The organism is Paractinoplanes brasiliensis (genome assembly GCF_004362215.1).
Classification (GTDB): domain Bacteria; phylum Actinomycetota; class Actinomycetes; order Mycobacteriales; family Micromonosporaceae; genus Actinoplanes; species Actinoplanes brasiliensis.
The window spans coordinates 340,989-569,303 of the sequence record NZ_SNWR01000002.1 but is presented as its reverse complement, the minus strand read 5'-3'; the positions used below and the strand labels follow the sequence as shown (position 1 = coordinate 569,303).

The 228,315-nt window shown below is 70.5% G+C and carries 201 protein-coding genes and 7 pseudogenes (2 of these 208 running past the window's edge); 91 read left to right on the top strand and 117 right to left on the bottom strand.

Going from position 1 to position 228,315, the window contains the following annotated elements; genetic code table 11:
• From C8E87_RS34625 to C8E87_RS34600, 6 genes are all read right to left on the bottom strand, one after another.
• Positions 1-661 carry the start of an ATP-binding protein gene (locus C8E87_RS34625; protein ID WP_133877629.1) on the bottom strand. Its footprint begins 2,564 nt before the window's first position, so 661 of the gene's 3,225 nt are visible here — the first part of the coding sequence; the start codon lies at positions 659-661; its stop codon lies beyond the left edge, outside the window.
• A 168-nt stretch (positions 662-829) separates the two neighbouring features.
• Entirely contained in the window at positions 830-1,336 is a 507-nt protein-coding gene (locus tag C8E87_RS34620; RefSeq protein WP_133877628.1) for a monooxygenase family protein, read from the bottom strand.
• On the bottom strand, positions 1,279-2,589 hold the full coding sequence (locus C8E87_RS34615; RefSeq protein WP_133877627.1) for an MFS transporter: 1,311 nt from the start codon (positions 2,587-2,589) through the stop codon (positions 1,279-1,281). Before C8E87_RS34615 ends, C8E87_RS34620 begins: the two co-directional genes overlap by 58 nt.
• Before the next feature lie 12 nt (positions 2,590-2,601).
• Positions 2,602-3,393, bottom strand: a complete 792-nt coding sequence (locus C8E87_RS34610; protein WP_166661378.1) for an alpha/beta fold hydrolase — start codon at positions 3,391-3,393, stop codon at positions 2,602-2,604.
• Entirely contained in the window at positions 3,393-5,942 is a 2,550-nt protein-coding gene (locus C8E87_RS34605; protein ID WP_133877626.1) for an FAD-dependent oxidoreductase, read from the bottom strand. Before C8E87_RS34605 ends, C8E87_RS34610 begins: the two co-directional genes overlap by 1 nt.
• A gap of 268 nt (positions 5,943-6,210) precedes the next feature.
• Positions 6,211-7,368, bottom strand: coding sequence for a branched-chain amino acid ABC transporter substrate-binding protein (locus C8E87_RS34600; RefSeq protein ID WP_133877625.1), 1,158 nt, complete (start codon positions 7,366-7,368; stop codon positions 6,211-6,213).
• A 178-nt stretch (positions 7,369-7,546) separates the two neighbouring features.
• On the opposite strand from C8E87_RS34600, the gene C8E87_RS34595 reads away from it, so the two are divergent.
• Positions 7,547-9,511 carry a putative bifunctional diguanylate cyclase/phosphodiesterase gene (locus C8E87_RS34595; protein WP_133877624.1) on the top strand — a complete coding sequence of 655 codons (1,965 nt, stop codon included), beginning with the start codon at positions 7,547-7,549 and terminating at the stop codon, positions 9,509-9,511.
• Between the two features lie 191 nt (positions 9,512-9,702).
• On the opposite strand, the gene C8E87_RS34585 is transcribed toward C8E87_RS34595, so the two are convergent.
• The 3 genes from C8E87_RS34585 to C8E87_RS34575 all read right to left on the bottom strand — a co-directional run bounded on the left by C8E87_RS34585 (position 9,703) and on the right by C8E87_RS34575 (position 13,583).
• Complete coding sequence (locus C8E87_RS34585) at positions 9,703-11,298, bottom strand: SLC13 family permease (protein ID WP_133877623.1); 1,596 nt, start codon at positions 11,296-11,298, stop codon at positions 9,703-9,705.
• 52 nt (positions 11,299-11,350) lie between these two features.
• Complete coding sequence (locus tag C8E87_RS34580; RefSeq protein WP_133877622.1) at positions 11,351-12,256, bottom strand: ArsR/SmtB family transcription factor; 906 nt, start codon at positions 12,254-12,256, stop codon at positions 11,351-11,353.
• 1,006 nt (positions 12,257-13,262) lie between these two features.
• On the bottom strand, positions 13,263-13,583 hold the full coding sequence (locus C8E87_RS34575; protein WP_133877621.1) for a DUF3817 domain-containing protein: 321 nt from the start codon (positions 13,581-13,583) through the stop codon (positions 13,263-13,265).
• A gap of 426 nt (positions 13,584-14,009) precedes the next feature.
• On the opposite strand from C8E87_RS34575, the gene C8E87_RS34570 reads away from it, so the two are divergent.
• Positions 14,010-14,435, top strand: a complete 426-nt coding sequence (locus C8E87_RS34570; RefSeq protein WP_133877620.1) for a hypothetical protein — start codon at positions 14,010-14,012, stop codon at positions 14,433-14,435.
• Here C8E87_RS34570 and C8E87_RS34565 read toward each other — a convergent pair.
• On the bottom strand, positions 14,428-15,111 hold the full coding sequence (locus C8E87_RS34565) for an MBL fold metallo-hydrolase (RefSeq protein WP_133877619.1): 684 nt from the start codon (positions 15,109-15,111) through the stop codon (positions 14,428-14,430). The two genes, C8E87_RS34570 and C8E87_RS34565, sit on opposite strands and share 8 nt — an antisense overlap.
• A gap of 14 nt (positions 15,112-15,125) precedes the next feature.
• Complete coding sequence (locus C8E87_RS34560) at positions 15,126-16,034, bottom strand: NAD-dependent epimerase/dehydratase family protein (RefSeq protein WP_133877618.1); 909 nt, start codon at positions 16,032-16,034, stop codon at positions 15,126-15,128.
• A gap of 168 nt (positions 16,035-16,202) precedes the next feature.
• On the opposite strand from C8E87_RS34560, the gene C8E87_RS34555 reads away from it, so the two are divergent.
• The 8 genes from C8E87_RS34555 to C8E87_RS34520 all read left to right on the top strand — a co-directional run bounded on the left by C8E87_RS34555 (position 16,203) and on the right by C8E87_RS34520 (position 24,609).
• On the top strand, positions 16,203-16,907 hold the full coding sequence (locus tag C8E87_RS34555; protein ID WP_133877617.1) for a hypothetical protein: 705 nt from the start codon (positions 16,203-16,205) through the stop codon (positions 16,905-16,907).
• Positions 16,908-17,193: 286 nt separating this feature from the next.
• Positions 17,194-18,069 (top strand): Sco1979 family transcriptional regulator, encoded by an 876-nt coding sequence (locus tag C8E87_RS34550; RefSeq protein ID WP_239080475.1) that lies wholly within the window; start codon positions 17,194-17,196, stop codon positions 18,067-18,069.
• 76 nt (positions 18,070-18,145) lie between these two features.
• A complete protein-coding gene (locus tag C8E87_RS34545; RefSeq protein WP_133877616.1) occupies positions 18,146-18,937 on the top strand; it encodes an SAM-dependent methyltransferase in 792 nt (263 codons plus the stop codon).
• 386 nt (positions 18,938-19,323) lie between these two features.
• Positions 19,324-20,049 (top strand): hypothetical protein, encoded by a 726-nt coding sequence (locus C8E87_RS34540; RefSeq protein WP_133877615.1) that lies wholly within the window; start codon positions 19,324-19,326, stop codon positions 20,047-20,049.
• Positions 20,050-20,933: 884 nt separating this feature from the next.
• Entirely contained in the window at positions 20,934-21,608 is a 675-nt protein-coding gene (locus C8E87_RS34535; RefSeq protein ID WP_239080474.1) for a TetR/AcrR family transcriptional regulator, read from the top strand.
• On the top strand, positions 21,605-22,042 hold the full coding sequence (locus C8E87_RS34530; RefSeq protein ID WP_133877614.1) for an acyl-CoA thioesterase: 438 nt from the start codon (positions 21,605-21,607) through the stop codon (positions 22,040-22,042). Before C8E87_RS34535 ends, C8E87_RS34530 begins: the two co-directional genes overlap by 4 nt.
• 244 nt (positions 22,043-22,286) lie before the next feature.
• Complete coding sequence (locus C8E87_RS34525) at positions 22,287-22,829, top strand: hypothetical protein (RefSeq protein ID WP_133877613.1); 543 nt, start codon at positions 22,287-22,289, stop codon at positions 22,827-22,829.
• A gap of 145 nt (positions 22,830-22,974) precedes the next feature.
• Positions 22,975-24,609, top strand: coding sequence for a glycoside hydrolase family 43 protein (locus C8E87_RS34520; RefSeq protein WP_133877612.1), 1,635 nt, complete (start codon positions 22,975-22,977; stop codon positions 24,607-24,609).
• A gap of 16 nt (positions 24,610-24,625) precedes the next feature.
• Here the strand turns inward: C8E87_RS34520 and C8E87_RS34515 are convergent, their stop codons facing one another.
• The 7 genes from C8E87_RS34515 to C8E87_RS34485 form a co-directional block, all read right to left on the bottom strand.
• Positions 24,626-26,287 carry a sodium:solute symporter family protein gene (locus C8E87_RS34515; protein ID WP_133879137.1) on the bottom strand — a complete coding sequence of 554 codons (1,662 nt, stop codon included), beginning with the start codon at positions 26,285-26,287 and terminating at the stop codon, positions 24,626-24,628.
• Positions 26,288-26,334: 47 nt separating this feature from the next.
• Complete coding sequence (locus C8E87_RS45970; RefSeq protein WP_239080473.1) at positions 26,335-27,315, bottom strand: DUF3311 domain-containing protein; 981 nt, start codon at positions 27,313-27,315, stop codon at positions 26,335-26,337.
• Between the two features lie 502 nt (positions 27,316-27,817).
• A complete protein-coding gene (locus C8E87_RS34505) occupies positions 27,818-29,188 on the bottom strand; it encodes a glycoside hydrolase family 43 protein (RefSeq protein WP_133877611.1) in 1,371 nt (456 codons plus the stop codon).
• A gap of 9 nt (positions 29,189-29,197) precedes the next feature.
• On the bottom strand, positions 29,198-30,067 hold the full coding sequence (locus C8E87_RS34500) for a family 43 glycosylhydrolase (protein ID WP_133877610.1): 870 nt from the start codon (positions 30,065-30,067) through the stop codon (positions 29,198-29,200).
• 166 nt (positions 30,068-30,233) lie between these two features.
• Positions 30,234-31,373: an AI-2E family transporter gene (locus C8E87_RS34495; RefSeq protein WP_133877609.1), complete on the bottom strand. Its 1,140-nt coding sequence runs from the start codon at positions 31,371-31,373 to the stop codon at positions 30,234-30,236.
• Positions 31,374-31,652: 279 nt separating this feature from the next.
• Complete coding sequence (locus C8E87_RS34490; RefSeq protein WP_133877608.1) at positions 31,653-33,242, bottom strand: alpha/beta fold hydrolase; 1,590 nt, start codon at positions 33,240-33,242, stop codon at positions 31,653-31,655.
• Between the two features lie 327 nt (positions 33,243-33,569).
• A complete protein-coding gene (locus C8E87_RS34485; protein WP_133877607.1) occupies positions 33,570-33,914 on the bottom strand; it encodes an MmcQ/YjbR family DNA-binding protein in 345 nt (114 codons plus the stop codon).
• Between the two features lie 135 nt (positions 33,915-34,049).
• Between C8E87_RS34485 and C8E87_RS46515 the strand changes: the two genes are divergently transcribed.
• Positions 34,050-34,745 (top strand): DivIVA domain-containing protein, encoded by a 696-nt coding sequence (locus C8E87_RS46515; RefSeq protein ID WP_133877606.1) that lies wholly within the window; start codon positions 34,050-34,052, stop codon positions 34,743-34,745.
• 54 nt (positions 34,746-34,799) lie between these two features.
• A complete protein-coding gene (locus tag C8E87_RS34475; protein ID WP_133877605.1) occupies positions 34,800-35,645 on the top strand; it encodes a hypothetical protein in 846 nt (281 codons plus the stop codon).
• A gap of 42 nt (positions 35,646-35,687) precedes the next feature.
• Here C8E87_RS34475 and C8E87_RS34470 read toward each other — a convergent pair whose 3' ends face one another.
• Positions 35,688-37,124: an aldehyde dehydrogenase family protein gene (locus C8E87_RS34470; protein ID WP_203720838.1), complete on the bottom strand. Its 1,437-nt coding sequence runs from the start codon at positions 37,122-37,124 to the stop codon at positions 35,688-35,690.
• A gap of 150 nt (positions 37,125-37,274) precedes the next feature.
• Here C8E87_RS34470 and C8E87_RS34465 point away from each other — a divergent pair, with 150 nt between their 5' ends.
• A complete protein-coding gene (locus C8E87_RS34465; RefSeq protein ID WP_133877604.1) occupies positions 37,275-37,961 on the top strand; it encodes a S1 family peptidase in 687 nt (228 codons plus the stop codon).
• Here C8E87_RS34465 and C8E87_RS34460 read toward each other — a convergent pair.
• On the bottom strand, positions 37,939-38,586 hold the full coding sequence (locus C8E87_RS34460; protein ID WP_133877603.1) for a class I SAM-dependent methyltransferase: 648 nt from the start codon (positions 38,584-38,586) through the stop codon (positions 37,939-37,941). The genes C8E87_RS34465 and C8E87_RS34460 overlap by 23 nt on opposite strands.
• Positions 38,587-38,960: 374 nt before the next feature.
• Between C8E87_RS34460 and C8E87_RS34455 the strand changes: the two genes are divergently transcribed.
• Together C8E87_RS34455 and C8E87_RS34450 are read left to right on the top strand one after the other, a co-directional pair.
• The gene (locus C8E87_RS34455) at positions 38,961-40,187 is read left to right on the top strand and encodes an LCP family protein (protein ID WP_133877602.1); all 1,227 of its coding nucleotides are present in this window, start codon (positions 38,961-38,963) and stop codon (positions 40,185-40,187) included.
• Between the two features lie 172 nt (positions 40,188-40,359).
• Positions 40,360-40,857 carry a hypothetical protein gene (locus tag C8E87_RS34450; protein WP_133877601.1) on the top strand — a complete coding sequence of 166 codons (498 nt, stop codon included), beginning with the start codon at positions 40,360-40,362 and terminating at the stop codon, positions 40,855-40,857.
• 6 nt (positions 40,858-40,863) lie between these two features.
• Here C8E87_RS34450 and C8E87_RS34445 read toward each other — a convergent pair whose 3' ends face one another.
• The gene (locus C8E87_RS34445) at positions 40,864-41,820 is read right to left on the bottom strand and encodes a TIGR03885 family FMN-dependent LLM class oxidoreductase (protein ID WP_133877600.1); all 957 of its coding nucleotides are present in this window, start codon (positions 41,818-41,820) and stop codon (positions 40,864-40,866) included.
• 122 nt (positions 41,821-41,942) lie between these two features.
• On the opposite strand from C8E87_RS34445, the gene C8E87_RS34440 reads away from it, so the two are divergent.
• From C8E87_RS34440 to C8E87_RS34425, 4 genes are all read left to right on the top strand, one after another.
• Positions 41,943-42,665, top strand: coding sequence for an MBL fold metallo-hydrolase (locus tag C8E87_RS34440; protein ID WP_133877599.1), 723 nt, complete (start codon positions 41,943-41,945; stop codon positions 42,663-42,665).
• A gap of 161 nt (positions 42,666-42,826) precedes the next feature.
• Positions 42,827-43,780 (top strand): ABC transporter substrate-binding protein, encoded by a 954-nt coding sequence (locus C8E87_RS34435; RefSeq protein ID WP_133877598.1) that lies wholly within the window; start codon positions 42,827-42,829, stop codon positions 43,778-43,780.
• Between the two features lie 55 nt (positions 43,781-43,835).
• Complete coding sequence (locus C8E87_RS34430) at positions 43,836-44,594, top strand: esterase/lipase family protein (RefSeq protein ID WP_239080472.1); 759 nt, start codon at positions 43,836-43,838, stop codon at positions 44,592-44,594.
• A gap of 182 nt (positions 44,595-44,776) precedes the next feature.
• The gene (locus C8E87_RS34425) at positions 44,777-45,223 is read left to right on the top strand and encodes a DUF6918 family protein (protein ID WP_133877597.1); all 447 of its coding nucleotides are present in this window, start codon (positions 44,777-44,779) and stop codon (positions 45,221-45,223) included.
• 177 nt (positions 45,224-45,400) lie between these two features.
• Here the strand turns inward: C8E87_RS34425 and C8E87_RS34420 are convergent, their stop codons facing one another.
• From C8E87_RS34420 to C8E87_RS34405, 4 genes are all read right to left on the bottom strand, one after another.
• Positions 45,401-46,093, bottom strand: a complete 693-nt coding sequence (locus tag C8E87_RS34420; RefSeq protein ID WP_133877596.1) for a GNAT family N-acetyltransferase — start codon at positions 46,091-46,093, stop codon at positions 45,401-45,403.
• Between the two features lie 228 nt (positions 46,094-46,321).
• Positions 46,322-47,356: a hypothetical protein gene (locus C8E87_RS34415; protein ID WP_133877595.1), complete on the bottom strand. Its 1,035-nt coding sequence runs from the start codon at positions 47,354-47,356 to the stop codon at positions 46,322-46,324.
• Positions 47,353-48,450: an aminopeptidase P family protein gene (locus tag C8E87_RS34410; RefSeq protein WP_133877594.1), complete on the bottom strand. Its 1,098-nt coding sequence runs from the start codon at positions 48,448-48,450 to the stop codon at positions 47,353-47,355. Before C8E87_RS34410 ends, C8E87_RS34415 begins: the two co-directional genes overlap by 4 nt.
• Complete coding sequence (locus C8E87_RS34405; protein WP_133877593.1) at positions 48,447-49,949, bottom strand: MFS transporter; 1,503 nt, start codon at positions 49,947-49,949, stop codon at positions 48,447-48,449. Before C8E87_RS34405 ends, C8E87_RS34410 begins: the two co-directional genes overlap by 4 nt.
• A 304-nt stretch (positions 49,950-50,253) precedes the next feature.
• Between C8E87_RS34405 and gadC the strand changes: the two genes are divergently transcribed.
• From gadC to C8E87_RS34390, 3 genes are read left to right on the top strand one after another with little or no spacing between them, the layout of a single operon-like run.
• Positions 50,254-51,711 (top strand): glutamate/gamma-aminobutyrate antiporter GadC, encoded by a 1,458-nt coding sequence (gene gadC / locus C8E87_RS34400; protein ID WP_133879133.1) that lies wholly within the window; start codon positions 50,254-50,256, stop codon positions 51,709-51,711.
• Positions 51,708-52,142: a hypothetical protein gene (locus tag C8E87_RS34395; protein WP_133877592.1), complete on the top strand. Its 435-nt coding sequence runs from the start codon at positions 51,708-51,710 to the stop codon at positions 52,140-52,142. The genes gadC and C8E87_RS34395 overlap by 4 nt, the downstream gene beginning before the upstream one ends.
• Positions 52,135-53,466, top strand: coding sequence for a dipeptidase (locus C8E87_RS34390; protein WP_133877591.1), 1,332 nt, complete (start codon positions 52,135-52,137; stop codon positions 53,464-53,466). Before C8E87_RS34395 ends, C8E87_RS34390 begins: the two co-directional genes overlap by 8 nt.
• A 13-nt stretch (positions 53,467-53,479) precedes the next feature.
• Here the strand turns inward: C8E87_RS34390 and C8E87_RS34385 are convergent, their stop codons facing one another.
• The 3 genes from C8E87_RS34385 to C8E87_RS34375 are packed head-to-tail and all read right to left on the bottom strand — an operon-like array spanning position 53,480 to position 55,007.
• Complete coding sequence (locus C8E87_RS34385) at positions 53,480-53,917, bottom strand: hypothetical protein (RefSeq protein ID WP_133877590.1); 438 nt, start codon at positions 53,915-53,917, stop codon at positions 53,480-53,482.
• 5 nt (positions 53,918-53,922) lie between these two features.
• Positions 53,923-54,141, bottom strand: coding sequence for a DUF8691 family protein (locus C8E87_RS34380; protein WP_133877589.1), 219 nt, complete (start codon positions 54,139-54,141; stop codon positions 53,923-53,925).
• Positions 54,142-54,164: 23 nt separating this feature from the next.
• Positions 54,165-55,007, bottom strand: a complete 843-nt coding sequence (locus C8E87_RS34375) for a M48 family metallopeptidase (protein ID WP_239080471.1) — start codon at positions 55,005-55,007, stop codon at positions 54,165-54,167.
• A 118-nt stretch (positions 55,008-55,125) separates the two neighbouring features.
• Here C8E87_RS34375 and C8E87_RS34370 point away from each other — a divergent pair, with 118 nt between their 5' ends.
• Complete coding sequence (locus C8E87_RS34370; RefSeq protein WP_133877588.1) at positions 55,126-56,457, top strand: diacylglycerol/lipid kinase family protein; 1,332 nt, start codon at positions 55,126-55,128, stop codon at positions 56,455-56,457.
• Between the two features lie 109 nt (positions 56,458-56,566).
• On the opposite strand, the gene C8E87_RS34365 is transcribed toward C8E87_RS34370, so the two are convergent.
• Entirely contained in the window at positions 56,567-57,106 is a 540-nt protein-coding gene (locus C8E87_RS34365; RefSeq protein ID WP_133877587.1) for a hypothetical protein, read from the bottom strand.
• Positions 57,107-57,256: 150 nt separating this feature from the next.
• Between C8E87_RS34365 and C8E87_RS34360 the strand changes: the two genes are divergently transcribed.
• Both C8E87_RS34360 and C8E87_RS34355 read left to right on the top strand, forming a co-directional pair.
• Positions 57,257-57,670 carry a DUF7144 family membrane protein gene (locus C8E87_RS34360; protein ID WP_133877586.1) on the top strand — a complete coding sequence of 138 codons (414 nt, stop codon included), beginning with the start codon at positions 57,257-57,259 and terminating at the stop codon, positions 57,668-57,670.
• Positions 57,667-58,635 carry a YihY/virulence factor BrkB family protein gene (locus C8E87_RS34355; protein WP_438866201.1) on the top strand — a complete coding sequence of 323 codons (969 nt, stop codon included), beginning with the start codon at positions 57,667-57,669 and terminating at the stop codon, positions 58,633-58,635. The genes C8E87_RS34360 and C8E87_RS34355 overlap by 4 nt, the downstream gene beginning before the upstream one ends.
• 48 nt (positions 58,636-58,683) lie before the next feature.
• Here the strand turns inward: C8E87_RS34355 and C8E87_RS34350 are convergent.
• Positions 58,684-59,766: pseudogene (locus tag C8E87_RS34350) on the bottom strand (MFS transporter); the annotation flags it as partial.
• A 197-nt stretch (positions 59,767-59,963) separates the two neighbouring features.
• On the opposite strand from C8E87_RS34350, the gene C8E87_RS34345 reads away from it, so the two are divergent.
• The gene (locus tag C8E87_RS34345; RefSeq protein ID WP_133877584.1) at positions 59,964-60,455 is read left to right on the top strand and encodes a hypothetical protein; all 492 of its coding nucleotides are present in this window, start codon (positions 59,964-59,966) and stop codon (positions 60,453-60,455) included.
• Here C8E87_RS34345 and C8E87_RS34340 read toward each other — a convergent pair.
• Genes C8E87_RS34340 through C8E87_RS34315 form a run of 6 tightly spaced genes read right to left on the bottom strand, consistent with a single transcriptional unit; the run spans position 60,452 to position 67,818 of the window.
• Positions 60,452-61,399, bottom strand: a complete 948-nt coding sequence (locus C8E87_RS34340) for a carbamate kinase (RefSeq protein ID WP_133877583.1) — start codon at positions 61,397-61,399, stop codon at positions 60,452-60,454. The two genes, C8E87_RS34345 and C8E87_RS34340, sit on opposite strands and share 4 nt — an antisense overlap.
• Positions 61,400-61,402: 3 nt before the next feature.
• Entirely contained in the window at positions 61,403-62,404 is a 1,002-nt protein-coding gene (gene argF, locus C8E87_RS34335; protein WP_133877582.1) for an ornithine carbamoyltransferase, read from the bottom strand.
• 9 nt (positions 62,405-62,413) lie between these two features.
• Positions 62,414-63,634 carry an arginine deiminase gene (locus tag C8E87_RS34330; protein WP_133877581.1) on the bottom strand — a complete coding sequence of 407 codons (1,221 nt, stop codon included), beginning with the start codon at positions 63,632-63,634 and terminating at the stop codon, positions 62,414-62,416.
• 17 nt (positions 63,635-63,651) lie between these two features.
• Positions 63,652-65,055, bottom strand: a complete 1,404-nt coding sequence (locus C8E87_RS34325; RefSeq protein ID WP_133877580.1) for an amino acid permease — start codon at positions 65,053-65,055, stop codon at positions 63,652-63,654.
• Positions 65,052-65,894: a class II glutamine amidotransferase gene (locus C8E87_RS34320; RefSeq protein WP_133877579.1), complete on the bottom strand. Its 843-nt coding sequence runs from the start codon at positions 65,892-65,894 to the stop codon at positions 65,052-65,054. Before C8E87_RS34320 ends, C8E87_RS34325 begins: the two co-directional genes overlap by 4 nt.
• Positions 65,895-65,904: 10 nt before the next feature.
• Positions 65,905-67,818 (bottom strand): phage holin family protein, encoded by a 1,914-nt coding sequence (locus C8E87_RS34315; protein WP_133877578.1) that lies wholly within the window; start codon positions 67,816-67,818, stop codon positions 65,905-65,907.
• A 47-nt stretch (positions 67,819-67,865) separates the two neighbouring features.
• Between C8E87_RS34315 and C8E87_RS45960 the strand changes: the two are divergent.
• Positions 67,866-68,633 (top strand): annotated as a pseudogene (locus C8E87_RS45960) (YhjD/YihY/BrkB family envelope integrity protein); the annotation flags it as partial.
• 9 nt (positions 68,634-68,642) lie between these two features.
• Here the strand turns inward: C8E87_RS45960 and C8E87_RS45955 are convergent.
• Positions 68,643-69,233: an HdeD family acid-resistance protein gene (locus tag C8E87_RS45955; RefSeq protein ID WP_239080470.1), complete on the bottom strand. Its 591-nt coding sequence runs from the start codon at positions 69,231-69,233 to the stop codon at positions 68,643-68,645.
• 58 nt (positions 69,234-69,291) lie between these two features.
• On the bottom strand, positions 69,292-71,895 hold the full coding sequence (locus tag C8E87_RS34300; RefSeq protein WP_239080469.1) for a winged helix-turn-helix domain-containing protein: 2,604 nt from the start codon (positions 71,893-71,895) through the stop codon (positions 69,292-69,294).
• A gap of 372 nt (positions 71,896-72,267) precedes the next feature.
• Between C8E87_RS34300 and C8E87_RS34295 the strand changes: the two genes are divergently transcribed.
• On the top strand, positions 72,268-72,720 hold the full coding sequence (locus C8E87_RS34295; RefSeq protein WP_133877575.1) for a DUF7144 family membrane protein: 453 nt from the start codon (positions 72,268-72,270) through the stop codon (positions 72,718-72,720).
• On the opposite strand, the gene C8E87_RS34290 is transcribed toward C8E87_RS34295, so the two are convergent.
• The 4 genes from C8E87_RS34290 to C8E87_RS34275 all read right to left on the bottom strand — a co-directional run bounded on the left by C8E87_RS34290 (position 72,721) and on the right by C8E87_RS34275 (position 80,189).
• Entirely contained in the window at positions 72,721-75,345 is a 2,625-nt protein-coding gene (locus C8E87_RS34290; RefSeq protein ID WP_239080468.1) for a winged helix-turn-helix domain-containing protein, read from the bottom strand.
• Between the two features lie 118 nt (positions 75,346-75,463).
• Positions 75,464-76,924 carry an alpha-amylase family protein gene (locus tag C8E87_RS34285; protein ID WP_133877574.1) on the bottom strand — a complete coding sequence of 487 codons (1,461 nt, stop codon included), beginning with the start codon at positions 76,922-76,924 and terminating at the stop codon, positions 75,464-75,466.
• Positions 76,921-79,593, bottom strand: a complete 2,673-nt coding sequence (locus tag C8E87_RS34280) for an MGH1-like glycoside hydrolase domain-containing protein (RefSeq protein ID WP_133877573.1) — start codon at positions 79,591-79,593, stop codon at positions 76,921-76,923. Before C8E87_RS34280 ends, C8E87_RS34285 begins: the two co-directional genes overlap by 4 nt.
• A gap of 104 nt (positions 79,594-79,697) precedes the next feature.
• Entirely contained in the window at positions 79,698-80,189 is a 492-nt protein-coding gene (locus C8E87_RS34275) for a DUF1269 domain-containing protein (RefSeq protein ID WP_133877572.1), read from the bottom strand.
• Positions 80,190-80,334: 145 nt separating this feature from the next.
• On the opposite strand from C8E87_RS34275, the gene C8E87_RS34270 reads away from it, so the two are divergent.
• Genes C8E87_RS34270 through C8E87_RS34250 form a run of 5 tightly spaced genes read left to right on the top strand, consistent with a single transcriptional unit; the run spans position 80,335 to position 84,093 of the window.
• Entirely contained in the window at positions 80,335-80,598 is a 264-nt protein-coding gene (locus C8E87_RS34270; RefSeq protein ID WP_203720837.1) for a DUF8691 family protein, read from the top strand.
• Between the two features lie 13 nt (positions 80,599-80,611).
• Complete coding sequence (locus C8E87_RS34265; RefSeq protein ID WP_133877571.1) at positions 80,612-81,055, top strand: DUF7144 family membrane protein; 444 nt, start codon at positions 80,612-80,614, stop codon at positions 81,053-81,055.
• A 2-nt stretch (positions 81,056-81,057) separates the two neighbouring features.
• A complete protein-coding gene (locus C8E87_RS34260) occupies positions 81,058-82,215 on the top strand; it encodes an AI-2E family transporter (protein WP_133877570.1) in 1,158 nt (385 codons plus the stop codon).
• Positions 82,216-82,219: 4 nt separating this feature from the next.
• On the top strand, positions 82,220-82,714 hold the full coding sequence (locus C8E87_RS34255; protein ID WP_133877569.1) for a DUF1269 domain-containing protein: 495 nt from the start codon (positions 82,220-82,222) through the stop codon (positions 82,712-82,714).
• A 2-nt stretch (positions 82,715-82,716) separates the two neighbouring features.
• Positions 82,717-84,093 carry a DUF2252 domain-containing protein gene (locus tag C8E87_RS34250; protein ID WP_133879129.1) on the top strand — a complete coding sequence of 459 codons (1,377 nt, stop codon included), beginning with the start codon at positions 82,717-82,719 and terminating at the stop codon, positions 84,091-84,093.
• Here the strand turns inward: C8E87_RS34250 and C8E87_RS34245 are convergent.
• Positions 84,078-85,643 carry a hypothetical protein gene (locus tag C8E87_RS34245; RefSeq protein WP_243755188.1) on the bottom strand — a complete coding sequence of 522 codons (1,566 nt, stop codon included), beginning with the start codon at positions 85,641-85,643 and terminating at the stop codon, positions 84,078-84,080. The genes C8E87_RS34250 and C8E87_RS34245 overlap by 16 nt on opposite strands.
• Before the next feature lie 86 nt (positions 85,644-85,729).
• Between C8E87_RS34245 and C8E87_RS34240 the strand changes: the two genes are divergently transcribed.
• The 3 genes from C8E87_RS34240 to C8E87_RS34230 are packed head-to-tail and all read left to right on the top strand — an operon-like array spanning position 85,730 to position 86,685.
• Positions 85,730-85,966, top strand: a complete 237-nt coding sequence (locus C8E87_RS34240; protein ID WP_133877568.1) for a hypothetical protein — start codon at positions 85,730-85,732, stop codon at positions 85,964-85,966.
• 9 nt (positions 85,967-85,975) lie between these two features.
• A complete protein-coding gene (locus tag C8E87_RS34235; RefSeq protein WP_203720835.1) occupies positions 85,976-86,425 on the top strand; it encodes a DUF6325 family protein in 450 nt (149 codons plus the stop codon).
• A 5-nt stretch (positions 86,426-86,430) separates the two neighbouring features.
• Positions 86,431-86,685: an SHOCT domain-containing protein gene (locus C8E87_RS34230; protein WP_133877567.1), complete on the top strand. Its 255-nt coding sequence runs from the start codon at positions 86,431-86,433 to the stop codon at positions 86,683-86,685.
• Here C8E87_RS34230 and C8E87_RS34225 read toward each other — a convergent pair.
• The 7 genes from C8E87_RS34225 to C8E87_RS34195 form a co-directional block, all read right to left on the bottom strand.
• Positions 86,604-87,725 carry a carboxylate-amine ligase gene (locus C8E87_RS34225; protein ID WP_133877566.1) on the bottom strand — a complete coding sequence of 374 codons (1,122 nt, stop codon included), beginning with the start codon at positions 87,723-87,725 and terminating at the stop codon, positions 86,604-86,606. The two genes, C8E87_RS34230 and C8E87_RS34225, sit on opposite strands and share 82 nt — an antisense overlap.
• Before the next feature lie 14 nt (positions 87,726-87,739).
• Entirely contained in the window at positions 87,740-88,156 is a 417-nt protein-coding gene (locus tag C8E87_RS34220; RefSeq protein ID WP_133877565.1) for an RDD family protein, read from the bottom strand.
• Complete coding sequence (locus C8E87_RS34215) at positions 88,153-88,563, bottom strand: hypothetical protein (RefSeq protein WP_133877564.1); 411 nt, start codon at positions 88,561-88,563, stop codon at positions 88,153-88,155. The genes C8E87_RS34220 and C8E87_RS34215 overlap by 4 nt, the downstream gene beginning before the upstream one ends.
• Positions 88,560-91,259, bottom strand: a complete 2,700-nt coding sequence (locus C8E87_RS34210; protein ID WP_239080466.1) for a cation-translocating P-type ATPase — start codon at positions 91,257-91,259, stop codon at positions 88,560-88,562. Before C8E87_RS34210 ends, C8E87_RS34215 begins: the two co-directional genes overlap by 4 nt.
• Positions 91,260-91,269: 10 nt before the next feature.
• Positions 91,270-91,746: a DUF6069 family protein gene (locus tag C8E87_RS34205; RefSeq protein WP_239080465.1), complete on the bottom strand. Its 477-nt coding sequence runs from the start codon at positions 91,744-91,746 to the stop codon at positions 91,270-91,272.
• Positions 91,747-92,235: 489 nt separating this feature from the next.
• Positions 92,236-92,865 carry a response regulator gene (locus tag C8E87_RS34200; RefSeq protein ID WP_239080464.1) on the bottom strand — a complete coding sequence of 210 codons (630 nt, stop codon included), beginning with the start codon at positions 92,863-92,865 and terminating at the stop codon, positions 92,236-92,238.
• Positions 92,858-93,964, bottom strand: a complete 1,107-nt coding sequence (locus tag C8E87_RS34195) for a GAF domain-containing sensor histidine kinase (RefSeq protein ID WP_133877562.1) — start codon at positions 93,962-93,964, stop codon at positions 92,858-92,860. Before C8E87_RS34195 ends, C8E87_RS34200 begins: the two co-directional genes overlap by 8 nt.
• Positions 93,965-94,086: 122 nt before the next feature.
• On the opposite strand from C8E87_RS34195, the gene C8E87_RS34190 reads away from it, so the two are divergent.
• From C8E87_RS34190 to C8E87_RS34170, 5 genes are all read left to right on the top strand, one after another.
• Positions 94,087-94,758 (top strand): SDR family NAD(P)-dependent oxidoreductase, encoded by a 672-nt coding sequence (locus C8E87_RS34190; RefSeq protein ID WP_133877561.1) that lies wholly within the window; start codon positions 94,087-94,089, stop codon positions 94,756-94,758.
• Entirely contained in the window at positions 94,755-95,708 is a 954-nt protein-coding gene (locus C8E87_RS34185; RefSeq protein WP_203720834.1) for an S-adenosylmethionine:tRNA ribosyltransferase-isomerase, read from the top strand. The genes C8E87_RS34190 and C8E87_RS34185 overlap by 4 nt, the downstream gene beginning before the upstream one ends.
• A 390-nt stretch (positions 95,709-96,098) precedes the next feature.
• On the top strand, positions 96,099-100,562 hold the full coding sequence (locus tag C8E87_RS34180) for a phosphoribosyltransferase (protein WP_133877559.1): 4,464 nt from the start codon (positions 96,099-96,101) through the stop codon (positions 100,560-100,562).
• The gene (locus C8E87_RS34175; protein ID WP_133877558.1) at positions 100,559-102,265 is read left to right on the top strand and encodes a hypothetical protein; all 1,707 of its coding nucleotides are present in this window, start codon (positions 100,559-100,561) and stop codon (positions 102,263-102,265) included. The genes C8E87_RS34180 and C8E87_RS34175 overlap by 4 nt, the downstream gene beginning before the upstream one ends.
• A gap of 77 nt (positions 102,266-102,342) precedes the next feature.
• Entirely contained in the window at positions 102,343-102,750 is a 408-nt protein-coding gene (locus C8E87_RS34170) for a hypothetical protein (protein WP_133877557.1), read from the top strand.
• Positions 102,751-102,808: 58 nt separating this feature from the next.
• Here C8E87_RS34170 and C8E87_RS34165 read toward each other — a convergent pair whose 3' ends face one another.
• Positions 102,809-104,242, bottom strand: a complete 1,434-nt coding sequence (locus tag C8E87_RS34165; RefSeq protein ID WP_133877556.1) for an LVIVD repeat-containing protein — start codon at positions 104,240-104,242, stop codon at positions 102,809-102,811.
• A gap of 140 nt (positions 104,243-104,382) precedes the next feature.
• Between C8E87_RS34165 and C8E87_RS34160 the strand changes: the two genes are divergently transcribed.
• Genes C8E87_RS34160 through C8E87_RS34150 form a run of 3 tightly spaced genes read left to right on the top strand, consistent with a single transcriptional unit; the run spans position 104,383 to position 107,674 of the window.
• Positions 104,383-105,045, top strand: a complete 663-nt coding sequence (locus tag C8E87_RS34160) for a DUF305 domain-containing protein (RefSeq protein ID WP_239080463.1) — start codon at positions 104,383-104,385, stop codon at positions 105,043-105,045.
• Positions 105,046-105,054: 9 nt separating this feature from the next.
• Positions 105,055-106,167, top strand: a complete 1,113-nt coding sequence (locus C8E87_RS34155; RefSeq protein ID WP_133877555.1) for an NAD(P)H-dependent flavin oxidoreductase — start codon at positions 105,055-105,057, stop codon at positions 106,165-106,167.
• A gap of 1 nt (position 106,168) precedes the next feature.
• Entirely contained in the window at positions 106,169-107,674 is a 1,506-nt protein-coding gene (locus tag C8E87_RS34150; protein ID WP_133877554.1) for a TLP1 C-terminal extension domain-containing protein, read from the top strand.
• A gap of 9 nt (positions 107,675-107,683) precedes the next feature.
• On the opposite strand, the gene C8E87_RS34145 is transcribed toward C8E87_RS34150, so the two are convergent.
• Positions 107,684-108,142 carry a hypothetical protein gene (locus C8E87_RS34145; RefSeq protein WP_133877553.1) on the bottom strand — a complete coding sequence of 153 codons (459 nt, stop codon included), beginning with the start codon at positions 108,140-108,142 and terminating at the stop codon, positions 107,684-107,686.
• 130 nt (positions 108,143-108,272) lie between these two features.
• On the opposite strand from C8E87_RS34145, the gene C8E87_RS34140 reads away from it, so the two are divergent.
• From C8E87_RS34140 to C8E87_RS34130, 3 genes are all read left to right on the top strand, one after another.
• Complete coding sequence (locus C8E87_RS34140) at positions 108,273-108,659, top strand: DUF6394 family protein (RefSeq protein ID WP_133877552.1); 387 nt, start codon at positions 108,273-108,275, stop codon at positions 108,657-108,659.
• A complete protein-coding gene (locus C8E87_RS34135) occupies positions 108,660-110,411 on the top strand; it encodes a potassium channel family protein (RefSeq protein ID WP_133877551.1) in 1,752 nt (583 codons plus the stop codon). It abuts the gene before it with no gap.
• Positions 110,412-110,576: 165 nt separating this feature from the next.
• Complete coding sequence (locus tag C8E87_RS34130) at positions 110,577-110,816, top strand: hypothetical protein (protein ID WP_133877550.1); 240 nt, start codon at positions 110,577-110,579, stop codon at positions 110,814-110,816.
• Positions 110,817-110,834: 18 nt separating this feature from the next.
• Here the strand turns inward: C8E87_RS34130 and C8E87_RS34125 are convergent, their stop codons facing one another.
• From C8E87_RS34125 to C8E87_RS34115, 3 genes are all read right to left on the bottom strand, one after another.
• Positions 110,835-111,860, bottom strand: coding sequence for a chemotaxis protein CheB (locus C8E87_RS34125; protein ID WP_133877549.1), 1,026 nt, complete (start codon positions 111,858-111,860; stop codon positions 110,835-110,837).
• Between the two features lie 149 nt (positions 111,861-112,009).
• Entirely contained in the window at positions 112,010-112,639 is a 630-nt protein-coding gene (locus tag C8E87_RS34120) for a DedA family protein (RefSeq protein WP_133877548.1), read from the bottom strand.
• 114 nt (positions 112,640-112,753) lie between these two features.
• Positions 112,754-113,779 (bottom strand): EamA family transporter, encoded by a 1,026-nt coding sequence (locus C8E87_RS34115; RefSeq protein ID WP_133877547.1) that lies wholly within the window; start codon positions 113,777-113,779, stop codon positions 112,754-112,756.
• 84 nt (positions 113,780-113,863) lie between these two features.
• On the opposite strand from C8E87_RS34115, the gene C8E87_RS34110 reads away from it, so the two are divergent.
• Positions 113,864-114,415, top strand: a complete 552-nt coding sequence (locus tag C8E87_RS34110; RefSeq protein ID WP_133877546.1) for a CGNR zinc finger domain-containing protein — start codon at positions 113,864-113,866, stop codon at positions 114,413-114,415.
• Between the two features lie 161 nt (positions 114,416-114,576).
• On the opposite strand, the gene C8E87_RS34105 is transcribed toward C8E87_RS34110, so the two are convergent.
• From C8E87_RS34105 to C8E87_RS44725, 3 genes are read right to left on the bottom strand one after another with little or no spacing between them, the layout of a single operon-like run.
• Entirely contained in the window at positions 114,577-115,386 is an 810-nt protein-coding gene (locus C8E87_RS34105; RefSeq protein WP_133879123.1) for an SAM-dependent methyltransferase, read from the bottom strand.
• The gene (locus C8E87_RS34100) at positions 115,352-116,059 is read right to left on the bottom strand and encodes a response regulator (RefSeq protein WP_203720833.1); all 708 of its coding nucleotides are present in this window, start codon (positions 116,057-116,059) and stop codon (positions 115,352-115,354) included. Before C8E87_RS34100 ends, C8E87_RS34105 begins: the two co-directional genes overlap by 35 nt.
• A complete protein-coding gene (locus tag C8E87_RS44725; protein WP_133877545.1) occupies positions 116,056-116,892 on the bottom strand; it encodes a sensor histidine kinase in 837 nt (278 codons plus the stop codon). Before C8E87_RS44725 ends, C8E87_RS34100 begins: the two co-directional genes overlap by 4 nt.
• Before the next feature lie 100 nt (positions 116,893-116,992).
• Between C8E87_RS44725 and C8E87_RS34090 the strand changes: the two genes are divergently transcribed.
• Complete coding sequence (locus tag C8E87_RS34090; protein WP_133877544.1) at positions 116,993-117,694, top strand: ABC transporter ATP-binding protein; 702 nt, start codon at positions 116,993-116,995, stop codon at positions 117,692-117,694.
• The gene (locus C8E87_RS34085; protein ID WP_133877543.1) at positions 117,688-118,446 is read left to right on the top strand and encodes an ABC transporter permease; all 759 of its coding nucleotides are present in this window, start codon (positions 117,688-117,690) and stop codon (positions 118,444-118,446) included. Before C8E87_RS34090 ends, C8E87_RS34085 begins: the two co-directional genes overlap by 7 nt.
• 37 nt (positions 118,447-118,483) lie before the next feature.
• On the opposite strand, the gene C8E87_RS34080 is transcribed toward C8E87_RS34085, so the two are convergent.
• On the bottom strand, positions 118,484-118,690 hold the full coding sequence (locus C8E87_RS34080) for a hypothetical protein (RefSeq protein ID WP_166661377.1): 207 nt from the start codon (positions 118,688-118,690) through the stop codon (positions 118,484-118,486).
• Positions 118,691-118,826: 136 nt separating this feature from the next.
• Here C8E87_RS34080 and C8E87_RS34075 point away from each other — a divergent pair, with 136 nt between their 5' ends.
• A complete protein-coding gene (locus tag C8E87_RS34075; protein ID WP_133877542.1) occupies positions 118,827-119,429 on the top strand; it encodes a hypothetical protein in 603 nt (200 codons plus the stop codon).
• A gap of 51 nt (positions 119,430-119,480) precedes the next feature.
• On the opposite strand, the gene C8E87_RS34070 is transcribed toward C8E87_RS34075, so the two are convergent.
• Positions 119,481-120,188: a hypothetical protein gene (locus tag C8E87_RS34070; protein ID WP_133877541.1), complete on the bottom strand. Its 708-nt coding sequence runs from the start codon at positions 120,186-120,188 to the stop codon at positions 119,481-119,483.
• 57 nt (positions 120,189-120,245) lie between these two features.
• Between C8E87_RS34070 and C8E87_RS34065 the strand changes: the two genes are divergently transcribed.
• On the top strand, positions 120,246-120,812 hold the full coding sequence (locus C8E87_RS34065; RefSeq protein ID WP_133877540.1) for a hypothetical protein: 567 nt from the start codon (positions 120,246-120,248) through the stop codon (positions 120,810-120,812).
• Between the two features lie 229 nt (positions 120,813-121,041).
• Here the strand turns inward: C8E87_RS34065 and C8E87_RS46870 are convergent.
• From C8E87_RS46870 to C8E87_RS34020, 8 genes and pseudogenes are all read right to left on the bottom strand, one after another.
• Positions 121,042-121,599 (bottom strand): annotated as a pseudogene (locus C8E87_RS46870) (LLM class flavin-dependent oxidoreductase); the annotation flags it as partial.
• A gap of 295 nt (positions 121,600-121,894) precedes the next feature.
• A pseudogene (locus tag C8E87_RS46865) lies at positions 121,895-122,107 on the bottom strand (hypothetical protein); the annotation flags it as partial.
• A gap of 206 nt (positions 122,108-122,313) precedes the next feature.
• Positions 122,314-122,640 (bottom strand): annotated as a pseudogene (locus C8E87_RS46860) (LLM class flavin-dependent oxidoreductase); the annotation flags it as partial.
• A complete protein-coding gene (locus C8E87_RS34045; RefSeq protein WP_133877539.1) occupies positions 122,637-123,689 on the bottom strand; it encodes an LLM class flavin-dependent oxidoreductase in 1,053 nt (350 codons plus the stop codon). The pseudogene C8E87_RS46860 and the gene C8E87_RS34045, both read right to left, overlap by 4 nt.
• Positions 123,686-125,686 carry a dipeptide ABC transporter ATP-binding protein gene (locus tag C8E87_RS45945; RefSeq protein ID WP_243755186.1) on the bottom strand — a complete coding sequence of 667 codons (2,001 nt, stop codon included), beginning with the start codon at positions 125,684-125,686 and terminating at the stop codon, positions 123,686-123,688. Before C8E87_RS45945 ends, C8E87_RS34045 begins: the two co-directional genes overlap by 4 nt.
• Before the next feature lie 236 nt (positions 125,687-125,922).
• Positions 125,923-126,762 carry an ABC transporter permease gene (locus C8E87_RS34030; protein WP_133877538.1) on the bottom strand — a complete coding sequence of 280 codons (840 nt, stop codon included), beginning with the start codon at positions 126,760-126,762 and terminating at the stop codon, positions 125,923-125,925.
• Between the two features lie 2 nt (positions 126,763-126,764).
• Positions 126,765-127,835 (bottom strand): ABC transporter permease, encoded by a 1,071-nt coding sequence (locus C8E87_RS34025; RefSeq protein WP_133877537.1) that lies wholly within the window; start codon positions 127,833-127,835, stop codon positions 126,765-126,767.
• A complete protein-coding gene (locus C8E87_RS34020; RefSeq protein WP_133877536.1) occupies positions 127,832-129,436 on the bottom strand; it encodes an ABC transporter substrate-binding protein in 1,605 nt (534 codons plus the stop codon). The genes C8E87_RS34025 and C8E87_RS34020 overlap by 4 nt, the downstream gene beginning before the upstream one ends.
• 380 nt (positions 129,437-129,816) lie before the next feature.
• Here C8E87_RS34020 and C8E87_RS34015 point away from each other — a divergent pair, with 380 nt between their 5' ends.
• The 7 genes and pseudogenes from C8E87_RS34015 (at position 129,817) to C8E87_RS33990 (ending at position 135,302) form a co-directional block, all read left to right on the top strand.
• Positions 129,817-130,488, top strand: coding sequence for an amino acid ABC transporter permease (locus tag C8E87_RS34015; protein ID WP_239080457.1), 672 nt, complete (start codon positions 129,817-129,819; stop codon positions 130,486-130,488).
• On the top strand, positions 130,485-131,201 hold the full coding sequence (locus tag C8E87_RS34010) for an amino acid ABC transporter ATP-binding protein (RefSeq protein ID WP_133877535.1): 717 nt from the start codon (positions 130,485-130,487) through the stop codon (positions 131,199-131,201). Before C8E87_RS34015 ends, C8E87_RS34010 begins: the two co-directional genes overlap by 4 nt.
• 17 nt (positions 131,202-131,218) lie before the next feature.
• Positions 131,219-131,719: pseudogene (locus C8E87_RS46510) on the top strand (transporter substrate-binding domain-containing protein); the annotation flags it as partial.
• 86 nt (positions 131,720-131,805) lie between these two features.
• Positions 131,806-132,186: a type 2 periplasmic-binding domain-containing protein gene (locus C8E87_RS46505; protein WP_275409122.1), complete on the top strand. Its 381-nt coding sequence runs from the start codon at positions 131,806-131,808 to the stop codon at positions 132,184-132,186.
• 2 nt (positions 132,187-132,188) lie between these two features.
• On the top strand, positions 132,189-133,277 hold the full coding sequence (locus C8E87_RS34000; protein WP_133877534.1) for an LLM class flavin-dependent oxidoreductase: 1,089 nt from the start codon (positions 132,189-132,191) through the stop codon (positions 133,275-133,277).
• Positions 133,270-134,604, top strand: coding sequence for an NtaA/DmoA family FMN-dependent monooxygenase (locus tag C8E87_RS33995; protein WP_133877533.1), 1,335 nt, complete (start codon positions 133,270-133,272; stop codon positions 134,602-134,604). The genes C8E87_RS34000 and C8E87_RS33995 overlap by 8 nt, the downstream gene beginning before the upstream one ends.
• Positions 134,601-135,302 (top strand): GNAT family N-acetyltransferase, encoded by a 702-nt coding sequence (locus C8E87_RS33990; protein WP_133877532.1) that lies wholly within the window; start codon positions 134,601-134,603, stop codon positions 135,300-135,302. Before C8E87_RS33995 ends, C8E87_RS33990 begins: the two co-directional genes overlap by 4 nt.
• A gap of 46 nt (positions 135,303-135,348) precedes the next feature.
• Here C8E87_RS33990 and C8E87_RS33985 read toward each other — a convergent pair whose 3' ends face one another.
• From C8E87_RS33985 to C8E87_RS33940, 10 genes are all read right to left on the bottom strand, one after another.
• Positions 135,349-136,047, bottom strand: coding sequence for an endo alpha-1,4 polygalactosaminidase (locus tag C8E87_RS33985; protein WP_133877531.1), 699 nt, complete (start codon positions 136,045-136,047; stop codon positions 135,349-135,351).
• Positions 136,044-137,000, bottom strand: a complete 957-nt coding sequence (locus tag C8E87_RS33980) for an NAD-dependent epimerase/dehydratase family protein (protein WP_133877530.1) — start codon at positions 136,998-137,000, stop codon at positions 136,044-136,046. Before C8E87_RS33980 ends, C8E87_RS33985 begins: the two co-directional genes overlap by 4 nt.
• Complete coding sequence (locus C8E87_RS33975; RefSeq protein ID WP_133877529.1) at positions 136,997-138,301, bottom strand: nucleotide sugar dehydrogenase; 1,305 nt, start codon at positions 138,299-138,301, stop codon at positions 136,997-136,999. Before C8E87_RS33975 ends, C8E87_RS33980 begins: the two co-directional genes overlap by 4 nt.
• An 11-nt stretch (positions 138,302-138,312) precedes the next feature.
• Positions 138,313-139,173 carry a glycoside hydrolase family 191 protein gene (locus tag C8E87_RS33970; protein ID WP_239080456.1) on the bottom strand — a complete coding sequence of 287 codons (861 nt, stop codon included), beginning with the start codon at positions 139,171-139,173 and terminating at the stop codon, positions 138,313-138,315.
• Between the two features lie 8 nt (positions 139,174-139,181).
• Positions 139,182-140,018, bottom strand: a complete 837-nt coding sequence (locus tag C8E87_RS33965) for an NAD-dependent epimerase/dehydratase family protein (protein ID WP_133877527.1) — start codon at positions 140,016-140,018, stop codon at positions 139,182-139,184.
• Entirely contained in the window at positions 140,015-140,743 is a 729-nt protein-coding gene (locus C8E87_RS33960) for a sugar phosphate nucleotidyltransferase (protein ID WP_133877526.1), read from the bottom strand. Before C8E87_RS33960 ends, C8E87_RS33965 begins: the two co-directional genes overlap by 4 nt.
• 22 nt (positions 140,744-140,765) lie before the next feature.
• A complete protein-coding gene (locus tag C8E87_RS33955) occupies positions 140,766-142,166 on the bottom strand; it encodes a hypothetical protein (RefSeq protein ID WP_133877525.1) in 1,401 nt (466 codons plus the stop codon).
• On the bottom strand, positions 142,163-143,653 hold the full coding sequence (gene pelF, locus C8E87_RS33950; RefSeq protein WP_133877524.1) for a GT4 family glycosyltransferase PelF: 1,491 nt from the start codon (positions 143,651-143,653) through the stop codon (positions 142,163-142,165). The genes C8E87_RS33955 and pelF overlap by 4 nt, the downstream gene beginning before the upstream one ends.
• Positions 143,654-143,657: 4 nt before the next feature.
• Positions 143,658-145,766 (bottom strand): Agd3-related carbohydrate-binding protein, encoded by a 2,109-nt coding sequence (locus tag C8E87_RS33945; RefSeq protein ID WP_133877523.1) that lies wholly within the window; start codon positions 145,764-145,766, stop codon positions 143,658-143,660.
• 1,128 nt (positions 145,767-146,894) lie between these two features.
• Positions 146,895-147,803, bottom strand: coding sequence for a CPBP family intramembrane glutamic endopeptidase (locus tag C8E87_RS33940; protein ID WP_166661376.1), 909 nt, complete (start codon positions 147,801-147,803; stop codon positions 146,895-146,897).
• Between the two features lie 92 nt (positions 147,804-147,895).
• On the opposite strand from C8E87_RS33940, the gene C8E87_RS33935 reads away from it, so the two are divergent.
• The 3 genes from C8E87_RS33935 to C8E87_RS33925 are packed head-to-tail and all read left to right on the top strand — an operon-like array spanning position 147,896 to position 151,365.
• Positions 147,896-149,788, top strand: coding sequence for a sensor histidine kinase (locus C8E87_RS33935; RefSeq protein ID WP_133877521.1), 1,893 nt, complete (start codon positions 147,896-147,898; stop codon positions 149,786-149,788).
• On the top strand, positions 149,788-150,435 hold the full coding sequence (locus tag C8E87_RS33930) for a response regulator (protein WP_239080459.1): 648 nt from the start codon (positions 149,788-149,790) through the stop codon (positions 150,433-150,435). The genes C8E87_RS33935 and C8E87_RS33930 overlap by 1 nt, the downstream gene beginning before the upstream one ends.
• Positions 150,436-150,453: 18 nt before the next feature.
• A complete protein-coding gene (locus C8E87_RS33925; RefSeq protein WP_133877519.1) occupies positions 150,454-151,365 on the top strand; it encodes an endonuclease/exonuclease/phosphatase family protein in 912 nt (303 codons plus the stop codon).
• Here C8E87_RS33925 and C8E87_RS33920 read toward each other — a convergent pair.
• Complete coding sequence (locus tag C8E87_RS33920) at positions 151,352-151,573, bottom strand: hypothetical protein (protein ID WP_133877518.1); 222 nt, start codon at positions 151,571-151,573, stop codon at positions 151,352-151,354. The genes C8E87_RS33925 and C8E87_RS33920 overlap by 14 nt on opposite strands.
• Before the next feature lie 130 nt (positions 151,574-151,703).
• Here C8E87_RS33920 and ligA point away from each other — a divergent pair, with 130 nt between their 5' ends.
• Positions 151,704-153,683, top strand: a complete 1,980-nt coding sequence (gene ligA / locus C8E87_RS33915) for an NAD-dependent DNA ligase LigA (RefSeq protein WP_133877517.1) — start codon at positions 151,704-151,706, stop codon at positions 153,681-153,683.
• Between the two features lie 21 nt (positions 153,684-153,704).
• Here the strand turns inward: ligA and C8E87_RS33910 are convergent, their stop codons facing one another.
• The 3 genes from C8E87_RS33910 to C8E87_RS33900 form a co-directional block, all read right to left on the bottom strand.
• Positions 153,705-155,147 carry an IS110 family RNA-guided transposase gene (locus C8E87_RS33910; RefSeq protein WP_239080767.1) on the bottom strand — a complete coding sequence of 481 codons (1,443 nt, stop codon included), beginning with the start codon at positions 155,145-155,147 and terminating at the stop codon, positions 153,705-153,707.
• Positions 155,148-155,697: 550 nt separating this feature from the next.
• Complete coding sequence (locus C8E87_RS33905) at positions 155,698-156,084, bottom strand: HPF/RaiA family ribosome-associated protein (protein WP_133877516.1); 387 nt, start codon at positions 156,082-156,084, stop codon at positions 155,698-155,700.
• A gap of 68 nt (positions 156,085-156,152) precedes the next feature.
• Complete coding sequence (locus C8E87_RS33900) at positions 156,153-156,794, bottom strand: TetR/AcrR family transcriptional regulator (RefSeq protein ID WP_133877515.1); 642 nt, start codon at positions 156,792-156,794, stop codon at positions 156,153-156,155.
• A gap of 84 nt (positions 156,795-156,878) precedes the next feature.
• Between C8E87_RS33900 and C8E87_RS33895 the strand changes: the two genes are divergently transcribed.
• Positions 156,879-157,601, top strand: a complete 723-nt coding sequence (locus C8E87_RS33895; RefSeq protein WP_133877514.1) for an SDR family oxidoreductase — start codon at positions 156,879-156,881, stop codon at positions 157,599-157,601.
• Positions 157,602-157,813: 212 nt separating this feature from the next.
• Here C8E87_RS33895 and C8E87_RS33890 read toward each other — a convergent pair whose 3' ends face one another.
• Positions 157,814-158,458, bottom strand: a complete 645-nt coding sequence (locus tag C8E87_RS33890) for a SanA/YdcF family protein (protein WP_133877513.1) — start codon at positions 158,456-158,458, stop codon at positions 157,814-157,816.
• 67 nt (positions 158,459-158,525) lie between these two features.
• Here C8E87_RS33890 and C8E87_RS45940 point away from each other — a divergent pair, with 67 nt between their 5' ends.
• A complete protein-coding gene (locus C8E87_RS45940) occupies positions 158,526-158,894 on the top strand; it encodes an ATP-binding protein (RefSeq protein ID WP_239080753.1) in 369 nt (122 codons plus the stop codon).
• Here C8E87_RS45940 and C8E87_RS33880 read toward each other — a convergent pair.
• Positions 158,860-160,158, bottom strand: coding sequence for an acetamidase/formamidase family protein (locus tag C8E87_RS33880; RefSeq protein WP_133877512.1), 1,299 nt, complete (start codon positions 160,156-160,158; stop codon positions 158,860-158,862). The two genes, C8E87_RS45940 and C8E87_RS33880, sit on opposite strands and share 35 nt — an antisense overlap.
• 170 nt (positions 160,159-160,328) lie before the next feature.
• Here C8E87_RS33880 and C8E87_RS33875 point away from each other — a divergent pair, with 170 nt between their 5' ends.
• The 4 genes from C8E87_RS33875 (at position 160,329) to C8E87_RS33860 (ending at position 164,150) form a co-directional block, all read left to right on the top strand.
• Positions 160,329-161,324: an efflux RND transporter periplasmic adaptor subunit gene (locus tag C8E87_RS33875; protein ID WP_239080754.1), complete on the top strand. Its 996-nt coding sequence runs from the start codon at positions 160,329-160,331 to the stop codon at positions 161,322-161,324.
• Positions 161,321-162,013 (top strand): ABC transporter ATP-binding protein, encoded by a 693-nt coding sequence (locus C8E87_RS33870; RefSeq protein ID WP_133877511.1) that lies wholly within the window; start codon positions 161,321-161,323, stop codon positions 162,011-162,013. Before C8E87_RS33875 ends, C8E87_RS33870 begins: the two co-directional genes overlap by 4 nt.
• Positions 162,010-163,284: an ABC transporter permease gene (locus tag C8E87_RS33865; protein WP_133877510.1), complete on the top strand. Its 1,275-nt coding sequence runs from the start codon at positions 162,010-162,012 to the stop codon at positions 163,282-163,284. The genes C8E87_RS33870 and C8E87_RS33865 overlap by 4 nt, the downstream gene beginning before the upstream one ends.
• A 107-nt stretch (positions 163,285-163,391) precedes the next feature.
• A complete protein-coding gene (locus tag C8E87_RS33860; RefSeq protein ID WP_133877509.1) occupies positions 163,392-164,150 on the top strand; it encodes an SAM-dependent methyltransferase in 759 nt (252 codons plus the stop codon).
• 45 nt (positions 164,151-164,195) lie between these two features.
• Here C8E87_RS33860 and C8E87_RS33855 read toward each other — a convergent pair whose 3' ends face one another.
• Positions 164,196-165,593 carry a M28 family metallopeptidase gene (locus tag C8E87_RS33855; RefSeq protein ID WP_239080755.1) on the bottom strand — a complete coding sequence of 466 codons (1,398 nt, stop codon included), beginning with the start codon at positions 165,591-165,593 and terminating at the stop codon, positions 164,196-164,198.
• Positions 165,594-165,848: 255 nt separating this feature from the next.
• Positions 165,849-167,150, bottom strand: coding sequence for an AI-2E family transporter (locus C8E87_RS33850; RefSeq protein WP_133877508.1), 1,302 nt, complete (start codon positions 167,148-167,150; stop codon positions 165,849-165,851).
• 283 nt (positions 167,151-167,433) lie between these two features.
• Between C8E87_RS33850 and C8E87_RS33845 the strand changes: the two genes are divergently transcribed.
• Positions 167,434-168,687 carry a hypothetical protein gene (locus tag C8E87_RS33845; protein ID WP_133877507.1) on the top strand — a complete coding sequence of 418 codons (1,254 nt, stop codon included), beginning with the start codon at positions 167,434-167,436 and terminating at the stop codon, positions 168,685-168,687.
• Between the two features lie 256 nt (positions 168,688-168,943).
• Here C8E87_RS33845 and C8E87_RS33840 read toward each other — a convergent pair whose 3' ends face one another.
• The 8 genes from C8E87_RS33840 to C8E87_RS33805 form a co-directional block, all read right to left on the bottom strand.
• The gene (locus tag C8E87_RS33840) at positions 168,944-170,875 is read right to left on the bottom strand and encodes a PQQ-dependent sugar dehydrogenase (protein ID WP_239080756.1); all 1,932 of its coding nucleotides are present in this window, start codon (positions 170,873-170,875) and stop codon (positions 168,944-168,946) included.
• A 133-nt stretch (positions 170,876-171,008) separates the two neighbouring features.
• Complete coding sequence (locus C8E87_RS33835) at positions 171,009-172,049, bottom strand: IS630 family transposase (RefSeq protein ID WP_133873337.1); 1,041 nt, start codon at positions 172,047-172,049, stop codon at positions 171,009-171,011.
• Between the two features lie 148 nt (positions 172,050-172,197).
• Positions 172,198-173,103 (bottom strand): LamG-like jellyroll fold domain-containing protein, encoded by a 906-nt coding sequence (locus C8E87_RS33830; RefSeq protein ID WP_133877505.1) that lies wholly within the window; start codon positions 173,101-173,103, stop codon positions 172,198-172,200.
• 87 nt (positions 173,104-173,190) lie between these two features.
• A complete protein-coding gene (locus C8E87_RS33825; RefSeq protein WP_239080131.1) occupies positions 173,191-173,916 on the bottom strand; it encodes an ABC transporter ATP-binding protein in 726 nt (241 codons plus the stop codon).
• Positions 173,909-174,637: an ABC transporter ATP-binding protein gene (locus C8E87_RS33820; protein ID WP_133877503.1), complete on the bottom strand. Its 729-nt coding sequence runs from the start codon at positions 174,635-174,637 to the stop codon at positions 173,909-173,911. The genes C8E87_RS33825 and C8E87_RS33820 overlap by 8 nt, the downstream gene beginning before the upstream one ends.
• Complete coding sequence (locus tag C8E87_RS33815) at positions 174,634-175,677, bottom strand: branched-chain amino acid ABC transporter permease (protein WP_133877502.1); 1,044 nt, start codon at positions 175,675-175,677, stop codon at positions 174,634-174,636. Before C8E87_RS33815 ends, C8E87_RS33820 begins: the two co-directional genes overlap by 4 nt.
• Positions 175,661-176,548 carry a branched-chain amino acid ABC transporter permease gene (locus C8E87_RS33810; protein WP_133877501.1) on the bottom strand — a complete coding sequence of 296 codons (888 nt, stop codon included), beginning with the start codon at positions 176,546-176,548 and terminating at the stop codon, positions 175,661-175,663. The genes C8E87_RS33815 and C8E87_RS33810 overlap by 17 nt, the downstream gene beginning before the upstream one ends.
• 7 nt (positions 176,549-176,555) lie before the next feature.
• Positions 176,556-177,773 carry an amino acid ABC transporter substrate-binding protein gene (locus C8E87_RS33805; protein WP_239080132.1) on the bottom strand — a complete coding sequence of 406 codons (1,218 nt, stop codon included), beginning with the start codon at positions 177,771-177,773 and terminating at the stop codon, positions 176,556-176,558.
• 135 nt (positions 177,774-177,908) lie between these two features.
• Here C8E87_RS33805 and C8E87_RS33800 point away from each other — a divergent pair, with 135 nt between their 5' ends.
• Positions 177,909-178,946 carry a LacI family DNA-binding transcriptional regulator gene (locus C8E87_RS33800; RefSeq protein ID WP_133877499.1) on the top strand — a complete coding sequence of 346 codons (1,038 nt, stop codon included), beginning with the start codon at positions 177,909-177,911 and terminating at the stop codon, positions 178,944-178,946.
• Between the two features lie 114 nt (positions 178,947-179,060).
• On the opposite strand, the gene C8E87_RS33795 is transcribed toward C8E87_RS33800, so the two are convergent.
• Positions 179,061-180,251: a hypothetical protein gene (locus C8E87_RS33795; protein ID WP_203720605.1), complete on the bottom strand. Its 1,191-nt coding sequence runs from the start codon at positions 180,249-180,251 to the stop codon at positions 179,061-179,063.
• A 256-nt stretch (positions 180,252-180,507) separates the two neighbouring features.
• Here C8E87_RS33795 and C8E87_RS33790 point away from each other — a divergent pair, with 256 nt between their 5' ends.
• Positions 180,508-182,760: a catalase gene (locus tag C8E87_RS33790; RefSeq protein ID WP_133877498.1), complete on the top strand. Its 2,253-nt coding sequence runs from the start codon at positions 180,508-180,510 to the stop codon at positions 182,758-182,760.
• A 4-nt stretch (positions 182,761-182,764) separates the two neighbouring features.
• Here the strand turns inward: C8E87_RS33790 and aat are convergent, their stop codons facing one another.
• Positions 182,765-183,484: a leucyl/phenylalanyl-tRNA--protein transferase gene (gene aat / locus C8E87_RS33785; RefSeq protein WP_133877497.1), complete on the bottom strand. Its 720-nt coding sequence runs from the start codon at positions 183,482-183,484 to the stop codon at positions 182,765-182,767.
• Between the two features lie 75 nt (positions 183,485-183,559).
• A complete protein-coding gene (locus tag C8E87_RS33780; RefSeq protein ID WP_133877496.1) occupies positions 183,560-183,826 on the bottom strand; it encodes a hypothetical protein in 267 nt (88 codons plus the stop codon).
• A gap of 67 nt (positions 183,827-183,893) precedes the next feature.
• Between C8E87_RS33780 and C8E87_RS33775 the strand changes: the two genes are divergently transcribed.
• From C8E87_RS33775 to C8E87_RS33765, 3 genes are all read left to right on the top strand, one after another.
• Positions 183,894-184,463, top strand: a complete 570-nt coding sequence (locus C8E87_RS33775; RefSeq protein ID WP_133877495.1) for an NADPH-dependent FMN reductase — start codon at positions 183,894-183,896, stop codon at positions 184,461-184,463.
• A 55-nt stretch (positions 184,464-184,518) separates the two neighbouring features.
• The gene (locus tag C8E87_RS33770) at positions 184,519-185,463 is read left to right on the top strand and encodes a P1 family peptidase (protein WP_133877494.1); all 945 of its coding nucleotides are present in this window, start codon (positions 184,519-184,521) and stop codon (positions 185,461-185,463) included.
• 189 nt (positions 185,464-185,652) lie between these two features.
• The gene (locus tag C8E87_RS33765) at positions 185,653-186,522 is read left to right on the top strand and encodes an LLM class F420-dependent oxidoreductase (RefSeq protein ID WP_133877493.1); all 870 of its coding nucleotides are present in this window, start codon (positions 185,653-185,655) and stop codon (positions 186,520-186,522) included.
• Here C8E87_RS33765 and C8E87_RS33760 read toward each other — a convergent pair.
• Together C8E87_RS33760 and C8E87_RS33755 are read right to left on the bottom strand one after the other, a co-directional pair.
• Positions 186,519-187,106, bottom strand: coding sequence for a hypothetical protein (locus tag C8E87_RS33760; RefSeq protein ID WP_133877492.1), 588 nt, complete (start codon positions 187,104-187,106; stop codon positions 186,519-186,521). The two genes, C8E87_RS33765 and C8E87_RS33760, sit on opposite strands and share 4 nt — an antisense overlap.
• A 57-nt stretch (positions 187,107-187,163) precedes the next feature.
• Positions 187,164-188,162: a PAS domain S-box protein gene (locus tag C8E87_RS33755; protein ID WP_166661375.1), complete on the bottom strand. Its 999-nt coding sequence runs from the start codon at positions 188,160-188,162 to the stop codon at positions 187,164-187,166.
• Positions 188,163-188,253: 91 nt separating this feature from the next.
• Between C8E87_RS33755 and C8E87_RS33750 the strand changes: the two genes are divergently transcribed.
• Positions 188,254-189,723 (top strand): gamma-aminobutyraldehyde dehydrogenase, encoded by a 1,470-nt coding sequence (locus tag C8E87_RS33750; RefSeq protein ID WP_438866200.1) that lies wholly within the window; start codon positions 188,254-188,256, stop codon positions 189,721-189,723.
• Positions 189,724-189,825: 102 nt separating this feature from the next.
• Here C8E87_RS33750 and C8E87_RS33745 read toward each other — a convergent pair whose 3' ends face one another.
• Positions 189,826-191,031, bottom strand: coding sequence for a saccharopine dehydrogenase family protein (locus tag C8E87_RS33745; RefSeq protein ID WP_133877489.1), 1,206 nt, complete (start codon positions 191,029-191,031; stop codon positions 189,826-189,828).
• A gap of 211 nt (positions 191,032-191,242) precedes the next feature.
• Between C8E87_RS33745 and C8E87_RS33740 the strand changes: the two are divergent.
• The 3 genes and pseudogenes from C8E87_RS33740 to C8E87_RS33730 form a co-directional block, all read left to right on the top strand.
• Positions 191,243-191,692 (top strand): annotated as a pseudogene (locus C8E87_RS33740) (Lrp/AsnC family transcriptional regulator); the annotation flags it as partial.
• A gap of 4 nt (positions 191,693-191,696) precedes the next feature.
• Entirely contained in the window at positions 191,697-192,971 is a 1,275-nt protein-coding gene (locus C8E87_RS33735) for an NAD(P)/FAD-dependent oxidoreductase (RefSeq protein WP_133877488.1), read from the top strand.
• Positions 192,972-193,016: 45 nt separating this feature from the next.
• Positions 193,017-193,310: a helix-turn-helix domain-containing protein gene (locus tag C8E87_RS33730; RefSeq protein ID WP_133877487.1), complete on the top strand. Its 294-nt coding sequence runs from the start codon at positions 193,017-193,019 to the stop codon at positions 193,308-193,310.
• On the opposite strand, the gene C8E87_RS33725 is transcribed toward C8E87_RS33730, so the two are convergent.
• Together C8E87_RS33725 and C8E87_RS33720 are read right to left on the bottom strand one after the other, a co-directional pair.
• Entirely contained in the window at positions 193,284-193,667 is a 384-nt protein-coding gene (locus tag C8E87_RS33725; protein ID WP_133877486.1) for a VOC family protein, read from the bottom strand. The two genes, C8E87_RS33730 and C8E87_RS33725, sit on opposite strands and share 27 nt — an antisense overlap.
• 167 nt (positions 193,668-193,834) lie before the next feature.
• A complete protein-coding gene (locus C8E87_RS33720) occupies positions 193,835-194,650 on the bottom strand; it encodes a DUF72 domain-containing protein (protein ID WP_133879117.1) in 816 nt (271 codons plus the stop codon).
• A 302-nt stretch (positions 194,651-194,952) separates the two neighbouring features.
• On the opposite strand from C8E87_RS33720, the gene C8E87_RS33715 reads away from it, so the two are divergent.
• Both C8E87_RS33715 and C8E87_RS33710 read left to right on the top strand, forming a co-directional pair.
• The gene (locus C8E87_RS33715) at positions 194,953-196,209 is read left to right on the top strand and encodes a prolyl oligopeptidase family serine peptidase (RefSeq protein ID WP_133877485.1); all 1,257 of its coding nucleotides are present in this window, start codon (positions 194,953-194,955) and stop codon (positions 196,207-196,209) included.
• Between the two features lie 47 nt (positions 196,210-196,256).
• Positions 196,257-197,441, top strand: coding sequence for a low temperature requirement protein A (locus tag C8E87_RS33710; protein ID WP_133877484.1), 1,185 nt, complete (start codon positions 196,257-196,259; stop codon positions 197,439-197,441).
• Positions 197,442-197,503: 62 nt separating this feature from the next.
• Here C8E87_RS33710 and C8E87_RS33705 read toward each other — a convergent pair whose 3' ends face one another.
• From C8E87_RS33705 to C8E87_RS33655, 10 genes are all read right to left on the bottom strand, one after another.
• Positions 197,504-198,823, bottom strand: coding sequence for an aspartate aminotransferase family protein (locus C8E87_RS33705; protein WP_239080153.1), 1,320 nt, complete (start codon positions 198,821-198,823; stop codon positions 197,504-197,506).
• 59 nt (positions 198,824-198,882) lie between these two features.
• Complete coding sequence (gene gabT / locus C8E87_RS33700; RefSeq protein ID WP_133877482.1) at positions 198,883-200,196, bottom strand: 4-aminobutyrate--2-oxoglutarate transaminase; 1,314 nt, start codon at positions 200,194-200,196, stop codon at positions 198,883-198,885.
• Positions 200,197-200,295: 99 nt separating this feature from the next.
• Positions 200,296-201,666, bottom strand: coding sequence for an NAD(P)/FAD-dependent oxidoreductase (locus C8E87_RS33695; protein WP_133877481.1), 1,371 nt, complete (start codon positions 201,664-201,666; stop codon positions 200,296-200,298).
• Positions 201,667-201,672: 6 nt separating this feature from the next.
• Entirely contained in the window at positions 201,673-202,530 is an 858-nt protein-coding gene (locus tag C8E87_RS33690; RefSeq protein WP_133877480.1) for an ABC transporter permease, read from the bottom strand.
• Positions 202,527-203,390: an ABC transporter permease gene (locus C8E87_RS33685; protein ID WP_133877479.1), complete on the bottom strand. Its 864-nt coding sequence runs from the start codon at positions 203,388-203,390 to the stop codon at positions 202,527-202,529. The genes C8E87_RS33690 and C8E87_RS33685 overlap by 4 nt, the downstream gene beginning before the upstream one ends.
• Before the next feature lies 1 nt (position 203,391).
• On the bottom strand, positions 203,392-204,645 hold the full coding sequence (locus tag C8E87_RS33680) for a polyamine ABC transporter substrate-binding protein (RefSeq protein ID WP_133877478.1): 1,254 nt from the start codon (positions 204,643-204,645) through the stop codon (positions 203,392-203,394).
• The gene (locus tag C8E87_RS33675; RefSeq protein WP_133877477.1) at positions 204,646-205,800 is read right to left on the bottom strand and encodes an ABC transporter ATP-binding protein; all 1,155 of its coding nucleotides are present in this window, start codon (positions 205,798-205,800) and stop codon (positions 204,646-204,648) included.
• Positions 205,801-205,896: 96 nt separating this feature from the next.
• Entirely contained in the window at positions 205,897-207,333 is a 1,437-nt protein-coding gene (locus tag C8E87_RS33665) for an aminobutyraldehyde dehydrogenase (RefSeq protein ID WP_239080133.1), read from the bottom strand.
• A 181-nt stretch (positions 207,334-207,514) separates the two neighbouring features.
• Positions 207,515-209,002 carry a CoA-acylating methylmalonate-semialdehyde dehydrogenase gene (locus tag C8E87_RS33660; RefSeq protein WP_133877476.1) on the bottom strand — a complete coding sequence of 496 codons (1,488 nt, stop codon included), beginning with the start codon at positions 209,000-209,002 and terminating at the stop codon, positions 207,515-207,517.
• 133 nt (positions 209,003-209,135) lie between these two features.
• The gene (locus C8E87_RS33655; RefSeq protein ID WP_133877475.1) at positions 209,136-211,046 is read right to left on the bottom strand and encodes a serine/threonine-protein kinase; all 1,911 of its coding nucleotides are present in this window, start codon (positions 211,044-211,046) and stop codon (positions 209,136-209,138) included.
• Between the two features lie 132 nt (positions 211,047-211,178).
• Between C8E87_RS33655 and C8E87_RS33650 the strand changes: the two genes are divergently transcribed.
• Complete coding sequence (locus tag C8E87_RS33650) at positions 211,179-212,216, top strand: LacI family DNA-binding transcriptional regulator (protein ID WP_133877474.1); 1,038 nt, start codon at positions 211,179-211,181, stop codon at positions 212,214-212,216.
• On the opposite strand, the gene C8E87_RS33645 is transcribed toward C8E87_RS33650, so the two are convergent.
• From C8E87_RS33645 to C8E87_RS33635, 3 genes are all read right to left on the bottom strand, one after another.
• A complete protein-coding gene (locus tag C8E87_RS33645) occupies positions 212,181-213,074 on the bottom strand; it encodes a carbohydrate ABC transporter permease (RefSeq protein WP_239080134.1) in 894 nt (297 codons plus the stop codon). The two genes, C8E87_RS33650 and C8E87_RS33645, sit on opposite strands and share 36 nt — an antisense overlap.
• Before the next feature lies 1 nt (position 213,075).
• Positions 213,076-213,918 carry a carbohydrate ABC transporter permease gene (locus tag C8E87_RS33640; RefSeq protein WP_133877473.1) on the bottom strand — a complete coding sequence of 281 codons (843 nt, stop codon included), beginning with the start codon at positions 213,916-213,918 and terminating at the stop codon, positions 213,076-213,078.
• Positions 213,919-213,995: 77 nt separating this feature from the next.
• Positions 213,996-215,339, bottom strand: a complete 1,344-nt coding sequence (locus tag C8E87_RS33635; RefSeq protein ID WP_203720607.1) for an extracellular solute-binding protein — start codon at positions 215,337-215,339, stop codon at positions 213,996-213,998.
• 360 nt (positions 215,340-215,699) lie between these two features.
• Between C8E87_RS33635 and C8E87_RS33630 the strand changes: the two genes are divergently transcribed.
• Entirely contained in the window at positions 215,700-218,051 is a 2,352-nt protein-coding gene (locus tag C8E87_RS33630) for a glycoside hydrolase family 3 N-terminal domain-containing protein (RefSeq protein ID WP_239080135.1), read from the top strand.
• Positions 218,052-218,397: 346 nt separating this feature from the next.
• Here C8E87_RS33630 and C8E87_RS33625 read toward each other — a convergent pair whose 3' ends face one another.
• Positions 218,398-221,412 carry a helix-turn-helix transcriptional regulator gene (locus tag C8E87_RS33625; RefSeq protein ID WP_166661374.1) on the bottom strand — a complete coding sequence of 1,005 codons (3,015 nt, stop codon included), beginning with the start codon at positions 221,410-221,412 and terminating at the stop codon, positions 218,398-218,400.
• A 225-nt stretch (positions 221,413-221,637) separates the two neighbouring features.
• Between C8E87_RS33625 and C8E87_RS33620 the strand changes: the two genes are divergently transcribed.
• From C8E87_RS33620 to C8E87_RS33600, 5 genes are all read left to right on the top strand, one after another.
• Positions 221,638-222,471 carry an alpha/beta hydrolase family protein gene (locus tag C8E87_RS33620; RefSeq protein WP_133877471.1) on the top strand — a complete coding sequence of 278 codons (834 nt, stop codon included), beginning with the start codon at positions 221,638-221,640 and terminating at the stop codon, positions 222,469-222,471.
• 101 nt (positions 222,472-222,572) lie between these two features.
• A complete protein-coding gene (locus tag C8E87_RS33615; RefSeq protein ID WP_133879112.1) occupies positions 222,573-223,556 on the top strand; it encodes a LacI family DNA-binding transcriptional regulator in 984 nt (327 codons plus the stop codon).
• A gap of 9 nt (positions 223,557-223,565) precedes the next feature.
• Entirely contained in the window at positions 223,566-224,567 is a 1,002-nt protein-coding gene (locus tag C8E87_RS33610; protein ID WP_133877470.1) for a 5'-3' exonuclease, read from the top strand.
• Positions 224,568-224,959: 392 nt separating this feature from the next.
• The gene (locus tag C8E87_RS33605; RefSeq protein WP_133877469.1) at positions 224,960-225,448 is read left to right on the top strand and encodes a nuclear transport factor 2 family protein; all 489 of its coding nucleotides are present in this window, start codon (positions 224,960-224,962) and stop codon (positions 225,446-225,448) included.
• A gap of 32 nt (positions 225,449-225,480) precedes the next feature.
• Positions 225,481-226,110 carry a TetR/AcrR family transcriptional regulator gene (locus C8E87_RS33600; RefSeq protein WP_133877468.1) on the top strand — a complete coding sequence of 210 codons (630 nt, stop codon included), beginning with the start codon at positions 225,481-225,483 and terminating at the stop codon, positions 226,108-226,110.
• Positions 226,111-226,237: 127 nt separating this feature from the next.
• On the opposite strand, the gene C8E87_RS33595 is transcribed toward C8E87_RS33600, so the two are convergent.
• Entirely contained in the window at positions 226,238-226,576 is a 339-nt protein-coding gene (locus C8E87_RS33595) for a hypothetical protein (RefSeq protein WP_133877467.1), read from the bottom strand.
• 146 nt (positions 226,577-226,722) lie between these two features.
• Between C8E87_RS33595 and C8E87_RS33590 the strand changes: the two genes are divergently transcribed.
• The 3 genes in view from C8E87_RS33590 to cbiQ are tightly spaced (each overlapping or abutting the next) and all read left to right on the top strand, a layout consistent with a single transcriptional unit that may run on beyond the window.
• A complete protein-coding gene (locus tag C8E87_RS33590; RefSeq protein ID WP_133877466.1) occupies positions 226,723-227,424 on the top strand; it encodes an energy-coupling factor ABC transporter permease in 702 nt (233 codons plus the stop codon).
• Entirely contained in the window at positions 227,421-227,768 is a 348-nt protein-coding gene (locus tag C8E87_RS33585) for a PDGLE domain-containing protein (protein WP_133877465.1), read from the top strand. Before C8E87_RS33590 ends, C8E87_RS33585 begins: the two co-directional genes overlap by 4 nt.
• A protein-coding gene (cbiQ, locus tag C8E87_RS33580; protein ID WP_133877464.1) for a cobalt ECF transporter T component CbiQ crosses the window boundary here: on the top strand, positions 227,769-228,315 show its 5' portion. Its footprint extends 215 nt past the window's final position; the window shows 547 of its 762 coding nt (coding positions 1-547); it begins with the start codon at positions 227,769-227,771; its stop codon lies off the right edge, out of view. It begins immediately after the preceding gene.

The window sequence follows — 228,315 nt, the reverse complement described above, 5'->3', positions numbered from 1 at the left end:
GCGCTTCGGCCTGCCGTCCCGCGGCGGCCAAGGTGACGATGAGGCAGGCGTGCACCGGTTCGTGGAACGGCGCCATGGTGGCGGCCAGTCTCAGCGACGGAAGCAGCCTCTCGGTGTGCCCGCTCTCGGCCGCGAGATGGGCGGCGGCGACGCAGGCCTCGAAGAATTCGTTGTCGAGAGCGGCGAAGAGCGTTGTGGTGGCCTCGGTGTGGGCCAGGCCTTCTCCCGCATGGCCCCGCCAAAAGCGCAGCGCCGCAGCGTAGGCGTCGAGGGCCTGCCCACCGGCGAGTTGCCTCGCCGACGCCGCCAGCCTGCGGAACTCGACCACGTCGAGCGTGCCACCGCTCGGGTCGAAAACGTAGCCGGTCTCGGACCGTCGCAGGTAGGACCCGCCCTGGCGGGCGGGGAGTGCGGGCTCGAGCAGCCGCCGGAGCGCGCCGACGTACTTGTGCACGATATTGACGGCGGTCGCCGGATGGTCGCCGTCCCAGACCATGCTGATCAGCTCGCTGGTGCTGACCCGCTGGTCGGCGGAAGCCAGCAGAGCGGCAAGCAGGCCGGCCTGCTGGGGTGGTCCGGGGTCGATCTCGACGCCGTCCCGCCAGATGCGCAGCGGGCCCAGGATCTCCAGGCACAGAGAGGAGCGCGAACGCCGGTCCATATCGCGGAACAATAGAGCGACGAGGCCGGGTGGCGCACCGCGCAGCATCGCGGTCGTGCTCGACTGCTTCGACGTGCCGGTACCCGGTCACGACCGGCCCGCGGCCGCACCATGACCGGGTCCGGCCCGGCGCCGGCCCCGGCCCGCCTCCGCCGTGGAGGCCAGGCCTCAGGGGTAGAGGTCGGCCTCGGTGACGACCGGGGCCGTGGCCTCCTCGGGACGTCCGACCCGGGCGGCCGAGCCGAACATCGGGCCGCGCGCCGGCTGCACCGGGGCGAAGGCGGCGAAGCCGCGGTCGTGCGGGATGTCGTCGTACACCGCCTCCATCCCACCGCGGATCAGGTAGGTCTCGTGCCAGAAGCCGGTGCCGCCGCTGTCACGCAGGAAGCCACGCCACCACAACCTGTGCGGTTCGGATCGGGCCCACGCCAGCAGGGACGGCAGGTCACGCCAGTACTGGCGGATGCCCACGTGCATGGGGAACAGCGACCACAGCAGCGACTCGTGCCGCAGCAGCCCGTCCGGCTCGGGGCTCGCGGACCGGCCGATCTGCGGGCCGTAGCCCAGCAGCGTCCGCAGACCAGTGATGCGGTTGACGCGCATGCCGAGATAGACCACTACGAGGTCCGGGTAGGCGGAGAGGTCGACGGTCCGGCGGGTGACTCGAGTAGCCATCGCGGGCTCCCTTGGTTGTCGAATCGAGGCGGGGAGGAGTCGGGCGCAGGCCTCACGCGGCCGACCGTGACGACGTACAGAAGCAAACCGGCCGAGGTGAGCACGAACCCCGCCCAGACGGTGGACAGCGCTCCCCAGCCGGCGTCGAGAGTCAGCGCGCCGCCGATCGCGCCGAGCGAGTTGGCAAGATTGAGCGCGGCCAGGTTGACCGCCCCCATCAGGGTGGGCGCGTCCGGGGCGAAGCCGGTCAGCCGGACCTGAACCGTCGGGATCGCGACCATCATGCTCGCGCCGACACCGAACAGGCAGGGCAGCAGCACGGCCAGGTTGCTCCCGGCCACGCCGATCGGTACGAGCAGGATCAGCGTCGCGGCGTACCCGAGGATCAGTCCGCCGTTGACGGAGCGGTCGGCGACGCGCCCGCCCACCTGGTTCCCGGCCGCCATGCCGAGGCCGAAGACGGCGAGGGCAACCGGGATGAGTGACGCGTCACGGCCGGCCGCTTCAGTGACGAAGGGGCCGATGAAGGTGTAGACCGCGAAGATGCTGGAAATGCCGAGCGCCGCCACCGCGACCATCAACCAGACGCCGGCGCGGCGCAGACCGCCGAGTTCGCCGGTGATCGAGCCGCCGTGCAGGTCGCCGCTGCGGGGCAGCCAGGCCACCAGGGCGAACCCGGCAAGCACACCGAGCGCGACCACTGTCCAGTACATGGCGCGCCAGCCGGCGTGTTGGCCGACGGCGGTAGCCAGCGGCGAGCCGACAATGGTGGCGACGGTGAGCCCGCCCATCACGGTGGCGAACGCCTTGCCGCCCCGGCCTGGGCCGTACACGTAACCGGCGACGACGGCGCCGGCGCCGAAGAACGCGCCCTGGACGCTTCCGGCGGCGAACCGGGCGACGATCAGCAGCGCCAGGTTCGGGGCGATCGCGGACAGGGCGTTGCCGGCCAGGAACAGCACGATCAGGCCCAGCAGCAGGGTGCGCCGGTTGACCCGGGCCGCCAGCAGGGTGATCGCCGGGGAGCCGATGACGACGCCGACCGCGTACGCGGTGATCGCGGACGTCGCGGTGGGCAGCGACACGCCGAGGTCGGACGCGAACAGCTGGACGATGCCGTTGCTGCCGAACTCGCCGGTGCCGATGGCGAAGGTCCCCAGCGCCAGCGCGACCAGGGTCAGCCTCGGCGCTCTGACGACGCCGTGCCCGTTCTCCGCGAGAGCGCATTGGCCTTCATAGGCGCGCTGATGCATGGTCGGGCCGGCTCAGCAGGCGGCGAGTTTGATCAGATCGGCGACGGCGGCCGGTTGGGAGATCATCGCGACGTGCGAGGCGCCGACCTCCCGTACTCGTGCACCGGCCCGCTTCGCCATGGACCGCTGCGCGGCGATCGGCAGCACCTGGTCGTTCCGGGCGGCGAGGTACCAGGAGGGGATGCTGGTCCAGGCCGGCGTTCCGGACGGCTCGCCGAGGGCACGCAGGTCGGCCGGTCGCTGGCCGGCCCACATCAGCCGGGCGGTCGTCGCGGGCACGTCGCCGGCGAAGACACCAGGGAACGCGCTGGCCTTGATGTACGCGTCGACGAGCCCCTCCCCGTACGGCCGGAAGTCGAGGGCCGCCTCGGTCAGCCGGGTTCCGGGACTGCGGTTCTGGAGGTCGATCAGGCTCTCCCCCTGGTCGGGTGCGAACGCGGCCACGTAGACCAGCGCGCGGACGTTCGGGTTGCGGCCGGCGGCGTTCGTGATGACCATCCCGCCGTACGAGTGGCCCACCAGCACCGTCGGACCAGCGATGGTGGCCAGGACGTCGGCCAGGTATGCGGCGTCGGCCGACACGCCACGCAGCGGGTTCGCCGGCGCTATCACCGGGTAGCCGCCGCGCAGCAGCCGCTCGGCGACGCCGTTCCAGCCGGACGCGTCGGCGAACGCGCCGTGAACGAGCACGACAGTCGGCTTGGTCCGGGGCGGGACGGTTGCGGCGTGCGCGGCCGGGGCGTTGAGCAGGGCACCGGCGGTGACAGCGGCGGATCCGGCGAGAAGAGAACGGCGAGTGGTCATCAGAATGCCTCCGGAGAGATCGTCACGTTGCTGGTGGGTAAGGTCTGGCAGGCCAACAGCCATCCCGCGGAGATCTCGGCCGCCGACAACAAGCCCCGGCTGTCGGTCTCGAAGTCGCCGCTGAGCACCCGCACCCGGCAGGTACCGCAGGAGCCCTCCCCGCACGACTGGGGCAGGGGCACGCCCGCGGTGTTGGCCGCGTCGAGCACCGATTGGCCGGGGTGGCAGGGGAAAGCCGTCCCGCCGCCGGCCAGGTCGATCGTGTACGTCGTGACGCCGCTCGCCGCCGCCGCGAGGGCCACCGCGTGGGCTCGTTCCCGTCGGGTCCGGCCGCCACTTCCCGACACGAACGCCTCGGTGTGAATGCCTTTCCGCGGCACCCGCAGTGCGGCCAGAGCCCCGATCAGGTCCTGCATCATCGGCGCCGGTCCGCACAGGTGGACGCGAGTGGCACCGTCCACGTAGGGCATCAGCTCGGTCGCGTCGATGCGGCCGTACCACTCGGTGACGACGAACTTCACCACCAGGCCCGGCAGCCGGTGCCGCAGAGCTGCCAGTTCCGGGCCGAAGAGCACCTCGTTCTCGGCCCGGAAGCTGGCCAGCAGCACGATCCGGCCGCGGTGGCCGGCGTCGGCGGCCGCGGTCAGCACGCTCATCAGCGGGGTGATCCCGACACCACCGCTGATCAGCAGCAGCGTCTCGGTCCCCGGGCCGCCGTTCCAGGTGAACTCGCCGTGCGGACCACTTACTCGCAGCGCCTGTCCGGTCTTCACCTCCTGGTGCAGGAAGACCGAGCCGAGCCCATCCGGTTCCCGCCGGACCGCGATGTCCAGGAATGCGGTTTGCTGGGGTCCGGTGCAGATCGAGTACGACCGTTCGATCGGCTCGACCGCCACGGGCAGCTCGAGTTTCAGATACTGGCCGGCGATGAAGGTGAACGGCAACGGCCCGGAATCCAGCGATGCGAGACGGAAACGCCGTACGGTAGGGCTCAATTCTTCGATCGCGGTCACGCGCAGATAGCCCTGCCACGGCGTGGCCGGATCGCGAGTCGGCGGCCCTTTCCGGATGGCGCCCCACAGGGCGCCGAGCTGCCGCGGTTTCAGCACCGCGTTCGCTGCCATCAGCCCACCGGCCAGCGCACCGACCACGCCGGAGCCCCACGCGTCCTGCCCCGCCACGAACAGGCCCTTGACCGGGGTGCGGCAGCCGGCCACCGACGAACGCAGTCGTTGCGGTGTCGCCGCGAGGCCGTAGAAGGATCCCTGGACACTGTTCTGGTACGTCTCGAACGACAGCGGGGTCGCGAGCTCGGTGAAGCCGATTTCCTCACGCAGGCCGGGCCATTGCTGCTCCAGACGGGTGAGGAGCCTTTCCGCGAGCCGCTGCTTGAACTCCTGATAGCTCTCGGGCCGATCGTTCGCGGCCGTTCCACGCCATTGCTCGACGACGTCCGGGGCGACGAGTTCGAGTGCCTCCATCGTGTGGTGCCGGGCGGCCGGATTGTTGAGCGAGGGGAAGGAGACGTACAGCGTGCCGTCGCCGTCGAGGTCGGGCATGAGCCAGTGGTTCTCGCCGCCGAGCCCGAATTCCACCGGCGACCGCTTCAACCCGATGAACAACATCAGGGCCGACATCTCCGCCGGCAGCTTCTCCAGCCGCCGGTTCTGCCGGCTGAGAGCGTACGTGTTCCGCACGCCGGCCGCCGAGACCACAGTGCCGGAACGCACCCGGTAGCGGCGCCCGCCGGCGGTGTCCTCGACGTCCACGCCGGTTACCCGGCCCCTCTCGACCAGCACTTCGATGACGCGTTGCCGTGGGCGCACCTGCACGCCGTACCGCTGAAGGATCTCCACGATGATCCGGCCCAGCTCGGCCGGACCGCCGACCGGATGGGCGGTGCCGTTCATGAAGAAGGTCAGGGGAACGGCGGCGTGATAGCCGAACGCGCTCGACCGCGGCGCCGTTCCGTAAAGGCCCCATCGGGCGGCGAAAATGGCACGTAGCCGCGGGTCGCGAAAGCTGCGGGAGACCTGATGGGACACCGATCGGTATGCCGCCGGGAACAGCGTTCGGACCAGAGGCGTGCCGACGTTACGCACAGCGGCCGGAAACGAAGCGAGGACGTTGCGGGCGGCCAGCCCGATCATCGCTCGCCGGGTGGTGCGGAAAAAGGCGTCGATGGCAGCAGTTTCGTCCGGGAAATGTTCGACCAGGCGCGAACGGAACCGTTCCCAGGTGGCCGGCACGGCGAAATCGAACTCGGGGAAGTGCAGAACGTCGTAGTCGGCGGGCAGCGGCGACAGTTGCGCCCGCCCGTCCGTCATGAATTCCAGGAACGGCCCGGCGTCCGCGCTCATGTAATGCAGCCCGGTTCCGAAATGGTATTGCCCCGCGCGGGTGAATTCGTGGGTCATTCCGCCGATCGTGTAGTGCTGTTCGAGGATCAGCACGCGGCGGTCGCCGAACTGCGCGATGGCCCGGGCCGCCGCGAGACCGCCCATTCCCGAGCCGATCACGACGACGTCGGCTTCCTCAATGTCAGTCATGTGCGCTCCCTTTTGAACAAGGGTGGCGAGATCGACTTGACATTTACTGAATGGAATCGTGCAGGCGTTGTTCAGTGCACCGTCGCAACTTCCCCGGGAATCGACCGGCCGGTCAGAACGGCCGCGCGATGGATCACCGGGCCGCTCGCCTCGTGGACAAGCGCCGCCGCGCGCACCAGCGGGTGGCCGTGGACTCGTTGAGGTCGAGCGGGCGTTGAGGTTCTTGCCCCGGGCGGCCGCCGGGGCCCGTCGGAAGGGCGGTTCGCCGTCAGCCGGAGGACGCCTGTTCGAGCTGGAAACCGTCCTTCTCGGCCCGCAGCAGGAGGAACTTCGGCTGGGTGCGGGTGCCGTCGGCGTTGAAGCTCATTGGACCGGACATCGCTTGCATGTTCGTGGTGCTGATGGCTTCGCGTACTGCCTCGTGAGCGACGGTGCCGGCGCGCTTGATCGCGTCGAGGGCGACGTTGACGGCGTCGTACGCCTCCACCGTCGAGGAGCCGGGAGCCGAGCCGAAGGCCGACTGATAGCGTTGCGACCAGTCCTTCAGCTCCGGCATGAATTCGGGGAAGAGCAGGGCGGTGCCGTACACGCCCCGGCGCTCTTCCGCCGTGAGGTTGGCCAGCAGAGGGCCGTCGGTGGCCCCGTCGCCGACGACGATCTTTCCGCGGTATCCGCCGGTCCGCAGGTCCTTGATGAATTGGTTGGCTTCGCCGTAGTAGCCGGTGTAGTAGACGACGTCGGCCTTGCTCGTGATCACGGCCTGAGCCGCCCGGGCGTAACTCGGTGCGCCCTGGCTCAGGTGCAACTCGGCCACCAGGGCCGGATCGCCGGTGCGTTTGGCCTCGCTGATCGTCGACGCGGCGAGCGTTGCCGGGAAGCTGGTGCCGTCGTCGACGACCGCCAGGCGGCGCGCGCCCAGCTGCTTCATCCAGCCGACGGCGAAGGCGGCCTCGGCGGTGACCGTTCCACAGATGAGAAAGACGCTGTCGTAGCCGGGAGCGAGCAGGTCGGTGGAGTTCGACTGCGCCACAATCATCGGTACCCCGGCAGCGCGCAAGATTTTGAGGGTGGGCACTGTCGCGCTGCTGCAATAACCGCCGACCGAGGCGGCGATATCACGGTCGACAATCCTCCGCGCGGCGGTGACGGCGGTCCCTGGGTCACAGGCGTCGTCCTCGACGACCAGTTCGACCTGGCGGCCAAGGACACCACCGGCCGCATTGGCCTCGTTGACGGCCAGTTGGGCACCGTTGCGCATCGATTCCCCCGAGGGGCTGCTGCGCCCGGTGAGCGGCAGCAGCGTGCCCAGCAGAATGGGACCGGGTTTCGCCGCGTTCTCGCCGGTGGCGGAACCGCTGCCACTGCATCCGGCGGACGCGGTGAGCACGGCCGTCACGGCGACAAGGATCAACAGCCTGCTGCGCATGGGCACTCCCCAGATCGGCCTTCAGGACTTCATGTCGGCCGGGCCCGCACCAACCTGAGCCCAGGTGCCTTCAACTCGCCGATTCGCTGCCGAAAAGAATGCCGTGATCAGGTGGAGGTCCAGGGGTGGAGATGCGGCTGCCCCGGGGACGGCGGTTCGGCAGGGCCGCAGCGTCGCGATGACCGCCGCGCTGGGGGCAGTTCTGCTGGCCCTGGCCGCCTACGTCATCCAGGGAACCGTGCACACCACCCGGGCGACCGAGCAACAGAGCCATGTCCTGAAGATCGACGCGCTGTTCTCCGAGACGCGCATCGCGATCGCGATGGAGGAGGTGAACCTCAGACACTACCAGATCGAGCCGTCCGTCGCCGTCAAACAACGCTTCGACCAGGTCGGGAAGTCCGCCGACGACCTGCTTGCCGAGCTCGCCGCGACCGGTCCGGGACAGACCCGGGAGGACGCGTTGCGCTTGCGGGCCGAGCACGACGACTTCCACGCGCTGGCCGAACGGCAGATGACCCTCATCGCCGAGAGCGACTCCACCCATATCCGGCTCGACCGCCTGGAGGTCACGCCGGCGTTCTACATCCTGCAGGACGACATCGACGAGGTGTCGCGCACTGTCCATGAGGCTGCCCAGAAGCAGGTCGAGCAGCTGCGCCTGACCCAGCTGCGGCTTCTGATCGGTATCGTGGTCGGCTTCGGAGTCGGCCTGACACTCGCTGCCATCGTTCTGCGCATCGTTCTCGGACACCAACGCAGGCTGGTCGAGCAGGCCGAGGCCAGCCGCCAGCAGGCACTGCACGACCCTCTGACGGGCCTCGCGAATCGGACACTGTTTGCCAGCCGGACCAAAGTCGCCCTGGCCGGGCTCCTTCCCGGCGGCGACCGGCACGTCGCGCTGATGATCGTCGACCTCAACGGCTTCAAGGCTGTCAATGACACTCTCGGCCACCACGCCGGGGACCAGGTCCTGCAGGAGGCCGGCCGCCGCCTGTCCGATGCGGTCGGCGCCGACGGCGTCGTCGCACGCCTCGGCGGCGACGAGTTCGCGGTGCTGCTACCGCGGGTGGCCACCGTGTCGGCCGCGCGCGAGACCGCTGGACAACTCGTCGAGGAGCTGCGCCGGGACTTCCTGCTCGACGGTCGCCCCGCGGCCGTCAGCGGCAGCCTCGGCCTCGCGTTCGGCCTGATGCACGGCACCGGCGAGGACGAACTTCTGCGGCACGCGGACGCGGCGATGTACCGCGCGAAGGCCAACGGCGGTGGAGTTGAGGTGTACGACGTCGACACGGACACCGAGATGCCGGAACGGATGCAGCTGTTCGCCGAGTTGCGGACCCTGCTGGAGACCGGCGACCCCGCGGCCCAGCTGCAGCTGCACTACCAGCCGCAGGTGCGCCTGTCCGACGGCGCGGCGACCTCGGTCGAGGCGCTCGTCCGCTGGCAGCACCCGGAGCGAGGGCTTCTCCCACCCGCCACGTTCCTGCCCATCGCCGAGCAACGCGGCCTGGAGGTCCGGCTGACCTACCACCTGCTGGGCGAGGCGGTACGGCAAGGGGCGAGGTGGCTCGCCGAAGGACTCCCCTACGCCGTCGCGGTGAACGTGTCACCCCGGTGCCTCATCGATCCGGACTTCACCGCCGTGATCCTGGCGGCACTGCGTGACGCGGGACTCCCGCCGCACCTGCTCCGCCTCGAGCTCACCGAGACCAGCATCATGGCCGATCCGGACCGTGCCGTCAGCGCGATACGCGAGGTCCGCGAACACGGCATCAGCGTGTCGGTCGACGACTTCGGCACGGGCTTCAGCTCGCTGGTGCAACTCCGTCTCGTCCCGGCCGACGAGTTGAAGATCGACAGGACGTTCGTCCGGGACCTCGGCAGCGACCTGTCCGGCACGACGCCGGACGCCGTCATGGTCCGCAGCGCCATCGACCTCGGTCACAACCTCGGCCTCTCGGTCGTGGCGGAAGGGGTTGAGGACCTCGACGCGCTGCGCTCTCTGCGGGCGATGAACTGTGACTATGCCCAGGGATTCGCACTCAGCCGTCCCGTACCGGCGGACCAGGTGGCCGATGCCTGCGCACGGGCCCAGAGCATCGTGACGAATCTGATCACATCCATCACCGCACCGGCGTGACGCGCGTCAGCGCACAGGTACGCCCGCTGACAACCGGTCCGGTTCTGATGGAGGATCGAGTTGAGGATCTCCCGCAACGAGTAGCGGCCCTTGATGCCCCGGCACCGACGGATGCCTCGCTTTCCACGCCTCCAGCAACGGGCCCACCACCGCCCACCGCGCCGGTCGGGAGCCGGCCCCCTCCGTGCGGGTCAGCCGAGGCCCACGGCGGCGACCATCAGGGGCAGCAGGAGCAGGATGATGATCGCGCCGAGCACGTCGAACGAGACCCCGGACCGGATCATCGTGGTGATCGGCACCATGCCCGAGCCGTAGACCACCGCGTTCTGGGGTGTCGAGACCGGCAGCATGAAGCCGAACGACGCCGCGAACGTGGCCGCCAGCGCCGGCACCAGCGGATCAGCCCCGGCCGCGGCCGCGATCGGGATGATGATGGGCACCACGACCGCCGCCGACGCGGTGTTGCTGGTCGTCTCCGACACGACGATCGCCAGGATCACGGCGAACGCGGTGATGGCGAACGTCCCGCCCAGCCCGAGCGCGTCGGCGCTCGACCGCCCGATCGTCTCGGCCAGGCCGGTGTCGGCCAGCAGCGAGCCGAAGATGATGCCCGTGCCGAACAGCACGATCGTGCCCCAGTCGATCCGCGCGGCGTCGCTCCAGTTGAGCGTGAACTCCCGCGATCGCCACGACGTCGGCAGCAGGAACAGCAGCGACGCGCCCAGCACCGCCACGATGCCCTCGTTGAGCCGGGCGCTGACGGTGTCGTAGACGGCCGACTCGGTGCCCGCGACCACGGCGACGATGCCCGGGAAGATCCAGAGCCCGACCGTGACGACAAAGGCGATCAACGTGTTGCGCTCGGCAGCCGAGAACCGGCCCAGGCTCGCGCGCTGCGAGGCAACGTAATCCTCGACACCCTCGATGCGCCGGATCTCGGGCTTGTTGAGCAGCAGCAGGACGATCGCGAGCACGACGAACATCAGAAGACAGATCGGCCCGGCGACCGCCATCCACTGCGCGAACGAGATGCGCTCGCCGGTGGCCTCCTCGATCAGCCCGCGCCCGATCAGGTTCGGGGGCGAGCCGACCGGGGTGAGCAGTCCGCCGACCGAGGCCCCGTACGCGAGCATCAGCATGAGCGCCGCGCCCACCCGCAGCCGGGTCGGGTCGAAACCGGGCTCGACCAGGCCTCGGTCCTGCAGCAGCTTCGCGATGACCGAGAGGATGCCCAGCGCCGTGGGCAAGAGCATGGCCACGGTGGCGGTGTTCGAGACGAACGCCGACAGCAGGCACGTGACGACGCCGAACGCGACGATGACGCGCGCGGTCGAGCGGCCGACGCCGGGCAGCGACAGGATGCGGAACGCGAAGCGGCGGGCGAGCCCGTGCTTGAGCATGGCCTGCGCGAGGATGAAGGCGCCGATGAAGGTGAACACGGTGGACGAGCCGAACGGCGCCAGCACGTCGCTCGCCTCGGCCACCCCGAACACCACGATCAGGGCGACGCCGAGCAGCCCGCCGATGGGGATCGGGACCGCCTCGGTCACCCACAGGACGATCACGCCGAGCAGCAGACCGCCGAGCACCTGCTGGCTGGGTGGGATGCTCAACGGCAACGCCAGGAACACGATCACGACGGCCGGCGCGAGGAAGAGGCCGACCGTACGGCGGCCCCGCTCGAACCGCTCCTCGGCCGGGGACAGTTGCTGTTCGCCCAGGCTGCGGTAGGTGGCCCCACCGAGCAGGCGATTGTCGACGTCGGTCTTGGCGGGTGCGTCGGTCATGGCAGTCTCGCCCCCTCATCGAGTGATCTGCATCACTTGATGGTAAGGGGGATCAGGAGACCTCGCCGAGGAGCGCCCGGCCCAGCGGGGTCAAGGTGTGCACGACGGCCTTGCCGGCCCGGCTGGTCTGGATGAGCCGGGCCTCGCGCAGCACCGCGGTGTGCTGGCTGACCGATGCGGCGCTCACCCCGACCCGGCGCGCCAGCTCGGACGTCGTACGCCCGCCGCCCAGCGACTCGAGCAGCGACGTGCGCGTGCGCCCGATCAACGCGGCCAGCGACGCACCGTCGGCCGGCCGCAGCCCGGGGCGCAGGGTCAGGTCGTGCTCGATCGGATAGACCAGAACCGGCGGCAGCGTCGTGTCGCGCAGCGTGTCCGGCGTTCCCCACGACAGATAGGACGGCATGAGCAACAGGCCCCGGCCGTCGAGCTGCAGGGTTTGCTCGAACGGCGCCTCGACCTCCAGCACCGGCGGCTCCCAGCGCATCATCGGGCGGTAACTGTCCAGCAGGCCCTCGACGCCCTGGTCGAGCAGGATCCGGGCGCGGCGGGACCGTTCGGCGTCGATGTGGGCGCGGGCCTCGCCCCAGAACGGCGAGAGGGTGCTGTCGTACTGCGACTGCAACGCGTTGGCCAGGCGCTCGAGCATCTCGACGTCGCCGTCCGCCAGCCGGCTCATCCACGACGGTTGGGGACCGGCGTGCCGCACGAGCTCCTCCAGCTCGTCGCGCAGCCGGGTGATCGGGGTCGACTTGATCGCCTCGATGGCCGCCGACAGGCCGGACGCGCCCTCGGCCGGGGTCAGGAAGTCGGGGTAGTACGCGCCGCGGACCAGGGGCAGAAGCAGTTCGAGGTCCTCGCGGCGACTGGCCTTGATCGCGTGCCCACGCCAGCGGCCGTAGATCAGCTCGGGGCCGGGACGGCGCAGCCGCCACACCCCGAAGATCGTCTCCCACATCGGATCAGGCTCACTCGCGATCCGCACGCGGCCGACATCATCCGGCGTGAAATGGATGCGCAGCACGTCGGGCCCCCAGTTGCCGTTCAGCAAACATTCACGGCGGGAGTCTATCCGGCGGGTGCGACAACGACGGAAGCAGCACACGACAAAGGCCGCACGGGCTCCTGCGCCGTACGGTAGGGGCGGGTGTCGCCACGAGCGCGCCGACGATTCCGGCAGTCCGGATATGCACCCCCGATAACGGCATATCCGACAACGACTGCCTGACGTCGGCCCGGCTCGTGGCCGACCCGGCCGAAAGACAATGTCCGCCGCGCGGGTGCCACGACAAGACGTTTAACGCCTCGCTGAAACGATGCCCCCGGGTTCATCCGAACGGGCGATGCGCGACTAACCGTTCCGCCCGATAAGAGCAAAGCGTAAATTCCCGAAATGTACGCTGAATCGGGCGCGGCCAAGTCCGAGAGGCTGACGCCGCGGGCACGAAAGGTCGCCGCCCGCGCGCCCAGCCGCCCGGCCCGCTCAGCTCCCTCCGGATGACGGCCGCTGCCGCTCGGCTCTCCCCTGCCTGCCAGCAGGCCCCGCTCAGCTACCCGTTGGCCACCCGGCGCCCTCGCTCAGCCCCCACCGGCTGCCGCGGGCCCTCACTCAGCTCCCCACCGGCCGCCGCGGACCCCCGACTCAGCTCCCCACCGGCCGCCGCGGACCCCCGACTCAGCCCCCACCGGCCGCCGCACGCCCCCGGCTCAGCTCCCCACTGGTGCCCACCGGGCGCCGCTCAGCTCCCCGCCGACTGCCGCAGACCCCACACAGCTCCCCACTGAGTGCCCACCGGGCCCCGCTCAGCTCCCCGAGGGCTGCCGCAGACCCCACACAGCTCCCCACTGAGTGCCCGCCGGACGCTGCTCAGCTCCCCGAGGGCTGCCGCAGACCGCGCTCAGCTCCCCACTGGGTGCCCGCCGGGCGCCCCTCAGCTCCCCGCCGGCCACCCACAGGCCGCTGCTCAGCCGGCGACCGGCTGCGCCCCCGGCTGCTCGGCCGGACGGCGCCGGGCGACCCAGCGCTCGAACACGATCGACGTGAACGGCGGGATCGACGCGGCCAGACCGATCAGCGTGCGTGGCAACGACCACCGCTCGGCCCGGGCCGCCCAGATCGCCGCCGCGATGTAGGCGACGAACAACGCCCCGTGCAGCCGGCCGAACAACCACACACCCATGTCGGTGACCTCGGCGACCCGTTTCAAATACATGCCGACGAGCAGGCCCGCCCACGAGAACGCCTCGGCCACGGCCGTGATGCGGAAGATGCGGTACGGCTGCACGATGTCGACGCCCCCTGAGCGAGTCGGATGATCCGTTCCAGACGAGGCATTCGATCGTACAAAGGACCCGGCGACGGCCCGCACGGACAACCCCCGGAGTGAAAAGCAGCTCACCCCGGCAGCCGGTGGAACTTTCCCGGTGGATTGTCATCACGCCCGGCGCCGCCGCCACCGGCCCGGATCTGAACGCGATCACGGTGACCGAGACCGCGCCCCGGGCGGGGACCGTTCTCAGCGAATGCGGAATCCCCGGCAGATGACCGGATCGGTGTCGTTATTGCCGACGACGGATTCACGCCTTCCGGCCGGGCAGAACGGAAATCGAGCGCCCGATCCTTTCGGTTGCGGCGCTGATCAATTGCGGACGGATGTGCCAGATTTCGGCATTCACTCCTGCGAACTCCCCGGCGGTTCTACAGTCGACTCATGGAGTTGCGGTGGTGGTCGATCGAGGTCCTTGACGGGCCCCGCGGCACTGCGCGCGCCTGGCACGAGTCGCTCGGCAGTAATCTGGTCGAGGCGGCCGTCACCAACGGCGCCTATCGCTGGGAGTGGACGTTCCATCAGTGGGGCGTGCTGTTCGAGATCGCCTTCCGCACAGACGAGGCCTGGTCGGCGTACAGGGCCTTGCCCGTGGTCGCGGCCGCGCTCGACGCCGTCCCCGACATGGCTCACGGGCTCTACGTCTATCCGGGCCGCGGCGGCAGCGGGGGCCGCACCGAGCCGAGGAGCACGCATCCGCTGTCCGGCGGCGGCGCGGCCGAGATGCCGCTGCCCCAGATCCGCGAGCTGCTGACCCTGCGTGACGGCCGCCGTCCCGCCTTCACGCTCGGCATCCACCAGCTCATTTAGGCTGTTCTCCGGCGTATTCCCGGAATCGTTCGACGGCTCGCCCCGAGACGGCCCGGCCGTGGCCGAAAACGGCGTGCTCGAAGTCGTACGCCGCCAGTTTCGCCAGGCTGCGTCCCTGTTCGGCCGGGTCGGCCGACACCTGGGTGGGGCCGAGCGCCACCTTGCCGTCGCGGGTTCCCGAGGCCGTGTCGCCCGCGAAGAGCACGCCGCCGGCCCGGTCGAGCAGGAACGACACGTGCCCGCGGGTGTGCCCCGGGGTGTGCAGCGCCGTGAATCCGGTGAGTGGCTCCGACTCGTCGCCGGTGATCAACTGGTCGAGCTTGGTCGGCTCGGCCCGGCCGATCAGCCGGCTCGCCAGCCTGGCCAGCCCGGTCGGCTGGGGCCCGGTGATCGCGCCGGTGATGACCGGCGCGTCGGCCGCGTGCGCGAACACCCGCGCGCCCGAGCGGCGGCGCAGGTCGGCGACGTTCCCGGTGTGGTCGAAGTGGTGGTGGGTCAGCAGCACCGCGGTGACGTCGCCGATCTGCTTGCGCAGCTGGTGCAGCGCGCGGTCGATCCGCTTGGAGTTGCGGGGCAGCCCGGTGTCGACCAGCACCACCCCGTCGTCGGTCACGACCAGATGCATGTTGACGAACCCGAGGCTCAATTCGAAGACGCCGTCCACCACTTCACGCACGGAGTCATTGTGCGCTATCCCCCGGCGACCTGTTCCCGCACCGCGACCTCGAGGGCGGTGGCGGTCAGGCCGAACGTGCGGGCCGTCTCGGTCGCGTCCAGCCGGAACGGCGCGTACCACTGGTAATCCATTTCGGCCATCTCGCGCATGATCGGAACGACCACCCCGGCCGCGTGCAACACGAAGCGCGGCAGCGGGACCAGGCGGATCGGCGGTTTTCCCGCGGCCTCGGCATAAAGCCGCGCCAGTTCGCGGATCGTCACGGCCGGCGGCGACGGCACGTGCCACGCACGGCCCCACGCCCTCTCGTCCTGGGCGAGCGTGACCAGGGTCCTGGCCATGTCGCCGTTGTAGGTGAACGTGTGCGGCATGTCCGTCCGCCCCGGCACGAAGGCCGGGCGCCCCTTCTCCATCGCCGGGCCCAGCACCAGCGAGTACAGGCTGACCGCGTTCCTGCCGACGTAGTCGGAGCCGCGCGCCTCGAACGTCCGGATGCCGGCGGCCAGGGCCTGCTCCCACAGTCGCTTGCGCAGACGTCCCTTGTGCCCGGTTGCGGTCATCGGCGTGTGCTCGTCCATGTGGCCGCCGGGCTGCGCCCCGTACGCGTAGAGGCTGCCGGTGCCGGCCAGGACGGCGTCGTTCGCCCGGGCAGCGGCGACGGCGGCCGTCTGCAGGGGTGGCAGCAGCCGCTCCCACTGCGTGTAGTCAGGCGGGTTCGAGCAGTTGTAGATCACCTTTGCGCCGCGGGTCAGCTCGGTCAGCCGCCGCGCGTCGGAGGCGTCCGCGGGCGTCCGCTCGACCAGCGGATGCTCGGGACCCGACCCGCTCCGGGTGATCACGCGTACCCGCTCGCCGCGTTCGACGAGCAGATTCGCGACGCTCGTGCCGATCGACCCGGCCCCAATGACCACATGCTCCACCATGACAGGCGCTCCCGTTCGAGATCAGTGCTCTTCCTAAGGAACGACGATCACATCCGAATGGGGCGATCGTCAAGAGCAGTGCTCTCGTTGCGAGCCGACGCTCACAGTTGAGGTGAAGTTCGCGAACACGGCAACACTGGGCGATTTGCCCGGATAACGTCGCACCTCATGGACCGCAGGGCGTTTCTGTCCGCCGGTGGCGCGGCCGCAGTAGCCGGACTCACCGGATCGGCCGCGCGTGCCGCCGTACGGCCGCCGGTCTTCGAATGGGCCCGGCCGGCCGGCTTCTTCTTCCCCGGCGAGCTCGTCCTCACGCCGCCGCCACTGGCTGTTTACGCCGATGACACCGCCTACGCCGAGGCCTCGGCCAGCCTGCGGCTACGGGACCGGGAGGCCGAGTCCCTGCGCGCCCACGCCGTCGCCGTTCTGCGCGACCCCCGCCACACGCGACGCGATCCGCTCCTGCCCGCGGGCCGCGATCAACCCCGAGACCATTTGCGCGTACGGGATGAGGAGGGCACCTGGCTCAGCGCCGAACTGAGCGGTTGGGGTGACGGCGACCCCGCTCGCGCCTATCCTCCAGCGCTCCACGAGCTGGCCGCCCACGTACAGGATCTGCGACGCAAGGTGCTGCGCGGTGAACCCTGGCGGCCCAATGCCGTTCTGCTCGCCGCGGTTCGCCTGGATTTCGAGCCGGTCGACGCGACTCCGTGGCCTGTCGGAATTCCGATACCGGCCGATCTCGAGCTCCGGCTGCACGGCGAGCAGGCTCGAGCCGTACGGGGAAAGCTCGCGAAACGGTTGCGGGCCTATCGACAAGGGCCGATGCATTTTACAGCCGCGACCTGGCGGCACCTGCTTCCGCACGAGTAGCCGTCCCGCGCCAGTGGCCGATCCGCCGGAACAAAACGGCCGGAGAGCAGGGGCAAAGCGACCCTGGGTGCGGTACTGTCCGTGCCCGGTGATCGCTATGATCGCGTTTGCCGGACGTAGAGGATCCACACTGGACGCTGGGGTCCACCGAGGTGAGGATGTTCGCGTGACAGACGATCTTTCCAGGCTGGACTTTGGCGTTGCGGGGGCCGTTCGCGGCCGTGGGAACCGCGCCGCCGGGCGCGAGTCGTAGCGGACCGGTCGCTACTTTGATAAGCAGGTCAGCGTGACCGGGCGTGGGGACATCGGCGGGTCGACCGTGCGTCGGCTCCAGCTGGGCGCCCGCCTGCGCGAGTTACGCCTCGCCGCCGGGGTGAGCCGGGAAGCCGCCGGCTATCGCATCCGCGCGTCCGAATCCAAGATCAGCCGCATGGAGCTGGGACGCGTCGGCTTCAAGGCGCGCGACGTGACCGACTTGCTGCTGCTCTACGGCGTCGAGGACCCGGGCGAGCACGAACGCCTCCTCGAGCTGACCAAGGCGGCCAACTCGCCCAGCTGGTGGCACACGTACGGGGATGTGCTGGAAAGCTGGTTCCACAGCTATCTCGACCTCGAGCAGGCCGCGGAGCTGATCAGGACGTACGAGATCCAGTTCGTCCCCGGGCTGCTGCAGACCGAGGCGTACGCCAGCGCGGTCATCCGGCTCGCGCACACCAACCCGAGCCAGCACGAGGTCGAACGGCTGGCCAAGCTGCGCATGACCCGCAAGGAGACCCTCGAGCGGCCCGACTCGCCGACGTTCTGGGCGGTGCTCGACGAGGCGGTGCTGCGCCGGCTCATCGGCGGCAAGGAAGTGATGCGCGAGCAGATCGTCTCGCTCCTGCAGTCCTGCGAGAACCCCAACGTACGGCTGCAGGTGATCCCGTTCGACTCCGGCGGGCACGCGGCGGCCGGCGGCGCGTTCAGCATCCTGCGCTTCCCGCACGAAGAGCTCGACGACGTCGTCTACATCGAGCACCTGACCAGCGCGCTCTACCTCGACAAACGCGAGGACGTGGACAACTACGCGGCGGCCTTCGGGCGGCTCATCATCGAGGCGGCCCCACCGGCCCGCACCCCTGACATATTGAAGGGCGTCATCGCCGACCTGGACGCTCTCTGACGACGCCCTCCGGACGCCGGCGATGATCCACAGTGGGCGCTTGCGTTACGCCTGGCAGGCCGATAGAAACTTCCCCATGACGGACCACGAGGCCCCCGCCGACCTGCAGCCCGACGTGCCCCACGCGGCGCGCATCTGGAACTACTGGATGGGCGGGAAGGACAACTTCGCCGCCGACCGCGCCGCCGGCGACGCCGTGGCCCAGGTCTACCCCGAGATCGTGGTGATGGCGCGCCAGTCGCGCAAGTTCCTGATCCGGGTCGTCCGCGCCCTCACCGCCGAGCTGGGCGTGCGCCAGTTCCTCGACATCGGCACCGGCCTGCCGACGATGCAGAACACGCACGAGGTGGCTCAGGGCATCGCCCCCGAGTCCAAAATCGTCTACGTCGACAACGACCCGATGGTGCTCGCGTACGCACGGGCCCTGCTGGTCGGCACGACGGCCGAGGGCGACACGACGTACGTCCACGCCGACTACCACGACCCCGAAAAGATCCTGGCCGAGGCGGAGCAGTCGCTCAACTTCGACGAGCCGGTCGCCGTCATGTTCATGGGCGTCATGGGTTACGAGCCCGACCTGTCGGTGATCCGCTCAATCGTCGGCACTGTCATGGAGCGCGTTCCTTCGGGCAGCTACCTGGTCTTCTGGGACGGCACAGACACCTCCGAGGCGGTCGTGCAGGGCGCGGAAAGGCTGGCCCAGAGCGGCGGGGTGCCCTACATTCTGCGCAGCCCCGCCGAGCTGGCCACCGTCTTCGAAGGCCTCGAGCTGATCGAGCCCGGCCTCACCCAGATCAGCGAGTGGCGCCCCGACGGCGACGGCATCGAGCCCATCGAGGCGTACGGGGCAGTCGGCCGCAAGCCCTGACACCCGGTTTCCCCCGCCACCCGGCCGGTTCCTTCGCCACACCCGGCCGGGTCCACCGCACCCCGCCGGCTCCGCCACACCCAGCCTGGGTCCACCGCCGCACCCCGGCTGGGTCCGCCGCCGCGCCCAGGCTGGGTCCACCGCCGCAACCCGGCTGAGTCCACCGCCGCAACCCGGCTGAGTCCACCGCCGCAACCCGGCTGGGTTCACCGCCGCGCCCCGGCCGGTTGCGCCGCTGCTGTCCTCGGCCATTTCAGGGTGGCGTCGCCCCATGATCGATGGATCTCCCCCGTTGATGCCATGAACGGGGCACCCGCCTCCCCCACGGCGCCGCGACGGGAAAGCTTCTCCTCAGCAACGCAAGTCGCCACCGTGAGGAGAAGCTCGTGCACAACATTTCCCGGCTCGTGCCCGCCGCCGCCGTCCTGTCCGGGCTGCTTCTGACCTCGGCCTGCGCCGGTCAGGAACCGACGGCCGCCGGCGGGCCCGCCTCCACGAGCACTCCCAGCGCGTCCACCGACTTCGGCTCCTCGCCCACGCCTTCGGACGCGCCGACCTCGTCCTCGCCCACCTCGAAGGCGACCAAAGCCCCCTCGAAGGGCAGCGGCGGCGGCAGCGGCGTCTTCAGCGGCACCCGCCAGGTCCTCCTGCTCCCCAAGAACAGCGAGGCCACCCTCGGCGTGGTCCAGAAGGGCAAAATCGGCCTCTCCGAGAAGTTCGGCGACAGCGACCTCTTCGTGATCACCCCCCTGACCCCAGGCGGCGACAGGTACTGGATCCGCACCGCCAAGCTCCGCAACGGCGGCGAGCCGTACTGCCTCTCGGCCAAGCTGGGCCCCGGAAGCCAGCCGGCTGCGGTCACCACCACGGCGTGCGACGCGTCGAAGACCGACCAGCAGTTCCGCTTCCGCAAGGTGGGCGAGTCGAACGGAAAGCCCACCTACACGATTTACACCGGCAAGGACACGTTCATCATCCGCGACGAGACGGGCGAGATCGCCGGCACCGGAACCGGAGTAGCCGCCGTCCAGATCGGCGAGGGCACGCCCGACATCGACACCCCGTTCGTCATCGCCGACAAGGGCAAGGCCACGATCCCGTCCCTCGACTGAACCCGAACTCACACAGTTCAGCCGCCCGCCCGGATCAAGCCCCGCGGGCGGCTTGTTCACGTCGACGCACCACGAGCGCCGGCCCGGACAGACCCAGCCCGCAGCCCGCCCACTTCGCCTCCGGCTGTGACGGCAGGCCCATGTTGACGCAGCCCAGGCAACTCTCGTTCATGTTGATTCCTGCCCGTACGGGACGTCCATATTGACGCGGGCCAAAGACGACCCGTCAATGTTGACGCCAACTCAAACAGCCGCCGGTCGACGACGAGCCGCCATGTTGACGCCGGCCCCAGACCCCGGCCCATGTTGACGCCCGCTCAAACAGCTTGTCCATATCGACGCCGACCCAAGACGACCCGCCCACATCGACGCAGGTCCGAACCCCCGACCATGTCCACGGCCACTCAAACACCCCGCCCACATCGACGCCGACCCAAAACGACCCGCCCACATCGACGCAGGTCCGGACCCCGGACGATGTTGACGGCCACTCAAACACCCCGCCCACATCGACGCCGGTCGAAGACGACCCGTCCACGTTGACGCGGGTCCGGAGCCCGGACGATGTTGACGGCCACTCAAACACCCCGCCCACATCGACGCCGGTCGAAGACGACCCGTCCACGTTGACGCGGGTCCGGAGCCCGGACGATGTTGACGGCCGCTCAAACATGCCGTCCACACTGACGCCGGCCCGGGACACCGCATCCATGTGAGCGCCGGTTCGGGACGCCTGTTCATGTTGACGCGTTTATGTTGACGAGTTGATGCGTGGACATGTTGAGGCGACGTCTGCACATGTTGACCCTTCCGAGGGTGCCGATGCATACACGTGGACGACTGCGTACATGTTGACTGCGGGGTGGTGCAGTCAACACCCGGCAATGTTTACGAACGGTCGGTCGTTTTGTAGGGTCTACGGCATGGCACCGGACGGTAGGTTGATGCGGGGCGAGCGAACACGCGTCGCCGTGCTGGATCGGGCTTTGTGGTTGACGACGGCGGCCGGGCTGGACGGGCTTTCGCTCAGTCAGATTGCCGATGCGCTCGGCGTGAGCAAGTCGGGGCTGTTCGCGCACTGGCGGTCCAAGGAAGCGCTGCAGCTCGCCGTGATCGAGCACGCGCGCGCCCAGTGGACCGATCAGGTGATCCGGCCCGCTCTCAAGGAACCGCGAGGCGTGCGCCGGCTGTGGGGCGTCCACAACCGGCGGCTCGACTTCTACGAGGCCGAGATCCTGCCCGGCCGATGCTTCTTCGCGAACGCCCACTTCGAGTTCAACGCGCGGCCGGGGCCGGTGCACGACCGGCTGGCCGCCGAGCTCAGGGAGTGGATGCGGTTCCTGACGAGCCTGGCCGCCGACGGTGTAGCCCTCGGCGAGTTGCGGGAGGGAACCGATCCGGGCGATCTCGCGTACGAGGTCGAGTCCTTGGGGGTTTGCGCCGTCATGCAGGTGCCCGTACTGGGGGCCGACACCACGTTCCGCCACGCCCGCCGAGCTTTGCTCGATCATCTGCGTGGCGTAGTCACCGATCCCACGATCCTTCCGGAGCTGACATGACCACCGCTGTCCACAACCACGGCGCCGTTGTTGCGCAGGCTGTGCATTTCGACGACCTCGACCCGATGGGCGTTCTCCACAACTCGCGTTACGCCGTGCTCGTGGAAAGGGCGATCATCGTCTGGTGGGCCGAGCGCGGCGTCTCGTTCACCGACGGCCGCCCGACGACGCCCGACGCGTTCAACGTCGTCCGGGAATACCAGATCACGTTCCACCGTCCGATCCGCGGCACCGGTGACGTCGAGGTCCGCTTCTGGCTCAACCACATGGGCACCACCAGCGCCGATTACGCCTTCCAGGTGACCTCGGCCGACGGCGAGACCCTGTACGCCGAGGGCCGCCGCGTCAACGTCCGCCTCGACCCGGCCACCATGCGCCCGGTCCCCTGGACCGACCACGGCCGCACCATCGCCACGACCCTGCTTCACCCCTGAACCGACCACCACCGCGCCACCGCCATGATCCTGCTTCACCCCCGAACCAACCACGGCCACGCGACCACCACGACGCCGCTTCACCCCCGAACCGACCCCAGCCACACCACCACCCCGCCTCACCCCCGAACCGACCCCAGCCACACCACCTCCACGACCCCGGTTCGCCCCTGACCGGCCGGCGGGCGACCACCACGCCGCTCAGGGATGAGGACGGCGCCGCCGGGGCGACACAAAGCACGGGTTGAGCACAACACCGCCAAGGCGAGGGTGGCACCACGGCAGCGATCGTCGCGACGCCCACGGCCCCCGATGCCGGCTCAAGCGAGGCGGCTACCCGGCCAACGACAAGCAAGGCGGCCTGAGCTCGGCCAACAACAAGCAAGACAGCCACCCGCCCAACGACCAGCAAAGCGGCCTCAGCTCGGCCAACAACAAGCAAGACAGCCACCCGCCCAACGACCAGCAAAGCGGCCTCAGCTCGGCCAACAACAAGCAAGACAGCCACCCGCCCAACGACCAGCAAAGCGGCCTCAGCTCGGCCAACAACAAGCAAGACAGCCACCCGCCCAACGACCAGCAAAGCGGCCTCAGCTCGGCCAACAACAAGCAAGACAGCCACCCGCCCAACGACCAGCAAAGCGGCCTCAGCTCGGCCAACAACAAGCAAGACAGCCACCCGCCCAACGACCAGCAAGGCGGCCGCCCCGGTCAACGGCGAGCGCGGCGGCCGGTGTCGTCGCGTAGAGCCAGAACCCGATTCCCGCGGCACGTCGTCAGCCCTTGAGGAAAGATCAGGCAGGCGATCCCCGAACGCAAGAACCACCGGCCGGAGCGGAGCGCGTGCGCCGCGCCCGGCAAACCTGCGCCCGACGCGGTCGGAACTTGCGATAGAGTCTTGGAACTTGCGGGATCGCATCGGGGGGAAATTCATGACGATCGTTGAGACGGCGCTCCGAGGGATCAGCAACCCCGTGCTGCCGGGGTTCCACCCCGACCCGTCGATCCTGCGGGTGGGCGACGACTACTACATCGCCACGTCCACGTTCGAGTGGTATCCGGGCGTACGGGTGCATCACTCGGTCAATCTGGTCGACTGGACGCCGCTCGGGGGCGCGCTGAACGAGAAGCGCCTGCTCGACCTGACCGGCACGGGCGACTCGAACGGCGTGTGGGCGCCCAGCCTGACGTACGCGCACGGGCAGTTCTTCCTGCTCTACTCCGACGTCGCCACGTTCGCGGGCGGGTTCTGGGATCCGCAGAACTTCCTGGTGACCGGCCCGACGCCGACCGGCCCGTGGTCCGACCCGGTGGTGCTGCACGGCCGGGGCTTCGACGCGTCGCTGTTCCACGACGACGACGGCACCACCTGGATGCTGTCGATGGTGGCCGACTGGCGCCCCGGCCGGAACCGCTTCGCCGGCATCTCGATCCAGCAGTACGACCGTGACGCCCGCGAGCTCATCGGCCCGGAGCACATGATCTTCACCGGCACGTCGGCCGCGGTGACCGAGGCGCCCAACCTGTACCGCAAGGACGGCTGGTATTACCTGGTCACCGCCGAGGGCGGGACGAGCTGGGCGCATCAGGTGACGGTGGCGCGGTCGAGCCACCTGCTGGGCCCTTACCTGGCCGATCCGGCCGGCCCGCTGCTCACCTCGGCCGGCGATCCGTCGCTCGAGTTGCAGAAGGCCGGGCACGGCAGCCTGGTCGAGACCCCAGGCGGGCAGTGGTATCTCGCGCACCTCGTCGGCCGTCCGTATTCGCAGCTGGGCCGTTGTGTGCTGGGCCGCGAGTCGGCGATCCAGGAGGTGACGTGGACGCCGGACGGGTGGCCGCGCATCGCCGGCGGGGTGCCCGCCACCTCGGTGGCCGCGCCGCGCGGGGTCGACGTCCCGGTGGCCCGGCCGGTCTCCTCCGAGCAGGTGGAGGACGACGACTTCGACGGCGCCGCGCTGGGCGTCAACTGGTCGACGCTGCGCCGGCCGGCCACGCCAGACTGGGTGTCGCTGTCCGAGCGGCCGTCACACCTGCGCATCCACGGCGGCTTGTCGCCGCTGGGCCGCCACAAACCGAGCCTGGTCGCGCGGCGGGTGGTGGCCGCGGACTGCACGTTCGAGGCGACCATGGAGTTCGAGCCGCGCAACTATCGGCAACTCGCCGGTATCACCGCGTACTACAACACCCGCAACTGGTACTACCTGCACGTCACCGCCGACGACGACGGTGCGCCGATCATCGACCTGATCGCCTGCGACAGCGGTCAGGTGACGATCGTGCCCGGGGTGCGCGCCCCGATCCCCTCCCCAGGCCCGGTCCGAATGCGGTTGCGCTTCGAGGGCCCGTCGTTGACCTTCGCGTACGCCCGGCCCGACGGCGCCTGGCAGCAGGCCGGCCCGGTGCTCGACGCGACCACGCTCTCCGACGAGTACGCCGCCCTGACGGTGAACGGCGAGCCCGCCGCCTGGGGTTTCACCGGCGCGTTCGTGGGCCTGTGGGTGCAGGACCTGGGCCGTGAGGGTGCGTACGCCGACTTCGACAGCGCCTCCTACCGCATCTCGTCATAGGGTCGCGACGGGTCCCCTACAGGCGCCGGTACGCCCGCCGGGACGGGTCGTCCTCCACCGTGCCCGCTCCGGCGCGTGGGCCCACGGGGGTGAAGAACGACGCCGGTTGCTGCTCGGGGACGGGGTCGCCGTCGATGATTTCGGTCATTCTCCGTACGGTGGGGTCGCCCTCGTCCGCGACATAGTCGTGTTCCCGGGTCTCGTCCCGGCCGTCCGGGATGTCCAGGGCGCGCAGCACCGGTGTTGCGGCCGCCGCGACGATCAGGTTGGCCAGGAGCGCGACGATGCCGACGTAGATGGTGGCGTCCGTGTCGAACCCGAGGTTGTTCAGCGGCCAGGCCGAACCGCCGAAGTGCTCGCGCACCACCTCACGGCCGTCAGCGCCGCCGAGCTTGGGCACCTGCCAGAGCATGAACACCCCGAGCACGAGCCCGGCGCCCATGCCGAGACCGAGGGCCCACCGATGGAACCAGTTCGTGTAGAGGCCGAGCGCGACCGCGGGCAACGTCTGCATGATCACGACCCCGCCGATGAGCTGCAGGTCGATCGCGAACTGCGTGTTCAGCAGCAGCAGGATCAGAAGCGCGCCGAATTTGACGGTCAGGGACACGGACTTGCTCACGTACGTCTCCTCGCGCGCCGACGCCTGCGGGCGCAGATAGACGCGGTAGATGTCGCGGGTGAACAGGTTCGCGGCGGCGATCGACATGATGGCGGCCGGCACCATGGCCCCCACCCCGATCGCCGCGAACGCCAGGCCGGCGCTCCAGGCCGGAGCGTTCTCGTTGAACCACTGCGGCACCACCGTGTTCGCGTTGCCGCCGACCGGCTGGACCTCGCTGTACAGCGCGGCGAAACCGACCAGCATCAGCACGCCGAGGGTGAGCGTGTAGATCGGCAGGACGGCCAGGTTGCGGCGCAACGTGCTGCGGTTGCGGGACGCGAGGACCCCGGTGAGCGTGTGCGGGTACAGGAACAGCGCGACGGCCGAGCCGAGCGCGAGCGTGACGTAGTTCAGCTGGCTCTGGGCGGGCAGCAACAAACCGTCATCCGTGCGGGGCGTGGTCGCGTACCGGTTCTCGGCGATCCGGAAGATCGTGTCCCACTGTCCCGGCGTCATCGCGACGATCATCAGCACGGCCAGGACAGCCCAGAGGATCAGGGCGTCCTTGACGATGGAGACGAGCGCCGGCCCGCGCAGCCCGGAGTTGAACGTGTAGAGCGCGAGCACGGCGAAGGCGAGCGTGAGCGGCCAGCCCTTGGGCAGGCCCATGACCTCGAAGACGGCCTCCATGCCGATCAGCTGCAGGGCGATGTACGGCATGGTCGCGACGATGCCGAGCACGGCGACCGCCGTCCCGATGCCCCGCGAGCCGAACCGGGCCCGGACGAACTCAGCCGGCGTGACGAAACCGTGCACGTGACAGACCGACCAGAAGCGCGCCAGCACAACGAACAGCATCGGATAGACGATCACCAGGAACGGCACCGGGAAGAATCCGGCCGCGCCCATGCCGTAGACGAGCGTCGGCACGGCAACGAACGTGTACGCGGTGTAGACGTCGCCGCTGAGCAGGAAGAACGTGACCCAGTTGCCGAACGCGCGGCCACCCAGGCCCCACTCCTCGAGCGTGTGGATCGAGTCGGGCCGCCGCCACTTCGCCGCCGCGAAGCCCATGATCGCGACCGTGCCGAAGACCGCCACGAAGACGGCCAGTTGCGTGCTCACCTGACCTTCATGTGCACGAAGGCGATCACGCCGCTGGCCAGGAACGCGAAGCCGAGCTGACACCAGTAGAAGAACGGCATCCCGAACAACGCCGGGTCCGTCCGGTTGTAGATGACCGGCATGAGCGGCAACACGATCGGCACCAGCAGAAGCCAATGCCATCGGTTCTTGTCCAGCCGCCCCGTCTTCGCCCGTACGGTCGGCCACTCCCCGGTGCGGTGCCGCGCGACCCGAGCGGCCGAGCCGTGCGGAATGCTCACCGGCGCCGACGTGGCATCCCCCGTACGGGTTCCCGGCTCGTTCGCCAGCCGGGCCGCCCCCTCCGCGAACCGGGCCGCGACCCCACCCGCCAGCCGTCCCGCCACGCCGCTCGCGTTCTGAGGTTGCGGGCTCACCGGAGCCGGCGCGGTTCCCGCCCACGCCGTGTCATCCGCGGCGATCCAGGCCTCCCTGACATTGGCCAGCCGGGCCGGCCGCGGCCCCGCCATCCCGTCCTCGGGCGGGTAGGGCGGTTCGCTCTCCGGCCTGCGGGTCCACGCCGGCAGCGGCGGTTGTTCCCTCGGCAAAGTGGGCCGCCCGGGGTGTGCCGCCGCCCACTGCGCCGGCCCGCCCGGTTGCTGCGTGGCACCCCCGTTCGGCGGTGCGCCCCACTGCGGAGGTTGCGCTTGCGCCGGGGCCGGCCGCGTCAGGAAGTCCTCCGGCCGCTTCCACGGCGGGCTCTGACCGTACGGGGCCTGGGAATCGGCCGTCCATGGTGGAGGCGAGTAGTGCGCGCCTCCGGCCTCCGCCGCCTCGGCGCCGGGCGGCGTCACGATGGCGGCCGTCCCGACGACGGGCACCGACGCGGCGGCGGACGAGTTCCCGTAGGTCGCCGGCGTCCCGACGGTCGGCGGCGTGCCGGCGGTGGGCGAGCTGGAGGGTTCCGCGGCCGGGTGTGCTTGGTGCCAGTCGGGGGGTACGGACGGAGTGTGCGCCATTGCTGCCTCCGGAGCGTGATCACACGGTCGCTGCGCACTGTGACACGTGATCTTGATCACTCGCATCAGCCATTCGGCTGAATAGATCTCCGTCTCCGCAGTCCACACAGGACCAACGACGGGAGGCCCAAAACCGCAGGTCGCTACGCAGAGTCGCGAAGGCTCGTCGCCGCGATCCCTTGCGTGCACCTTCCGAGGCGACACGCCCGGATCCGCAAGTTACACCCCAACTGCAAAAACATCGCCTACGGGGCGGGAGCGGCCCACCACGTCCCGGGTCCGGTCAGCGGGGCCGGCGGATCACACCGAGTGAGAGGAACGGCGGCGCCTACTTGCTAATGACATTCGCTTCCAACAGCATGTGAGCATCACCGATCCACGACGTCTGACGGCCTGCCCGCTCGACGCCGCCGGACTCTCCACCGGCGAGGACGCACGGCAGGAGCTGCCCGGCCCGTTCGCCGGCGCCCACACCGACTTCCGCCTCAGAACTACTGGTTCTTCAGTAGCCGATCCGGAAGGTGGCGTCTTGTTTGTCGGTGGCAGGTGAACTGCTCGTGATCGGGTCGATGCGCAGGACGTAGCCGTAGTGGCGGAGGTAGCGGTCCGGGAAGTTGTGAGAGCGGAACGACGTCCAGGAGGAGTCGGCGAGACCCGCGGTCAGGTGGAACGTGGCGTCGGCGCGGAAGGCCGCCGTGCCGTCGTTGGTGGCGAGCACCATCGCGTAGTTCGAGTGCCGCAGGTAGCGGTCGGGGTAGTTCACCGAGCGGAACGATACGCCCGACGAGTCGGCCAGGCCGGGCGTCAAGGTCCAGAGCTGGTCCTGGTACGGGTCGAAGGGGTAGACGTCGATGCGCGCGACACTGTTGGCGTGCCGGACATAACGGTCGGGGAAGTTGTACGACTTGAGCCGGCGCCAGGCCGGGGTCCCGTACGTGGAAATGAGCCCCGACATCTCGGTCGCGGTGATCGGGGTCATGCCGAGGTGCTTGGAGTTGAGCGGCTGGGTGTAGGCACGATCGTTCAGCAACGCCCAGGAGCCGCCGGCCACGTCGGTGGTTTGCCAGCAGAAGAAGCGGCCGTTCGGGCTCCACGTGTCGCCCCACATGTGCCACGTGTCGGCGGTGTTCGACTTGACGATCTGCGGGGCCTCGACACCGCGGCCGGGGCCGATCGCGCCGGTGTGGACGCTGAAGCTGCCGGGATTGAACGAGTTCGAACGGGCGCCCAGCAACGTGCTGTTGGTGTTGTTCTTGTAGTACATGTAGTTGACCCCGCCGACCGTCACGAAGTTGCCGTCGATCGCGTCGTAGCCGGGGTCGAAGAACACCTGGCCGGTGGTGGCCGTGACGAAGTCGCTGGTGTAGCTGACCATCAGCACGTTGTGGCCGCCGACGACCGCGGAGTAGACGACGGCGTACCGGCCGCGGGCCGGGTCCCAGACCGCCTCGGGCGCCCAGGCGTGGGTGGCCAGCGAATGCACCTTCAGCAGCCGGTAGTTGCGGAACGAGCGCAGGTCGGCCGAGTCCCAGACGTGCAGGTACTGGCTCTGGTACGCCCAGTCGGTGCCGTTCAGGTCGGTCGCGATCACGACGAACGTGCCGTCCTGTTTGCGCAGGATGAACGGGTCGCGCAGGCCCCCGCTGCCCTGGGTGGGGTCGGCGACGGGGTTGTTCTGGTTGAGCGGGGTCCAGTTGAGGCCGTCCGAGCTGACCGCGAGGTACAGGTTGTAACCGGCGGCGGCCATGGTGGGCGACTCGGTGAAGTAGGCCATCGCGTAGCCGGTGTAGGTGGCGGCCTGGGCGGCGCCGGGACGCAGGAGCGCTCCGACGCCGACGGCTCCGGCCGCGGTGAGCAGGGTGCGACGCTTCATGGAGGGCTCCTATCGGGGGATGGCGGTGCCGTGCCGGCAGCCCGCGCAGCCGACCGAGGTCAGGCCGGTCCACGTGTTCAGGTCGGTGCTGGTCGCCGTGTAGATGCCGCCGCCGGTGCTGTAGCGGTCGACGTAGATGCGCCAGCTGCCGTCGTCGAGGCGGACCAGGGACGGGCCCTCGTAGCCCGACGACCAGAGGCGGCCGCGGTTGATCCAGCCCGCGGTGAGGCCGGCCGTCGTGGTCCAGTGCTCGATGTACTTGCCGGTCTCGTCCTTGGTGAACGCATGCCACGTGTTGCCGTTCTTGACCACGTACGTGTCGATGTGGTTGGTGCCGAGGCCCCACATCTGCGCGGGCCCGCTCCAGGACGTCAGCTCGGTGTTGCGCGCCGTGTAGACGTACGGGCGAAAGCAGTTGGAACAGGTCGTGGCGGCCACGCTGGTGATGACGTGCACCGCGCCGCCCTCGACATAGAACTCGGGGGCCCAGGTGAAGCGGGTGTCCGCGATGCCCGACGGGATGCTGGCGATGTTCGTCCAGGTGGTCAGGTTCGTGCTGCTGGCGATGTTGAAGTACGTCGAGTTGGTGGTCCAGGACTGCACCGTGTACGCGATGTAGTAGCGCCCGTTGCGCTTGAGGATGCTCGGGTCGCGCAGGACCCCGGTCGGGCCGTGGAAGTTCGTGTCCGCGAGGACGCTGTAGCTCGTTCCGCCGTTCGTGGACTGGTAGAGCCACAACTCCTCGTCGGCCTGGGCGTCGCCCTTGAAAGTGGCGTAGACGAGCGTGGTGGCGGCGCTGGCCGGGGCGGGGACAGTGAGGACGGCGGCCGCGCCGAGCAGGGCGGCCAGCCAGCGGGCGAACCGTGGTCGAGTCTTCATCGCGCTCCTCAACGTTGTTATCGTTAACACGCGCAAGTGCATCCAGCTACTTGCGGTTTTCGGTGCTTGATCGGCGCAAGAAAGCGAAGTTGCTGAATGATTGCGTTAACGTTGCCAAGCTGTCAAGAAGAAGGGGCACGCCACAGTCGGCGTGCCCCTGGGAAAACTAGACCATCGACGGTTCCTCGCCGTCGGGAGCGGGATCCGGCGGGATGTCCGGCTCCGGCTCGGGCGGCGGCGGCTCGTCGCTCAGCTGCTCGCGGATGTAGGTGTAGACCACCGACACCAGGGCGGCCACCGGCACGGCCAGCAACGCGCCGATGATGCCGGCCAGGCCACCACCCAGCGTCACCGCCAGCAGCACCACGGCGGCGTGCAGGCCGAGGCCCCGGCTCTGCACCATGGGCTGGAAGACGTTGCCCTCCAGCTGCTGCACGACGATGATGATGGCCAGCACGATCAGCGCGTCGACCCAGCCCTGCGTGACCAGCGCGATCAGCACGGCCACGAACCCGGCGAACAGCGCCCCGACGATCGGGATGAACGCGGTGATGAACGTCAGCACGGCCAGCGGCAGCACCAGCGGCACGCCGACGATCCACAGGCCGAGGCCGATGAAGACCGCGTCGAGCAGGCCCACGAACGCCTGCGACCGCACGAACGCGCCGAGCGTGTCCCAGCCGCGGTGCATCACGGTCGGGACGTCGACGGCGAGACGGCCGGGCAGCTGACGCGACAGCCACGGCAGGAAACGCGGCCCGTCCTTGAGGAAGAAGAACATCAGGAACAGCGCCAGCACGGTGGTGACCACGCCGTTGACCACCGTGTTGAGGCCGGTCAGGGTGTAGTTGACGATGCTGCTGGCGCGGCTCTGCAGCTCGGCCACGACGGTGTCGAGGGTCTGGCTGATGTCGTCGTCGCCGAAGTTCAGCGGCGGGCCGGACGCCCACTCGCGGACCTGCTGGATGCCGTTGACCACCCCGTCGGCGAGTTCGCCGGACTGGTTCGCCACCGGCACGATGATGACCACCAGGACGCCCGCCATGACGACCAGGAAGAGAACGGTGACGACGCCGGCGGCCAGGGCGGGCCTGAACCTCAGGCGGTCGCGCAGAAATCGGGCGATCGGCCAGGTCAGCGTGGTGATCAGCAGCGCGATGACCAGCGGCCAGATCACCGACCAGGCCCGGCCCATCATCCACAGCAGCACGTACGCCAGGAGCAGGACGACCAGCGTCTGCGCCGACAGCACGGCCGTGGTGCGTAACGCGGACCTGGTCTTGTCCGCATTCAGAGAGGCAGGCATGCCGATCACCTTAGAGAGGGCCGGCTCGCGCCGCTGGGCGACACCCGGAGGATCACGCGCATCACGGGCATGGGAAAGAATGGGCACATGCCGTACGGGGTCCTGGGTCCGACGCTCACCGGCCGGTCCCCCGCGGCCGGTGGCACACGGTTGCGCGCCGTGCCCGAACAGTGTGAACAACTCATCGGGCTGCTCAAGCCCGGCAACGACCGAGAGCGCGGGTCGTCCACAGCCAAGCGGGCCGCCTCCCGACGAGGAAGGCCGCCCGCACCGGTCTTGTCAGCCCTGCTTGACGTCGGCGCAGAAGACGTCCTCGTCCGGCAGGCGGCCGGTGTTCAGGAAGTCGACAGTTGCCTGGTCGGCGCAGGCCGAGCCCTGCTTGTAGACGTAGTGCCCGCCGTTGTCGACACCGACGAAGGCGGCACGGTCGCCGAGGACCTTGCGCAGCCCTTGTCCGGAGTCCCACGACGTGGCGTGGTCCCGGCGGTTCTGCAGGATCAGGATCTCACCAGGGCCCTTGTCGGTCACGGTGACCGGCTTCTCGATCGGGGCTTTCCAGAAGGCGCACGGCCAGATGTTGGCCGGCATGCCCGCCGTCAGTGGCCAGGCCTTGCGGTGGGCGGCGCTGCGGGTGGCATAGCCGGCAACGTCGTTTGACCACTTGGCGTCACCACAGACGAGCGCCAGGAACATGGTTGCCTGGTTGTCAGCGGGGACGCCCGGAGTGGGCGGCGTCTCCGCGAACACCTGCTTGAGCACTTCGCCGTCGGCTGCGGTGAGCTGACCGTCCGCAAGGTTCGCGACCGCCTTCCAGACCTGCGCGAGTATCGGCAGGTTCTTGTTGTCGAGGAGCAGCGCGTAGGTGGTGGTGCGCAGGATCGCTCCGTTCATGAATTGCTGCGTGCCCGGAACGGGCGCCGGCTTACGGTCGAGGCGATCCGCGAGCGCGAGATAGGTCCGGGTGACCTCGTCGACGGTGCGGCCGAGCCCGAGTGTGTCGTTCTTTGCCGCGGCGACGGCGGCCGCGTCGGGGAACCGCTCGGCCATGCTCTTGCCCCAGCCCTCAACCTCGCCGGACCAGACCTTGGTGGAGTCGATGTTGCCTTCGAGGATCATGCGGTCGGTGTGCTCCGGGTACAGCGAGCTGTAGACGGCGCCCAGGTAGGTGCCGTAGGACTGGCCCCAGTAGGAGATCTTCTCCTCGCCGAGCGCCTCGCGGATGCGGTCCAGGTCACGAGCGGTGTTGGCCGTGGTGAAGTACCGAAGGTTGTCTCCGGCCGTGGCGGCGCACTTCTGAGCTTCGGTCCGGGCCAGCTGGACGTTCGCGTCGATCGTGCCGTTCGCTGCGGGATAGGGAAAAAGCCCGGGCACGCCGGCGACCTCGAGGCCGCAGCTTTGCGGCGTGCTGTGCGCGACCCCACGCGGATCGAAGCCGATCAGGTCGTAGCCGTCCAGGACGGATTTCGGCAGTGCCGGTGCCATCATGCCCGGCATGTCGATGCCTGACAGGGCGGGGCCGCCCGGGTTCAGCAGCAGAACGCCGTGCCGCCTCCCGGTGTCGGCGGCGGCCAGCCGGGAGATCGCCACCTCGATGGACGTGCCGTCCGGCTTGTCGTAGTTCAGCGGGACCTTGACCGTTGAACAGGTCAGCTTGGGATCCCGGGCCACTCCTTTCGCCGTCTCCGGGCAGGGTCCCCACTCGATCGCGGCGGCCTTGGCCCGCTCCGCGGGCGCGGGGCGGTCTTCTTCGTGCGCGGCGTCGCTGCAGGCGGCCGCGCCGGCCACAGCCAGTGTCGCGGCCGTCAGGGCCGTGGCGAACCGGCGGCCCCGTGACCGGCCGGATACCCCGGCACTACGTGTCTTGTTCATCGCCCTCTTCCTTCGATCGGCTCGGCGGACCTTGTTCGCCCAGGCGGTCCGTGCTGCTGGCGACGAAGCTATCGAGAGCGGAACCCGGCTCACGTCACCCTGGAGTGATCAGGTTCTGGTAGCTCGCACGGGGGATGGCGACCACGCCTGCCGGGCTGACAGACCCCTGTGGAGGGCGGCGCGGTCAGTGGCGGTCAGTGGTTCGTGCGTGGGCGGTCAGCGGGTGGCGGCACGCTCGCCGGCATGACGAATACCGCCATCGTGGCCGAGGGGGATGAGGTGACGGAGAGTGACGAGGAGGGGTGGCCTCTGGTTCGCGGTTGCGAACTATTCGGGCGGGCGTCGCATGTCCCAGGCGTCTGTGATCAGTTCCTCCAGACGCGCCACGGTCACTTTGGGGAGCCGGCACATCACCAGCGGTAGCCCGTCGTAGGACGGGACGGTGAAGAACAAGTCGGGTTCGCCCAGGACGAGGGCCTGTTTCTCGGCCTCGTCACCGACGAAGAGTACCGCCACGTCGGTTCGGATCGTCCTGGGTTTACCCGGCTCACGCTGCGGATACGACCAGACGAAGCCCTTGTTGCCGACCCGGAAGTCGAAGCCCTCGCTGTCGATCTCGACCGTGCCGGGCAGAGCGAGGGCCAATCGGCGTACGTCGTCGGCGTCGGCCACCGCAAGATCCTTCCATGCCCGTCGGGTCGGCGACTGATGCTATGCCACCGGAGGCGCGACACCACGATCTGTGCGTAGTATGCGGCGGCACAGTTGTACAAGCACCGCTGTAAAGCAGGGAAGCCGAGGAGCACGATGCCGCTAACGCCAGCCGACGTTCACAACGTGGCTTTCAAGAAGCCGGCGATCGGCAAGCGGGGGTATGACGAGGAAGACGTCGACGCCTTCCTCGACGAGGTCGAGCAGGAGCTGATCCGCCTCCTCGAGGAGAACCGCGCCCTTCAGGATCAGGCTCAGCGGGTGGGCGGCCCGGCCGGTCCCGCCGCGCCGGGGCCGAACAACCGCGCGCTCGAGGCGGAGCTGTCCGACCTCACCGCCCAGCTGGGCCGGCTGCAGGAGGCCCGCGCCCGCGCGGAGCAGAACGCGCGCAGCATGCAGACGCAGCTCGAGCGGGCCCGCCGCGAGGCGCCCACGGGTCCGCCGCCCGCCTCGGCCGACGCCGCCGACTCGCCGGTGCTGATGATGGCCCGCCGCACGGCCGACGACCACATGCGTGACGCCCGGGCCGAGGCCGAGACGTTGATAGAGAACGCCCAGTCGGAATCCGACAAGATCACCAGTGACGCCCAGCTGACCGCCAGCACGATCGAGAGCGACGCCCGCCGCAAGCACACCGAGGCCATGAACGGCCTGGTCGACAAGCGGAACGCGGCGCTCGACGAGATCGACAAGCTGGGCCGGCTGGCGCAGACGTACCAGCAGGCCCTGGGCGACCACGTCCAGCGTCAGCTGCAGGAGCTGGACAGCGCTTCCGGGCGTGACCTGGACTGACGCGCCGCGTCGCCGACGGCGGCCACCGCCTCCGGCCAGGTATCTTCTACGGCCATGAGGACGGTGAGCCGCCGCCTTGCGCTCTGGCGGTCTGATCTCGAGGGCGGCGTGTGCGCGGCCCCGGACGAGGCCGGCCCTGAGGAAACCGGGCAAAAGGCCCACCACGTACGGGTGGTGATCGAGCACCGCCCGCAGGCAGGCGCCATTTCCCGTACGGAGTTCGAGTCCGAGCTCCGCCAGGACGTCGAGTGGCAGTTCACCGGCCTGACCTGGCCCGCCGACATCCCCCCGGGCACCTTCGTCACCGTCGAGTGGCACGAGCGCAGGAACGAGGCGCTCATCCGGACGATCCCGCTCGACGAGCCGCTGCGTGTCGACGGGGTGGAGTACTGGCACGAGCACGACCCCAAGGTGGTCACCCGCGACTCCCGGCCGGACAGGTCGAACCGGGGCGCGGTGCTGCACACCGTACGGAAGCTGGGCCGGGTGTTCGACGACGGCAGCGCCGTGCTGACCGAGGAGCTGCTGGCCAAGCGCTCCGGTCTGGGCCGGGGGCAGAAGGGCGCTTTCCTGCTGCGCAACGCCGTCGACCAGCTGATCCGTGAGGGTTTCCTGACCCGGGTCACCGGCAGCGTCGACTCGGCGGGCCACCCGTCGTATCCCCCGGCCGACGGGCAGGCGACGGCCGAGATGGTGTTCTACGCCCCGATGGTCGAGCCGATCCCGGTCGAGTCGCACCGCGGCGAGCACTGGGTGACCGGTTTCATCCGCAAGTTGCCGCGCGGCGCCCAGCCCACCCAGAAACAGCTCGACCTCTATCACCAGGCCCGCCAGTTCCAGGACATCGGCCCCCTGAAGCCCGGTTACACGTTCGTGCAGAGGCATCACCGCAACAGCTGACACCGACCAGCCGGAGGGCCCGGGCACAGCGCAGAGCGACCCTCAGCCGATGATCACTGTCTGGAGCTCGGTGAACGCCTCCATCGGGTGGCTGCCGCCGACCCGGCCCAGCCCGCTGCCGGAGCCGGAGCGGCCACCGAACGGCAGATGGCTCTCCCAGTAGTTCGACGACTCGTTGATGTTGACCCAGCCGGTCCGTACGGCGTCGGCGAAGTCGAGCCCGGTCCGCAGATCACCGGTGTAAATGGCGGCGAGCAGCCCGTACGGGGAAGAATTGGTCATCTCCACGGCCTCGGCGAGCGATCCGATGCCGATGATCGGCGCGACCGGCCCAAACGTCTCTTCGACGGCGACCAGCGCGTCAGCCGGAACACCATCCAGCACCGTCGCCTGCCAGTATAAATCCGATTTGTACGAATTGTCCCGCGAGCCGCCGATCAGAAGCGAAGCCCCGCGCTCCAAAGCATCCGCCACGTGCCTGTCCATTTTGTCGGCGACATCGGGATTGTTCAGCGGACCCATCGTGGTCGTATCGTCAAACGGATCTCCCAGGCGCACCCGCTCCCGTACGGCCGCGGTCAGAAGCCTCGCAAACTCCCCCCGCACCTCGTGGTGAACCAGCAGCCGCTCGCCCGCCGTGCAGCTCTGCCCCGCACACAGGAAACACGCCGTCAGCACCCCGTCCACCGCCCGCTCGAGATCAGCGTCCGGCATCACCACGACCGGTCCGTTCCCGCCCATCTCGAGCAGCGTCGCCTTGCCCGCCGCCGCGGCGGCCACCCGCTGCCCCGTCGCCGTCGAACCGATGAACGCCACCGCGTCCGTCCCCGGGTTGCGCGCGATCTCGTCGCCGACCACCGGTCCCGGCCCGGTCACCAGGTTGAGCACGCCCGGCGGCAGGTCGGCGTCGGCCACACACCCGGCGAGCGCCACGGCCGCGACCGACGTGGACGGCGCCGGGGTCCACACCACCGTGTTGCCGGAGGCGAGCGCCGGCGCGATGAGCTCGGCCGGCATCGTGTACGGCCAGTTCCACGGGGTGATCACGCCGACCACGCCACGCGGGCGCCGGATCAGCAGCGCCCGCTTGCCCGCCGACGCCGAGTTGGGCAGCTGCCCACCCAGGCGCTTGCCGTCCTCGGCCGCCATCCGCCAGTACGTGACCAGCTCGTCCACCTCGTCGTAGGCCTCGGCCCGCAACGGCTTGCCCTGATCGAGCGTCAGAGTGCGGGCCAACTCGTCGCGCCGGGACTCGATCACATCGCCGACGCGGTGCAGCAGCGCCGCCCGGTCGAAGGCGGACAGCCGCGCCCACCCCTGCGCCGCGCCCCTCGCCGCGGCGATGGCGGCCCGGGCGTCGTCCCGATCTCCTTGCGGTACGCGGCCCAGCGTCTCGCCCGTGGCCGGGCTGGTCGCCGTGGTGGTCTCGTGCGAGCGGGCGGGCACCCAGGCGCCGCCGACGAACATCAAGTGGTCCACGCGTCCACGCTATCGGCGGTCATCACACGGTGATAGGGGCGAAGTGGGCTTGTGCCCGACCGGCGAGGGCGTCGTACCGTACTTCGACAGCCTTCGATCCGCGGGCCACACCCCGGCCCCGGGCCGAACGACCCCCTGAAAGGAGTCGGCGTGCGCATCCGCATCGTCGTCGCTTCGCTTGCCACCGCCCTCACCGGCGCCCTCGCCATCCCCTCGGCCGCGCTGGGCGCCGTCGGCGACCCGAGCACCAACATCATCGGCGGCGGCACCGTCTCGTCCGCGCCGTGGGCCGCCGCCGTGCTCAGCAACGGCAGCTTCACGTGTTCCGGCACGATCATCTCGGCCAACTACGTGCTGACCGCGCGCCACTGCATCTCGGGCACGATGTCGGTGCGGGTGGGCAGCGTCAACCGCACCTCGGGCGGCACCACCCGCGCGGTGAGCAGCACCTCGACCCGCTACGACCTGGCCCTCATGCGCCTCGCCTCGCCGATCACCACGTCGTACATGCCGCTGTCGAGCGCGTACCCCCCGGTCGGTTCGACCAACTCGATCTACGGCTGGGGCATGACCTGCTACAGCGGCTGCAGCGCGTCGACGACGCTGAAGACCGCGACCGTGCAGGTGACCTCGACCAACCAGACCGACGCGTACGGCGGTCGCGCGATCGGCAGCACCCGGATCAACGGCAACGCGTGGCGCGGCGACTCCGGCGGCCCGCAGGTCTACAACGGCGCGCAGGTCGGCGTGGCGTCCACCGCGGACGGCAGCAGCCGCCAGTACTACGGCAGCGTCGCCTACAACCGTTCGTGGATCACCTCGGTCGCCGGCGTCTGACGACCAGGTAACCCTGCGGCACCAGCTCCTCGCCCTCGGGCGGCCGGCCGGCCTGGAACACCAGGTCGAAGCCGGCCGCCCCGAGCCGTTCCAGCATCTCCCCCGTCGACAGCCAGTACGCGTCGAACTCCACCCCCACCGAGCGGCCGCCCCGGCGCTTCTCGCCGTCCCCGTCCTTGAACGCGCACGCCAGATGACCCCCGGGCTTGACCACGCGGGCCAGCTCGGCGAACGCGGCGTCGCGCGACTCCGGCGGCAGGAAGATCAGCGAGTACCAGCACACGACGCCGGCCAGCGAAGCATCCGCGAACGGCAGGGCGCGAAGATCCCCCACCTCGTACGGGAAGCCGGGGTTGTCCCTCCTCGCCACCTCGACCATGCCCGGGGCGAGATCGACGCCGCGCGGCGTGACCCCGCGGCCGGCCAGATAGGGCAGCAGCCGCCCGGTTCCGCAGCCGACGTCGGCCACGTCACGGCCCAGTTCCGCGGCCAGGGTCAGCTCGCAGAACAGGTCGAGCACCGCGCGCTCGATCGGCATGCTCTCGAGCACACCGGCCAGCCGTTCGGCGTAGAACTCGGCCAGTTTGTCGTGTGCGTCCCGCAACTCTTCGGTGTTGGCATCCACCTGGCGCACCCTATTCCCCGAGGGCACCCAGCCAATTCCCAGGAATGGCGGGGAAGGCCATTCGGCATCGCCGAAGGCGAATGCGCCCCAGGATGAGCGTGGAAACCAAATACCGCCGAAATCGGGCACGTGACTGTGCAGGTGTTCGACCTTCGTCGAACAATGAGGGGACCGCTCGAAGCGATCATCCCGCTACCCAGCGTACGGAAAATGGGGCTTTTGATTCCGAAACGTTGCCGCGGGGTCACCGCTCGTCAAGCGGGGTTGACTATTACATCGCGAACATATATCTGTTCTCACGGCGTTGAGCCCGGCGCGGGCGGCCTCCGTACCAACGGTTGCCGAACGCCCGTGTCACGAGGGAGCTATTACGCATGCCGCCACAGACCGCCATGCAAGGCGATCGGGTAGTCCGTCAGAGCCGCAGCAACACCTATGGCGGCACAGGCGGCGGGGGTGGCAGGACATCCGGCACAAAGGGCGGCGGCAAAAAGGCCAAGCGCCGCAAATCGCCTTTGTGGGCGCGGCTGCTGACCACGTTCGGCGTGATTCTGGCCCTGGTCGGCGTCGGCGGCATCGTCGTCGTGAAGTACTTCCTCAACCAGCTGACGTCGAACATCCAGACGACGTCGGGAGTGCTCGACTCCGGCGACGTGGGCAACAAGGCCGTGCCGGTCGGCAAGCTGCCCGACGGCGCGATGAACCTGCTGATGCTCGGCCTCGACACCCGCACCGGATGGGACGAGGGCGAGTCGCGCTCCGACACCATCCTGATCCTGCACATCACCGCCTCGCACGACCAGGCATACATGATCTCGATCCCCCGGGACACCGTCGCGCGGATCCCGGCCGACGAGAAAATGGGCTTCCGCGGCGCCACCACCAAGATCAACGCCGCCTACCTGTTCGGGTCGCAGAACGGCCGCGGCTGGCAGGGCGGCGCCAAGCTGGCGACCAAGGCCATCCACGAGCTCACCGGCATCGAGTTCGACGGCGTCATGGTCATCGACTTCAACGGCTTCAAGGGCATCCTCGAGGCGATGGGCGGCGTGCACCTGTGCGTCGACAAGCGCATGTGGTCGAGCCACTACGTGGTCAACAACGGCAAGGTCGAGTACGCCCACGGCAAGGACCCAAAGTCGCCGCCGCGCAACGCCCTGTGGTTCGAGAAGGGCTGCCGCAACATGGAGCCGTGGGAGGCGCTCGAGTTCTCCCGCCTGCGCCACTCGACCAACGGCGACTACGACCGCCAGCGGCACCAGCAGCAGCTCCTGCGGGCCATGGCCAAGAAGGCCAGCAGCTCGGGCGTCATGGGCAACCCGAGCAAGGTCTCCAAGATCCTGGCCGCGGCCGGCAAGTCGCTCAAGATGGACACCCACGGCGTGCCGGTCGACAGCTTCATCTTCGGCCTCAAGGGCCTGGCCGCCGGCGACCTCATCCCGATCAAGACCAACGGCGGCACGTTCGCCGCGGGCAACGGTGGCGAGGGCATCACCGACGACACCCGCAGGCTGTTCGAGGCGACCTCGGCCGACCGGCTGCCCGAGTTCCTGGGCCGCCACCCCGAAATGCTCATCAACGACGCGTCCGCGGCCTCCTGATCACAGCCCCCCACGCGGGAAGCCGCGACCACGACGCACCCGAACGTGAGAGGCCGTCGGAAAACGTACTTGATCGCATTGCTGGCGAGTGATTCCGTCGTCGCGCAGGGCGACGACGCGTAATTACGTAAAGAGATCGAACCGTAACAATACGGCAGTACGGTCCGATCCCATGATTCGGCGGAGTGGCCTGGCCACGGTCGGTATGGCGATGATCCTGACGACGGCGGGCTGCGGCTCGGACAGTGACAACGAGATGGTGTTCGGTGGCGACCCGGTGACGCAGTGTGTGCGTGTTCCGGAGGGCGCCTCCATGGTGGTCGGTGAGGTGGTGCGCGCGCCGGCCGGCGCCGACCTCGTCGTGCAGAAGGTCGGTCTGGTCGACGCCCGCAACGTCGCCGCCACCGAGGCGTTCATCGTGCCGCTGGGCAGCGGGCACGCCCCGATAGCCAGCGCCGCCTATCCCCCGGCGGCCAATTCGACGTGGGGCGCCCGGATGCCCGCAGCGAACGCGACGATCCGCGCCGGTGAACAGGCCAACCTGCTCGTCGTGGTGGAGCGCCCGAGCCCTCTCGACGGGTCGGCGGCGGGCATGCGCATCGACTGGCTCGGCGGGTCCAAGACCAACACCACCACGTACGAGTTCCGGGCCGCATGCGGCGGCGCCTAGCCCCCTTCATCGCAACGCCGGCAGCACCTTGGCCCCGAACGTCTCGATGAACGGGGTCAGGTCCTGCCCGACGTGGTGCAGATAGATCCGATCGAAGCCCAGCGCCGCGTAGCCTCTCAGCCTCTCGATGTGCTCCTCGAGGTCGGCCGAGATGTTGACGACCTTCCCGACCTGCTCGACGGTCACGTTCTCGCTGACCACGTCGAAGTGGTCGACGGTCTCGAGGTCCCAGCAGACCGGCGGCGGGAAGATGTTGCTGCGCCACTGGTCGTGCGCGATCGCCTCGGCCTCGTGCTGGGTCGGCGCCCAGCTCAGGTGCACCTGCAGGCAGACCGGTCCACGTCCGCCGGCGCCGCGGTACTGCTCGATCATCGCGCGCAGGTGGTCCTCGGGCGCGTTGACCGTGACCAGCCCGTCGGCCCAGCCCGCACACCAGGCCGCCGTCCTGGTGCTCACCGCGGCCCCGATCAGCGGCGGCGGCGTCTCGGGACGCGTCCACAGCCGGGCGCGGTCGACCTTCACGAGCCCGTCGCGGGTGACCTCCTCCCCGGCCAGCAGACCGCGGATGACCTCGACGCTTTCGAGCAGACGAGCCTCCCGTACGTCCTTACGCGGCCACGGCTGCCCGGTGATGTGCTCGTTGCTGTACTCCCCGCTGCCCAGGGCGGCCCAGAACCGGCCGGGGTACATCGCCCCCAGCGTGCCGATGGCCTGCGCGATGATCGCCGGGTGGTAACGCTGTCCGGGCGCGTTCACCACCCCGAACGAAAGGCTGGTCGCCTGCAGCGCGGCCCCCAGCCACGACCAGGCGAAAGCCGACTCCCCTTGGCGGCTGCTCCACGGCGAGAAGTGGTCGGAGCACATGGCCGCGTCGAAGCCGGCGCGTTCCGCGGCCACCATGGCGGCCAGCAACTCACCGGGCGGGATCTGTTCGTGGGACGCGTGGATTCCGTACTCCGTCATGTTCGTCCTCTTACCCCGCGAACCGGGCCGGAATGCCTGGGCATTTTCCGGTGCCGGACAAGAATCGGACACAAAGGGGGTAACCGGTGGCGAGCACCACGACGGCCGGGCCAGCATCGGGTATGCGGATCAGTCGAAGGCTCCTGTTCACGGCCGGCTCCGGCGTGCTGGGCGTCGCCGTCCTCAACGCCTGTTCGTCATCCCCGTCCTCGTCCGGCGCGCCCACGCCCACGGCCACCTCGGGAGCGGCGCCGACAGCCGCGGGGCGCTGGGAACGGGTCAACCTCTCGTTCGTCTCGGCCTATTTGCTCGTACGGGGTAACGACGCGGCCGTCGTCGACCTCGGCACTCCCGGCTCGGGTGACGCCATCGGGCAGGCGCTCACCGCGGCGGGCAGCGGTTTCGCGGCCGTGCGCCACGTCATCCTCACCCACAAGCACGACGACCACGCCGGCGGCCTGGGCGACGTCGCCTCCCGGGCCGCCAACGCCAAGTTCTACGTCGGCGAGGCGGACGTCTCCGGCGTCACGTCGGAGAAGGAGCTGACCGCGGTCAAGGACGGCGACGAGGTGTTCGGCCTGCGGGTCGTGGGCACCCCCGGGCACACCGCCGGGCACGTCTCCATCTTCGACCCGTCGACCGGCACCCTGGTGGCGGGCGACGCGCTCAACAACAACAGCGGCCTGGCCGGCGCCGACCCGCAGTACACCGAGGACCAGGCCCAGGCGGCCGCCTCGGTCAAGAAGCTCGCCGGTCTGGACGTACGGACGATCCTGCCCGGACACGGCGATCCGCTCACCTCGGGCGCCGCCGACGCGTTGCGGAAGCTGGCCGCCTCCCTCTGAAAACCGGCCTTGGGCAGCCGGACTCCGACCCGGACCTTCCGTCATGGACGGGGCTGTCCGGGCAGACATTCAAATTCCGCTTTACGCCCGACCCCGGAGCGCGCTTGATCGTGTACTTTTCGCCGGGCGGCCGTCGCGCCGCGTGACCCGAGGAGCACACCATGCACCGGATCCTTGCCGCCGCGACCGTCGTGATCTTGATGATCGGCACGGCGGCCTGCACCCAGAGGGACGACAAGCAGACGGCCGCGGCGCCCACCCGGGTCACCGTCGGGGTCATCCCGATCATCGACGTCGCCCCGATCTATCTCGGCAAGAAGAAGGGCTTCTTCGCGAGCCGCGGCATCGACCTGGTGCTCTCCCCCGAGCAGGGCGGCGCGGCGATCGTCGAAGGGGTTCTCGGCGGCAAATACCAGTTCGGCTTCTCCAACGTCACCTCGCTGATGGCCGCGCAGGCGGGCGGGGCGCCGCTCAAGGCCGTCGCCGCGGGCGTCTCGTCCAACGGCCGGCCCGGCCGCGACTTCTCGGCCATCGTGGTGGCCGACAACAGCCCGATCCGCTCTGCCCGCGAGCTGGGCGGCAAGAGCGTCGCGGTGAACACGTTGAAGAACCTGGGCGACACGACCGTACGGCAGTCGGTGCGCCGGGCCGGGGGCAGGGCCGGCAACCTGAGGTTCCAGGCGATGCCGTTCCCCGACATGCCGGGCGCGCTGCAGAGAGGACAGGTGGACGCGGCCTGGGTGGTCGAGCCGACCCTGAGCGCCGTGCTGACCCAGGGCGGCCGGGTCCTCGCGTCGAACTTCGTGGACACCGCGCCCGACCTGACGGTGGCGCTCTATTTCACCAGCCAGGGCACCATCACGGCGAAATCAACGCTGGTGGGCGGCTTCACCGAGGCCATCCGCGAATCCCTGCGCTACGCGGCGTCGCACCCCGGCGAGGTGCGTGACGTCGTCGGCACGTACACGCAGATCAACGACACCGTACGGATCGCGATGATCCTGCCGACCTGGCCCGAAGACATCAACCGCCCGTCGATCGAGCGGGTGGCCGCCCTGGGCCAGATGGACGGCATCTTCACCAAGCCGCCGGCGCTCGACCAGCTGCTGCCCTGACCCGCTCACCGGGCAATCGCCTGAACCGACGCCGGGCGTACGGCATGATGATCTCGTGCGGTGGTGGCTGCTCGGAGGGGCCGGCCTGGCAGCCGTCGTGCTGCTGGCGCTGATCTGTGTACGTGTGCTGGGCGACGACCTCGACGACGGTCCGCGACCCGATCAAAGCCGGCCCGGCCCGGTGCTGCTCGTCCCCGGTTACGGCGGCAGCCGTACGGCGCTGACCCAGCTGGCCGGGCGGCTCACCGCCGAGGGGCGTACGGCCGAGGTTCTGACCCTGCCCGGCGACGGCACCGGCTCGCTCGAGGAGCAGGCCGACTTGCTCGACGCCGAGGTCACGCGCGCGCTCGCGGCCGGGGCGCCCAGCGTCGACGTGATCGGGTACTCGGCCGGTGGCGTGGTCACCCGGCTGTGGGTGGCCGAACACCGCGGCGCCGAGAGGGCCCGCCGCGTCGTCTCGCTCGGCTCGCCGCTGCACGGCACCCGGCTGGCCGGTCTCGGCGCGTCGTTCGCCCGCGCCCAGTGCCCCACGGCCTGTCAGCAGCTGGCGCCGGGCAGCGACCTGCTCGAAAGCATCGACGACCGGCTGCCGGCCGGCCTGCCCTGGCTGTCGATCTGGACCACCAACGACGAAACCGTGCAGCCACCCGACTCGGCTCGCCTCGACGGCGCGATCAACCTGCCGTTGCAGACGCTCTGCCCCGCGGCCCGCACCACCCACGGCGGGCTCCCGACCGACCCGTACGTGGTCGCCATGGTTCTCGACGCGCTCGGCGCCCACCCGATGACCGAGCCGACCGCTTGCCCGGCCTAGCAGACCTCACGGCCACGCGCGACCCCGAAACACCGGCTGGACGTACCGTCCCGGACACCGATCAGACGGAAGATGATAGCCACGCCGGGGCATCTCACGAGACGGGCGAGGTGGGAGTTGAAAGTGTTTCCGCATTGAGTAGTCTGCTCGCCGTCGTCTTGTGATGAGGAGCGCGCACAACCATGGTTTCCAACCTTCTTGACCTTTCCGCGAACCCGGCCACGAAGGAGGCCATCGTCAAGGACGCCCAGGCGCTGGTCGAGTCGGAACTCGCCAACAAGTCGGGCATCTCGGCCGGTGCCGTGAAGCTGGCCTACAAGGCGGTCACCTCGTTCGCCCCCGGCTACTACGTCGAGACCCTGAACATCCTGGTCCCGTCGATGCTCGAGGCGCTCCAGCCGTTCTGGAGCGACTTCCAGACCTCCGGCGGCGGCTCGTTCGGCGACTACCTGGCCAAGCGGCAGGACGAGGTCACCCCGGCCCTGCTGAAGATCACCGACGACATGGCCGGCGCCTCGGAGAAGGCCGTCGTCGTCAAGGCCTACAACACCGTTCGCGGTGGCGCCTCCAAGCACATCGAGGCCGCCCTGCCGGCCCTCGGCGGCCTGGTGGAGAAGTACGCCGCCTGATCGGCTCGCACGTGAAAAAGGGCTGCCCGCTGCCGGGCGGCCCTTTTTCACGGGGTCAACGTCAGGGTCCGGTCGATCCCGATCGCGTCGAGGAACCGCCGGTCGTGGCTGACGACCACGAAGGCGCCCTGGTACGCCCTCAGGGCTGCCTCTCCTGCGGGGCTGTGGCTCGAGCGCCTAGCGCGCGGTCATCCGGTACGCATGGAAATTGATGTCGCGGCGGTGCCGGAACCCCATGGCCAGATACAGCCGGATCGCGTTGTCGTTGTTGCCGGCCGCGTGCAGGAACGGCCGTTCCCCCCGCTCCACGATGCCCGCGGCGACGGCTCGGACGAGCCGGTTGGCGAGCCCCTGCCCGCGAAACGCCGGGTCGGTGCAGACGGCGCTGATCTCCGTCCAGCCCGGCGGCCGCACCCGCTCACCGGCCATGGCCACGAGCTTGCCCTCGCGGCGAATGCCCAGATAGAAGCCGAGCTGCCGGGTGCGCGGCCCGAACGGCCCGGGCTTGGTGCGCTCGACCAGGTCGACCATCTCGGGCACATCGTCGCGGCCGAGGGTGACGAGCTCGGCGTCGGGCGCCGCGACAAGGTCCTCGCCGGTGAGCTGCACGCCCAGACCGCCGCCGACGCGTTCCCACCCCGGACCGGCCCCCTCGGGCGCGGCCGGCATCAGCACGGTGTCGCCCGGCTCGACCAGCTCGGCGAGGTCGGCCCACGCGGCCGGGTCGGCCGCATCGGCCAGCGCCACGAACGGCGACACCTCGGGCTGGTAACGCGCGGCTTGCCCGTTCACCACGCCGAAGCCACTCTGCGGCCCGTTGAGAGCACTCCACACCGGATTGTCGAGCACCGCCCGATCCACGGTCGTCATGTGGGCCCCCTTCGCCGCCGGGACTCTTTCCTACCGCCCCCGGCACCCGGAGGGGCCACGAAAACACCGTAGTGTGACCGGCGGCATACCAGCTTCGGAGTCCCGGCAGTCCGCGGTCACACCGGCCAGGGCGACACGCTTGCCGGCGCGGTTCGCGGCTCCGCGACGTCCCGGGGGTGGCGGCCGCCCCGGCGTACGGGGGTGGCGGCTGCGCGGCGTTGGGGGTGTCTATCCGGCGTACGGGGGTGGCGGCTGCCCACCGCTCGGGGGCGGTGGCTGCCCACCGTTCCGAGGTGGCGGCTGCGCGGCGTTCGGGGGCGGCGGCTGCCCGGGGCTCGGGGATGGCGGCGGCGCCGGCGTGACGGGAACGGGTGGGGGCAAAGCCGCGGTCAGTGCGTCCAGCGCGACCGTGACCTCGGTGCGCATGGCGCGTTCGTCGCCGCCGATGACGAGGGCGTCCATGGCGGCGATCAGGTCTTGCAGGATGCCGGCGACCTGAGCCGCGGCGGCCTGGGAGGCGGTCTCGGGGGCTCGCGTCGCCAGGTCGGCCCAGCGGGTGGCGAGCAGGGCGAGTTCGTCGCGGACGGGAGGCCAGGACAGGGAACGCTCGGCGGGGCCGCGCTGGGCCAGCACGGACGGAACCCGCAGGTCGGTGGCGGTGCGGGTCTGTGCCGTGAGGGTGGCGGCCTCGGTTCGCCAGGCCGCGGCCCGGCGGGAGCGGTTGATCAGCAGAAACGCCGCGACGAGGCCGAGCACCACGAAGAGCAGCACCCAGCCGAGGATCCCGAAGCCGCCGGAGTCGGTGGTGGCGGCCGCGGCGGAGGGCGTGGGGCCGGTCGTGGGTTCCTGTGCCGGTGTCGCGGCGGCCGTGAGGGGAGGCGTGGTCGCCGCGGGAGGCGGCTGCGTCGTGGCGGCTGCGGGAGGCGTCGTGGCGGCCGGAGGAGGCGGAGGCCCGGCGAGGGTCGGCGTGGGGTCCGCGGTCTCGCGGGTCCGGTCCGGTTCGGCGGTCGCCTCGGTCCGGTCCGGCGTCCGGTCCGGTTCGGCAGTCTCGCGAGTCCGGTCAGGCGTCCGGGTGGGGTCGGCAGTCCCGCGGGTGCGGTCAGGCGTCCGGGTGGGGTCGGCGGTGTCGCGGGTGTCGGTGGGCCGGGGTGATGTCGTGCGTTCGGCCGACGGGCGCGGGGACGGCAACGACTCCGGGCCGCCGCCGTCCCCGCACGCCGCGAGGGTGAGCAGCACCAGGAGGGCAACGGCCGGCCGTCTCATGCGACGATCCGCAGGCCGTGGTCGGTGTTGTTGAGACGCCGGCCGGCCGTGCCGGTCACCGTCACGATGTCCTCGATGCGGACGCCGAAGCGGCCGGGCAGATAGATGCCGGGCTCGATCGAGAAGCACATGCCCGGCACCAGGGGGCGTTTCTCCCCCCGTACGAGATAGGGCGGCTCGTGGGTCGTGAGGCCGATCCCGTGGCCGACCCGGTGGATGAAGAAGTCCCCGTATCCCGCGTCGGTGATCAGGTCCCGCGCCGCGCGGTCGATGTCCTCGCAGGACACTCCGGGGCGTACGGCCTCGAAGCCCGCCTGCTGGGCCGCCCGCACCACGTCGAAGACCTCCTGCTCGAACGCGGTGGGCGGGCCGACATGAACCGTACGGGTGGTGTCGGAGCCGTAGCCGTCCTTGAGGCCACCGAAGTCCAGCACCACCATGTCGCCCTCGCGGATCACCCGCTCGCCCATCTCGTGGTGCGGGTTGGCGCCGTTCGGGCCCGAGCCCACCACCGTGAAGTCGACCTGGGAGTGGCCGTGCTCGCGGAGCAGACCGGCCAGATCGGCGCCGACGTCGGCCTCGCTGCGGCCGGCGAACCGGACCCCGGCGATCTGCTCGTACGCCGCGTCGGCCGCCGCCCCGGCGGCCGCGAGCCGGGCCACCTCGTCGTCGTCCTTGACCGCGCGCAGCATCGGCAGGGTGCTCGTCATCGACGTGCAGCGCACGTGCGGGGCGGCCAGTTGCAGCGCCAGCAGGTGCATCGCCCACGCCGAGTCGGACAGCGCGTAGCGCCCGGCCGGGTCGACCAGGCCGCTCAGCGTCTCGTACGGGTCGTCACCATCCTTCCACCCGATCAGCGTCACCGCCGCGACGCCGTCGGCCTCCTCGGCGTCGGGACGTTCCAGCACCGGCACGACCAGGTACGGGTCACTGCCGGCCGTCAGTACGAGCACGGTGAGCCGCTCGGTGATGGCCGTCGGGCGGTAACCGGTGAAGTAGACCAGGTCGGGGCCGGGCGTGACGAGCAGTCCGGCCAGGCCGGCCTCCTGCGCCTGGCTCACCGCACGTTCCATCCGTTGCACGTACGACTTCATGACGTCGGACCTCCGGGCGTGACGACGGGGCGGGTCGGGATCGTGTGGCTGGTCGACGCGGCCGCCGCCGAACGGTGCACGGCGCCGGGGCGCTCGCCCCGGTGACGGCCCATCAGCACCAGAAGGGCCACGCCGAGGGCGGACGCGGCGGCCAGGAGCAGCGACGCGCGGGAGAAGCCCGCGGCCAGCGCGTCAGCCGCGGACTCCCCCGCCTCGCGCCGCGCGTCGGTCACCGCGTTCGACACCGTCGCCGCCGCGGCCACGAAAAGGGAGCCGCCGACGTACCGGGCCATGTTGGAGATGCCGGAGGCCGCGCCGACCTCATCCGCCGGGACAGCGGCGGTGGACGCCGAGGAGGCCGGGCCGTTGGCCAGGCCGAGCCCGACGGCGATGGCGATCAGGGGCCCGACGAACCCGGCGTACGTCCAGTCGGCCGTGACCAGGAACAGGACGAGGAAACCCGCCGCACCCAGCCCGAACCCGAGGGCCACGGCGGCCCGGCTGCCGATCCGCACCGCCAGCGGCGTGATCAACGGGGTGATGGCGATCATCGCGGCGGCCGCGGGCAGCGTGGCCAGACCGGCCTGCAGCGGGCTCAGCGCGAACGTGGCCGGGTCCTGGAAGTAGAGGCTGAGCAGATACATCAGCGCGTTGATGGCGCCCGCGACCAGCAGGATGGCCAGCGTCGCCCCGACCAGGACGCGGTTGCGCAGCAGGGCGAGGTCGACCAGCGGCGCCGCGGCCCGGCGTTCGGCGGCGACGAACCCGGCGGCGCCGAGCACGGCGATCACCAGGCAGAGCAGGGTGGGCAGCGAGAACCAGCCCCAGTCGCCGCCCTCGCTGAGCGCCAGGACGAGCGGCACCAGCGCGACCGCGACCAGAAGGGTGCCGAGCACGTCGATCGAGCGGGACCGGTCGAGGTCGCGGGATTCCTTGACCGTGAGCACGGTCAGCGGGACGCAGCCGGCCGCGATGATCGCGTCCACCCAGAACAGGCCCTGCCAGCCGGTGGCATCGACCAGCACGCCGCCGATCAGCGGGCCGGCCGCGGCCCCGACCGCCGAAGCGGCGCCCCACAGCGTGATGGCCTTCATCTGGCCCGCGCCCGACGAGTCGACCGAGAGCAGGCTCATCCCGCAGGCCAGGATCGTCGAGCCCGCCGCGCCCTGGATGAGCCGGCCCACGATGACGCCGGCGCCGCCCTGAGCCAGCGCGATGACCACACAGGAGACCACGAACAGCAGCAGGCCGAGGACGAAGACGCGGCGGCGGCCGAACACGTCGCCGAGCGCGCCCGAGGTCACGATGACGGCCGCGCCGACCAGCATGTAGCCCGTGACCGCCCACTGCAGCTGGCCGATCGACGCGCCCAGGTCGGCGCTGATCGCCGGGAGCAGGATCGTCACCGCCGACGTGTTGGCGTTGACGACCAGCGCCGAGACGCACGCGGCCAGCAGCACCCCCAGGCCGGCCGACTTCTGCACACCCGTATCGGTCATGGGGTGAAGCGTCGCCGGGCCGGGCGGCGGCGGACATCCCTCGCGAGGAATGAATACGCGGGTCCCTTGATGCTTCGGACCGCGATGGCACGGCGACGACCGAGGAGGAACTGATCGGCCTGCTCGGTGATCAGGCCGACCCCGTCGCCGGCGTCGAGCCTCGTGCGGTGCGGACGTGACGACGGTGGCCGCGCGGTCCCGTTGACCGTCGCGGTCTCCCTCGCCGGGGATGAGGTGCGGAAAACGCCGCGCGTCGATGATGCGGGCAGATCCGACACGGCAGAAGGGAAGCGGCGTGAGCGCAATGGATGTGCCCGCCCGGCGTTCGGAGACGCCGGAGAAGCCGGGTGTGCCAACGAAGCGGGCGGTCGCCTACATCTCGTGGGTGGCGCTGGCGTTGATGACCACGAGCTCGGTGGCCAGCCTGCGGCCGGCGCCGACGATGGCGGTCTACGGCCTTGCCAGCATTTTCCTGTACGTCATCCCGGCCCTGGTCTTCCTGCTGCCGACCGCGCTGGTCTCGGCCGAGCTGGCTTCGGGGTACGAGGGCGGCGTCTACAACTGGGTGAGCCGGGGGCTGTCCAAGCCGCTCGGCTTCCTCGCCGTGTGGTGCCAGTTCGCCATGACGATCTTCTACTACCCGAGCCTGCTCGGATTCGTGGCCAGCACCCTGGCGTACGTGATCAATCCCGACCTCGCGGCGAGCGGCGTCTGGACCGCGATCGTCATCATGGTCTGCTACTGGACCGGCGTCTGGGTCTCCTCGCGCGGCACGAGCGGCGTGGCCGGGCTGGCCAGCGGCGGCCTCATCATCGGCACGCTGATCCCGGGGACGCTGCTGGTCATCCTGGGCGTCGCCTTCCTGGGGCAGGGCAACGAGTCGGCCGCCCCGATGACCGCGAGCAACCTGCTGCCCGCGTGGGCCGGCCTGTCCAGCCTCGTGCTGATCGTCAACAACTTCCTGTCGTACTCGGGCATGGAGATGAACGCCGTGCACGTGTCCTCGTTGAAGAACCCCGGACGCGAGTTCCCGCGCGCGATGTTCCTGTCCATGGGCCTGGTGCTGCTCATCTTCATCCTGCCGGCGCTGGCCATCAGCTGGATCGTCCCGGCCGACCAGCTCTCCCTCACCGCGGGCGTCATGCAGGCGTTCGACGCGGTGTTCGCCGCCTTCGACTCGCAGTGGCTGACCCCGATCCTCGGCGTCATGCTGGTCGCCGCGTCGCTCGGCGGCATGCTGACCTGGCTGGCCGGCCCGTCGAAGGGCCTGCTGCTGATCTCGCGCCAGGAGGGCTACCTGCCGCCGTTCCTGCAGCGGCTCAACAAGCACGGCGTGCAGCAGAACATCCTGGTCACCCAGGGCCTCGTCACGACCGTGATCGCGCTGGCCTACGCGTTCATCCCCGACGTCTCCAGCGCGTACTGGATCTTCTCGGTGATCACCACCCAGGTCTACCTGATCATGTATCTGCTGATGTTCGTGGCGGCCGTACGGCTGCGCCGCAAGGAGCCCGAGCACCCGCGCGGCTACCGCGCCCCCATGCTCACCGGGCTGTGCGGCGTCGGCTTCTGCGCCTCGCTGGCCGCGCTGCTCATCGGCTTCGTCCCGCCGTCGCAGTTCGGCTCGGGCAACGTCGGCGTCTATCTGCTGATCGTCGCGGGCGGTGCGCTCGGCCTCGGCCTGCTCGTGCCCTACCTCTTCCTCAAGCTGCGCAAGCCGTCGTGGAGGACCGAGTCCGGTGAGGAGGTGCCGGTCGCATGAAGGTCTCGGTCGCACACAAGAGCCACATGGTGACCTACCTCGTCCTCGGGGTGGCGTTCCTGCTGCTGACCGGCGTGGCCCTGTTCGCGTTCACGGCCGGCGACGACAGCGAAAACGCCCAGGCCAAGGCGGAGCGGCTCAGCGCCGAGCTCACCTCCGCCGGCCTGCGCGCGCCGGCCACCGACCAGATCGTCCGGGTGCTCGGCGACGACGGCGGCGCGGTCTGCGCCGACCCGGGCAACGCGCTGCGCCGCAGCACGCTCTACGGCATGTTGACCAACGGCGCCGCCGGGCCGGGGCAGCGTCCGATCATCGCCGGCAACGGCGTCATGCAGGGCCAGCTGCTGATCATGAAGGTCTACTGCCCGCAACACCTGGACCGGATGCGCGAGGTCGTCGACGACCTCAAGACCGGAGGCGGAGATGCGTGACCGTGTCGACGTGTTGATGGGCCGGGCCCACGACGAGCTGGCCCAGCTGGTGGCGATCCCGTCGGTGGCCGACCCCCGGCAGTATCCGCCGCAGGAGTGCGAGCGGGCGGCCCAATGGGTCGTCGACCACTTCGCCGGGGCCGGGTTCACCGGCCTCGGCCTGCACCCGACCAGCGACGGCAGCAAGGCTGTGTACGGGGAGCAGCAGGCGGCCGATCCGGCCGCCCCGACCGTGCTGCTGTACGCCCACTACGACGTGCAGCCACCGCTGGACGAGAAGGCCTGGCGGACCCCGCCGTTCCAGCTCACCGAGGCGGACGGGCGGTGGTACGGGCGGGGCGCCGCCGACTGCAAGGGCAACATCGTCATGCATCTCACCGCGCTGCGGGCGCTCGGCGACGACGTGCCGGTGCACCTCAAGCTGATCGTGGAGGGCTCGGAGGAGCAGGGCACGGGCGGGCTCGAGAACTTCGTCGAGACCCACCCCGACCTGCTGCGGGCCGACGCGATCCTGGTCTGTGACACCGGCAACGCCGCGGTCGGGGTGCCGGCCGCCACGGTGACGCTGCGCGGCATGGTCAACGTGGTCGTCACGGTCGAGGCGCTGACCGGGGAACTTCACTCCGGCATGTTCGGCGGCGCCGCCCCGGACGCCCTGGCCGCGCTCCTGCGGATGCTGGCGACCCTGCGCGACGACGCCGGCAACACCACGGTCGCCGGGCTCGACAACACCCAGACGTGGACCGGCGCGCCCTATCCGCCCGACCAGTTCCGCGCCGACGCGGGGCTGGTCGGCGGGGTGAGGCTGCTCGGCGACGGTTCGGTCTCCGACATGATCTGGGCCCGCCCAGCGGTGACCGTGCTCGGCATCGACTGCCCGCCGGTGGTCGGCTCGGCCGCCGCGATCCAGCCGCACGCCCGTGCCCGGCTCAACCTGCGGGTGCCGCCGGGCCTGGAGGCGGTCAAGGCCCAGGACGCCCTGATCACCCACCTGCAGGCGGCGGCGCCCTGGGGTGTGAGGGTCACGGTGGAGCCGGAGGCGCTGGGCCAGCCGTTCGAGGCGCGGACGGGCGGGCCGGCGTACCGGGCGTTCGCGTCGGCCATGGGGGACGCGTACGGGCGGCCGATGACGACGCTCGGGCAGGGCGGCTCGATCCCGCTGTGCAACGTCTTCGCCGACACCTATCCCGACGCGGAGATCATCCTGATGGGGGTCGAGGAGCCGCGGGCCCTGATCCACGCCCCGAACGAGAGCGTGGACCCCACCGAGATCGCCGCCCTGGCCACCGCCGAGGCGCTGTTCCTGCAGCGTTACAAGGGATAGACGCCCGTAGGGCCTACAGGGGATAGAGGCCCGCGGGCGGTTTGGGCAGGTCGCTGACCGCCGCGGCGAGGAACGGCCCGACCAGATCGAGCCGGTTCTCCGCCGCGGCGGTCATCTCGACGACGGCGCCCTCCACGTTCAGGCGCACCGACAGGTCGTCGGAGCGCGGCCGCACGTACACCCCGACCGGTGACACCCTCGGGCTCACCCGGATCGTGCGGTCACGCAGCGGGCCGCGCCGGACCACCAGCATGTCGCCGGTCCAGCGGGCCCACATGTGCCGCGTCCAGCGCCGGCGCAGACCGCGCCAGGAGTCCGGGGCCGTGCCGTACACCCGCCGGAAGCGGCATCGGAAGGCCGAGCCGGCGGCCGCGAACCGCCGCCGCGCCCGAACCTCCCGAATCACCGCCAGAATGAGCAGAACCATCACGAGGCCGGCGAACGCCCGCATGGCTGTCAGAGGTCCTCGTCCGCGGGCAGCCGCCGCACCTCGATCAGACGCAGGCCCAGCCCATGGATTCGCGAGATCAACCCCACCACGGCCGACTGGTCGGGCAGCGTGCCGTGCAGCACTGTTTCCGGTGGCTCGACGCTCACGGTGAGGTCACGCAGTTCCTCGATCAACTCGTCGGGCAACACTCCGGACACCCTGACCTGATAGGTCGCGTCAGACATCGGACTCGCCATCCTTTCCACCGTCAGACCGGTGTCTCGGACTCGGCGCCACGTAGCCGCCCGTGCAGCAGCCCCAGCCGGAACAGCCGCTCCAGACGCCGTACGGTGAACGGGTGCGACTGGGTGAGCTGGGCCAGCTCGACCCAGAACCCGCGCAGCCGCCGGCCCTGGCCCACCAGTTCGTCGAGGTCGGTGGTGTGCTCGGTGTACCGGCCCGAGGCCAGCAGCACCAGGCCGGTCGCGCCGGACGGGCACAGGTGCGCGCCGTGCCGGTCGCAGGAGTACTCGCGCAGCCGGGACAGCGCCGGGCCGAGCAGTGGAATGCGTTCCGAGTACGCCACCGACAGCTGATACCACAGCGAGACGTGGTGCAGCCGGATGTGCCCGAGCTCGTGGCCGAGGATGAACCGCAGCCCGTCACGGTTGTTCGCGCGCAGGTTCACGAACAGCTCGTTGGAGAGCACGACGTAGTCGTGGCCGGTGGCCTGGGCCGCGAACGCGTTGAGGGTGCCGTTGCCGTTGGCCAGATAGATCTGCGGCCGGCGCGGCAGGCCGAGCTTGTGCGCGAAGTCGTCGGCCGTACGGTACAGGTCCTCGTACTGGCGTGGCGACAACTCGACCGCGGTGCCCCGCACCGACGCGCGCTGCGTCTCGCGGACGACGATCAGGGCCGGAACGAGCAGCAACAGCCCGAAGAGGGCGGAGCGCACCGCCGTGGCCCATCCGGAGTCCTCCCACCGCTCGGGCAGGAACGGCAGCGTGATCGCCGCCTGCAGGATCAGCCAGATGATGACGAGGTTGAGCACCACCATGAACACGTAGAACGGCAGCTCGGCGGGGTGCCGCAGCCGCGTGGAGTCCGACACCGTGATCCTCCTGTCCCCGGTCGCTTTCCGATGGCCACGACGATTCCCCTGCCGATCGGGCCGCGCCTCATCCCGCCGGTATGAGGACCACCGGCGCGGCACCGGCGACGCTCGATGCATGAGTTCCCGGCGTTGGCTGGCCCGTCTCTCGTTCGCCGCCGCGGCGGCCGCCGTCCTGGTGGTGCTGGCCGCGGCCGGGGTCCGCGGAAGCCTGCTGCTGATCGTGGTGGCCCTGGCGGGGGCCGCGGCGGGCCTCGCCGCCGCATGGTGGTTCCTGACCCATCACGGCGTACGCCGCTGGCTGGCCGGCGCCGTGGTGGTGCTCGCGCCGCTGACCGTGGCCGTGCTGTTCGCCCGCGCGAACCTGGTCTGGGCGGTGGTCGTGTTCGGACTGCTCTGGGCCACAGCCGTCACCACCGGCCGCCGCGCCCTGGCCACCGGCGCCGAGGAGCCGCTCGAGTGGGAGAGCCCACCGCCGCGCCGGCCCTACCTGATCATGAATCCGCGCTCCGGCGGCGGCAAGGTCGAGCGGTTCCATCTGGCCGAGCGGGCCCGGATCCTGGGCGCCGAGGTCCGTCTGCTCGACGGCCCGGCCGTGGACGTGGCCGAGCTGGCCCGCCAGGCGATCCGCGACGGCGCCGACCTGCTCGGCGTGGCCGGCGGCGACGGCACCCAGGCGCTGGTGGCCGGGGTCGCGGCCGAGTACGGCGTGCCGTTCCTGGTGATCTCGGCGGGCACCCGCAACCACTTCGCGCTCGACCTCGGCCTCGATCGCCAGGACCCGTCGACCTGCCTGGACGCGCTGTCCGACGGGGTGGAGGTGCGCATCGACCTGGGCCGGGTGGGCGACCGGACATTCGTCAACAACGTCTCGTTCGGGGCGTACGCGGCTGTGGTGCGCAGCCCGGCCTATCGCGACGACAAGGTCGGCACCGCCCTGCGGCTGCTGCCCGCCGCGCTGACCGGCGAGGACGGCAGCCTGCGGGTCCGGATCGGCGGCGGCGACGAGATGATCGGCCCGCAGGCCGTTCTGGTCAGCAACAACCCGTACGACTGGGAGGACATCGCCGGCCTGGGCAGCCGCCCGCGGCTCGACGGCGGCGTGCTCGGCGTGCTGACGGTGACGGTGCGCGGCGCGTCCGAGGCGGCCGGGCTGGTCGGCGGCCGGGGGCGTTCCCGCACGGTCAGGCGGGCCACGACCACGCAGGTGACGGTGGAGTCCGACGGGCCCCCGGTGCCCTGCGGCGTCGACGGCGAGGCCCTCGAGATTCCCTCCCCCGTACGCTGTGAGATCCGGCCCGCCGCGCTGCGGGTGCGCGTGCCACGGCACCGTCCCGGCGTCCGCGTGGCGCGGCCCGAGCTGGATTGGGCCCGGCTGTGGACGCTGGCCCGCCCCGAGCTGCGCTGGGCATGGCTGCGGCGGCCGGTGCAGGCCGGCCGCCGCGTGTGATCCGCCCGTTCAGCGCCGGCGGACAGTCCGGCGGGTGACCCGCCGTGCGGTGCGCCGGCCGGTGCGCCGGGCCACTCTCCTCGAACCGAACATCGTCGCCTCCTTCTCCTCACACTCCGGATGTCTCGAGGTCGGCCAGCTCCTTGGCCTCCTCGGCGCTCAGCAGCCCGATGCCGATCAGGTCGAACGGGCTGATGAAGCCGTCGCTGATCCGGAACCCGCCGGCCCGGGCGATGGCGTCGCGCAGCGGCACCGCCCAGTGGTGCTCGATGAGCAGCAGGGCCGCCGCGCTGTCCGGCGGAATCTCCTCGAGCACGTCCCACGCCTGCGGGTCGTCGAACACCGCGACGCCGTCCTCGGCCGCGGCGGCGCCGCCCATCACCGCCCCCACAGCCATGCCCTCCTCGCCCTCGATGCCCAGGCCGACCAGCGCGCCGACCTTGCTGCCGAGCTCGATCGCCTCCTCCTCGGTGAGGTTGCTGAGGTGCTCGACCGCCAGGTTGCTGTCGGCGTCCTTGTAGACCGCCAGCGCGTCGATCACACGTACGGTGTCGCTCTGCCGCAACCGCTCCAGCTCGGCGATGATCTCGCCGTGGAAGTTCGGGTGCCTGAAGCCCAGCACGATCAGCTGGACCGGTCCGATCGCCATCTGCCGCCGCTCCTTCGATGAGAGGTGCTTTCCGCTCGATCGTCGGCCGCCGCGCCGCCGCGCCGCCTCATCCGGCACGAGTGAGGACGGCAGCCCGGCGCGCGGGTCCACTGGACGCAGACGATGTCCGTACGAGGGAGGGAGTGCGTCATGGAGGTGGAGCGCAGCCGGGCCACCGGGTGGGTCGGCTGGGTGTTGTTCGGCGGTCTGATGCTCGTGCTGCTGGGCTCGGCGCACGCCGCGGTCGGCGCGCTCGCCGTCTTCGAACCGGACATCCTCGCCGGGACCCGGCCGGACGTGCTGCTCGGACTGCCGCTCGCCGTGCTGGCGTGGGGGCATCTGCTGCTCGGGCTGGGCGCGGTGGTCACCGGGGTCGCCCTCATCCGCGGGCTGGCCTGGGCGCGGTTCGTGGCGATCGTGATCGCGTTCTTCACCGGCCTGGTCAGTTTCCTGTTCGCCACCGTGTACCCGGTCTGGGCGGCGATCATCATCGTCCTCTGCGGGCTGGTGCTCTACGCGACCGCGGTGCACGGCGACGAGGTCTACGACTCGTACGCGCGGTGATCGCCTTCGGCTGGGCGGTGCTCCGCAAGTACTTCGACGACGGCGGCCCCCGCGAGGCGGCCCTGATCACCTACTACGGCTTCCTCAGCCTTTTCCCGGCGCTGCTGCTCGGCGCGACGATCGTGTCCCGCGTCCTCGCCCGCTCGCCCGGCCTGCGCGACGACCTGATCGCCGCGCTCGTGCCGCCGTCCCTGCAGACGGACATCACGAACTCGGTCGACATGCTTTCGCGGTCCCGGTGGGCGCTGGTGGCGGGCCTGGCCGGGCTCGCGTACTCCGGGTCCGGGGTGGTCCTGTCGGCGTACTTCACACTCAACCACGTGGCCGGGGTGCCGTGGCACCGCCGCAGCGGCCTGGTCTCGCGTTACCTGCGGGTTTTCGCCGGGCTGGCCGTCATCCTGGCCGGCGCGCTCGGCATCGGGCTGCTCACCGCGGCCGGGCCGGTCGGTCTGGCCGCGTCCGGTGTGCTGTCCGGCGCGACCCTGATCGTGCTGGCCCGCCTGCTGCTGGACCGGCCGGCGCCGCTGCGTCTGCTCTGGCCGGCGGCGCTGATCGGCGCGCTGGCGGTGACCGCGCTGTTCGCTCTGGGCGCCGCCGTGCTGCCCCGGCTGGTGCGCGGCGCCGGTCCCGTCTACGGCAGCTTCGCCACCGTGGCGGCCGTGTTCACCCTGCTCTATCTGCTCGGCAACGCGCTCGTGATCGCCGCCGAGGTGGCCGCCGTGCGGGCCGCCCGGCTGTGGCCGCGGTCCCTCGACCCGGACCGCCCGGCCGAGGCCGACCGGCGGGCTCAGGAGCTGCTGACCCGGGAACAGGACCGGTCACCGCTTGCGGGGCAGCAGGAGCCCCGCGCCCAGCCCGATCACCCCGACCACCCCGACGGCGGTCAGGGCCAGCGCGTACGCTCGTCCGGGCTGGTCGCCGACGCCGGCGACCAGGATCGTCCCGGCCAGCGCGGCGCCCAGTGACGATCCCAGGTTGGACACGCTGCGGGACAGCCCCGAGATCTCGCCCTGCCGGTCCTCACCGAACGCCGACTGCACGACGTTCACCGACGGGGTCAGCATCAGGCCCAGCCCGAGGCCGATGACGAACAACCCGGGCACGAACGGCCACACCCCGCCGACCTCGGCGACCAGGATCATCAGCAGCGCGATCCCCGCGACGGTGATGGCGAAGCCGGCGACGATCAGGGTGCGCGCCGCCCGCCGTTTCGCGAACCGTTCCGCCCCCAGCGACGACAGCAGCAACCCGACGGTGGTCGCCGTGAACACCGCGCCTGTCTCGATGGCGTTGTAGCCCCGGACGACCTGCAGGTAGGCCGACACCACGAACGACGTGCCCATCACCATCAGCCACTGCGCGTTCTGGGTGATCAGGCCGAGGTTCGAGGTGCGGTTGCGGAACAGCGACGTCGACAGCAGAGGCTCCTGGCCGGCCCGCTCCTTGGCCCGGACGGACAGGAAGAAGCCCGCCAGCACCAGCGCGCCCGCCACCATCAGCCCCAGCATGAGCCAGACGTTGTCGTCGGCGGCCAGGATCCCGCCCACGAACAGGAACAGGCCGGCCGCCGACAGCACCGCGCCGCGGACGTCGAAGGCGCGCCCCGGCTCGGGCGGCAGGGGGTCGCGGACGGCGCGGCGGCTCAGCACGACGATCGCGAGCGCGATGAGCGCCTGGAAGGCGAACGCCGCCCGCCAGCTGATCGCCGTGGCGATGAAACCGCCGATCAGCGGGCCGGCAACGGCGCCGATCCCGCCGAGCGCGCTGATCGCGCCGAACGCCCGGGCCCGGGAGGCGACATCGGTGAAGATCAGCGTGGTCAGGATGTAGACCGGCGGGATCAGCAGGGCCGTGCCGACGCCCTCGAGGATCGAGTTGCCGAAGATGAGCAGGCCCAGCCCCGGGGCGACCGCGCTCAGCAGCGCGCCCAGGCCGAACAGCGCGAGCCCGGCGACCAGGCAGCGCTTGCGGCCGTAGCGGTCGGTGAGCTTGCCGCCCGGGATCATCAACGCCGCCATCACCAGCAGGAAGATCGTGATGGTGAGCTGCACGCCCTGCACATCGGTGCCGAGGTCCTGGCTGATGTCGGTGATCATCACGTTCATGTTGGACCCGGCGAAGCTGCAGATGAACTGGGCCATGGCGAAGGCGATCAGCGCCTGCCTGAGTTCGGCCGGGAATCGCCCGGTGGCGGTCCGCTGTGTCATGAGGTGACGCTGGCACCGAGGCCGGGCGGTGGGTTCATCCCGGCCGGATGAGGACCGGGAAGGCCGCGTCCGGCAACCCTCGGAGCATGCAGCGCAGCTTCGTACGGCTCACGCACGAGACCGCGGAGGGCACCGCGTCGGGCATCTACGGCCTGATCGTGTCCGCCGCGATGCTGGTCACCGCGCACGCCGACCGGGCCTGGCGGGAGGTTCTCGCCGTGCTCGTCACGCTCACCATCTATTGGGTGGCCGAGCGGTACGCCCGGATCGTCGCCGAACGCATCCACGAGGGGCGCCGGCCCGCCTGGCACACGGTCCGCCACCAGCTGACCCACGGCTGGGAGCTGGTCACGGCCTCGGCGCTGCCGCTGCTCGTGCTCGTGATCGTCCGGCTCGCGGGCGCGCGCATGGTGGCCGCCGAGTTCGCGGCGCTGGCCTGCTGCACTCTGCTGCTCTGCGTGGCCGGGTGGCGGATGGGCGCGGGGGGACAGCTCACGCCGGCCGAACGCCTGGTGTCCACGGTGACCGCGGGGGCGTTCGGCGCGGCGATGATCGTGCTGAAAACGCTGCTGCACTAACGGGCCGGGCGCAGATCGGCCGGTCCTCCGTAGTCCCCGGCCGGGGTGACGATCGTGCCCGCCTTGCCGGCCAGGATCGCCGCCGCGTCGGAGAGGTTCCCGATCGCCGCGACGTCCCCGGTCAGCTCGACGAACCGGCACACCGCCTCGACCTTGGGTCCCATCGACCCGGCGGCGAAGTTCTCGCGTCGCAGCTCGGCCGGGGTGGCCCGGAAGATCGGTTCCGGGTGCGGGCCGCCGAAGCCGCGCTGCACCGCCGGCACGTCGGTGAGCAGCAGCAGCGCGTCGGCGTCGAGCGACTCGGCCAGCACCGCGGTGGCCAGGTCCTTGTCGACGACAGCCTCGACCCCGGCGAGCAGGCCGGCGCTGTTGCGGACGACCGGGATCCCCCCGCCGCCGGCGCAGACCACGATCGCGCCCAGCTCGAGCAGCTTGCGGATGAGCCGGGTCTCGACAATGCGCTGGGGCTGCGGCGACGGCACCACGCGGCGCCAGTTGACGCCGTCCTGGGCGATGGCCCAGCCGTGTGTGGCGACCAGCCGGTCGACGGTGCCCTTGTCGTAGACCGGGCCGACGAACTTGGTGGGCGCCGCGAACGCCGGGTCGGCCGCCGAGACGAGCGTCTGGTCGAGGATCGCGGCCACCTGCCGGCCCGGCAGCGCGTTCTGCAACGCCTGCAGCAGCCAGTAACCGATCATGCCCTGGGTCTGGGCGCCCAGAACGTCGAACGGGTAGGGCGCCCGCAGCGCCGGGTCGGCCGAACTCTGGATGGCCAGCATGCCGACCTGCGGCCCGTTGCCGTGGGTCACGACGACCTCGTGCTCGGCGGCCAGCGGGGCAAGCGCGGCAACCGCGCGCCGGGCGTTGGCCTGCTGGACCACCGCGTCCGGGCGCTGACCACGTTCGAGCAGCGCGTTGCCGCCGATCGCGATGACGATGCGCATGACTCAGGCCCCCAGGGTGGCGACCATGACCGCCTTGATCGTGTGCATGCGGTTCTCGGCCTGGTCGAAGACGACCGAGTACGGCGACTCGAACACATCGTCGGTGATCTCGAGCGCGTCCAGCCCGGTGTGCTCGAAGATCTCCTCCCCGACCTTGGTGCGGCGGTCGTGGAACGCCGGCAGGCAGTGCATCACCTTGACGGCCGGGTTGCCGGTGGCCCGCACCATGTCCATGTTGACCTGGTAGGGCTTCAGCAGCCGGATCCGCTCGTCCCAGGCCGCCTTGGGCTCGCCCATCGACAGCCACACGTCGGTGTAGAGGAAGTCGACCCCGCGCACGCCCTCGGCCACGTCCTCGGTGTGGGTGATCCGGGCGCCGGTCTGCTCGGCGATGGCCTGGGCCGCCTTGACCACCTCGTCGGGGTTCCAGCGGGCCTCGGGCGCGACCATGCGCACGTCCATGCCCATCATGGCCCCGGCCACGAGCAGCGAGTTGCCCATGTTGTTGTGGGCGTCGCCGAGGAACGCGAAGGCGATCTCGTTGTCGTGCTTGACCGTGTGCTCGCGCATGGTGAGCAGGTCGCACAGCGTCTGGGTGGGGTGCCACTCGTCGCTGAGCCCGTTCCACACCGGCACGCCCGAATAGCGGGCCAGCGTCTCGACGTTCTCCTGGCCGAAGCCGCGGTACTCCAGGGCGTCGTAGAAGCGGCCCAGCACCCGGGCGGTGTCCTTGACCGACTCCTTGTGGCCGAGCTGGGTGCTGCCGGGGTCGAGGAACGTCACGTGGGCGCCCTGGTCGTGCGCGGCCACCTCGAACGCGCAGCGGGTCCGGGTCGAGGTCTTCTCGAAGATCAGGGCGATGTTCTTGCCGGCCAGCCGGGGCACCTCGGTGCCGGTGTACTTGGCCGACTTGAGCTCGGCGGCCAGCTTCAGCATGAAGCGCCATTCGCCGGGCGTGAAGTCGAGCTCCTTGAGGAAGCTGCGGTTGCGCAGGTTGACGGACATCTCGGCTCCTCAGACGGCGTCGCGTTCGATGGGACAGGTCATGCAGCGGGGGCCACCGCGGCCCCGGCCGAGCTCGCCGCCGGCGATCGTGATGACCTCGATGCCGTGCCGGCGCAGGAAGGTGTTGGTGGTGACGTTGCGCTCGTAGCCGACGATCACACCCGGCTCGACCGCCAGGAAGTTGGTGCCGTCGTCCCACTGCTCGCGCTGGGCGGCCCGGATGTCCTCGTTCGTCTCCAGCACCTGGATCTTGTCGATGCCGAGGATCTCGGCGATCGTGGCGAAGAGATCGTCATTACGTACGACGTGCAGCCCGTCCTCGTCGCCGGCCGGCAGCACGGTCCACGAGCGGAGCGAACCCTGCAGGTACGGGTACATGACGAAGGTGTCGCGGTCGAGCATCGTCATGACCGTGTCCAGGTGCATCATGGCGTGCGAGTGCGGCAGCTCGATCGCCACGACCTTCGTCGCCGCGCCCGACGCGAACAGCTCCCGGGCCAGGTTCTCGACACCCATAGCGGTCGACCGCTCCCCCAGCCCCACCATCACGGCGCCGTTGCCGAGCACGTGGATGTCGCCGCCCTCCAGCGTGGCCGGCTGGTGCGGCCGGTCGTCGCCGCCGTACCAGACGGTGAAGTCGGCCAGGGCGAACATCGGATGGAAGCGGTAGATGGCCGCGCTGTGCACGGACTCGCGCAGCCGGGCCGCCATCGCCATCGGGTTGATGCTGACCCCGCCGTAGATCCAGGCCGAGTTGTCCCGCTGGAACAGGTGGTTGGGCAGCGGGGTGAGCACGAAGTCGTCGGCGCCCATCAGCTCCCAGCGCAAGCTGTTCACGGTGAAGCCGGCCAGCTCGTTCTTGAGCACGCCGCCGATCAGGTAGTCGGCCAGCTTCTCGCTCTCGGCCTGTTCGGCCAGCCGGCGCAGCGGCGCGGCGAGGGTCGGGCCGACGGTGTCGTCGGTGACGATGCGGTCGAGCACCCAGGCGCGGGCCTGCGGGATGTTGAGCACGTCGGTCAGCAGCTGGGCGAAGTAGTGCACCTTGACGCCGCGCTCGCGCAGCACCTCGGCGAAGGCGTCGTGCTCCTCGCGGGCCCGGCGGGCCCAGAGGATGTCGTCGAACAGCAGCTCCTTGACGTTGCCGGGGGTGAGCCGGCTCAGCTCGACGCCGGGCCGGTGCAGGATGACCTGGCGCAGCCGCCCGATCTCGGAGTCGACGTGGAAACTCATGAGCTCTCCTCGGGTGTTCACTGGTACGGCGGGACCGGAGGTGGGGCGGACATGCGATTGCGTACGGCCAGGAACACGGGGATGCCGAGCAGGAACGCGCCGCCGGCCATCAGGAACGGGCCCCACACGACGAACCAGTCGTCCCCGCTGTTGCGCGAGTACCAGACGAACAGGATCGAGAAGGCGAGGCTGAGCACGGCGACCGAGGCGTCACGGGCGAAGCGGGCGCCCGAGCCCGTACGGCGGTCCCGCAGGCGCCATTTGAGCTGGGCGAGCGCCGAGAAGGCGTACGGGATGGCGGCGGTTATGCCGGTCATCAGCACCAGTGTGTTGAAGACCGTGGCGCCGCTTGTCCCCGCATAGCTGAGCACCATGGCCGCGGTGGCCAGCACGGTGCTGGCCAGGATGCCCGCGGCCGGCACCCCACGGCGGGACAGCCGCCCGAACAACGCCGGGAAGACGCCGTCCTTCGCGGCCGCCAGCGGCATCTCGGCGCAGATCATCGTCCAGCCGTTGAGGGCGCCCAGTCCGGAGACGATGACGGCGATCGCGACCAGGTCGCCGGCCCAGGTGCCGCTGCCCGCCATGGTGTTGGCCGCGACCGAGTACGACGCCTTGTTCGCCTCCTCGGCCAGGGCGCCGGTGGGCACGATCCCGAAGATCGCGATCATCGAGAGCAGGTAGACGACGGCGCTGCCGAGCGTGCCGTACACGGTCGCCCGGGGTATGTTGCGGGCCGGGTCGCGCACCTTGGCCGCCGCCACCGCAGCCGTCTCCACGCCGAGATAGCTGAACAGGCAGATCGCCATCGCGCTGCCGATCGCCGTGAGGTCGCTGTCGCCGCTGACGTTGGCCGGGCTGTAGTTGGCGGTGGTGATGAAGAACAGCCCGACGGTCGACATGATCGCCAGCGGGATGAACTTGACGACGGTCGTCCAGAGCTGGACCGCGCCCATGTTCTTGACCCCGCTCAGGTTGACCAGGGCGGGCAGCCACAGCCCGACGACCGCGATGAGGATCGACCAGCCGACGATCCCGTCGGCGTTGACGAAGTGCTCGACGTAGAAGACCCAGCCGGTCACGATCGCCGCGTTGCCGGCCCAGGCGGTGATCCAGTACGACCACGCGTTGACGAACCCGACGCCGTTGCCGAACGCCGCCCTCGCGTACGCGTAGGGACCGCCGTCGGCCGGGAGGCGCCGCGACAGCACCGCGAACATCACGGCCAGGCTGAGCGCGCCCACCGTGGTCAGGGCCATCGCGACGATGCTGATCGGGCCGATCGTGGCCAGCGAGTACGGCAGGTTGAAGATGCCGACGCCGATGATGCTGCCCAGGATCAGCGCGGTCGCCTGTGGCAGGCCGAGGGTGCGCTCGCCGGCCGGCCTGGTCGGCGTGTCCGGTTGCTTGAGGCCGGTCATGGCTCGACGGGCTCGAAGCGGCCGAGCTCGTCGTCCCCCTTCTGGATCACGCCGTAGCTCGACTCGGGCACCGGTTGCCAGGCGCCCGCCAGCTCCCCCAGGGGCTCGGACACCACGAGCCGGGTCTCCTCGGAGAGCCGGCGCAGGTTCGCGTTGTCCGGATACAGCGCCTTGAGCGCCGTGACATCGGTGCTGTAGTACAGCGATCGGCTGTGCCCCTCGGACGAGTAGCGGTAGCACCAGATCCGGTCGCCGTCGGTGGTGCCCACGGTCATCTGCAGGGGGTTCTCGACCCCATGGGCCCGGCCGAGGTGTTCGACGAGGCCGGCCATGCGCTCCACGGCGAGCGTGGGCCGGTCGCGCAGGCCGAACGTGAGCGCGAGGTAGAACATGACCTCGGAATCGGTGGAGCCGGCCACCGACGGGTAGAGCTCCGGGTCGATGGCCAGCACGAGGTCCCGCTTCAGCCGGGCGAACTCGCGGATGGCGCCGTTGTGCAGCCAGAGCCAGTTGCCGTGGCGGAACGGGTGGCAGTTCGACTGCTGCACCGGAGTGCCGGTGCTGGCCCGGATGTGCGCCAGGAACAGCGGCGAGGTGGTGGAACGGGCCAGTTCGCGCAGGTTGCCGTCGCTCCAGGCCGGTCCGACGCCGCGGAACAGGGCCGGCTCGGCCAGTGGCGGACCGTCCGTGCCGTACCAGCCGACGCCCACGCCGTCCCCGTTGGTCGTCTCGACGCCGTAGCGCGAGTGCATGCTCTGGTCGATCAGTGAGTAGCGAGGCTCGTAGAGAAGTTCCTCGAGCCGGATCGGGGTGCCCGAATAGGCCAGCCAGCGACACATGGCGTCATGCTCACCGCGCGACCGATCCGCCCGGCTCATCCCGCATGGATGAGAGCAGCAGCCGGTGCACAGCGTCGGCCCCGACGAGCTCGTCCGGCCGGGCCCACTCGCGCGGCAGCACGAGCAGCGCCCGGCTCTGGTCGCCGCCGAGCCCGCCGTGGCAGCCGATCAGCTCCTCGAACGCGGCGACCTCCCCCGTCCCCGGCTCGTACAGGCTGTTGACCACCAGGTCGCCGGTGTGCGCCAGCCGGTCGTGCCGGCGCAGGTCGTCGGCGGCGTACGGTCCGAAGGTGGCCAGCGGGTCGAGCCCGTCGACGTGGTCGTCACGCAATCGGCGCCGGCCGCCGGGCCCCAGCACGACCGCCCCCTCACGCCGCGAGCGCACCAGCACGAACCCGATGCCCGGGTGCGCCGTCAGCCCCGACAGCAGCCGCGGATGGCACCGCTCGATCTCCTCCATCGTGACCCGGCCGGGCAGCCGGGCCAGATAGATCAGCGCCAGGTTGCCGGAGGCTGCCACGACGATCTCGGGACGCTCCGGGCCGGGCCCGGCCGGCACGGGCCGCACCAGCTCGGCCTCGATGACCTGGGCGCGTCCCTCCTGTTCGTTGTCCGGCGGCGCCAGCACGTCGCCGGTGGCGGCCAGCTGCCCGACCAGGTCCTCGAGCCGCATTCCGTAGCGCTGCGCGAACGTCGGGCCCAGGCTCTGCCCGTGGTCGGAGAGCACCACCAGCCGGTACGGGCGGGGCGCGGCCGCGGCGATCTGCTCCAGCGTGGCCAGCACGGCGTCGATGCCCTCGAGCGAGGCCAGCGACTCGGGCCGGGCCGGGCCGGCGTGGTGCGCGATCTCGTCGTAGTCGACGAAGTCGCAGTAGACCGCGGGCGCGCCACGCATCATCTGCTCGGCCAGCACGGCCAGGTTGAGGTGCCGCAGCAGCACATTGGTGGCGCCGCGCAGCAGCACGTAGGAGCCGTGGCGGCGCATCCTCGGCCACACCTCGCGGACCCGCTGCCGGCGGGCCTGCACCAGTTCCTTCACCATCTCGCCGGTGGTCAGCACCAGCGAGCGGGTCAGCCCGAACGGGTCGAGCAGATAGGCCGCCACCCCGCGGTCGGGCCGGTTCGTCCCGGCCGTGCTCATGGTCAGCAGGGACAGCTCGGCGTCGCCCGAGAAGACGTTGCTCACGCTGACCCCGCCGCCCGCGAGCAGCCCCTTGCCGTCGGAGCAGCGCTGCTCGACCAGCGCGCTGTCGCGCGGCCGGTTCGTCACGACCAGGCGGCCGGTCTCCTTCTCGTACCACCGGAACGCCGGGATCTGGTCGCTGGCGCCGTGCAACAGCCCGGCCTGGCTGGCCGGCGTGGTCGGCGGCAGCTGCGCGTGCCATTCGGTCAGCGTGTGGCTGCCGGAGCGCAGCCAGCGGCCGAGGGTGGGCAGGTTGCCGGCGTCGATCGCCCAGCGGGCCAGGGGCGCGGACAACCCGTCGATCTGGACGAAGAGAACGCCGGGCTCTCCCGAGTGCGGGACCCGCTGCCGATACCGGCGGTTGACGCGCAACAGGTGCCGGGTCGCCGCGCCCGGCTGCCCGGCCGTCACGAACCACAGCACGACGCTGGTCAGCGCGGCACCGAGCCAGGCGGCCCAGAACGCCGGCCAGAAGCCGTCGACGTGCATCCCGGGCGTGACCGCCAGCGCGGCGTAGACCAGCAGCGCCTGCGTCACCAGCCAGCCCGCGACGACCGCGAGCCATCCGCCCCTGGCACAAAGCAGCACCAGCAGCGGACGCAGGAACGCCCCGAGCACGCCGAGCACGATCGCGGCGGCCAGCACTGCCCAGCCGCTGTCGGCCGACAGACCCGGCATCACCCCGATGACGACCCCGAGCGCTGCGGCGCCCAGGGCCACGGTGAGCAGGCGGGACAGCATGCCGCGAGTGTGGTGCCCGGCCGCGGCCGGTGGCTCACCCGCCACGGATGGCGCGCCGCCCCCGGACCGCGCCGAGCATGGCGCGCATGGCCCGCATCGCCGTTCCGTCCTCGCTCCGGGCAGCCGTCCCGCGCATCGCCGGTGAGCTCGCCCGCGTCCAGATCTTCGACCGCTCGATGACCCTGGCCGCGCAGGCCTTCACGTCGATCTTCCCGTTGCTGATCATGCTCGGGGCCCTGTCCGGCAGCCGTGCCCGCGAGCAACTGTCGAGCCTGCTGCGCCTGCCCGCGAACAGCACTCAGCTGGTGCACGAGGCGCTGAGCGGCAGCCGCAGCGGCGCGTTCGGTCTGCTGGGCTCGCTGATCGTGGTGCTCTCGGCGACGGGGCTGGCCCGCGCGCTGATCCGCGCCTACCGGGCCACCTGGCAGGTCGACGGCCGGCGGACAGGCGCGGCGGCGACCGGCTGGCAGATCGGCACCGTGCTGCTGCTGGTGCTTTTCCTGATCGGGGCACGGCTGCTGGCGCGGCTGGCCGGCCTGACACCTGCGCCACTGGTTGTCGAGCCGGCGCTCACGCTGCTCACCGACTGCGCGCTGGCGATCCTGCTCCCCCGCATCCTGCTCGGCCCGTCGGCGCCGCGCGACCGCCTGCTGATCGGCGGCGTCCTGTACGGCTTCATGATGCTGGGCGTGCGAGCGGCCGGCACGATCTATCTGCCCCGCGCCCTGGAGTCGAGCAGCGAGCGCTACGGCACGATCGGACTGGCCTTCACCTACATCGGCTGGCTCTACGTGTTGTCGTTCTGCCTGCTGCTCTCGGCCGTGCTAGCCGGGGTGCTGACCGCCGGCCGGCCGCCGCAGGACAAAGGCCAGCACCACCTCGGCCAGGCCGGCGATCAGGCTGCCGAGACCGGTGAGCAGCACCAGCGACCCCAGCGACAGGCTGGGCACGAAGAGCAGGATTCCGCCGAGAACCATCGTGAGCAGGCCCGCGACCAGCAGCGCGGCCCGGCGTGAGCCGGTGGCCTGCAGCCCGGCCAGCACGCCGGCCAGCCCGGTGAGAATCCAGGTCGTCGAGAAGATGAGCGCGAGCACGGCCAGCCGGGTCACCAGGTCGCGCAGGCAGAGCAGCCCACCGATCAGCACGACGATCCCCACGATGCCGGACAGCACATGGCTCGCGACGCTGCCGCTGGACGGCAGGAAGGCCAGCAGGATACGGGCCAGCCCGGCCAGGAACAGCCAGATGCCCACCATCGCGGCCATCACCCGCAGCGAGATGTCGGGCCACACCAGCACGGCGACGCCGAGCGCCACCGCGAGCAGACCCGTGAACAGGAAAGCCCACCAGGGGAAGGGCTGCGCGGCGCGCACCTCGGCAACCACCCCGTACGGGGCGTCGAGTGACTCGGTCATGGCGCCAGCCTGGGGTCGCGGCACTCCGACGGTCATCACCCCCGGCGGGTGAGGGCGGTCAGATGAGCCCCAGCTGGCGCGCGGTCACGACCGCCTCACGGCGCCGCCCCGCCCCCAGCTTGCGATAGATCGAGCGCATGTGCGCCTTCACGGTGTTGACCGAGATGCCCAGGCCCTCGGCGATCTCGGCCGCGGTCAGCATCGTCGGGAGGTGCTGCAGGACCTCCAGCTCGCGCTCGCTCAGCGGGCCGGCCGAGGGCGCCACCACCGGGACCTCATGGGTTATGTCGCCGAGAATCCCGTCGGTGGCGGAGGCTCGCAGCTCGGTGAGCCACTGCTGCCGCCCGGCCAGGCGCTGCATCCGCTGCGGGTCGCACAGGCGGAACGGCCGCCGGATCCGGTCCGGCTCGGCCAGCCGGAGCGCCCGCTGCAGGGCCTCACCGGCGGCGACGGTGCGCCCCCGGGCGTCGGCGGCCAGCGCGCCCAGCACCCCGGCGGTCACGGCCGACACTCTGTCCGTGCCCGTGTGCACCCGGCTGATCAGCGCCTCGGCCTCCGCGGGCCGCCCGACGGCCAGCGCCGCGCGTGCCCGGCACACCAACTCGGCCGGCAGCAGCAGGCGATCGCCGCCGTAGCGCGCGAGGACCGCGCCGGCGTCGCCCAGAGCCAGGTCGATCTCGGACTCGACGAGGCCGGTCAGGCTCATCAGCAACGGCGCGACAAGGCCCGGCGGGGCGTCGGCCCAGGCCTGCCGGACGACCATACGGGCGCCCAGGGCCTCTCCCCGGTCGACGAGCAGCCGTGCCCGCACCAGGGCAGCCAGCGCCGCGAGCGCCGCCTCGGGGACCTCGCCGCCGGCGTGCAGGGCCTGGCGCAGCGCGTCGCCCGCCTCGATGTCGCGGCCGCGCTCCGACTCGATCAGCGCCCGCACCAGCGAGGCCGGGGCGATGGCGGGCCGCTTCTCGGCGTCGATGCGCCGGGCGATGTCAAGGGCCTCGGAGGCGTTGCGATCGGCGTCTCGCAGCGAGCCCCGCACGAGGTCGAGCAGCGCCAGGTGCCCGAGCACGGACGCCGTTACCAGCGGCATGCCCGCGGCCCGGGTGGCGGAGCAGGCCGCCCACAGATAGCGGTCGGCATGGTCGAGCTGCCCGGTCCACAACAGCGCAACCGCCTTGTCGTTGAGGACCATGGAGCGGTACTGCGGAAGGGCGGCGCCCCGCGTGACGTCCATCGTCGCGAGATCGCTCAGCAGCCGGGTCGAGACGTCGAGCAGACGGGGCATGTCGCCGTCCCAGCGGATCGAGACGGCCGACTCGACGATGCTGAGGGCCACACCGGTGATAGCCGGCTGCTCGCAGCGGGTCGGCCCGAGCAGCTCGCGAGCCCGCGCCAGCCGGGTGGCCGTCCCGGCCAGGTCACCTCGGAGGTAGTCGCGCATGGCCGCACAAATCATCAGTTCCGGCGTATCGGCCAGCCGGGCGTCCGGGATCCGGAGCAAGACCTGCACCAGATCACGGCGGTCACCCGAGGAGAACAGCGGCAGCCCACGATCGACGGCCAACCGTCCGACCAGCTGCCAGTCGCCGGCCGCCGCAGCGTGCGACAGGGCAGGCAGCACGTCGCCCCTGGTGGCGTGCCAGCGGGCCGCGACAAGGTGCAGGCCGGGCACCGTGCTCGAGCACGATGCCAGCAACCGGTTGCGGAGGGCGGATCGGAAGGTGCGGTGGTAGCGGAACCAGCCACCAGTGCCCACCGGCTCGACGAAGAGGTGATCCTGGGCCAGCCGCTCGAGTGTTCGCTGCCCGTTCTGCTGCCCGGTCAGGGCGTCGGCCAGCCCTCCGCAGACGCGGTCGGGCAGACCGGTCCGCAACAGGAACCGCTGAACGTCAGCGGGCTGGTCGGCCAATACCTCCTCGAGCAGATAGTCCTCGGCCGCTTGGTCGGGGAAGAGCCCGTCCTGCGCGTCGACAGCGAGCCGGACCCCGACAGGCCAGCCCTCCACGTGCCGGACCAGGGCGGCCAGGTCGGCCGGCGGCACCCGGCGGTGGCGCACGGCCAGCAGCTCGGCCGCCTCCTCCACCCGGAACCCGAGATCGGCGGCCCGGATCTCGCTCAGCGCGCCGGTGACCCGCAACTGATGCAGCGACATTCCGGGCTCACGCCGTCCGGCCATCACAAAACGGACCCGCTCGGGGGCCGGCCGCACCAGCCGGCCCAGCCCGCCGAGAACTCGCCGGTCGGTCAGCCGGTGCACGTCGTCAAGCACCACCACGAGCGTGACGGGCAGGACGGAAAGCGTCTCGAGGATCCGCCGCGGGATGCTGTAGCCGGCGGCCGGCGGCCCGGATCCGCGCAGGACCACTCCGGCCGCCGACAGCGCCGAGCCCAGGTCGGTCCAGAACACGCCAGGGTCGTTGTGCTCGTCATTCACGGTCAGCCAGGCGATCGGCCCGGACACCGACCGTGCGCCGCTCCACGAGGCGACCAGGGAAGACTTGCCCCAGCCCGCGCCTGCGCAGACCAGCGTCAGCGTGTTGCGCACCCCCGCGTCCAAGGCTTCGATCAGGCGCGGCCGCCAGATCAGGCCGGCCGGCAACCTCGACCGCGCCCGTTCCGCCGAGACCGTCCGTACGTAGACCTCGCTGTCCGCGACCTCGCTCATACGCCCGCCCCTCGTTCCGCTGCGCGCGGCATCGGAGTCCCGACTGCGCCACACGAACGATCCGGTCGACGACGGGGCGCCGTCGGCCGTGCAGCGTTCACCACTGAAGCCAGATCTTCGGGGGGGATGCTCCGTCCGGGAGGGGGTCCTGTAACTGACAGTAATTACTAGGTGTCGCCGCCTCCGCCACGGAAACACAGTCGTTCCACAAGGGCAAGAGGCTTTGCACGAAACTGGCAGACACCATCCTCCATGGACAGAGGTCAGACATAATCCCTATGTTCGGCTCATCCGCCCGGTATGAGTCGCCGGTCCGGCGACTGCGGGACGCTCGAGATCACCGGTCGTCCGCGCCCGCGAGGAGGGCATACGATGTCGAGCAGCAGTTACGCCTCCGAACGCCCCTCGGACGCCGCTGCGGCGCCGGGCGCCACCGCCTGGATCGGCCTGGTCGTGTTCGGCGCGATCATGCTGCTCGCCCTGGGCCTGTTCCAGGTGGTCGAGGGCGTGACGGCGCTCTACCGCGAGCAGGTGTTCGTGGTCACGTCGGACGAGCTGGTGCTCGAGCTGGACTACACGGTGTGGGGCTGGACGCATCTCGTCCTCGGGGTGCTGGCGCTGTCCGCCGGCTCCGGCATCATGGCCGGCTGGCTCTGGGCGCGGATCCTGGGCGCGCTGATCGCCGCGCTCGGCGCCTTCGTCCACCTGCTCTTCCTGCCCGCCATGCCGCTCTGGGGCGCGATCCTGATCACGATGGACCTGCTGATCCTGTACGCCCTGCTGGCGCACGGCGGCGAGGTCCGTCCGGCCCGGGTCGAGAGCTGATCAGATCAGCTTGAGGGCGCGGGCCCGGCGCACCGCCTCGTTGCGACGCGACGCCGACAGCTTGCGCAGAATGTTGCGGACGTGGGTCTTGACCGTGTTGATCGAGACGTACATCGAGGCCGCGATCTCCTCGGTCGGCAGCATCTCGGCCATCCCGCGCAGCACGTCCAGCTCACGCCTGCTCAGCGCCTCGACCACGATCGGCTCTGCCACGGACGTGCCGGCCGGTCCGGCGCCGAGCACGCGCTGCTGCACTGCGTGCCGCTCCTCGTCGCGCAGCAGCCGGCGCAGCCCGTTCCACACCTGGTGCACCGGACGGCGGTACGCCTCCGGACCCGCGACCGCCAGCGCCTGGCGCAACGCGTCCCGGGCGGCCGCGTCGTCGTCGCCCTGCGCCAGCATCGCCAGAAGTAGCCAGGCGTCCAGCACGACCGGCCGGGGCACCCCGCTCGTCCGGACCACAGCGGTGGCGATCGTGTGGGCCTGTTCGCCGTCACCCTGGGCCATCAGCACCGCGGCGTGGGTGACGGCCACGTCGGCGGTGCGCTTGTCGGGCAGGGCTGCGATCAGGCCGGCCGCCTCGGCGATGTGTCCCGTGACGATCAGCATCCGCGCCCGGCTCAGGACGGCCTCCCGGGCCAGCCACCGTGGCGCCTCCTCGCCGCTCTCCGACGCCGCTACCAGCACGCTCATCACCTGCCGGGTCTCGCCTCGAATCTGCAGCCGGCGCGCCTTGACCACGGCATAGGCGAGGACGGCGGGGCCGTCGGCGCCGGAGGCGCAGAGCGGATGCGCCGTGCGCAGGTGCCGGTCGGCAGCCTCGATGTCGTAACGCTCGAGGGCGACCCAGGCCAGCGCGACCTCGGCCGCGGCGGGCCACCGGTCGCGGCTCAGCCCGCATTCGCAGGCCAGGTCGAGAGCCTGCCGGGCGTACGCCTCGGCCCGGCCCAGCCGGCCCCGGTACGCCTCGGTCACCGCCAGCCGGCCCAGACAGTCGATCTTCACCAGCTCGGCGCCCGGCTCTGCCGCCGCCACCGCCTCGGCCAGGGCGTTCACCGTCTCGTCACCGGCGCTGTAGGCCCCCCGGGCCATCCCCTCGGCCGCGTACACGAGCATCCGCAGCTCGGGGTGACGGTCCAGCCGGCGCGGCGGCGCGACGGTCAGGAACGTCCGGACCACCGGGGCCAGCTCCTCGACCCGCTCGGGCTCCGGCCCGGCGGCCAGGGTCAGCAGCCGCATCAGGTGGAAGGCCAGCGTCAGCCCTTCGCCGCAGCTGCTGCCGTAGGCGGTGAGCAGCTTGCTCGCGTACGTGAACTGCTCGGCCGCCCGCAGGTGATCGCCGTCGCCGTAGCTCAGGGCGGCGCGAACCAGCACGGTCTCGGGGTTGGTCAGGTGCTCCGGCAGCCCGGCGAAGACGCTTCCCAGACGCCCGGCGCTGCCCTCGATCACGAGCCGGCCGAGTGCGAAGTCCTCGATCACCATCGTCGCCGCGCCCGTCCAGTCCCCGGCCTGCCGGCTGTGCGCCACCGCGTCGGCGAGCCGGCCGTGGCCGTACAGCCACGCGGCAGCCCGCTGGTGCAGCAGCGCCACCTGGTCGGGCTCGGCCCAGGCGAGCTGGGCCCGCAGCAGCTCGGCGAACAACCGGTGGTGGCGGTAGAGCCCGGTGCCGTCGCCGACCGGCTGGATGAACGCGTTCTCCCGGGTCAGAGCGCCGAGCAGGCGGCCGGCGTCGGTACGGGTGGTCACCGCCGCGGCGAACTCGGCCGTGAACGTGTCGAGCACGCTGGTCTCGAGCAGGAAGCGGCGCACGGCCGGCGCCTGATAGCGCAGAACCTCGCCGATGAAGTACTCGGCCACCGTCGACTCGTTCCCGGTGAACGCGGGCGCCGGGCCGGACTCGGTGGCCGCCTGCCGGGCCGAGGCGTACAGGCGGATACCCGCGGCCCACCCCTCGGTCTGCTCGAGCAGGTCGTCGAGTTGCTGCTCGGTGAGGTCCACGCCCTGCAGCGCGACCAGCCGGGCCGCCTCGTCGCGGCGGAACGCCAGGTCGGCCGTGCGTAGCTCGAGCAGCTGCCCGGCGAGCCGGTAGCGGTAGAGCGGCAGCGGCGGGTCCCACCGGCCGCTGAGCACCAGCCGCAGGGTGCTCGCGTGGCTCAGCAGGAACTCCAGCCCGGCCGCCCAGTCACGGCCGGCGAGCTGGGAGGCGCCGTCGAGCACCAGCACGACGGGGGTCGGCCACCCGGCCAGGGTCTCGGCGAGGCGGGCCAGGAACGGCCGGCCCGCCATCGCCCCGGGTGCGGCCGGGACCCGCACCGGAACCGGCACTCCCACCCTGTGCAGGCCCTCGACCAGATAGGTCCAGAAGGTGGAGCTGCGCTCGTCCCCGGGCTCGACGGTGATCCAGACGATCGGCCAGCGCACCGCCCGGCCGCGTACCCAGGAGGCCAGCAACTGGGTCTTGCCGCTCCCGGCCAGGCCGGTGACCACCGTGACCGGACCCTGCACCCCCTCGGTGATCCGGGCCGTCAACGCCGGCCGGTCGACCATGAACGGCGGTGGGGAGGGCACGACGAACTTCGAGGACAGCAGTGAACCGGCAGAATCCGCGCTCGTTTCGATGGACACCACGCAACCCCCTGCTAGTGACCCAAATCGATCTCCTGGTTCAGCGTCGGGCCCGCGCCCGGAAAGGGCATCGTCCGTATCGGATAATCCTCACCCTCGGTGCCGCCTTCATCGGCAATCAGTGCACAAGACGGTCGGCACGCAGCACATGTGCGGTCCACGCGGGCAGATCGACATAGAGCCCGTCCTCCACGAGCTCACCGCCGTCCCTGTCGAACACCTGTCCGTCGAGCAGGTCCGTCAAGCGCCAGCTGTCCCCGCGGGCAGACCACGGCACCCGTACGCGGGCCTGAGCCGGACGATCGCCGAAGTTCACGACGACCAGGTGGCGGCACTCGCCGTCGCGCCATGACCAGGCCAGAACGGCCTGGCTGCTCGGGTTGTCGGGCCAGCCCGAGCTCTCCAGCAGCTCCCACCAGCCGTGGTCGATGCGCAACCCGGCGAGCCGGCGGTAGAAGTCGCGCAAGTCCTCGTCGACCGGCTCGTCGGGGTACCGGCCCAGAAAAACCGGCAGCCGCACCGTACGACCCTCGAACTGCCCGTCGTGCCAGAGCGTGGCCCCGGGCGTGGTGGCGATCACGATCGCGGCGGGCCGTCCGCGCGCGCCGGGCACGGCGGAAGCAGCCCGTGGCTCGTCGTGGTTCTCGAGGAACCGGATCAGCCCGTCCTGATAGTCGAGCCCGGCCGTCAGATGCTTGCGCACGGCGTCCGCGTCCTCGTGCACGAGCCGGTCGTAGAGCCGCTTGTCGTAGCAGAAGTCGAAGCCCTGCTGCTGCAGCGTCCACTCCAGGTCCCAGTACGCCTCGGCGATGAACACGAACGGCCGGTCCCGTTTCACCTCGTTGATGATGGCGGGCCAGAACTCGTTGGCCGGCGCCGGCCCGACGCGGTGGCCCCAGGTGCGGGCGAAGACCTCGTTGGTCATCAGCATCGCCATGTCGCAGCGAACGCCGTCGCACTGCCGGGCGATCTCGTCCAGGGTCTGCACGGTCGCCCCACGCAGGCCCGGATCGAACGCGTTGAGCTGCACGACGTCCGGCCATGGGGGAAAGTACGGGTCCCGGCCGCGGGCCAGGATGTGCTCACCCGCGGCGAGCCAGGCGGCCGGGTCCCGCACCAGGTCGTCCTCCACGCCGTTGACGAACCATTCGGGACACTGGGTGACCGCGGGATGGTCCGGGGCCACATGGTTCGGCACGTAGTCGAGGATCAGCCGGACCCCGCGCCGGGCCAGCTCCTCGCGCGCCACGGCCAGCCCGGGACCGCCGCCGATCCGGGTGTCGACCTCGTACCGGCGTACGCAGTAGGGCGAGCCGACCACGTCGCTCGTGTGCAGGTCGGGCAGCGCCGCGTGGAAGTCCCGCCGCAGGCCCGGGTCGGCCAGCGCCACGGCGAGACCGGCCGGGCTGCGCTCCCAGACGCCCATCAGCCAGACCGCGTCGAAGCCCTCGAGCTCGTCCCAGACCTCGCCGGGAACGTCGCCCAGGGCGACCGGCCGCCGGTAGCGAGCGGCCAAACCGGTCAGCCACGGCCAGGTGTCGATCTCGTAGACGGCGGGGGCCTCCGGCCATCCGGTCATCGTTGCTCCTCCTCTTCGGGCGGGCGGTGGAAGATCCCGGACATGCCGCGCTCCAGCAGGTCCTGCCCGTCGAGTCCGGCGAACAGGCTGGGGAAGACCGCGACCAGCCCGGTCCAGCCGGTCTGATGGGTGGCGCCGAGCCCGGCCCCGTTGTCGCCGTGGAAGTACTCGGAGAACAGGATCAGGTCGCGCCAGTTCTCGTCGGCGAAGATCCGCTGACCGCCGTAGCAGGGCCGCAGCCCGTCCGGGCCGGGCAGGAAGATCCGGGTCAGGCGGTCGGAGATCTCGCGGGCCACCTCGAACAGCGTCATCCGGACGCCGGAGCCCGTCGGGCACTCGACGGTGAACTCGTCGCCGTAGCCGACGTACAGGTTGAGCAGGGCCCGGATCATCAGCGCGTTGACCGGGAACCAGACCGGGCCGCGCCAGTTGGAGTTGCCGCCGAACATGCCGCTGTCCGACTCGGCCGGCTGATAGGTCACGGAGTACACCCTGTCGCCCGCGCGGAACTCGAACGGGCGCTCGCCGTGCTGCTTGGAGAGCGACCTGATCCCGTACGGGCCCAGGAACTCGTTCTCGTCGAGCAGGCGGGCCAGAACGCGCCGCAGACGGCTCTCGTCGAACAGCGCCAGCAGCCGCTCCCCGCGGGGGCTCGGCGTCTTGGCCTCGGACAACATCGAGGTCAGGGCCGCGTGCCGGTCGAGGAACTCGGCGGCCTCGGTGAGCAGCTGGGGGTGCCGCTCGACCTCCGCGCGGTCGTAGACGGTGACCGCGGCCAGCGGCAGCAGCCCGACCATCGAGCGCACCCGCAGCCGTTCGGCGTCACCGCCGGGCAGCCGCAGCAGGTCGTAGAAGAAGCCGTCGTCCTCGTCCCACATCGCCGCCTTGCCGGGTGCGTTCACGGCCACGGCGATCCACGCGAAGTGCTCGAAATAGGTCTGCGCGTCCTCCAGGTAGACCGGGTCCTCCACGGCCAGCTCCAGCGCGATCTGCAGCATGGTCTGGCAGTACAGCGCCATCCAGGCGGTGCCGTCGGCCTGGTCGAGGTAACCGCCGGTGGGCAGCGGCGCGCTGCGGTCGAAGACGCCGATGTTGTCCAGCCCGAGGAAGCCGCCCTGGAACACGTTGTTGCCGTCGGCGTCCTTGCGGTTGACCCACCAGGTGAAGTTCTTGCCGAGCTTGTGGAACATCCGCTCGAGCCAGTCGTGGTCACCGCTGCCGGTGCGGGCCTTCTCCAACTCGTGGACCAGGTACGCGGCCCAGGCGTGCACCGGCGGGTTGACGTCGCCGAAGTTCCACTCGTACGCGGGGATCTGCCCGTTGGGGTGCTGATATCGCCGGCTGAGCAGCAGGTCCAGCTGGCCCTTGGCGAACTCGGTGTCGACCAGGGCGAAGGCGACGGCCTGGAAGGCCAGGTCCCAGGCCGCGAACCACGGGTACTCCCAGGTGTCGGGCATCGAGATGACGTCACGCGCGTACAGGTGGTTCCATTCGCCGTTGCGGACGCCGGTGGCGTTGAGCGGGTCGAGCCCGTGTTCGATGAGCCACTGCTCGACGTCGTAGCCGAAGTACTGCTTGCTCCACAACAGCCCCGCCACTGCTTGCCGCACGACCTGGCGCTCGGCGTCACCCAGCCGCGGCGGGAGCAGGTCGTCGAAGAACTCGTCGGCCTCGGAGCGGCGCTCATCCACGATCATGTCGAACGCGTCGGTCGAGCCCCCGCCGGCCGGGTCGGGCCGGTCGGCCAGCCGCACCCGAACCGTGGCCGAGCCGCCCGGGGGCACGTCGAGGAAGCAGTCGAGAGCGACCTTCGTGCCCTCGTGATCGGGGTTCACCGCGCCCTTCTCGCCGTGCACGACATACCGGTCGACGGCGTCCTTGACGTACGGGGAAGGGTTGGGTTGCCCGAAGAGGCGCTCGGTGTTGGTCTCGTTCTCGGTGAACAGCGGCTCGTGCTCGGTCAGGCAGGACAGCCAGCGGGCGCCGAGCCGCTCGCAGACGGCCTCCACGCCCCCCTCGACCTGCCGCAACCGGGGCCGGGAACCGCCCGCGGCCCACGTGTTGCGGAACCACAGCGTCGGCAGCACCCGCAACCCGGCCCGCTCCGGACCGCGGTTGTGCACGGTGATCCGCAGCAGGATGTCCTCGGGGCCGGCCTTGGCGTACTCGGCGATCACGTCGAAGTAGCGGTTGCCCTCGAAGATCCCGGTGTCGAGCAGCTCGTACTCGAAGGCGTCGCGGCCGCGCTCGCGGTTGGTGGCGACCAGATCCTCGTACGGGTAGGCCCGTTGCGGATATTTGTAGACCATCCGCTGGTACGAGTGGCTCGGGGTGCCGTCGACGTAGAAGTAGTACTCCTTGACGTCCTCACCGTGGTTGCCCTCGGCGTTGGTCAGGCCGAAGAAGCGCTCCTTGAGGATCGGGTCCTGCCCGTTCCACAGGGCCACCGCCAGGCACAGCGTCTGCTCGTCGTCGCTGAACCCGGCAATGCCGTCCTCACCCCACCGGTAGGCCCGCGATCGCGCCTGCTCGTGCGGGAAGTAGCTCCAGGCATCGCCGCCGGGGCTGTAGTCCTCCCGTACCGTGCCCCACTGCCGTTCGCTCAGATAGGGGCCCCAGCGCCGCCACGGCGCGGCGTCGTCGAGGCGCCTTTGCTCGGTGTTCACCATGCCGCCAGCGTCGGCCGAGGACAGTCCCGGTTCGTCACCCGTCACGGATGAAACACGCTGGACGCCACCCGGTCCGGGGCCGGGCAGCGTCCAGCGGCAGAGCGCTAGCCCTGAGAACCGTGCAGCGCCTCCTGCAGCTCCTCCTCGGTCTCCTTGGGCAGCGACGACTTGAGCACGGTGCCGCCGTACTTGCTCAGCGCCTCCACCGCCTTGTCCGGGGTCACCGCCTCGACGACCATGAACAGGGCCGAGGTGCCCGGCTTGAGCTCGTCACGGATCCGCTCCTGGAAGTCCTTGTTGATGGCGTTCTTCGCGATCTTGCCGGTGAGCGCGCCCAGGCCGGCGCCGACGGCCATGCCCAGAACGGGAACGAAGAAGAGCATGCCGAACAGCAGGCCCCAGAACATTCCCCAGGTCGCGCCGCCGCCGACCGCGTGATGGTTCGTGGTCACGTGGTACTTGCCCTCGTTGTCCCGCGTGATCACCGCGATCGCGTCCGGCTGGATGATGAGGTCCTTGGCCAGCCGGCTTGCCTCCTGCGAGGCGGCCGTCGCCGTGGTCTCGTCGGGGTACCCGATGGCGATCAGAGTTGCCATGGTCCACCTGCTCCTTCTTGAGCACATGAGTCGGTTGCCGCCCAGTGAGCCACACGGCACGGAACAGACACTTCACTCCGCAGGGATGAACTTCCCGCGCTGTTTCCGGAGGACCGTCCGGTGAGGGCGTCGATAGGAGAGGGCCATGCGGGAGCGTTACGAGATTCGGATCCGGGGCTATCTGGGCCCGCTGCTGCGGACGGCGGTCGGCAAATTGCGGTACCGCACGCTGCCGTACCAGAGCACGATCCGCGGCCGGCTCACCGACGCCGGCCTGGAACGGCTGCTCGACCGGCTCGACCGGTCCGGCATCGAGGTGGTCTGCCTGAGCCGCGTGCCGGCCGAATCATCCGCTGCGGATGGCGTGGGGACCGGGGCCCGGTCACAGGATCGGGCCGAGGCCGTCTGACGAGGAGACAAGCATGACCGAGACAGAGTCACGGCAGACATACGACGAGCCGTACGCGCAGCCCCGCCACGGGCAGCCGTCCGGGTGGGTGGGCATGGTCGTCTTCGCCGGCGTCATGCTGCTGATGCTGGGCGGGTTCGAGATCATCGAGGGGACCGTCGCGCTGTTCAAGGACGACTTCTACCTGACCACCCGGCAGGGACTCGTCATTCCGATGGACTTCACGGCGTGGGGCTGGACGCACATCCTGCTCGGGGCGATCGGGGTGCTCACCGGTCTGGGCATCCTGGCCGGCCAGATGTGGGCGCGCGTGGTCGGCATCGTCATCGCGGTGCTGAGCGCGCTCGCGAACCTGATGTTCCTGCCGGCGTACCCGTTCTGGTGCTCCATCGTGATCGCGGTGGACGTGCTGATCATCTATGCCCTGTCCGTGCACGGGCGCGAGGTCAGGAACTGAACATGAGCCGCCTGGTGGCCCGGCCGCCAAGGCACACTCTCCGGATCGCCGGTCGCGGCAACGGCGCCGCGCCCGGCGATCCGGCCGGTCTGCCCCGCGGCGTGGTCGTACTGCTCGGTACGGCGTGCCTGGTGATCGCGGTGGCCGGCATCCGCGCCACAGCCGAGCTGCTGGCGCCGGTGATGCTCGCGCTGATGCTGACGGTCACCGCAAGCCCGCTGACCCAGTGGCTGCGCCGGCACGGCAGCCCCGTCTGGTTCGCCATGCTGGCGACGATCATCACCGTCTACGTCGTGCTGTTCGCGCTGGGATCGGCCCTGTTCGTGTCGGTGGCCCGGCTCATCGACCTGCTGCCGCAGTACCAGGCCCAGTTCGCCGGTCTGCGTGACGACCTGGTCACGGGGCTCAGCGGGCTGGGGGTCAGCGCCGCCCAGCTGCGCGACCTGGTCGCCGGGGCCGATCCGGCCACGTTCGTACGGCTGGCCGAGGGCCTGGTCGGCGGCCTGACCGGGCTGCTGTCGAACACGGTGTTCCTGCTGGCGGTGCTGTTGTTCATGTGCCTCGACACCGTGTCCTTCCCGGAGCGGCTCACCTCGGTCACCGGCGAACGGCCGCAGGTGGTGACCGCGCTGCGCACCTTCGCCCAGGGCACCCGCCGCTACCTGCTCGTCTCGACCGTCTTCGGACTGATCGTCGCCGTCTTCGACACCGTGCTGCTGTGGTGGCTGGACGTGCCTCTGCCGCTGTTGTGGGGGCTGCTGTCGTTCATCACGAACTACATCCCCAACGTCGGCTTCGTCATCGGGCTGATCCCGCCGGCGCTGCTCGCGCTGCTGCAGGGCGGCCCCGACCTGATGCTCACGGTCGTGCTGCTCTACTGCATGGTCAACTTCGTGATCCAGTCGGTGATCCAACCCAAGATCGTGGGTGACGCGGTCGGGCTCTCGGCCACCGTCTCGTTCCTGTCGCTGGTCTTCTGGACCTGGGTGCTGGGGGCGCTCGGCGCGCTGCTGGCCATCCCGCTGACGCTGCTCGCCAAGGGCCTGCTGGTCGACATCGACCCGTCCACCCGCTGGCTCAACGTGCTGCTCACCGGCGGCCGGGCGCCGGACTCCCCCACCCGGGATGAGGCGCCGGCGCGGCCGCGCCGCCCAGCATGACGGCATGACCACGTTCACCGTATGGAAGTACGACTCGCCCGAGAAGGCCGAGCAGGTCGCCGACGTCCTCAAGAACGCCGCCCAGGACCACCTGGTCAAGATCGTCGACTACGCCGTCGTGACCTGGCCCAAGGGCGCCGAAAAGCCGGAAACCCACCACGAGCACGAGCGAACCCGGCACGCCACCGGCTGGGGCCTGTTCTGGGGCGTGGTCGTCGGCGGGCTTTTCCTGGTGCCGGTCGTGGGCGGCGCGGTCGGCGCCACCGTGGGCGCGATCGCCAAGTCCGTCGAGGGCACCGGGATCACCCGTGAGCAGCTCGAGAAGATCCGCCTCGAGGTCACCGAGGGCACGTCGGCGCTGTTCCTGGTGACCGACGAGGGCAACCTCGACCGGCTGGGCGAGCGCTTCCACGGCTTGCACACCACGCTCATCGCGACCAACCTGACCAAGGAGGAGCAGGAGATCCTGCTCGACACCTTCAGCGATCATCTGAGGTGACCATGCCTACCGCCGACCAGCGTGCCGCGGTGGGGCGGGCCGCCCGCAAGCAAGTCCCACCGTCCGCGCACGCCGATTTCGCCCCCGCCGCCGACCGGCCCGACCCCGTCGAACTGCTCCTGTCGCAGGAGCAGGACCGGCTCGCCGAACTGCTGCCCATCCGGCACGGCCGCATGTTGGCCTCGCCGTTCGCCTTCTACCGGGCCAGCGCCGTGATCATGGCAGCGGACCTGGCCTCCACCCCGCACTCGGGCCTGACCGCACAGATCTGCGGCGACGCCCACCTGAGCAACTTCGGCATGTTCGCCTCTCCCGAGCGCCGCCTGGTCTTCGACCTCAACGACTTCGACGAGACCGGCCCCGGGCCGTGGGAGTGGGACCTGCTGCGCCTGCTGGCCAGCCTCGAGCTGGCCGGCCGGGCCAACGGCCTGCGGCGCAAACAACGGTCGGCGGTCGTCACGGCCGCGGCCCGGTCCTATCGCGAGGCGATGACGCAGTTCGCGGGTCAGCGTGAGCTGGAGGTGTGGTACGCCCGCGCCGACGTCGAGGAGTTCGCCGCCCAGCTCGGCAAGGGCGGGCGCAAGCGGCTCACGACGGCCGGGGCCAAGGCGCGCGGGCGCAACAGCCTGCAGGCGTACCGGAAACTCACCGCCGTGACCGGCGGGCGCCGCCGCATCGTGGCCGACCCGCCGTTGCTCGTGCCGGTGGCCGACCTGGTGCCCGAGGTGGAGCGCAAGGAGCTCGAGGCCCAGATCCGCGACATGCTCGACGGTTACCGCGAAACGCTCATCGAGGACCGGCGGCGGTTGTTCGACCGGTTCGAGTTCGTCGACCTGGCCCGCAAGGTCGTGGGGGTCGGCAGCGTCGGCACCCGCTGCTGGATCGTGCTGCTGACCGGCCGCGACGACCAGGATCCGCTGCTGCTGCAGGTCAAGGAGGCCGGCCCGTCGGTGCTGGACGGGTACTCGCCGGCGGCCGACACCGAGGAGCACCACGGCCGGCGCGTCGTGCACGGCCAGCGGCTCATGCAGGCGGTCAGCGACATCTTCCTCGGCTGGCAGCACATTCCCGGCTTCGACGGGCGCGGCCGCGACTTCTACGTCCGGCAACTGCGCGACTGGAAGGGCTCGGCGGTCGTCGAGGCCATGGATCCGGACGGGCTGCGGCGCTACGGGCGGGTGTGCGCCTGGACGCTGGCCCGGGCCCACGCGCGCAGCGGCGACCGGATCGCCATCGCCGCGTACCTGGGCGGCGATGACCGCTACGACCAGGCGTTCGCCCGGTTCGCCGCGACCTACGCCGACCGGACCGAGCGGGATCACGCCGCGTTCGCGCGGGCGGTGGCCGACGGCCGGGTCGAGGCTCAGACCGGCATCTGAGCGGCGGCCTGCTCGCGCCGCGCGATCAGAGTCACCGCCACCTCGTACGCCGCCAGCAGCAGCGCGATGATCAGCAGAGAGGTCCACGACGACAGGATCAGCGCGAGCACCACGGCGACGATCACGCCGGCCACCCGTACGGGATCAAGGTGGCCGGCGATGAACTCGGGGGCCTGCCGCATCTTGGCCCAGCCCGCGGAGGCCCCCCGGGCGGCCTGCCGCCGCAACCAGACCGGCATCCGCCCAGGGCCGGCCAGATAGGCCAGCAGGGCCAGGATCGCCCCGATCCACAGGATCTGCTGGCCCCGCTCGCGCAGCGTCGCGAACACCGCGGTCAACGCGGAGTCCACGCCGTCGCGATAGATTCCGTCGGGCACCTGGGCGAGCACCTCGCGGCGGACGGCCCGCAGCACCGCCGTCACCACCACCGCGGCGATCACGAGCCAGAGGCCGAGCTGCAGGGCGGTCCGGCGCCGCCCGGGCGAGACGACGAACGCCGCGATCAGCAGCAGCACCGTGATGACGCCGAAGAGCACCAGGTAACGCTTGGCCGTGGCCACCCCCTCCTGGGCTGCCTTCAGCCGACCGGCGTCATAGACGGTGAACTGGGCGAAGTTGGCCGGCAGCGTGACGCCCACCTGCTCCTCGACCCGCTGGCGCAGGTTCTCGGGCAGGGCGCCGCTGCTGAGGTCGGGCAGCGAGATCTGCTTGCCGAACAGCGTGGGCAGCTGCGCGCTCAGCTCCCGCATGGCCTGATTGATCAGGGGCAGCAGGTCGATGTCGATGTGGTCCTCGGAGGCCACCACGACGGTGCTGTCCCCCTCGATCACGGTCATGATCCGCTGGTGGACCCGGCGATTGAGCTCGGCCCACACCACCTGGAAGCGATCGCTGCGCAGCACGGTGTCGACGGTGCGGCGCACCTGCTCACGCACCTGCCCGGCGATCGGCCCGGCGGCGAAGCCGGCCTGCTGCGGGAGCACGTCACGCAACCGCTGTTCGACGTCGACCACCTCGAAGAGCTGATCAGTCGCGTACGCGGCCACGGCCGCCGACACCTTGGGGTCCTGCGGCAGCGGGGCGACCGTGGCCACCCAGCGCTCGGTGTTCAACGTCGTGCGTGCCGCCCAGAAGCCGACCACGCTCGTCACCAGGGCGAAAGCGGCCAGAGCGACGAGGATCGCCGCGGCCGCCCGCCGGTACGCCGCCGCGCCGGCCCGCCGTTTGCGGCCCGCCGCCAGCTCGGCCCGCAGGCCGGCCACCTCCGCGCGGAGCCGGTCGAGCTCCCCGGCGCCGCCGGGCGCGGTCACAGGCCCCTCGCCGCCCCGCGCGGTCACAGGCCCCTCGCCGCCCCGCGCGGTCACAGGCCCCTCGCCGCCCCGCGCGGTCACAGGCCCCTCGCCGCCCGGCGCGGTCACAGGCCCCTCGCCGCCCCGCGCGGTCACAGGCCCCTCGCCGCCCGGCGCGGTCACGGGCCCTTCCTTGCCGGGCCTGGTCACGGGTCCGTCGTCGCCGGGTCTGGTCGCGGGTGCGGGACTGGCGGTCGTCATGAGATGACGGTCGCGAAGCCCGCCGGGCGCGGCATCATCCGCCCGGGATGAAGCTGCGCCGGGCCCGGTGGCGGACGCTCAGGTCCATGAGCAGCCTGAGCACTGTCCGGCGGCGGACGGCCGACGCGTACGACGTCCTGCGCGGCCGCCCGCCCAAGCCCGACTACGGAATCCTGATCGTCTTCCCGCTGATCGCCGCGTCCGCGGGCGCACTGATCGGCATCGGCGTGGACCAGGCCGTGGTGCGCCTGACGAGCAGGCGCAACGGAGCACACGAGACCCCCGAGAAGCCGGCGCGCGGACCCGCGCTGGTGCACAACTGAGGAGAAGGCATGCCTGAGGATTTGCAGACGATGGGCCCGGTCGACTACCTGTGCCTCGAGTTCCCGGCCGGCAGCCTCAACGGCTCCGCGATGCCGCTGCTGCTCGACCTGGTCGACCGTCGCATCATCCGGGTGCTCGACATCCTGTTCGTACGGAGCGGCGCCGACGGCTCGGTGTTCACGATGGACGGCGGCGAGCTCGACGCGAACGGGCTGGGCGCCTTCCACGGCGCCGCGTCCGGCATGCTCGGCGGCGACGACCTGCGCGACATCGGCCGGGTGCTGTCGCCCGGAGCGTCGGCGATGGTGCTCGTCTACGAGAACCTCTGGGCCGCTCCCTTGACGGTCCAGCTGCGGCGCAACGGCGCCCACGTGGTCGCCGGCGGCCGCATTCCGGTTCAGGACCTGCTGGCGGCGCTCGACGCCACCGAGCCGGCCGTCACCTCGCAGGGCGGGTGAGCACGATGCCTGGACTGCTCCGGGGCATCGCCCGCACCGCCGTCGTCGCGGGGACGGCCACGGCCGTCTCCAACCGTGTCTCCCGCCGCCAGGTCGGCCGCTGGTCGCGGCAGGCCGAGGAGCAGGAGTACCAGGAAGCCGCCCCGGACGACATGACGGCCAAGCTCGACCAGTTGCGTCAGCTCGGCGAGCTCAAGGCCCAGGGCGTGCTCACCGACTCCGAGTTCGAGGTGCAGAAGTCGCGCCTGCTCGGCGGCTGACGGATGGCTGCGACCGGCGTCGTGGCCTCGGCCAGCGCGTCGACGAAAGCCTTCGTCGGCCCGTACGCCCGCCACAGCCGGCGCTGCCGCTGCGCCCCGGTCCCTCCGCGCCGCAGCCGTTCGAACCCCGCGTAGACCTCGCCCGTGTCCCCCGCCCGGTCCAGCTCCGGGGTGATGCGGGCGAGCAGCGCCGCCGGGTCGGTGTGCCCGAAGGCCGCGTTCATCAGCCGGGCCCGGATGGTGGCGTCCGGCTCCGGAAGGATCTTGACCCGTCCGCGCACGTCCCCGATCAGCGTGGCCACGAGCGCCCGTACGACCCCCGCGAACACGACGGTGTCGAGCGGGTCGAGCAGAGTGTCGCCAACCCGCACCTCGATGGTCGGAAAGCGCGGTGAGAGCCGGGCCAGGAAGTAGATGCCCTGCGGGTCCATCGCGGCCCCGTTGGCGACCAGGGCGCGCACCGCCTCGTCGTAGCGTTCCGCGCCCGCCCACACGCCTGGCGGCCGGAACGTCGGCCAGTAGTGTTGCGCGTGGTATCGGTGGCTGGCCCAGCCGGTGTCGACGCCCCGGGCGATCGGTGAGTTCACCGTCAGCGCCAGCAGCGCGGGCAGCCACGGCCGCATCCGGGTCAGCACCGCGGCCGCCAGCTCGCGGTCGGGCACGCCGATGTGCACGTGGCAGCCGCAGGCCGTGCCGTGCGCCGCGGCCTCCGGGAAACGCCGGGCCAGTTCGCGGTAGCGCTCCAGGTCGGAGACGACGACCGGGGGGCCGGTGTCCAGCGGTGCGGTGCCCGCGGCGACCAGGCGTACGCCCAGCCGGTCGGCGGCGTCGGCCGCGATCAGCCGCAACCGGCCCAGCTCGCGCCGCAGCTCCGCGAGGTCGGTGACGACGGTCGTCGCCGTCTCCACCTGGTAGGCCATGAACTCCGGCTTGATCTGCTCGGCGCACCCGGCCCGGCTCACCACCGCGGGGGCCGCGGGGGCGAGCGCCCCGTCCGGTTCGAGCAGCAGGAATTCCTCTTCGACACCCAAGGTCAGCATGGTCGGTGATCCCTTCAGGAGCTGCGGACTACGGCGGTGCGCGCGATCTTGTCGTGGATCCCCTGGTGCCGGCGGTTCACCAGGAGCCAGAGCGCGCCGATCGGGAAGTAGGCGAGCACCAGGGCACGTACGAGCGCGGCGAGCCAGCGAACCGGCCCGCCGCGGGTGGTCACGACCCGCAGGCCCAGCACGGCCATGCCCGGGGTCCGCCCGGCCAGCAGCCAGAACAGGGCGCAGTAGATCGCGAGGAGGGCGGGCAGGAAGACGACATAGGTGGAGACGACCGCGCGGGCCAGCTCGCGGGCCTCGTAACCGACGACCGAGGCGACCAGCCCCAGGACGGCCGCCGCGGCGCCGGCGAGCACCGAGACGATCAGGGCGTCCAGCACGTACGCGAGGAAGCGACTGACCAGCCCGGCGTAGGTGTTCACCGCGAGTCGGTCGGGGCCCGCCGGCCCATCCGCAGGGTGAGCCGGTCAACAGCCTCGTCGCCGGCCGTGGCCGAGGAACGCACCCGGCCGACCACTTCCTCGACGATCGTCTCGCGCTGACCCCGTACGAGCACGCGGATGCGGTCGGGCTCGTTCTCCAGCAGCCGGAGCACCCGTTCGAGCGGGATGTCGATCAGCTGGTCGAGCATCCGCGAGCCGGCCGTGGTGACCCGGCCGCGTTCGATCGCGCCCCGCTCGGCCAGGCGCTCCCGCAGGCCCGAAGCCCCGGCCTCCCAGCTGCCCACCCGGGCACGCAGCCGTTCGGCTACGAGCACGGCGTTCTCGCGCGTACGGACCACGGCCCCGATCGCCACGTCACCCCAGCCGAGCAGTCCTGGTGAGGTCATGACACACCCGCCTTCCGTCGGAGCACGATCTTGCGGAGTTCGGTCGGCACGATCACGACCAGGCCGACGAGCAGGCAGACCGCCCACTGGCCGAGGTTCAGGCTGGTGGTCTGCAGGATGCGCTGGAACAGGCCCAGCTCGGTGGCGAGCAGGATCGCCGCGACCGACATCCCCGTGGTGATCAGGAAACGCCGGTCGCCGAAGGTCTCCAGGCTGAACACCGAGCGGATGTCACTGCGGACCGTGAACGAGAAGACCAGGTTCGCGATGGAGAACGAGGTCAGGCCCATGGTCCGGGCCACCTCGACGCCGTACTCGCGGTCGGCCGCCCAGATCAGCACGAGCGTGGCCACACCCATGATCAGGCCGACGATGCCCAGCCAGCCCAGCGCCCGGCCGGTCAGCAACGGCTCGTCGGAACGGCGGGGCGGCCGGCGCATGATGTCCGGCTCGGCCTTGCCGTATCCGAGGCCGACCGACTGGAAGACCTGCGTGGTGAAGTTGAGCCACAAGGTCTGCAACGGCACGAACGGCACCCCGGCGGCGATGTTGAAGATGCTGGCCGACAGGAACGTGACGATCATGGCGGCGAGCACGCCCATCTGGAAGAAGATGTACTTCTTGAGGTTGGCGTAGAGGGCCCGGCCCAGCTCGACCGCCTTGACGATGGTGGCGAAGTCGTCGTCGGTCAGGATCATCGCGGCGGCTTCCTTGCTGACCTCGGTGCCGGTGATCCCCATCGCGATGCCGATGTCGGCCTTCTTGAGCGCCGGGGCGTCGTTCACGCCGTCGCCGGTCATCGCGACGATGTGGCCCTTGCGTTTGAGCACCTCGACCAGGCGTACCTTGTGCTCCGGGGTGACCCGGGCGATCACGCCGATGCCGCCGATCTCGCGGTCGGCCTCCTCGTCGCTCATCGCGGCGAACTCGGCGCCCGTGATCGCCCGCCCGCGGATGCCGAGTTTGCCGGCGATCGCGGCCGCCGTCACCGCATGGTCGCCGGTGATCATGCGGACCTCGATGCCCGCCGCGTGGGCCTGCTCGATGGCGGCCTGCGCCTGCGGTCGCGGCGGGTCCACGATGCCGACCAGGGTGAGCACGGTCAGCCCGTCCAGCATGGCCAGCAGATCCCCGCCGGGGTCGAACGTCTCAGGGTCGAAGTCCTTGCTGCCGGTGGCCATCACCCGCAGGCCCTGCTGGGCCAGCCGGGTGTTCTCGGCCAGGTACCGCACCCGGAACGCGTCGTCGACCGGGACCGGGGTGAGATCGTCGCCGGGCACCTGACCAGCGCGCATCAGCAGCTGGTCGGGCGCGCCCTTGACGAAGCAGCGGATCACGCCGTCCATCCGGTGGAAGGTCGCCATCATCTTGTACGCGGCGTCGAACGGCAGCTCGGCCACGCGCGGATACCGTTCCCGGGTCGCCTCCGCGTCCAGCCCGCCCTTCTCGGCCAGCACCACCAGAGCGCCCTCGGTCGGGTCGCCGATCAGTTTGCCGTCGCGCACCACGGCGTCCGAGGCCAGGATCATCGGCAGAAGGAACGGCTCCAGCGGCACCTCGGGCTGCCCCGCCACCCGTTTGATCACACCGTCGGTGGCGTAACCCCCGCCCGAGATCAGGTAACGGCGCCCGGGGATGGTCATCTCGGTCGCGGTCATCTGGTTGAGCGTGAGCGTGCCGGTCTTGTCGCTGTTGATGGCCGAGGTCGAGCCGAGCGTCTCGGTCGAGCGCAGGCGCTTGACGATCGCGTTGGCCCTGGCCAGCAGCTGGGTGCCGAGCGACAGGATCGTGGTGACCACGGCGGGCAGGCCGGTCGGGATGGCCGAGATGGCGAACGCGATGGCCGCGGTGAACACGACGTTGAACGAGTTGCCGCGGGCCAGGTTGATGACCACGGAGGCGAACAGCGCGATGCCGGCCACGATCAGGATCTGGTTGGTCAGCTTGGCCAGCTGCCGGGTCAGCGGGGTCTCGGCGTCCTTCTCGGTCTGCAGCATGCCCGAGATGCGGCCGACCTCGGTCGTCATGCCGGTCGCGGTGACCACCAGCTCTCCCGAGCCCCGGGTGACGTTCGTGTTCATGTACGCCATGTCCGCGCGGTCGCCCAGGTCGGTGTCCACCTTGGCGATCGCCTCGACGTTCTTGGCCACCGGCAGGCTCTCGCCGGTGAGCGCCGACTCGTCGATCTCAAGCATCGCCGCGCGCAGCAACCGCCCGTCGGCGGGCACGACATCACCCGCCTCGACCAGCACGACATCACCGGGCACAAGCTCCTCGGCCGCAAGCTCGGTGAGGGTTCCGTCCCGCCGCACCTTGGTCTTGATGATCATCATCTTCTGCAGCGCGTCGATGGCGGCCGCGGCCTTACCCTCCTGATGCAGCCCGAGCGCCGCGTTGAGCAGGGTGAGAGCGATCAGCAGGACACCGGTTCCCCACTGCTTGAGCGGAAAGAGGCTGCCGATGCCGGCTGCCAGGAGCACCAGCTGCATCGGGTCGGCGTACTGCCGTACGAAGGACCGCCACCAAGGTTCCTTCTTGGTCTCGGCGAACTTGTTGGGCCCGTGCTGAGACCGGCGTTTCGTCGCCTCCTCGCTGCTCAGACCGCTGCGCTGATCGACCTGCTCGGCCTGCAGCGCCTCGATCACGGACAGCACGTGGAACGCGGGCGCCTGCTTGTCCTCGGTCATCGTGGCCATCGAGGGCTCCTCACCACTGGGGCCGGGCGGCCGGGCGCGCCGCCACCGGGATCAGGGCCGACTTGCCGACACCGGCGACCAGGGACCCGATCGCCACCCCCAGCACGAAATTCAGGCCGGAGGTGTAGAACCGGGCGCCGGTGCTCGCATCCGTGACGAACGGCGCGAGCATGCCCACCACGGTGGCCAGGGCGATCACCCAGCCGAAGAACCGCATCGGCCGGGGTGTGGTCAGCAGCAGCACGTGCAACAGCCCGGTGGCCAGCAGGGCCGCCACTCCGGCGCCGAGCGCGTACCAGCCGGTCGACGCGTCCCCCCACGTTCCCTGCCCCTTCGGCGCCAGCACCTCGACGTCGAACAGCCCCCGCCCCAGCAGAATCCCGGCCACAGCGATCAGAGCCGCCACCGCCGCCGTCGCGGCGCCGCCGGCCCACAACTTCCCCGCGTTGACGGCCGGGCTGGGCCGCGGATCGAGGGGTACGTTCATTCCGGACATGCTGTCCTCCTGGGTCAGCCCACAGATGCCGCCCTGAGCGTCCCCGCGCCCCCTCCCCCGGTCCTCATCCGCAGGGAATGAACCGCCCGCCGGCCCCGGCCCACGCCTCCGGCGGGCACGAAGCGGTCAGCGTGTTCCTGTTCCGGCGCGCGACCCGTCAGAGGCGGATACGCCAGGAGTAGTACGTCGCGGCCCCGGTCGCTGTTCTCAGGGGGACCCGGCGGCTCTGCTCCCGGGCAGACGCGGCAGGGGTCGCCCGCTGCCCATCATCGGTGCATCACCGGCCGGCCCGGACCGCCGGACAGGCCCGCCGTGCCCTGTCCCGACCCGGCCGATCTGGAACAGTTGATCGTTACGGTGCGTGAGGCGGGCCTGCCGGTCACGTTGCGACGCACGGGCGGCTCCATGTGGTCATGGGACGTACCCACCGCGTGCTGAGCGCCTCGAGCCGGCGAAGTCGCGGGACGCGATCATGACGGGTCACCGGCGCTTGTCGGGGACCAGGCCGGTGCGTACGGCGTGCAAGGCGGCCTGGGTGCGGTCGGCCAGGCCGAGCTTCATCAGGATGCTGGACACGTGCGTTTTGACGGTTTTCTCGGCCACGACAAGGGCGCGGGCGATCTCGCGGTTGGAGCGGCCCTCGGCGATCAGGGCGAGCACGTCGAGCTCGCGGACGGTCAGGACCGGGCCGCCGGCGGTGGTGGTGCCGAGCAGGCTTGCGGCGACGTCGGGTTCGAGCAGCAGGTGGCCCGCGTGGACCGACCGGACCGCGGCGACCAGTGCGTTCGGGTCGACGTCCTTGGAGAGGTAGCCACGGGCGCCCGCATGCATCGCGGCCGCCAGACGGTCGCTGAAGCTGGAGACCACCAGAACCTTGGCGGGAAGGCTGCGCCGGCGCATTTCCCGCAGCACCGCGACGCCGTCCATGCCGGGCAGCACCATGTCGAGCAGCACGACGTCGGGCTCGGTCGTCTCGATGAGTTCGAGGGCGGTGGGCCCGTCGGCCGCCTCCCCGGTCACGATCAAGTCCCCGGCCAGGTCGAGAAAGGTCCGCAACCCACTCCGTACGGCGGGATGGTCGTCGACGATGAGCACACGGATCTCAGACACCGGGCACCTCCAGCCGGACGACCGTGCCCCGGCCCGGCGACGACGTGATCGTGGCCTTGCCGCGCACCTGGCAGGCCCGGTCACGCATCGAGCGGAGGCCCAGGCTGCGGCCCGCTTTCAGGGTCTGCTCGACGTCGAAGCCCGTCCCGTCGTCGGCCACCTCCAGCACCCGGCCGGCCAGGCGCACCTCGATCAGCGTCGCGCCGGAATGGCGTACGGCGTTGTGCAGTGCCTCTTGAGCCACGCGCAGCATCACCGTCTGCTGGGCCGGGGGCAGCACCGCGGGGTCTTCGTCGTGGAACACGAGCTTGGGGACGGACGCCCGGTCGAGGATCCGCACCTGTTTGCGCAGCACATCGGTCAAACCGTCCTGCTCGAGCCGGGCCGGCCGCAGCTCCAGCACGGCGGCGTGCAGTTCCTCGGCGGCCTCGCGGGCCAGGGCGGACACCTCGGCCAGCCGGAGCCGGGCCGCGGCCGGGTCACGGGCGATCAGCAGGTCGGCCGCCTGCGCGGTGAGACGCAACCCGAACAGCCGCTGGGCGACCGCGTCGTGCAGGTCATGGGCGAGCCGTGCCCGTTCCTCGGCGATCGTGAGCTCGCGGTTACGCTCGTGCAGGCGGGCGTTGGTCAACGCGATCGCGGCGTGCGCGGCCAGGACGCGTACGAGCTCCTCGTCCTCGTCGGTGAAGCCGCCCGGCTTGTTGGCCAGGTAGAGCGCGCCCAGAATCTCGTCGCCGCTGACGATGGGCACGCCGAGGAACGCCTGAAGCACCGGGTGCGCCGACGGCCACCAGGCGAAACGCGGGTCGGCGCGGATGTCGTCGAGCCGCTGGGCCCGGTGCTCGCGCAACATGACGGCCAGGAAGCCGTGCTGGCGGGGCAGCGGTCCGATCGCCGCCTGCTGCGCGTCGGTGACCCCGGAGACGAGGAACTGGGCGAACGAGCCGCCGTCGTCGGGCACGCCGAGCGCCGCGTACTCGGCCGAGGCCAGCTCGCGGGCGGTGTCGACGATGGTCTGCAGCACCTCGGGGACGGTGAGCTGGTTGCTCACCGCCAGCACGGCTGCCGACAGGCGGCGCGCGGTGTGCAGGGGTTCCACGCGCCCACGATAGCCATCCCGCCCAGCAGCGGCCTGGGGCGATGGTCCTAGGACCAAGGTCGGAGTACGAAGGCGACCGCGGCCCGAGGCCGGACCGGGGCGCCGGCGAGCAAGGTCGACGCATGACACAGACAGCCGTGATCACCGGAGCCTCGCAGGGGCTCGGCGCTGCCCTCGCCCGTGGGTTGTCGAGCGCCGGGTGGAACCTCGTCATCAACGCCCGCACCGGGAAAGACCTTGAACTTGTCGCGGAGTCGTTGACGAACGTCGTGGCGATCGCCGGGGACGTGGTCGACGACGACCACCGGGCCGAACTGGCGGCGGCCGCGGACAAACTGGGCGGCGCCGACCTGCTGATCAACAACGCGTCGACGCTCGGCGGCAGCCCACCGCCCGCGCTCGGCGACTTCCCGCTGCCCGCCTTGCTCGAGACGTTCGAGGTCAACGTGCTCGCCCCGATCGCGCTGACCCAGCTCGTCCTGCCCCAGCTGCGGCAGTCCTCACGCGGCGCGGTGCTCAACATCAGCTCGGACGCGGCCGTGGAGGCGTACGAGGGATGGGGTGGGTACGGCGCCGCTAAGGCCGCGCTGGATCATGCGAGCCGGGTGCTGGCCAAGGAGGAGCCGGGGTTGCGGGTGTGGTCGGTCGACCCGGGTGACCTGCGCACACGACTGCAGCAGCAGGCTTACCCGGGCACGGACATCTCGGACCGCCCACCGGCGTCATCGGTGGTTCCGTACTTCCTCCAGCTGCTCGACGAGCGGCCGGAGTCGGGAAGGTACGTCGCCCGGTGACCACCTTCACGGTCCCACCCGTCCTGGAGGCCCGCGCCCCGGCCGAGGCCCGTGGAGTGGCGCGGGACGGCGTACGGCTGATGGTGAGCCGGGGCACGGCGGTGAGCCACCACCGGTTCACCGATCTGCCCGGCCTGCTCGACCCGGGTGACCTGCTCGTGGTCAACAATTCGGCCACGCTGCCCGCCGCGATCGAGACCATCGACGGCGTACGGGTCCACGTCTCGACCGAACAACCCGACGGCACCTGGCTCGTCGAGCCACGCGACTTCGACGCGGCACGGCCCGGTCTGCGCCTGCGGGTGCCCTCGGGTTCTCTGACGTTGCTGCGCCCGTTCACTTCCCGGCTGTGGGTGGCGGCGGCCGACGTGCCGGGCGGTCGCGTGGAGTACCTGACCCGGCACGGACGCCCGATCCGATACAGCTACACGGATCGCGACTGGCCGATCTCGACGTACCAGAACGCGTACGCCACCGTGCCCGGCAGCGCCGAGATGCCCAGCGCGGGGAGGCCGCTGACGGGGGCGGTCCTCTCCGCGCTGGCCGGGCGGGGTGTGCTGGTCGCCCCGCTCACTCTGCATACGGGCGTGGCCTCGGCCGAGGTGGACGAGCCGCCGTACCCGGAGTGGTTCCGGGTGCCGTCGTCGACCGCCTCGCTGATCGGGCACGTGCGCCGATCAGGAGGCCGGGTGATCGCGGTGGGCACCACGGTCGTCCGGGCGCTCGAGACGGGCACGCCCGAGGGCTGGACCGACGTGGTGATCGGGCCGGACCACCCGATCCGTTACGTCGACGGGCTGCTGACCGGGTTGCACGAGCCACGGGCATCCCACCTCAAGATGCTGACAGCCGTCGCCGGCGAGGAAGCGCTACGAGCAAGCTACGAATCAGCACTACGCGAACGCTACCTGTGGCACGAGTTCGGCGATGTCCACCTGCTGTTGCGCTGAAGGCAAGCTTCAACGTGCGGAATCGCCGAGCCCTCAGGTGGCCACCAATCGCTCCAACGATCATCCGCGCCTGGAGTACTCGGGGAGGTGACCACGATGGATTACTCATACCGGCAGTCGGTATGCATTGCTCGAACGCAGCCGTCCTAGATATTTCGGCTGCAACTATCGAGTAGCTTGCCGAGACGCTAGCCTGAGCCCATCGACAGACGTCAAGTCGGTGGAACCTCAAGCCTGCGAGGAGGGCCATTGATCGTGCGGCTGCCGACCAGGTTGTCGGCGAGGACGTTACAGGAGTCCCTCGAGAGGGCTGGAGTAAGCAACGGGGACCAATGGCCACCGAAGCCACGAACCAAAGGCGATGCCCTCCTGCGTTTCGATCTTTCTCAGGTGGAGTTCGCTGAGTTCACCGCGCTCGCTCAGATCCTGTTGCTCTCCGAGGCGGCTGTCCGTGACCGTTGGAAGATCGTGGTCGACCTGCCACAGACGACCACCTCCGATCCCCCGGACGCCAGTCGGCTGCTCCAACGCCGTCTAAGTTGCCTGCGCTTTCTGAGAGCCACCGGGTTCACGGCCGCCATCAGCCTGCCGCACATACCCGGCTCACCCGTGACCGTATTTCCACGGCACGCCGCTGATGGCGAGCAAGTCCGACCTTCCGCCCAGGACGATTCGCCGCTGTGGGCCGAGCTACCAGCATGGAACAAGCCCGACAGTGATATTCGCCAGAACTACGAAATAAGGCAGGTTCTCCCGTTCCGGTGGATCGCCCCGGGCAAAGGTGACGAACTATTCCATTCCAAGGAGATCATTCAGGTCATCCGCGGTCTGCGCGACATCGGGCTCAATGAGCGCGACGCGAAGTTGCTGGCCAACAATGTGGTCTACGAGCTGGTAGAGAACGTGGCTCTCCATGCCGCGCTCGGATCCTCAGTCAATCAACCACACGCCCTGGTCGGCGCGTTGGTCGTCGACAAGCGTCTGCTGCGCGTGCTGGCCGTGCTGCGATCCGAGCTCAGCGGCACCGACGAAACCCTCTTGGACCCGTCCGAGACCGCCATCCAGCTTCTGGTCGCCGACTCCGGGCGCGGTCTGGTGCGGCACCTCGAACCACATGCGGCGTTGCCAGCCGGCGACGGCTCGCGGTCAAGCGCCGAGGAGGTGACACTCTGGGCCTTGGAACGGTGGTCGACCAGCGCCGATCCCAGCGGCGCACTCCACGGCACCCGCGGCCTGTGGCGGGTACGCGAGGCGATCCGCTCCTACCGCGGGGCGTTGCTGATTCACACGGCGGACGCCTTGGCCGGATACACCTTCACCTCTGGCGAAAAGCCCCTGTACGGCCGTACGACCTGGTCCGGGCCCGGCACGCTTGTCGAGGCCTATATCGTGCCGCGCTCCCTCGAGCCGGAATCGACCGTGGCCGCACCGAGTGATCAGGAGAGGATTCAGTTCCGCTGGATACGGCTCGAGCACCGGGACCTCAATGGTTTGACGAGCCCGGCGAACCGCCCCAAGAGTGAGCGTCTCATCCTTACCGCGGACGGCGGCCGCACACACGACATCACGCACGAGCGGCTGGTGGCCATCCTTGCTGCGGCCGGCGTATTGAGCACCGATAACGCTGTCGCCGTGCTGATTGCGGGAGCCGACCCGGTCGCAGTAGACGCCGCGCTGGACGCCGTTCAGCACCCACCGCCAGGCGTGATATCGCCGGTAAACACGGATGCTCCTTTCCTCCTGCTCGACGGCACGCGCCGCAGCATCTGGTGCGGCAGCAACGCCCAGACGCGCGAGTGGCTGAGGCAACTGGAAGACGGACCACTCACCGGCAATCCTGACGTTTCCTCGATGGCGGCAAGGTATCCCTTTCTCGTACAAGCGAATGGGCAGACGGCCCGCCTGTTGCTTCACCCGGCCGCGGTGATGTCCCATCTGGAGGACGAGGTCTACACCCGGCTCCGCGATGTGTTGCGCCACGAGGGCGAAGGCGTCGGCGCGGGCCCGGTCCGCACTCCCAGCCTGCATCTCGCCAACCACTGGATAGAGTCGGACCGGCTGGTGGAAAACGCCGTCGGCATGGGCGTGTCGGCATTACTGCTGGCCCACCTGCTCGTCACGGCACTACCGAGGCTGCAGCCAAACACCCGTATTGTCCAGATAGGCCCGATTGTACGGGACCTGTCCATGATGATCGCCGAGTCGGTGCCACTCCCCGACGCCGTCTACGAACTCCCCGACGACCTGCCCGCGCTGCGGCTGCTGACGCCGTTGCCGCCGCGCACCCCGTGCGTGCTGTGCTGCGATGTTCTACTGTCCACCAACCGTACGGTCAAGGCCATGCGGCAGCTCCTCGCCTCCGACGCGATGCCGATCGCGGTGATGGCGATCGTTGACGGCCGTCGTGAACGAGGCCCACTCACCGTGCGAGGGGTTGAGATCCCGGTCATAGCGCTGACCGAATTCTCCTCCGAGACCGTCGATGCCGAGGACAGTTCGATAGTTGACATAGACCCTGTCTTCCGCGTGCCGACGGCCCAGCGCGAGTTGTACTCACCGCGTTACGCTCTGGCCGAGGCCGAGTTTCTCGAACAGTGTCTCCAGTTGCCTGACATCGCCGGGCTGGGTCACGTCGCCCGTCCGTTGCACCGGCACTTCAGCGCCTACTTCAACGCCGCCAGCATCGTCGACACGCCCAGCGCGATCCGGGAGCTGATTGCCGAGGAAATGGTAGGCACCATTCGAGACTGGGCCGACCGAGGTGTCGAGGCGCCCGACTTGAAAATGTTCTATGTGGGCGCATCACGCGATTACGCTGCCAAACTTGCCGGCCTGGTCGCCAGCCGGCTGAACGCCGGCGTACTCGAGAACGATGGCCTCGAACCGCGCGAGATCCCCCGAGCTATCTCCGGCCAGACGTACGCCTTTCCCGACACCTTGCCCGAGCCGCCAGTCGATCGAGACGTCATACTGGTCGACTGGGGCTCGTTCGACGCCACCACGATCCTGCAAATCATCCGGCTGGCCGCCGAGGGTGGGGCACGGCGCATCATCGTGCTCGTTCTGCTGAGTCAGATGGGCCTGCACGAGGAACGCGCGCTGACCATGACGCGTGCCGTCAACGACCCGTCCCGATCCAACGCTGTTCCGGTGGAAATCCGATTCATCACCTCACTCAGCATCACACCGATGCTGCCCGGCGACTGCTCGCTGTGTGAGCTGGTCGGTGAGATGAATACGAGCCTGCGCGAACTGAGCATGCCGCATGAGGTGGCAACTCACGTTTCTGCGCTGACCGATGTGCTCGGGCCCAAGAGCCGGGAGATCGTCGTCCGCAGCGGCCTGGACGTCTTCGGCTCGCCGATCACGACCGAGGATGTGTTCGAGTTCATCCGCTTGCGCGGTCAATTGATCGTGGCCCGCCGCGACACTGGCGCGGCTAACCAGTTCGCCCTGCGGCTCGCCGACCTCGAGGTGCCGAACGATGGCAGCATCAGCGCCCTGATACGGCTGCTCGCCGCTGAACGGCGGTGGCTTGCCCAATTGCCCCTCAGCCTTACGGAGTGCCTGGCTCACGTTTCTCGGCTCGCGCTCGAGGTCGTAGTAGCGTCGCAGTACCACGAGAGGCTGCGCCTTCAAGCCCTCGTCGTGCTGACCGTTTCAGGCCCGGAGGAGCTGATCTCGAGCCTGTATGGGATCTGGCGCTCCGCTGTAGACAATCCGGTGCTCATTCATCAGACGCTCTACGAGCTCTGGACGACGCTCCACCACCACCTGCGTCATTCACGCAAGGCGCAGCAGGCACTCCGCAGGGCCGTCGTGCGCTGCATAGCGATCAGTTCCGACGAGTACGCCGACCCGCAGTTCGGCAAGACGGCGCAGAGGCTGCTCAGCCGACTCCGTGACAGCATCGACGTTACCTCGGACCTGGAACCGCCGAGTACGCCGATGGACGCGTGGGCCTTCCTCCGCTCCAACTACTTGGCCCAACTTTACCGGCACACCGAGGCTGAGACGGCCGCCATCAACCTGCTCATCCTGTTCGACTCACCGCCGGTAGGCACCGACACCTTCGACGACCGTACCTGGGAGACCGCGCAGCTGCTGTGGCATCAGGTCAGTTCGTTCATAGGTACGCGCGTTCTGCCGGCGATGCCTCAGCTGGGCGAAATCATGACCAGTGCTTTCGCCCGTCGTTACTTCAGCGAACACACCGGTGCGGACGTGCCGGACCTGACCGCAGTCCAAACCTCGGCAAGCCTGCACGCAGTCGAGACGAAGTTGCACGAGCTGCGCGGCGAGAAGGCCGACGGCGAAGGTTTCCGAACGGCATGGCAAGCGGTGTACGACGACGTCACCCGCTGGTACGACGCCGTGCTGGCGCCCGGCGCCAGGGACACGCCCGGGGCGGTGCTCGCTCGGTTCGTCGACGCGTGCCCTGCCCACGTAGGCTCGGTCCTCGATGAGAGCGCGGCCAGCTTGTCAGTGCGTATCATCCTCGACTCGGAACGCAATCTCGACACGTTCGTCTTCTGCCACACCGACCTACTACGCGAAGTGTTGCAGCACATCTTCGAAGTGCTGCAACAGGACGTAGGCGAATCGGACGACGGCGTGTCCCAACCCGTGCGCGTGCGAATTCGCCACACCGCGCGGGCAATGCGGCTCCACTTCCGCACCACCGGAATGCCGGACACCGACCCGCGAGCGAGTACCACCGACCGGCTTCACGGGCTACTTGCGGATTTCGAGGCATCACTCGAGTACCTGAACGTCGGGTCATCCGGCCAGCCGGAGATGATTGTGAATCTCTGCCGATGGGCGCCTCAAGTAGTGGAGGACGGGCCGGAGTGAGTGACCCCGACAAGAGCCGGCACGTCACCATCATGATTGCCGACGGCCGGAAACAATGGCGAGTGACCGGACCCCTCGAGCAGGAGCTCGCCGCCCACCGGTGCCAGACCGCTACCACCGAGAAGCAAACCTTGGACGCCGCCCTCGAGCAGCTGAGCAGCCACTCGACAATCGACGTCGTCATCGTCAACTTGCTCTATCCGGCAGAGAACGACGGACCGCCCAACCAGGAGCCGCTCGGGCTTGCGGTGGTCAACGCCGCCCGCGACCGCGAACGGGCCGTCGGCAATGGAAAGCGAACTACGCTCGTCGTCGCCCTTCGCCAGCCTTCGACGGCCTATCCTGACCTCGATCGGGAAGCCCGCGATGCAGGTGCCGATCACGTATTGGAATGGTCCGACCTGGGGCCACGGTCCCGCTACGGCGGGCTGAAGGAGCTCGCCAAGTGGATACACGATGAACTGACTCGAAACGATCTCATTGCGCCCTTGCCGGAGCTTTCCAGAGACGATGAACCCGGCATCCTTACGGCCTTGAGTGACATAGGCGAGGCCAACGTCAGTCTGCTGATCACTGATCTGGCTGCGACAGTCGCCGAGGTCAAGTCGGCGCGCTTGACGTACGTCACCCCAGGCGCCTCCGGTGCCCACGTCCTGCGCGCCGAGCTGACGCTGGCCGACGACACGCTGCGGACCTGGCTGCTCAAGTTCGCCAAGGACGCTGCGGAGTTGAAGACTGAGCTGATCAACTCGCAGAACGTTGCAGGGGCCTACACCACACAACTGGTCGTCGAGTACTTGCCGTACGGACCGGCCTCGCACGGTGGATGGCACGCGATCGCGATGGTCTTCGCCTCTGGCGCAAAGACAATGAGGACATGGTTGTGTGAGACATCCGCGACGGATCACGTCTCCGACGTCTTCCACCAGTTGTTCCTCGACGGTGGACTCGCGACACTCTATCGGAACGCAACGCGCCCGGCCAAGGAGCAGCGCCACGGTAACCACCCCGTTCCGGCCGTCGAGGGCTTGATGCTTCCGCCACACCGCCGGCTGCGTGTGCGCACCGCCATCGCCGAACTCGAAGGGCTCATGCGGGAAAGCAGGGCGGTCGAGCTCACCGTTGCCCCCGACATAGTGTCGACCATTGAGGGCTTCGTGCGGTCGGGCGAGATCGCCGGCCGGGCCGTCGACCACCGCCACGGCGTTCTCGAGGTTGTGCCTCAGCATGCCGACTTGCACGGCGGCAACATTCTGGTGCTGATGGCCCGGCATCCGCGCCCCTGCGTCATAGATCTCGCCGCCTACGGTCGGCAACACTGGGCGCTGGATGTGGCCCGCCTGGTCGTCGACATCGTGATGCACTGCCTTGACCCCGCCCCGGAAAGCCACTTCTGGGATCGCTGGTCCGTATGGCGCGCGGCCGTAGCACGAACCAGCCTCTTCGAACCGGCTGCCGACGATCCGGACAACCCTGCCGCAATCGAGGCGCTGCGGTGGGTCGCTGCCCACAAGGACGACCTTCTACCGCTGTTGACTGACGTGAAGCAGTGGGAGTGGCACGTCGCGGTCGCCGAGCAGTTGTTGCGTTACGCCTGCCGCCACAGGTTGTCGACTCCCAAGCGCCTGCTCGGTCTGGTAGCCGCATACGACCAGCTCCACCTTGCCCAGAGCGCGCTGCCCAACGTGCCGTCCAGCTTTTGATCGGAGATGGCTCGGTGAGTCCCGTACCCGCCACGATTTCGGCCATCGCCGCCACAGTCGCCGCTCTCCTGGCCGCCGTGAACATCTACCTGACCCGGCGCAACGAGAACGTCAAGTGGGCCCGCGAGGTCCTGGTCGAGACGTTCACACAGTTCCTTTCGGCCAGCTTCGAGGCCAAGAATGCCGTCAAAGCCGCGGCTCGTCTGGCCCTCGATGACCCTGCATCATCGGAAATCGGACGCCTGCGAGACGAGGCCGCCCGCGCAGAAGCCGAGATGCGAGAACTCCAGACGAGAATGCGCCTGCTGACAACGTCCACTGTGATCGAGTCAGCCCAGGCGCTCCGACTGGGCGTGAAAGACTACGTAGCCTCGCTCGACGTCCCCGAGGGCATCACGGCCCACAACGACAAAGCGATGCGCGTAGATCTCTGGCTCCGCCGTGATGCCTTTACATCAGCCGTCAAGAAGACGCTTTCGCTGTGACGTGACACGGTGCCCGCCTCGCTGGAACTGACAGCGGGCGGGCACCGGGATCACGGCTTCACCACCTCAGGAAGTTGTCCTGGCTCTGGGCGTTGAACGTGTCCGTCCGGAAGAACTTGGCAACCGCCGTACGCGGGTCCTTGATCTCCAGCACGTCGACACCCTTGGTGATGTCGTTGGAGTAGATGTAGCCGTTGTACCAGTACGCCGACCACGAGCCGCCGCCGGTGAGCTGGGTCAGCGACAGCGGGCCCCGCTCCCAGAACGCGATCTCCTTGGGGCGGCGCGAGTCGGTGAAGTCCCACACCGAGATGCCGCCGAGGTACCAGGCCTGCACCATGATGTCGCGGCCCGGCACCGGGATGAGCGAGCCGTTGTGGGCCACGCACACCTCGGTGTCCGCGTTGTAGCGCGGAATCTTGAAGTAGCTGCGGAACTCCAGCTTCTTCTTGCCCTTCTTGGTGACGATGTCGTAGATCGCGTCGGCGCCGCGGTTCGGGCCGATCGCCGCGTTGCAGGTGGCCGCGCCGCCGCCCCCGAGCTCGTCGGTGAAAACGACCTTGGTGCCGCTGTTGTTGAACGTGGCCGAGTGCCAGAACGCGAAGTTGACCTCGTCGCGAACCGTGGTGATGACGGTGGGCTTGGCGCGGTTCTTGATGTCGAACAGCACCCCGTCGCCCATGCAGGCGCCCGCGGCCAGGTCCTTCTCGGCGTACACGGTGATGTCGTGGCAGCCGGTGGTCTCGTTGCCGGTCTCGCTGCCCGGGAAGCCGCCGTCGGGGAACACGACCGGCGTGGCGATCACGGCCGCGGCCGTGGGGTTGCGCAGCGGGACCTTGATGATCGAGATCTTGTCGTGCGGCAGCGCGCAGTTGGGCAGGTCCGCGCCGGCCAGGTTGTACGAGGAGACGTAGATGTACAGGTTCTTGTCGCCGCGCTGGCCGGGCACCAGCGTCTGGGTGTGCGAACCGCAGTCCGTCTTGATCGACTTGAGGTACTTCGGCGTCAGCGGGTTGCTGATGTCAAAGATCTTGACACCTTCCCAGCGGTCGCCCGGCACCGCGGTCGTCGACGCCTCGTTGACGCAGGTGTCGTTCGTACGCTGCGAGTCGGTGCCGAGGAACAGCAGGTTGCCCGAGACCGAGATGTCGTTCTGCGAGCCGGGGCAGAGCACCTGCGCCGCGACCTTGGGCTCCTTGGGCTTGCTGACGTCGTAGACGTAGAAGCCGTTGTAGTTGCCGCCGTAAGCGTATTTGCCCTGGAACGCCCAGTCCGAGTTGGTGCCCGTGAGCGGGCCGGACTTGTCGAGGTGGGCGACCTGCTTGAGGTTGGGGCTGCTGACGATCTCGTCGACGCCAGGTATGGCGCCCGGACCGGACGGCGCCTGCGCCGAGCTGATCCCCGGGGCCGTCAGCAAGCCGACGGCCAGGGTGGCCGCGCTGACGACGGCCAGGCGCTTCAGCATCCGCCCTCGTGGGGCAGTGTGCTTCATGGGGCTCCCTTCCCTTGACGCATCCCCCGCGATGAAGGTGAGCGCGCAACGATGCGTATTCATCTTGGTCGTTACAGTAGTGGCCGGAGCCCGTTCCGGGAACATCTGGGAAGATCAATGTGGAGGTGCCGGTGGGCCGGGTGAGGAAATCGACGCTCGTCGCAGCCGTGGTGGTCGTGGCCGGAGCGGTGGCCGTGGCGGTGGCGGCCCGCATGGGCGCGGAGGAGTCGGCGGCGGCGCCCAAGCCCAGCGTGAGCGCGGCCCCGCCGCAGCGTGTGGTGCTTCCCGGCGGTCCGGGCGACGAGGCCGTCGTCAGCGACACCGACAAGGTCAAGGCGCCCGACGGCTCGACCTTCAACGGCATCGACACCACCTTCGTCCAGATGATGATCGTGCATCACGAGCAGGCGATCACGATGGCGAATCTGGCGCCGGGCCGCGCTGAGAACGGCAAACTGGCCGCCCTGGCCGAGCGGATCAGCGTCGCCCAGCCCTTCGAGATCAATTTCCTGAAAGGCTGGCTCAAGGAGCGCGGGCTGCCCGAGAACGACCCCCGCCACGACCACGCGACGATGCCGGGCATGCAGACCGAGGGCGACATGGGCGCGCTCGCCGCCGCTTCGGGGGCCGCGTTCGATACCAAGTTCGCCACGATGATGACCGATCACCACCGCGGGGCGATGCGGATGGCGGGCGACGTGATCAAGGGCGGCAGCGACGAGAAGCTGCGGGAGATCGCCAACGAGATGGCGGTCGAACAGGGCAGTGAGATCCGGCGCCTGCGACAAGTGACCGCCGGGTAACGTGTCGGCATGCGTACGGCCTTGACCGAACTGCTCGGCGTCGAGCACCCCATCGTCGGATTCAACCGATCGCCGGCCGTCGTCGCCGCGGTCACCAACGCGGGCGGGTTCGGCGTGCTGGCCGCCTCCGTCTACGGCGCCGAGGAACTCGACGCCCAGCTCACGTGGATCGAGGAGCAGGTCGGCGGGAAACCGTACGGCGTCGATCTGCTCGTGCCGGAGAAGTTCGTCCCCGGCGACCCGGCCGACCTGGTCGCCAGCATGCGGGCGCAGATCCCGCAGGAGCATCTGGACTTCGTGCGGGGGCTGCTCGAGAAGTACGACATCCCGCCGGCCCCGCTCGTCGACCACCAGCACGTCGCGGCCTCGCTGACCACGCCGGGGGCGCTCGCGCTGCTCGACGTCGCGTTCAAGCACCGCATCTCGCTGATCGCCAGCGCGCTCGGCGCCCCGCCGCCCGAACTGGTGGCGCGGGCCAAGGAGCAGGGCGTGGTCACGGCGGCCCTGGTCGGGCAGGCCCGCCACGCCGAACGGCAGATCGCGGCCGGAGTCGACGTGCTGGTCGCGCAGGGCACCGAGGCCGGCGGGCACACCGGCACGATCGCGACGATGGTGCTCACACCCGAGATCGTCGACATCGCCGGTGACCGTCCGGTGCTGGCGGCCGGCGGCATCGCGGACGGCCGGCAGATGGCCGCCGCCCTGGCCCTGGGCGCGTCGGGGGTGTGGTGCGGTTCGGTCTGGCTGTCCAGCGAGGAGGACGTCGCGGTCGCGGCGATCAAGAACAAGTTCCTCGCGGCGAGCAGCGCCGACACGTTGCGCTCGCCGACACGTACGGGGAAACCGGCCCGTCAGCTGCGAACGGCCTGGCACGACGAGTGGGAGGCGGCGGGCAGCCCGAAACCGTTGCCACTTCCCCTGCAGCCGATGCTGGTGGACGACGCGTGGCAGCGGATCGACGCCGCCGCCGAGGCCGGGCACGAGGGCGCGCTCAAACTGGAGTCGTTCTTCGTCGGGCAGGTCGTCGGCTCGTTCCGCGACATCCGGCCCGCCGGCGAGATCACCCGGCAGATGGCGGCCGTCTGCGAGCAGCGCATCCGCGAGCTGTCGGGGCGTCTCTGAAATGCCTTCCCCCCGTACGCCCGTGCTGGTCGGAGTGGGTGAGGTCAGTGAACGCCTGGGCGAGCCGGGGTATCGCCGGCGTTCGCCCGTCGACCTGGCCGCCGACGCCGCCCGTGAGGCGCTGGCCGACGCCGGCGTCAAGGCGTCCACCGTCGACACGGTGGCGGGTGTGCCGCAGTTCGAGATCTCGCTGCCGTGGGCCACTCCCCTGCTCGGCGCGTCGGACAACTATCCACGCTCGGTCGCCGGCCGTCTCGGGGCCGACCCGCGGCGGGCGGTGCTCGAGACCGGCGGCGGGCAGGCCCCGCAGCGCCTGGTCAACGAGTTCGCGGCGGCCATCGCGGCCGGTGACGCCGATGTGGTGCTGCTGTTCGGCGCCGAGGCGATCTCGACGATCGGCTACTACGCGCGGCGTGACGACCGGCCCGACTTCTCCGAGAGCCCCGGCGGGTCGTTGGAGGCGCGCGGTTCCGGGCTCGACGGGATCGTGTCGATGCACCACGTCGCGCACGGCCTTTCCGACACCCCGTCGCAGTATTCGCTCATCGACAACGCGCGGCGGGCCCGTCTGAAAATGTCGCGGGCCGAGTACGCGTCGGCCATCGGGCGGCTTTTCGAACCGTTCACGGCGGTGGCGGCGGCGAATCCGCACGCGGCCGCGCCGATTTTCCGCGACGCCGCCGCACTGATGACCCCGACCGAGACGAACCGGCCGATCGCCGACCCGTACACGCGGTATGTGGTGGCGCGCGACAAGGTGAATCAGGGCGCGGCGGTCGTGCTGATGTCGGCCGAGGCGGCGCGGCGTCACGGCGTACGGGAAGAGAAGTGGGTTCACCTCGCCGGGCACGCCGACCTGAACGAGCGCGCGATGGCGGAAAGGGCCGACTACGGCGATTCGCCGGCCGCTCGCCGGGCCGCGCAGCATGCGCTCGAGGTGGCCGGAATCGACGCCGGGGAACTGTCCGCGCTCGACCTTTACAGCTGTTACGCCGCGCCGGTGTTCATCGTGGCCGAGGCGCTGGGGGTGGCGACGGACGATCCCCGAGGGCTGACCGTCACCGGTGGGCTGCCGTTCTTCGGCGGGCCGGGCAACAACTACTCGATGCACGCGATCGCCTCGGTGGTGCGCCGGGTCCGGGCGGAACCGGGCGGTTACGGTTTCGTCGGCGCCAACGGCGGCATCATGAGCAAGCATTCCACCGGCGTTTACACCACGACCCCGTACGGGTGGAAGCCGTCGGACAGCGCACGGATCCAGGCCGATCTGGACGCCGTTCCCGCGCCGGAGGAGGCAGTCGCCACCGACGGCGAAGGGGTGGTGGAGACGTACGCGGTCAAGCATGTGCGCGGCGGCGAAAGGGAAGGAATCGTGCTGGGCCGCCTCGACGACGGCCGCCGTTTCGTGGCCCGCTCCAACGCGATTCTCGACCTGCTCACCGAGGGCGAACCGATCGGCGAGCGCGTTTCCGTCCGATCCACGCCGGACGGAAACGTCGTCACCTGACCGCTCCGGTCAGAACTTGATCGTCACGCCGGCCTTCTGGCACGCGGCATTGATGTCCGTGCCGGCCTTCTCCCACTGGGCGTCCTGCTCGATCGCCGTCATCGGGTCGGCTGCGGCAGCCGCCGCGGACGAGCGGGCGATGAGTTCCTTGGTGGCCGCGCCCACCTCGGTGTCGCTGCTGCCGGCCGCCTTGGTCAGTCCGGCGACGACGTCGGTGAGGACCTTCTTGGCCTCGGCGGGCTTCGGCTCACCGGCGGCGAGCATGGCGACCAGGTCCTTGCTCATGGCCTTGGCGACCTTGTCCAGCTCCGTGCAGATGGCCTCGTCGGACGGCGCCGCGGCGGCCGCAGCGGTGGTGGCGGCGGGGGCCGGCGCGGCGGGGGTGGGGGTTTCGTCGCTGCCGCAGGCGGCGAGGGACAGGAAGGAAACGCCGATCAGCACGGCGGAGGCAACTCGGGTTCGGTTCACGGCGCAGAACACTATCCGGAGACCCCCACCAAGATCAAACTCGATTCCTCCGACCGGCCGGGGACAAAGAGCGGCGATCCGGCGGGCGGGGCGGGCCCGGCTGCATTAGCGTGTGTGCCGAGGTGAGCGCGTGAGTCTGGAAAAGGTGATCTTCGGGTTCTTCGTGCTGCTGGCCGCGACACTCAACTTCGGCTTCTTCTACGGGGACCTCTCCGATCCGGCCCTGCACAACGAGTACGAGCTGTTCGCGGCCGTGGTGGTCAACCTGATCACCACCGTGCTGAAGTTCGGCGACCGCACGCAGATCGGCGCGGTGCACCTCGCGACCAGCCTGGTGGCCGATCTGCAGCTGATCGCGGCGACCCTGACCTGGGTTTACGCCACGCAGATCTCGAGCGCGGGCATGACCCCGGAGAACACGGCCAGCGTGGTATCGCTCTCCGGTGGCGCCCTGCTCGCCAACCTCGTGTCGGTCGCGCTGCTGGTGATCGAGACGACCACGTTCCGTCGCCGCTAGATGGAAAAGCCAGGTCCCTACCGCCGTACGAGGATCGCCCGCCCCGCCGAGAGCTCCTCGACCGTGTTCCTGGTGCTGCGGCGGATGCGCGCGCCGCTGATCGTGCTCATCCTCATCTTCGCGATCAGCGTGTTCGGCCTGACCCTGATCCCCGGGCAGGACGACGCCGGCAACCCGGTGCACATGGGGTTCTTCGACGCGTTCTACTTCATGAGCTACACGGCCACGACCATCGGGTACGGGGAGATCCCGCACCCGTTCACCGGCGCGCAGCGACTGTGGGTGACGGCCACCATCTATCTCACCGTGATCGGCTGGGCGTACGCGATCGGTTCGTTGCTGGCGGCCCTGCGCGACCGGGCGTTCCGGGAGGCGCTGTCCCTGCGCCGTTTCACCGGCACGGTCAAGCGCATGCGCGAGCCGTTCCTGCTGGTCGTGGGCTACGGTCAGACCGGTCAGCTGCTCGGGCACGCCCTCGACGCGATGGGCCGGCGCATGGTGGTGGTCGACAACCTCCCCGAGCACGTCGACACGCTCGACATCGACCAGTACAACTCCGACGTGCCCGGCCTGGTCGCCGACGCCGCCAACCCGCACACGCTGGGTGTCGCCGGACTCGAGCACCCGGCGTGCGAGGGCGTGGTCGCGCTGACCGACAACGACGAGACCAACCTGGTGGTGGCCATGACGGCCGCGCTGATCCGGCCGGGGCTGCCGGTGATCGCCCGTACGGTGTCACCCGCGATCGAGCACCGGATGCGCGCGTTCGGTTCGCCGACCGTGGTCAACCCGTTCGACCGGTACGGGGATCACCTGCGCCTCGCCCTGCACGCGCCCTCGGCGTACCTGTTGATGTCGTGGCTGGTCAGAGGCGAGGGCGCGGAGATGCCGTCGCCGAGCCGCCCGCCGGCGACGGGACGCTGGGTGGTGTGCGGGTTCGGGCGGTTCGGGCGCAAGCTCACCGCCGACCTGCGCGCCGCCGACCTCGGGGTCACCGTGATCGACCTGCGCCCCGGCGCCGAGCCCGGGCTGACCATGATCGAGGGGGACGCGTCCGTGCCGTCCGTGCTGGCCGAGGCCGACCTGGCCACCGCGGCCGGGTTCGTCGCGGGCACCGACAACGACGCCACGAACCTGTCGCTGGTGGCGGCGGCCCGCAAGGAGAACCCGGCGCTGTTCATCGGCGCGAGGCAGAACCGGCCGGTCAGCGCACCCCTGTTCGCCGCCTTGGAGATCGACTGGCTGCTGGTGCCGAGCGAGATGGCGGCCCGGGAGATCTACGCCCGGCTGAGCACGCCGCTGCTGTGGCGGTTCCTGCAGGAGATGTCCGAACTGGGCGAACGGTGGGCGGCCGACACGCTGGACCGGATGCAGGCGTACTGCGGCATGCGGCTCGGACCCGTGTGGAAAGTCAACCTGACCGAGCGGGAGGCGCCCGGGCTGCGGCCCTGGCTGAGCGCCGGCATCGCGCTCGGCGATCTTCTCCGTTCCCCCAGCGACCGGGCGGAACGGCTGGACGCCGTACCCCTGATGCTGCTGCGCGACGGCCGTACGGTGCTGCGCCCGGACGACGACGTGACCGTGACGACCGGGGATCAGTTGCTGCTGGTCGGCCGCGGTTACACGCCGCGCGCGCTGCTCGACACCATGACGAACCGGGTGGTGGCCGAGTACGTCCTCACCGGACGCCACGTTCCCGCGGGCTGGGTCGCACAGCGCGTGACCGGCCGGATACCCACATCGTCGGACTGACCCGACCGTCGGGTGGACCTTCCTGACCAACCGGGCGAATATCCGCGTGCAAGCGCACGTGCACGTGCAGATGCCCTTGTGCAGATGCAAGGTACAGCGCAGGATGGACGCCATCGTCCTCATTGACTGCCCCTCGTCCGAGGGGCCCCGGCCCGGCGAGGTGAGATGACCATCGACGACAAACCTCCGGGCGCCATCAGGACTTTTGCCGAGGAGGACTACCGCTACGGCACCGGCCCGCTGCGGATCCGCATCGACCGTGTGCTGGCCGGCACGCCGCTGCAGCACGACGGCGACCTCTGGTATGAGGTGGAGGGCGTCGAGGTGAGCGACCAGGGCCAGGTGGTCGGGCCGCGACGGGCGACCGTACGGGCCTCACGCCTGCCCATGATCCGCCGACCCTGAGGCCTGTCGTGCTCCTGCTCAGTTGCCGAGCACGATGTCCGGGAAGTGTTTGCGGATCACCTCGGCCGCACCGCGGATCTCCTCGGCCGCCGCCCGCTGGTGACTCCCGCTGACCCCGCCGGCCAGCCTGCCGCCGTGCCGCTCGGCCAGGTCGTCGTAGACGCGCGCCTGCTCCTCGAGGATGCTCAACGCCGTCCACAACCCCTCCTCGATCTTGTCGCGCTGCGCGGCGAGCAGGCTCAACGGCGACCAGATGTGCCCGATGTGGCAGGTGAAGTGGACCGCCGCTCCGCTCTCGACGACGTTCATGCCGCCGGAGCAGTCGGGGCAGCTCAACGCGACCGGACGGCCAGGCTGATCGGCGGCGGGAATCGAGCTGTAGCTCTCGGCCATGTCGGTCTCCGCGATCAGGTCCGGGCTGGGGCTCACCGCGCCCGGCGCGATGCTCTCGGTCACGAGCTTGGCGATGCCGGGACCGATCTCGCCGGCGGGCATCGTCGCGGCGTGCGGGACGACGGCGAGCGCCGCGCGTGGCATGCTCGGCGCCCGCGCGTCGTCCGGGTCCTGCACGACGCAGGCCCCGCCCGCCGCGTCCACGGCGGCCAGCCCGACGGCGCCGTCGTCCAGGTTGCCCGACAGGACGGCGGCCACCGTACGGTTGCCTTGCCACCGCGCGGCACTGCGGAAGAGCGCATCGACCGAGGGGCGGGCGCGGTTCTGCTTCGGGGCGTCGCTGAGCAGCACCCGCCCGTCCCGGACGAGCAGGTGCCGGGCGGGCACGCCGACCAGGATCCGGCCCGGGCTCAACGGCATGCCGTGCTCGGCCGTCACCGCCGGCAACGGCCCGCCGCGGTTGAGGATCGCCGCCAGGTTGCTCTCGCTCCGCGCCGGAAGGTGCAGCACGACCAGCACGGCCGCGGGCAGATCGGCCGGCAGCGCGGCGACCATCTCGCGCAGCACCTCGACAGCTCCGGCCGAGCCGCCGAGCACCACGAGGTCACGCCGCCGGACCGGTTCGCCCATCATCAGAAGGGACTCCCCCATCTGCGGCGCCCTAAACGGACGTCGGCGGGCGTCGCGTTGCGGCTCACACGGGCATGGGTGGCCGCGCGGGGCAGGCGGCGGGCGTCGCGTTCCGGCTCACACGGGCATGGGTGGCCGCGCGGGGCAGGCGGCGGGCGTCGCGTTCCGGCTCAGGCGGGGACGGGGGCCGCGCGGCGCAGGCGGCGGGCCAGGAACGGGACGACGCCCAGGCAGGTCGCGCCGACGGCGGTCAGGACGAGCCCGAGACCACCCGTCGCGTCGGCACCCGCCGTGATCAGCCCGACGCCGGCGAAGGCGCCCACCCACAGGGCCGTGCCCAGGCCCGACCAGAGGACGAAGCGGCCGAACGGCATACGCACGACACCGGCCACGATCGGCACGACCGCGTGCACCACCGCGACGAACCGCACCGCCACGAGCGCCGGAGCGCCGCGGTCGCGCAGGTAGGCCTCGGCCCGGTCGAAGCGCTCGGCCCCGATCCGGCGGCCCAGCCGGGTGCCGCGCAGACGCGGGCCGAACACACGACCCACCGCGTACCCGCACATCTGCCCCGCCAGGGCGCCGGCGGTGCCGACCGCCAGCACGGCGACGAAGCCGGCGGGACCGTCGGGCAGCGAGCCCGCCAGCATGACCACGGACTCGCCCGGCACGAGCAGACCGGCCAGGAACGTCATCTCGACGGCGGCGGACAGGAACGTGAAGAGGAGGACCGTCCACCGGTCAAGCGTGGACAGCCAGTCGACGAAGGCGGTGGCGGCGTTCATCAGTTCGGCGAGCACGGAACCAGCCTGCCGGTCCCGCGCCCGCCGGTCATCCGGGCACTACCCCTAGATCACCCCGAGAAAGCTCAGGGCTGAACCGTCGGGGTCGTCAGCGCTTCGTGCGGGCGGGTCTCAGCCAGTGGTCATCGCAGGAAGGGGGCCCGTGTCCGCCGATGCGTCAGCGGGCTGGTCAGCCACCGTGTCCGCGGGCCGGTCGGCCACCGTGTCCGCGGGCTGGTCGGAGGCTGCCGCTGCGGGTTGTTCGCCAGGGATCGAAGCGATGCCGGCCAGGATCAGGGCGCCGCCGAGCATCTGCAGGACGGTCAGCGACTCGCCCACGACCAGCCAGGCGAAGATCGAGGCGAAGACGACCTCGAGCAGGCCCAGGAACGATGCCAGGCGCGAGCCCAGCCGCGACGATCCGGCGATCCCCGTCGCGTACGCGATGGCCGTGCCCGCGATCGCGACGACGCCGAGCGGAACCCACCAGGGTGCGGTGGCCCCGAGCATCGGGACCGTGCCGCCGACCGTCTCGAACGGCATGACCCCGGTCAATCCGACCAGGCCGAGCACGAGACCACCGAGCAGCAGGCCGGAACCGGCCAGCGCCACGGGCGGAAGGCCGTCTGCGGGGCGGGCCGCGACGACGAAGTAGACGGCGCAGCCGATCGCGGCGGCGAACGCGAGCAGCAGCCCGAGCGGGTCGACGGCCTGCAACGCGCCGGGACCGATGACGAGCACGAGCCCGGCGACAGCGAGCACCGAGCCGAGCAGGACGGTGGGCCGGGGCAGGCGGCGAGTGGTGGCCCAGGCCCAGAGGACCAGCAGCAGCGGCGCGAGGTATTCGATCAGCAGGGCCGTCGAGACCGGGATCCGCGAGATCGCGGCGAAGTAGGTGAACTGGGTGAACGCGACGGCGATGACCCCCATGCCGAGGACCCGGCGGCGGCCGCGCCACAGGGCCGACCAGCGGCCGCGCAGCGCGAACACCACGAACGGGAGCAGTACGACACTGCCGGTCAGGGCGCGTACGGTGACGGCGGCAGCCGGGGACCAGCCGGCCTCGAGCAGCGGCTTGATGAACGCGCCGGAGGTGCCGAACGAGATCGCCGACAGAATCATCGCGATCAGGCCGACGTGCTTGGGTGCGAGCTTCATGTCGCTGCCTCCGGACTATGTCGTCGTCATGGTCTAAGTTGCTCTATGACCCTGACGCTAGGCCGCCCTCAGTGAGGAGTCAAATTGCTTTTTGCCCCTGACACCGAAGAGTCGCTGAATTTCGTGGTGGCCCTGGGCAACACCGAGCCGGGCAGCTCCCGCAGCGGCGAGGACGAGCTGTCCACGCCCGCCCAGCTGTCCGAGCTGCTGACCAAGTGGACCTACACGGGCCGCATCGACCACGACGAGGCGGAGCTGCGGGAGGTACGCGACACCCGTACGTTGTTGCGGTCGGTCTGGGTCTTGGAACGCGACGAGGCGGTCGACGTCGTGAACCGCATGCTGCGCGAGGCGAAGGCGCTGCCCTTCCTCACCCGCCACGACCAGCTCGACTGGCACATGCACGCGACCTCGCCGGACGCGCCGCTGGCCGAGCGCATCCGGGCCGAGGTCGGGCTGGCGTTCACCGACGTTATCCGCATGAACGAGATGGGCCGGCTGCGGATCTGCGCGGCCGACGACTGCGACGGGCTGGTGCTCGACCTGTCGCGCAACGGCTCGAAACGGTTCTGCTCGGTGCGTTGCGGCAACCGGATGAACATGATCGCGTTCCGGGAACGCAAGGCGGGCTCTTAGCCTGTCCGGTCGCCCGACGTTCTTGCGGCTGTCGTTGCAGCACGGCCGCAGCACGCGCTACGGCCTCGGCCCACCACCCGGAACGCGTGCGGCAGCCGCCGGAGGCGGGGTTCTGCCCCACTGCTTCTGTCGCCCCGACGAGGCGTACGTCTGCGGTGTTGTCACGGCTTGCGGGCGACGCCGGCGTAACCGTCGACGACGATTGTCGTGCCGGCGGCGGGACGCCATTCGGGAATGGGGACGACGCCGGGCTCGACCAGCTCGAGGCCGTCGAAGAACGAGGTGAAATCGGCGACCGAGCGCAGGTGATAGGGCACCGCGCCGCTCTCGTTGTACTGGCGGTGCGATTCGATGACGCGCTCGCTCGTGGCGGTGCCGTCGGACATGGTCAGGAAGCTGCCGGAAGGCAGTTCGGCGACCAGTCCCCGCACGATGGCCCGCACCTCGTCGGAGCTTTCGACGTGACCCATGACGCCGAGCATCATCAGCGCGATCGGCTGGGTGAAATCGAGGGTGCGCCGGGCTTCCTCGATCACGGCCTTGGCGTCTTTCAGGTCCTTGTCGATGTACGTCGTGACGCCCTCTGCGGTGCTGGTCAGCAGGGCGCGGGCGTGGCTGAGCACGAGCGGGTCGTTGTCGACGTAGACGATTCTGGCGTCGGGGGCGACACGCTGCGCGACCTCGTGGGTGTTGTCGGCGGTCGGCAGGCCCGTGCCGACGTCGAGGAATTGGCGAATGCCCTGATCGGCGGCGAGGAAGGTGACCGCCCGGCCGAGGAAAGCGCGGGTCTGGCGGGCCGCGTCGACGATTTCCGGGAACACGGCTTTGACCTGGTCGCCGACCGCCCGATCGACCGCGAAATTGTCTTTCCCGCCGAGCCAGTAATTCCACACCCGGGCGCTGTGGGGCACTTCGACGTTCAGTTTCGCCGCCAGATCATCGGTCACCGCGACAGTGTCGCGGCTGGACAGTCGGCGGTGCAAGCCGGGGCCGGACCAGCCCGGAATCGTACGCGGCGATGACCAGCTGCGCCCTGTCCCGCGCGCGCAGCTTGGCCAGCAGGTGGGTGAGGTGGGTCTTCACGGTCTTGACCGAGATCACCAGGGCGGCCGCGATCTCGTCGTTGGACAGCCCTCCGCCGACCAGCGTGAGCACATCGACCTCACGTACGGTCAGGCCGCGCAGCGCGGGGCGATCCCCGGTGATGCCGGCCGCGGACACGAAGTGGTCGACGAGCCGGGTCAGGATGGACGGCGCGAACAGCGACTCACCCCGGTGCGTGCGGCGGACGGCGTCGAGCAGTTCCTCGGGGTGGGCGTCCTTGAGCAGGAAACCCGAGGCGCCGGCGCGCAGAGCCTCGTGCACGTATTCGTCCAGCTCGAACATGCTGAGGACCAGCACACGCGTAAGGTCGAGGGCGGGATCGCGGCAGATCCGGCGGGTGGCCTCGAGGCCGTCGACGCGGGGCATGCGGACGTCCATCAGGATCACGTCAGGACGGGTCTCCCGCGCCCGCTGCTCGGCCTCCGCCCCGTTGCCGGCGTGCCCCACCACCCGCAGGTCGGGCTCCTTGTCGATGATCATGGCCAGGCTGTGCCGGAGCAGCGGCTGGTCGTCGGCGAGGAGCACCCGTACGGGGGTCACGCCGCGGCCTCGTCCGGGATGCGGGCGGCGAGCTGGAACCCGCCGTCCTTCGGCCGGACGGCCAGGGTGCCGCCGAGCATCGTGATGCGTTCGCGCAGGCCGACCAGCCCGTGCCCGGCTCCGGGAGCCCGGTGCCAGCCGGGGACCGGGCCGGCGTCGGCGACGGTGATGACGATGGCCTCCTCGTCACGGCGGACCACCACCCGGACGTCGGTGGGACCGGCATGACGGGCCGTGTTGGTCAAGGCTTCCCGTACGGTCTGGCAGATGGCCTGTTGCACTCCGGGTGACACCGCCCCCAGGTCGGACACGGTCAGTTCCGCTCGCAGCCCGGTCTGCTCGGCGGTGCGCACGATCGCCGGCAGGGCGTCCAGGTCCTCGACCGGATTTTTCGGGACTGTGTCGGAATTGTCGCGCAACACGGTGAGCATGCGCCGGAGCTCGGCCGTCGCGGCGCGGCTCACCTGTTCGATATCGGTCAACGCGCTCTGCACCTCGGCCGGCTTCTCGAGATGGCGGGTCGAGGCGGCCCGTACGGTGATCAGGCCCAGGCCGTGCGAGACGATGTCGTGCAGGTCGCGCGCGATCTTGAGGCGCTCCTCGACGACCGCCCACTCGGTGAGGCGCTGCTCGTAGGCACGGCGGTCGGCCCGCCACCGCCGCACCGCCCAGACCGCGGCGGTCACCGCTCCCCCGACGAAGACGAACGGCACGACCGTCGCCGCGGTGCCCTCGGCGCCGCCGGTCACCATCGCCATGACGGCCACCACGGCCACCGCGAACAGCACCGGGACGGCCTGGGAACGCCACTCGGGACGGCGGCTCGAGCTCATGCCGCGACTGTAGTTCTCCAACCAGGGTCTGAGATCGGGCGGCGAAAAGATGGACCCGTGGTTCGACGCGTCCGGCCGCCGCGTCCGGTTGACTCCTCGCATGATTTCGATCGACGCGGTGAGCCGCCCGGGCATCCTGCATGACGTGTCCTTCGAGGCCAGGCCGGGGCGCGTGACAGGTTTCCTGGGCCCCAACGGGGCGGGCAAGACCTCGACGGTTCGCATCCTTCTCGGCCTCGATCGCCCGTCGAGCGGCACGGCGTTGATCCGCGATCGGCCGTACGCGTCGTGGCCGCGCCCGCTCACCGTCGTCGGGGCACTGCTCGACGGCAGCGGCGCTCACCGTTCCCGCTCGGCGCGAGCGCATCTGCGCTGGATGGCCGCGAGCAACGGGCTGCCCCGTTCCCGGGTCGACGAGGTGCTGGCCGTCGTCGGGCTGGCCGACGAGGCGGGCAAACGGGCCGGTCGGTTCTCGCTGGGCATGGGCCGCCGCCTGGGGCTGGCCTCGGCGCTGCTCGGCGACCCGCCGGTGCTGGTGCTCGACGAGCCGGTCAACGGGCTCGACCCGGCGGGCATCCGCTGGATGCGCTCGTTCCTGCGCCGGTGCGCCGACGATGGCCGCACGGTGCTGCTCTCCAGCCACCTGATGACCGAGCTCGCCTCCACCGCCGACGACCTGGTGGTCATCGACCGGGGCCGGGTGGTCGCCCGGGGCACGGTGGCCGAGGTCAGCGCCGGCCACGACACCCTGGAGGACGCGTTCATCTCCCTGACCGCGGCGCCGGGCGAGGCCGCGTGGTGAGCCGTCACATGATCGGGGCCGAGCTGCGAAAACTGCTGGGCCTGCCGACCGCCTGGGTGGGCCTGGTGCTCGGTTTGATCGCCGCGCCCGCGCTGGTCTTCGTGAACGCGCCCGCGCTGCGCCGCCAGGCCGACGCCGGCCGGCTGCTGGACACGGCCGACCTCGGCTACCACAACCTGGGCATCGGCCTGCTGGGCGCCCTGATCCTCGGCGTGGTCACGGTGAGCAGCGAATACACGTCCACGGGCGACGACGCCCCCGGCGCCCGCCAGATGACCTCGACGCTGCTGGCCATGCCGTCGCGCCACCGTCTGCTGGCCGCCAAGGGAGTAGCGCTCACGCTCGTGGTGGCCGCGCAGGGCACCCTGACAGCCGCCGCGACGGTGTGGCTGACCGGGTTGGTCATGCCCGGCCTGGCCCCGCCGTTCTCGCCGGTGCGGGTGGGGGCAGCCGTCCTCTACTGGGTCCTGCTGGCCCTCCTGGCCTACGCGATCACGCTGATCTTCCGGAACGGCATCATCACGCTGACACTGTTCATCGCGAACAGCGCGGTCGTCTCCGTGTCCTACCTGCTGACCAAACTGACCCCGCTGGCCGCCTACCTGCCCGACATCGTCGGCGCCCACATGTTCCTCCGCTCCCACCCCGACGCCGTGACGATCCCACCCCTGACGGCCGGCCTCGTGATGACCACCTGGGTCGCGGCCCTGCTGGCCGTCGCCCTCTTCGTCTTCCACCGGCGTGCCGCATGACCGTCCCGCCGGCCCCGGACCCACACATCTCTGCCGCTCACACCCCTGCCGCGTCCACCCCCACCGCGGACGGCCCTGCCTCGCCCACCTCTGTCTCGCCCACCCCTGCCGTGCCCACCCCCACCGCGCACACCCCCGCCACACCCACCCCGGTCGCGCACACCCCCGCCGTGCACACCCCCGCCACACCCACCCCCGCCACACCCACCCCGGTCGCGCACACCCCCGCCACACCCACGTCCATCGGGCGCTCCGCTGCCAGCGATGCCTTCGCGCGAAACGTTCCTGAACGTCGGTCGGTTGCGGGACGCGGTGCCGCGAGCCGCGGTCTAGCAGGGCGCGGTCTCGCTGAACGCCGTCTCGCTGGCTGTGCCTCTGTCGTGCGCGCCGAGTTGGTGAAGCTGGCGACTCTGCCGTCGCTGCGGTGGACGGCCGTGCTGACGTGGGGTGCTACTGCTCTGCTGGCCATCGCCGCCCACCGTGGCGCACCGACCGGTGACCCCGTCGCTACGGCGTTGCGGTGGACGCAGGCCGGGTTCCTGATCCTCGGCGTGCTGGCCATGGCCCAGGAATACGAGGCGGGCGGCCAGATCCGGGCCACGCTGCTGGCCTCTCCGCGGCGATATCGGCTGGTCACCGCGAAGGCCACGGCCGTCGTCGCGGCCTCCGTCCTGGTGGCCCTGCCGATCGCTCTGGCCCCACCAGCGCCGATACGTCTTTGGCTGCCGATCTACCTTGCCGGTGTGGCCCTGTTCGGCGCCGCAGCCGCAACGGTGTTCCGCAACGCCCTGGCCGCGACGGGCGTGTCGCTGTCCACTTACCTGGTTTTGTGTCCGCTGGCGCGGGCCGCCAATCCGGCCTTGGCGCCGTGGCTGCCCGACACCGGATTGCTGGAGCCGTCGCGAGGCGCGGTCGCCGCCCTGGTATGGCCCCTGACCCTCACTGCTGTCGCAGCCGTGACGTTCCGACATCGCGGTGCGTAGCCAACTGTGCAACCCGGCCGCGGTCTCGGCGCCAGGTGACGGCGAGGCTCGTCAGAAGCAGGGCCACTGCGTTACGGCGGGTGACAGTCCGACGTAGGCGTTCACGGTGAGGCGGCGGTCGTGACCTCCGACGAAGACGGCGGACAGCCGGGCGTGTCCTTCCAGCAGGACCATCTTGTCCAGTGAGGGGGTCGCCATCACGATGAGGTCGTCGACGGTTGGCGTGGTGGCGAGCCGGGCGGCCAGCTCGAAGCACCAGTCCGTGCCGATCTCGGTCACCCATCCGGGCAGGGCGCCCGATTCGAGCGTGGCGCGGACGTCGGCGGGTCGTCGGGAACCGCCGGAAAGCTCGTTCCAGTAGGAGTAGTCGATGAACAGCACCCGGGCGAGGGCGTCGGGCGGCAGGGATCCGTGAAACCAGTCGACCCGGTCGGGGAAGCCCTCGAACAACCCCTCGGCACGCCAACCGCGGGCTGTGGCCAGGGCACGTTCGCGGGCCCGGTTCTCCTCGGCGGAGGTCAGGTCGGGGCAGCGCACAAGGTGCAAACCACCTCGGCCGCCGCCAGGCTCAGCTGCCGACGCGGCCTCGGCCAGGCCGGTCCGCACGCGTTCGCCGAAACGGGGCGAGTCGAGTTCGCCGCGGAGGAACGCGAGCACCACTTCCGGTTCGCCGACCGGCCGGAAGCCTCGCGGAAGACCGAGCTCGGCCCGGCCGTCACCACCGCCGAGATCGCCCGGGCGGTCGAGTTCCCTGGTCAACCGGCCCCCTCGACTGCGATGACTGCGGCATCGGGCCCTGCGTGCGAGAGTCGTCGGGTGAGTGTCGACGAGGAGATCGCCCGGTTCGACTGGCCGCGCGTACGAACGTACCTCGGGTATGCCGAGATGGTGCCGGGCGCCCTGCGGGGGCTGGCCACAGCGGCCGACGACCGTGAGGCCGCCCACTTCGGCGCCTGGATCGAGCGGATTCTGCTGTCGGAGGCCGGCCCCTGCGAGGGCTGCGCCCCGGTCGCAACGGTCATCGTCGCCGCCCTTCCCGAGATGACACCGGCCGGCCACGCCGCCGCGCTCGACGTTCTGTCCCTGATCGCCTCCGCCGAGATCAGCGGCCCGGCCCACGAACAGATCGGCACGGTCGACGTCGCCGAGATCCGCCGGGCCGTGGCCACCGGTTTCCCGCACTACCTCGCGGTGCTCCGGTCGGACTCCTCGCCGACGGCCGAACTTCATTCGTGCGTCGACCTGCTGGACGTCCTGGCGTTCTACGACCGCAGCCTGGCCCCGGCCGCCATCACCGCGCTCAAGGCCGTCCGCACCAATGATCACGCTCCGGACCTGACCGTGGCGATCGACAACACACTCACCGACCTGGCCGACTCGTAGCTCTGGCACGGGCCGGCGGCCACGTCGGACGGCCGGACCGAGGTCACCAACGCGTCGGGGAACGGCGCCGGACGCGTCGGCGTCGTTCGGGTTCCTCGGGTTCCTCGGGTTCCTCGGGTTCCTCGGGTTCCTCGGGTCGCGAGCAGCAGCAACCCGGCCCCGTGTCCTTCTCGCTGCGGGGGATCTGACTCGGCGGCCCCCGTCGCCCTGCCCGACGGGGGCCGGCGCTTCAGGCGATCCACTCCTTGGCCAGCAGCTCGAACGACCGGACCCGGTCGGCGTGATCGTGCGTGATGGTGGTGACGAGCAGTTCGTCGGCGGCCGTCACACGGCGCAACGTCTCCAGGCGCTCGGCCACGGTCTGTGGTGAGCCCACGAAATGCGTGTCGAGCCGGTCGGCGACGAGATCACGGTCCTCGTCGGTCCACTGGTGGGCCAGGGACTCCTCGACGCTCGGGAACGGGATGGCGCCGCCGCCGCTGCGGATGCTGCGCACCCAGAGGGCGTACGGGATCGCAAGCTCCTTGGCTGTGTCGTCGTCCTCGGCCACGACAACGTCGGCGCTGACCATCACGTGCGGCGCCGACAGGGTCTTCGAGGGGCGGAAAGCAGCCCGGTACGCCTCCACCGCCTCGAGGACCTTGGCCGGGGCGACGTGATAGTTCGCGGCGAACGGCAGACCCCGGGCCCCGGCGACGCGGGCGCTCTCGCCACCGCTGCTCCCCAAAATCCACAGTTCAAGATCAGACCCTTCCCCCGGTACGGCGTGAGCCTCGTTGCCGAACTCATCGACGAAGGGACCCGCGATCAGGGTCTGCAGGTCGTCGACCACCTGGTCGAGGTCGAGCGGTTCGGCGTGGGGTTGCGTGAGGAGCTTGCCGAACAGCGCCGCCCGCGTCGAGGTGGCCAACGGCGTGAAGTCGAAGTGCTTGGGGATGACCAAGCCGTCGACGACTCGCGCCTCGGAGGATCCGCCGGGGCCGACCGGATCGGCAACGGGCGCGGCGGAAGCGGGCGATTCGGGCACCGCGACACGAGCGGCAGCCGTGTCCAGCGCGGCGGAGCCGGGCCGGGCGGGCGTGTCAGGCGCGAGCGATCCGGGCACGGCGACACGCGCAGCAGCCGTATCCGACGCAGCGGGAGTGACGGGCGCGGCGGGCGCGGCGGGCGCGGCGGGCGCGGGCGATCCGGACACGGCGACACGCGCAGCAGCCGTATCCGACGCAGCGGGAGTGACGGAAGCGGGCGTGACGGAGGCAGGCGTAGCGGAAGCGGGCGTGACGGAAGCGGGAGTGACGGAAGCGGGCGTGACCGAAGCGGGAGTGACCGAAGCGGGAGTGACCGAAGCGGGAGTGACCGAAGCGGGAGTGACCGAAGCGGGAGTGACCGAAGCGGGAGTGACCGAAGCGGGAGTGACCGAAGCGGGAGTGACCGAAGCGGGAGTGACCGAAGCGGGCGTGACGGAGGCCGCGGACAGGGTTGCGGAGCGGCGTTGGGCGGAGCGGCCCAGGCCCAGGTCGAAGCGGCCCGGATACAGCGCGTCCAGCAGCCCGAACTGTTCGAGGGCCGCCAGCGGCGTCAGGAACCCCGTCTGCAGGGCACCCGAGCCGAGGCGGATACGCTCGGTCACCGCGGCGATCTGGCCCAGCAGCAGGGCCGGCTGCGAGCTGGCGACACCGGGCGTCAAGTGGTGCTCGGCCACCCAGTACCGGTGGTAGCCGAACTGTTCGGCCTTGCGGGCCAGGTCCAGCGTACGGCGAAGGGCGTCGCCGACCGTGCCGCCGGAGACCAAGGGCGCCAGGTCGAGGATCGAGAGCGGCACGGTCATGAGGGTCCTCCCAGAGGGCTGATGGTGGGGAACGGGCGGCTCGGGATCTCGCGGCGCAGCACCGGGGCGACCTCGGACTGGAACAGTTCGAGCGTCTGACGGTGCTGTTTGTCGGTCAGGCCGTCCCCGTCGGCGTGCAGGTGCATGACCTCGTGACCGAACTCGGCGTGATAGCGGTGCACCTTGTCGATGATCTGCTGAGGGCTGCCGACCAGGATGGAGCTGCGCTCGATCGCGTCCTCCAGGGTGGGGAAGACGGGTTCCACGCCGACCTGACGGAACAGCGCGAGCCGGGCGTCGTAGATCGGCCGGTAAGTCTCGATCGCCTCCTGCGAGGTGCGGGCGACGTAGAAGCCGGCGCTTCCCGCTCCCACGAGGGCGTCGGCGGGGTCGTGCCCGTAATGCGCCCACCGTTCGCGGTAGTGGCGGATGAGTTCCGCGTACGGCTCGATGGGGTTGGTGACGTTGGCCGAGAACAGCGGGTCACCGAAGCGCGCGGCCAGGTCGACCGACTCGCGGCTGGTGGCGCTGCCGTGCCACACCCGGATCGGCTGCTGCAGGGGGCGGGGCCAGGTCTCGGCGTCGGTCAGCGAGGGACGGAAGCGGCCCTCCCACGTGACCTTCGGCTCGCGCCACAGACGGCGGAACAGCTCGTAGCTCTCGCGATTGCGGTCCCACTGGTCCTCGGCGGTGACGTGGAACAGCTTGGCCTGGGCGGCGCCGTTGCCCTTTCCGATGATCAGCTCGAGGCGGCCGTCGGAGAGATTGTCGAGCGTCGAGTAGTCCTCAAATGCCCGTACGGGGTCGAGCAGGCTGAGCGTGGTCACCGCGGTGAACAGCCGGATCCGCTCGGTGCGGGCGGCGATGTGGCTGAGCACGACCGGAGGTGACGACGAGAAGAACGGGCGTTCGTGCCGCTCCCCCACCCCGAAACCGTCGAAGCCGAGCTCCTCGGCCAGCACCGCGTTGGCGACCACCTCGCGCAGGCGCTCGCGGGCCGGCCGGTGCGCGTCCCGCTCCGCGATCAGAGTGATGAGCAGGAACTTCATCGCGACACCTCCAGCGTCGGCACCGCGGCGATGAGCGCGCGGGTGTACTCGTGCTGCGGGTGGTGGAAGACGTCGTCGACCGGGCCCTGCTCGACCACGGCGCCGTCCCGCATGACCAGCACCCGGTCGGCGAGGTGGTGGACGACGCCGAGGTCGTGCGAGATGAACAGCAGAGCCGTGCCGTCGGTATCGCGGATTTCGGCGAGAAGGTCAAGGACTTGAGCCTGTACGGAGACGTCGAGCGCGGAGACCGGTTCGTCGCAGATGATCAGGCTGGGCCGCGGGGCGAGCGCCCTCGCGATGGCGACACGTTGCCGCTGTCCACCGGAGAGCTGCCGCGGGTAGCGCTCGAGGACGTCGGCGCTGAGACCGACGCGTTCGAGCAACGGCAGCACCGGCTCCGGCTTTGGCAGCGCTTCCCGGACGATGCGTTCGACCGTCCAGCGGGGGTCGAAGGCGGAGAGTGGGTCCTGCGAGACGAGCTGGAGGCGGCGGCGCCACGGACGGCGCCGCCGCTCCGAGAGCCCGGTCCATGGCGCGCCCTCGAACGCCACGGAGCCGGACGTGGGCGCGGTCAGCCCGAACAGCAGCTGGGCGACCGTGGTCTTCCCGGACCCCGATTCCCCGACCAGCCCGACGATCTCGCCCCGGCGAACGGTGAGGTCGACCCCGTCGACGACGGTGTGCGAGCTGTAGCGCTTACGCAGCCCCACAGCCTCGACAACAACGCCGACCTCGCCTGTGGACAACCGCGACACGCCCGGGGCAGCTGTGGACGGCGGCGACACGCCGTCGGCAGCTGTGGACAAGGACGACACACCGTCCGCAGCTGTGGACAAGGACGACACACCGTCCGCAGCTGTGGACAAGGACGACACACCGTCCGCAGCTGTGGACAAGGACGACACACCGTCCGCAGCTGTGGACAAGGACGACACACCGTCCGCAGCTGTGGACAAGGACGACACACCGTCCGCAGCTGTGGACAAGGACGACACACCGTCCGCAGCTGTGGACAAGGGCGGTGCGGGCCGGGATAGGGGCGGTGAGGTTGTGGATGACGACGACAAACCCGAGGCAGCTGTGGACAACGACGGCGTGGATCGGGAGGGGTGCGGAGAGGCTGTGGATGACCGCGACACGCTGGGAGTGGCTGTGGATGGCGGGGGCGGGGTGGCTGTGGATGGCGGGGGCGGTGGCGGGGTGGCTGTGGAGGACGGGTGGGAGAGGCGGCGGCCGCGGGAGGCGGCGGAGGGGACTGCGGTCAGCAGCTGCTGGGTGTAGGGGTGACTGGGCGCGGTCAGCAGCGTCCTGGTGTCGCCCGACTCGACGACGCGGCCGTTCTTCATGACGAGGACGCGGTCAGCCAGGCGGGAGACCACGGCCAGGTCGTGGCTGATCAGCAGGAGGGTTTCGCCGGCGGTGTGGCGTTCGGCCAGCAGGTCGAGGATCTGGGCCTGGACCGTGACGTCGAGGGCCGTGGTGGGTTCGTCGGCGATCAGCAGGGGTGGGCCGGCGGCCAGGGCCGAGGCGATCAGCGCGCGCTGACGGAGACCGCCCGAGAGCTGGTGCGGGTGCTGGCGGGCGCGGCGGCCGGGCTCGGGGACGTGCACGGCTTCCAGCAGCGAACGCACCCGTTGTGCACGGTCGTGGCGCTTGCCGATGTTGTGGACGCGCAAGACCTCGCTGATCTCCGCGCCGACCGTGCGCAGAGGGTCGAGCGAGACCAAAGCGTCCTGCAGCACGAGCCCGGCGAAGCCCCCGCGCAGGGTGCGCCATTCGAACGGTCCGGAGCGGCCGTCGACCTTGAACCGGGTGCTGCTGATGCGGGCGTTCGGGCCGGCCAGTCCGACGAGCGTGCGGGCGGTGACGCTCTTGCCCGAGCCGGACTCGCCCACGATGGCGACGCACTCGCCGCGGTGGATGTCGAGGTCGATTCCGCGTACGGCGTGGACGTCGCCCCGGCGATGCGGGAACGTCACGTGCAGGTCGCGCACGGAGACGAGCAGGCCACCGCGCGGCGAAGCCGATGGAGCACTCGCGCCGGCAAGCGGAAGGGGCGCTTCGCCTGCGGACGTGGGCGACTCGGGCAACGACGCGGAGGACTCGTCGGTGGGAGGCGCCGACTCGGCCGGGGCGCGAGAGGGCGACGAGGCCGACGGCGATGCAGCCGAGGACCAAGACGGTCGCTGGAGCGGGGCGTGGGGGTCGCGGGTGTGCGTCCTCGACTCTGTCATGACGGCCTTCCTTCGAAGCGGCGCTGCAGGTGACGACCCACGACGGTCAGCGAGATGACCAGCAGGGTGACGACCACGCCGGGCAGCACGGCGGTCCACCAGGCGACGGAGAGGTAGCCGCGGCTCTCGGAGAGCATCGCGCCCCACTCGGGGGACGGCGGTTGTGGTCCCATGCCGAGGAAGCTGAGTCCGGCGGCGGCGAGGATCGCCTCGCCCAGGCCGATCACGGCGAGGACGGGGACGGGACCGAGGACGTTGGGCAGCACGTGGCGCAGGACCAACCGCGTACGGGAATCGCCGAAGGCCACAGCCTGGGTTACATAGTCTTTCTGGCGTACGACGAAGGTCTGGGTTCTCACCACGCGTGCGTAGGTGGGCATCGTGGCAATGCCGATCGCGACGACCAGGCCGACGGTGCCGGGGCCGGCGACGGCTACGAACAGCAAGGCGAGCAGCAGCAGCGGGAAGGCCGAGAGCGCGTCGAACGAGCGGCTCAGTGCCTCGTCGGCGTACCTGGGGGACAGGCCGGCCAGCAGGCCCAGCACCAGGCCGGCGGTCACCGCGATGAGGGTGGCCACGACGCCGATGAGCAGGGAGTGGCGGGCGCCGTGGACGACGCGGTCGAAGACGTCGCGGCCGAGCTGGTCGGTGCCGAACCAGTGGGCAGCGCTGGGCGCCTCGAGGACGTGCAGCGGGTCGGCCACCAGAGGATCACCGGCGAACAGGCCGGGCACCACGGCGGCGGCGAGGGCCAGGGCGAGGAAACCGGCCGCGACGGGCACGGCGGAGGAACGCGGCAGGCGCGCGGACAACGGACGATCGAGGGCAACGGCCATGTCTACGCTCCGGAAGACGGCGACGACCGCAAGGCCGAGCCAGAAGGCGGAGAAGAACCCGCGGCCGAGCCGGAGGACGGGGACGAACCCGCGGCCGAGCCGGAAGACGGGGACGAAGCCACGGCCGAGCCGGAAGACGGGGACGAAGCCACCGCCGCGGAAGCCGTGGCCGGGCGCAGGCGGGGGTCGATGACCAGGTAGGCGAGGTCGGCCAGGGTGTTGATGACGACGTAGACAAAGGCCGAGAACACCACCACGGCCAGCACCACCGGCATGTCAGCGCTGTTCACCGCCGCCAGCGTCACCTGGCCCAGACCCGGCCGGCCGAAGACGGTTTCGATGATGACCGCGCCGCCCAGCAGCACACCGAAGAGCCAGCCGACCAGCGTGACGACCGGCAACAAGGCGTGGCGCAAAGCGTGGCGCACGAGCACGGCCCGCTCCTCCAGGCCCCGGGCCCGGGCGGTCACCGCGAACGGTTCGTCCAGAGCCCGGTCGATCCCGTCGCGCAGCACCTGGGTCAGCACGCCGGCCACGGGCAGCGCCAGGGTGACCGCGGGCAGCACCAATGAGGCGAGCCCGTCACCGCCGCTGACCGGGAACCAGCCGAGCCGGAACGAGAACACGCTCAGCAGCACGATGCCGATGAGGAAGGGCGGCGTGGACACCAGCACCAGTTCGGCGGTGGAGCTGACCCGCCGGGCCCACGGCTGCCGGGTGGTCACGGCCAGCACGAGAGCCAGCACCACGCCGAGCGCGGCCGCCGCCACGGCCAGGCTCAGCGTCGGCCCGATCTGGTCGGCGATGACGTCGCGTACGGGCCGTTGCAGCAGGTAGGAACGCCCGAGGTCACCCTGCGCGGCCCGCCACAGGTAGTCCAGGTACTGCACGATCGCGGGCCGGTCGAGTCCCCACTCGTGGATGATCTGGGCGCGGATCAGCGGGGTGTCAGCACCGTCGCCGACGATGCTGTCCACCGTGGAGCCGGGGGCCGCGATCAGCGCCAGGTAGGCGGCGGTCGCGGCGGCCCAGAGCACCACCAGCCCGGTGAAGAGGCGGCGGAGCACGATCATTTGCTCAGCCAGACGTTGTAGGCGCTCGCCGGCACGCCCGCGGTCGGCTCGAAGCCCAGCCCGCCGACCTTCGCCGACGCCGCGATCTGGTCGGCCGGCGCGTAGAGCGGCTGGATCAGGGCCTGGTCGATGATCACGTTCTGCTGCAGCTGCCGGTAGATGCCGGCGCGGGTAGCCGGATCACCGGAAGCCTGCCCCCGGGCCAGCAGGTCGTCGACCTTCTTGTCGCTGATGCCGAGGCGGTTGATTGCGCCGGTCGAGGCGAGCAGCAGGTTCAGCGCCGCCCCGGCGTCGGTGTCGGCCCGGGAGTTGTCGAAGACCTCGTACTCCCCCTTCTCCAGGGCCGCCGTCGCCGTGCCCTGGTCGACCACCGAGACGTGCAGGTCGATCCCGGCGGACTGTTTGACCGCGGCCTGCACGGCCTGCGCGAGGATCTCGCGGCGGTCACGGACGAACGGCGCCGACTGCACCAGCCGTACGGTCAATCGCTTGCCGTTCTTGACCCGGAAACCGTCGGCGTCGCGCTGGGTCCAGCCGGCCGCGTCCAGGGTGGCGTTGGCCCGTTCGGGGTTGTTGCCGTATGTGCCTTCGAGCGACTTGTCGTAGAGCGGGCTGGTCGGCCCGATCACGCTCCAGGCCCGGGTCGCGGTGCCGCGGTAGACGCCCTTGAGCACCGCGTCGATGTCGATCGCGTCGCGGAACGCCTGCCGGACCCGGATGTCGTCGAACGGCGCGTGGCCGACGTTGAAGTAGTACGAGTAGGCGGAGCCCGAGTTGAGCCCCTTGCTCAGCGTCAGCGCCGGGTTCCCGGTGATCTGCGCCTGGTCGGTGGCCGGCACGCCCTCGATGACCTGCACCTGCCCGGAAGTGAGCGCCCCGACCCGTACGGAGGACTCCTTGAGGAAGCGGTAGGTGACCTCGTCGAGGTAGGCGGGGCGGTCCCGGTACGACGGGTTGCGCTTGTAGTGCAGTTCCTGGCCCGGGGTGTACCGGTCGAGGATGAACGGCCCGGTTCCCGCCAGATCCGGGCCGCCCGCCTTGAGGTTGGCCGCTTCCTTGAGCGACCTGGGCGAGACGACCGCGCCCTGCGGCGACGACAGGAAGTCGAGGATCAGCACGTCGGGGGCGCTCAGCGTGTACTTCACGGTGAGCGGGCCGGCCACGTCGACGGATTTCAGGTTCTTCAGCTGTACGGCGGCCACCTGTGGCGCGTAGCCGTCGGCGAGCAGCTGGTCCACGTTGGCCTTGACCGCGGCCGCGTCGAGTTTGACGCCGTCGCTGAACGTCACGTTGTCGCGCAGTTCGACGGTGTAGGTCAGGCCGTCGGGTGACACCTCGTAGCTCTCGGCCAGCCAGGGCACGTATCCGCCCTTGTCGTCGTGGGTGAGCAGCGCCTCGAAGTTGTTCCAGACCAGCAGCCGGGCCTTGGCCTGCGCGTACTGGTGCGGGTTGAGCGTGATCGGCTCGGTCTCGATGCCCCAGGTCAGGGAGCCTCCGGAGACCGGCTCGCCGGCGGCGGCGGAGTCGGTGCCACCGCTGCCGGAGCAGCCCGCGGCCAGCGCGGTTGCCACGACGGCGATGAGCAGGGAACGGCGACGCATCTCCACCTCCAGTGAAACGACTCCCCTATTCCTATGGCTAAACTAGGAATTAAGCAAGGGGCACTGTCGTTCACAAGACCGTAAAACATATACTTCCCATAGGTGTTTAGGGTTTTAGGAGGCCGCCCTAGCGTCATCCGCAACAGCCGTCGCCGGAAGGACCTTCGTGAGTCTCCTGTCCTCGGCTCGCGCGGCCCGCCGCCCGAGTGATCAACCTCCCCCACCCGACGACCTCGTGGTGGTGCCGGCCCGGCATCCCTGGCGCTGGCTCGCCGCCGCCGCGGTGCTGGTCGTGGTGGCCCAGTTCCTGCACGGCCTGGTCACCAACCCGGGTTGGGACTGGCCCACGTTCTTCGGATACTTTCTTCGAGAAGTCCGTGATGGAGGCGCTGCTCATCACGCTGGAGCTGACGTTCGCGGGCGCCGTGCTCGGCTTCGCGGGCGGCATCGTGCTGGCACCGATGCGGCTCTCGAAGAACCCGGTGCTCTCCGCGGTGAGCTGGACGTTCATTTGGGTCTTCCGCTCGGTGCCCCTGCTCGTGCAGCTTCTCTTCTGGGCCAATCTCGGCTACCTCTACGACCGGCTGCAGATCGGCGTCCCGTTCGGCCCCGGGTTCCTCCACTTCGAGACGTCCAGCCTGGTCAGCGCGTTCGGCGCGGCGCTGCTGGGCCTGGCGCTGCACGAGGCCGCGTACGCCGCCGAGATCGTCCGGGCGGGCATCCTGTCGGTCGACTCCCGGCAGCTGGAGGCGGCGGCCGCCCTGGGCATCCCGCGGCTGCGCCAGTTCCGCCGCATCCTGCTCCCCCAAGCCATGCGCGCGATCCTGCCCAACGCCGCCAACGAGCTGGTCAACCTGCTCAAGAGCACCTCGGTGGTGTACGTGCTGGCCATCGGCGAGCTCTTCTACCAGGTGCAGGTCATCTACGGGCGCAACGGCCGGGTCGTGCCGCTGCTGCTGGTGGCCACCGTCTGGTACGTGATCCTGACCGCCGCCCTGTCGGTCCTGCAGCACCACGTCGAGCGCCGCTACTCCCGGGGGTACGTCCGATGATCGAGCTCAGCGGTGTGCACAAGTCCTTCGGCACGCTCGAGGTGCTGCACGACGTCACGCTGTCCGTCCCGGCCGGCAGCGTCACGGTGATCATCGGGCCCTCCGGGTCGGGCAAGTCGACGCTGCTGCGCTGCGTCAACCACCTCGAGAAGGTCGACCGGGGGCGCGTGCGGGTCGACGGCGAGCTGATCGGCTACCGGCGGGCCGGCAACAAGCTGTACGAGCTCAGCGAGCGCCACATCCTCAAGCAGCGCGCCCGCATCGGGTTCGTGTTCCAGACGTTCAACCTGTTCCCGCACATGACCGCGCTGCAGAACGTCCGCGAGGCGGGCGGCGGCATCGAGCTGCTGGAGAAGGTGGGCCTGGCCGAGAAGGCCGCCAGCTATCCGCGGCAGCTCTCCGGCGGCCAGCAGCAGCGGGTCGCCATCGCCCGCGCACTGGCCCGCGACCCCAAGCTGATCCTGTTCGACGAGCCCACCTCGGCCCTCGACCCCGAGTTGGTCGGCGAGGTGCTCGACGTCATGCGCGACCTGGCGCGCGCCGGCACCACCATGGTCGTCGTCACCCACGAGATCGGCTTCGCCCGTGAGGTGGCCGACACCATCGTCTTCCTCGACGGCGGCCGGGTGGTCGAGCAGGGTCCGCCCTCCGCGGTCCTCGACCGCCCCCAGCACGAACGCACTCGCGCTTTCCTGTCCAAAGTTCTCGTCTAGAAGGAGCAAACCCCTCCATGCGTACGCCCTCAGCAGTGCTCTTGATCGCCGCGCTCGCGGGACTGGCCGCCTGCGCCGCGCCGGACGAGAAACCCGCGGTCGCCCAGGTCGAACAGGCCGCCGCCGTCACCATCAACGACGGCCCGGACCAGCAGCGGATCGTGCCGGCCAAGGTGGACGCCGTGGCCGCTCTGCTGCCCGAGGCGATCCGGCAGAAGGGCACGCTGACCATCGGCGTGGGCGCGGCCGGCTCCGGGTTCGCGCCACTCGCGTTCACGGCCACCGACAACAAGACCCTGATCGGCAGCGAACCCGACATCGGCGTGGCGGTCGCCGGGATCCTCGGGCTCAAAGCCGACCTGCAGAACACCAGCTGGGAGAACCTGTTCATCGGCCTCGACAGCGGCAAGTTCGACGTCGGCGCCTCCAACATCACCGTCACCGAGGAACGCAAGCAGAAGTACGACTTCGCCACCTACCGCAAGGACCAGCTCGCCTTCGAGGCCAAGAAGGGCAGCGGGCTCAAGGTGACCGGGCCCGCCGACGTGGCCGGCAAGAAGGTCGCCGTGGGCTCCGGCACCAACCAGGAAAAGATCCTGGTCGAGTGGAGCGAGGAGGCCGTCGAGCAGGGCCTCCCAAGGTCGACATCAAGTATTACCAAACCAACCAGGCCACCTATCTGGCGCTGGGATCGGGGCAGATCGACCTGTACCTGGGCCCGAACCCGACCTCGGCCTACCACGTGGCCAAGGCGGGCGAGACCGAGATCGTCGGCACGTACTCGGGCGCGGGCGCGACGCTGCAGGGCAAGATCGCGCTCACCACGAAGAAGGGCAACGGCCTGGTCGAGGCGTACAAGGCCGCCCTGGACGAGCTGGTCAGGTCCGGCGACTACGCCAAGATCCTGGACCGCTGGAACCTGGCCGGCGAGGCCGTCGGCGCGCCCGAGATCAACCCGCCCGGCCTGCCCATCGAGGGGAAGTAACCATGACGAACCTGCACCTCGCGGTAGCGCTGGACGGCGCCGGCTGGGCCCCGGACGCCTGGCGCGCGCCGAACGCCCGGCCCAAGGAACTGTTCACCGCTCGTTACTGGCTCGACCTGGTGGCCGAGGCCGAGGCGGGCAAGCTCGACTTCGTCACCATCGAGGACGGGCTGGGCGTGCAGTCCGACGACCCGTCCCTCGTGCAGGGACGCCTCGACGCGGTGCTCATCGCCTCGCGGGTCGCGCCGCTGACCCGGCACATCGGGCTGGTGCCGACGGCCACCGTCACCCACACCGAGCCGTTCCACATCTCCAAGGCGATCGCCACCCTCGACTACGTGAGCCGGGGTCGCGCCGGCTGGCGGGTGCAGCTCTCCCCGAGGGCCGAGGAAGCCGCCCATTTCGGACGGCGCGAGGTCAGCATCGACACGCCCGACGCCGTGCAGGACTTGTTCGATGAGGCGGCCGACTACGTCGAGGTCGTACGGCGGCTCTGGGACAGCTGGGAGGACGACGCCGAGATCCGTGACGCCGCCACGGGCCGGTTCATCGACCGCGACAAGCTGCACTACATCAACTTCGAGGGCCGGTTCTTCACCGTCAAGGGCCCGTCGATCACTCCGCGGCCGCCGCAGGGGCAGCCGGTCGTCACCGCGCTCGCCCACAGCGAAATCCCGTACCGGTTCGCCGAGAAGTCCGCCGACATCGTCTACGTCACGCCGAAGGACGCCGCCGACGCGCACGAAATCGTGTCGCAGGTCAAGGTGGGCCATGTCTTCGCCGACCTCGTGGTGCTGCTGGAGCAGAACCCGGCCACCCACCAGTCGGACGCTGCGGCCTTCACCGGCACTCCGGCGCAGCTCGCCGACCTGCTGCTCGAATGGCAGGACGCCGGCATCACCGGTTTCCGTCTTCGCCCCGGCCGCCTCCCGGACGACCTGCGCGCCATCACCCGGGGCCTGGTCCCCGAGCTGCGGGCCAGGGGCGTTTTCCGTACGGAGTACGAACCCGGCACCCTGCGCGACCGCCTCGGCCTGCCCCGCCCGGCCAACCGCTACGCCGCCGCTGCCGAAGGAGCCCGCGTTGCCTAAGCAGATCCACCTCGCCGCGCACTTCCCCGGTGTCAACAACACCACCGTCTGGAGCGACCCCGCCGCCGGCAGCCACATCGAGTTCGACTCGTTCGTCAAGCTCGCGCAGACCGCCGAACGGGCCAAGTTCGACTTCTTCTTCCTGGCCGAAGGTCTGCGGCTGCGGGAGCAGGCCGGGCAGATCTACGACCTGGACGTGGTGGGCCGCCCCGACACGTTCACTGTGCTGGCCGCGCTGGCCGCCGTCACCGACCGGCTCGGCCTGGCCGGCACCATCAACTCGACGTTCAACGAGCCGTACGAGGTGGCCCGGCAGTTCGCCTCGCTCGACCACCTGTCCGCCGGGCGGGCCGCGTGGAACGTGGTGACCAGCTGGGACGCGTTCACCGGGGAGAACTTCCGGCGCGGCGGCTTTCTGGCCGAGTCCGACCGCTACAGCCGGGCCACCCAGTTCCTCGAGACGGCCAAGGAGCTGTTCGGCTCCTGGCCGGCCGACGCGATCGCGGCCGACAAGCAGAACGGCGTCTTCCTGCGGCATCCGCTGGCCGGGGCGTTCCGCCACTCCGACCAGCACTTCACCGTCGAGGGCCGGTTCAACGTGCCGCGCAGCCCGCAGGGCCGTCCGGTGATCCTGCAGGCCGGCGACTCCGACGCGGGCCGCGAGTTCGCCGCCGCCACCGCCGACGCCATCTTCAGCCGGCACGGCACCTTGGCGGACGGTCAGAAGTTCTACGCCGACGTCAAGGACAGGCTGGCCCGTTACGGCCGGGAACGGGACTCGCTGAAGGTGCTGCCCGCGGCCACCTTCGTGCTCGGCGACACCGACAGCGACGCCCAGGAACGGGCCGCGCACGTACGCCGGCAGCAGGTCAGCGGCGCGACCGCGATCAAGTTCCTGGAGCAACTGTGGAACCGGGACCTGTCCGCGTACGACCCGGACGGCCCGCTGCCCGAGATCGACCCGGACGTCTCCGACGAGCACATCGCTCGCGGGCGGGCCAGCGTACGGCTGCACCGGGACCCGATCGCGGTGGCGCGCGAGTGGCGGGAGAAGGCGGCCGCCGAGAAGCTGTCGATCCGTGAGCTGATCATCGAGGTGACCGGCCGGCAGACGTTCATCGGGTCGGCCGCCACGATCGCCGAGAGCATCAACCACCTGGTGCAGGAGGACGCCTCCGACGGGTTCGTCCTGGTGCCGCACGTGACACCGGGCGGCCTCGACGAGTTCGCCGACACGGTGGTGCCGCTGCTGCAGGAACGCGGCGTGTTCCGCACCGGCTACGAGGGTGAGACGTTGCGCGAGCACCTCGGGCTGGACCCGCTGTGACCACCGTCGAGGCGGGCCGGTCGGTGCTGGACGACCCGGTGGTCGGCTCGCTGCGGGGCACCCATTCGCGCTTCGCGCAGGCGTACGGGAAAGCGGTCCGTTACCACCCCGACGTGGCGCCTTTCCATGCCCTCGCCGACCCCGCGGATCCGCGGGCGTGGGCCGACCTGGCCGCGCTGACCGGTCCGGCCGCCGAGGTGGCGGTGGCCGGACCGGTCCCGGCCTCCCATCCGGGCTGGGTGATCGCGGGTGAGGTGGCCGGTGTCCAGTTCGTCGACGAGTCCCTGGCCGCGGAGCCGTTCACGGAGGCGCGGCCGCTGTACGCCGGGGACGTGCCCGAGATCCTGGCCCTGGTCGAGCTCACCCAGCCGGGCCCGTTCCGGCGGCGCACGATCGAGCTGGGCAACTACCTCGGGGTCCGTCGCGGCTCACGGCTCGTCGCGGTCGCCGGTGAACGACTGCGTCCGCCCGGCTGGACGGAGATCAGCGCGGTCTGCACGCATCCGGCGTTCCGCGGGCAGGGGCTGGCCACGAGCCTGGTGCGGGCGATCGCGTACGGGATCAGGCAGCGCGGCGAGATCCCGTTCCTGCACACGTCGGCGGCGAACACGAACGCGATCCGCCTCTACGAGTCGATTGGGTTCCGACTGCGGAAGCGGACCACGTTCGCGGTCTACCGAAACGTCGTGGACGCGTGAACCGGCCGTCCGGACACGCGCGGATGCGTGATCCGGCGGCCGGCACTCACACTCGGGACAGGGCGCGGTCGCTGACGATGCACTGCATGCCGAACTGCCGGGCCCGGCGGATCGCGAAGTCCGTCAGGCCCGGGTCGTCGGCGTAGTCCAGCGCGTACAGGTCGAGCTGCAACCGCAGCAGCTGCTCGGCGATCTGCGCGTGGAACTCGAGGGTGTCCGGCGGCCAGGCCGCGTACCCCTCGTCGGTCCACCGGGCCGAGAACGACTCGAACACCACCCCGTCGACCAGCTCGGCCAGCCGCGGCAGCATCCCGAAACCCCGGTTGGCCAGGATGTACGCCGGCCCGGCCTCGGCCCGCAGCGCCGCCACCAGGGTCAGCAGGTGCGGCACGTCCTCGGGGAAGGTCAGCTCGACGTTGAGCGTGTCGAGGAACAACCCGTCGAACCCGTTGTCCAGCGCCGCGCGGGCCTGCCCGACCACGTGCGACACCCATTCGGGGTGCCCGACGTGCACGAACTTGCCGCCCCAGTCCGGGTTGACCTCGGTGCGCTGCCACACCGCGGGTGGCCCGGTGTCCTCCGACAGGGTCAGGTACGCCAGCACGTGCACGCCCTTGGACTTGAGGAACGCGATCTCCTCGGGCTTGTAGAAGTCGGGTTGCAGCACCACGCGTGGGTACTCGGCCAGGTCGACGAGCTTGCCGTTGCCGTAGTAGAAGCAGATCGGCGGGCGTTCGGCGGTCATGACGGCCTCCCGTGCTCGGCGTACCAGGCGAACGTCGTACGGACGCCCTCCTCGAGGGTGACGGCCGGCTCGTAGCCGGTGAGCTCCCGCAGCTTCGACAGGTCGGGGCAGCGCCGCTTGACCGATCCCGGCGGCGCGTCGGCGGCCTCGATGGCGGGGCTGACCCCGGCCACCCGCAGGACCAGCTTGGCGAGGTCGCCGATGTTGGTCTCCTCGCGGTCGTTGCCGATGTGCACGATCTGCCCGGCGGCCGCGGGTGTCGCCATCAGCCGGAGCATGGCTTCGACCGCGTCGTCGACGTGGCAGAACGCGCGGAACTGGTCGGCGCCGGGCACCCGGAACGGGTCCTCACCGGCGCGGGCGCGCAGCGCCATTTCGGGGATGACGTGGTCGGCACCCATCCGCGGCCCGTACACGTTGTGGAACCGCGCGACCACGGCGTCGAACCCGCGGGCGCGCGCGGTGTGCAGGAACGCTGCTTCGCCGAGCAGCTTGCTGACCGCGTACGCGAACCGGGGCGCCGTGATGTCCGAGATCATCGTGGGGATCGCCTCGGGCGTGGGCACCGCGACGATGCCCGCGTCGACGCCGCCCGCGTAGACCTCGCTGGTCGAGGCGAAGAAGACGCGTTCGCCGGGCTGCAGCCAGTCGAGCAGGTGCATGGCGACGAGCGTGTTCACCCGTACGACCCGGGCCGGGTCCTTCTCGACGTTGCGCACCCCGACGACGGCGGCGAGCAGGTAGATCTGGTCCCACCCGTGTTCCAGGCCGGCGTAGAAGGCCGGGTCGGTGAGGTCGGCCGAGATCACCCGCGCCCCCAGCTCGGAGACCGAGGTGTCGGAGCGGCCGCGGGAGAAGTCGTCGACGATGGTGACGTCGTGGCCGTCGGCGACCAGGCGCCGGGCCAGGTGCACGCCGATGAACCCGGCGCCGCCGAGCAGCAGGGCCCTCATGCGGTCACCACCGGCAGGTAGCCGAGGCCGGCGTAGCGGATGCCCGCGGCCCGGATGGCGTCGGCGTCGAGGATGCGCCACGAGTCGAAGATGAGCGCGGGCCGGGCGTCGCCGAGCATCGCGGTGACGTCGATGGCCCGGTAGTCCGGGTGGTCGTTGATGACCAGCACGGCGTCGCTGTCGGTGAACGCCTTGTCGAGGCTGATCGGGTCGCCGCCGTACTGGCGGACCACCTCGGCGGTGACCATCGGGTCGTGCCCGGTGACGGTGATGCCGGCGGAGGAGAAGACGGGCATCATGGTGGCGATCGGGGTGCCGCGCATGTCGTCGGTGGGCGGCCAGCCCTTGTACGCCCAGCCGAGCACGGCCAGCCGCAGCCCGCGGGTCTCGCCGCGGATCTCGCGCAGCAGCCGTACGACGATCTCGGCCACGTGCACGGGCAGGTGCTCGTTGAGGGCGCGGGCCTGCCCGACCAGGAACGGCGTGTAGCCGCCGGCGCTGTCCAGCATGATGTAGGGGTCCTTCGACAGGCAGCCGCCGCCGACGTATCCGGGCTTGGACAGGTCGGGTCGTGGGTAGTCCACGTTGGCCGCGCGGATGACCTCGAGCGGGTCGAGGCCGTGCTGTTCGGCGATGAGCGCGATCTCGTTGCCGAACGAGTAGATCAGGTCGGTGTGGCAGTTGTTGGAGAGCTTGACCAGCTCGGCCGCCTCGAGGCTGGAGACCGGCACGACGGTCTGGGCCAGCCCGCGGAAGAACTCCAGCCCGGCCCGCAACGAGGCGTCGTCGAGGCCGCCGACCACCTGGGGCAGCTCGACCAGCTCACGCAGTGCCTGGCCCTGGATGGTGCGTTCGGGCGCCATCACCAGCTTGACGTCGTCACCCCAGGCGGCGCGCAGCTCGGGCAGCACGACCTTGCGGCTGGTGCCGACCGGCACGGTGCTGCGCACGACCACCAGGGTGCCGGGGGCGCAGGTGGCGGCGACGCTGCGCGCGGCGGCGGCCAGGTTGGCCAGGTTGGGCCGGCGGGTCTGCTCGTCCACCGGCGTGGACACGCTGATCACTGCCACGTCGACGGTGTGGTGGGGCAGCGTCTCGGCGACGTGGATGCCCGCGTTGATGCGGGAGGCGAAGATGTCCTCGACGCCGGGTTCGAAGATGTGGGACCTGCCCTGCGAGAGGGTGTCCAGCACATGGTTCGACACGTCGGCGCCGTGCACGACATAGCCCTTGTCGGCCAGCGCGGCGGTCAGTGTCAGACCGACGTAGCCGAGGCCGACGACTCCGATCGTGTGGGGCATGCGGTTTCTCCTTACGGGCAGGGTTGTGCGGGTCGGTCCAGTTCCAGCACGGTGACGGTGCCGGTGAACCTCTCGGTGGCGTAGTGCTTGCAGGCGGCTCGCACGTCGGCCGCCTTGGTGGCGTAGTCGACGCTGAGCACGAACTTGCCGGCGTCGCGCAGCGCCCGGGTGTCGGCCAGGTTCTCGGCGCACCAGTCCTCGTCACAGCGCTCGTCGGTGGCTCGGAAGAACAGCTCCTCCATGCCGATGCCGTCGATCGCCTCGGCGTATCCGGGCTGGTGCCGCAGTTCCGGCGAGTTCTGCGGCACGACGAGAAAACCGGGGACCCGGCCTTTCGCGTACGCGCTGATCCGCTTGACGAGGGAGGCCATGTCGGCGGCCAGCCGCTCACGGTTGCGTCCCTCGACGGCGTCCAGCGTGATTTCCTCGTACGCCAAAGGGGTGTCGAGATAGGCGCCGTCGAACCCGGCCCGGATCGCCTGGTCGACGCGGGGTTTGACGACCAGCTCCCACCAGCGGTCGTCGTAGTAGCGGACGAAGAACTCGCCGGGCCAGTCGGCCCACTCGTTGCCGATCAGGTCCCTGGGCAGGGTTTTGTACTCGGGCCGGAAATCCTCGATGCTGCCGATCTCGAAGTAGGCGAGCACCCGTTTGCCGGTGGCGCGCACGGCGTCGACCTCGTCGGCGGTGAAGAAGTCGCTGTGCGCGTCGCGGGCCAGGTCGACGACCACGGTCTCGTACGGCCCGGCGGCGAGCTCGTCGAGGCGGCCGTCCTTGTAGTTCTGCAGCTGGTACGCCCAGGACGGGCCGCCTCCGGTGTCGGGAGCGGACGTGCAGGCGGCGACGGTCAGCGCCGCCAGGAGGACCGTCACCGCCCTTCTCACGCCGCGTCCCAGATGCTCTTGATCGAGTCGGTGAGGTCGTGGGCGGGCGCCCAGCCCAGGTCCTTGGCGGCCCGGGTGATGTCGGCCTGGATCCAGTTCACGGCGGCCGAGCGTTGCGGCCCGGCGCCCCGCTCGCGGATGGGCCCGGTGAACCCGGCCTCACGGGCGAGCAGCCGTACGGCTTCCCGCACGGTCACCGCCCGGCCGCTGCCGGCGTTGTAGACCGGGTGCGGCACCTCGCCGGCGACCACGACGGCCCGGATCAGCGAGGCCACGTCCCGCACGTCCACGAAGTCCCGGTACGCGCCGAGCGGCCCCAGCGTCAGCTCGGTGTTCCCGGCCCGCAGTTGCGCGGCGGCGCGGCCCAGCACGTTCTCGGCCGGCTGTCCCGCCCCGATCGGGTTGAACACGCGCAGCGACACGGTGTTGGACGCCAGCGCGAACAGCCGGGTGCCGGCGGCGTGGCTGACCCCGTACGCGCCGACGGGTTCGAGCCGGTCGTCCTCGGCGACCGCGTGCCCTTCGGGGACCACGCCGTACTCCCCCGCCGAGCCCAGCCGCACCAGCCGCGCCTGCGGGGCCGACTCGAGCAGGCCGGCCGCCACCATGGCGTTGGCCCGCATGAGTTCGCCCGGTGTGCCGGTGAGCGCGCCCACGCAGCACACCACCGCGTCGGGCCGTTCCGCCCGGATCAGCGCCTTGAGGTCGTCGAGCTCGCCGTTGACCAGGTCGTGCCGGTCGCGGCGCGGGCAGATCAGCTCCCCCGCGTCGTCGAGTGCGGCCCGGACATGCCGGCCGATGAAGCCGGACGAGCCGAACAGCAGGATTCTCATACGGGCTCCCCGGCGCGGTCGCGGAGCAGGATCGGGCGCAGCTCGTCGAAGCTGCGGTTGGCCTCGTCGTAGTCCTCGGGCCGCCCGATGTCGAGCCAGAACCCGGTGAACGGGTACGTCGCCGGGTGTTCGCGCCGGGCCAGCAGGTCCAGCACCAGCTCGTCGAAGCCGAACGAGCGCCCGGCCGGGTACGGGGCCAGGGTGCGCCGGCTCATCCCGTACACGCCCATGCTGACCTGGTAACGCAGGCTGGGCTTCTCACGGAACCCGGTGATGCGTGACGCCTCGACGTCGAGCACCCCGAACTCGACCTTGTGGGTGCGTTCGGCGATGGCCACGGTCAGCCCGGCGCCGGTGAGGGTGTGCTGGTTGAGCAGGTCGGCGTAGTCGAGGTCGGTCAGCACGTCGCCGTTCATCACCAGGAACTGCTCGGGCAGCGTGTCCTTGAGCGCGAACAGCGGCCCGACCGTCGACAGCGGACGGTCCTCCTCGATGTAGTCGACGCGCAGGCCCCAGCGGGCGCCGTCGCCCACGAAGGCTCTGATGAGCGGGCCGAGATGGTTGATCGCGAGCGTCACGGAGGTGAAGCCGCAGCCGGCGAGCTGGTCCAGGACGATCTCGAGGATCGCGTGCTTGTCGCCGATGGGCATCAGTGGCTTGGGCAGCGTGGTGGTGTACGGCCGCAGCCGCACCCCCTTGCCGCCGGCGAGAATCACCGCGTGCATGCAGATCTCCCCCTTCAGTGACCTACCGGTAGTGACGGACCTGGCGGACGGACGGGGCCAGGCCGAGCAGGAACAGGGCCAGCAGCGCGAAGACGCTGCCGGTGAACAGCACCGTGTCGGTCAGCGGGGTGACCGAGCGGCCGAGCAGGAACACGGCGCCCAGGTGCAGCACGAGGGCGGCGATCAGCGACGCGCAGAGCCGGCCGAACCGTTCGAACCCGGCCAGCAGGAACGCGACGTAGTAGGCGCCGCCGAGCAGCACGTGGGCCAGCACCATCACGAACACGGCCGGGTCGGTGGCGCGCAGCCCGGCCAGCAGCACGACGCCGAGCCCGGCCGGGACGGCGGCGCAGAGCAGGATCTCGAGGCCGATCGCGCGGGTCAGGTGCTCCTCGAAATCGGCGGGGCGGCGGCTGGTGCGGGTCAGGCCGACGGCCAGCGCCCGGAACCGTTCGGCCCGCCACTCGACGAAACCCATGGACAGGATGAGCGGGGCCACCGCGACGGCGATGTCGAGGCGGCCGGACAGATAGGGCAGGGCGGCGTGCAGCAGCAGAAGAGCGGAGAGGATCCCGTACGCGGTGACGCCGGCCAGCCCGCGCGCGGAGAGCCGGGCCGGCAACTCGTCCCGGCTGCCCTGCTTGAACGTGCACCACAGCGCGGCCGTGAACGCGGCCAGCACCCCGGCCCCGGCGGCGATCAGCGCGGTGTCGCGGGCCCGGTCGTCGAACAGATAGGCCACGCCGGCCACCACCGCGGGGGCCATGGCGAGCGCCTGCCACAGCTCACGGCGGTAGAACATCAAAACCGTGCCGGCGAGCTGATAGGTCAGCTGCCCACCGGCGAGCAGCACCAGGCTCCACCGGCCGAGGACCGCACCGGCCAGGGCGCCGAGCAGCGGAGCGGCCAGCGCCGAGAACCGCAGCAGACGAGCGGCCCGGCGAGGACGGTTGGCGCCGAGCAGCTTGTAGGCGGCGAAGGCGACCGTTCCCGCGTACGCCCACCCGAGGACCCCGGCCAGGGTGAGCGCGAGGATGGCGTGGCGTTGCCCCACCACCACCAGCACGGCCGGGAACACCGCGCTGGGCAGGGCGTACAGAGGGCCGTGCAGCAGCAGGCGCACGGTCTGGCGGCGGCCGTGCCCGGTGGCGGCCGGCGCGGGCGGGTCGTCGGCGGGCGGGCCGAGGCGGCGGAACACCTCGGCGGCCAGCGCGAACACGTCGGGGAAGCCGTACTCGACCCGGGCGATACGGTCGGTGACCCCGTCGGCCTCCAGGGCGGCCGCGACCTGAAGCGTTTCGACGGCCCGTGCCAGGGCCGGGCGCATCCGGTCGACGAGCATGTCCAGCGGGTCGGCCGAGATACGGGGCAGGACGACCGGGTGGGTCTGCGGAGCGGTCCGCTCCTGGTCGTCGACGGTCATCGCACGCCCAGCCAGGCCGGGGCGGCCGGGCGCAGCCGGGGCGCCGGGGCAGCGCCCTCGATCGGGTGGGCCAGGCGCTCGTAGACGTCGCGGTACATCTGCAGCGACTGGGCCAGGGTGAAGTGCTCGAGCACCCGGGCGCGGGCCGCGAAGCCGAGGTTGTGCCGCAGTTGGTCGTCCCGCAGCAGCTCGATGCAGGCCTCGGCCACGGCCACGTGGTCGCGCGGCGCCACCACCCGGCCGGTGTCGCCGACCGCCTCGGCCACGCCGCCCACGTTGGTGCACACACACGGCCGCCCGCACGCCATGGCTTCCACCACCGTGTACGGAAAACCCTCGGAGATGCTGGTGAGCGCGACGATGCTGCCCGCGTGGTACGCGTCGACGGCCCGTTCGATGCGGCCCTCGAGCACGGCCGCGCCGGTCAGCCCCAGCTCGTCGATCAGCCGCTCGCACGACTCGTGGTAGGTGCGGTTCACCGCCGGGGTGCCGCCGAAGATCCGCAGCCGCGCCTCGGGGATCTTGTCGCGGACGATGGCGAACGCCCGGATCAGCGTGTGCAGGTCCTTGAGCGGGTCGACCCGGCCCATGAACGCGATCGTGGGCACCTCGGGCTCGCTGGTGGCGGCCGGGAACTCGGCCGGCTCGACACCGTTGTACATCGTCCACATGCGTTCGGGGTCGGCGCCGTTGTGCAGCTGCCACCGCCGGTTGTACGACGAGTGGGGGGCGAGCACGTCGGTGATCAGGTACGCGGCGCCGGCCAGCGACCGGAAGAAGCTCAGCGCCATCACCCGGACGGCGTGGGAAGCGTCGTCGTGCAGGTAGGAAATGTAACGTTCACGCAGGTAGATGCCGTGTTCGCTCATCACCAGCGGGGTGCCGTAACGCCACTTGGCGACCATCGCGACCAGCATCGACAGCCCGTTCATCGAGCAGTGCACGATGTCGGCCTGCACGGCGGGGGCGCTCAGCGGGCGCAGCATGTGCTCGAGCAGCCAGGTCGCCTGGATCGCGTCGGCGACCGTGGGGGCCGGGGCGGTCTCCTCGACGCGCAGGTCACGCCACGCGTCCAGCATCATGGTGACCGCCTCGTTGGACACGAGCGCCTCGCCGAGGTTCCCGCCCGACTCGGCGTACTCGTAGAGGCCGCGCAACGCCAGGAGGAACAGGCCGCGTCCCTGCCCGGGCTGCAACGTGTCGACCGGTGTGATCAGCGCCCGCAGGAACATCTCGTACGGGCCGGTGAACGCCGAGCCGGGGCTCTGGCCGGGGCGGCCGCGGTCACGGCCGCCCCACAGCGGAACGGAGTGCACCCGGTCCAAGTTCGCCGGGGTGGCGAAGACAGACTGCTCGGTGCCGTCGACGGTGAGCGCGACGACCTCCCAGCGGAAGTCGGGCATCCCCTTGATGAGCTGCTCGCACCAGATGCTGACGCCGCCCATCGCGTAGGGATAGGTCCCCTCGGACACGAGTGCGATCCGCATTCCTTTACGCCCTCGGCGTCGCCGGGACGGTCACCGGGGTGCCGGCGGTCAACGCCAGCGGGGTGGTGACGTCCGACCCGTACGTGGACGCGTTCGTCCCCTGCACGCCGCTGACCTGCAGCGTCCCGGCCGCCGGCGAGGCCACCGTGACCGTGCCCGCCGACCGGTCGTAGACCGCGTCCACGCCCGCCGCCAGCTGCCCGAAGTGCTCGGTGCGGACGCTGGTGTAGGCGCCGATCCCGGCCCAGTCCTGGTTGAGCAGCGGCACCGAATAGATCGCCTCGTACTTGCCGACGATCGCCTCGACCCAGTCGGTGGCCAGCGTGCGGCCGTTGCCGTAGTCGCGGACGTTGGCGATGTGCAGCGTGTGCGTGTTGATGCCGCCCGACGCCACGTGCTGCAGCGCCACGCCGGCCTCGTAGTCGAGGATCTGCTCGTAGGTGCGGTTGGTCGGCCAGTACGGGAACTTGCCGTTGGGGCCGTAGAAGGAGTTGTAGAACGCGGTCTCCTCCTCCGGCGTGGTGCAGAAGTAGGCGATGTTGGTCGGCCAGTCCGGCACGACCTCCACGTCCGGCTCCAGCGGGTGCACGATCGAGGCGTTGAAGTGCGCCGGCTTGTGGCTGGCGAACGACATGTTGCCGTGCAGGTACCGGATGTTCAGGTCCTTGGCCGCCTGCAGCAGGTTCGGGTTCGAGCCGCCCAGGCCGTGGTCGACCGGCACGCCGGTGTCGTCGTCCGGGTCGACGGTGTAGACGCCGAGACCGGAGTACTCGGGGGTCTTGAGAACCCCTGCCGACTCGGTGAGGCCGATGGCCGCGCCCGCCGTGCGGTTGCTCAGGATCTCCCCGTACGTGGTGGCGTAGCTGGTGTTGTTGAGCTCGGGGTGGTTGAGCGTGTGGTTGAGCCAGCGGAAGTCGCCGGCCAGGCACTTGGTGGTGGCGGTCAGCTCGTTCGGGCCGCCGTCGGGGTAGCACTGGTTGCCGGCGAACGGGTCGATGTCGGCGCCGTTGAACGCCAGGTTGAACTTGAACCCGTTGCCGATCGCGTCCTGCCGCTGATCCAGGTTGACCATGTCGTGGGCGGACACCTTGAACCCGGGGTCGTACTCGATGTGCCCGTCCGGGTAGTAGTGGTCGGCGGTGTTGAACCAGTCGTCGATGTCGACGTTGAGGTGGTGCCGCTGCTCGCCGAGGAACAAGCCCTTGGTGGCCCAGCGGACCAGCCCGTACACCAGCACGTCGGACTGCAGCAGGTACTGGTTGAGCGTGAACGTCAGCGCCAGCCGCTCCCTGCCGTCGGTCGAGGTCGACCGCACACCCAGCACGTTCGTGCCGTCGGTGGCGATCGCGTCGGCGGCACAGCCCGGCGCGATGCTGGTCCTGTAGACGTACGACTGCACGACCGGGATCTCGGCGTCGGCCTTCAGGTAGTCGAAGACGCCGGCGCCTGCGCTGGTCAGGCTCACGTTCAACGGGGTGTCGCCGACCGCGGTCTCGCCGGCCGAACGCAGGCAGTAGTCCTCGGGCCAGGAGCCGTAGCTGGTGTACAGCGCCGCCTGGCGGACCCCGAAGTTGCGCTCGTAGGCCCAGAGGATGTTCCACTCGCCCGGGTCGAGCCCGTTGAGGTAGTTGGCGCCGTCGGCGTACACGAGCATGGTGTTGGTCAGCAGGATGGCGTTGTACTTGCCGGTGCCGTCGGCGCGCACGAGGGTGTCGACGGTCAGCGGCGTGGTGGCGGTGTAGAGCACGTCGTACGCGGCGCCGAGGCGGTCCAGCGTCGTCTTCCAGGTCGGGACGCCGAAGTCGTCGGTGGTGGTGGCGACCACGAGCGCGCGCAGGGCGACCTTGTCGTTGAGTCCGGCCGCCAGGCTCTTGCCCGTCTTCCGGGTGGGCGTGGGCGCGGTGACGGCAACCTTGCCGGTGCGCTTGGGCAGCGGCTCGGGCGGGGTCACCCGGGGCGGGGCGACCTGACCGTACCCCGGGACCTGGGGCGGCGACTGGGGTCTGGCGGGTTTGGCGTCCGCGGGCGCCGCCGCGACGATGGTCCCTGCGCACAGGGCGGCGACTAAGGCGCTCACCGCACGGCGGTAGGCGGGCAGGCGGGCAGCGGCCATCAAAGAACCTCCACGGTGGACTGGAGTGAGGTGGGGCGGGGCGTGCCGACGGCGAGTCTAAGCAGGATTTAAGGATTGCCGGTGGTCAATCGGCCTGTCCGCGGCACGACCATTCCTGACCGTTGACGCCCATCGACCGCGGTGATAGGCGCGGTGTCACCTGAACCGGTTCTCAACAACGTCACGAGCCCGTTTTCTCGTCCTGACAAGCCATTTCCCCCCGTACGAGTAATGGCCCGTTAACAATCGATCGAGGCGCGCCGCGGTCTCGCCGCCCGGTCGCCGGGCGGGAGATTGTCGGTCAAGATCCGGCTATGCCCGGTGTGGGCGTGTTGCCGGGATACGCGGTCGCGGCACAATCAGCCGGGTTTAGGCCGTCGATGATGGACGGAGCGTCGCGGCGTGTCGACTCACCGCCACGGCGCCCGATCGAGATCCGTCAAAGGGAAACGGCGTTTCTCCTTTACGTGCCGGCCGCCATAAATAGACCTGACACGTCCATGAAATGTCAGACAACCGGCGGGACGAAATACCCACGAGTAATGGCCGCGGCGGCGATTCATGACAGATGTCATCGATGCGTGATGCACCCTGCACCTGATCCGGTGGACAGCGGCACTGCACCGGCCCGCCGCCGCAAGCCTTGCTCATACGAGGATCGCCGCCCTCGCTCTGGCCGACACCGTGCAGCCCCCGCCTGCCCGCCTGCCCGCCTGCCTCCGCCGGTCCGGCCTGCCCCCACCGGCCTCCGCCGGTCCCGCCTGCCTCAGCCTGTCCCGCCTCCCCCGCCCGCCTGTCCCGCCTGCCTCAGCCTGTCCCGCCTCCCCCGCCCGCCTGTCCCGCCTGCCTCCGCCGGTCCCGCCTGCCTCCGCCTGTCCCGTCTGCCTCCGCCTGTCCCGTCTGCCTCCGCCTGTCCCGTCTGCCTCCGCCTGTCCCGTCTCTGCCGCCTCGCGGCCTCCGGCGCAACGCCGACGAGACTGCCCACCCCAAGCGTCCTAGGATCCTGGGCAGCGTCTCGTCGGCGGTGATGCAGTGGTGCAACGCGAACCACACGTCAGCTCGGGCGTGTCGTTCGCTTCTTCCAGTGTTGAGCGGGCCGATGACCGCCAGAGCGCCGTACGAGGGCGATCACTTCGACACAGGGTCCGCGTGGAGCGCCAAGGGCGGCACGACCACCCGCGACTCGCTCCGCGGCGGCTTGGCCAGCTTCAAGACCACCAGCGCGTACGCGGCCAGCACCACCACATCCACGGCGGCCATCTGCCACGGCATGTCGGCTGCCGTCTCCGTGATGGTCAGCTGCCCGAAGGCCGCCGCCAGCCCCGCGCTGACCAGGTTGTTCATGACGTGCAGGGCGATCGCCGCCTCGAGGCCGCCGGTACGCACCGTCAGCCAGCCCGTCACCACGCCGAACAGGAACAGGTCGGCGAAACCCCACGGCGTCCCCCACCCGTGCGCCGCCGCGAACACCAGCGCCTGCAACGCGATCGGCGCCCACGGCCGGCGGAACCACACGCCGGTCGCCTGCAGCAGCCAGCCGCGGGTGAAGTACTCCTCGGCGGCGGCCTGCGGCGGCACCACGACGAGCAGCAACAGCATCGACAGCGCGAACGGCCCCCACCCCACGAGCTGGTCGGAGGGCGAGGACAACGAGCCGAGCAACAGAGCCGAACCGCCGAGCAGCGCGAGCACAGCAACCAGCGCGACCGGCAGCAACCGGAGCAGCAGCCGCCACCGCAGACGCCCGGTGACCGACGACAGCGTGCCGGCCGGACGCCGCTGAATCCAACGAGCCGCGAGCAGGGTCAACGGCAGCAGCACGGCGATCGTGAGGAACGCGATGGCCAGGTCGGCACGCTCGCCGAAGCTGGGCAGGCCGTCGGCGTTCGAAGGCCGCCCGGCCAGGATCGCGGCCAGTGTGACAGCCATGTAGGCGGCCACGGCCACGAACGCGCCGGCAGCCAGGATGAACAGGGTTCCAAGGACGGGCCGCCACCAGCGGTGATCGGGGGTCCGGGCGAGGCGGTGATAAATCATGGGGAAAGTCTGTCGATGCGAGCGCGCCGGCGGATCGGGCCGCGGACGGAAACTCATCCCTGCCCCAGGGCATAGATAAGCTGTCGGCCATCATGACCCACTGGAGGACCTGGCTGCTCCCCGCGCTCGTCGCGGCGGCCCAGCTCGTCTATTGGCCCGGCCTCGATCTCTCCGTACGGGCGGTGGCCGGTCTCGCCGTGACCGCGGTGGTGTGCGGCGCCCTCTGTCTGCGGCTGCGGCGCCCCGTCGTCGCGGCGGCGGTGGTCACCAGTGGCCTCGCGCTCGGCACGTGGGCCGTGCCGCAGCAGGAGTATTTCGCGCCCGGTGACGCCCTGCTGGTGGTCTCGTTCGCCGAGTCGATCGCGCTCTTCAATGTGGCGTTGCGCTGCTCCCGCCGTACGACGGTGCTGGTCGCCGCGGGGATGCTGGCGGCGCAGGCCGTGCTGGTCCTCGGCGACGAGCCGCTCGACATGCTGGTCAGCGTGGCCTTCTATGCGATGGTGGTCGCGCTCGGCCGGGTGCGGCGGCGCTGGCTCGACGAGCGTTCCGCCGCCGCGCACCGGCTGGCCGAGGCCGAGCAGGCGCGACGGGACGCGGCCGCGGCCGAGCAGCGGCGCCTGGCCCGCGAGCTGCACGACGTCACCGCACACCACCTCACGTCGATCGTGGTGAACGCGACGGCGGCCCAGTTCGTCGGCAAACCGGAGCTGGAGGCCGAGGCCTTGGCGTTCGCGGAGCGCACCGGGCGCGAGACGCTGGTCGCGCTGCACCAGCTCGTCTCGGTGCTGCCCGCCCCGGCCGAGACGGCCACCCTGGGCGATCTGGCCGACGACTTCCGGCATCTCGGCCAGGCGGTACGGCTGTCCGAGTCGGGTTCGCCGCCGCCCGAGCAGGCCGAGGCGCTGCACGGCATCGCCCGCGAGGCCCTCACCAACACCCTGCGTTATGCGCCGGGCGCGACGGTCACGGTTTCCCAGACGTACGACGAGACCGGCGCGACGCTGGTGGTGGCCGACGACGGTCCAGCCGTCCCCTCCGGAGCGGCCCAGGGTCTCGGCGGTGGCCGCGGCCTGTCCGGCATGCGGGATCGCGCGGCGGCGTTCGGCGGCACAGTGACGGCGGGGCCGCGGGAGTCCGGCGGCTGGCAGGTGCGGGCGGTCCTCCCGGCCGGGGCGGCGCCCGCGCGGCTGCGCGTCTGGTTACGGAGCCAGGCCGTACTGGACGCGGGTTTGGTGCTGGTGGCTCTGTTGCTGCCGCTGGCCGGGGTGGCGGCGCTGGTCGAGGAGGACGGGGCGGCCCCCGCGGCGGTCGCGCTGACGCTGCTCGCGATGGTGGCGCACGCGGCGCCGTTGTTGTGGCGGCGGCAACGCCCGTGGACGGTGCTGGCCGCCGTCGCGGTGACCGGGTGGCTGGGTCCGCTGCTCCTGGCGACCGAGGTGCTGGCGCCGGCCGACGCGTGGATGTTCCTGTTCAGCACCGGGGCGGACCTGGCGGCCGTGTACGCCGTGGCCGCGTACGGGAAAAGGCCTGTCCTCACGTGGCTCGGGCCGGTCGTGTCGTTGCTGTCGGCCGCGCTGAGCCTGGGCGCGCTGCTGGTCGCGGGGAACGACACCGCCGGGCACGCGCTGACGCTGTTCCTGTTCATGACGGTGCTGAGCGGGTTCGTGCTGGCGCTGCCGTTCGCCGGGAGCTGGCTCGCCGGGTTCCCGACCCGCCGCCGGCGTGAGCGTCGCCTGGCCGGTGAGCAGAACGCGGTGGCGGTGCTGTCGGCCGAGACCCAGCTGCGCGCCCGTGACGAACGGGCCCGGGTCGCGGCCGGGTTGCAGGCCGGCGTGCTGTCCGCCGCCGCCCGGGTTCCGCAGGCGGCCGGGGACAACGATCTCGACGGGGTGATCGAGGCGGCCCGGGACGCGTTGGCGGCGATGCGCGGGCTGCTCGACGGCCTGCGCCCGGCTCAGGAGGTGTCATCATCGCCATCCGCGTGATGGTCGTCGACGACCAGGTGATGGTCCGCGCCGGGGTGTGCGCGATCGTCGGCTCGCAGGACGACCTGACGGTGGTGGGTGAGGCCGGCGACGGCGCCACCGCCCTCACCGTGGCGGCCGAGGCCCGGCCCGACGTGGTGCTGATGGACGTCCGCATGCCCGGCATGGACGGTCTGACCGCCACCGCCCGGCTGACCGCGGGCGAGCCGGCGCCTCGGGTGATCGTCCTGACCACCTTCCACCAGGACGCGTACGTCTATCAGGCCCTGCAGGCGGGGGCGTCCGGCTTCCTGCTCAAGGACTCCGACCCGGCCGCCCTGGTCGCCGCCATCCGTACGGTGGCCGCGGGCGAGGCCATGCTCAGCCCGGCGGTCACCAAGCGCCTGATCGACGCGTTCGCCACCGGTTTCGTGCCCGGGGCGACCGACGACGACCCCCGGCTCGCCCAGCTCACCCCGCGCGAACGGGAGGTGCTGACCGAGCTGGCCAAGGGGCTGTCGAACGCCGAGGTGGGCGCGGCGCTGGGCATCGGCGCGGGCACGGTCAAGGCGCACGTGAACGCGTTGCTGCCCAAACTGGGCGCGCGCGACCGCGTGCAGGCCACCATCATCGCGTACGACCTCGGTCTGGCCCGGCCGCGACGGTAGCGGAACTATCATGGCGAAATGGCGATTCGCGGCGGTCGATCGACCCGGCGATCGCTCGTCTCGGCCTCGCTGGTCGTCGTGGGAGCCCTCTCGGTGATTGCGGGGCCATCGCACGGCGACGGCTCGGCGATGGAGAGGCTGGCCGGTCCCGCTTCGCCCGGCGACCTGCACGTGATGACCTACAACCTGCGGTGGGGCGGGTTCGCCGAGCCGAACTCGTGGGAACAGCGGCGGCCGGTGATGCGGACGCTGCTGACGACCGAACGGCCCGACCTGATCGGCACCCAGGAAGGCCTGATCGTCCAGCTGCGTGACATCGAGGCCGACCTGGGCGGCGGTTACGGCTTCGTCGGCACGGGCCGGCTGGGTGGCGAGCTCGGTGAGTTCATGGCCGTCTTCTATCGCCGCGACAGGCTGACACCCCAGACGTACGGGGACTTCTGGCTCTCCGACACGCCGGAGGACCCCGGTTCCGAGACGTGGGGCGGTTTCACCGTCCGGATGGTGACCTGGGTACGGTTCCTCGATCGCGCGACCGGAAAGCGCTTCTACGCGGTGAACACACACTTGGACAACGCCAGTGAGCACGCCCGCCGCCGCGCCGCCGAGCTGATCCGCGAACGGCTGCCGGCGTTGAGGCCGCCGCTGCCGATCGTGCTGACCGGTGATTTCAACACTCCCGCCGGCAGTTTCGTGCACGAGCGGCTGACCGGCTTGCTGCAGGACACGTGGGAGACCGCCGCGCGGCGCGGACCCTCCTACGCCACCTTTCACGGTTATCAGCCGCTGGAGCCGGACGGGCCGCGGATCGACTGGGTGCTCGCCACGCCCGGCGTCGTCGCGTCGGCCGCGCTGACCAACACCTACCAGCGTGGCGGTCAGTTCCCCAGTGATCATCTGCCCGTCCAAGTGCGTCTCACGCTGCCCTGAGCCGGGCCGCGGCCCGCACCGGCCCGGCCTCCGTCGGATCGGCTGCCGGTTCGGCCGGCCTGCTCACGACGGCCGGTTCGAGCGGGACATGTTCGGCGGCGATTCTCCGTACGGCCGGCTCGCAGTCCCACAGGCCCTCGGTCAGCCCGAGAGGAACGTGATCGCCGTCGAGGATCATCAGCTCGCAGACGGGGCCGCGCGTTCGCACGAGTGCGGGCTGTGCCACCGGCGACGCAGGCGCGGCACGACGCCGCGGACGGCCCGGCCCCCGATGCCTGCCAGACCGCCGGCGCGACTCGGTTCGCGGAAATGTCGTACGCAGGTCGTAGGTTGTCGGCATGACTCACACGGGGCTCTCCGAGGACGACTTCGCCGACGCGGTGACGCGGGCCCAGGCCGCTGCCAAGTCGTATTACGACACCGGCGACGTGCTGATGACCGACGCCGACTACGACGCTCTGCTCGACGGCATCGCCACCGCGAAACAGGCCCATCCCGAGTGGGACGATCGTGGCCTCACCACCCAGGTCGCGGCCGGGACGTCGAGCGGCGGCGACGTGCGGCACCCGGTCCCCATGATGTCGCTGGAAAAGATCAACGGCGACGACGGCGTACGGGCTTTCGTGGCGAGCCTCGGCGGCGAGCCCTGCCTGGTCGAGGTGAAACTCGACGGGCTGGCGATCCGGGTCGAGTACTCGTCGGGCCGCCTGGTCCTGGCCGCGTTGCGCGGTGACGGCAGCACCGGTGAGAACGTGACCGCCCAGGTGCTGCGCGGGGTGGCCGGCCTGCCCGCGCGGCTCGGCGCCGACTGGACGGGCGAGGTCCGCGGCGAGGTCTACATGACGGTCGGCGACTTCGAGGCGGCCGGCGCCAACCGGGTCGCCGCCGGGGGCAAGCCGTTCATCAACTCGCGGGGTGCGGTGGCCGGTTCCATCCGTACGGTCGATCGGGCCTACGACGCCCCGATGACGTTCTCGGCCTACGACATCTCGGGCGACTTCGCCTCCCACCGTGAGCGCATGGCCCACGCGGCCGAGCTCGGCTTCCCGACCGCCGGGCGGCTGGCCACCGGCGAGGTGCAGGTCGCGCACGACGCCGAGGCCGCGCTGGCCGCCGTCGCGCGCATCGGTGAGCTGCGGCGTGACCTCGATTTCCCGATCGACGGGGCGGTGCTCACGGCCGACCTCGAGTCGACGCGCCGGCGGCTCGGCTCGGGCAGCCGCACGCCGCACTGGGCGGCCGCCTTCAAATACCCGGCCGACACCGGCTCGACGGTGCTGCGCGACATCGAGGTACGGGTGGGGCGCACCGGCCGCATCTCGTTGCGGGCCGTGCTCGACCCGGTGTTCGTCGACGGCACCACGATCACGTACGCGACGCTGCACAACCCCAAGTTCGTCGAGGATCAGGGGTTGGCGATCGGCCAGACCGTCGCCGTGTGGCGCGCCGGCGACGTCATCCCGCGGGTGACCGCGCCGATCGGCGAGCAGCCGCACGGCCTCACCCCGTGGACACCACCCGAGACCTGTCCCCAGTGCGGCGAGCCGTGGGACAAGTCAAGCCTGCTGTGGCGCTGCCACACCGCGTCCTGCAGCGTGGCCGGCGCGCTGGAGTACTGGTGCAGCCGCGACGCGATGGACGTCGAGGGCGCCGGCGAGGCCCTGTGCGTGGCACTGGTGAACACGGGACTGGCCAATGACGTGGCCGACCTGTATTCGCTGACCGAGGAACAGCTGGCCGCGCTGCCGGTCGGCAACACCAAGGCCGGCGGGGTCGTGCTGCTCGGCAAGCTCAACGCGGCCAAGGTCGTGGCGTCGCTCGACCGCAGCAAGGGCCAGCCGTTCAACCGGGTCATCACCGGCCTCGGCATCCGCATGACCGGGCGCAGCGTGGGCCGTTGGCTGGCCGCCCGGTTCAAGACCATGGAGGCGTTGCGCGCGGCCACCGTCGAAGAGATCGCCGAGATCGACAAGATGGGCCTGATCAAGGCGCAGCATGTGGTCGACGGCCTGGCCGCCATGTCCGGCGTCATCGATCGGCTGGCCGCCGCCGGTGTCACCATGAGCGTGCCCGATACCGAGGGCGAGAAACCGTTCGAGGGCCGGACGTACGTGGTGAGCGGCAGCGTGCCCGGCTACACCCGCACCACCGTGAGCGAACGCATCGAAGAGCTCGGCGGCCGGGCCAGCGGCAGCGTCTCGGCCACCACCACGGCCCTGATCACCTCGGAGACCACCACGGCCAAGGCGACCAAGGCCGCCAAGCTCGGCATCCCCATCATCGACCCGGCCGACTTCGCCGAAATGCTCGCCGGCTGATTCCCTATCGAGGATTTGTTGTCAAGCGTGGGTTGGCTTGACGGTCCGTGACTGGGCCGTGGAGGATTCGTGTGGGGAAGGTCGCCTCGTTCGTACGCCTTGAGCGTCTTTTCGATCATGTCCCGTGAGGGCTTGTTGAGGGGCCTTCCCCGCCCTGCTGTTCTTGTTGCTGCGCCGCCGTCGGCGGATCTGTTCGGTCACGGTCCATTGCTCGGCGATGAGTTGTTTCGCCTGTTGTCCGGTGACCGGGGTGCCGTCGACGTCGCAGATGACGTAGGGCATCCGGCGGCGCATCACGGTCCAGAGCCGTTCGGCGAGCCTGCCGGCGACCACACAGCTGGCTTTGAGGTGTTCGGCGCCGCGTTCGACCATCTGCTGGTGGTAGACCTGCGCCAGCTGCGGATCCTGCTTGCGGGCCCAGTCCGCGGCCCGGATCAGCGTGGCCCGGGCCAGGCGGGAGCCGGCCTTGGACATCGGCTGGCCCTTGCGGTCGGTGTCGCCGGTCTCCGACGCCCGCGGCGCCAGCCCGAGGTAGGACTTGAAGTGCGCCGCGGTCGGGAACCGGGCGGCGTCACCGATCACCGCGGTCATCGCCGGGCCGCCGACCTCGGCCAGGCCGGGCAGGCTGCGGGCCAGCTGCATCGGGTCCACCCACCGGTAGCAGGACTCCCGCTCGGCAGCATGCGCGGCCAGTTCGGCGTCGATGGCACGCAGCAACCGGACCTCGGTGGCGATCTCGTCGGCCAGGTCGGTGAACGCCACGGCCGGATGATCGCCGTAGAGCTCGACCGCCGCCCGCGCCGCGGCCAGCCACTGCTCGGCCCGGGCCTGGCCTTGATGGTTCTTCGACTCGGTGACGATCAACGCGGTCAGCCCGTCACGGCCGAGCCGCAGCAGGGCACGCGGGTCGGCGTACTGTTCCAGCACCGCCAGATCCGTCTTGCCCAGGTCCCCGGTCAGCGGGGTGCACGGCATCACCTGCCGGACCAGGTCCTTGATCCGCACCTTGTGCTCCGAGGCGGCCATCGTCAGCCGGTCACACGCCCGTACCCGCCGGTCCAGCGCCGCCGCGGCCGCGTCCGGCAACTCCAGCGGCCGCAACCCGTCCGGATCGATCAACGGCAACCGCGCCAGGGTGTCAGCGTCGATACCGTTGGACTTGGCATGCCGCTTCAGGAACCGGCGCAGGTCCGCCGCTTTCGCGCTCGACACCCGGAACACCAGATGCCCACGGGCGGTGAAGAACACCGCGATCGGCAACCACGCCGGCCCGGTCGGCTCCATCACCACCTCCAACCGGGTGCCCGGCACCGCCCCGGCCAGAGCAGCCTGCTCAATGACGGTCAGGCTGTCCACCGTCGGCATACACCGCCGCCGGCACACCTCCCGCCCGGCCTCGTCACGCACCCGCACCGTGTGCGCCGACGCGATCCCCAGATCGATCCCGACCAGCCTGCGCTGCACCAACCGAACCTCCCCACACCACAGCCAGTAGTAACGGCTCCGGCCCGCCCGCGCAGGTCACACCGCACGACAGCCACGGTCCCAAGGAGGCAGAGCAATCTGACGACGGCTCCCACTCATGTGCTGCAACCGGGCCCGGCCTCTGACTGGACCGGCCCACTTCCCTCATCCGGGGCATCCGTGGCCAGACCAGCGGTGGCAATCAGTCGTACGAGGCTCTCCCTCAGACCCCAACTCGTCGCCTCCCCACCGGACCAACCGGGATGCTCATGCAACCCCAGGACACCGGACTGATCAAGTACCGGAGTTCCTTACATGACCAAGCATCGGCACGGCGCGGGTGCGGGCGGGGCGACGGGCCGGGCGGGGGCGGGGTGACGGGCCGGGCGGGGGCGGGGCGACGGGCCGGGCGCGGGCGGAGTCGCGCGGGTCAGGTGGGAGTTGCGCGGGTGCGGCGGCAGTTGGCCGGACGTCGGCCGACGATCGCCGCGCGCCCGGCCGGCGTCTGCAGGACGCGCGGCCGGGGCGGTCACACGGGCGGCCGGGTTACTTACTCGACCAGTTCGACGTCGGGTTCGAGGTCGCCGGCCTCGCGCAGGTGGCGGTTGTGGCGCGGCTCCTGCTTGGTCTTGGAGTCGTTCAGCTTGCGGCGCAGGTCGTCGCGGACGTCGTTGAGCGCCGCGCGCAGGTCCTCCTCCGCCGAGGTCGTGACGATCTTCTGCCGGCCGGCGATCCAGCACTCCAGCGTGACCTTCTGCCCGCGCGCCTCCCTGTCCTTGACCGACACCTCGAGCTCGGTCGAGTCGGCGTGAAAGGCGGCCAGCCGGGCGTCGAGCGTGCCGAACTGCTCGGCGATCCAGTTCAGGTCGCCCTGCGAGAAGCCCGCACCCACGCGAAGGCATTCGCGCACGGTGGCGGGGTCAGTCACAGCACTCATCACATCTCCTCGAATCGGATGAAACGGTCGGTGATCTTCTTCCCCGCTCAGCCGCTGCGCGAAACCGGTCACCGCACCCGGAGGCCGTCGAGGATCAGATCGAGCACATGCCGCGCCCGGCCGGCCGCCTCGGGCCGCGAGAGAAAACCCAGCAGAAGCAGCACGTCACCGGCGTCGACATCGGCTCGCAGGGTGCCCTCGTCCCGGCCCGCGGCGAGCAGCCGGTCAATGGCTTCACCGATCGGGCCCGTGTGCCCAGCCGTGGGGTCGGCGTGCCCAACCGCGGGTTCGGCGTGCCCAACCGCGGGTTCGGCGTGCCCAGCCACGGGGCCGGACCGACGGCCGGGCGGGCCCGCGCGTCCTGCGAGGTCGTGTCCCGAAGCTGGTTCCAGCGCCGCCAGCACCCCCCGCTTGACCTGCGCGTAGTCGGCAACGTTGTCCAGCCACATCCGCAAAGCCGTGACCGCGTCGTGCTCCGCGAGCAACTCCGGCGCCGAGGCGACCAGCCGCTCGACGTCGGCGCGGTAGACCTCGGTCAGCAGAGCCTCCCGGGTCGGGAAGTTGCGGTAAAGCGTGCCCTGCCCCACCCCGGCCGCCTTGGCCACCGCGTTCATCGCCAGGTCCGACGTCGTGGTCAGCAGCTCGCGGGCGACCTCGACGATGCGCACGCGGTTGCTGACCGCGTCGGCGCGCGTCCGGCGCTCGGCCATACGACACCTCCCCAAGTGGACACGTGTCCGTTTGACCGGCACACTTAAACGGACACGTGTCAACTTAGTCTACGAGGAGACCCGATGCGTACCGTCATCATCACCGGCGCGAGCAGCGGCATCGGCCACGCCACGGCCACCCTGCTGGCTCAGCGCGGGGCCGCCGTCGTGCTTGCCGCCCGGCGCGGCCGGCACATCGACGCCCTGGCCGCCGAGATCACCGCGGCCGGTGGGCACGCTCTGGCCGTCCCGGCCGACGTGACCGACCTCGACGACGTCCGCCGCCTCGTCCGGACGGCCACCAGCACCTTCGGCGGCGTGGACGTGTTCGTCAACAACGCGGGCGTCGCCCGGCTCGGCCGCCTCGACCGGCTCGACACCGGCGACTGGGCCACGATGATCGACGTCAACGTCCGTGGGCTGCTGCACGGCCTGGCCGCCGTGCTGCCGGTCTTCCAGGCCCAGGGCCACGGGCACGTGGTCACGACGGTCTCGACCGCCGGCCTCAAGGTCACGCCCGCCATGGGCGTCTACGCGGCGACGAAGAACGCGGCCCGCACGATCATGGAGGCCCTGCGGACCGAGTCGACCGACGGCGTCGTCCGGACAACCGAGATCTCCCCCGGTTTCGTCCGCACCGAGCTGGCCGACGGGATGGACCCGGCCGCACGGGCCGAGATCCAGGCGGGCATGCGCGAGTTCGGCCTCGACCCGCAAGCGGTCGCCCGCGCGATCAGCTTCGCCATCGAGCAGCCCGCCGACGTCGAGATCGGCTCCCTCACCATCCGCCCCACCGTCCAAGCCTGACGGCACCCCGGTTCCCCGGCGCCCAAGACCAGCTTGCCCCTCGCCGTCGTTCGGACTGGGCGTTCGGATCCGCTGTCACCAGGCCCCCGACCGGGACGGCCATTCCGGCCGGCAACCGGGCGGGGCAACGAAAGCGGGCGGCAGAATCAGCAACGGAGGTGGGCGGCGGACGCGGCGCGAACAAAGGGCATTCGATGCCCGAGCACGTGCCGCTACGAAAGGGCGTTCTGGATTGCTGGATTCGGTGGTGAGGTGACGGCCGCGGGCCGTCCGCGGACGACGTCCCAGGCCGCTTTGCCGCTGGCGAAGTAGTCGCGCACCGCCTTCTCCGCGAGCAGCGCCCGCCCGCAGCCGTCGCAGCGGGCTCGGACCCCGTCCACGTCGATGCCCACGCTGCGGCAGAGCGTGACCGCCCGCGACAGGTGGTACGACTGGGTGACGATCAGCGCCCGCCGCACCCCGAAGACGTCCCGCGCCCGGATGCAGGAGTCATAGGTGTCCAGCCCGTGGCGGTCGGCCACCACACGGGCCGGGTCGACACCGAGCGCCCCGGTCAGATAAGCCGTCATCGCGGCCGGCTCGTCGCCCGACAGCCCGCCGCCATCGCCCGAGACCAGCACCACACGCGCCCGGCCCGCCGCAACCAGCTCGGCCGCCGTACGCAGTCGCCCGGCCAGACGATCCTCCGGCTGCCCGTCCGCCCCGACCGTCGTCCCCAGCACGACAACCACGTCGGCGGCAGGCGCGTCGGCCGCGTCGTGCACATGCCCCCACGCGGCCGTCGACGTCCAGATCCACGGCGCGCTGACCAGCAGCACCGCCGCCACCCCGAGGATCACAAGCCGCCGCCGAGTCACGGGCGCAGCATAGGAGGAGGAGCCAAATTCGGTGGTTCCCGCGCCCGGGAAGCCGTACAAACGTGACGTGCTCACCAAGTACCCCCGGACGCCGCACCTGGCCGGCTCGCGTCTGCAGCCGGGCGACGAGGATCTGTCGCAGACGCCGTTCGCCGAGCCGGCGGGTCGGCACCTGGTGGTCGAGGAGAAGCTGGACGGCGCCAACATCTCGCGCCAGCACCGCGACCTGTGCATCGGCCTGGGCGCGGCCTACCACGCCCGCGTCGAGATCGTCGCCCTCGAGGTCCCGCCGGGCGCCCTGTGGCGCCAGAACGCGGCCCGCCCTTCCGCTGTGCCGGAGCCGGTCATCGACCGCCTGATAGCCAAGTGGGAGGCCCCGGACATCACCGAGGCCCACACCGTCAGGGCCGGGGCGGGAAGTCGGACTTGCGGATGACGCCGTGCACGCCGACCGTCCGGTCCACCACCTGCGACACCTCGAAGTTCGCGGCGGCCGAGAGATACGCGTAAGCCACCGCCCGGTCCATTTTGAGGTCGCGTTCGAGGAAGTCGAGGGCGTTCACCACGGCCCGCCGCATGGCCACGTCGAGGTCGTTGCCCTGCCCGTCGCGCGAGCCGTCCGGGTCGGACAGGCCGATCGGGATCCACGCGTCGCCGGTCTCGGCGAACGGGTAGCCGAACGCCACCGACGGCGCCCCGCGACGCCCGGCCTTGATCACGGTGAGCCGGTACGTGGCGCGCAGCGAACCCTCCATCGCGGTCAGCGCCACCTCGCCGTTGCCCATCGCCATGTGCGGGTCGCCGGCGTAGAACAACGCGCCCTCGGCGAAGACCGGCAGATAGAACGTCGCCCCGGCGCCGAGCAGGTTGATGTCGATGTTGCCGCCGCCGATGGTGGGCGGGATCGAGTTGAGCAGCGGGTCGGTCAGCGAGGTGGCCGACGCGAACGCCACGCCCATGATGCCCATGAACGGCGACAGGGGGAACGTGGCCGGCGGCAACACCCCGCTGAGTTTGCCCCGCCTCGACCGTACGGGCGTGAAGATCGAGACGTTGCCGTAGCGCCGGGGATCACCGGTGGCCCGGCCGTCCGTGGCGACCGGCGGCATGATCTCGTCCTCGGTGATGCCGGCCGGCACCGCGTTGCCCGCCAGCCGGGGCAGCGCGCCCTTGCCGTGGCGGCTCGACACCACCCCGTACGGCACCCGGGGCAGCGCCGACAGCACCTCGATCTTGAGTACGTCGCCGGGCGCGGCCCCGTCCACGTGGATCGGCCCGGTCACGACGTGCGGCCCGTCGACGTCGAACGAGCGCGGCGTCCGATCGTACGAGCGGGCGATGTCGACGGCGTCGGTCAGCACCCCGCTGCGCGGCACCCCGTGCCGGCCGAACCACGACACCGGGTCACGCCCCTGGTCCTCCAGGATGCCCTCGTGCGACACCGTGTCGACGGTGACCGTCTCCCCCGAGCGCATGCGCAGCACCGGTTCGCTGCCCACCGACGGCACATAACCCCAGCGCACCTCGTCGGGACGTGACCGCAGATAGTGCCGGCCGTGAATCGGCCCCTTGCCGGGCTGCAGCAGGCCGGCCGAGGCCACCGCCGGCGCGCCCGGCGCGGCAGCCGCGATCCCGCCCACCCCCGCAGCCGCCGCGGCGCGCAGAAATGTCCGTCTACCCAGAGCCGCAAGTACGTCCATGAACGAGTTCTAGGCACCCTCCGTGTCGCCGGCATCGCCGCCCCGTGTCCGCGGCGTTACGTTGATCGTCGTCGAAGCCCATGGCGGGGCATCGATGATTGCGCGCGCCTTGTAACCTCTGCCCGGCCGGTCGAGCACGCGTCCGGAGAAGGTCTGGCAAAGGGGTACGGGTGGAGTCACGCAGAGTGGCCGGGTGGGGTGCGGCAGTGGTGGTCGCCGGGGTGCTCAGCGGGTGCGGCTCGTCCGAGGAACCCGTCGCCACACCGGGACTGGCGGCGCGTGGCACGGTGCTCACCACCGTCAAGCCGACCCGACAGGACCTCAGCAACCAGGTCGGCCTGTCCGGCACGGTCACGATCAACCCGGTCTTCGGCATCGTCGCGCCGACCGACGGCGAGCTGCGCTTCCTCGACAAGACACCGTCGAAGGTCCCCGCCGTACGGCCGAAGTGGGTTGCCACCGTGTGGGACGAGGACGGCGCACCACGGCGGATCAACCTGCCGCGGGGCTCGATCCTGGCCGGGCGGCTCATGGACGACCGGGCGGACGTGACGGCGGGCATGCCGATCATCTCGGCCCGGCACTCCGGTTACGGCATCGTCGCCGAGATCGACAGCGCCCAGGCGTACCGGATCTCCGGTGCCGTCACCGACGTGCGCGCCCAGATCAAGAACGGACCAGGACCTTTCTCCTGTACGGCGTTGGGCACGATCGCGGCCCTGCCGGCCGGCTCGATTCCCGAGCCCCCGCCGCCCACCACCCAGCCGACCACCGGCCCGTCCGGCGCCCCGCCGGTGAGCCTGCCCGAACAGCCGGACGACACCGGCGGCAGCGAGGGCTCCGAGGCCACCGGCATGCGGCTGGTCTGCGTCCCGCCCGGCGGCGTCAAGCTGATCAACGGCGCCCAGGTGACGCTGCAGGTCGTCACCGAGAAGGCCGCCAAGGTGATGGTGCTGCCGGTCGAGGCGGTGGCCGGCGTGCAGGGCAGGGGCAAGGTCGACATCGTCGGCGCCGACCAGCAACGCAAGACCGTCGACGTGGTTCTCGGCCTCACCGACGGCAAGGTCGTGCAGATCAAGTCGGGGCTCAAGGGCAACGAGACCATCGCCGTGCCCGGACCCGACCTGCCCGCCGCCCCGGACGGCGCCAAGGGACCCAACGGATGACCGCCCTGATCGAACTGGACGGCATCACCAAGGTTCTCAAGGGCCAGGAGCAGCCGCGGACGATCCTCGACGGGGTCGGCCTGACCGTCGAGGCCGGGCAGAGCGTAGCCATCGTGGGTCGCTCCGGGTCGGGCAAGAGCACCTTGCTGAGCGTCATCGGCCTGTTCGACCGGCCCGACTCGGGCAGTTACCGGCTCGACGGGCACGAGATCGCCCGGCTGCCGGAGCGCCGCGCGGCCAAGCTGCGCAGCTCCCATTTCGGGTTCGTCTTCCAGCGGTTCTTTCTGCTCAAGCACCTGACCGCGGCCCAGAACGTGGCGATGGCGCTGGTCAACGGTCAGGGCTGGCTGCCCCGCCGGCAGCGCCGGGCCCGGGTGCTGGAGGCGCTCGAGCAGGTCGGCATCGCGCATCTGGCCAGGAGCCGCCCGGCCAAGATGTCCGGCGGCGAGCAGCAGCGGGTGGCGATCGCGCGGGCCCTCGTACGGGATCCCAAGGTTCTGCTGGCCGACGAGCCGACCGGCGCCCTGGACACCGAGACCGGCACGCTGGTGATCGACGCGCTGCTGGCGGCGACCGGCCGTGGCTGCGGGTTGATCCTGGTGACGCACGACCGCGACCACGCCGCGCGGATGGGCCGCATCCACGACCTGGTCGACGGCGTGCTCAGCGAGCGGGTGAGGGTGCGATGAGGCGGCTCTCCGGCCGGTTCCGGTCCGCGCTGATCATCGGCGTCCAGGGCATCCGCGCCCGCAAGCTGCGCACCCTGCTGTCGATGATCAGCCTGTTCCTGGGCGTGCTCGCTGTCGTGGTCGTGCAGGCGGGTGCGAGCATCGCCGAACGGGCGCTGCTGGCCGACGTCGAGATCCAGCAGGGTTACGACGGCACCCGCGTGATGGACATGCCGATGCAGCAGGAGGCGACCGAGATGCTCGCCGCCACCGTGCGGGGGCGCGACGACGCGGTGGCCCTGCTCGGCGTCAGCGGCATCGTCGGCGAACCCGGCGTGCTGCCGGTCAACCCGGGCGGCGCGCCGCTCGACGAGGACTGGGGCCCGGCCATGATCTGCAACGACCAGGGTTGCGAGCCGGCGCCGGGCGTGCGGGGGCAGGCCGTCGAGGTGCGGCTGACCGCGCTCTCGGGCGACGTGCGCAAGTTCCGCCCCTACCGCACCGTCTCGGGTCAGTGGCTCGACTTCACCCGGATGCCGTCGATGTCGCCGCGGCTCGTGCTCAACCAGCCCGCCGCCGAGGCGTTCGAGCAGTACCACGTGCCCGCCGAGTTGCGTGTCGGCGGCGCCGCGGCGAACGTCACGCCCCAGTTCGTCGGCGTCGTCGACGACGGCGACAATCAACCCCGGGCCTACGTACGCCTGGACGAGCTGAGCACCTGGCTGCCGCCCGCGCGCCTGGCCGACCCGAGCGCGGGCGGCGAGATGCGCCTGCTGATGACCGAGGGGTCACCCGTCGAGCCGGTGGTCAGCGCGAAACTCAAGGCGCTCGGCAACGAGCCGTACGTCTACACCATCCAAACCCGCAAGGACCAGGAGAAGCAGCTCAACCTGATGCGGCTGGTGTTCTTCTCGATGGCCGGGCTGGTGCTGCTGATCGGCGTCGCCGGCATCCTCAACGTCGGCCTGGCCACGGTCGGCGAGCGGGTCGAGGAGTTCGCCCTGCGCCGGGCGGTCGGCACACCCCGCACCCTGCTGGCCGGCATCGTGCTGGCCGAGACGCTGCTGACCGGGCTGCTCACGGCCGCCGCGGCGATCGGAGCGAGCGCGGCCGCCCTCAAAGTCGTGACCATGCTGGTCGGCGACGCCGAGCCGATCCTGCGCGACGTCCAGTTCCCGTGGGAGGCGGGCGTGGCCGGCATCATCGCCGGCCTGATCGCGGGCATTCTGGGCGGCTTCATCCCCGCCCTGCGCGCCGCCGGCATCCCCATCGCCACCGTCATGCGCGCCTAGTCCGCACCGCGGCCACGGCGCGGCCCAGCCGGAAAAGGCGGGCCGGAACCACATTCGCGGCCTGCCATCCGTCCGCAAACCCGTTTGTCCACACTAGAATCCGCGGAATGACGGAGCTCGATACCGGCATCCCCCATTCCGCGCGGGTCTGGAACTACTGGCTCGGCGGCACCGACAACTTCGCGGCCGACCGGGCCGTGGGCGACGACTTCGCGCGGCTCTATCCCGACATCGTCGTCGTGGCCCGCAGCTCCCGGGCCTTCCTCAAGCGCGCCGTGACCCATCTGGCCGCCGACCAGGGCGTACGCCAGTTCCTCGACGTCGGCACCGGCATCCCCTCGGCCGAGCACACCCATCAGGTCGCCCACGCCGTGGCCCCGGACGCGCAGGTCGTGTACGTCGACAACGACCCGCTCGTGCTGGCCCACGCCCACACCGTCCTGAAGGACGACGCCGTCTACCTCGACGCCGACCTGCGCGAGCCCGCGTCGATCCTCGCCTCCGCCGGCCTCGACCTGACCCAGCCCGTCGCGCTGATCCTCATGAACATCCTCGGGCACATCCCCGACCTCGACGAGGCGGTCTCGATCGTCCGTACGCTGATGGACGCCCTGCCCTCCGGGAGCTATCTGGTGACCGCCGACGGCACCAACGTCCTCGACGGTCCCGCCTTCACCGCGGCGATCGACGTGTGGAACGCCAACGCCCCGCTTTCGTACCACCTGCGCCACCCCGACGAGTTGTCCCGCTTCCTCGACGGGCTGGAGGTGCTGGAGCCGGGCCTCGTGCCATGCGCTCGCTGGCGTCCCGCCACTGACGACGTACGGGAAACCGACGAGTATGCCGCGGTAGCGCGTAAACCCTGATGCGGGTTGCCCCTCCGGCGGGCGGCCGGAGGGGCACTCGACGGCCTAGCGGGCTGTGGCGTAGGCGGCCGAGCCGATCAGCTCCAGCGACACCTGCAACCGCTCCAGGCTGATGTTCTTGGCGATCGTGTCCTCCGGGCTGTGGTACGGCGGCTCCAGCAGCGCCGGCGACTCCTCGCCCCGCCACGAGAAGTTGGCCGCCGCGATCCCGGCCTCCTGGAAGGACTGGTGGTCGGACGACCCGCGCAGCGTCACCGGGCTGATCCGCGGGGTGTAGCCGAGCCGGGCCGCGGCCGCCGTGACCTCGTCGGTGGCCCGGTTGGCCAGCCCGTCGAACGACAGCACCCAGTAGCGGGTGGCCGGGTCCCAGCTCGTCGCGACCATGTCGTTCTGGTAGACGGCGAGGATGCGGTCACGTTCGGCCTGCGGCAGCTGCGCCACGTAGTAGCGCGAACCGATCAGCCCCTGCTCCTCCGAGCCCCACAGCGCGAACTTCAGCTGCGCGGTGGTGGGCAGCTTACGCAGCACGCGGGCCAGTTCCAGGCAGAGCACGGTGCCCGAGCCGTCGTCGTTCGCGCCGGGCGCGCCGATCACCGTGTCGTAGTGGGCGCTGACCATCACGACCGGGCCCGTCGCCGGCTCGCGCCGGCGCTGGCCGGCGATCACATTGTTCGAGGTCAGGCCGCGGTGGGCCGCCGTCGACAGGGTCAGCGAGAGCTTGCGGGCGGCCAGCAGCGCACGCAGGCGGTGCTTCTGGGCCTGGGCCACCCCGACGACCGGGATGGGCGCGGGAGTGGCCAGGCCGGGCAGTTGCGGGCTGAACGCCGACGCGCGGCGGGGCTCGACCAGGTCGGCCGGCAGGAAGATGACCGCGGCTGCCTTGCGGGCAACGGCCAGGTTGACGACCGTCTCGCGGGTGGCGGCCACGTAGTCGATCAGCAGGATCTTGCCCCGGACGTCGGCCGGGTAGTCGGCCTCGCCGCCCAGCTTGGCGTCGAGCACGTCGCCGCGCACCTTGGTGTCCAGGGCCGCGTGGGGCGAGGCGCCGCACTGCCAGTTGAGGTCGGTGGGCAGGCCGCGCGGCGAGCTCAGCTGGGCGAGGAACTTGTCGGCGACCGGGAACGGCTGCAGGTCGACGTCGTAGCCGTACTTGTCGAGCACACCCGCGATGTAGCCGGCGGCCACCCGCTCGGACCGGGTGCCGCCGATGCGCGGGCCGATGCCGATCGACAGCACCTTGAGGTGGTCGAGCGCGCGTTCCGCCGAGACCCGCTTCGCCACGTCGATGTCGTGACCGGTCAGCGCGGGCGGCTGCGCGGCGCCCGGCCGCTGCTCGGTCGCGGCCCAGGCCGGCGCGGGCAACGCGACGGTGGCCGCCCCACCCAGCGCCACGGTCAGCATGCGCCGACGGCTCACCGATGAGCGGCGCGATTCCGTGTCCAAGATTCCTCCTCGGTCGATCCGGTCGCGTCCCGGCTGTTTTCCGGGTCGGCACCGGTCCGTGCTCCGGCTCGTGTTCCGGCCTGTCGTCCGGCGCACGCTCCGCGTTTGACAAGCAACCTAGGGGTGAAATCACGGATCTTCAATATTGACAGTTGTGAAGTGATCGGCCCGGTGACCTCATCATCGTCACCGAGCCCGCCGTCCGCAGCCCGATGCGCGTTTTCCCCCCGACCGTCCCGTACGGGCCTGTGGTGTCTATGCCAGCGACGTGCGCGCCGGCGGCGGGGTGTCCGGCCCGGGTGCCGGCTCGTCGGGCGTGGAGTCACCGTCGGGTTCCTCGGTGCCGGGCGGCTCGCGGTCGGGGGTCGGTTCCCCGCCGGGGTGACGAACGAGGTAACGCACCGCGGTGTTCAGAACGGCCAGCAGCGGCACGGCGATCAGGCCACCCACGATGCCGGCCAGGACCACGCCCGACGCGATCGCGAGGATCACGGCGAGGGGGTGCAGCGCGACCGCCCGGCCCATGATGAGCGGCTGCAACACGTGCCCCTCGAGCTGCTGCACCGCGATCACCACACCGAGCAGGATGAGCGCCTTCACCGGGCCGACCGTGACCAGCGCGACCAGCACGGCGACGGCGCCGCTGACAGTCGCGCCGACCACCGGGACGAACCCGCCCAGGAAGACCAGCGCCGCCAGCGGCAGGGCCAACGGGACACTCAACGCGAACAGCCCGATGCCGATGCCGATGGCGTCGACGAACGCGACGAGCACCGTGGCGTGCACGTACGCGACCAGCGTGTGCCACGAGTAATGCCCCGCGCGGGCCGTCGGCACCCGGGCGCCGGACGGCAGCAACCGGCACAGGAAACGCCAGATCTGGTCGCCGTCGCGCAGGAAGAAGAACAGGGTGAACAGCGTGAGGAAGAAGCCTGTGCCGACCTCGCCGACCGTGGTCGCCGTGGTCACCGCGCCCGAGGTGAGCGCGCCCCGGTTCTCGGTGAGCGAGCGCTGGGCCTGATCGATGTAGTCGTTGATCTGCTGCTGCGAGATGTGCAGCGGCCCGCGCGCCAGCCAGTCCTGCACCTCGCGGACCCCGTCGCCGACCTGCGTGCTCAGGGTGCCGATCTGCGAGACGAACGTGTTGATGATCAGCCCGAGGCCGCCGAAGACCACGACCAGCGCGACGATCAGCACCAGCGCCGAGGCGAGCGAACGGCCCAGACCCCGGCCGCGCAGCCAGGCCGCGACGGGCTGGAACATCGCCGCCAGCAACACCGCGACCAGCACCGGAATGATCACCACGTCGAGGTGGGCGATCATCCGCAGCAGGACCCAGCCGACCGCCAGGAACAGCAGAAGCCGCCACGACCAGGCTCCGGCCACCCGTACGGGCCGGGGCAGGCCGTCCTCGTCGCGCGGGGAGGCGTCGACCATCACCACCGGGGTGGCGCCCTCGACAACAGCGTCACCGGGGAACGGCGGCACCCCAGTGTTCCTTCGCGCCTGTTCGATCCGGGCCTGGGCCCGTGCGCGCACTTCGTCCATCCAGGCCATGCCCGACCCTCTTCCGCATCCGATTCGACGCGACGCGATACCCGGGCCGGCGTACGCGGAAACGTGCCGTTCATCGCCTTTCTCGCCCGGTGTACGAAATGGTGCGCCGACGGGCGGCCGAGTGCCCCGAATACCCCCGTTGAACAGCTATATTCATGTCATTTCCGCACGCTTTTCCGCTCGACCCAATACCATCTCCGGAAATGCCGGAACCGCGCGTGCGCCCCGTTTTCCTGTGTTGAGCTGTCCGGGACCTTTGACGAAGTCCCGGAGGGAATTCGAGATGCGCAACAAATTGTCCGCCGGAGTCTGCCTGGCAGCCGGCGCCGCCCTGGCGCTCACACCCGCGACGCCCGCGCTCGCCGCCGACCCGGACCCGGCCACCGCCACGACCTCATGGCTGCCGGGCGGGAACCGCATCGTCCTGATCATCATGGGCGACATCAAGCTGCCGGACCTGGCCGGACTGCCCGGAATGCCAACGGCCCCGGGCGGCTCGACCGGCCAGACGGGCACCTCGACGGGCGGGTCCGCAGCGCCCACGGACACCACGGTTCCCGCCCCTGTCACCTCCGTCCCGCCGACAACCGACACCACGGTCCCCAAACCCACAAACACCGGCACCACCGGCACAGACGGCACGGGAACCGGCACCACCGGCTCGACCGGCACCGCCGGCCCAGTGACGGGCACGACCGGCACCGGCACAACGGGCACCGGCACAACGGGGACCGACACCACCGGCACGACCGGCACCGCCGGCCCAGTGACGGACACGACCGGCACCGACACCACCGGCACCGACACCACGGGAACCGGCACAACGGGGACCGACACCACCGGCACGACCGGCACCGCCGGCCCAGTAGCGGACACGACCGGCACCGACACGACCGGCACCGACACCACGGGAACCGGCACAACGGGGACCGACACCACCGGCACGACCGGCACCGCCGGCCCAGTGACGGACACGACCGGCACCGACACGACCGCAACTACCGGGACCGACGCCACCGGCACTGTCACGACCGGCACAGACACCACGGCCACGACTGGCACGGATGCCACCGGCACCGACACCACGGCCACTGATGCCACGACCACTGACGCCGCGGCCACGACAGGCACCGACACCGTAGGCACAGACACCACCGACGCGACTGGCGCCGACGTGACGGCTACCGGTACCACCGGCACAGACGCCACCGGAATGACTGGCACGGACACGACGACCACGGGTATCGACGTCACCGGGACCGCCGCCGACACCACCGGAACGACTGGCACCGACGTCACGACCACTGACATCACGGACACCAACGTCACGGACACCAACGTCACAGCCACCGACGCCACCGGCACCACGGCGACCGACACCACCAGCACGACCGGCACGGACGCCACCGGCGCCCAGACCGCCGAGCCGGCCGGCGCCGAGACCACGACAACGGCCATCGGCCTCGACCTCACCGGCACCGCCACCACCCAGACCGGCACCGCCGGCGCCCCCACCCAGGAAGAGGTCACACCCTGACCCGGGGCGGGCCATCTCCGCGACGTAGCCGAAACCACGTCACCCAACACGCATACGAAGACCTGGCCGGCGCCCCACCCGGGACGCCGGCCAGACCCACTCCCCACCACATGATCAAGTCAAACTGATCACCACACGGGCCCACCCTCCACGGGGGCTCCCCCTCAGCCATTGTCGCGGGTTTTGGGGATCTTGGGGTGGGGGGTTGTGGACGACCGGGGATTGTGGACAACGGGATGGTCTTCGGCTGAACGTGTTATGTGGCGGGGGTGCCGGTGACCTCGAGGTTGCGGAGCCGGCCGCGGTTGTCGAACGAGCCGAAACCGACCCGCCCCGAGCCGAACGTGGTGTCCCGGGCCGTCATCAGCGGGTCCGCCCTTCCGTCCACGTAGACCGCGATCTCCCCCGTCCCCGGCAGGTGCTTCACTCGTACGCTGTGCCATTTCTCGTCCACCACGGCCGGGTTCGCGCCGCGTGAGCGTCCGTTCCACTGGTAATCGATCCGCTCGCGGTCGGCGTTGTTGACTTTGAAGATGCCGTTGTGGGGCAGGATCGTGTTGTCGGTCGACAGGTGCGCGTAGTAGAACTGCGTGTCCGACTGGTATCCGAAGACAATGATCACGTCACGGTTGGTCAGCGTGACCGGCTCGTCCAGGCGTACGCCCGCTTTGATGTCGACGGATTTCCACACCGGACCGGCGGTCAGCACGGCGTATTCGAAGGGCCGCCGCGGTCCGGGCCGTTCGCTGCCGGCCTCGGCGAGGATCACCTGCCCGTCGGTGAATTGCCATTTGGACGGGGTGACGGGCGCCCAGTTGGCGGCGCGCGGCGCGGGCGTGATCCGTTTGTGCCCGGCGGAGGCGGCTGCGAAGGTGCGGGTCCCGGTCACCTTCCAGATCTTGCCATTGGCCTTGGCCAGGACGTAGAGCTCCCCTTGGGCGTCGGTGCCGAAGCGCAGGTCGACACGGTTGGGGTCGCCGGGCGCGCCGGGAGCGGACAGGTCCTGCATCCGTACGGGGGTCCCGGCGGGGGTGAAGAGGTTGAGCCGGTGGATCGTGGCCGGGTTCTTGCCGCGGCGCATCTCCGACGCCTCGGTGTAGAACACCCGGCCGTCGACGAGGTCGCCGAACACGTACTTGCCGCGCAGTGCCGGCACGTCGCGCCCGCGGTAGACGAAGCCGCCGGCCACCGCCACGCCCACGTCGGAGGTGCAGTTCCAGCCGGGCGCCGGGTTGTGGTCGTACGCGGCGACGGGGTAGACGTACCCGCTGTCGTCGGCGGGCAGCGGGAGCAGCCGGTCGCACGCCGTGGCGGGGGTCTTGTCGAAGACGAACGCGCCCTCGCGCTCGCTCCAGCCCATGTTGTCGCCGGCGCGCACCTCGTAGATCGCCTCGATGGAGTGTTCACCGATGTGCCCCAGGTAAAGCTTTCCGGTGGCGCGGTCCCAGCTGAACCGGTGCGGGTCCCGATACCCGTACGACCAGATCTCGCCGGCCGCCGACGGAGAGGAAACGAAGGGGTTGTCGGCGGGGATCCCGTATTTGCCGTTGGGCGAGTTGCGCCCGGCCGGGTCGATGCGCAGCAGTTTGCCGTGCGGGACGGCCAGGTTCTGCGGGTCGGTGTTGTTCACGCCGAGCCCACCGTCCCCCACGGCCAGGTAGAGCTTGCCGTAGTCGGCCGTGCCCCGGCGCGCCGTCGGGTTGAAGTTGATTTCCTGGATGCCGTGGATCTGGCCGCCGAAGCCGATCCGCAGCAGTTCCCGGTGGGTGCCGGCGAAGGTGTCGGCGGCCGGGTTCGTGGCCTTCCACTCGTTGATGACCCCGTGGAACAGCACTGTCGATTGGGCGTAATCGGGCACCGCGGTGGTTTGTGACGCCTGCTCGGTGTGGATCGTGTAGAACTGGCCGTTGCGTTTGAAGTCGGGGTGGAACGCCACGTAGCCGAAGCCCTGCCCGAGCCCGCGGCCCGAGAAGAACCGCGGGGCGAAGGTCGTTGCCACGTCGAGGTAGACGCTGGGTACGCCGTTCTTGACGATGTAGAGGCTGCCGTTGAGGTCGGGCACGGCGCGGCGCCCGGAGCCGTCGGGCAGCTCCATGACGGTGTTGATCCGGGCGACCCGGTTGAGGCGCTGGTCGACCAGCGGCGGGTTGGTCTCGCTCTTGGGGAACTGGGCGTATTCGGTCAGCACGAGCCCGAGCTTCGAGGTGACGGGCTCGGTCGGAACAGGATCATGGATTGGGCCCGCAGAAGCATGGGCGGGGGCACCGGCCAATGTGGACAGAAGTGCCACGGCGAGAAGAATACGGCGCATCACAAAGCTCCTAAGCCCCTGGCCAGAACTCCTTCCCGTAACCCTGGGGTAGCCAGGGCGAGGTCCAGGGTGCCGCGGTGGCCAAGTTCTGGGCGTCGGTGCGGTGGCGGAAGAACGCGTGGGCTTGCTGGACGCGGTCGGTGATGGTCGCGGTCGCGGTATTGGCGATCTGTCGTTTCATCGCGGCCCAGAGTCGTTCGACTGGATTGTCTTGGGGGCTGTATTTCGCGCCTTCGATGACCTGGATGCGGGGATGCTCGGCGAGCCACCGTTGAGTGATTTTGGAGTGGTGGGTGCTGCCGTTGTCGCAGATCACGGCGATGACCGGGGCGTTGGGGTAGGCGTCGAGTAGTTGCTGCAGGAAGTAGCAGAAGACGACCGAGACGTTCTTGACGCTGATGTGGTGGTGCACGGTGCCGGTGAGCAGGTTGACCGCGCCGTGCACCGTGCGGCGCACGTTGGTACCTGGGGTCAGGATCCGGTGTCGCAGGCCGGTGGGCATCCAGCAGGCGCGGACCCGGGCGAGCAGGTCGAGGTGGGTCTCGTCCTCGGCCAGGACCACGCTGCCGGCTGGTAGGGCGGTGATGCGTTCGCGGATCTGGGCGCAGATGGTGTCGCGGTTCGGGTCGCTTTTGGCGATCAAGCGGGGCCGGGCCCAGCGGGCTTGCTCTTTGATGCGGCGGCGCATCGTGGACATGCTCAGCTGGGGCCGGCCCAGCGCTTTCCAGATCCGGGAGGTGGTCCAGGACCGGGGTGTCTGCAGCAGGGTGTGGATGCGGTCGCCGAGACGCCGGCTGCCTTTACGGGGCCGTCCCGGTCGGGGCCGGTCGGGTAACCCCGCGAGGCCTTCAGCGTGGTGGCGGGCGATCCAGCCGCGAACGGTTTTCGGGTCGTAGTGCAGCAGATCCGCGATCTCGCTGGCGGACCAGCCGGCCGCGGACAGCACCACCATCATGATCCGGGTGGCGTTACGCCACGGGCCGTGCAGGGCCGTAATCAGTTCGGTGTGTTGCTGTTCGGACATGCTGGCATACACGTGCGCGGGGCGCATACTGGCGGTGACCTCGTCGGGGTTCAGGCTCTTGTGTGGAAACCTGATCCGAACCCACGGCGGGGTCTTTACGTTGGTATGTCCCTCTCGCTGAGCGTGTTCGCGGACAGCCCGTCACTAGTTACGTACCGCACTTCTGACTACACGCTTAGTAGAGGCGGTACTGGTTCGCGACGTCACGCGCCGGGAGCGAGCGGTCGAGGAACATCAGCGCGTCCATCCGGCAGTCGCACGGATTGCGTTCGAGCGTGTTCTGCGGGAAGCTCCCGCCGATCTTGATGCCGCGCGGGTCGGTCGCGCTGGTGACGTGCGGACCGGGCCCGTTGACCAGCCAGGGGTCGTCGGTTCGGGTGTAGGAGCCGGGCACCGGCTTGCCGTTGCGATAGAGCGCCATCGTGCCCTTGGTGAAGTCGAACGTGGCCGCCAGGTGCACCCACTTGTCCTTGGGCATCAGCGTGCGCCAGTCCTCGTCGGCGGCGAAGGTCTGCGAGTTGCCGCCGTCGAGGCGCCGGCCGAGCGCCACCAGCTTCAGTTCGCCGTTCACGTCGATGAGTTCGAGCAGAGCCCGTACGCCGTGACCGTCGGAATCGCCCGTCAGCACGCCCGCCAGTCCGATGGCGTTGAATCCGGCGGCCGGGCCGTCCATCGAGCGCCTGAACCAGCCCATGACCGTGGCGCCCTCGACGGCGTTGAACGCCCGCAGCGTACGGACGCCACTGGCCGACCAGATGCCTGCCTTCCAGTCGTCGTTGCCGGTGACGCCGGGGTTCACCTGCCTGGTCTGCAGCACGCGCCCACCCCCGGGATAGGCGCGGTCGGCGACCCGCATGGCGGCCCCGCCGTTGACCAGTTCGATCTCGGTGCTGGATCGGCCCTGGTCCTGTTCGAGCGCGGGGTCGCCGCGCAGCGGATGGTCGAAGTCGTAGTAGGCGACCAGGTTCGGCCGCAGGGACGGATGGACGTCGCGCGGGCCGTTCTGACCGGCCGACGCGGGGGCCGCGGTGGCCGCGAGGACAGCGGCGGCGACGACGGCGACGCGCCCGGTTCTTCGCATGAAACGCACCTCTCTGGACGGGACAGGTTGCACTTCTGGGAGCGGAGGAGGCGGGAAGCGGGACGGGAACAGGGTGAGGTGGCCGCCTCACACGGCGGGACGGCCACCGAGATAGAGCTCCCCGAGCTGGGGGTCGGCCAGCAGGTCGGCCGCCGGCCCGGAGATGTGCACGCGCCCGAGGTCGAGCACGCACCCGAGGTCGGCGGTCTCCAGCGCGCGCCGGGCGTTCTGCTCCACCAGCAGCACGGCCGTCCCGGCGTCGCGCATCCGCACGACCTGGTCGAAGATGGTGCTGGTGGCCTTGGGGTCGAGGCCCATGGACGGCTCGTCGAGCAGCACGACCTTGGGGTCGACCATGAGCGAGCGGGCGAACTCGACCTGTTTCTGCTGCCCGCCCGAGAGCAGCCCGGCGAGCGAGTTCCACCGCTCCCCCACCACCGGGAGGAGCTCCTTGACGAACCTCGCGCGCCGCGTTTTCTCCGTACGGTCGTGGAGCGTGTACCCGCCGAGCAGCACGTTCTCCTCGACGGTCATCTCACGGAACACGCTGTGCCCCTGCAGCACCAGCGCGACCCCTTCGGCGAGCATCCGCTGCGGTCCCGCGCCGGTCAGGTCCTTGCCGCCGACCAGCACCCGGCCCGACCGGGGGCTCAGCAGCCCGGACGCCACCTTCAGCACCGTGGACTTGCCGGCGCCGTTCGGCCCGACCAGGCAGACGACCGTGCCGGCGGGGACGGCGACGCTGAAGCCGCGCAGCACGGGGGCGGCTCGTCCGTAGCCGGCCCGCACGTCGACGAGCTCGATCTCAGACACCAAGGTAGGCCCCCAGCACTCGGTCGTCGGCCCGGATCTCGGCCGGCGGTCCCGCAGCGATCGGCCGGCCGCGGTCGAACACCACGATGTGGTCGCTGATGCTCATGACGAGGTCCATGTTGTGTTCGACGATCACGAACGTGCGGCCCTCGGCGTTGAGCTCGCGCACCAGCGTGCCGATCCGGTCGAGCAGGGCCGGGTTGACGCCGCCCGCGGGCTCGTCGAGCAGGATCGTCGCGGGCTCGGCCATCAGCACACCGGCCAGCTCGAGCAGCTTCTGCTGCCCCCACGACATGTTCCGGGCCTCGGCGCCGGCCAGGTGCTCGATGCCGAGCCGGGTGAGCCAGTGGTGGGCGCGTTCCAGCTCGTGGCGCCGGTGCGCGCTGCGCAGGCCGTGCAGCAGCCCGCCGGGGCGCACGGCCGCGAGGACGTTCTCGATCGCGGTCAGGCGCGGGAAGATGCGGCAGAGCTGGAACGTACGCCCGACCCCGGCGCGGGCGATCACGTGCGGCGCCCGTCCGGTCAGGTCCCTTCCCCCGTACGAGATCCGGCCCGCATCCGGTTTGATCATGCCGGTCACGCAGTTGAAGAACGTGGTCTTGCCGCTGCCGTTCGGCCCGATCAGCGCGTTCACCCTGCCGGGCAGGAACGACACGTCGGCGTCGTCGATCGCCACCACGCCGCCGAACGACTTGCGCAGACCCGTGGTCGTAAGGGTCACGACTTCACCTCCGTCCGGCCGCGGCGCTGCTCGGCCAGGTCGGCCGCGGTCACCTCGCGGATCGAGCTGTCCTGCCGCTTACGCAGCCGCTTGGCCGGCGCGCCCAGCGAGGGGATCACGCCGTCCGGCATGAACATGACAACCAGGCCGAGCAGCAGGCCCGTGGTCACCAGGTGCAGCGGGGTGTTGCCGAACTCGACCTTGAAGTATTCGAGCGCGACACCGACCACGACGGCGCCCAGCACCGGCCCGTACAGGTTGCGCACGCCGCCGAGCAGGGCCATGAGCACGATGTACGAGCCGGTCAGCACGCTGAACTGGAAGACCGGGTCGAGGTCGCCGAACCAGAGCGCGTACAGGCCGCCGGCCAGCGCCGTGAACGCGGCCGACACGACGAAGACGGTCAGCTTGTACGCGAACGTGGGCGTCCCGAGCGATTCGGCCTTGTCCTCGTCCTCACGGATCGCCTTGAGCCCCATGCCGAACCGGGACCGGTCGAGCAGCCACCATGTGGCCAGGGCGAGCAGCAGCAGTCCCCCGTACAGGAAGAAGAAGACGCGGTGATGCTCGGGGCGCAGCATGCCCGGGAACGGCCGCGGCACCACCAGCCCGCGGGAGCCGCCGGTGACCGACGACCAGCTCTGGAAGACCAGCAGCAGGATGAGCACGAGCGCGATCGAGACGATGACGAACGAGGCGCCCCGTACGCGCAGGGCGGCGAAGCCGATGGGAACGGCGAGCGCCGCCACGAGCAGAGCCGCCACGAGCAGGCCGGCGAAACTGGGCAGGGACGCCTTGGTGATCAGCAGTCCGGTCGCGTAGCCGCCGAGCCCGGCGAGGGCGCCGTGGCCGAGCGAGATGTAGCCGGTGAAGCCGCCGACGAAGTTCCACGCGGTGGCCAGCACGGCCCAGTTGAGGACGATCACGCCGGACGAGAGCACGTACGGGTTGGGGGCCAGGCTCGGGAAGACCGCGATCGCCGCGATCAGGACGAGCGCGGGGAGCCCGTACGAGAAAACGCCTTTAGAAACGCTGGGCAAGACGGCCTCCGAAGAATCCCTGCGGCCGGACGGCCAGGGTGGCGAACAACGCCACGTAGAACACGGTCTGCGCCCAGGTGGCGCCCATCGGGATCTGCAGCAGGCTCTGGGCCAGGCCCAGCAGCAGGGCGGCGGCCGCGGCGCCGGGCACGCTGCCCAGACCGCCGACCACGATGATCGCCATCAGCGGCCCGATCCAGTGCCAGTGCAGCGAGGGATAGATCGTGGTGTCGAGCGACAGCGCGGTGCCGCCCACGGCCGCGGTGGCCAGCCCCAGCCCGAAGCCGAAGCCGGCCGTCCGCTCGGTGTCGATGCCGACCAGCCGGGCCGCGTCCCGGTGCTGGATCGTGGCCCGCAGCGCCCAGCCGAACTGGGTGCGCTTCATCAGCACGTACAGCGCCGCGAGCGAGACCGCCGCGAGGCCGAACGCGATCAGCTTGACCACCGCCACCCGGGCCCCGAACAGTTCGAAGCTCGCGGTGCCGTAGCCGAGCCGGATGCGGCGCTGGGTGCCGGTGAAGGCGTACCCGAGCAGGCCCTCGATCATCAGCGCGATCGCGAACGTGATCAGCACCGACATCATCGTGAGCGTGGCCGGGCGCAGCCGCGACAGCAGTCCCCGTTGCAGCAGCACTCCCGCGCCGAAGAACAGCGGCACGGTCACCACCAGCGACAGCAGCGGGTCGACGCCCAGGCGGTCGTTCGTCCACCAGGCCAGGTAGGCGGCCAGGATCAGGAAGGCCGAGTGGGCGATCATGACGACCCGCATGATGCCGAAGTAGAGGGTCAGCCCCGCGGCGAGCAGTGCGTACATCCCGCCGAGGAGCAGACCGAGGATGATGCTCTGGAACAGCAGCGCACCGGACGGCATCGGCGGATCACCAGGCCGGCTTGGGATAGAGCAGGTCGGCCTCCTTGGCGTCGGCCGGCAGGACGATCTTGATGTCGTTGCCGATCCACTGCTGGATCATGTGGGCGCCCTGCGGCTTGCCGGTGGCGTCCCACCTGAGCGGCCCGACGACGGTGTCGACCGAGTTGCTGTGCAGCCAGTCGATCATCTTCTGCTGGCATTCGCCTTGTTCGGCGCAGCCGGCCGCCTCGACCGCGGCCGCCACGACCTGGCCGGTGGTGTAGCCGTTGGCCTGGTCCTCCTCGGGCGCCTTGCCGAACTGGGCGGTGAACTTCTCGACGAACTCCTTGTTGCTCGGATACGGCGCGTCCTGGCTGTAGCCGGTGGGCGAGAGGATGCCCTCGGTCTTGTTGCCGATCGCCTTGGCGAACTCGGGGTTCGTCGGGGCGGTCGAGAACGCGGCCAGCCTGGGCTGGTAGTTCAGCTGTTGCAGGGCCACGATCAGGTTGACGCCGTCCTGGTACTGCGAGCCGCCGACCACCATGTCGGGCTTGGCCGCCGCGATCTTCGCCGCGATGCTGCCGAAGTCGGTCGTGTTGGGCGGGTAGACCTCGTCGACGACGGTTCGCACGCCGCCCGCTTCCAGTTTCTTCTTGAGCCCGTACGCGGTGCCCTGCGCGAACGGGTCGTCCATGGCCGCGTACGCGACGGTCTTGGGTTTCTCGCCCTCGGGCAGCGCCAGCAGGTGCTCGGCGAGGTGGTTGTAGTGGTCGTCGGCGACCGCCGGGGCCGCGTAGAACAGGTTCTTGAAGCCCTGGTTGAACACCTCGGCGGCCGCGCCGGCGGGCTCGACGAAGAGCATGCCGTACTCCTGCGCGACCCGGGCCGAGGGCACCACGAGCCGGGTCGAGAACGGGCCCACCACCAGGTCGACCTGGTCGCTGCCGATGAGCTGCTCGTAGTCGGCGACGACCCGGTCGGCGTTGGACTGGTCGTCGAGGATCTTCAACTCGATCTTGCGGCCGCCGAGGAGGCCACCCTTGTCGTTCGTTATCTTGGCCCAGGCCTCGTACCCCTCCTGAACACCCTTGCCGGGCTCGGAGAAGTCGCCGGTCAGCGGCAGGGAGATGCCCACGACGATCGGATCGTCGCCGCTGTTGCCGCCGCCGTCGTCGCTCCCGCCGCACGCGGCGACGCCGAGCGTGAGGGCGGCGCTGAGCACCAGGGCCCCGGTGGTACGTCTCACGGATGAACGCATCCTCGCAGCTCCTTTGCCGGGACGTAAGCGCTTGCGAAAGCGCTTACGTAGCCTAAAGTGATCGATGCGTCACTGGCAACACCCCGGTAACTTTCGATGCGATCAGTCGTGGAGAGTTGACGCATGCCCAAGCCCGGTGTGAGGCTCCGCCTCGTCGACATCGCCGAACGCGCCGGCGTCTCGCTGGCCACGGCCTCGCGCGCGCTGGCCGGCCGCGACGGCGTGAGCGAAGAGGTCGCCGCCCGCATCCGGCAGATCTCCGAAGAGATGGGCTACGTCGCCAACCCGTACGCGCGCACCCTGGCCGGCGGCGCGAGCTCGACCGTCGGGCTGGTCGTGCACCAGGTCGACGACCCGTACTTCTCCGAGATCGCGGGCGGGGTCATCCGGGTCGCCGACGAGCAGGGCCTGCTCGTGCAGATCTGCCACTCCGGCCGCGACCCGGAACACGAGCTGCGCCAGATCCGCCACCTGATCAACCAGCGGGTCCGCATCATCATCGTGGCCGGCTCCGGTTTCGCCGACACCCGCCACGAGGCCGCCGCCCGCGACGAACTGTCGGCCTACGTCCGCGGCGGGGGCCGGGTCGCCGTTATCGGCCGGCACTCCCTCGGCGTCGACGCGGTGCTGCCCGAGAACGAGGCCGGCGGCAAGGCCCTCGGCCGGCACCTGCTCGAACTCGGCCACCGGCGCATCGCCGTCGCCGCCGGCACGGCCGACCTCAACACGGTCGTCGACCGGATGGCCGGGGTCGCGGCGGCCCTGGCCGAGGCGGGACTGTCGCCGACCGGCCTGCCCGTCATCCACACCGACTTCACCCGCGACGGCGGCGTGGCCGCCACCGAACGGATCCTGCGCGACCACCCCGCGACGACGGCGATCATCGCCCTCAACGACGCCATGGCCATGGGCGTGCTGTCCACACTGCGGGCCCACGGCGTTCCCGTGCCCGAACGCATGTCGGTGGTCGGCTTCGACGACGTCTCGGTCGCGGCCGACCTGGCCCCCAGCCTCACCACCATCCGCCTGCCGATGACCGACATGGGCAAGATGGCCCTCGCGCTGGCGCTGCGCCCGCCCGCGGCCCGGCCCCGCCGCCGCTTCACCGGCCACACCCTGGTGGTCCGCGACTCGACCGGCCCGGCCCCCACCTCCGCCTGATCAGCGACCTGCCCGGGCCGGCACGGGACTCCGAGTGCGGCTGATCACCGGGCCGGCACGGGACTCCCAGGCCTGCTGATCACCAGGCCGGCACGAGACTCCGAGTCCGGCTGATCACTGGGCCGGCGCGGCCGGGCCGGTTTCCACCGGGCGGCGCGACGAGGGCGGCGCTGGGGACGGCGGCTGCACCGCGGCGGTCGACCGCATGCCGCTCAGCACGGCCTGACCCTGCCGATCGGCCAGATGCGTGAACAGCTGCTGCGCGTAGCCGAAGACCAGCGCCCAGGCGAGGATCTGCGCGGAGTTGTCGAGGGCGCTCAGACCCGGGACGAACTGGCCCCGCATCAGCATGAGCCCGGCGAAGGCGGTCACCGCGCCGGTGGGGAGTTTGAGCGCCGCCAGCCACACGAGCACGCCGTGGCGCTCGGCCGACCCGCGGATGCCCCGGATCGACAGTGCGGCCGCCACCGCCGCGGCGACCAGTCCCATGAGCTCGACGATGGCGAGGTCCCACGGTTTCGCCGTCCGCTCGACGTACACGTCGATGTCGGCGGGCGCGGCCGGCGGCGCGCCGGTCACGGAGGCGAGCCTGTCCGACGGGAACGGGTCCGACTCGGCGGTGGGGCACACCACCACCGCCCAGGCGCCTTCCTGCGGCGTGAAGCAGAGCGGGATCTGGGTGTGACCCACGAAGCCCGCGATCGCCACCCCGATCGCCACAACCGTCATCGAGAAGGTCGTCCAGGCGATGACGTTCCGGAAGTTCCGGAGCTGCACCTGCTCGCGATGGGCGGCCGACTGGGCGGCCCGCATGGCGGCGATGATCTCGTGACGTGCGTCGCCGAGGGCGGCCAGCCGTTGGTGCGGGGTGCCGGCAAAGGGGTCCGTGACGCCCAGCCGGTCCGCCGCCTGCTCCAGGTACTGGCGCCGGGGGTCGGTGGGATCCAGATGGTGCTGGACCTTGTTCAGGATGCTCGGGATCATGCCGAGCAGGTACGCCGGTGTCGCCACGTTGAGCAGCAGCGTCTCGGCGGCGTCGAGGTTGCTCAGGGCTCGTTCGAGGGCGCCGCCGGCGCGGGGATGCCGCAGCCACCGCCGCGGTTTCAGCGGCGCCGAGATCGCGGCCTCCCGGGCGGCCTTGATGTGCCGATCGATGGCCTGGAACAGCGTCGCCTCCCCGGGCGAGTCGTCCGTCCGCATCGACGCCGCCATCGCCTCGATCTCCGCGGCCCTGGTCAGGGTGGACTCGCGCCAACCGGTCCGCACCGGCCCGAAGATGCCGGATTCCCACTCGTCGGACGGCATCACTCACCTCCCTGCTGGCGACTTCACGTCTCCGTAGTAGCGCGCACGGCCCGCCGGGGACAGCTACCTGTTCGTGATCGGACTGAGCGAACCTCCCGCCGGGGACACGGATCGGTTTGTTCGCGGCCCCTGCGGGCATGTCGGAGGCTCCGCCGGGGCCGGCGCGCGGGATTTTCCGGATCTACTCCAGTTTGTCGGTACTTTCCCCGGGTAGGCGTGGCTCCGGCAGCAACAACACCAGGAGGAGCGCCCACCGATGAGCAGTAGCAAGCCCGCCAAGAAGGTCAAGGACGTCGTGGAGGCAGCCGCCGCGAAGGTGTCGGAGGCGCTGACCGACCGCGTGCCGGGCGCGCCGGGCAGCCGGACTCCGGCCGTCGAGGAGCCGACCACGCCGGTCGGGCCGCCGCCGCCCAAGAGCGAGCAGGACGCTCCCGAGACCGTCACGCCGACCGGAGCACCCACCGGAGCACCCAAGGTCAGCAAGTCGCAGCAGGGCGAGTTCCTGACCACCTCGCAGGGCGCGCGGCTGCGCGACACCGACCACTCGCTCAAGGCCGGGCCGCGCGGGCCGATCCTGCTGCAGGACCACCACTTCCGCGAGAAGATCACGCACTTCGACCACGAGCGCATCCCCGAGCGGGTCGTGCACGCCCGCGGGGCCGGGGCACACGGCATGTTCACCGGGTACGGCACGGCCACCGAGATCACCAAGGCCGGGTTCCTCGCCAAGGGCAAAGAGACCCAGGTCTTCGTACGGTTCTCGACCGTTCTCGGCTCGCGCGGCTCGGCCGACACCGTGCGCGACACCCGCGGCTTCGCCACCAAGTTCTACACCGACGAGGGCACGTTCGACCTGGTCGGCAACAACATCCCGGTGTTCTTCATCCAGGACGCGATCAAGTTCCCGGACATCGTGCACGCGGCCAAGTGGCACCCCGACCGCGAGATCCCGCAGGCGCAGAGCGCGCACGACACGTTCTGGGACTTCGTCTCGCTGCACACCGAGGCCCAGCACCACACGATGTGGAACATGTCGGACCGGGGCATCCCGCGCTCGTACCGGCACATGGAGGGCTTCGGCGTCCACACGTTCCGCCTGATCAACGAGGCCGGCGAGACGGTGCTGGCCAAGTTCCACTGGAAGCCCAAGCTCGGCGTGCACTCGCTGGAGTGGGAGGAGGCGCAGATCGCCGCGGGCGTGGACCCCGACTTCCACCGCCGCGACCTGTACGACTCGATCGAGGCCGGCGCGTTCCCCGAGTGGGAACTGGGCCTGCAGGTCTTCCCGGACACCCCGGAGGAGACGTTCGCGGGCATCGACCTGCTCGACGCCACCAAGATCGTGCCGGAGGAGCTGGCCCCGGTGCAGCCGGTCGGCAAGCTGGTGCTGACCGGGGTGCCGACCAACTTCCACGCCGAGGTCGAACAGGTCGCGTTCCACCTCGGGCACCTGCCGCCCGGCATCGACGTCACCAACGACCCGCTGCTGCAGGGCCGCCTCTTCTCGTACCTGGACACGCAGCTCAGCCGGCTCGCCGGTCCCAACTTCATGCAGATCCCGATCAACCGCCCGCACGCGCCGGTCAACGACATGCTGCGCGACGGTTTCCACCAGCACGCGGTGCACGGCGGCGTGGCGCCGTACCGGCCGAACTCGCTCGACGGCGGCAACCCGTTCACCACCGACGAGGGTTTCCTGGACATTGAAGTACGGGTGGCCGAGTCGACCAAGGTGCGCGAGAACCCGGTCTCGTTCGACGACCACTACAGCCAGGTCCGCCAGTTCTGGCAGAGCATGTCGCCGGTCGAGAAGGAGCACATCGTCCGGGCGTACACGTTCGAGCTGGGCAAGTGCTACGAGCAGGCCGTCAAGGAACGTCAGGTGCAGTGCCTGGCCAACATCGACCCGGTGCTGTGCGAGCAGGTCGCGACCGGTCTGGGCCTGCCCGTGCCGGAGCCGGTGGCGCCGTTCGCCGAGGTCGAGCCGAGCCCCGCGCTGTCGCAGGTGACCGGCGAGTGGCCCGCCGACGGCCGGCTGATCGGCATCGTCGTCGACCCGGCAGCCGGGCTCGACGGGGTGGCCGCGGTGCGTACGGCGATCTTCAGCGCCGGCATGGTGCCGCTGATCATCGCTCCGCACGGCGGTGAGGTGGGCGGCGTGACCGTGCAGCGCACCTTCGCCACCGCCCGCTCGATCGAGTTCGACGCCATCCTGGTCGCGGGGGCACCGGCCCCCGCTCCCGACGCCATCCCGGCGGGGGACGCGAAGGCAGGCGCCGGGGCCTCGGTCACCGTCGACCCGCGGGTGCTGCTGCTGGTCGAGGAGGCGTGGCGGCACTCGAAGGCGATCGGCGCGTGGGGCGGCGGCGCCGAGGTGCTGGCCCAGGCCGGCGTCGCCGGGACCCCGGGCGTGTTCAGCGCCGGCTCTGGCACGGCGGCGCTGACCGAGCTGCAGCCGCTGCTGGCCAAGCACCGGGTGTGGCACCGCTTCCCGGCCACCGTCGCGTGACGGACTAGCGACGATCGGAGCCGGGGGACCACGGCCCGCGCCGGGTCTCCCGCTCCAGCGCCTTGTGTAGCTGCGCCTGGAAGTGGTCGAGCTCCCACTCCTGCGCGCCGAGGCGGCGTACGTGCGGGGTCATCATCTGGCAGTCCACGAACCCGTAGTCCCAGGCGTGCAGCTGGTCCAGCAGCTCGACCAGGGCCAGCTTCGAGGCGTCGTTCGCGCGCCGGAACATCGACTCGCCGAAGAACGCCGCGCCCAGCGAGACCCCGTACAGGCCGCCGACCAGCCGGTCGCCGTCCCACGCCTCGACCGAGTGGGCGAACCCCAGCTCGTGCAGCCGGACGTAGGCCTGCACCATGCCCGGCACGATCCACGTGCCCCCTTCGGCCCGCGGCGCGGCGGCGCAGGCCCGGATCACGTCACCGAAAGCGTGGTCGTAGGTCAGCCGGAACGGCGCCCGCCGCACCACCTTGCGCAGGCTGCGGCCCACCGTGATCTGCCCGGGCACCAGGACCGTACGGGGGCTCGGGCAGAACCACGGCAGCACTTCCGAACCCGGCGAGGGCCAGGGAAAAATCCCGTTCGCGTACGCCACCAGCAGCCGTTCGGGGCTGAGGTCGCCCCCGACGGCGAGCAGCCCGTCGTCGCGCGCCTGCTCTACCGGCGGATAACCGAACGCGTGCCGCAGACCCCGCAGCTCGAGCCCCAGGTTCCCGGCACCCCCCATGCCGCGAACGATAGCGGGTCAGGCGGCGTTCGCCCGCGCGAGGGCTTCCTCCTCGAGGGGCCGAGCCGACTGCGGTCAGGCGGCATCCGCCCGCACGAGGTCCGAGCCGATCGCGGGGCCCCGGGCCGGGATGCTGTCGGCCCGTGCGGGGTCCGCGCGCCACAGCGAGCCGTCGGCCGCCGCCTTGACCGTGGACACCATCGACACGTACGCGGAATTGATCTGGAACTCGGTCTGCGCGGCCGGCAGGTCGGAGAGTTCGACCAGCAACGAGGCGCTGCCCAGGATCCCGTACGCGTTACGGGCGATCCCCTCGTAGTCGCCGCCCGGATAACGCGTCACGTTCGCGCCGGCCCGGCGGCGGCGCTAGTGTTTGCTCAAGCAAATTCTCCATGCGCGAGGGACAAACATGAGCGAGCTCAATCTGCTGGTCGTCATCGGAAGCACGCGGCCGGGCCGGATCGGTCCCACGGTGGCCGAGTGGTTCGTCGACGCGGCCAAGGCGCACGGCGGGTTCCAGGTCACTGTGGCCGACCTGGCCGAGGAGGCCCTGCCCCTGCTCGACGAGCCGCACCACCCACGCTTGCGGAACTACCAGAACGAGCACACCAAGCGCTGGAGCGAGAAGGTCGCCGCGGCCGACGCCATCGTGTTCGTGATCCCCGAGTACAACTACGGGCTGGGTGCGGCCTTCAAGAACGCCCTCGACTACCTGCACGCCGAGTGGAGCTACAAGCCCGCCAGCGTGGTCAGCTACGGCGGCGTCTCGGCCGGCACGCGCTCGGCCATGGCGCTCACCGGTGCGGCGTACGCGCTCCGCCTGTTCCTGATCCCCGCGGCGGTCAACATCCCGTTCGTGCACAGCCTGGTACACGACGGCCAGTTCCAGCCGACCGACGTCACGACGGCCGCCGCCACCACGATGCTCGACGAGCTGGCCCGCGTGGCCCCGGCCATGCGCACCCTGCGCACCAGTTGAGCCGCCCGGCGGCCCCTTGCCTTGCTCGCCTCCGGGCGGGGCGGATCATGGGTGGATGAGCGGACCGCAGCTTCTCTCCGCATGGGCCGGCCACTGGACCGGCGACAACACGGGCGTAACGGTCATCCTTGCGCCACCGGGCACGGTCGGCTCCGGCGAGGTACGCGGCGGCGCCCCCGCCACCCGTGAGTTCGCGCTGCTGGATCCCGTACGCATGGTCGGCCGCGTCGACGCTGTCGTGCTCTCGGGCGGGTCGGCTTTCGGCCTTGCGGCCGGCGACGGCGTGATGCGGCTGCTGCGTTCCCGCGGCCTCGGCTTCCCCACCCCGGCGGGCCCGGTCCCGATCGTCGTAGGCATGTCCCTGTTCGACGCCACGGTGGCCGACCCGCCCGACTTCACCGCGGCCGGCCGCGCGGCAGCGCTGGCAGCGCTGTCGGGAAAGCCGTTCGGCGCCGGCCGGGTCGGCGCGGGCACCGGCGCCACAACAGGAAAGTGGCGCGGCGAACTGAATCCCGGGGGCCTCGGTGTGGCGCGCGGCCAGGCCGGACCGGCGTCGATCGTGGCGGTGATCGCCGTCAACGCGTGGGGCGACATCGTGCTGCCGGGCACAGCACCGGCGACCGATCTGGCACCCGCCCCGTCACCGTTCCCGGCAGCGAACACACCCGGCGCGGCACCCCGGAACCCGGCGTCCCCCGCCACGGACCCGCTCGGCACGAACGCCGCGAACCCGCGGGGCGCGCCGCCCTTCCCCATGGCCAACACCACCATCGGCGTGGTGCTGACCGACGCCAAGCTCGACAAGACCGCCTGCAACCTGCTGGCCCAGAGCGCCCACACCGGCTTCGCCCGAGCCCTGAACCCGGTCCACACCGGCTACGACGGCGACGCCGTGGTCGCCCTGGCCACCGGAGAACTGGCGGCCGAGATCGACGTCGAACACCTGCGCATGGCCACCGCCGACGTGGTGGCCGAGGCCATCCGCGCGGCTGCTGACTGATCCGCTGTTCCACACGGACGCCCGACGATCACCTCGATCAACCGACGACGGCGGGCGACCGGCCGGGAACGCCGGCGGACGGCGCCCAGAGCTGGGTAGCACATCCCGTCCTGCTCCCCCGTGACACGTGATTCACCGACACACTCGTACCGTCCGCGGGGTTTGCCGAGCGTCGATTAGGTTGATCGCATGAGCGTACGTTTCGGGGTGTTCGTGCCGCAGGGCTGGAAGATGGACCTGGTCGAGATCGCCGACCCGGTCGAGCAGTACGAGGCGATGACCGAGGTGGCGCGGGTCGCCGACGCCGGCCCGTGGGATGCGATCTGGCTCTACGACCACTTCCACACCGTTCCCGAGCCCACGTTGAACACCGTTTTCGAGTGCTGGACGGCGACCTCCACCCTGGCCCGCGACACCAGCCGGGTGCGGATCGGCCAGATGGTGGGCTGCAACGGCTACCGGCAACCTTCCCTGTACGCGAAGATCGCGTCCACGGTCGACGTCGCGTCGAAGGGCCGGCTGATCGCGGGCCTGGGCGCGGGCTGGTACGAGCACGAGTGGAAGGCGTACGGCTACGAGTGGAAGGACGTGCCGCAGCGGATGGGCGAGTTCCGCGAGGCCGTCGAGGTCATCCACAAGATGTGGACCGAGGACAGGCCGGTCTTCTCCGGCAAGCACTACGCGATCGACCAGCCCATCAACCAGCCCCGCCGCAAGCCCGACTTCTGGCTCGGTGGTGGCGGCGAGAAGGTGACGCTGAAGCTGGTCGCTCAGTACGCCGACGGCTGCAACGTGGGCGGCGGCGACCCGGAGCTGGTGCGGCACAAGCTTGGCGTGCTGCGGGAGCACTGCGACCGCCTGGGACGCGACTACGACGCGATCACCAAGTCGACCACGATCGAGCTCGACCTGGCCGAGTCCACGGCCGACACGATCGCCCGGGTCGAGCGGGTGGCCGAGGCGGGCGCGGACTACGTGCTGTTCTACATCCCGCGGGTCGCCTACGACCACGCCCCGCTGCTGCGCCTGGCCGAGGAACTGGTCCCGCGGTTCCGTTAGGCGGGCGTCGTCCCCGTCCTCAGTTGCCGGGTCAGGTCGCCGGAGCCAGCCTGCAGTGCCCAGCCCTTCGACGTCGCCGTGAGCGTGGCCTTGGTGATTTTGCTCGTGGCGTCGTCGGGGCAGGGCTGCCCGGGCGCGGGGCCGGCAGTGGTGCCCGAGATGCCGAAGCGGGGCCCGGTCAGCCAGAACCCGGCCAGTTTGCCGGTGTAGCCCCTGGCCCCGCGCCCCTTGTCGCTCACCGCCGCGTCGAACAGCTCGTACCGGCCGAACTCGCGGTGGTGCACCAGCGGGAACGTCCGCTTGCCGCACGTGACCGCGTACGTGTCGTCGGTCCAGAAGTCGTGGTTGAAGACGATTCCCGCGGCCCTCGCCTTGAGGGTGGCGTCGTCCCAGCCGAACGCAGCGAGCAGGTCGGCCCGTCCGACGTAGCCCTTCTTGGTCTGCGGGTCGTACGTCACCGCCGCGGACGTGGGCCCACCCATCGCGATCCCGGCGGCAACGACCGCCCCAGCGACCACGACCCGCACCAGCGCGCGCATCCGTTCGACCTCCTCGGTGTGCCTGTCTCGACCTTCAACGATCATCGCCGCCCCACGACCCGGTTCGCCGGGAAACAAGCAGGCCAGCCGGCGGCTCCTCGTTCACCCCTGCCTGTGGATGTCGCGCAGCGCGCGGTTGAACGGGGTGAGCCGGCCGTCCTCGTCGCGGGCGCCGACCCCGGTGACGAGGTTGTCGAGCAGCGCCCGCAGGAAGGCCCGCTCGTGTTCGAACCGGCGGCGCTCGGCCTGCCGGTCGGTGATGTCGTGCAGGAACGCGTGGAACCCGCTGCCCTCCCGGACGAGACCCATCTCGACGGGGAACTCGGCGCCGTCGCGGTTACGCGCGACCAGCTCGACACGCCGGCCGATGAGCGTGGACGGGCCGCCGCTGTGCATCCGGGCCAGCCCGGCCGCGTGGGCGCTCACGAACCGATCCGGGATGATCAGGTCGGCCACCGGGCGGCCCACCGCGTCGGCCGCGGGATAGCCGAAGATCTTCTCGGCGGCGGTGTTCCAGCCCGTCACGACCCCGTACGCGTCGATCGCGACGTGCGCGTCGGGGGCGTTCTCGAGCATGCCGCCCAGCCGTTCGGCGGTCATGGCCAGCTCGCGCTCCTGGGTCCGCAACACGATCTCGCTCTCGGCCACGGCGGCCAGGTCCTCGACGAGCAGCAGCTCCCGGGGCGTCCAGTCGCGCGGCTGGTTGTCCAGCACGCCGAACGCGCCGAGCGGGTAGCCGTCCGAGCTGCGGATCGGGAAACCCGCGTACGCGATGACGCCGTCGGCGAGCGCGGGATGCCCCGTCACCCGGTCGTCGGCGCGGGCGTCGCTGATCATCAGGGGGGCGTCGGTGTCGACGACGATCCGGCAGAACGTGCGCTCGGGCGGGGTGCCGAAGTGCCCCACGACCCGGCGCCGGTCCGATCCGACCAACGAGACCAATGCCTGCGAGGCGCCCAGCTGGTGGGCGGCCGCCCGGGCCAGGCGGTCGAGCGACGGGCAGGCGACGCCGTCGAACATCCCGGTGGCGCGCAGGCGCGACAGGCGGGCGGCGTCGCTCAGCCGGCCGTCCGCACCGGTCGCCCCCGCTGTCGGCCCCACTCCTTCCGCTTCGGCCGCGCGGCCACCCTGCTGAGACGGAAAACGGAAGTCGTCGGATGAGGGTCTTGTCAGCGACGGAATCAGTGGAAGGATGTCGGCAAAACAGTGGAGATCTGCGTCTGGAGATCGTGTGACCGCCAAGACCGTGCTGCACAACTTCATCGGCGGCGAGCCGGCCGCGCCCGCCGAGGGCCGCTACGACGATCTGATCGACCCGGCCACCGGTGAGGTGTTCGCGTCCGCCCCGGTCTCCGGTCCGGCCGACGTCGACAAGGCGATGGGCGCCGCCGCGTCGGCCTTCGAGAAGTGGCGCAACACCACGCCCAGCGAACGGCAGCAGGCGCTGCTGAAGTTCGCCGACGCCGTCGAGGCGCGGGCGGGCGAGCTGGTCGAGGCGGAGTCGCGCAACACGGGCAAGCCGCTCGGGCTGACCGCGAGCGAGGAACTGCCCCCGGCAGTCGACCAGATCCGGTTCTTCGCGGGCGCCGCCCGGCTGCTCGAGGGCCGCTCGGCGGGCCAATACCTGGCGGGTTTCGAAAGCTACGTGCGGCGTGAGCCGATCGGCGTGTGCGCGCAGGTCACGCCGTGGAACTACCCGCTGATGATGGCCGTCTGGAAACTGGCTCCGGCGATCGCGGCGGGCAACACGGTGGTGCTGAAACCCTCCGACACCACCCCGGTCACCACGGTCATGCTGGCCGAGATCGCGGCCGAGTTCCTGCCGCCCGGCGTGCTCAACGTGGTGGTCGGCGACCGCGACACCGGCCGCGCGCTGGTCACCCACAAGACCCCGCAGATGGTGTCGATCACCGGTTCGGTCCGGGCCGGCATGGAGGTCGCCGAGGCCGCCTCGGCCGACCTCAAGCGCACCCACCTCGAGCTGGGCGGCAAGGCCCCGGTGGTGGTCTTCGACGACGCCGACATCGCGGCCGCGGCCGAGGCGATCGCCGTCGGGGGCTACTTCAACGCGGGCCAGGACTGCACCGCCGCCACCCGGGTGCTGGCCTCCCCGCGGGTCTACTCCGACTTCGTGGCCGCGCTGGCCGAGCAGGCCAAGTCCACCAAGACGGGCGCCGCCGACGACGAGGACGTGCTGTACGGGCCGCTGAACAACAGCCGCCAGTTCGAGCGGGTCACCGGTTTCGTCGAGAGGCTCCCCGACCACGCGACGCTCAACGCGGGCGGCGTCCGGGTGGGCGACCGCGGCTACTACTACGCCCCGACGGTCGTCTCGGGCCTGAAGCAGACCGACGAGGCGATCCAGGACGAGATCTTCGGCCCGGTCATCACCGTCCAGCAGTTCAGCGACGAGGACGAGGCGGTCGCCTGGGCCAACGGCGTGGAGTACGGCCTGGCCTCCTCGGTGTGGACGAAGGACCACGCCCGCGCGATGCGGATGACGCAGCGGCTCGACTTCGGCTGTGTGTGGGTCAACTGCCACATCCCGCTGGTGGCCGAGATGCCGCACGGCGGGTTCAAGCATTCAGGCCACGGCAAGGACCTTTCCGTGTACGGCCTCGAGGACTACACCCGCATCAAGCACGTCATGCACGCTGTTTGATGGCGTCGCTCGGCTCCGCGTGACGACTGCCGGTTGCCGGAGCGGGCAAACGCAGCGACGCACTGAGCCCGTGGGGGTGGTTGGCGGACCACCCCCACGTTCCTACCGCTCTTGCAGTTCCCAGGGCGAGCCGTATTCGACGAGCTTGTCGAGGAACGGAACCGGGTCGAACGCCTCGGGCCCGAGCACGCCCGCGCCCGTCCACACTCCGGCGGCGAGCAGTTCGAGGGCCACGACCGGGTTGACGGCGGTCTGCCAGACGACGGCCTGAGCCCCGTACTCGCTCATCGACCACTCGTTGTCGACCAGGTGATACAGGTAGACCTCACGCGGCTCGCCGTCCTTGCCACGGCCCTTGACCCACGTGCCGGCACAGGTCTTGCCGGTCATCCGGTCGCCCAACGTCGCCGGGTCGGGCAGCACGGCCGCCACGACATCGCGGGGAGAGACGTCAACACCCTTGACCCGTACGGGCTCGGTCCTGTCCAGGCCGAGCTTGCGCAACGTCTTGAGCACGTCGATGAACTCGGCGCCCAGCCCGTACTTGAAGGTGACCCTGCCGGCGTCGACCCAGCGCGGGATCAGCAGCACCTCCTCGTGCTCGACGTGCACGCACTCGACCGGCCCGATGCCGCCGGGGAAGTCGAACACCTCGGGCTCGGCGAACGGCTCGGTGGTGTGCCAGCCACGGCCACGCTCGTAGATCACCGGAGGGTTTAGGCACTCCTCGATGGTCGTCCACACCGAGAACGACGGCGCGAACTCGTGCCCCTCGACGACCAGGTTCGCGCCGTCCCGCACACCGATCTCGTCGATGGCGGAGAACAGGTGCTCGGCGGCGTATTTGGCGAAGACGTCGGACAGCCCCGGTTCGACACCGATGCCGACCAGGGCCAGTCGTCCGGCCGCCTCCCACTGCGCGGCGGCCGCGAACTGCTCGTCACCCAGTTTCACGCCGGTTTCCTCGTACGGGGAAAGGGGGTGGGGTTTGGACAATGACATCGCCATGTCGAGGTAATCGGCGCCGGCGGCCGCTGCCCCGTTGAAGACGGGCATGACGAAACGCGGATCGACGGCGTTGAACACGTGGGTGATTTCGTGCTCGCGGCAGAGCGCGGCGACCGCCTCGGCACTCGACGCGTCGATTTTGGCCGGGACGAACCGGTCGTCGCCCGTGCGGGAGGCGGCGCCCGCCGCGCGGCCGAGGTCGTAATCGGCGACGACGAACAGGTCGAAGAAGTCGCGACGGGCCGCGATCAGCGCGGCGGCGGATCCGACACCGCCCGCTCCGACGGCGAGGATGCGCATGAATGAGCCTTTCGTCCGGCACGGCGGAACTGAAACCGTGCCCCAAGAGCGTCGATGCCACGGAAAAGCTTGTCAAGGGCGATCAACTCTGCGATAAACGCACATGCCGCGAGAACTGAGGGGAGGCGTTCCGGTGCGGATTCCGTCGCCGGTCGCGAACCAGGCGAGTGATGCGATTGCCGTCGCGGGGTCCGGCGTGAAGAATCGCGGCGTGACGGCGGACGTGGCACTCGACGACATCAACAAGCAGATCATCGAGCACCTGCAGCGCGACGGGCGAATGTCCTACGCGACGCTGGCGAAGACGATCGGCCTCTCCGAGGCGGCCGTGCGCCAGCGGGTGCAGCGTCTGCTCGACGGCGGTCTCATGCAGATCGTGGCGGTGACCGACCCGCTCACACTCGGCTTCGCACGGCAGGCGATGGTCGGCCTCAAGGTCAACGGCGATCTGCGCGCCATCGCCGACGAGATCGCCGCGATCCCCGAGGTCGACTACGTGGTGGTCTGCGCCGGCGGCTTCGACCTGCTCGTCGAGCTCGTCTGCACCGACGACGAGCACCTGCTCGACCTGCTGAACGAGAAGGTCCGGGCGGTCAAGGGCGTCATCGCCTGCGAGACGTTCATGTATCTCAAGCTGGCCAAACAGACGTACGCCTGGGGACGCGATGACGCCGTCCTTCTGGCTGAGCACCCTCGGGCCGGTGACGCCGCGACCGCCGTTGCCGGGCGACCGGTCGTACGACGTGGCCATCGCCGGGGGCGGCTACACCGGATTGTGGACGGCGTACTACCTCTCCCAGGCCGCGCCCTCGCTGCGGGTCGCGGTGCTCGAGGCGCAGTACTGCGGGTTCGGCGCGTCCGGACGCAACGGCGGATGGGCGTCCGGACTGTTCCCGGTGAGCGAGGCCAAGCTGGCGCGGCGGTACGGTCCCGAGCGCGCACTGGCGATGCATGTGGCCCTGGCCGGCGCCGTCGACGAGGTCGGGCGGGTCGCCGCCGCGGAGGGCATCGACTGCCACTACGCCAAGGGCGGGACGATCTCGCTGGCGCGCTCCCCCGCGCAGCTGCGACGGGCCCGGCGTGCCAACGGTTTCCTGCCGCGGGAGGAAGCGGCGGCGATCTGCAACGCGACCGACGTGCTCGGCGGCGTCTACAGCCCCGATTGTGCCGCCCTGCATCCCGCCCGCCTCGTACGTGGGCTTGCCTCCACCGTGGCCGAGCGCGGTGTCGACATTTACGAGGACACCAGGGTCTTGTCCCTTTCCCGCGGCTCGGTGGTGACCGATCGGGGCACCGTCACGGCCGGCACGGTGGTGCGGGCGCTCGAGGGTTACACGGCCCAGCTGCCCGGTCACCGCCGCGCGCTGGCGCCGGTCTACTCCCTGATGATCGCGACCGAGCCGCTGCCGGCCTCCGACTGGGAACGCATCGGCCTGGCCCGGCGCGAGACGTTCACCGACGAACGCCACATGATCATCTATGGCCAGCGTACGGCCGACGACCGGTTCGCCTTCGGCGGACGCGGGGCGCCCTACCATTTCGGGTCGCGCGTCGAGCCCTCGTACGACCAGGTGCCCTCGGTTTTCGAAAGTCTGCGCCGGACATTGGGTGGCATGTTCGGCATCAAACCCGAGATCGCGTACCGGTGGGGTGGCCCGCTCGGCATCCCGCGCGACTGGATGCCCAGCGTAGGGCTGCGAGACGGTCTCGCCTGGGCCGGGGGTTACGTGGGCGACGGCGTGGCGGCGGCCAACCTGGCCGGGCGTACGCTGGCCGACCTGATCGCCGGCCACGAGACCGAACGGACCGGACTGCCCTGGGTCGGCCACCGGTCCCGCCCCTGGGAACCGGAGCCGATCCGCTGGCTCGGCATCAACGCTGCGCTCCGCGCGACGACGTTTCGGGACGCCCTGGAAAAGCATCCGGCCCCCGCCCGCTGATACGTTTCTGGCGTAGTCACTTCCGTTCCCGGGCAGAACGCGTACATCGAGTCGCACCTGGCCGAGCCGCTCACCGCGAACCGGATAGCCGAAGCCGCCCGGGTCACGCCCCGCGCGCTGCAGGCCGCGTTCCGCCGCCACCTCGACACCACCCCGATGGCTTACCTGCGCCGCTGCCGGCTCGACCGGGCCCACCGCGAACTGCTGTCCGCCGACCCCACCGACGGCGACACGGTCGGCGCGATCGCCCGCCGGTGGGGTTACCTGAGTTCGAGCCACTTCGCGGCCGACTACCGGGCCGCGTACGGCCGGTCACCCCGCCAGACCCTGACCCTCTGAGCCGCCGCTGGTCAGGTTGACCATGTTGCCGTCGGGGTCGTTGACGTGGGCCACCCGCTGACCCCACGGCATGTCGTTCGGCGGGCCGAGCACGCGGCCACCGTTCGCCTCGACTGTCGCCAGCAGCGCGTCCACGTCGTCGACCTCGACGCTCAGCGCGAAGCCCGGGGTGGGGCTCTTGTCCTTGCCGGGCTCGTTGACCAGGCCGAGCACCGAGTCGCCGATCGTGAACCCGGCGTAGAAGACCTCGCCCTGCTCGGGGTAACGCATGGTCTGCACGGCGCCGAACAGTCCCTCGTAGAAGGCGCGTTGCCGCTCGAAGTTCGGGGTGCTGAGGATCGCCTGGACGGTGGGCATGCGGACTCCCGTGTTCTCGCCGGTGCCGGACATCATCGTCGGTAGGACCGGGCGGGAGGTCCGGATTCATCGCTGCCGGGCCGAGCGTTTTCTCGCCGCCGGGCCGGGCGGCCCCTGCTCCCGGGCGACCTGCCGCCTGCCGGACGACCTGCCGCCGCCGGGCGGCGTCAGAACAGGGTTGTCGGCTGGGGCTCGGGGAGGGGTTCCAGACCCGGTACGAGGGCGGCCACCTCGGCGTGGAAGCGGCGGGCGAGGGACGGGGCTTCGGCGTTGTCCGGGGTGTGCACGAAGACCGTCGGCGAACGGCCTTCCCGCAGCCAGCGAGCGATCACTGGAAGCCAGCGTTGCCAGCCCTCGACCGTACGGGCGGGGTCGTCGCGGCCCAGGTAGCGGACGATCGGGAAATCGGTGAGGGCGTGGGGACGTACGGGCAAACGGGGTTTTTTCGACCAGGCGTCGCGCTCGGCCTCGCTGGTGGGCGGGCTCGCGAACATGACGCTCGTGTCGAAGGGGACCAGCTCGGCGCCGTTGCCGGACAGGATCCGGTGCAGGTCGCGGGGGTTGTCGGCGAAGGTGGGGTGGCGAACCTCCACCGCGTATCTGTATTCGCCGGGCTGGCGTCGGAGGAAGCCATCCAATGTTGACAAATCGGACGGGCCGAACGAGGCGGGGAGCTGAATCCAGAGCGCGTGGATCCGCTCCCCCAGCGGTTCGATCGCTTCCAGGAAGATCCGTCGGGCCTCGTCACCGCTCGCGCCGAGCCGCTCGTCATGCGTCACCTTGCGCGGAAATTTCAGGACAAATCGGAAGTGCTCCGGTGCTTGGTCGGCCCAGCCGGTAGTCGTTTCGCGGGACGGCGTGGCGTAGAACGTCGTGTTCCCCTCGACGGCGTTGCACCATTCCGCGTACGAGCGCAGCTTCTCCCCGGCCGACACCGGCCACGCCTTGTGCGTCCACTGCGCACACCCCACATGCAGGCGCATGCTCCGACCGCTCACCCCGAAAACCTAACCGACACCCCCGTGCGCCTCCCCGCCTCCCCCACCCGCAGGATCCCGGAGCCGCCGCCCACGCCCACTGCTCACAGCCAAACCGCCACGCCGCGCACCGCCCGCGCCGCCGCACCGCCCACGCCGCCGCACCGCCGGCGCCGCGCACCGCCCACCCCGGGCGTGTCGAGGCGGCCTGCGATCACGCCGGGATCTTCCGCCGACCGATGCATCCGTGATAGACCGACATCACTGTAACGAGGTCGTAAGGAAGCCGAAACCAAAAGGGAGTCCCCATGACCATGCCGATCAGCCGGCGCGCCGTGCTGGCCGCCGGCGCGGGCGCCGCCGCCGGTCTCACCCTGCCCGCCGCGGCCAACGCCGGCGCCCAGCACGGGGGCGCGCGGGTCAGCTTCCGGCTCGACGCCGAGGTGCTCGACGGCGGCGAACAGGTCACCTCGGTCACCTTGCACACGGCGGCGCTCGGCCGCGTGGACCCGGCGAGCCTTTCGACGGGCACGTTCACCGTGCACGCCAAGGCCACCAGCCCGATCCCCATCGCTCCCGGCGATCAGATCTTCAGCGAGTACGACCTGGACCGCCCGGTCACGGCGGCCCGGCTCGACCGTCACGGCAATGTCGTGCTCGACCTGGCGTACGCGGAGGGCCAGACCGGCGGCGGCACCCTCGGCTACATCGCGAGCAAGGGCCGCAACGTACGCCTGAACCTCACCTACACGATCACCCAGCAGGCGCCGTTGAGGCTGCGCGGCGGCCGGGCGGTGACGATCACGGAGTTCCGCCAGGGCCGGCTGTCCAACCCCGAGGTCGACGCCTTCAGCCACGGCGTGTCGCGGTCGGGGATGAAGTACCGGCTCTACCAGCCGCACCGACGAGGCCGCCGTCCGCTGGTGGTCTGGCTGCACGGCGGCGGCGAGGGCGCGTCGCTGCCCGACAACTACTACGACAACGAGACCCAGTTGCGGGCCAACCGCGGCGCGCTGGGCTTCGCGACCCCGCAGGCGCAGCGCATCTTCGACGGCGCGTACGTGGTGGCCCCGCAGAGCCAGTCCTTCTGGATGGAGGACGGCCCCCGCTTCGCGCCGCAGATCAAGGACATCGTTCGAGACCTCGTACGCCGTGACCATGTCGACCCGAGACGCATCTACGTGGCGGGCTGCAGCAACGGCGGTTACATGTCGATGGAGATGACGGTCCTCCACCCCGATCTTTTCGCCGCGTCCGTCCCCGTCTGCGGTGTCGTGCAGTCGCTGGCGCCGGGCGGCGGCCGCCTGATCACCGACGCCGAGCTGGCCGCCATCACCACCCCGACGTGGCTGGTGACCTCCCGCGACGACACCACCGTCCCGCCCGAGGCCAACTCGGTGCACGCCCACGACCTGATCCCCGGTTCCCTGCTGACCCTGTACGACACCGTCACCTGGAACGGGCACCGTTTCAACGGCCACTTCTCCTGGATCTACGTGGCCCGCAACGACCCGTCCCACAACGGCCGCCACCTCTGGCAGTGGATGGCCGCACAGAGGCTCTGAAGGAACGGGCCGGCGTAGAAAGGACGTCGGCGGGGAACTTCCGGCGCGTGACGACTGATGACCGGCCCGCGCCGCTGATCCGGGCTCCGAGGCTGCGGACCGAGCCGCAGCGGGGAGCCTCGCGGCTGGAGCTCTTCTTCGACCTCGCGTACGTGCTGGTGGTCGACCAGCTGGCGAAGGCGTTCGCGGGGAATCTCAGCATCGGCGGCGCGTCGATCTTCGCGGGGCTGATCGTGGTGACGTGGTGGTCGTGGGTGACCACCACGTTGTACGCCAACCGGTTCGACACCAACGACGTCATCTACCGCCTGGCCAAGCTGGCCGCGGCCGGCGCCGTGATCGGCATGGCCGCGGCCGCGCAGGGCGCGACCAGCAGCGAGGGCACCCAGTTCGCGCTCTGTTTCCTCGCGACCCGGGTCATCCTGCTGCTCCTGTACGCCCGGGCCTGGCGCCACGTTCCCGAAGCGCGCCACACCATCGTCATCTACATCGCCGGGGCCGCCGCTTCCTGTGTTCTGTGGGCGCTCTCGCTGCCCGTCGAGGGGACGCCGCGCTATGCGCTGTGGGGCGCCGGGATCCTGGTCGAGGCGGCCGCTCCCCTGGCGGCCACCCGGCTCGGCGACAAGACGCCCCTGCATCTGGAACACCTCCCCGAACGGTTCGCTCTCTTCGTGATCCTGGTGCTGGGCGAGTCGGTGCGGTCGATCGTCCTGGGCGTGCACGAGCAGCATTGGGTGGCCGCCTCGGTGGTGTCGGCAGTGGTCGCGTTCACCGCAGTCGCGGGGCTGTGGTGGATCTACTTCGACCTCGGCGGCGCGGCCGGCAAACGCGAGCTGGAGGAGGAGGGCGACGACGTGGAGAACGGGGTCGCCGACGCGTACATCTACGGCCATCTGCCGCTGGTCGTCGGGCTGGCGATCGCCGCGGTCGGCGTCGAGCAGTTCATTCTGCATCCCGCCGGCGAGCTCGACCCGTCCGGCCGCTGGGCGCTGCACGGCGGCGTCGCCCTCTATCTGGCCGGCCTGGCCGTCGTCATGTGGGGCACGTCGGGCCGCTGGCATGCCGCCTGGCCGTGGCCGACCGCCGTCATCCCGTTCGTGGCCGCGCTCGGCTTCTTCGACTCCCTCGAACCCGTGCTGTCCGTCGCCGTCGTCACGATCCTGCTGATAGCCACCGTCCTGGCCGGCATGTGGCAGCAACGCCGCGGCGCCATGCGCGGAGCCGAGGCATAGATCGGGCGCCCACCGCTCACGGGGGAAGCGGTGGACGCCCGACGCCCCTTACCAGCAAAGACTCAGAGGCGGTTGCCGGCCTCGGTCAGGACCGTACGCAGGATCTGCTCGATCTCGGCGAACTGCTGCTCGCCCGCGATCAGCGGCGGGGCGAGCTGGATGACCGGGTCGCCGCGGTCGTCGGCGCGGCAGTAGAGCCCGGCCTCGAACAGCGCGGAGGACAGGAAACCGCGCAGCAGCCGCTCCGACTCCTCCTCGTTGAACGTCTCCTTGGTGGCCTTGTCCTTGACCAGTTCCAGGCCGAAGAAGTACCCGTCGCCGCGGACGTCGCCGACGATGGGCAGATCGGTGAGCCGGTCGAGGTAGGACCGGAACAGGGCGCTGTTGTCGCGGACGTGCTGGTTGAGGTTTTCGCGTTCCATGATGTCGAGGTTCGCGAGCGCCACCGCCGAGCCGACCGGGTGACCCCCGTACGTGATCCCGTGCGCGAACCAGTTCGTCCCCTCGAGGAACGGCTCGGCCAGCCGCTCCGACGCGATCATCGCCCCGAGCGGCACGTAACCGCTGGTCAGACCCTTGGCGACGGTGATGATGTCGGGGGTGTAGCCGTACCGCCGGCCACCGAAGTACTCGCCGAGCCGGCCGAAGCCGCTGATCACGTCGTCCGAGACCATCAGCACGTCGTACCGGTCGCAGATCTCGCGGACCCGCTGGAAGTAGCCGGGCGGGGGCGGGAAGCAGCCGCCCGCGTTCTGCACCGGCTCCAGGAAGACCGCGGCCACGGTGTCGGGGCCCTCGAACTCGATGGCCTCGGCTATCCGGTCGGCCGCCCACACGCCGAACTCCTCAAGCGACATGCGCTCGTCGGGGCGGCGGTAGTAGTTGGTGTTGGGCACCCGGAACGTCGACGGCACGAGCGGCTCGAAGTCCTGCTTGAGGGCCGGGATGCCGGTGATCGACAGCGCGCCCATCGAGGTGCCGTGGTAGGCGATGTGGCGCGAGAGCACCTTCGTCTTGGTCGGTTTGCCGGTGCGTTTGAAGTAGGAGCGGGCCAGTTTCCACGCCGACTCGACGGCCTCGGAGCCGCCGGTGGTGAAGAAGACCCGGTTCAGGTCGCCCGGGCTCAGCTCGGCCAGCCGTGCCGCCAGCTCGACCGCCTTGGGGTGCGCGTACGACCAGATCGGGAAGTAGGCCAGCTCACCGGCCTGCTTGGCGGCGGCCTCGGCCAGTTCCTGACGGCCGTGGCCGGTCTGCACCACGAACAGCGCGGACAGCCCGTCGAGGTAGCGGCGGCCGGCGGAGTCCCAGATGTAGCAGCCGTCGCCGCGCACGATCATCGGAACGTCGGCCTTCTGGTACGACGAGAGCCGGGTGAAGTGCATCCACAGGTGGTCGCGGGCGGCGCCGGACAGTTTTTCGTAGTCGGGGGACTGAAGGTCGCTCAACGGGGGGCTCCTGATGGTTCCAGAACGAGGGAGAAGGCTTGTTCGAGCAACGTCAGTCCGCGATCGAGCTCGGAGTCGGAGATGATCAGCGGCGGCAGCAGCCGGATCACGTTGCCGTAGGTGCCGCAGGTGAGCAGAAGCAGGCCCAGCTCGTGCGCGGCCTTGGCGACCGCGGCGGTGGCTGCGGCATCCGGCGCCGGGCCTGCCGGGCCGTCCTCGCCGGGTATCACGACCTCAAGGGCGAGCATCGCGCCACGCCCGCGCACCTCGGCGATCGACGGGTGCTTGGCCGCGAGCGCCTCCAGCCGGGGCCGGGCGATGGACTCGATGCGGCGGGCGGCCGCGGCCAGGTCGAGCTCCCGCATGGTCTCGATCGAGGCGAGCGCGGCGGCACACGCGATCGGGTTCCCCCCGTACGTGCCCCCGAGCCCACCCGGGTGCACGGCGTCCATGATCTCGGCGCGGCCGGTGACCGCGGCCAGCGGCAGCCCTCCGGCGATGCCCTTGGCCGTGGTGATCAGATCCGGCTCGACACCCTCGTGCGTCGAGGCAAACCATTCCCCCGTACGGCAGAAGCCCGTCTGGATCTCGTCGGCGATGTACACGGCCCCGGCCGCCCGGCTCCAGGCCGCGATCGCCGGCAGGAACCCCTCGGCGGGGACGACGAATCCGCCCTCGCCCTGGATCGGCTCGACGAGCACGGCGGCCACGTTGCTCGCGCCGACCGTCTTGTCGATCTGGCCGATCGCGTACGCCGCCGCGTCGGCCCCGCTGCGGCCGTCGCGCAACGGGTAGGACATGGCCACGCGGTAGATCTCGCCGGCGAACGGCCCGAAGCCCTGCTTGTACGGCATGACCTTGGCGGTCAGGGCCATCGTCAGGTTGGTGCGGCCGTGGTACGCGTGGTCGAACACGACGACGGCCTGCCGCCCGGTGGCGTGCCGGGCGATCTTCACGGCGTTCTCGACGGCCTCGGCGCCGGAGTTGAACAGCGCCGAGCGTTTCTCGAAGTCACCCGGGGTGAGCGCGGCCAGTTCCTCGCAGACCGCGACGTACTGCTCGTAGGGCGCGACCATGAAGCAGGTGTGGGTGAACCGCTCGGCCTGGGCCCGCACGGCGGCGACGACCTTGGGAGCGGCGTTGCCCACGTTGGTGACGGCGATGCCGGCAGCGAAGTCGATCCACTCGCGCCCGTCCACATCGGTCATCGTGCCGCCGGCGGCGCTGCTCACATAGGCCGGGACCATGCTGCTGACCCCGCGGGCGACAACCGCGGCGCGGCGCTGGTGCAACTCGGCCGACGTGGGCATGGTCCAACTCCTTCAAGCTTGTGGACCCGATCATTTCACTGATTCCATCGCACGCAAGAGGCCCGACAACTATTTCCGTGTTATCCGCGCGCCAAAAGATCAGGAGTCGAAGCCGAGGCCGACCCGGTCGAGGGCCCGCAGCCACAAGTTGCGACGGCCGTCGTTGTCGTCGGCGCGGGCGATCGACCAGCGGGTCAGCTGGATCACGGCCGAACGCACCGGCTCGGGCGGGAACGGGACGGGCTTGGTGCGCACCATCCGCAGCGAGGTGCGCTCGGTGGGCGAGCCGGTCAGCAGGTCGAGCATCACGTCGGCGCCGAAGCGGGTCGCGCCCACGCCGAGGCCGGTGTAGCCCACCGCGTACGCCACCCGCCCGTCGTACGCTGTGCCGAAGAAGCTGCTGAAGCGGCTGCACGTGTCGATCACGCCGCCCCACTTGTGCGTGAACGGCACGTCGGCGAGCTGCGGGAACGTCGTACGGAAGTGCTCGGCCAACGTCACGAAGGTCGCCTCCCGCTGGTCGTACGCGGGGTCGATGCGGCCGCCGTTGTAGTACACCGCGTCGTAACCGCCCCACAGGATCCGGTTGTCCGCGGTCAGCCGGTAGTAGTGGAACTGGTTGGCCGCGTCGCCCACCCCCTGCCGGTGGCGCCAGCCGATCGCGGCCAGCTGCGTCGCGGTGAGCGGGGCCGTCATCAGCGCATAGTCGTAGACCGGCACCACGAAGTGCCCGAGCCGGCGCAACAGCCGTCCGTGCGCGCCGGTGGCCAGAGCGACCTTCCCCGCGCCGAGACGGCCGCCCGCGGTGTGCAGGCGCATCCCGGCGCCGTGCCGCTCGATCCGGTCGACCGGCGACTGCTCGTGGAAACGCACACCCAGCGACAGGCACGCGTCGCGCAGACCCCACACCAGGCGCGCCGGGTCGATCATGGCGCAGCCGTCGGCGTCCCAGACCCCGCCCACGTACGTGGGTGAGTCGACCTCGGCCCGCACCCGCTCGCGGTCGAGCAGTTCCTCGCCGGGCCGCAGGTTCGCCCGCATCTCGGCCAGCTGCCAGTCTGCGGTCGCGACGCTCAGTTCCCCCGTACGGGAGAAATCACAGTCGATGCCGTAGCGCGTGATCGTCGCCTCGATCTCGTCGAGGTTCTGCCGGCCCAGCTTCTCGAGGCGGTCGATCTCGCCCGGGAAACGGCTGGCGCCGTTGGCGTGACCGTGGGTCAGCGACGCCGAGCAGAACCCGCCGTTGCGGCCGGAAGCCGCCCAGCCGGCCGTGCCCGCCTCGATCACCACGACGTCCCGGCCGGGGTCGCGTTCCTTGGCGAGCAGGGCCGTCCACAGTCCGCTGTAACCGGCCCCGACCACCGCCAGGTCCGCGGAGCCGTCGCCGTCGAGCGGGGCGGCGGGGGCCGGAGCCCCCGCCTGGGTGAGCCAGAACGGCTCCGGCAGCGCGTCCCGCAGCGTCGAGGGCACGGGTGGTCAGTCCCGCTTACCCTTGCTCGACGAGCGGATGCCGGCGGCCAGCGCGAAGAACACACCGACCGCGAAGATGAGCGTTCCCATGACATTGACCTGCGGCGGGATGCCGACGCGGGTGGCGCCCCAGATCCACAACGGGAACGTCTTGGTGGTGCCCGCCGTGAACGCGGTGACGATGAAGTCGTCGATGGAGAGCGCGAACGCCAGCAGGACGCCGGAGAACACCGCGGGCAGGATGATCGGGAACGTGACCTTCCAGAACGTGGTCCACGGGCTCGCGCCCAGGTCGGCCGCGGCCTCCTCGATCGAGCGGTCCAGCGTCATGACCCGCGCCCGTACGACCACCGCGACGAACGAGATCGAGAACATCACGTGCGCGATCGTGATCGTCACCGGGCCGAGCCCGGCCCCGGCAGAGACGAACAGGCTGAGCAGCGACGCACCCATGATCAGCTCGGGCGAGCTCATCGTCGCGAACATGATCAGGTTGAGCGAGCCGGAGCCGCGGAAGCGGTAGCGGCCCAGCGCGTAGCCGATGCCGGTGCCCAGCGCGCCGGAGAGCAGGCTGGCCACGATCGCGATGACGATCGACGTGATCAGGGCGCTGGTCAGGTCGGGGTACTCGAACAGCCGCCCGTACCACTTGACCGTGAACCCGACCCAGGTCTGGTTGTAGCGGCCCGGGGTGTCGTTGAAGCCGAACAGGATCATCACGGCGATCGGCAGCACGAGCCAGCCGATGATCAGCCAGGTCCACGCGTGCAGCAGGCCCGCCCCGGTGATCCGGCGCCGTGGCTTGATCCGTGCCGCCGCCTCGACCTCGGCGGACGGCGGGCGGTCGAGCGTCGGCGCGGTCATCGGGCGGCCACCTTCATGACGTCCTCGGTGCCGAGGATGCGGGCGTACGTGAAAACGCCGATCAGCAGCACGAGCATCAGCACGAACGAGAGCGCCGACGCGGTCGGGTAGTCGGAGTTCTCGAGGAACTGGGCCTGGATGACCTGCCCGATCATCGTGGTCTCGGAGCTGCCCAGCACCTCGGAGTTGACGAAGTCCGAGCTGGCCGGCACGAAGGTCATCAGCACGCCGGCGAAGACCCCGGGCAGGGCGAGCGGGAAGATCACCTTGCGGAACGTGGTGGCCGGGTTGGCATACAGGTCGCGGGCCGCCTCGACCACGCGCGGGTCGATGCGCTCGAGCGCCACATAGATCGGCAGCACCATGAACGGCAGGAAGTTGTAGACCAGGCCGGCGATGACCGCGAACGGCGTGCCGAGGATGTGGAACGACTGCCCGATCAGGCCGGCCTCCCGCAGCGGGTTCAGCAGCGGGCCCTCGTCGGTCAGGATCTGCCGCCACGAGATCGTCCGGAGGACGAACGAGACGAAGAACGGCAGCAGCACCAGGAACAGGTAGGTGGGTTTGCGCCGGCCGCCGTAGAACGCGATCCAGTACGCCACCGGGAACGCCAGAACGATGAGGACGATCGTCGCGATGGCGCCGTAGATCAGCGACCGGATGATCTGGGTGTCGTACGCGGAAATGGCCTCGGTGTACGTCTGCCAGTGCCCGGTGAAGACGTAGCCGTGGACGATGTCGCCCTCCTGCAGGGAGAGCGACAGCATCGCGACCATCGGCACCGCGAAGAAGACCAGCAGCCAGACCCCGCCCGGCAGCACCAGCAGGTACGGGGTCAGCTTGTTCTTGAGCCTGCTCATGTCACCCCAGCACGATGGGTTCGAAGGTCTTCTGGAACTTCTGCTGCTCGCTGGTGGCCTCGAACGCCACGTAGTAGTGCAGGTTCTCGTATTCGGCGCTGGTCGGGAACACGAGCTTGGAATCGGCGACGGCGAGCAGGGCGTCCTTGTCGTCGCCGGACGCCTTGCCGGCGTGGGAGCGGATCACCGGCTGCGCGGCGGGCACCGGGCAGACGTAGTTGATGTACTCGGCGAGCGTGGCGGCGTTCTCGATCTCGTAGAAGAAGTCCATCATCATGAGCGCGTCGACCGGGTTCTGGGCCGTGATCGGGATGGTCATGTTGTCCGTCCAGATCGTGCCGCCCTCCTCGGGGATCACGAACCGGAAGTCGGTGCCGTCCGAGATGTTCTTCTGGAAGATGTCGCCCGACCAGGCCTGGGTCAGCCACACCTCGCCGCTGCCGAGCGCGTCGATGTAGCTCTGGTCGTAGTAGTTGCGGACGATGCCCGCTTCCTTCTGCTTCTTGAGGTGCTCGGCCGCCTTGTTCCAGTCGTCCACGTTCGACTTGGCCGGGTCGATGCCCAGCGCCATCAGGCCGAAGTTGCCGAGCTCCTGGATGTCGGAGAACATGCCGACCTTGCCCTTGAACTTCGGGTCCCACAGGTCGGCCAGCTTGGTGATCTCGCGGCCGGTCTTCTTGAAGTCGTACGCGATGCCGGTCATGCCTGAGGCCCACGGGATCGAGTACGCGTTGCCCGGGTCGAACGCCTCCTTCTTGTACGCGGCGCCGGCGTTCTTGGCGTAGTTCGGCAGCTTCGCGTGGTCGAGCGGGGCCAGGAAGCCCGAGTCGCGGAACTGCGTGAACTGGAAGCTGTTGGTGATGACCATCAGGTCGTACCCGATGGACTGGCCCGCCGACAGCTGCGGCTGCACCTTGGCGAACCACGGGCCCATCTCCTGGATGACCTCGCTGTACTTCACCTTGATGCCGGTCTTCTGGGTGAACTTCTTGATCTCGGGCTGCTTCGGGTCCATGTAGAGCGGCCAGTTCGCGAAGTTCAGCGTGCCGTTCTTGACCTTGCCGTTCCAGAACTTGGCCACGGCGTCGGGCTCGGCACTGACCGGCGCCTGCGTGCCCTGCCCCTGCACACCACAGGCGGCGAGGGCGCCACCGAGGGCGGCGAGTCCGGAGAGCCGAAGCGCGTCCCGACGGCCGAAGCGACGCTGGGTCAGGCCACGGAGGAGGGAGGGGTCGGAGAGGTTCGACGCGGACATTCAGACTCCGATCGGATATGAGTGCTGGGGGGCCCAGGTGAGGTAGACACGATCGCCGCGGACCGCGAGATCTTCGGCGTTCGACGCATTCTGATCGAAGACGGTGAAATCCGCGCCGGCCGCGGTCGCCACGGTGTAATTCGTTGAGGTTCCGTGATAAACCACTTCGGTCACGGTGCCCGAGAGCACGCTGCCGCCCGTGGCGGTGACCGGCGGAACACCCCGGTGCAAGTCGATCTTTTCGGGGCGGATCGACACCTCCAGCTTGTCCCCCGTACGCGTCGACGGCCCGGCCGGCACCACCACCCTGTCCTGGGCGGTGTAGCTGAGCAGGGCCAGCCCGCCCTCGACCCGCTCGACGTGTCCGTCCACGATGTTCGAGGTGCCGATGAAGCCGGCCACGAACCGGCTCGCGGGCCGCTCGTAGATCTCGCGCGGCGAGCCCAGCTGCTCGATCACGCCCGCGTTCATGACCGCGATCCGGTCCGACATGGTCAGCGCCTCGCCCTGGTCGTGGGTGACGTAGACGAAGGTGATGCCGACCTCACGTTGGATGCGCTTGAGCTCGATCTGCATCTGCTGGCGCAGCTTGAGGTCGAGCGCGCCCAGCGGCTCGTCCAGCAGCAGCGCCCGCGGCCGGTTGACCAGCGCCCGGGCCAGCGCGACCCGCTGCTGCTGGCCGCCCGACATCTCGCGGGGCGAGCGCTTCTCCATCCCGGTCAGCGACACGATCTCGAGGATCTCGGCCACCCGGCGGCCGATCTCGCTCTTGGCGACCTTCTTGCGCTCCAGGCCGAAGGCGACATTCTGGTACGTGTTCAGGTGCGGGAAGAGGGCGTACGACTGGAACACCATGTTGACGTCGCGCTTGTTGGCGGCCACGCCGGTGACGTCCTGACCGTCCAGCAGCACCTTGCCCGCGGTCGGCTCCTCGAAGCCCGCGATCATGCGCATCGTCGTGGTCTTGCCGCACCCCGACGGGCCCAGCAGCGAGAAGAACTCCCCCTGAGCGATCGCCAGGTCGGTCCGTTTGACGGCGGGCACCGTCTCGCCGTGCGACAGGTAATTCTTGTTCACGCCGACGAACTCGATCGCGGGCGTGTCACCGGTGGCCGCCGACCGGGCGCGTACGGCGCTGTTCTGAGGGGTGGTCATGGCGTTCCTCTGTTTTCGGGGCGGTCGGCTTCTTCGGGTCGATCGGCTTCTTCCGGGCGGTCAGCCTCTTCCGGGCGGTCAGCCTCTTCCGGGCGGTCAGCCGAGGTAGCTCATCACGTGCTTGATCCGGGTGTACTCCTCGAACCCGTACATCGAAAGGTCCTTGCCGTAGCCGGAGTGGCCGAACCCGCCGTGCGGCATCTCGGACACGAACGGAAGGTGCGTGTTGATCCAGACGGCGCCGAAGTCGAGCCGGCGCGACACCCGCATCGCACGACCGTGGTTCTGCGTCCACACGCTGGCGCTCAGTCCGAACCGGACGTCGTTGGCCCAGCGGACTGCGGCGTCCTCGTCGTCGAACGACTGCACCGTGATGACCGGCCCGAACACCTCGTCCTGGATCATCTCGTCGCGCTGGCGGAGCCCGGCCACGACCGTCGGCTCGAGGAAATAGCCACGCTCGCCGATCCGCTTGCCGCCGGTCACGATGCTCGCATGATCCGGCGTACGGTCGAGGAAGCCCTGCACCCGCGCCAGCTGATTCGCGTTGTTGACCGGGCCGAAGAACGCCTCGGTGTCCGACGGCGCGCCGACCCTGGTGTCGCGGGCGGCCTCGGCCAGCGCGTCGGTGAAGTCGGCGGCGACCCGGCCGTGCACCAGCACCCGAGTGGCCGCCGTGCAGTCCTGCCCCGCGTTGAAGTAACCGGCCCCGGCGATCGCCTGGGCGGTGGCCGCCACGTCGGCGTCGTCGAACACGATGACCGGCGCCTTGCCGCCCAGCTCGAGGTGGGCCCGCTTGAGGTCGGCGGCGGCCGAGACCGCGACCTCCATGCCGGCCCGGGTCGAGCCGGTGATCGAGACCAGTTGCGGCGCCGGATGGGCGACCACGGCCCGGCCGGTGTCCCGGTCGCCGCAGACCACGTTGAGCACGCCCGGCGGCAGGAACTCGGCGGCGATCTCGGCCAGCAGCAGGGTGGTCACCGGGGTGGTGTCCGACGGCTTGAGCACCACAGCGTTGCCGGCCGCGACCGCCGGGGCGAACTTCCAGACCGCCATGACCATCGGGTAGTTCCACGGGGTGATCTGCGCGCACACGCCGATCGGCTCGCGCCGCACGTACGACGTGTGGTCGCGCAGGTACTCCCCCGCCGACCTGCCTTCCAGGACGCGCGCCGCGCCCGCGAAGAAGCGCAGCTCGTCGAGGAGCGGCCCCATCTCCTCGGCCCGGGTCGCCTCGACCGGTTTGCCGGTGTTCCGGCACTCGGCCGCGATGATCTCGTCAGCCCTCGCCTCGACCGCGTCGGCTATCCGCAACAGCGCCCGCTGCCGCTCGGCCGGGGTCGCGTCCCGCCACACCTCGAAGCCGGTTGCCGCCGCGGCCATCGCCGCATCCACATCCCGCCCTGTCGAGACCGGCGCCAGCGCGTACGCCTCCCCCGTGCTCGGGTCGATGACCGGCGAGGTGGTCCCCTCTGCGGTTTCGGCGTGTTCGCCACCGACAAAGTTGCGCAGAACGGGCAGCGCGGCGCTCACGGAATAGGACCTCCGGTAGAAGGCTTGTGAAAGCTCCCACACAAACGACTGCGAGACCTTGTCACAAACAAACGTCTGAAGACAAGGGAATCCGAAACTATTTTCCAAGCCCGAAACGGAATCGGCGCCAATCCTCCATCGAGGCCACGCAATCCTGTGTCAGCCCGGGTGGATCCGGTACTCAGTGGTTGGTCGGGAAGCCGAGATCGATCGCCGACGTGCCCGGGTCCGGCCAGCGTGACGTGACCACCTTCGAGCGGGTGAAGAAGTGGATGCCGTCAGGACCGTACATGTGGGTGTCGCCGAACAGCGAGGCCTTCCAGCCGCCGAACGAGTAGTAGGCCACCGGAACCGGGATGGGCACGTTGACGCCGACCATGCCCGCGTTCACGTCGAACTGGAACTGCCGGGCCGCGCCGCCGTCGCGGGTGAAGATGGCGGTGCCGTTGCCGTACTCGTTGTCGTTGATCAGCGCGACCGCCTCGGCGTACGTCCGGGCCCGCACGACGCAGAGCACCGGGCCGAAGATCTCGTCGGTGTAGACGTCCATGTCCGGGGTGACGTTGTCGAGCAGCGTGACCCCGAGGAAGTAGCCGTCGCCGGGCAGCTCGGCCTCGCGGCCGTCGGTGACCACTGTCGCGCCCTCCTCGGCGCCCTTCGCGATGTAGCCGGCCACCTTCTCCCGGTGCTGGGCGGTGATCAGGGGGCCCATCTGCGACTCCGGGTCCGTGCCGGCGCCGATGCGCAGCTTGGGCAGCCGGGCGGCGATAGCGTCGACCAGCGGGCCGGCCACGTCGCCGACGGCCACCACGACCGAGACCGCCATGCAGCGCTCACCGGCCGAGCCGTACGCGGCGTTCACCGCGGCGTCGGCGGCCGCCTCCAGCTCGGCGTCGGGCAGCACCACCATGTGGTTCTTGGCGCCGCCGAGGGCCTGCACCCGCTTTCCGTGCGCGGTGCCGGTCTCGTAGATGTACTTCGCGATCGGGGTCGAGCCGACAAAACTGACAGCGGCGATGTCCGGGTGCGTCAGGATGGCGTCGACCGCCTCCTTGTCCCCGTTGATCACGGTGAAGACGCCCTCGGGCAGGCCGGCCTCGCGCCAGAGCGCGGCCAGGAACAGCGAGGCCGACGGGTCCTTCTCGCTGGGCTTGAGCACGAACGCGTTGCCGGCCGCGATCGCCGTGGTGCACATCCACAGCGGCACCATGGCCGGGAAGTTGAACGGCGTGATGCCGGCGACCACCCCGAGCGGCTGCTTGATCGAATAGACGTCGACGCCGGTGGCCGCCTGCTCCGAGAACGAGCCCTTCATCAGGTGCGGGATGCCGGTCGCGAACTCGGCGTTCTCCAGGCCGCGGGCCACCTCGCCGGCGGCGTCCGAAAGCACCTTGCCGTGCTCGCTGGTGATGACCGCGGCCAGATCGCCGCTGCGGGCGGCCAGCAGCTCACGGAACTTGAACAGCACGGCGGACCGCTTCGACAGCGACGCCGAACGCCACTGCTTCGCGGCCTCGACGGCGACCGCGACGGCCTCACCGACCTCGGCGGTCGAGGCGAGATCGACCTCGGCGGTCTGCTCGCCGGTGGCGGGGTTGAAGACGGGCCCGACCCGTCCCGACGTGCCGGGGCGCTCGGCGCCACCGATCCAGTGCGCGATGCGATTCATGTCCGGAGATTACGTAACACCTCCGACCCGAACAATGCCGCGAACGTACTGTCACAAACTTTCCGGCCGCCGCCCCTCACTTCGCTGCCTCCCCGACGCCACCGTGTCCAGCTCCGCCTCCCGCCGTCGGCTTCTAGGCCGGGCGGAAGCTGTCGAAGACCAGTTGGAGGTCGTCGCGGTGGCGGGTCCAGTCGGCGTCGCGGGTCTGCCAGTAGATGCCGTACGCCTGGTTGGGTGACGTGATGAGGCCGCGGTTGTTGACGTGCTGGCGGACGCCGTTGCGGGTGAACGTGAACTCCCAGTCGGCCGCCTTGTCGAAGTAGTCGACCTCTTTGATGTGGATCTCGCGGTAGGACGGGAAGTCGCCGATGGAAACCCTGTACTCGGCCTTGCCGCGCCAGTCGGCGACCGGGTCGGGGGCCGGCTTCTTGGTCTGGTCGATGCCGAGCACCTGGGAGCCCTGGCGGAAGTAGACCATTCCCTTCTCCCGCGTCCGGGTCCAGCCCTCGGGGACGTAGACGGCGAAACCGGTGCTGTCCCGGTAATCGCGCCAGCCGTCCGGGAGCGTGGGCAGGTCCTTGCCGCTGGACGCGTCGTCGGGCGGGGCCGCGTTGGCCGGCGGCGAGGACTGCGGGCCGGTGGCGGTGGGGGCGGACGACGGTGTGGAGGACGCCTGCGGTTCGCCGGGGGCGGCGGCTTGCGTCGAGTTGGTCATGGCGGGGGCGCCGGAGCCTTGGGGGGTGCCGCCGGCGTCGGAGCGGGTCACGGCCCAGATGACGGCGGCCACCAGGACGGCGGCCACGGCCGATCCCGCCACGATCCAGCGCCGCGCTGCCGCCGGGCGAGCACCGGAAACGGCCGCTGCCCGAGCACCACCGCTGACGGCCACCGGATCAGCGGGAACGGCCACGGGCGCGTCCGGAATCCGAGAAGGCGCAGCCGGAGGCGGCACCGCTGGTGGCGGCGCGGACCGCTGCACGGGGATGAGCGGGATCGACGCCGAACGGGCCGGGCCGGCGGAAGCCTCTTGATCGGCAGAGGGCGGGGTGGCCGCGGACGCAGGGGCCATGCCCTCCGGGGCGTCATCGGCTGGGACCGTGCGGTCCGGGGCGTCATCCGCGGTTGCCGGGCCGGGCGCGGCGTTGTCCGCGGGGACCGGGGCTGGGGCGGGCGCCGCGTCGGCCCCGGGCGGCGGGGGCACCTCGCTCGTGGTGGTGGCGCTGTCCCGTACGGGAACCAGGGCGTGACCATAGGCTCCGGCGACGGCCGCACGCAGCTGGTGTTCCACCGCCGCCGCGTCGAGGCGCAGAGCGGGATCCTTTCGGAGCAGGCCGAGCAGCAGCGGCTCCAGCGGGCCGGCCTGTACCGGCGGGTCGGGCTCGTCGGCGGCCAGGGCGGTCAGCGTGGCGAGCGCGTTGCCCCGGCGGAACGGCGACTGGCCCTCGACAGCGGCGTACAGGGTCGCGCCCAGGGACCACAGGTCGGCGGCCAGCCCGGCCGTGCCGTACTTGGCCCGCTCGGGTGACATGTATTCCGGTGAGCCCAGCAGCATGTCGGAGCTGCTGATCAGGCTGTCACCCTCGATGGTGGCGATGCCGAAGTCGGTGAGCAGCACGCGGCCGTCGTCGGCGAGCAGCACGTTGGCCGGTTTCACGTCGCGGTGGTCGACGCCCGCGGCATGGGCCGCGCGCAGGGCCGACAGCAGGTCGAGGCCGATGCGGGCGGCGCGGCGCGGGTCCATCGGGCCGTCGGCGCGCAGCACCTCCTGCAGCGAGCGGGACGGGACGTACTCCATGACGATCCACGTCCGCCCGTCCACCTCGAAGACGTCAAAGATCTGCACGACGTTGGGGTGGCCGAGCCGGGCCGCCGCGCGGGCCTCGCGCAGCGTGCGGCGCTGGGCCTGTCCCAGCTCGTCCGGGAGGAGGATCTCCTTGACCGCGACGTCGCGGTCCAGCACCACGTCCCGGGCCCGCCAGACCTTACCCATTCCGCCCTCGCCCAGGCTCTCTTCCAGGCGGTAACGACCGGCGACCAGTGGCATGCGAGACGCCTTACCCAGCACTCGACGAAGTCAGACGTGTGCACGTGTCCTTATCGGTCGGGGAATGTGCAATACTTCCGGAACTCCCGCACGAAAGTTTCGGTACGGGGTGTGGCGAGCGAGGAGAGACGAATGGCCGCGGACGGAAGACGGGTCACTATCGCGACCATCGCCGAGGCTGCCGGCGTGTCCGTGCCCACGGTGTCGCGCGTGCTCAATGGGCGCACCGATGTGTCACCGGAGACGCGGGACCGCATCGAGCACCTGTTGCGCGAGCACGACTACCGGCCTCGTAACTCTCGCCAGCCGCTGCGTGCCGGCCTGATCGACCTGGTGTTCCACGACCTGGACAGCCCCTGGGCGGTCGAGCTGATCCGCGGCGTCGAGGAGGTCACGCACGCGGCTGGTGTCGGCACGGTGATCTCGGCCGTGCACCGGCGCACCGCGTCGACCCGTCAGTGGCTGCAAAATCTCCGCTCCCGCCAGTCCGACGGCGTGGTACTGGTGATCTCGGACGGGGCCGGACCCGTCTACACCGAGCTGCACCGGCTCAACGTGCCGATGGTGATCATCGACCCGGCCGGTGGGGCGGCGGCGGACGTGCCCACGATCGGGGCGACGAACTGGTCGGGCGGCCGCAGCGCCACCGAGCATCTGATCTCGCTGGGTCACGAGCGCATCGGACTGATCGAGGGTCCGCGTAACCTGCTCTGCAGCCGCGCCCGCCTGGATGGTTATCGGGCCGCGCTCGAGTCGGCCGGCCTGCGGGTCGACCGCAAACTGATCGAGCCGGGCGATTTCCGGCACGAGGGCGGTTTCGCCGCGGCGCAGCGGCTGCTCGACCGTGACGACCCGCCGACCGCGATCTTCGCCTCGAGCGACCAGATGGCGCTCGGCGTCTATGAGGCGGCCCGCCTGCGCGGTTTCCGGGTGCCCGACGATCTGAGCGTGGTCGGGTTCGACGACCTGCCCGAGGCGCGTTGGTCGTCGCCGCCGTTGACCACGGTTCGTCAGCCGCTGGCCGACATGGGCGGGCTCGCCGCGCGTACGGTCTTGCGACTGTCGCGAGGCGAGCCCATCGAGACTCCCCGGGTGGAGCTCGCGACCGAGCTGGTCATCCGGGAGAGCACCGTCCTACTTGCTGAAACCCGCCGTCAGGCCGCTGAGTAGCTGGCGGCGCCCGATGGCGTAGAGCAGCACGATCGGCAGCGTGGTCAGCGTGACCGACGCGGCGATCGCGGGCACGTTCACGCCGAACTGGCCCGAGAAGTCGGCCAGTGCGAGCGGGATCGTGCGGTTGTCCGGGTTCTGGGTGAGCACCAGCGGAAGCAGGAAGCCGTTCCAGATGCCGAGGGCGTTGTAGATCGTCACCGTGACCAGCGCGGGGCGGGTCAGCGGGAACGCCAGGCGCCACATCGTGCCCCACTCGCTGGCGCCGTCCATCCGCATCGACTCGAAGAGCTCCTTCGGGACGTCACGGATGAAGTTCGACAGCACCAGCACCGACAGCGGGATGGCGAACGCGATCGACGGCAGGATGATCGCGGCCAGCGTGTCGTACATCTGCAGCCGGATGATGATCAGGTAGACCGGGATGATCACCGCCTGCAGCGGGATCGCCAGGCCCATCACGAACACGCCGTTCATGAGGCGCAGCGTGCGGCTGCCGACGCCCCGGACGATCGCGTACGCCGCCATGAAGCTGACCACGACGGCGGGGACCACCGCGCCGGCCGTGACGATCACGCTGTTCATGAAGTACCGCGCGACGTCGGACTCGACCACCGTCTTGTAGTTGGCGAACGAGAAGTCCGACGGCGGGGCCAGGGGGTTGGTGATGAAGTACGTGTCCTGGGTCTTGAAGCTCGTGATGACGATCCAGTAGATCGGCAGCATCACGATGACCAGCCAGATCCAGCTCAGGCTGCCGCCGAGCCAGTTGAGCTGGGCGATCCGGGAACGCTTGCGGGCGCCGCCGTGGGTGCCCGAGACGGTCGGCGTGGGCCGGTGCTTGGTGATGGTCGCCACCTCAGGCTCCTTCCAGCTGGCTCTCGTTGCCCCGGCCGCCGAGCCGCCGGAGCAGCAACGACAACCCGAGCCCGACCAGGACCAGGATCACGGCGATGGCGCTGGCCGGACCCATGAGGTTGGCCTGGAAACCCTGCTGGTACATGAGCAGCGCGAGCGCCCGGGTGGCGTCACCGGGGCCGCCGGCGGTCAGCACGTAGATGAGGTCGAAGAAGGTCAGCGACCCGACCACCATCAGCGTGGACGAGGTGATGATCGTGTACTTGAGCTGGGGCAGCGTGATGGAGAAGAACTGCCGTACGCGGCCCGCGCCGTCGATCTGCGACGCCTCGTACATGCTCGTCGGGATCTGCCGCACCGCACCCTGGTAGATCAGCGTGTGGAACGGGATGAACTGCCACGACACGATGAAGATCAGGACGCCCATGGCGAGCGTGCCGTTGCCGAGCCAGTCCTGGTTGAGCCACTCCACACCCAGGCCGCTGCCGAGGCCGAAGCTCGGGTCGAGCAGCGCCTTGTACGTGATGGCGATGGCGGCCGAGCTGAGCAGCAGGGGGATGAAGTACAGCACCGCCAGGAACTCGCGGTAGCGCTTGCTCGTGGCCAGGAAGACTCCGAGAAGAATCGACATCGGGGTCTGCACGGCCCAGGACAGCGCCATGATCAGGAAGGTGACCCACAGCGCGTGCGGCAGGCCCGGGTCCTGCAGGGTGGCCTTCCAGCTGGTCAGGCCGGACGGCACGATCTCGCCGATGCCGTTCCAGGTGGTGAAGCTGAGCGCGACGACGCCCAGCAGGGGCACGATGCCGAACAGCACGAACCACACGAAGGCCGGCAGCGCCATCCAAAGGACGGAACCGCTCCGCCCGCCGCTGGACCTGGTGGGCTCCTTCGTCCGTACGACGGGCGGAGCGATTGTTGTCACTTGCCGATGACTCCGTTCATGGCATCGACCCACTGCTGCGGGCTGACCTGCAGCTGGAACAGCTTCGCGATGTTGTCGAGCAGGGTCTCGGCCGCGGTCGGGCTCAGCGCCTGGTCCCACGACTGCGCGAAGGTCTTGGCGCCGTTGGCGATGGCCGCCATGTCCTTGAGGAACTGGGCGTCGGCACCCTGGAACAGGCTGTCGCTGTTCTTCAGCACCGGCACACCGCCGGACTTGACCCAGTTCTCCTTCTCCGCGTCGTCGACCAGCGTGGTGGAGAAGAACTTCTTCGCGGTCTCCTTGGCCTCGGCCGAGGCCTTGGAGGAGATCGAGAGGTACTGACCGGGGTTGCCGACCGTGTTGCTCGGGTCGCCCTTGCCGCCCTCGACCGGCGGGAAGTTCATCCAGCCCAGGCCGCCGTCCTTGACGAAGTTGCCACCCTGGGCGGTCTGGATGCCGTACGACCAGGAGCCGTGCAGCATCATGGCGGCCCGGCCGGTGTAGAGCAGGGCCTGGTCGGCGTTCGAATCGGCCGCGGTGGACGAGAAGCCCTTCTGGAAGCCGTTCGCCTTCACCAGGTCCTGGATCTTGGTGAGCATGTCGAGCACGGCCGGGTCGCTCCACGCGTCCTTCTCGCCGGCGAACACGCGGTCGAAGACCTCGGAGCCCGCGGTGCGGTCGAGCAGGAACTCGAGCCACATCATGTTGGTCCAGCGGGACTGGCCGGCCAGCGAGAACGGTGCGACCTTGGCGTCGTTGAACTTCGGCACCAGCGCCATGATTTCGCCCCACGACTTCGGGGGCTGCACGCCGACCCTGTCGAAGACCTTCTTGTTGTAGAACAGCACGATCGGCTGCACGGTCTCGATCGGCATCGCGTAGATCTTGCCGTTGACCGTGGCGGCGCCGAACGACGACGGCAGGATCTTGTCCTTGACCGCGGCGTTCTGGCCGAACCAGTCGGTCAGGTCCTCCACCTGGTTGGCCGCGACGTACTCCTTGAGGCCGCCGCCGCCCCAGCCCCAGATCATCGTCGGGCCCTGGTTCGCGCCGAGCGACGTCTTGATCTTCTGCTTGTAGGCGTCGTTCTGGTAGTAGAACTCTTCGATCTTGGCGTTCGGGTTCGCGTCGTTGAACCGCTTGATCGCGGCCTTGCGAACCGGCTCGCCGGGCGGGCCGCTGAGCGACCAGTAGCTGGCGCCGCCGCCTCCACCACCGCTGGTGCTGCCACCGCCGCTGCTTTCGGGACCGTCGCTGCCACACGCGGCGAGCGCCGCAGCGCCGGCGGCACCCGCGGCAAGGCCGAGGAAGTTCCGCCGGGACATCGGGTTATAGGTCACGCTGATCTCCGTACTCGAGTGCCGCCGTCAGTGGCAGCGAGAGAATCGCCGTGGTGCTGTGTTGCCCGTGCCGTGTCTGACCAGGACTGCGTCGTCGGCGTCACAGGGGCTGCAACTTTCGCTCTTCAACCGCAAATTAACACGAGGTTTCGTTAACGTAGGGTTTCGGCTTGATCATGTCAAGGGTCTTGCTGTGGTCGCGCTCCCACGGCGAGAGTGGACGCCATCGCGACCTGCGCACAAGCCCTGCTTAAGATCATCCGGCACCGAAAACTTATGCTGTGCAAACACTGAAAGTTTCGGTCCCGAACCCTGAGAACATCAGGGAACCGGACCCAGGAACCACTGAGGAGTTGCGCCGTGACCCTAGAACCGGCACGCAAGCCATGGCAGGACCCGGCGCTGGGAGTCGCTGAGCGCGTCGACGCTCTGCTCGCCGCGATGACCATCGAGGAGAAGGTCGGCCAGCTCGGCAGCCGCTGGGTCGGCAACGACATGCAGGAAGAACAACCGGCCGAATCTGAAGAAACCCTCAACGTCGCTCCTATGCAGGACGTTTTCGCGGCTTCTGGCACGATACCCCTGGAAGAGGCCAGTCGGCACGGACTCGGCCACCTGACCCGGGTCTACGGTAGTTACCCCCTCACTGCCGTCGAAGGCGCCGCCGAGGTTGTTCGTCAGCAGCACATCGTCCTGTCCAACTCGCGCTTGAGCATTCCTGCGATCGTCCATGAGGAATGCCTGACCGGGTTCACCACGTTCGGCGCAACGGTCTACCCGGCGGCGATCGCGTGGGGCGCCACCTTCGACCCCGGGCTGGTCGAGCGGATGGCCGCCGCGATCGGCCGCGACATGGCTGCCGTGGGCGTGCACCAGGGCCTGTCCCCCGTCCTCGACGTGGTGCGCGACTACCGCTGGGGCCGGGTCGAGGAGACCATCGGCGAGGACCCGTACCTGGTCGCGCTGCTCGGCGGGGGTTACGTACGGGGTCTGCAGAGCGCCGGGGTGATCGCGACCCTCAAGCACTTCGCCGGCTACTCGGCGTCGCGGGGCGCCCGCAACCACGGCCCGGTGCCGATGGGCCGGCGCGAATTGCTCGACGTCATCCTGCCGCCCTTCGAGACCGCGATCCGCGAGGCCGGGGCGGGCTCGGTGATGAACTCCTACTCCGACATCGACGGCCTGCCCGCGGCGGCCGACCCGTGGCTGTTCACCGAGCTGCTGCGCGACCGCTGGGGCTTCACCGGCACGGTCGTCTCCGACTACTGGGCGGTGCCGTTCCTGGCCACCACCCACCACGTCGCCGAGGACATGACCGACGCCGGCATCCAGGCGCTGACCGCGGGCATCGACGTCGAGCTGCCGGACACGCTGGGCTTCGGCACGGACCTGATCGGCAAGGTGCCCGAGGAGCTGATCGACCGGGCCGTACGCCGCCTGCTCACCCAGAAGGCCGAGCTCGGGCTGCTCGACGCCGACTGGACGCCGGAGAAGTCGGTGGCCGCTGCTAACACGACGAACCTCGACTCGGCGGAGAACCGGGCCCTGGCCCGCGAGATGGCCGAACGGTCGATCGTGCTGCTCGACCCGGGCACGGCGTTGCCCCTGGCCGCGGGGCTGGAGCGGGTCGCCGTCGTCGGACCGGCCGCGGCCGACCCGCGTACGTTCATGGGCTGCTACGCCTTCCCCAACCACGTGCTGCCGCGCTACCCCCAGGCCGGGCTCGGCATCGATGTGCCAACCACCGTCGACGCGCTGAGGTCTGCCCTTTCCGACACCGAGGTCGTGTACGAACAGGGCTGCAAGGTGATCGGCGACGACAGGTCCGGGTTCGCCGCCGCCGTCGAGGCCGCTCGTGGCGCCGACGTGACAGTGGCGATGGTCGGCGACCTGGCCGGCCTGTTCGGGCACGGCACCTCGGGCGAGGGCTGCGACGCGGAGGACCTCACGCTGCCCGGCGTGCAGGCGGAACTGATCGAGGAGCTGCTGGCGACGGGTAAGCCGGTCGTTGTGGTCGTGGTGTCCGGACGCCCGTACGCGCTGGGCGGTTTTGCCTCCCGGACGGCGGGCCTGGTGCAGGCGTTCATGCCGGGCGAGGAGGGTGGCGCCGCGATCGCCGGGGTCCTGACCGGGCGCGTCAACCCGGGCGGCAAACTGCCGGTGCAGATCCCGCGGCACGCGGGCGGCCAGCCGGGCACGTACCTGCAGCCGGCGCTGGGAGCGGAGAACACCGGTGTCAGCAACCTCGACCCGGCGCCGCTGTTCGCGTTCGGCCACGGCCGCTCCTACACCACATTCGAGGTGGACGACCTGCGGCTCAGCGCGGCCGAGGTGCCGACCGACGGCGAGTTCACGGTGACCGTACGGGTGCGCAACACCGGCCCCCGCGCGGGCGACGAGGTGGTGCAGCTCTACCTGAAGGACCTGGTCGCGCAGGTGACCCGGCCGGTGAAGCAGCTGACCGGGTTCGCCCGGGTGCCGCTGGAGGCGGGCGAGGCCAAGGACGTGACGTTCACGGTGCACACCGACCGGACGGCCTTCACCGGGCGCGACTTCTCGCGGATCGTCGAGCCGGGCGAGCTGGACGTGCTGGTCGGAACGTCGGCGGCGGACCTGCCCTGCACGGGCCGGGTGCGCCTGACCGGGGAGCTGCGCGTGGTGGCCGACCGCGACCGCCGCCTGATCACCCCGGTCGAGATCCAAAAGGCCTGACTACCCCCACCCCGCCGCACCCAGGGGGCTGGCCAGAAAGTACGCCGCCCCCAAGCGACAAAACGGAATATCCACAGGCCGCCGGCTGTGACTTCGCGGACACTTCGGAGGATCAGCCGGCGGTAAGTCGGGCGGCAGCTCGGTGCGGCACCGCACGACTCAGCGGGGACGGCGGCTTGGGGCAGAGCCGCGCGGGTCAACCACCGGCCAACCAGGTAGGAGACGACTCAGCAGGGACGGCGAGCTCGAGGCAAAGCCGCGCGGATCAACCGACGGCCAGCAGACGGGCCAACCCGGTACGAGACGACTCAGCAGGGACGGCGAGCTCGAGGCAAAGCCGCGCAGATCAACCAACGGCCAGCAGACGGGCCAGCTCGGTGCGGGACCGTACGCCGAGGCGCGCGAACACGTTCCGCAGATGGTGGTCGATGGTGCGCGGGCTCAAGTGCAGTTGCGCGGCCACCTCACGATTGGTCGCGCCCTCGGCCACCAGCACGGCGATTCGTTGCTGCTGAGCGGTGAGTTGTGCCGCGGGCCCGAGGGCGTGCTGGGGAGAAGCGGCGAGTGCGGCCGCGGGGGGATCCATCGGGGCGATCCGCTCCCCCGCCGCGCGCAGCTCACGGGCGGCCTGCTCGGCCCACGGTTCCGCGTCGAAGCGGTGGAACGTCTCGGCGGCGCGCCGCAGATGGTCGCGGGCCTCGGCCGGTCGGCGACGGCGGCGCAGGTGACGCCCGTACAGCAATTGGGTGTGGGCACGGGCGTAACCGCCGTCGGCGTCCCGCTCGTGCCAGTCCAGGGCCTCACGGAACCAGTCGTCGGCGCCCGCGCCCGAGGTGAGCGCCCGGCAGCGTCCGCGCAGCGCGAGCCAGGCCGGCCGTCCGGTGCGTCCCGCCCAGCGGTCGAAGACGTCGCTACCCGCTCCGGTGGTCTCGACCAGGTGCGGGGCCACCGCGACCCGCAAGACCATCGACCCCGTACGGGCCACCCGGGTCAGCCGTTCGGCAGCCCTTCCCGGTTCGCCGCGCACCAGGTCGAGCAGCGCCTCCGCCCAGTCCTCCAGGGGCGACGCGGCGGCCTGCTCACGCGCGGTGGCGGCGTCCCCGCGGAACGCGGCCAGCAACCCGAGCAGGGCCCGGTGCGCGTCGGCCAGGTCGGGGCGGCCACTGCCACGAGCGACGGCGACCCCGTCAAGCGCGTACGCATGGGCCGCGTCGTGCCGTCCCGCGGCCAGTTCGGCGTACGCGGCGACTTCGAGGGCTTCCGGCACGAGCGGCGCGTTCCCGCCCTCCCGCGCGAACGTCACGGCCCGACCGGCGAGACGTGCGGCCCGATCGTCGTCGCCGAGCAGGATGCCCGTGCCCGCCGCCCGGGTCAGCGCGGCCGCCTCCGGTTCGGTCAGGCCCTCAGCCAGCCGCAGCACCTCCCGCAGGTGCGCGAACCCGTTTTCCTCCTCCCCCGTCATCAGGTCCGCCAGCCCCAGCACCTGCTGCACGCCCATCGCCGTGACCGCACGGCCGTCGCGGCACCGGGCAGCGGCCAGCCTCGCCAGTCCGGGGAATCGACCCGCTTTCCCCGTACGCCCGCACGCCTCGCCTGCCACCAGAAGCGCGTCGAGGGCGGCCGCGGGGTCGGGCGTCATCAGTTCCGCTGCCACGTCGAGCAGCGTCTCCCGCGATTCGGCGGGCGCTCCCCGGGCGTGCGTCTCGGCGATCAGCGCCCGCGCCCGGGCTCGCACCACCGCCTGGCCGGTCGCGTTCCCGGCCCGCCGCAGCAGGGGCGCGGCGTCGCGGGGACGGCCCGCTGCCAGTGCGCTACGGGCGGCGGCCAGGGCAACCGCCGGGTCTCCGCACAGCTCGGCCGCGTGCCGGCGGGCCCGGAAAGCGTCGAGGGCAGGGGCGTTCTCGGCCGCTTCGAGCAGTTCACGAGCCAACCCGTCGTCGGGGCCCCGGCTGATGCGCGCGCGATGCACGAGAGCCGCCAGCCGCCGGCCGCGGGCACCGAGAACCACAGCGAGGGCTCGGTGGGCGGCGTGGCGATGGCCGATCGGGGCCTCGCCGTAGACCACGCCGCGCAGCACCGGCGGCATGAACCGCACCCCGGCGTCGGTCACCTCCACCATGCCCGCACGCTCGGCGGGTTCCAGATCGTTCAGACCCGGCCTGTACGCGGGGACGGCGTCGGTGAGCGGGCGAGTGATCCCGTCCGCCGGCGAGGCGGCGGCTTGGAGCAGGTCGGCGGGAGCGGCCGCAGACTCAGCAACAGCTTCGAGCAAGCCGGCAGGAGCGGCCGTCGACTCAACAGCGCCTTCAGGTAAATCGGCAGGAGCGGCAGTCGACTCAACAGCAGCTTCGAGCAAATCGGCAGGAGCAGCCGCCGACTCAGCAACAGCTTCGAGCAAGCCGGCAGGAGCGGCTGCCAGCTCAGCGGCGGCTTCGAGCAAATCGGCGGGAGCGGCCGTCGGCTCGGCGGCAGCGAGCAGCAGCAGATGGCGGGTCGGCGGCGGCAATGTGGCCAGCAGGGCCCGTCCGTGGGCTTGGAGCGCGCTGCCCCGCGGCAGGGCGACCGGCGCGGCGGCGTAACCGCGACGTTGTTCCGGCGTGAGGGCGGCCGCGAGTTCGACGAGTGCCCCTGGATGCCCGGCCCCCAGGTCGGCCAGGGCGGATGCGACGTCCGGCGCGAGATCGGGCGCGCAGCGGTTCAGCAGGGCGAGGCTCGCGGACTCGTCCAGGGGCTCCAACCGCAGCACTGGCAGGTCGGAGGCTGCCGCGAGGCCGCGCTCGTCGGTGGTCACGGTCGCCAGCAGCGCGACGGGCATGCTGCTCAGGCGACGCGCGGCGAGCCGGATCAGCTGCCACGACGGCGGATCCACCAGGTGCGCGTCGTCGATCAGGCAGAGCACCGGCCGGTGACGAGCGGCCCGGCGCAGCAGCGCGAGCACGTTCACTCCAAGCGTCAGCGGGCCGGTAGCGGGCGGACGTCCGGAGATCACGTCGGCCAGCGGCTCCCGCCGGCGTGGCGGCAGGTCGCCGACAAGACCGGCGAGCGGCTCGATCAGGCGCTGCAATCCGGCGTACGCGAGACCCGACTCGTCGGCGTGCCCGTCGGCGCGGAGAACCGTCCACCCCGAGCCAACGCCGGCCCCCTGGGATCGCGGGAGCACGTAAAGCCCGCCGCTGGAGGAAGACGCCCGCCCGCCGGGGAACACGGTCGCCGGCTCATCCCCGTACAGCAGCGTAGTTCGCCCCTCACCTGGGCCGCCCGCGAAGATCAGCGCGCCGCCCAGGCCGCCCCGGGCCCGATCGAGCAGCGACTGCCGGGCGACCGTCTCCGTGCTCCGCCCGTACGGGAAGGTATTTTGCACTTGAAGTGCACTAACCATGGCGCGAGTCTGTCGCCGCAGGCAACGGCACGGAAGACCAGGGCCCGAACTTTTCGGCTGGTGAAATTTCATGGATGTTAACGAGGCCGGTGGTTTCGCCGATGCGCACCGCCCGGAGCAGCGCAAACACTGACCGCCATCAATCCCCAACCCCCGGGAGCGTGTCAGGTGCAGCAACTACGCAACCCACGCCGGATAGTCCTCGCGATGGCAGCGGCGGTGGCACTGGCCGTCGGGCTCGGCGCCGCGCCGGCTCAGGCCGCCGACAACCCGTACGAGCGGGGTCCGGCCCCGACCGTCGCCGCGCTCGACGCGAGCCGTGGACCCTACAGCGTGGCCACCGACGACGTGTCCTCGCTGGTCCTCGGCTTCGGCGGCGGCACGATCTACTACCCCACCAGCACGAGCGAGGGCACCTTCGGAGCGGTCGCCATCTCGCCCGGCTTCACCGCCCGCTGGTCGAGCCTGTCGTGGCTGGGCCCGCGCATCGCCTCGCACGGCTTCGTGGTGATCGGCATCGAGACCAGCACCCTGTACGACCAGCCCGACTCGCGCGGTGACCAACTGCTCGCGGCGCTCGACTATTTGACGCGGTCGAGCTCGGTGCGCAACCGCATCGACCCGACCCGGCTGGCCGTGGCCGGTCACTCGATGGGCGGCGGCGGCAGCCTCGAGGCGGCCCGCACCCGCCCGTCGCTGCAGGCAGCCGTGCCACTGGCCCCGTGGAACCTGACCAAGAGCTGGTCGACGCTGCGGGTGCCGACCCTGATCGTGGGCGGCGAGAGCGACTCGATCGCGCCGGTCGCGTCCCACTCGATCCCGTTCTACACCAGCATCCCGTCGGCGTCGGAGAAGGCGTACCTGGAGCTCGACAACGCCTCGCACTTCTTCCCGCAGACCACCAACACGTTCACCGCCCGCCTCGCGGTGGCCTGGCTGAAGCGCTTCGTCGACAACGACACCCGGTACGACCAGTTCATCTGCCCGGGCCCGTCGAGCGGCTCGATCTCCGATTACCGGAACACGTGCCCGCTCGCCTGATCACATGTCCCCGGACAGCCGGCCGGTGGGCGGACCCCGCCGGCCGGCCCGGTGCGGTTATTCTGCCGCGGGTGAGCGTCAAACGTGGTCGGCCGCCGGGCATGATGGACGTCGCCCGCCTCGCGGGGGTGTCGCATCAGACCGTCTCGCGCGTGCTCAACGAGCACCCCAACGTCAGCGAGCAGACCCGCCTCAAGGTCCGCGCGGCGATCGCCGAACTCGGCTACCGCCCCGACCGGGCCGCCCGCGCGCTGGTCACCGGCACGTCCAAGGTGATCGGTGTCGTCGCGCAGAATTCCTCCCTGTACGGGCCGGCGTCCATGCTGACCGCGTTCGAGGAAGCGGCGCAGGCCACCGGGTTCGCGGTCAACGTCGGCAGCGTGCGCAACCTCGACGAACGGTCGATCGCCGACGCCGTGGAACGCCACCTCGACCAGCGGGTGGCCGGGCTGGTCGTGATCGCGCCCGTGGCCGGCGCCGGTCCGGCCCTGGCCAAGCTGCCCGGCGACGTGCCGCTGGTCACCATCGACGGCGACCCGCAACTGTCGTCCACGCTGGTGACGGTCGACCAGGTCGCGGGGGCCCGCGCCGCCACCGAACACCTGCTCGCCCAGGGCCACGAGACGGTCTGGCACATCTCGGGGCCGGCTGACTGGTTCGACGCGGCGGGGCGCATCCAGGGGTGGGAGGCTGCCCTGCGCGAGGCCGGGCGCGAGATCCCGCCGCTGGTCACCGGCGACTGGAGCGCCGCCGCGGGCTATCGCAACGGCCAGCTTCTGGCCCGCCTGCCCGAGGTGACCGCCGTGTTCGCGGCCAACGACCACATCGCGCTCGGGCTGCTGCGGGCGCTCAACGAGCACGGCCGCCGGGTGCCGGCCGACGTCAGCATCGTGGGCTTCGACGACGTGCCGGAGGCGGGTTTCTACAACCCCCCGCTGACCACGATCCGCCCCGATTTCGACGCGGTCGCGACGGCCTCGCTGGAGCTTCTGCTCGCCCAGATCGAATCGGGGACCACCGATGCCGTACGCCGCACCATCGAACCCACCCTTGTGGTGAGGGAAAGCGTCGCACCCCCGGCGTAGTCTCTTCGCGTGCCACTCCTGCTCGTCCTCGACGGCAACAGCCTGCTGCACCGCGCCTACCACGCCGGTGCGGGCGACGGCTGGCTCGACGACGACGGCAACCCGATCTGGGCGTTGCGCGGCCTGTTCGGCTATCTCGCCCGCGCCGCCGCCCACCTGCGACCCGACGCCGTGGTGGTCGGCTTCGACTGCCCCGAGGAATCGGCCCGCCGCACGGACTACCCGGCCTACAAGGCGCACCGCCCCGACAAGGCGGCCGACCTGACCGCCCAGCTGCTGGCCGCCCCCGCCCTGCTCGGCGACGCCGGGGTGTGCACGGTCGTGCCCCGCGCCTACGAGGCCGACGACGTGCTGGCCAGCGCGGCCGCCACCGCCCGCGCCCAGGGCTGGCAGTCGGTGCTGATGACCAGCGACCGCGACGCGTTCTCCCTGATCGACGACGCCACCTCGGTGCTACGGATCCGCAACGGCGGCTTCGACGAGGCCGTGCTGATCGACGCGGCCACCCTGGCCTCGCTCTACGGCGTGCACCCCTGGCAATACCGCGACTTCGCCGCGCTGCGGGGCGACCCGTCCGACAACCTCCACGGCGTACGGCGGTTCGGCGCGACCACCGCGGCCAAGCTGCTCGCCGCCTTCGGCACGGTCGAGGCCGCTTGGGAAGCCGGGGTCGCCCTGGTCCGCGAGACCGTCGGCGCCCACGCCGCCAAGAGCTTCACCGACCCCGCCGCCCGGGACATCGTCGACCGCAACCGCCGCCTGATGAGCATGCGCCACGATCTGCCCATCCCCGACCTGTCACTGGCCCGGCTCCCGCTCAACCGTTTCGTCCTGCGCCAGGCTCTGCGGGCCCGCGGCATCAACCTGGGGCCGTCGTTGTGGGCGCTCAACGGCGGCTCACCTCCCACGGCCCCTGACGCCGACCTCACTCCCGAGTTCCGCCCGTGGGTCTTCCGGGGCAGCCTGACCGCGCGCCGTGAGCCGACGCCGGGCCAGCTCTCCCTGTTCTGAACCGCACGGTTCTGAACCGCACGGTTCTGAACCCGCACGGCGAGAGCGAGTCGCGCAACGCCGACCGTCGGCGCGAGACTCCGCTCGCCGTCCCGCCGGACGTCCGCTCGCTCCCAGTTCCGTCTTCCAGCAGCCCGCGCCCACAACCCGACCGGGGTCAGCATGGCCGCCACCCGACCGGGGTCAGCATGGCCGCCACCTGTCCCGGGCCCCGCGCTGCCCGCACACCCCCGGAGCGCCTCGCCGGGTCTCTCCCCATATGCGTCGCCGCCGGCGCCACCCGTAACCACTCATGCACGTCGCCTTCGGCCGCTCCACCGAGACCGCCTTGATTTATGCGACAGGTAGTCGTAATCTTTGCGACAGTTAGTCGCGTAAACTGGAGGACCCACATGAGTGCACTCGACGATCGCCTCGACCTGATGGAGCTTTTCGGCCTCTACGCCGACATCGCCGATCTCAAGTCGTTCACCGACCTGCCCGGCCGGGTGTTCACCGACCCGCTCACCCTCGACTTCTCGTCGGTCACCGGAATCGCGCCGGCGGCCGTGCCGCTCGGCGATTACGTCGGGATCCTGCGCGCCGGCTTCGAGCCGTGGGCGGCCACCCATCACGTCATCAGCGGCCACGTCATCGAGCTCGACGGCGATCGCGCGACAATCCACGCCCACGTGCGCGCCGAGCACTGGCTGCCGGCCGAGCTCGCCGCCGACGGCCCGAACCGCTGGCTGGTGGTCGGCTTCTACCACAACGAGGCAGTCCGTACGGCGAACGGCTGGCGGCTCAGCCGGGTCAAGCTGACCGCGACACACCAGGAGAACGCCCACCTGGCGGGCATCGCTGTGGGTTCGGCGTCGGAGTTCGCCACCACCGGGCAGTGAACGACGCCGGCGCGGTGAGGCAGGATGAGCGGGTGCCGCGGATTCGGGGAGCCAGCATCGAGGAGCACCACGAGATGGTGTGGACCGACCTCGCCGAGGCGTTGCGGCAGCTCCTGCTCGAGCGGGACTACGACTCGATCACCATGGGGCACATCGCGGCGCGGGCCGGGCTGGCACGCAACACGCTGTACAACTACGCCCGGGACAAGAGCGCGCTCGTCCAGGCCCTGACCGAGCGAGCAGCCCAGCCCGCGGTCGCGCGTGTCGCCGCGATCGCTGCCCGTTCCGAGGAGCCGGCCACCGAGCGCATGCGGGACATCATCGAGGCGTTTCTGCGGGCCTCCAGAGACCAGGCGCTGCAACCGATGTTCCGGCCGGGCTCCGGGCCACTCGTCGCCGCGGTGCCGAAGGGTCCGGACAACCCGTTCAACGCCATTGTGGCCGAGGTCGAGAACGTCGTCCGGGACGGCATCACGCTCGGGGAGTTCCGGGACGTGGACGACGTGCCGCTCACGGTGGAGCTGCTGTCGGGAGTCGTACGCGCGGGTGCCGAGCGCATCGGCCGCGACCCGGCCACCTTCGCCGGGACAATGGGCGCTGTTCAGGAGGTCGTGCTCGCCGCCCTGAACCACGAGCCGAAACAGGCCCGCAGCCACCAATGAGTGATGCCGGGCCGGACAGCGCCGTTCACCCGAGTCGCCGGCAGAGGTCGCAGGTCAACGACGAGATCCCCGCCGCGATCGTGTCCGCGAGCGACCGACGCAGTACTCACAGCGGCCGATGCAGTACTCACAGGGCGCCCGGATCCGCGACGAGCTGGAAGCCGAGCCGGTGCCACTGGCCGGCCGGCGTCCCCTCCGCCGCCCGTTTGATCGCGGCCACCTCGATCGCGGGAGCGCTGGTGACGGTGACCCGGGCCGTCATCCCGAGATCGATGAACGGCACATCCCCGTACCGCCAAATCTGCGAAACGGTCAGCCCGCCCGCCATCGACCCTGACGCCGCCGATCTCAGCCGCACCCGGTCGCCGACCCGCACGACACCCGCCAGGCATCGAACCGTGCACGTCAAAGACCCGTACGACAGGTGGGTGAACTCGCTGATCTGCAGGCGCGCCTCGTCGGCCATGCGCGAGTGTCTCACGGCCGCCGGAGCCATCCGCGCGGAGTGATGCGTCGAACTACCAGTTGCCAAGTCGCGTTTAATTGCCAAGACTTTGCAACAGCGGGCGTAGCTCAGAAGCTGCGGCCGAGACCCACGGGTGGGGAGGCGTCATGGAGACGACGGCGATGCACATCGCCAACGGGATCGTGGACGGGCCGGTGTCGGCGGTGTTCGCGGTGCTGGCGGCGGCCGCGCTGGCCTTCTGCGTACGGAGGGCCCGCAACGACCTCGACGACCGGCTGGCGCCGATGGCGGGCCTGGTGGCGGCGTTCATCTTCGCCGTGCAGATGCTGAACTTCCAGGTGCTGCCGGGCGTGTCCGGGCACCTGCTGGGCGGCACGCTGGCGGTCATCCTGGTCGGGCCGTGGGTGGGCGCGCTGTGCGTGTCGACCGTGCTGATCGTGCAGTGCCTGCTGTTCGCCGACGGTGGCCTGACCGCCCTCGGCCTCAACGTCACCAACATGGCCCTGCTCGGCACGGCCGCCGGCTATCTGCTGGTCGCGGGCCTGCTGCGCGTTCTGCCGAGGAACGCCCGGGGCCTGGCCGTGACCGCGTTCGTCGCGTCGGTGATCAGCGTGGTGGTGGCGTCGCAGGGCTTCGTCCTCCAGTACGCGCTGGGCGGCACCACCGAGCTGTCGCTGCCGTGGGTCTCGGGCACGATGGCCGTCTCCCACACCCTGATCGGCATCGGCGAGGGCCTGATCGCCGCGACCACGGTCGCCACCGTCGCCAAGGTCCGCCCGGATCTGGTGTACGCGCTGAGGCGCTTCCGCAAGCCCGCGCCCGTCGTCGAGGTCGGAGTGAACGCATGAGCAAGAAGCTGGGCTGGTTCCTCGCCGGGGGTCTGCTGGTCGCGATCCTGCTGGCCGGCGTGGTGAGCAACTTCGCGTCGTCGAGCCCCGACGGGCTGGACGCCACCGTCCGTGAGGGCTGCACGTTCAACGCCGAAGGCGAGATCACCGGCGGCCACTGCATCGCGCAGGAGGAGGGCGAGCACCAGCTGGGAGACTCGCCGCTGGCCGACTACGGGGTCCGTGGCCTGGGCGACGGTCCCCTGTCGACGCTGGTCGCGGGCACCGCCGGGGTCCTGATCACCTTCGGGATCGGCGCCGGGTTGTTCTGGGTGACCCGCCGCCGCCAGAAAACGGACGCCTAGGTGGGCGCCGGGCACGCCCACCCGCTGCACCTCGACCGGCCCAGCCCGGTGCACCGCCTGGCCCCCGAGGTGAAGATCGCCGCCGTCCTGCTGTTCACGATCATCGTGGTGGTCACCCCCCGTACGGAGTTCTGGGCCTTCGGGGGTTACGCCGTGTTGCTCGCCGTGGTCGCTGTCGTCGCGCGCGTCCCCGCTCTGTGGCTGGCCAGGCGTGCCACGATCGAACTTCCGTTCGTGCTGCTCGCGGTCGCGTTGCCGTTCGCCGGGCACGGGGAACGCGTGGACTGGCTCGGCATGTCGCTGTCGGTCGACGGCCTGCACGGGGCGTGGAACATCTTCGCCAAGGGCACCCTCGGCGTGGTCGCGTCGCTGCTGCTGGCGGCCACCACGACCATGCGTGACCTGATCCTGGGGCTGGACAGGCTGCGCTGCCCGGCCGTGTTCACCCAGATCGCCACGTTCATGCTGCGCTACCTGGACGTCCTGGCCGACGACGCCCGCCGGATGCGGATCGCCCGGCTGGCCCGCGGTTACGACCCCCGGTTCC

Bases quoted from the DNA above. Each gene is read 5' to 3' on its own strand.
- C8E87_RS34620 (WP_133877628.1), bottom strand. From the start codon at position 1,336: ATGGCTACTCGAGTCACCCGCCGGACCGTCGACCTCTCCGCCTACCCG.
- C8E87_RS34615 (WP_133877627.1), bottom strand. From the start codon at position 2,589: ATGCATCAGCGCGCCTATGAAGGCCAATGCGCTCTCGCGGAGAACGGG.
- C8E87_RS34610 (WP_166661378.1), bottom strand. From the start codon at position 3,393: ATGACCACTCGCCGTTCTCTTCTCGCCGGATCCGCCGCTGTCACCGCC.
- C8E87_RS34605 (WP_133877626.1), bottom strand. From the start codon at position 5,942: ATGACTGACATTGAGGAAGCCGACGTCGTCGTGATCGGCTCGGGAATG.
- C8E87_RS34600 (WP_133877625.1), bottom strand. From the start codon at position 7,368: ATGCGCAGCAGGCTGTTGATCCTTGTCGCCGTGACGGCCGTGCTCACC.
- C8E87_RS34595 (WP_133877624.1), top strand. From the start codon at position 7,547: ATGACCGCCGCGCTGGGGGCAGTTCTGCTGGCCCTGGCCGCCTACGTC.
- C8E87_RS34585 (WP_133877623.1), bottom strand. From the start codon at position 11,298: ATGACCGACGCACCCGCCAAGACCGACGTCGACAATCGCCTGCTCGGT.
- C8E87_RS34580 (WP_133877622.1), bottom strand. From the start codon at position 12,256: ATGTGGGAGACGATCTTCGGGGTGTGGCGGCTGCGCCGTCCCGGCCCC.
- C8E87_RS34570 (WP_133877620.1), top strand. From the start codon at position 14,010: ATGGAGTTGCGGTGGTGGTCGATCGAGGTCCTTGACGGGCCCCGCGGC.
- C8E87_RS34560 (WP_133877618.1), bottom strand. From the start codon at position 16,034: ATGGTGGAGCATGTGGTCATTGGGGCCGGGTCGATCGGCACGAGCGTC.
- C8E87_RS34555 (WP_133877617.1), top strand. From the start codon at position 16,203: ATGGACCGCAGGGCGTTTCTGTCCGCCGGTGGCGCGGCCGCAGTAGCC.
- C8E87_RS34545 (WP_133877616.1), top strand. From the start codon at position 18,146: ATGACGGACCACGAGGCCCCCGCCGACCTGCAGCCCGACGTGCCCCAC.
- C8E87_RS34535 (WP_239080474.1), top strand. From the start codon at position 20,934: ATGTTTACGAACGGTCGGTCGTTTTGTAGGGTCTACGGCATGGCACCG.
- C8E87_RS34530 (WP_133877614.1), top strand. From the start codon at position 21,605: ATGACCACCGCTGTCCACAACCACGGCGCCGTTGTTGCGCAGGCTGTG.
- C8E87_RS34520 (WP_133877612.1), top strand. From the start codon at position 22,975: ATGACGATCGTTGAGACGGCGCTCCGAGGGATCAGCAACCCCGTGCTG.
- C8E87_RS34515 (WP_133879137.1), bottom strand. From the start codon at position 26,287: ATGGGCTTCGCGGCGGCGAAGTGGCGGCGGCCCGACTCGATCCACACG.
- C8E87_RS45970 (WP_239080473.1), bottom strand. From the start codon at position 27,315: ATGGCGCACACTCCGTCCGTACCCCCCGACTGGCACCAAGCACACCCG.
- C8E87_RS34505 (WP_133877611.1), bottom strand. From the start codon at position 29,188: ATGAAGCGTCGCACCCTGCTCACCGCGGCCGGAGCCGTCGGCGTCGGA.
- C8E87_RS34500 (WP_133877610.1), bottom strand. From the start codon at position 30,067: ATGAAGACTCGACCACGGTTCGCCCGCTGGCTGGCCGCCCTGCTCGGC.
- C8E87_RS34495 (WP_133877609.1), bottom strand. From the start codon at position 31,373: ATGCCTGCCTCTCTGAATGCGGACAAGACCAGGTCCGCGTTACGCACC.
- C8E87_RS34490 (WP_133877608.1), bottom strand. From the start codon at position 33,242: ATGAACAAGACACGTAGTGCCGGGGTATCCGGCCGGTCACGGGGCCGC.
- C8E87_RS46515 (WP_133877606.1), top strand. From the start codon at position 34,050: ATGCCGCTAACGCCAGCCGACGTTCACAACGTGGCTTTCAAGAAGCCG.
- C8E87_RS34475 (WP_133877605.1), top strand. From the start codon at position 34,800: ATGAGGACGGTGAGCCGCCGCCTTGCGCTCTGGCGGTCTGATCTCGAG.
- C8E87_RS34455 (WP_133877602.1), top strand. From the start codon at position 38,961: ATGCCGCCACAGACCGCCATGCAAGGCGATCGGGTAGTCCGTCAGAGC.
- C8E87_RS34450 (WP_133877601.1), top strand. From the start codon at position 40,360: ATGATTCGGCGGAGTGGCCTGGCCACGGTCGGTATGGCGATGATCCTG.
- C8E87_RS34445 (WP_133877600.1), bottom strand. From the start codon at position 41,820: ATGACGGAGTACGGAATCCACGCGTCCCACGAACAGATCCCGCCCGGT.
- C8E87_RS34440 (WP_133877599.1), top strand. From the start codon at position 41,943: ATGCGGATCAGTCGAAGGCTCCTGTTCACGGCCGGCTCCGGCGTGCTG.
- C8E87_RS34435 (WP_133877598.1), top strand. From the start codon at position 42,827: ATGCACCGGATCCTTGCCGCCGCGACCGTCGTGATCTTGATGATCGGC.
- C8E87_RS34425 (WP_133877597.1), top strand. From the start codon at position 44,777: ATGGTTTCCAACCTTCTTGACCTTTCCGCGAACCCGGCCACGAAGGAG.
- C8E87_RS34420 (WP_133877596.1), bottom strand. From the start codon at position 46,093: ATGACGACCGTGGATCGGGCGGTGCTCGACAATCCGGTGTGGAGTGCT.
- C8E87_RS34415 (WP_133877595.1), bottom strand. From the start codon at position 47,356: ATGAGACGGCCGGCCGTTGCCCTCCTGGTGCTGCTCACCCTCGCGGCG.
- C8E87_RS34410 (WP_133877594.1), bottom strand. From the start codon at position 48,450: ATGAAGTCGTACGTGCAACGGATGGAACGTGCGGTGAGCCAGGCGCAG.
- C8E87_RS34405 (WP_133877593.1), bottom strand. From the start codon at position 49,949: ATGACCGATACGGGTGTGCAGAAGTCGGCCGGCCTGGGGGTGCTGCTG.
- gadC (WP_133879133.1), top strand. From the start codon at position 50,254: ATGGATGTGCCCGCCCGGCGTTCGGAGACGCCGGAGAAGCCGGGTGTG.
- C8E87_RS34395 (WP_133877592.1), top strand. From the start codon at position 51,708: ATGAAGGTCTCGGTCGCACACAAGAGCCACATGGTGACCTACCTCGTC.
- C8E87_RS34390 (WP_133877591.1), top strand. From the start codon at position 52,135: ATGCGTGACCGTGTCGACGTGTTGATGGGCCGGGCCCACGACGAGCTG.
- C8E87_RS34385 (WP_133877590.1), bottom strand. From the start codon at position 53,917: ATGCGGGCGTTCGCCGGCCTCGTGATGGTTCTGCTCATTCTGGCGGTG.
- C8E87_RS34380 (WP_133877589.1), bottom strand. From the start codon at position 54,141: ATGTCTGACGCGACCTATCAGGTCAGGGTGTCCGGAGTGTTGCCCGAC.
- C8E87_RS34370 (WP_133877588.1), top strand. From the start codon at position 55,126: ATGAGTTCCCGGCGTTGGCTGGCCCGTCTCTCGTTCGCCGCCGCGGCG.
- C8E87_RS34365 (WP_133877587.1), bottom strand. From the start codon at position 57,106: ATGGCGATCGGACCGGTCCAGCTGATCGTGCTGGGCTTCAGGCACCCG.
- C8E87_RS34360 (WP_133877586.1), top strand. From the start codon at position 57,257: ATGGAGGTGGAGCGCAGCCGGGCCACCGGGTGGGTCGGCTGGGTGTTG.
- C8E87_RS34345 (WP_133877584.1), top strand. From the start codon at position 59,964: ATGCAGCGCAGCTTCGTACGGCTCACGCACGAGACCGCGGAGGGCACC.
- C8E87_RS34340 (WP_133877583.1), bottom strand. From the start codon at position 61,399: ATGCGCATCGTCATCGCGATCGGCGGCAACGCGCTGCTCGAACGTGGT.
- argF (WP_133877582.1), bottom strand. From the start codon at position 62,404: ATGTCCGTCAACCTGCGCAACCGCAGCTTCCTCAAGGAGCTCGACTTC.
- C8E87_RS34330 (WP_133877581.1), bottom strand. From the start codon at position 63,634: ATGAGTTTCCACGTCGACTCCGAGATCGGGCGGCTGCGCCAGGTCATC.
- C8E87_RS34325 (WP_133877580.1), bottom strand. From the start codon at position 65,055: ATGACCGGCCTCAAGCAACCGGACACGCCGACCAGGCCGGCCGGCGAG.
- C8E87_RS34320 (WP_133877579.1), bottom strand. From the start codon at position 65,894: ATGTGTCGCTGGCTGGCCTATTCGGGCACCCCGATCCGGCTCGAGGAA.
- C8E87_RS34315 (WP_133877578.1), bottom strand. From the start codon at position 67,818: ATGCTGTCCCGCCTGCTCACCGTGGCCCTGGGCGCCGCAGCGCTCGGG.
- C8E87_RS45955 (WP_239080470.1), bottom strand. From the start codon at position 69,233: ATGACCGAGTCACTCGACGCCCCGTACGGGGTGGTTGCCGAGGTGCGC.
- C8E87_RS34300 (WP_239080469.1), bottom strand. From the start codon at position 71,895: ATGAGCGAGGTCGCGGACAGCGAGGTCTACGTACGGACGGTCTCGGCG.
- C8E87_RS34295 (WP_133877575.1), top strand. From the start codon at position 72,268: ATGTCGAGCAGCAGTTACGCCTCCGAACGCCCCTCGGACGCCGCTGCG.
- C8E87_RS34285 (WP_133877574.1), bottom strand. From the start codon at position 76,924: ATGACCGGATGGCCGGAGGCCCCCGCCGTCTACGAGATCGACACCTGG.
- C8E87_RS34280 (WP_133877573.1), bottom strand. From the start codon at position 79,593: ATGGTGAACACCGAGCAAAGGCGCCTCGACGACGCCGCGCCGTGGCGG.
- C8E87_RS34275 (WP_133877572.1), bottom strand. From the start codon at position 80,189: ATGGCAACTCTGATCGCCATCGGGTACCCCGACGAGACCACGGCGACG.
- C8E87_RS34270 (WP_203720837.1), top strand. From the start codon at position 80,335: ATGCGGGAGCGTTACGAGATTCGGATCCGGGGCTATCTGGGCCCGCTG.
- C8E87_RS34265 (WP_133877571.1), top strand. From the start codon at position 80,612: ATGACCGAGACAGAGTCACGGCAGACATACGACGAGCCGTACGCGCAG.
- C8E87_RS34260 (WP_133877570.1), top strand. From the start codon at position 81,058: ATGAGCCGCCTGGTGGCCCGGCCGCCAAGGCACACTCTCCGGATCGCC.
- C8E87_RS34255 (WP_133877569.1), top strand. From the start codon at position 82,220: ATGACCACGTTCACCGTATGGAAGTACGACTCGCCCGAGAAGGCCGAG.
- C8E87_RS34250 (WP_133879129.1), top strand. From the start codon at position 82,717: ATGCCTACCGCCGACCAGCGTGCCGCGGTGGGGCGGGCCGCCCGCAAG.
- C8E87_RS34245 (WP_243755188.1), bottom strand. From the start codon at position 85,643: ATGACGACCGCCAGTCCCGCACCCGCGACCAGACCCGGCGACGACGGA.
- C8E87_RS34240 (WP_133877568.1), top strand. From the start codon at position 85,730: ATGAGCAGCCTGAGCACTGTCCGGCGGCGGACGGCCGACGCGTACGAC.
- C8E87_RS34235 (WP_203720835.1), top strand. From the start codon at position 85,976: ATGCCTGAGGATTTGCAGACGATGGGCCCGGTCGACTACCTGTGCCTC.
- C8E87_RS34230 (WP_133877567.1), top strand. From the start codon at position 86,431: ATGCCTGGACTGCTCCGGGGCATCGCCCGCACCGCCGTCGTCGCGGGG.
- C8E87_RS34225 (WP_133877566.1), bottom strand. From the start codon at position 87,725: ATGCTGACCTTGGGTGTCGAAGAGGAATTCCTGCTGCTCGAACCGGAC.
- C8E87_RS34215 (WP_133877564.1), bottom strand. From the start codon at position 88,563: ATGACCTCACCAGGACTGCTCGGCTGGGGTGACGTGGCGATCGGGGCC.
- C8E87_RS34210 (WP_239080466.1), bottom strand. From the start codon at position 91,259: ATGGCCACGATGACCGAGGACAAGCAGGCGCCCGCGTTCCACGTGCTG.
- C8E87_RS34205 (WP_239080465.1), bottom strand. From the start codon at position 91,746: ATGAACGTACCCCTCGATCCGCGGCCCAGCCCGGCCGTCAACGCGGGG.
- C8E87_RS34190 (WP_133877561.1), top strand. From the start codon at position 94,087: ATGACACAGACAGCCGTGATCACCGGAGCCTCGCAGGGGCTCGGCGCT.
- C8E87_RS34165 (WP_133877556.1), bottom strand. From the start codon at position 104,242: ATGAAGCACACTGCCCCACGAGGGCGGATGCTGAAGCGCCTGGCCGTC.
- C8E87_RS34155 (WP_133877555.1), top strand. From the start codon at position 105,055: ATGCGTACGGCCTTGACCGAACTGCTCGGCGTCGAGCACCCCATCGTC.
- C8E87_RS34150 (WP_133877554.1), top strand. From the start codon at position 106,169: ATGCCTTCCCCCCGTACGCCCGTGCTGGTCGGAGTGGGTGAGGTCAGT.
- C8E87_RS34135 (WP_133877551.1), top strand. From the start codon at position 108,660: ATGGAAAAGCCAGGTCCCTACCGCCGTACGAGGATCGCCCGCCCCGCC.
- C8E87_RS34130 (WP_133877550.1), top strand. From the start codon at position 110,577: ATGACCATCGACGACAAACCTCCGGGCGCCATCAGGACTTTTGCCGAG.
- C8E87_RS34125 (WP_133877549.1), bottom strand. From the start codon at position 111,860: ATGGGGGAGTCCCTTCTGATGATGGGCGAACCGGTCCGGCGGCGTGAC.
- C8E87_RS34115 (WP_133877547.1), bottom strand. From the start codon at position 113,779: ATGAAGCTCGCACCCAAGCACGTCGGCCTGATCGCGATGATTCTGTCG.
- C8E87_RS44725 (WP_133877545.1), bottom strand. From the start codon at position 116,892: ATGAGCTCGAGCCGCCGTCCCGAGTGGCGTTCCCAGGCCGTCCCGGTG.
- C8E87_RS34090 (WP_133877544.1), top strand. From the start codon at position 116,993: ATGATTTCGATCGACGCGGTGAGCCGCCCGGGCATCCTGCATGACGTG.
- C8E87_RS34080 (WP_166661377.1), bottom strand. From the start codon at position 118,690: ATGGACGTGGGTGTGGCGGGGGTGTGCGCGACCGGGGTGGGTGTGGCG.
- C8E87_RS34045 (WP_133877539.1), bottom strand. From the start codon at position 123,689: ATGAAGTTCCTGCTCATCACTCTGATCGCGGAGCGGGACGCGCACCGG.
- C8E87_RS34030 (WP_133877538.1), bottom strand. From the start codon at position 126,762: ATGGCCGTTGCCCTCGATCGTCCGTTGTCCGCGCGCCTGCCGCGTTCC.
- C8E87_RS34025 (WP_133877537.1), bottom strand. From the start codon at position 127,835: ATGATCGTGCTCCGCCGCCTCTTCACCGGGCTGGTGGTGCTCTGGGCC.
- C8E87_RS34020 (WP_133877536.1), bottom strand. From the start codon at position 129,436: ATGCGTCGCCGTTCCCTGCTCATCGCCGTCGTGGCAACCGCGCTGGCC.
- C8E87_RS34015 (WP_239080457.1), top strand. From the start codon at position 129,817: ATGGAGGCGCTGCTCATCACGCTGGAGCTGACGTTCGCGGGCGCCGTG.
- C8E87_RS34010 (WP_133877535.1), top strand. From the start codon at position 130,485: ATGATCGAGCTCAGCGGTGTGCACAAGTCCTTCGGCACGCTCGAGGTG.
- C8E87_RS34000 (WP_133877534.1), top strand. From the start codon at position 132,189: ATGACGAACCTGCACCTCGCGGTAGCGCTGGACGGCGCCGGCTGGGCC.
- C8E87_RS33985 (WP_133877531.1), bottom strand. From the start codon at position 136,047: ATGACCGCCGAACGCCCGCCGATCTGCTTCTACTACGGCAACGGCAAG.
- C8E87_RS33980 (WP_133877530.1), bottom strand. From the start codon at position 137,000: ATGAGGGCCCTGCTGCTCGGCGGCGCCGGGTTCATCGGCGTGCACCTG.
- C8E87_RS33975 (WP_133877529.1), bottom strand. From the start codon at position 138,301: ATGCCCCACACGATCGGAGTCGTCGGCCTCGGCTACGTCGGTCTGACA.
- C8E87_RS33965 (WP_133877527.1), bottom strand. From the start codon at position 140,018: ATGAGAATCCTGCTGTTCGGCTCGTCCGGCTTCATCGGCCGGCATGTC.
- C8E87_RS33960 (WP_133877526.1), bottom strand. From the start codon at position 140,743: ATGCACGCGGTGATTCTCGCCGGCGGCAAGGGGGTGCGGCTGCGGCCG.
- C8E87_RS33955 (WP_133877525.1), bottom strand. From the start codon at position 142,166: ATGACCGTCGACGACCAGGAGCGGACCGCTCCGCAGACCCACCCGGTC.
- pelF (WP_133877524.1), bottom strand. From the start codon at position 143,653: ATGCGGATCGCACTCGTGTCCGAGGGGACCTATCCCTACGCGATGGGC.
- C8E87_RS33945 (WP_133877523.1), bottom strand. From the start codon at position 145,766: ATGGCCGCTGCCCGCCTGCCCGCCTACCGCCGTGCGGTGAGCGCCTTA.
- C8E87_RS33940 (WP_166661376.1), bottom strand. From the start codon at position 147,803: ATGATTTATCACCGCCTCGCCCGGACCCCCGATCACCGCTGGTGGCGG.
- C8E87_RS33935 (WP_133877521.1), top strand. From the start codon at position 147,896: ATGACCCACTGGAGGACCTGGCTGCTCCCCGCGCTCGTCGCGGCGGCC.
- C8E87_RS33930 (WP_239080459.1), top strand. From the start codon at position 149,788: ATGGTCGTCGACGACCAGGTGATGGTCCGCGCCGGGGTGTGCGCGATC.
- C8E87_RS33925 (WP_133877519.1), top strand. From the start codon at position 150,454: ATGGCGATTCGCGGCGGTCGATCGACCCGGCGATCGCTCGTCTCGGCC.
- ligA (WP_133877517.1), top strand. From the start codon at position 151,704: ATGACTCACACGGGGCTCTCCGAGGACGACTTCGCCGACGCGGTGACG.
- C8E87_RS33905 (WP_133877516.1), bottom strand. From the start codon at position 156,084: ATGAGTGCTGTGACTGACCCCGCCACCGTGCGCGAATGCCTTCGCGTG.
- C8E87_RS33900 (WP_133877515.1), bottom strand. From the start codon at position 156,794: ATGGCCGAGCGCCGGACGCGCGCCGACGCGGTCAGCAACCGCGTGCGC.
- C8E87_RS33895 (WP_133877514.1), top strand. From the start codon at position 156,879: ATGCGTACCGTCATCATCACCGGCGCGAGCAGCGGCATCGGCCACGCC.
- C8E87_RS33880 (WP_133877512.1), bottom strand. From the start codon at position 160,158: ATGGACGTACTTGCGGCTCTGGGTAGACGGACATTTCTGCGCGCCGCG.
- C8E87_RS33870 (WP_133877511.1), top strand. From the start codon at position 161,321: ATGACCGCCCTGATCGAACTGGACGGCATCACCAAGGTTCTCAAGGGC.
- C8E87_RS33865 (WP_133877510.1), top strand. From the start codon at position 162,010: ATGAGGCGGCTCTCCGGCCGGTTCCGGTCCGCGCTGATCATCGGCGTC.
- C8E87_RS33860 (WP_133877509.1), top strand. From the start codon at position 163,392: ATGACGGAGCTCGATACCGGCATCCCCCATTCCGCGCGGGTCTGGAAC.
- C8E87_RS33850 (WP_133877508.1), bottom strand. From the start codon at position 167,150: ATGGCCTGGATGGACGAAGTGCGCGCACGGGCCCAGGCCCGGATCGAA.
- C8E87_RS33845 (WP_133877507.1), top strand. From the start codon at position 167,434: ATGCGCAACAAATTGTCCGCCGGAGTCTGCCTGGCAGCCGGCGCCGCC.
- C8E87_RS33835 (WP_133873337.1), bottom strand. From the start codon at position 172,049: ATGCGCCCCGCGCACGTGTATGCCAGCATGTCCGAACAGCAACACACC.
- C8E87_RS33830 (WP_133877505.1), bottom strand. From the start codon at position 173,103: ATGCGAAGAACCGGGCGCGTCGCCGTCGTCGCCGCCGCTGTCCTCGCG.
- C8E87_RS33810 (WP_133877501.1), bottom strand. From the start codon at position 176,548: ATGCCGTCCGGTGCGCTGCTGTTCCAGAGCATCATCCTCGGTCTGCTC.
- C8E87_RS33800 (WP_133877499.1), top strand. From the start codon at position 177,909: ATGCCCAAGCCCGGTGTGAGGCTCCGCCTCGTCGACATCGCCGAACGC.
- C8E87_RS33795 (WP_203720605.1), bottom strand. From the start codon at position 180,251: ATGCCGTCCGACGAGTGGGAATCCGGCATCTTCGGGCCGGTGCGGACC.
- C8E87_RS33790 (WP_133877498.1), top strand. From the start codon at position 180,508: ATGAGCAGTAGCAAGCCCGCCAAGAAGGTCAAGGACGTCGTGGAGGCA.
- aat (WP_133877497.1), bottom strand. From the start codon at position 183,484: ATGGGGGGTGCCGGGAACCTGGGGCTCGAGCTGCGGGGTCTGCGGCAC.
- C8E87_RS33775 (WP_133877495.1), top strand. From the start codon at position 183,894: ATGAGCGAGCTCAATCTGCTGGTCGTCATCGGAAGCACGCGGCCGGGC.
- C8E87_RS33770 (WP_133877494.1), top strand. From the start codon at position 184,519: ATGAGCGGACCGCAGCTTCTCTCCGCATGGGCCGGCCACTGGACCGGC.
- C8E87_RS33765 (WP_133877493.1), top strand. From the start codon at position 185,653: ATGAGCGTACGTTTCGGGGTGTTCGTGCCGCAGGGCTGGAAGATGGAC.
- C8E87_RS33760 (WP_133877492.1), bottom strand. From the start codon at position 187,106: ATGATCGTTGAAGGTCGAGACAGGCACACCGAGGAGGTCGAACGGATG.
- C8E87_RS33750 (WP_438866200.1), top strand. From the start codon at position 188,254: ATGTCGGCAAAACAGTGGAGATCTGCGTCTGGAGATCGTGTGACCGCC.
- C8E87_RS33745 (WP_133877489.1), bottom strand. From the start codon at position 191,031: ATGCGCATCCTCGCCGTCGGAGCGGGCGGTGTCGGATCCGCCGCCGCG.
- C8E87_RS33735 (WP_133877488.1), top strand. From the start codon at position 191,697: ATGACGCCGTCCTTCTGGCTGAGCACCCTCGGGCCGGTGACGCCGCGA.
- C8E87_RS33725 (WP_133877486.1), bottom strand. From the start codon at position 193,667: ATGCCCACCGTCCAGGCGATCCTCAGCACCCCGAACTTCGAGCGGCAA.
- C8E87_RS33720 (WP_133879117.1), bottom strand. From the start codon at position 194,650: ATGCGCCTGCATGTGGGGTGTGCGCAGTGGACGCACAAGGCGTGGCCG.
- C8E87_RS33715 (WP_133877485.1), top strand. From the start codon at position 194,953: ATGACCATGCCGATCAGCCGGCGCGCCGTGCTGGCCGCCGGCGCGGGC.
- C8E87_RS33705 (WP_239080153.1), bottom strand. From the start codon at position 198,823: ATGCACTTCACCCGGCTCTCGTCGTACCAGAAGGCCGACGTTCCGATG.
- gabT (WP_133877482.1), bottom strand. From the start codon at position 200,196: ATGCCCACGTCGGCCGAGTTGCACCAGCGCCGCGCCGCGGTTGTCGCC.
- C8E87_RS33690 (WP_133877480.1), bottom strand. From the start codon at position 202,530: ATGACCGCGCCGACGCTCGACCGCCCGCCGTCCGCCGAGGTCGAGGCG.
- C8E87_RS33685 (WP_133877479.1), bottom strand. From the start codon at position 203,390: ATGAGCAGGCTCAAGAACAAGCTGACCCCGTACCTGCTGGTGCTGCCG.
- C8E87_RS33680 (WP_133877478.1), bottom strand. From the start codon at position 204,645: ATGTCCGCGTCGAACCTCTCCGACCCCTCCCTCCTCCGTGGCCTGACC.
- C8E87_RS33675 (WP_133877477.1), bottom strand. From the start codon at position 205,800: ATGACCACCCCTCAGAACAGCGCCGTACGCGCCCGGTCGGCGGCCACC.
- C8E87_RS33660 (WP_133877476.1), bottom strand. From the start codon at position 209,002: ATGAATCGCATCGCGCACTGGATCGGTGGCGCCGAGCGCCCCGGCACG.
- C8E87_RS33655 (WP_133877475.1), bottom strand. From the start codon at position 211,046: ATGCCACTGGTCGCCGGTCGTTACCGCCTGGAAGAGAGCCTGGGCGAG.
- C8E87_RS33650 (WP_133877474.1), top strand. From the start codon at position 211,179: ATGGCCGCGGACGGAAGACGGGTCACTATCGCGACCATCGCCGAGGCT.
- C8E87_RS33640 (WP_133877473.1), bottom strand. From the start codon at position 213,918: ATGGCGCTGCCGGCCTTCGTGTGGTTCGTGCTGTTCGGCATCGTGCCC.
- C8E87_RS33620 (WP_133877471.1), top strand. From the start codon at position 221,638: ATGGCAGCGGCGGTGGCACTGGCCGTCGGGCTCGGCGCCGCGCCGGCT.
- C8E87_RS33615 (WP_133879112.1), top strand. From the start codon at position 222,573: ATGATGGACGTCGCCCGCCTCGCGGGGGTGTCGCATCAGACCGTCTCG.
- C8E87_RS33605 (WP_133877469.1), top strand. From the start codon at position 224,960: ATGAGTGCACTCGACGATCGCCTCGACCTGATGGAGCTTTTCGGCCTC.
- C8E87_RS33595 (WP_133877467.1), bottom strand. From the start codon at position 226,576: ATGGCCGACGAGGCGCGCCTGCAGATCAGCGAGTTCACCCACCTGTCG.
- C8E87_RS33590 (WP_133877466.1), top strand. From the start codon at position 226,723: ATGGAGACGACGGCGATGCACATCGCCAACGGGATCGTGGACGGGCCG.
- C8E87_RS33585 (WP_133877465.1), top strand. From the start codon at position 227,421: ATGAGCAAGAAGCTGGGCTGGTTCCTCGCCGGGGGTCTGCTGGTCGCG.